This window comes from Mycobacterium sp. M26, from assembly GCF_001494595.1.
Classification (GTDB): domain Bacteria; phylum Actinomycetota; class Actinomycetes; order Mycobacteriales; family Mycobacteriaceae; genus Mycobacterium.
Genome location: NZ_LN929908.1, coordinates 277098 through 501535 on the forward strand (window position 1 = coordinate 277098; position 224438 = coordinate 501535).

At 67.6% G+C, this 224438-nt stretch carries 225 protein-coding genes, 5 tRNA genes, 6 pseudogenes and 1 riboswitch (2 of these 237 cut by a window edge); of the genes and pseudogenes, 139 read left to right on the forward strand and 97 right to left on the reverse strand.

What is annotated here, in order from left to right:
- The 3 genes in view from BN3385_RS10755 to BN3385_RS10765 are tightly spaced (each overlapping or abutting the next) and all read left to right on the forward strand, a layout consistent with a single transcriptional unit that may run on beyond the window.
- On the forward strand, nt 1-310 hold the end of the coding sequence (locus BN3385_RS10755) for an ABC transporter substrate-binding protein (RefSeq protein WP_082690688.1). It extends 545 nt beyond the left edge of the window; the window shows 310 of its 855 coding nt (coding positions 546-855); the start codon falls outside the window, past its left edge; the stop codon is at nt 308-310.
- Nucleotides 307-1134: an amino acid ABC transporter permease gene (locus BN3385_RS10760; RefSeq protein ID WP_059016781.1), complete on the forward strand. Its 828-nt coding sequence runs from the start codon at nt 307-309 to the stop codon at nt 1132-1134. Before BN3385_RS10755 ends, BN3385_RS10760 begins: the two co-directional genes overlap by 4 nt.
- Entirely contained in the window at nt 1131-1877 is a 747-nt protein-coding gene (locus BN3385_RS10765; protein ID WP_156432717.1) for an amino acid ABC transporter ATP-binding protein, read from the forward strand. The genes BN3385_RS10760 and BN3385_RS10765 overlap by 4 nt, the downstream gene beginning before the upstream one ends.
- On the opposite strand, the gene BN3385_RS10770 is transcribed toward BN3385_RS10765, so the two are convergent.
- From BN3385_RS10770 to lmeA, 8 genes are all read right to left on the reverse strand, one after another.
- Nucleotides 1874-2155: a hypothetical protein gene (locus tag BN3385_RS10770; protein WP_059016782.1), complete on the reverse strand. Its 282-nt coding sequence runs from the start codon at nt 2153-2155 to the stop codon at nt 1874-1876. The two genes, BN3385_RS10765 and BN3385_RS10770, sit on opposite strands and share 4 nt — an antisense overlap.
- Nucleotides 2155-2802 (reverse strand): heme-binding beta-barrel domain-containing protein, encoded by a 648-nt coding sequence (locus BN3385_RS10775; protein WP_059016783.1) that lies wholly within the window; start codon nt 2800-2802, stop codon nt 2155-2157. Before BN3385_RS10775 ends, BN3385_RS10770 begins: the two co-directional genes overlap by 1 nt.
- A 180-nt stretch (nt 2803-2982) precedes the next feature.
- Nucleotides 2983-3285, reverse strand: a complete 303-nt coding sequence (locus BN3385_RS10780) for a DUF1416 domain-containing protein (RefSeq protein ID WP_059016784.1) — start codon at nt 3283-3285, stop codon at nt 2983-2985.
- A gap of 2 nt (nt 3286-3287) precedes the next feature.
- Nucleotides 3288-4121, reverse strand: a complete 834-nt coding sequence (locus BN3385_RS10785; protein WP_059016785.1) for a sulfurtransferase — start codon at nt 4119-4121, stop codon at nt 3288-3290.
- 37 nt (nt 4122-4158) lie between these two features.
- Nucleotides 4159-4623: a DUF4395 domain-containing protein gene (locus BN3385_RS10790; protein ID WP_059016786.1), complete on the reverse strand. Its 465-nt coding sequence runs from the start codon at nt 4621-4623 to the stop codon at nt 4159-4161.
- An 88-nt stretch (nt 4624-4711) separates the two neighbouring features.
- Nucleotides 4712-4813: an Ms5788A family Cys-rich leader peptide gene (locus tag BN3385_RS29310; protein ID WP_353612225.1), complete on the reverse strand. Its 102-nt coding sequence runs from the start codon at nt 4811-4813 to the stop codon at nt 4712-4714.
- Nucleotides 4814-4833: 20 nt separating this feature from the next.
- On the reverse strand, nt 4834-5256 hold the full coding sequence (locus tag BN3385_RS10795; RefSeq protein WP_059016787.1) for a TlpA family protein disulfide reductase: 423 nt from the start codon (nt 5254-5256) through the stop codon (nt 4834-4836).
- Entirely contained in the window at nt 5253-6056 is an 804-nt protein-coding gene (lmeA, locus tag BN3385_RS10800; protein ID WP_059016788.1) for a mannan chain length control protein LmeA, read from the reverse strand. The genes BN3385_RS10795 and lmeA overlap by 4 nt, the downstream gene beginning before the upstream one ends.
- Nucleotides 6057-6254: 198 nt before the next feature.
- Between lmeA and BN3385_RS10805 the strand changes: the two genes are divergently transcribed.
- From BN3385_RS10805 to pstB, 6 genes and pseudogenes are all read left to right on the forward strand, one after another.
- Nucleotides 6255-7067: a winged helix-turn-helix transcriptional regulator gene (locus BN3385_RS10805; RefSeq protein ID WP_197415290.1), complete on the forward strand. Its 813-nt coding sequence runs from the start codon at nt 6255-6257 to the stop codon at nt 7065-7067.
- Nucleotides 7064-8052: pseudogene (gene mshD, locus BN3385_RS10810) on the forward strand (mycothiol synthase). Before BN3385_RS10805 ends, mshD begins: the two are co-directional and overlap by 4 nt.
- Before the next feature lie 146 nt (nt 8053-8198).
- Nucleotides 8199-9335, forward strand: a complete 1137-nt coding sequence (gene pstS, locus BN3385_RS10815) for a phosphate ABC transporter substrate-binding protein PstS (protein ID WP_059016789.1) — start codon at nt 8199-8201, stop codon at nt 9333-9335.
- A 33-nt stretch (nt 9336-9368) separates the two neighbouring features.
- On the forward strand, nt 9369-10424 hold the full coding sequence (pstC, locus tag BN3385_RS10820; protein ID WP_059021797.1) for a phosphate ABC transporter permease subunit PstC: 1056 nt from the start codon (nt 9369-9371) through the stop codon (nt 10422-10424).
- Entirely contained in the window at nt 10421-11335 is a 915-nt protein-coding gene (pstA, locus tag BN3385_RS10825) for a phosphate ABC transporter permease PstA (RefSeq protein WP_059016790.1), read from the forward strand. Before pstC ends, pstA begins: the two co-directional genes overlap by 4 nt.
- 10 nt (nt 11336-11345) lie before the next feature.
- Nucleotides 11346-12122: a phosphate ABC transporter ATP-binding protein PstB gene (gene pstB / locus BN3385_RS10830; RefSeq protein WP_059016791.1), complete on the forward strand. Its 777-nt coding sequence runs from the start codon at nt 11346-11348 to the stop codon at nt 12120-12122.
- A gap of 75 nt (nt 12123-12197) precedes the next feature.
- Here the strand turns inward: pstB and phoU are convergent, their stop codons facing one another.
- From phoU to BN3385_RS10850, 4 genes are all read right to left on the reverse strand, one after another.
- On the reverse strand, nt 12198-12863 hold the full coding sequence (gene phoU, locus BN3385_RS10835) for a phosphate signaling complex protein PhoU (RefSeq protein WP_059016792.1): 666 nt from the start codon (nt 12861-12863) through the stop codon (nt 12198-12200).
- Nucleotides 12864-12949: 86 nt separating this feature from the next.
- Nucleotides 12950-15142 (reverse strand): LCP family protein, encoded by a 2193-nt coding sequence (locus tag BN3385_RS10840; RefSeq protein WP_059016793.1) that lies wholly within the window; start codon nt 15140-15142, stop codon nt 12950-12952.
- A 203-nt stretch (nt 15143-15345) separates the two neighbouring features.
- Complete coding sequence (dusB, locus tag BN3385_RS10845; protein ID WP_286141856.1) at nt 15346-16509, reverse strand: tRNA dihydrouridine synthase DusB; 1164 nt, start codon at nt 16507-16509, stop codon at nt 15346-15348.
- Nucleotides 16506-17501 (reverse strand): acyl-ACP desaturase, encoded by a 996-nt coding sequence (locus tag BN3385_RS10850; protein ID WP_059016795.1) that lies wholly within the window; start codon nt 17499-17501, stop codon nt 16506-16508. Before BN3385_RS10850 ends, dusB begins: the two co-directional genes overlap by 4 nt.
- 181 nt (nt 17502-17682) lie before the next feature.
- Between BN3385_RS10850 and BN3385_RS10855 the strand changes: the two genes are divergently transcribed.
- The 3 genes from BN3385_RS10855 to BN3385_RS10865 all read left to right on the forward strand — a co-directional run bounded on the left by BN3385_RS10855 (nt 17683) and on the right by BN3385_RS10865 (nt 19280).
- Nucleotides 17683-18198, forward strand: a complete 516-nt coding sequence (locus tag BN3385_RS10855; RefSeq protein ID WP_156432718.1) for a hypothetical protein — start codon at nt 17683-17685, stop codon at nt 18196-18198.
- Nucleotides 18199-18221: 23 nt separating this feature from the next.
- On the forward strand, nt 18222-18671 hold the full coding sequence (locus tag BN3385_RS10860) for a hypothetical protein (RefSeq protein ID WP_082690690.1): 450 nt from the start codon (nt 18222-18224) through the stop codon (nt 18669-18671).
- Between the two features lie 138 nt (nt 18672-18809).
- Entirely contained in the window at nt 18810-19280 is a 471-nt protein-coding gene (locus BN3385_RS10865) for a hypothetical protein (protein ID WP_059016798.1), read from the forward strand.
- Here the strand turns inward: BN3385_RS10865 and BN3385_RS10870 are convergent.
- Nucleotides 19277-19858, reverse strand: coding sequence for a TetR/AcrR family transcriptional regulator (locus BN3385_RS10870; RefSeq protein WP_059016799.1), 582 nt, complete (start codon nt 19856-19858; stop codon nt 19277-19279). The two genes, BN3385_RS10865 and BN3385_RS10870, sit on opposite strands and share 4 nt — an antisense overlap.
- Nucleotides 19859-19914: 56 nt before the next feature.
- Between BN3385_RS10870 and BN3385_RS10875 the strand changes: the two genes are divergently transcribed.
- Nucleotides 19915-20949 (forward strand): oxygenase MpaB family protein, encoded by a 1035-nt coding sequence (locus BN3385_RS10875; protein ID WP_059021799.1) that lies wholly within the window; start codon nt 19915-19917, stop codon nt 20947-20949.
- Here the strand turns inward: BN3385_RS10875 and BN3385_RS27575 are convergent.
- From BN3385_RS27575 to BN3385_RS10880, 3 genes are all read right to left on the reverse strand, one after another.
- Nucleotides 20904-21260 (reverse strand): DUF2510 domain-containing protein, encoded by a 357-nt coding sequence (locus BN3385_RS27575; protein ID WP_082690423.1) that lies wholly within the window; start codon nt 21258-21260, stop codon nt 20904-20906. The two genes, BN3385_RS10875 and BN3385_RS27575, sit on opposite strands and share 46 nt — an antisense overlap.
- A 23-nt stretch (nt 21261-21283) precedes the next feature.
- Nucleotides 21284-21442: a hypothetical protein gene (locus BN3385_RS28570; protein ID WP_197415194.1), complete on the reverse strand. Its 159-nt coding sequence runs from the start codon at nt 21440-21442 to the stop codon at nt 21284-21286.
- Between the two features lie 450 nt (nt 21443-21892).
- Nucleotides 21893-21965 (reverse strand) — tRNA-Lys (locus BN3385_RS10880).
- A 121-nt stretch (nt 21966-22086) separates the two neighbouring features.
- Between BN3385_RS10880 and BN3385_RS10885 the strand changes: the two genes are divergently transcribed.
- The 8 genes from BN3385_RS10885 to BN3385_RS10920 all read left to right on the forward strand — a co-directional run bounded on the left by BN3385_RS10885 (nt 22087) and on the right by BN3385_RS10920 (nt 27336).
- A tRNA-Glu gene (locus BN3385_RS10885) sits at nt 22087-22159 on the forward strand.
- Nucleotides 22160-22190: 31 nt separating this feature from the next.
- Nucleotides 22191-22267 (forward strand) — tRNA-Asp (locus tag BN3385_RS10890).
- A 41-nt stretch (nt 22268-22308) separates the two neighbouring features.
- A tRNA-Phe gene (locus BN3385_RS10895) sits at nt 22309-22382 on the forward strand.
- Nucleotides 22383-22475: 93 nt separating this feature from the next.
- On the forward strand, nt 22476-23009 hold the full coding sequence (locus BN3385_RS10900) for a hypothetical protein (RefSeq protein WP_156432719.1): 534 nt from the start codon (nt 22476-22478) through the stop codon (nt 23007-23009).
- 130 nt (nt 23010-23139) lie between these two features.
- Nucleotides 23140-23967 (forward strand): SDR family NAD(P)-dependent oxidoreductase, encoded by an 828-nt coding sequence (locus BN3385_RS10905; RefSeq protein WP_059016801.1) that lies wholly within the window; start codon nt 23140-23142, stop codon nt 23965-23967.
- Nucleotides 23964-25040 carry a phosphotransferase family protein gene (locus tag BN3385_RS10910; RefSeq protein WP_059016802.1) on the forward strand — a complete coding sequence of 359 codons (1077 nt, stop codon included), beginning with the start codon at nt 23964-23966 and terminating at the stop codon, nt 25038-25040. Before BN3385_RS10905 ends, BN3385_RS10910 begins: the two co-directional genes overlap by 4 nt.
- Nucleotides 25041-25048: 8 nt before the next feature.
- Nucleotides 25049-26398, forward strand: a complete 1350-nt coding sequence (locus BN3385_RS10915) for a flavin-containing monooxygenase (RefSeq protein ID WP_059016803.1) — start codon at nt 25049-25051, stop codon at nt 26396-26398.
- Nucleotides 26395-27336 (forward strand): alpha/beta hydrolase, encoded by a 942-nt coding sequence (locus BN3385_RS10920; RefSeq protein ID WP_059016804.1) that lies wholly within the window; start codon nt 26395-26397, stop codon nt 27334-27336. The genes BN3385_RS10915 and BN3385_RS10920 overlap by 4 nt, the downstream gene beginning before the upstream one ends.
- Here the strand turns inward: BN3385_RS10920 and BN3385_RS10925 are convergent.
- Both BN3385_RS10925 and BN3385_RS10930 read right to left on the reverse strand, forming a co-directional pair.
- Nucleotides 27290-28111, reverse strand: coding sequence for a mycofactocin-coupled SDR family oxidoreductase (locus BN3385_RS10925; RefSeq protein ID WP_059016805.1), 822 nt, complete (start codon nt 28109-28111; stop codon nt 27290-27292). The genes BN3385_RS10920 and BN3385_RS10925 overlap by 47 nt on opposite strands.
- Nucleotides 28108-29271, reverse strand: coding sequence for an acyl-CoA dehydrogenase family protein (locus BN3385_RS10930; RefSeq protein WP_059016806.1), 1164 nt, complete (start codon nt 29269-29271; stop codon nt 28108-28110). The genes BN3385_RS10925 and BN3385_RS10930 overlap by 4 nt, the downstream gene beginning before the upstream one ends.
- A 100-nt stretch (nt 29272-29371) precedes the next feature.
- Here BN3385_RS10930 and fabG (BN3385_RS10935) point away from each other — a divergent pair, with 100 nt between their 5' ends.
- From fabG (BN3385_RS10935) to BN3385_RS10950, 4 genes are read left to right on the forward strand one after another with little or no spacing between them, the layout of a single operon-like run.
- Nucleotides 29372-30112, forward strand: a complete 741-nt coding sequence (gene fabG, locus BN3385_RS10935; protein WP_059016807.1) for a 3-oxoacyl-ACP reductase FabG — start codon at nt 29372-29374, stop codon at nt 30110-30112.
- On the forward strand, nt 30112-31329 hold the full coding sequence (locus BN3385_RS10940) for an acetyl-CoA C-acetyltransferase (protein WP_059016808.1): 1218 nt from the start codon (nt 30112-30114) through the stop codon (nt 31327-31329). The genes fabG (BN3385_RS10935) and BN3385_RS10940 overlap by 1 nt, the downstream gene beginning before the upstream one ends.
- A 5-nt stretch (nt 31330-31334) precedes the next feature.
- Nucleotides 31335-32528: an acyl-CoA dehydrogenase family protein gene (locus BN3385_RS10945; protein WP_059016809.1), complete on the forward strand. Its 1194-nt coding sequence runs from the start codon at nt 31335-31337 to the stop codon at nt 32526-32528.
- A gap of 1 nt (nt 32529) precedes the next feature.
- Nucleotides 32530-33213 (forward strand): GntR family transcriptional regulator, encoded by a 684-nt coding sequence (locus BN3385_RS10950; RefSeq protein WP_059016810.1) that lies wholly within the window; start codon nt 32530-32532, stop codon nt 33211-33213.
- 3 nt (nt 33214-33216) lie between these two features.
- Here the strand turns inward: BN3385_RS10950 and BN3385_RS10955 are convergent, their stop codons facing one another.
- From BN3385_RS10955 to BN3385_RS10985, 7 genes are read right to left on the reverse strand one after another with little or no spacing between them, the layout of a single operon-like run.
- Nucleotides 33217-33843, reverse strand: coding sequence for a maleylpyruvate isomerase N-terminal domain-containing protein (locus tag BN3385_RS10955; protein WP_082690424.1), 627 nt, complete (start codon nt 33841-33843; stop codon nt 33217-33219).
- Nucleotides 33844-33900: 57 nt separating this feature from the next.
- Nucleotides 33901-35397: a class I adenylate-forming enzyme family protein gene (locus BN3385_RS10960; RefSeq protein ID WP_059016811.1), complete on the reverse strand. Its 1497-nt coding sequence runs from the start codon at nt 35395-35397 to the stop codon at nt 33901-33903.
- A complete protein-coding gene (locus BN3385_RS10965) occupies nt 35390-36907 on the reverse strand; it encodes a class I adenylate-forming enzyme family protein (protein WP_059016812.1) in 1518 nt (505 codons plus the stop codon). Before BN3385_RS10965 ends, BN3385_RS10960 begins: the two co-directional genes overlap by 8 nt.
- Nucleotides 36897-38303, reverse strand: a complete 1407-nt coding sequence (locus BN3385_RS10970; RefSeq protein ID WP_059016813.1) for a class I adenylate-forming enzyme family protein — start codon at nt 38301-38303, stop codon at nt 36897-36899. Before BN3385_RS10970 ends, BN3385_RS10965 begins: the two co-directional genes overlap by 11 nt.
- Nucleotides 38303-39091 (reverse strand): enoyl-CoA hydratase/isomerase family protein, encoded by a 789-nt coding sequence (locus tag BN3385_RS10975; RefSeq protein ID WP_059016814.1) that lies wholly within the window; start codon nt 39089-39091, stop codon nt 38303-38305. Before BN3385_RS10975 ends, BN3385_RS10970 begins: the two co-directional genes overlap by 1 nt.
- Nucleotides 39088-39900 carry an enoyl-CoA hydratase/isomerase family protein gene (locus BN3385_RS10980; RefSeq protein ID WP_059016815.1) on the reverse strand — a complete coding sequence of 271 codons (813 nt, stop codon included), beginning with the start codon at nt 39898-39900 and terminating at the stop codon, nt 39088-39090. The genes BN3385_RS10975 and BN3385_RS10980 overlap by 4 nt, the downstream gene beginning before the upstream one ends.
- A gap of 15 nt (nt 39901-39915) precedes the next feature.
- Nucleotides 39916-40728 (reverse strand): enoyl-CoA hydratase/isomerase family protein, encoded by an 813-nt coding sequence (locus BN3385_RS10985; RefSeq protein ID WP_059016816.1) that lies wholly within the window; start codon nt 40726-40728, stop codon nt 39916-39918.
- 94 nt (nt 40729-40822) lie between these two features.
- Between BN3385_RS10985 and BN3385_RS10990 the strand changes: the two genes are divergently transcribed.
- From BN3385_RS10990 to BN3385_RS11000, 3 genes are all read left to right on the forward strand, one after another.
- The gene (locus BN3385_RS10990; RefSeq protein WP_059016817.1) at nt 40823-41473 is read left to right on the forward strand and encodes a PaaI family thioesterase; all 651 of its coding nucleotides are present in this window, start codon (nt 40823-40825) and stop codon (nt 41471-41473) included.
- 21 nt (nt 41474-41494) lie between these two features.
- On the forward strand, nt 41495-42370 hold the full coding sequence (locus BN3385_RS10995) for an enoyl-CoA hydratase/isomerase family protein (RefSeq protein WP_059016818.1): 876 nt from the start codon (nt 41495-41497) through the stop codon (nt 42368-42370).
- Nucleotides 42371-42440: 70 nt separating this feature from the next.
- On the forward strand, nt 42441-43616 hold the full coding sequence (locus tag BN3385_RS11000) for a thiolase family protein (protein ID WP_059016819.1): 1176 nt from the start codon (nt 42441-42443) through the stop codon (nt 43614-43616).
- 7 nt (nt 43617-43623) lie between these two features.
- Here BN3385_RS11000 and BN3385_RS11005 read toward each other — a convergent pair whose 3' ends face one another.
- Nucleotides 43624-44304, reverse strand: coding sequence for a TetR/AcrR family transcriptional regulator (locus BN3385_RS11005; protein ID WP_059016820.1), 681 nt, complete (start codon nt 44302-44304; stop codon nt 43624-43626).
- A 171-nt stretch (nt 44305-44475) separates the two neighbouring features.
- Here BN3385_RS11005 and BN3385_RS11010 point away from each other — a divergent pair, with 171 nt between their 5' ends.
- From BN3385_RS11010 to BN3385_RS11040, 7 genes are all read left to right on the forward strand, one after another.
- Nucleotides 44476-45273, forward strand: coding sequence for an SDR family NAD(P)-dependent oxidoreductase (locus BN3385_RS11010; protein ID WP_059016821.1), 798 nt, complete (start codon nt 44476-44478; stop codon nt 45271-45273).
- 97 nt (nt 45274-45370) lie between these two features.
- Complete coding sequence (locus BN3385_RS11015; protein ID WP_082690425.1) at nt 45371-46231, forward strand: enoyl-CoA hydratase; 861 nt, start codon at nt 45371-45373, stop codon at nt 46229-46231.
- A gap of 16 nt (nt 46232-46247) precedes the next feature.
- A complete protein-coding gene (locus BN3385_RS11020; RefSeq protein ID WP_059016822.1) occupies nt 46248-47453 on the forward strand; it encodes an amidohydrolase family protein in 1206 nt (401 codons plus the stop codon).
- Nucleotides 47454-47455: 2 nt separating this feature from the next.
- Entirely contained in the window at nt 47456-49072 is a 1617-nt protein-coding gene (locus BN3385_RS11025) for an acyl-CoA synthetase (protein ID WP_059016823.1), read from the forward strand.
- Nucleotides 49069-49902: an amidohydrolase family protein gene (locus BN3385_RS11030; RefSeq protein WP_059016824.1), complete on the forward strand. Its 834-nt coding sequence runs from the start codon at nt 49069-49071 to the stop codon at nt 49900-49902. The genes BN3385_RS11025 and BN3385_RS11030 overlap by 4 nt, the downstream gene beginning before the upstream one ends.
- A complete protein-coding gene (locus BN3385_RS11035) occupies nt 49903-50943 on the forward strand; it encodes an acyl-CoA dehydrogenase family protein (RefSeq protein ID WP_059016825.1) in 1041 nt (346 codons plus the stop codon).
- Between the two features lie 11 nt (nt 50944-50954).
- A complete protein-coding gene (locus BN3385_RS11040) occupies nt 50955-52151 on the forward strand; it encodes an acyl-CoA dehydrogenase family protein (protein WP_059016826.1) in 1197 nt (398 codons plus the stop codon).
- A gap of 144 nt (nt 52152-52295) precedes the next feature.
- Here the strand turns inward: BN3385_RS11040 and BN3385_RS11045 are convergent, their stop codons facing one another.
- Nucleotides 52296-53447 carry a thiolase family protein gene (locus BN3385_RS11045; protein ID WP_059016827.1) on the reverse strand — a complete coding sequence of 384 codons (1152 nt, stop codon included), beginning with the start codon at nt 53445-53447 and terminating at the stop codon, nt 52296-52298.
- A complete protein-coding gene (locus BN3385_RS11050) occupies nt 53434-54648 on the reverse strand; it encodes a CaiB/BaiF CoA transferase family protein (protein WP_059021805.1) in 1215 nt (404 codons plus the stop codon). The genes BN3385_RS11045 and BN3385_RS11050 overlap by 14 nt, the downstream gene beginning before the upstream one ends.
- Nucleotides 54649-54782: 134 nt before the next feature.
- Here BN3385_RS11050 and BN3385_RS11055 point away from each other — a divergent pair, with 134 nt between their 5' ends.
- Complete coding sequence (locus tag BN3385_RS11055; protein ID WP_082690691.1) at nt 54783-56246, forward strand: aldehyde dehydrogenase family protein; 1464 nt, start codon at nt 54783-54785, stop codon at nt 56244-56246.
- Here BN3385_RS11055 and BN3385_RS11060 read toward each other — a convergent pair.
- Nucleotides 56243-57451, reverse strand: a complete 1209-nt coding sequence (locus BN3385_RS11060; RefSeq protein ID WP_059016829.1) for a cytochrome P450 — start codon at nt 57449-57451, stop codon at nt 56243-56245. The two genes, BN3385_RS11055 and BN3385_RS11060, sit on opposite strands and share 4 nt — an antisense overlap.
- An 88-nt stretch (nt 57452-57539) precedes the next feature.
- Here BN3385_RS11060 and BN3385_RS11065 point away from each other — a divergent pair, with 88 nt between their 5' ends.
- The 3 genes from BN3385_RS11065 to BN3385_RS11075 are packed head-to-tail and all read left to right on the forward strand — an operon-like array spanning nt 57540 to nt 60710.
- Entirely contained in the window at nt 57540-57989 is a 450-nt protein-coding gene (locus tag BN3385_RS11065; RefSeq protein WP_059016830.1) for a nuclear transport factor 2 family protein, read from the forward strand.
- Entirely contained in the window at nt 57986-59602 is a 1617-nt protein-coding gene (locus BN3385_RS11070; RefSeq protein ID WP_059016831.1) for a flavin-containing monooxygenase, read from the forward strand. The genes BN3385_RS11065 and BN3385_RS11070 overlap by 4 nt, the downstream gene beginning before the upstream one ends.
- Entirely contained in the window at nt 59580-60710 is a 1131-nt protein-coding gene (locus BN3385_RS11075; protein ID WP_059016832.1) for an acetylxylan esterase family protein, read from the forward strand. The genes BN3385_RS11070 and BN3385_RS11075 overlap by 23 nt, the downstream gene beginning before the upstream one ends.
- Here the strand turns inward: BN3385_RS11075 and BN3385_RS11080 are convergent.
- On the reverse strand, nt 60698-61306 hold the full coding sequence (locus BN3385_RS11080) for a TetR/AcrR family transcriptional regulator (RefSeq protein ID WP_059016833.1): 609 nt from the start codon (nt 61304-61306) through the stop codon (nt 60698-60700). The two genes, BN3385_RS11075 and BN3385_RS11080, sit on opposite strands and share 13 nt — an antisense overlap.
- A 37-nt stretch (nt 61307-61343) precedes the next feature.
- Here BN3385_RS11080 and BN3385_RS11085 point away from each other — a divergent pair, with 37 nt between their 5' ends.
- From BN3385_RS11085 to BN3385_RS11095, 3 genes are read left to right on the forward strand one after another with little or no spacing between them, the layout of a single operon-like run.
- A complete protein-coding gene (locus tag BN3385_RS11085) occupies nt 61344-62390 on the forward strand; it encodes a phosphotransferase (protein WP_059016834.1) in 1047 nt (348 codons plus the stop codon).
- On the forward strand, nt 62387-62761 hold the full coding sequence (locus BN3385_RS11090; RefSeq protein ID WP_059016835.1) for an ester cyclase: 375 nt from the start codon (nt 62387-62389) through the stop codon (nt 62759-62761). Before BN3385_RS11085 ends, BN3385_RS11090 begins: the two co-directional genes overlap by 4 nt.
- Nucleotides 62758-63801, forward strand: a complete 1044-nt coding sequence (locus BN3385_RS11095; RefSeq protein WP_059021807.1) for a TIGR03857 family LLM class F420-dependent oxidoreductase — start codon at nt 62758-62760, stop codon at nt 63799-63801. The genes BN3385_RS11090 and BN3385_RS11095 overlap by 4 nt, the downstream gene beginning before the upstream one ends.
- Here the strand turns inward: BN3385_RS11095 and BN3385_RS11100 are convergent.
- Nucleotides 63791-65287 (reverse strand): acyl-CoA carboxylase subunit beta, encoded by a 1497-nt coding sequence (locus tag BN3385_RS11100; RefSeq protein WP_059016836.1) that lies wholly within the window; start codon nt 65285-65287, stop codon nt 63791-63793. The two genes, BN3385_RS11095 and BN3385_RS11100, sit on opposite strands and share 11 nt — an antisense overlap.
- A 62-nt stretch (nt 65288-65349) precedes the next feature.
- Here BN3385_RS11100 and BN3385_RS11105 point away from each other — a divergent pair, with 62 nt between their 5' ends.
- The 3 genes from BN3385_RS11105 to BN3385_RS11115 all read left to right on the forward strand — a co-directional run bounded on the left by BN3385_RS11105 (nt 65350) and on the right by BN3385_RS11115 (nt 68957).
- Complete coding sequence (locus BN3385_RS11105) at nt 65350-66378, forward strand: LLM class F420-dependent oxidoreductase (RefSeq protein ID WP_059016837.1); 1029 nt, start codon at nt 65350-65352, stop codon at nt 66376-66378.
- Nucleotides 66379-66474: 96 nt separating this feature from the next.
- Nucleotides 66475-67836, forward strand: coding sequence for an HNH endonuclease signature motif containing protein (locus BN3385_RS11110; protein WP_156432720.1), 1362 nt, complete (start codon nt 66475-66477; stop codon nt 67834-67836).
- A 29-nt stretch (nt 67837-67865) separates the two neighbouring features.
- The gene (locus BN3385_RS11115) at nt 67866-68957 is read left to right on the forward strand and encodes an alkene reductase (protein WP_059016838.1); all 1092 of its coding nucleotides are present in this window, start codon (nt 67866-67868) and stop codon (nt 68955-68957) included.
- On the opposite strand, the gene BN3385_RS11120 is transcribed toward BN3385_RS11115, so the two are convergent.
- Nucleotides 68930-69418: a DUF2834 domain-containing protein gene (locus tag BN3385_RS11120; RefSeq protein ID WP_059016839.1), complete on the reverse strand. Its 489-nt coding sequence runs from the start codon at nt 69416-69418 to the stop codon at nt 68930-68932. The two genes, BN3385_RS11115 and BN3385_RS11120, sit on opposite strands and share 28 nt — an antisense overlap.
- 74 nt (nt 69419-69492) lie before the next feature.
- Here BN3385_RS11120 and BN3385_RS11125 point away from each other — a divergent pair, with 74 nt between their 5' ends.
- The 3 genes from BN3385_RS11125 to BN3385_RS28095 are packed head-to-tail and all read left to right on the forward strand — an operon-like array spanning nt 69493 to nt 70991.
- Entirely contained in the window at nt 69493-70089 is a 597-nt protein-coding gene (locus tag BN3385_RS11125; RefSeq protein WP_059016840.1) for a TetR/AcrR family transcriptional regulator, read from the forward strand.
- Nucleotides 70090-70130: 41 nt separating this feature from the next.
- Nucleotides 70131-70526: a nuclear transport factor 2 family protein gene (locus tag BN3385_RS11130; protein ID WP_059021811.1), complete on the forward strand. Its 396-nt coding sequence runs from the start codon at nt 70131-70133 to the stop codon at nt 70524-70526.
- A gap of 51 nt (nt 70527-70577) precedes the next feature.
- Nucleotides 70578-70991 (forward strand): hypothetical protein, encoded by a 414-nt coding sequence (locus BN3385_RS28095; RefSeq protein ID WP_059016841.1) that lies wholly within the window; start codon nt 70578-70580, stop codon nt 70989-70991.
- Here BN3385_RS28095 and BN3385_RS27580 read toward each other — a convergent pair.
- Complete coding sequence (locus tag BN3385_RS27580) at nt 70874-71227, reverse strand: UBP-type zinc finger domain-containing protein (protein WP_082690427.1); 354 nt, start codon at nt 71225-71227, stop codon at nt 70874-70876. The two genes, BN3385_RS28095 and BN3385_RS27580, sit on opposite strands and share 118 nt — an antisense overlap.
- Nucleotides 71228-71348: 121 nt before the next feature.
- On the opposite strand from BN3385_RS27580, the gene BN3385_RS11140 reads away from it, so the two are divergent.
- The 3 genes from BN3385_RS11140 to BN3385_RS11150 are packed head-to-tail and all read left to right on the forward strand — an operon-like array spanning nt 71349 to nt 73393.
- On the forward strand, nt 71349-71792 hold the full coding sequence (locus BN3385_RS11140; RefSeq protein WP_059016842.1) for an SRPBCC family protein: 444 nt from the start codon (nt 71349-71351) through the stop codon (nt 71790-71792).
- A 14-nt stretch (nt 71793-71806) separates the two neighbouring features.
- Nucleotides 71807-72889: a CaiB/BaiF CoA transferase family protein gene (locus BN3385_RS11145; RefSeq protein WP_059016843.1), complete on the forward strand. Its 1083-nt coding sequence runs from the start codon at nt 71807-71809 to the stop codon at nt 72887-72889.
- A gap of 57 nt (nt 72890-72946) precedes the next feature.
- Nucleotides 72947-73393, forward strand: coding sequence for an SRPBCC family protein (locus BN3385_RS11150; protein ID WP_059016844.1), 447 nt, complete (start codon nt 72947-72949; stop codon nt 73391-73393).
- Here BN3385_RS11150 and BN3385_RS11155 read toward each other — a convergent pair.
- Nucleotides 73365-74534, reverse strand: a complete 1170-nt coding sequence (locus BN3385_RS11155; RefSeq protein WP_059016845.1) for a pyridoxal phosphate-dependent aminotransferase — start codon at nt 74532-74534, stop codon at nt 73365-73367. The two genes, BN3385_RS11150 and BN3385_RS11155, sit on opposite strands and share 29 nt — an antisense overlap.
- A gap of 218 nt (nt 74535-74752) precedes the next feature.
- Here BN3385_RS11155 and BN3385_RS11160 point away from each other — a divergent pair, with 218 nt between their 5' ends.
- The 4 genes from BN3385_RS11160 to BN3385_RS11175 all read left to right on the forward strand — a co-directional run bounded on the left by BN3385_RS11160 (nt 74753) and on the right by BN3385_RS11175 (nt 81148).
- Nucleotides 74753-75964, forward strand: a complete 1212-nt coding sequence (locus BN3385_RS11160; protein WP_059016846.1) for an acetyl-CoA C-acetyltransferase — start codon at nt 74753-74755, stop codon at nt 75962-75964.
- Nucleotides 75965-76006: 42 nt separating this feature from the next.
- Complete coding sequence (locus tag BN3385_RS11165) at nt 76007-78145, forward strand: 3-hydroxyacyl-CoA dehydrogenase NAD-binding domain-containing protein (RefSeq protein WP_059016847.1); 2139 nt, start codon at nt 76007-76009, stop codon at nt 78143-78145.
- Nucleotides 78146-78229: 84 nt separating this feature from the next.
- Nucleotides 78230-79717 (forward strand): class I adenylate-forming enzyme family protein, encoded by a 1488-nt coding sequence (locus BN3385_RS11170; RefSeq protein WP_059016848.1) that lies wholly within the window; start codon nt 78230-78232, stop codon nt 79715-79717.
- An 18-nt stretch (nt 79718-79735) separates the two neighbouring features.
- Nucleotides 79736-81148 carry an amidase gene (locus BN3385_RS11175; RefSeq protein ID WP_059016849.1) on the forward strand — a complete coding sequence of 471 codons (1413 nt, stop codon included), beginning with the start codon at nt 79736-79738 and terminating at the stop codon, nt 81146-81148.
- Here BN3385_RS11175 and BN3385_RS11180 read toward each other — a convergent pair.
- The gene (locus BN3385_RS11180; RefSeq protein WP_059016850.1) at nt 81140-81667 is read right to left on the reverse strand and encodes a pyridoxamine 5'-phosphate oxidase family protein; all 528 of its coding nucleotides are present in this window, start codon (nt 81665-81667) and stop codon (nt 81140-81142) included. The genes BN3385_RS11175 and BN3385_RS11180 overlap by 9 nt on opposite strands.
- 54 nt (nt 81668-81721) lie before the next feature.
- Between BN3385_RS11180 and BN3385_RS11185 the strand changes: the two genes are divergently transcribed.
- The 3 genes from BN3385_RS11185 to BN3385_RS11195 all read left to right on the forward strand — a co-directional run bounded on the left by BN3385_RS11185 (nt 81722) and on the right by BN3385_RS11195 (nt 84380).
- A complete protein-coding gene (locus tag BN3385_RS11185) occupies nt 81722-82711 on the forward strand; it encodes an LLM class F420-dependent oxidoreductase (RefSeq protein ID WP_059016851.1) in 990 nt (329 codons plus the stop codon).
- Nucleotides 82712-82801: 90 nt separating this feature from the next.
- On the forward strand, nt 82802-83215 hold the full coding sequence (locus BN3385_RS11190) for a Zn-ribbon domain-containing OB-fold protein (RefSeq protein ID WP_059016852.1): 414 nt from the start codon (nt 82802-82804) through the stop codon (nt 83213-83215).
- 19 nt (nt 83216-83234) lie between these two features.
- Nucleotides 83235-84380 carry a thiolase family protein gene (locus BN3385_RS11195; protein ID WP_059016853.1) on the forward strand — a complete coding sequence of 382 codons (1146 nt, stop codon included), beginning with the start codon at nt 83235-83237 and terminating at the stop codon, nt 84378-84380.
- Nucleotides 84381-84383: 3 nt separating this feature from the next.
- Here the strand turns inward: BN3385_RS11195 and BN3385_RS11200 are convergent, their stop codons facing one another.
- The 3 genes from BN3385_RS11200 to BN3385_RS11215 all read right to left on the reverse strand — a co-directional run bounded on the left by BN3385_RS11200 (nt 84384) and on the right by BN3385_RS11215 (nt 90130).
- Nucleotides 84384-86129 (reverse strand): PE-PPE domain-containing protein, encoded by a 1746-nt coding sequence (locus BN3385_RS11200; RefSeq protein WP_156432721.1) that lies wholly within the window; start codon nt 86127-86129, stop codon nt 84384-84386.
- 85 nt (nt 86130-86214) lie between these two features.
- Nucleotides 86215-87864: a DNA repair helicase XPB gene (locus BN3385_RS11210; RefSeq protein ID WP_059016856.1), complete on the reverse strand. Its 1650-nt coding sequence runs from the start codon at nt 87862-87864 to the stop codon at nt 86215-86217.
- 7 nt (nt 87865-87871) lie between these two features.
- Nucleotides 87872-90130 carry a helicase-associated domain-containing protein gene (locus BN3385_RS11215; protein WP_059016857.1) on the reverse strand — a complete coding sequence of 753 codons (2259 nt, stop codon included), beginning with the start codon at nt 90128-90130 and terminating at the stop codon, nt 87872-87874.
- Between the two features lie 26 nt (nt 90131-90156).
- On the opposite strand from BN3385_RS11215, the gene BN3385_RS11220 reads away from it, so the two are divergent.
- Genes BN3385_RS11220 through BN3385_RS11235 form a run of 4 tightly spaced genes read left to right on the forward strand, consistent with a single transcriptional unit; the run spans nt 90157 to nt 91770 of the window.
- Nucleotides 90157-90381, forward strand: a complete 225-nt coding sequence (locus BN3385_RS11220) for a hypothetical protein (RefSeq protein WP_059016858.1) — start codon at nt 90157-90159, stop codon at nt 90379-90381.
- Nucleotides 90382-90440: 59 nt separating this feature from the next.
- Nucleotides 90441-90872, forward strand: coding sequence for a cyclic pyranopterin monophosphate synthase MoaC (gene moaC / locus BN3385_RS11225; RefSeq protein WP_231748839.1), 432 nt, complete (start codon nt 90441-90443; stop codon nt 90870-90872).
- Nucleotides 90869-91348 (forward strand): MogA/MoaB family molybdenum cofactor biosynthesis protein, encoded by a 480-nt coding sequence (locus BN3385_RS11230; protein WP_059016860.1) that lies wholly within the window; start codon nt 90869-90871, stop codon nt 91346-91348. The genes moaC and BN3385_RS11230 overlap by 4 nt, the downstream gene beginning before the upstream one ends.
- Nucleotides 91345-91770 (forward strand): molybdenum cofactor biosynthesis protein MoaE, encoded by a 426-nt coding sequence (locus BN3385_RS11235; RefSeq protein ID WP_059016861.1) that lies wholly within the window; start codon nt 91345-91347, stop codon nt 91768-91770. Before BN3385_RS11230 ends, BN3385_RS11235 begins: the two co-directional genes overlap by 4 nt.
- A 4-nt stretch (nt 91771-91774) precedes the next feature.
- Here the strand turns inward: BN3385_RS11235 and BN3385_RS11240 are convergent, their stop codons facing one another.
- The 4 genes from BN3385_RS11240 to BN3385_RS11255 all read right to left on the reverse strand — a co-directional run bounded on the left by BN3385_RS11240 (nt 91775) and on the right by BN3385_RS11255 (nt 95052).
- Nucleotides 91775-92878, reverse strand: a complete 1104-nt coding sequence (locus tag BN3385_RS11240; RefSeq protein WP_059016862.1) for a transglycosylase family protein — start codon at nt 92876-92878, stop codon at nt 91775-91777.
- A gap of 9 nt (nt 92879-92887) precedes the next feature.
- A riboswitch (cyclic di-AMP (ydaO/yuaA leader) is annotated at nt 92888-93102 on the reverse strand.
- Between the two features lie 216 nt (nt 93103-93318).
- Nucleotides 93319-93597, reverse strand: a complete 279-nt coding sequence (locus tag BN3385_RS11245) for a MoaD/ThiS family protein (protein WP_059016863.1) — start codon at nt 93595-93597, stop codon at nt 93319-93321.
- A 1-nt stretch (nt 93598) separates the two neighbouring features.
- On the reverse strand, nt 93599-94663 hold the full coding sequence (moaA, locus tag BN3385_RS11250) for a GTP 3',8-cyclase MoaA (RefSeq protein WP_059016864.1): 1065 nt from the start codon (nt 94661-94663) through the stop codon (nt 93599-93601).
- Nucleotides 94660-95052: a YccF domain-containing protein gene (locus tag BN3385_RS11255; protein ID WP_059016865.1), complete on the reverse strand. Its 393-nt coding sequence runs from the start codon at nt 95050-95052 to the stop codon at nt 94660-94662. Before BN3385_RS11255 ends, moaA begins: the two co-directional genes overlap by 4 nt.
- A gap of 145 nt (nt 95053-95197) precedes the next feature.
- Here BN3385_RS11255 and BN3385_RS11260 point away from each other — a divergent pair, with 145 nt between their 5' ends.
- Together BN3385_RS11260 and BN3385_RS11265 are read left to right on the forward strand one after the other, a co-directional pair.
- Complete coding sequence (locus tag BN3385_RS11260) at nt 95198-95608, forward strand: cold-shock protein (protein ID WP_059016866.1); 411 nt, start codon at nt 95198-95200, stop codon at nt 95606-95608.
- A 39-nt stretch (nt 95609-95647) separates the two neighbouring features.
- The gene (locus tag BN3385_RS11265) at nt 95648-96652 is read left to right on the forward strand and encodes a glutathione S-transferase family protein (RefSeq protein WP_059016867.1); all 1005 of its coding nucleotides are present in this window, start codon (nt 95648-95650) and stop codon (nt 96650-96652) included.
- 55 nt (nt 96653-96707) lie between these two features.
- On the opposite strand, the gene BN3385_RS11270 is transcribed toward BN3385_RS11265, so the two are convergent.
- From BN3385_RS11270 to BN3385_RS11280, 3 genes are all read right to left on the reverse strand, one after another.
- Nucleotides 96708-97571 (reverse strand): DUF559 domain-containing protein, encoded by an 864-nt coding sequence (locus BN3385_RS11270; RefSeq protein WP_059021813.1) that lies wholly within the window; start codon nt 97569-97571, stop codon nt 96708-96710.
- A gap of 101 nt (nt 97572-97672) precedes the next feature.
- The gene (locus BN3385_RS11275) at nt 97673-98167 is read right to left on the reverse strand and encodes a DUF2771 domain-containing protein (RefSeq protein ID WP_059016868.1); all 495 of its coding nucleotides are present in this window, start codon (nt 98165-98167) and stop codon (nt 97673-97675) included.
- Entirely contained in the window at nt 98164-99765 is a 1602-nt protein-coding gene (locus BN3385_RS11280; protein WP_059016869.1) for an MFS transporter, read from the reverse strand. The genes BN3385_RS11275 and BN3385_RS11280 overlap by 4 nt, the downstream gene beginning before the upstream one ends.
- A gap of 181 nt (nt 99766-99946) precedes the next feature.
- Between BN3385_RS11280 and BN3385_RS11285 the strand changes: the two genes are divergently transcribed.
- On the forward strand, nt 99947-100921 hold the full coding sequence (locus BN3385_RS11285; protein WP_059016870.1) for a DUF3027 domain-containing protein: 975 nt from the start codon (nt 99947-99949) through the stop codon (nt 100919-100921).
- Here the strand turns inward: BN3385_RS11285 and BN3385_RS11290 are convergent.
- Both BN3385_RS11290 and BN3385_RS11295 read right to left on the reverse strand, forming a co-directional pair.
- A complete protein-coding gene (locus BN3385_RS11290) occupies nt 100918-101370 on the reverse strand; it encodes an SRPBCC family protein (protein ID WP_059016871.1) in 453 nt (150 codons plus the stop codon). The two genes, BN3385_RS11285 and BN3385_RS11290, sit on opposite strands and share 4 nt — an antisense overlap.
- Before the next feature lie 14 nt (nt 101371-101384).
- Nucleotides 101385-101675, reverse strand: a complete 291-nt coding sequence (locus BN3385_RS11295; protein WP_059016872.1) for a DUF2530 domain-containing protein — start codon at nt 101673-101675, stop codon at nt 101385-101387.
- A 97-nt stretch (nt 101676-101772) separates the two neighbouring features.
- Between BN3385_RS11295 and BN3385_RS11300 the strand changes: the two genes are divergently transcribed.
- Genes BN3385_RS11300 through BN3385_RS11310 form a run of 3 tightly spaced genes read left to right on the forward strand, consistent with a single transcriptional unit; the run spans nt 101773 to nt 103317 of the window.
- The gene (locus BN3385_RS11300; protein ID WP_059016873.1) at nt 101773-102204 is read left to right on the forward strand and encodes an Rv0880 family HTH-type transcriptional regulator; all 432 of its coding nucleotides are present in this window, start codon (nt 101773-101775) and stop codon (nt 102202-102204) included.
- A complete protein-coding gene (locus tag BN3385_RS11305) occupies nt 102201-103037 on the forward strand; it encodes a TrmH family RNA methyltransferase (RefSeq protein ID WP_059016874.1) in 837 nt (278 codons plus the stop codon). The genes BN3385_RS11300 and BN3385_RS11305 overlap by 4 nt, the downstream gene beginning before the upstream one ends.
- A gap of 10 nt (nt 103038-103047) precedes the next feature.
- On the forward strand, nt 103048-103317 hold the full coding sequence (locus BN3385_RS11310; RefSeq protein WP_059016875.1) for a DUF2537 domain-containing protein: 270 nt from the start codon (nt 103048-103050) through the stop codon (nt 103315-103317).
- A gap of 1 nt (nt 103318) precedes the next feature.
- On the opposite strand, the gene sepH is transcribed toward BN3385_RS11310, so the two are convergent.
- Both sepH and serC read right to left on the reverse strand, forming a co-directional pair.
- Nucleotides 103319-104095, reverse strand: coding sequence for a septation protein SepH (gene sepH / locus BN3385_RS11315; RefSeq protein ID WP_059016876.1), 777 nt, complete (start codon nt 104093-104095; stop codon nt 103319-103321).
- 64 nt (nt 104096-104159) lie between these two features.
- A complete protein-coding gene (gene serC / locus BN3385_RS11320) occupies nt 104160-105278 on the reverse strand; it encodes a phosphoserine transaminase (protein ID WP_059016877.1) in 1119 nt (372 codons plus the stop codon).
- A gap of 142 nt (nt 105279-105420) precedes the next feature.
- Here serC and BN3385_RS11325 point away from each other — a divergent pair, with 142 nt between their 5' ends.
- Both BN3385_RS11325 and BN3385_RS11330 read left to right on the forward strand, forming a co-directional pair.
- Entirely contained in the window at nt 105421-106437 is a 1017-nt protein-coding gene (locus tag BN3385_RS11325) for an AurF N-oxygenase family protein (protein WP_059016878.1), read from the forward strand.
- Between the two features lie 19 nt (nt 106438-106456).
- On the forward strand, nt 106457-108136 hold the full coding sequence (locus tag BN3385_RS11330; protein ID WP_059016879.1) for an FAD-dependent oxidoreductase: 1680 nt from the start codon (nt 106457-106459) through the stop codon (nt 108134-108136).
- 5 nt (nt 108137-108141) lie between these two features.
- Here BN3385_RS11330 and BN3385_RS11335 read toward each other — a convergent pair whose 3' ends face one another.
- Nucleotides 108142-108591: a VOC family protein gene (locus BN3385_RS11335; protein ID WP_059016880.1), complete on the reverse strand. Its 450-nt coding sequence runs from the start codon at nt 108589-108591 to the stop codon at nt 108142-108144.
- A gap of 146 nt (nt 108592-108737) precedes the next feature.
- Here BN3385_RS11335 and BN3385_RS11340 point away from each other — a divergent pair, with 146 nt between their 5' ends.
- Nucleotides 108738-110075, forward strand: coding sequence for an MFS transporter (locus tag BN3385_RS11340; protein ID WP_059016881.1), 1338 nt, complete (start codon nt 108738-108740; stop codon nt 110073-110075).
- Between the two features lie 14 nt (nt 110076-110089).
- Here the strand turns inward: BN3385_RS11340 and BN3385_RS11345 are convergent, their stop codons facing one another.
- Entirely contained in the window at nt 110090-111208 is a 1119-nt protein-coding gene (locus BN3385_RS11345; protein WP_059016882.1) for a citrate synthase 2, read from the reverse strand.
- A 116-nt stretch (nt 111209-111324) separates the two neighbouring features.
- Between BN3385_RS11345 and pdxH the strand changes: the two genes are divergently transcribed.
- The 7 genes from pdxH to BN3385_RS11380 all read left to right on the forward strand — a co-directional run bounded on the left by pdxH (nt 111325) and on the right by BN3385_RS11380 (nt 117999).
- Nucleotides 111325-111957 carry a pyridoxamine 5'-phosphate oxidase gene (gene pdxH / locus BN3385_RS11350; protein ID WP_059021815.1) on the forward strand — a complete coding sequence of 211 codons (633 nt, stop codon included), beginning with the start codon at nt 111325-111327 and terminating at the stop codon, nt 111955-111957.
- A 2-nt stretch (nt 111958-111959) separates the two neighbouring features.
- Complete coding sequence (locus BN3385_RS11355) at nt 111960-113246, forward strand: MFS transporter (protein ID WP_059016883.1); 1287 nt, start codon at nt 111960-111962, stop codon at nt 113244-113246.
- Nucleotides 113247-113277: 31 nt separating this feature from the next.
- Nucleotides 113278-113940, forward strand: coding sequence for a TetR family transcriptional regulator (locus BN3385_RS11360; RefSeq protein WP_059016884.1), 663 nt, complete (start codon nt 113278-113280; stop codon nt 113938-113940).
- Nucleotides 113941-113988: 48 nt separating this feature from the next.
- On the forward strand, nt 113989-114660 hold the full coding sequence (locus tag BN3385_RS11365; protein WP_156432905.1) for a TetR/AcrR family transcriptional regulator: 672 nt from the start codon (nt 113989-113991) through the stop codon (nt 114658-114660).
- A 63-nt stretch (nt 114661-114723) separates the two neighbouring features.
- Complete coding sequence (locus tag BN3385_RS11370) at nt 114724-116019, forward strand: citrate synthase (RefSeq protein WP_059016886.1); 1296 nt, start codon at nt 114724-114726, stop codon at nt 116017-116019.
- 125 nt (nt 116020-116144) lie between these two features.
- Complete coding sequence (locus tag BN3385_RS11375; RefSeq protein ID WP_156432722.1) at nt 116145-117593, forward strand: MFS transporter; 1449 nt, start codon at nt 116145-116147, stop codon at nt 117591-117593.
- Nucleotides 117586-117999: a MarR family winged helix-turn-helix transcriptional regulator gene (locus tag BN3385_RS11380; RefSeq protein ID WP_059016887.1), complete on the forward strand. Its 414-nt coding sequence runs from the start codon at nt 117586-117588 to the stop codon at nt 117997-117999. The genes BN3385_RS11375 and BN3385_RS11380 overlap by 8 nt, the downstream gene beginning before the upstream one ends.
- Here the strand turns inward: BN3385_RS11380 and BN3385_RS11385 are convergent.
- From BN3385_RS11385 to BN3385_RS11395, 3 genes are read right to left on the reverse strand one after another with little or no spacing between them, the layout of a single operon-like run.
- Nucleotides 117992-118255, reverse strand: a complete 264-nt coding sequence (locus tag BN3385_RS11385; RefSeq protein ID WP_059021819.1) for a DUF2630 family protein — start codon at nt 118253-118255, stop codon at nt 117992-117994. The genes BN3385_RS11380 and BN3385_RS11385 overlap by 8 nt on opposite strands.
- Nucleotides 118256-118282: 27 nt before the next feature.
- The gene (locus BN3385_RS11390; protein WP_059016888.1) at nt 118283-119602 is read right to left on the reverse strand and encodes an aspartate aminotransferase family protein; all 1320 of its coding nucleotides are present in this window, start codon (nt 119600-119602) and stop codon (nt 118283-118285) included.
- 43 nt (nt 119603-119645) lie between these two features.
- On the reverse strand, nt 119646-121208 hold the full coding sequence (locus BN3385_RS11395; protein ID WP_059016889.1) for an APC family permease: 1563 nt from the start codon (nt 121206-121208) through the stop codon (nt 119646-119648).
- A gap of 282 nt (nt 121209-121490) precedes the next feature.
- Here BN3385_RS11395 and BN3385_RS11400 point away from each other — a divergent pair, with 282 nt between their 5' ends.
- The 8 genes from BN3385_RS11400 to arfC all read left to right on the forward strand — a co-directional run bounded on the left by BN3385_RS11400 (nt 121491) and on the right by arfC (nt 127551).
- Complete coding sequence (locus BN3385_RS11400) at nt 121491-122504, forward strand: phosphotransferase enzyme family protein (RefSeq protein WP_059016890.1); 1014 nt, start codon at nt 121491-121493, stop codon at nt 122502-122504.
- Between the two features lie 26 nt (nt 122505-122530).
- On the forward strand, nt 122531-123307 hold the full coding sequence (gene fabG, locus BN3385_RS11405) for a 3-oxoacyl-ACP reductase FabG (RefSeq protein ID WP_059016891.1): 777 nt from the start codon (nt 122531-122533) through the stop codon (nt 123305-123307).
- Between the two features lie 2 nt (nt 123308-123309).
- Nucleotides 123310-124095 carry a GntR family transcriptional regulator gene (locus tag BN3385_RS11410; protein ID WP_059016892.1) on the forward strand — a complete coding sequence of 262 codons (786 nt, stop codon included), beginning with the start codon at nt 123310-123312 and terminating at the stop codon, nt 124093-124095.
- An 82-nt stretch (nt 124096-124177) separates the two neighbouring features.
- A complete protein-coding gene (locus BN3385_RS11415) occupies nt 124178-124897 on the forward strand; it encodes an SDR family NAD(P)-dependent oxidoreductase (RefSeq protein ID WP_231748715.1) in 720 nt (239 codons plus the stop codon).
- Nucleotides 124898-124917: 20 nt separating this feature from the next.
- The gene (locus tag BN3385_RS11420; RefSeq protein ID WP_059016894.1) at nt 124918-125280 is read left to right on the forward strand and encodes an FKBP-type peptidyl-prolyl cis-trans isomerase; all 363 of its coding nucleotides are present in this window, start codon (nt 124918-124920) and stop codon (nt 125278-125280) included.
- A 119-nt stretch (nt 125281-125399) separates the two neighbouring features.
- Complete coding sequence (gene arfA / locus BN3385_RS11425) at nt 125400-126410, forward strand: channel-forming protein ArfA/OmpATb (RefSeq protein WP_059016895.1); 1011 nt, start codon at nt 125400-125402, stop codon at nt 126408-126410.
- Between the two features lie 11 nt (nt 126411-126421).
- A complete protein-coding gene (gene arfB, locus BN3385_RS28575) occupies nt 126422-126574 on the forward strand; it encodes a channel accessory protein ArfB (protein WP_197415195.1) in 153 nt (50 codons plus the stop codon).
- Complete coding sequence (gene arfC, locus BN3385_RS28910; protein WP_059016896.1) at nt 126574-127551, forward strand: channel accessory protein ArfC, sunset domain variant; 978 nt, start codon at nt 126574-126576, stop codon at nt 127549-127551. Before arfB ends, arfC begins: the two co-directional genes overlap by 1 nt.
- Before the next feature lie 68 nt (nt 127552-127619).
- On the opposite strand, the gene BN3385_RS11435 is transcribed toward arfC, so the two are convergent.
- Nucleotides 127620-128954, reverse strand: a complete 1335-nt coding sequence (locus BN3385_RS11435) for a HAMP domain-containing sensor histidine kinase (protein WP_059016897.1) — start codon at nt 128952-128954, stop codon at nt 127620-127622.
- A 15-nt stretch (nt 128955-128969) separates the two neighbouring features.
- Nucleotides 128970-129671, reverse strand: a complete 702-nt coding sequence (gene prrA / locus BN3385_RS11440) for a two-component system response regulator PrrA (RefSeq protein WP_059016898.1) — start codon at nt 129669-129671, stop codon at nt 128970-128972.
- 218 nt (nt 129672-129889) lie between these two features.
- On the opposite strand from prrA, the gene BN3385_RS11445 reads away from it, so the two are divergent.
- Together BN3385_RS11445 and BN3385_RS11450 are read left to right on the forward strand one after the other, a co-directional pair.
- Nucleotides 129890-131863: an ABC transporter ATP-binding protein gene (locus BN3385_RS11445; RefSeq protein WP_059021821.1), complete on the forward strand. Its 1974-nt coding sequence runs from the start codon at nt 129890-129892 to the stop codon at nt 131861-131863.
- The gene (locus tag BN3385_RS11450; protein WP_059016899.1) at nt 131860-133680 is read left to right on the forward strand and encodes an ABC transporter ATP-binding protein; all 1821 of its coding nucleotides are present in this window, start codon (nt 131860-131862) and stop codon (nt 133678-133680) included. Before BN3385_RS11445 ends, BN3385_RS11450 begins: the two co-directional genes overlap by 4 nt.
- 85 nt (nt 133681-133765) lie before the next feature.
- On the opposite strand, the gene BN3385_RS11455 is transcribed toward BN3385_RS11450, so the two are convergent.
- The gene (locus BN3385_RS11455; protein WP_059016900.1) at nt 133766-134095 is read right to left on the reverse strand and encodes a rhodanese-like domain-containing protein; all 330 of its coding nucleotides are present in this window, start codon (nt 134093-134095) and stop codon (nt 133766-133768) included.
- Nucleotides 134096-134180: 85 nt separating this feature from the next.
- On the opposite strand from BN3385_RS11455, the gene BN3385_RS11460 reads away from it, so the two are divergent.
- Entirely contained in the window at nt 134181-134681 is a 501-nt protein-coding gene (locus BN3385_RS11460) for a MarR family winged helix-turn-helix transcriptional regulator (RefSeq protein WP_197415196.1), read from the forward strand.
- Here BN3385_RS11460 and BN3385_RS11465 read toward each other — a convergent pair.
- A complete protein-coding gene (locus BN3385_RS11465) occupies nt 134654-136162 on the reverse strand; it encodes an acetyl-coenzyme A carboxylase carboxyl transferase subunits beta/alpha (protein ID WP_059016901.1) in 1509 nt (502 codons plus the stop codon). The genes BN3385_RS11460 and BN3385_RS11465 overlap by 28 nt on opposite strands.
- Nucleotides 136163-136196: 34 nt before the next feature.
- Here BN3385_RS11465 and BN3385_RS11470 point away from each other — a divergent pair, with 34 nt between their 5' ends.
- Genes BN3385_RS11470 through BN3385_RS11495 form a run of 6 tightly spaced genes read left to right on the forward strand, consistent with a single transcriptional unit; the run spans nt 136197 to nt 142752 of the window.
- On the forward strand, nt 136197-136928 hold the full coding sequence (locus tag BN3385_RS11470; protein WP_059016902.1) for an enoyl-CoA hydratase: 732 nt from the start codon (nt 136197-136199) through the stop codon (nt 136926-136928).
- Between the two features lie 8 nt (nt 136929-136936).
- A complete protein-coding gene (locus BN3385_RS11475; protein WP_059016903.1) occupies nt 136937-138046 on the forward strand; it encodes an MBL fold metallo-hydrolase in 1110 nt (369 codons plus the stop codon).
- An 18-nt stretch (nt 138047-138064) separates the two neighbouring features.
- A complete protein-coding gene (locus tag BN3385_RS11480) occupies nt 138065-139648 on the forward strand; it encodes a serine hydrolase (RefSeq protein WP_059016904.1) in 1584 nt (527 codons plus the stop codon).
- Entirely contained in the window at nt 139645-142050 is a 2406-nt protein-coding gene (locus tag BN3385_RS11485; RefSeq protein ID WP_059016905.1) for an HAD-IC family P-type ATPase, read from the forward strand. Before BN3385_RS11480 ends, BN3385_RS11485 begins: the two co-directional genes overlap by 4 nt.
- Before the next feature lie 39 nt (nt 142051-142089).
- Nucleotides 142090-142302: an antitoxin gene (locus tag BN3385_RS11490; RefSeq protein ID WP_059016906.1), complete on the forward strand. Its 213-nt coding sequence runs from the start codon at nt 142090-142092 to the stop codon at nt 142300-142302.
- 3 nt (nt 142303-142305) lie between these two features.
- A complete protein-coding gene (locus BN3385_RS11495) occupies nt 142306-142752 on the forward strand; it encodes a type II toxin-antitoxin system Rv0910 family toxin (protein WP_059016907.1) in 447 nt (148 codons plus the stop codon).
- On the opposite strand, the gene BN3385_RS28105 is transcribed toward BN3385_RS11495, so the two are convergent.
- Complete coding sequence (locus tag BN3385_RS28105) at nt 142749-142925, reverse strand: hypothetical protein (protein ID WP_156432723.1); 177 nt, start codon at nt 142923-142925, stop codon at nt 142749-142751. The genes BN3385_RS11495 and BN3385_RS28105 overlap by 4 nt on opposite strands.
- A 419-nt stretch (nt 142926-143344) precedes the next feature.
- Between BN3385_RS28105 and BN3385_RS11500 the strand changes: the two genes are divergently transcribed.
- Nucleotides 143345-143569, forward strand: coding sequence for a three-helix bundle dimerization domain-containing protein (locus BN3385_RS11500; protein WP_231748716.1), 225 nt, complete (start codon nt 143345-143347; stop codon nt 143567-143569).
- A 19-nt stretch (nt 143570-143588) separates the two neighbouring features.
- Here the strand turns inward: BN3385_RS11500 and BN3385_RS11505 are convergent, their stop codons facing one another.
- Complete coding sequence (locus BN3385_RS11505; RefSeq protein WP_059016909.1) at nt 143589-145151, reverse strand: GAF domain-containing sensor histidine kinase; 1563 nt, start codon at nt 145149-145151, stop codon at nt 143589-143591.
- Nucleotides 145144-145785 carry a response regulator transcription factor gene (locus tag BN3385_RS11510; protein WP_059016910.1) on the reverse strand — a complete coding sequence of 214 codons (642 nt, stop codon included), beginning with the start codon at nt 145783-145785 and terminating at the stop codon, nt 145144-145146. Before BN3385_RS11510 ends, BN3385_RS11505 begins: the two co-directional genes overlap by 8 nt.
- A gap of 169 nt (nt 145786-145954) precedes the next feature.
- Between BN3385_RS11510 and BN3385_RS11515 the strand changes: the two genes are divergently transcribed.
- Entirely contained in the window at nt 145955-146842 is an 888-nt protein-coding gene (locus tag BN3385_RS11515; RefSeq protein ID WP_059021825.1) for a universal stress protein, read from the forward strand.
- Between the two features lie 77 nt (nt 146843-146919).
- A complete protein-coding gene (locus BN3385_RS11520; protein WP_059016911.1) occupies nt 146920-147801 on the forward strand; it encodes an amidohydrolase family protein in 882 nt (293 codons plus the stop codon).
- A 4-nt stretch (nt 147802-147805) separates the two neighbouring features.
- Here BN3385_RS11520 and BN3385_RS11525 read toward each other — a convergent pair whose 3' ends face one another.
- Entirely contained in the window at nt 147806-149524 is a 1719-nt protein-coding gene (locus BN3385_RS11525) for a potassium channel family protein (protein WP_059016912.1), read from the reverse strand.
- 49 nt (nt 149525-149573) lie between these two features.
- On the opposite strand from BN3385_RS11525, the gene BN3385_RS11530 reads away from it, so the two are divergent.
- Nucleotides 149574-150311: a 3-keto-5-aminohexanoate cleavage protein gene (locus tag BN3385_RS11530; protein WP_059016913.1), complete on the forward strand. Its 738-nt coding sequence runs from the start codon at nt 149574-149576 to the stop codon at nt 150309-150311.
- Here the strand turns inward: BN3385_RS11530 and BN3385_RS11535 are convergent.
- A complete protein-coding gene (locus BN3385_RS11535; RefSeq protein WP_059016914.1) occupies nt 150301-150738 on the reverse strand; it encodes a cupin domain-containing protein in 438 nt (145 codons plus the stop codon). The genes BN3385_RS11530 and BN3385_RS11535 overlap by 11 nt on opposite strands.
- Before the next feature lie 171 nt (nt 150739-150909).
- Between BN3385_RS11535 and BN3385_RS11540 the strand changes: the two genes are divergently transcribed.
- From BN3385_RS11540 to BN3385_RS11550, 3 genes are read left to right on the forward strand one after another with little or no spacing between them, the layout of a single operon-like run.
- Nucleotides 150910-152484 carry an ABC-F family ATP-binding cassette domain-containing protein gene (locus BN3385_RS11540; RefSeq protein WP_059016915.1) on the forward strand — a complete coding sequence of 525 codons (1575 nt, stop codon included), beginning with the start codon at nt 150910-150912 and terminating at the stop codon, nt 152482-152484.
- Nucleotides 152485-152493: 9 nt separating this feature from the next.
- Entirely contained in the window at nt 152494-152934 is a 441-nt protein-coding gene (locus tag BN3385_RS11545; RefSeq protein ID WP_059016916.1) for a hypothetical protein, read from the forward strand.
- Nucleotides 152931-153533 (forward strand): GNAT family N-acetyltransferase, encoded by a 603-nt coding sequence (locus BN3385_RS11550; RefSeq protein WP_059016917.1) that lies wholly within the window; start codon nt 152931-152933, stop codon nt 153531-153533. Before BN3385_RS11545 ends, BN3385_RS11550 begins: the two co-directional genes overlap by 4 nt.
- 18 nt (nt 153534-153551) lie before the next feature.
- Here the strand turns inward: BN3385_RS11550 and BN3385_RS11555 are convergent, their stop codons facing one another.
- Nucleotides 153552-154001: an Hsp20/alpha crystallin family protein gene (locus BN3385_RS11555; protein WP_059016918.1), complete on the reverse strand. Its 450-nt coding sequence runs from the start codon at nt 153999-154001 to the stop codon at nt 153552-153554.
- Nucleotides 154002-154186: 185 nt separating this feature from the next.
- Here BN3385_RS11555 and BN3385_RS11560 point away from each other — a divergent pair, with 185 nt between their 5' ends.
- Nucleotides 154187-154774 (forward strand): LpqN/LpqT family lipoprotein, encoded by a 588-nt coding sequence (locus BN3385_RS11560; RefSeq protein ID WP_059016919.1) that lies wholly within the window; start codon nt 154187-154189, stop codon nt 154772-154774.
- Here the strand turns inward: BN3385_RS11560 and BN3385_RS11565 are convergent.
- From BN3385_RS11565 to BN3385_RS11575, 3 genes are all read right to left on the reverse strand, one after another.
- The gene (locus BN3385_RS11565) at nt 154767-155651 is read right to left on the reverse strand and encodes a winged helix-turn-helix transcriptional regulator (RefSeq protein ID WP_082690693.1); all 885 of its coding nucleotides are present in this window, start codon (nt 155649-155651) and stop codon (nt 154767-154769) included. The two genes, BN3385_RS11560 and BN3385_RS11565, sit on opposite strands and share 8 nt — an antisense overlap.
- A gap of 69 nt (nt 155652-155720) precedes the next feature.
- On the reverse strand, nt 155721-157232 hold the full coding sequence (locus tag BN3385_RS11570) for a carotenoid oxygenase family protein (protein WP_059016921.1): 1512 nt from the start codon (nt 157230-157232) through the stop codon (nt 155721-155723).
- Nucleotides 157232-158461 (reverse strand): acetyl-CoA acetyltransferase, encoded by a 1230-nt coding sequence (locus tag BN3385_RS11575; RefSeq protein WP_059016922.1) that lies wholly within the window; start codon nt 158459-158461, stop codon nt 157232-157234. Before BN3385_RS11575 ends, BN3385_RS11570 begins: the two co-directional genes overlap by 1 nt.
- A 220-nt stretch (nt 158462-158681) precedes the next feature.
- On the opposite strand from BN3385_RS11575, the gene BN3385_RS11580 reads away from it, so the two are divergent.
- The 5 genes from BN3385_RS11580 to BN3385_RS11600 all read left to right on the forward strand — a co-directional run bounded on the left by BN3385_RS11580 (nt 158682) and on the right by BN3385_RS11600 (nt 164961).
- Entirely contained in the window at nt 158682-159365 is a 684-nt protein-coding gene (locus BN3385_RS11580; protein WP_059016923.1) for an ANTAR domain-containing protein, read from the forward strand.
- A gap of 106 nt (nt 159366-159471) precedes the next feature.
- Complete coding sequence (locus BN3385_RS11585; RefSeq protein ID WP_059016924.1) at nt 159472-161505, forward strand: glucose PTS transporter subunit IIA; 2034 nt, start codon at nt 159472-159474, stop codon at nt 161503-161505.
- A gap of 22 nt (nt 161506-161527) precedes the next feature.
- Entirely contained in the window at nt 161528-162022 is a 495-nt protein-coding gene (locus BN3385_RS11590; protein WP_082690431.1) for an Rv2253 family sensor-like surface protein, read from the forward strand.
- Between the two features lie 308 nt (nt 162023-162330).
- Nucleotides 162331-163332 (forward strand): hypothetical protein, encoded by a 1002-nt coding sequence (locus tag BN3385_RS28110; protein ID WP_156432724.1) that lies wholly within the window; start codon nt 162331-162333, stop codon nt 163330-163332.
- 429 nt (nt 163333-163761) lie between these two features.
- Nucleotides 163762-164961 (forward strand): hypothetical protein, encoded by a 1200-nt coding sequence (locus BN3385_RS11600; RefSeq protein ID WP_059016927.1) that lies wholly within the window; start codon nt 163762-163764, stop codon nt 164959-164961.
- Between the two features lie 401 nt (nt 164962-165362).
- Here the strand turns inward: BN3385_RS11600 and BN3385_RS28115 are convergent.
- The 4 genes and pseudogenes from BN3385_RS28115 to BN3385_RS11615 all read right to left on the reverse strand — a co-directional run.
- Nucleotides 165363-165533 (reverse strand): annotated as a pseudogene (locus tag BN3385_RS28115) (helix-turn-helix domain-containing protein); the annotation flags it as partial.
- Between the two features lie 113 nt (nt 165534-165646).
- Nucleotides 165647-165719 (reverse strand) — tRNA-Arg (locus BN3385_RS11605).
- 122 nt (nt 165720-165841) lie between these two features.
- Nucleotides 165842-166126, reverse strand: a complete 285-nt coding sequence (locus BN3385_RS11610; RefSeq protein WP_059016928.1) for a hypothetical protein — start codon at nt 166124-166126, stop codon at nt 165842-165844.
- Nucleotides 166127-166189: 63 nt separating this feature from the next.
- Nucleotides 166190-167023 carry an LLM class F420-dependent oxidoreductase gene (locus BN3385_RS11615; protein WP_059016929.1) on the reverse strand — a complete coding sequence of 278 codons (834 nt, stop codon included), beginning with the start codon at nt 167021-167023 and terminating at the stop codon, nt 166190-166192.
- Between the two features lie 62 nt (nt 167024-167085).
- On the opposite strand from BN3385_RS11615, the gene BN3385_RS11620 reads away from it, so the two are divergent.
- Nucleotides 167086-168189, forward strand: a complete 1104-nt coding sequence (locus BN3385_RS11620; RefSeq protein WP_059016930.1) for a glutamate--cysteine ligase — start codon at nt 167086-167088, stop codon at nt 168187-168189.
- 1 nt (nt 168190) lies between these two features.
- Here the strand turns inward: BN3385_RS11620 and BN3385_RS11625 are convergent, their stop codons facing one another.
- From BN3385_RS11625 to BN3385_RS11670, 10 genes are all read right to left on the reverse strand, one after another.
- The gene (locus BN3385_RS11625; protein WP_059016931.1) at nt 168191-169066 is read right to left on the reverse strand and encodes an anti-sigma factor; all 876 of its coding nucleotides are present in this window, start codon (nt 169064-169066) and stop codon (nt 168191-168193) included.
- 10 nt (nt 169067-169076) lie between these two features.
- A complete protein-coding gene (gene sigK / locus BN3385_RS11630; protein WP_286141857.1) occupies nt 169077-169688 on the reverse strand; it encodes an ECF RNA polymerase sigma factor SigK in 612 nt (203 codons plus the stop codon).
- Nucleotides 169689-169693: 5 nt separating this feature from the next.
- Nucleotides 169694-170509 carry a DUF1365 domain-containing protein gene (locus tag BN3385_RS11635; protein WP_082690694.1) on the reverse strand — a complete coding sequence of 272 codons (816 nt, stop codon included), beginning with the start codon at nt 170507-170509 and terminating at the stop codon, nt 169694-169696.
- A gap of 67 nt (nt 170510-170576) precedes the next feature.
- Nucleotides 170577-171629 carry a poly-gamma-glutamate hydrolase family protein gene (locus tag BN3385_RS11640; RefSeq protein ID WP_059016933.1) on the reverse strand — a complete coding sequence of 351 codons (1053 nt, stop codon included), beginning with the start codon at nt 171627-171629 and terminating at the stop codon, nt 170577-170579.
- Complete coding sequence (locus tag BN3385_RS11645) at nt 171629-172852, reverse strand: Nramp family divalent metal transporter (protein ID WP_059016934.1); 1224 nt, start codon at nt 172850-172852, stop codon at nt 171629-171631. Before BN3385_RS11645 ends, BN3385_RS11640 begins: the two co-directional genes overlap by 1 nt.
- 83 nt (nt 172853-172935) lie before the next feature.
- Nucleotides 172936-173175 (reverse strand): hypothetical protein, encoded by a 240-nt coding sequence (locus BN3385_RS11650; protein ID WP_059016935.1) that lies wholly within the window; start codon nt 173173-173175, stop codon nt 172936-172938.
- Nucleotides 173176-173198: 23 nt separating this feature from the next.
- Nucleotides 173199-174275 carry an NAD(P)H-dependent amine dehydrogenase family protein gene (locus tag BN3385_RS11655; protein WP_059016936.1) on the reverse strand — a complete coding sequence of 359 codons (1077 nt, stop codon included), beginning with the start codon at nt 174273-174275 and terminating at the stop codon, nt 173199-173201.
- A gap of 9 nt (nt 174276-174284) precedes the next feature.
- A complete protein-coding gene (locus BN3385_RS11660; protein ID WP_059016937.1) occupies nt 174285-175076 on the reverse strand; it encodes an SDR family oxidoreductase in 792 nt (263 codons plus the stop codon).
- Between the two features lie 125 nt (nt 175077-175201).
- Complete coding sequence (gene ku, locus BN3385_RS11665; protein WP_059016938.1) at nt 175202-176113, reverse strand: non-homologous end joining protein Ku; 912 nt, start codon at nt 176111-176113, stop codon at nt 175202-175204.
- A gap of 34 nt (nt 176114-176147) precedes the next feature.
- A complete protein-coding gene (locus BN3385_RS11670) occupies nt 176148-176372 on the reverse strand; it encodes a hypothetical protein (RefSeq protein WP_156432725.1) in 225 nt (74 codons plus the stop codon).
- Nucleotides 176373-176407: 35 nt separating this feature from the next.
- Here BN3385_RS11670 and BN3385_RS11675 point away from each other — a divergent pair, with 35 nt between their 5' ends.
- On the forward strand, nt 176408-178669 hold the full coding sequence (locus BN3385_RS11675; RefSeq protein WP_059021829.1) for an ATP-dependent DNA ligase: 2262 nt from the start codon (nt 176408-176410) through the stop codon (nt 178667-178669).
- A 3-nt stretch (nt 178670-178672) separates the two neighbouring features.
- Here BN3385_RS11675 and rnhA read toward each other — a convergent pair whose 3' ends face one another.
- From rnhA to BN3385_RS11700, 5 genes and pseudogenes are all read right to left on the reverse strand, one after another.
- Nucleotides 178673-179146 (reverse strand): ribonuclease HI, encoded by a 474-nt coding sequence (gene rnhA / locus BN3385_RS11680; RefSeq protein ID WP_059021831.1) that lies wholly within the window; start codon nt 179144-179146, stop codon nt 178673-178675.
- 35 nt (nt 179147-179181) lie between these two features.
- Nucleotides 179182-179802, reverse strand: coding sequence for a VOC family protein (locus tag BN3385_RS11685; protein WP_059021834.1), 621 nt, complete (start codon nt 179800-179802; stop codon nt 179182-179184).
- A gap of 15 nt (nt 179803-179817) precedes the next feature.
- Entirely contained in the window at nt 179818-181128 is a 1311-nt protein-coding gene (locus BN3385_RS11690) for an HNH endonuclease signature motif containing protein (protein ID WP_059016939.1), read from the reverse strand.
- An 83-nt stretch (nt 181129-181211) separates the two neighbouring features.
- Nucleotides 181212-183092 (reverse strand): annotated as a pseudogene (locus BN3385_RS11695) (propionyl-CoA synthetase); the annotation flags it as partial.
- A gap of 100 nt (nt 183093-183192) precedes the next feature.
- Nucleotides 183193-183621, reverse strand: a complete 429-nt coding sequence (locus BN3385_RS11700) for a type II toxin-antitoxin system Rv0910 family toxin (protein ID WP_059016941.1) — start codon at nt 183619-183621, stop codon at nt 183193-183195.
- Between the two features lie 44 nt (nt 183622-183665).
- Between BN3385_RS11700 and BN3385_RS11705 the strand changes: the two genes are divergently transcribed.
- Nucleotides 183666-184466 carry an enoyl-CoA hydratase/isomerase family protein gene (locus tag BN3385_RS11705; protein WP_059016942.1) on the forward strand — a complete coding sequence of 267 codons (801 nt, stop codon included), beginning with the start codon at nt 183666-183668 and terminating at the stop codon, nt 184464-184466.
- Between the two features lie 3 nt (nt 184467-184469).
- Here the strand turns inward: BN3385_RS11705 and BN3385_RS11710 are convergent, their stop codons facing one another.
- Nucleotides 184470-185336, reverse strand: a complete 867-nt coding sequence (locus BN3385_RS11710) for a TIGR03619 family F420-dependent LLM class oxidoreductase (protein ID WP_059016943.1) — start codon at nt 185334-185336, stop codon at nt 184470-184472.
- 232 nt (nt 185337-185568) lie between these two features.
- Here BN3385_RS11710 and BN3385_RS11715 point away from each other — a divergent pair, with 232 nt between their 5' ends.
- The gene (locus BN3385_RS11715; protein WP_059016944.1) at nt 185569-186537 is read left to right on the forward strand and encodes a helix-turn-helix transcriptional regulator; all 969 of its coding nucleotides are present in this window, start codon (nt 185569-185571) and stop codon (nt 186535-186537) included.
- Between the two features lie 2 nt (nt 186538-186539).
- On the opposite strand, the gene BN3385_RS11720 is transcribed toward BN3385_RS11715, so the two are convergent.
- The gene (locus tag BN3385_RS11720; protein WP_059016945.1) at nt 186540-187028 is read right to left on the reverse strand and encodes a DUF2231 domain-containing protein; all 489 of its coding nucleotides are present in this window, start codon (nt 187026-187028) and stop codon (nt 186540-186542) included.
- Between the two features lie 30 nt (nt 187029-187058).
- Here BN3385_RS11720 and BN3385_RS11725 point away from each other — a divergent pair, with 30 nt between their 5' ends.
- From BN3385_RS11725 to BN3385_RS11755, 9 genes and pseudogenes are all read left to right on the forward strand, one after another.
- Nucleotides 187059-189362: a heavy metal translocating P-type ATPase gene (locus BN3385_RS11725; RefSeq protein ID WP_059016946.1), complete on the forward strand. Its 2304-nt coding sequence runs from the start codon at nt 187059-187061 to the stop codon at nt 189360-189362.
- On the forward strand, nt 189359-190537 hold the full coding sequence (locus BN3385_RS11730; protein ID WP_059016947.1) for an MFS transporter: 1179 nt from the start codon (nt 189359-189361) through the stop codon (nt 190535-190537). Before BN3385_RS11725 ends, BN3385_RS11730 begins: the two co-directional genes overlap by 4 nt.
- 11 nt (nt 190538-190548) lie before the next feature.
- Nucleotides 190549-191283, forward strand: a complete 735-nt coding sequence (gene cobF / locus BN3385_RS11735) for a precorrin-6A synthase (deacetylating) (RefSeq protein WP_059016948.1) — start codon at nt 190549-190551, stop codon at nt 191281-191283.
- A 116-nt stretch (nt 191284-191399) separates the two neighbouring features.
- Nucleotides 191400-191792: a phage holin family protein gene (locus tag BN3385_RS11740; RefSeq protein ID WP_059016949.1), complete on the forward strand. Its 393-nt coding sequence runs from the start codon at nt 191400-191402 to the stop codon at nt 191790-191792.
- Nucleotides 191793-191815: 23 nt separating this feature from the next.
- A pseudogene (locus tag BN3385_RS28915) lies at nt 191816-192061 on the forward strand (DNA-formamidopyrimidine glycosylase family protein); the annotation flags it as partial.
- A gap of 159 nt (nt 192062-192220) precedes the next feature.
- Nucleotides 192221-192679: a zinc finger domain-containing protein gene (locus BN3385_RS28920; RefSeq protein WP_231748842.1), complete on the forward strand. Its 459-nt coding sequence runs from the start codon at nt 192221-192223 to the stop codon at nt 192677-192679.
- A 16-nt stretch (nt 192680-192695) separates the two neighbouring features.
- Nucleotides 192696-193445: an SDR family oxidoreductase gene (locus BN3385_RS11750; RefSeq protein WP_059016951.1), complete on the forward strand. Its 750-nt coding sequence runs from the start codon at nt 192696-192698 to the stop codon at nt 193443-193445.
- Nucleotides 193446-193574: 129 nt separating this feature from the next.
- Entirely contained in the window at nt 193575-193853 is a 279-nt protein-coding gene (locus tag BN3385_RS28120; RefSeq protein ID WP_156432726.1) for a hypothetical protein, read from the forward strand.
- An 8-nt stretch (nt 193854-193861) separates the two neighbouring features.
- Complete coding sequence (locus tag BN3385_RS11755; RefSeq protein WP_059016952.1) at nt 193862-194080, forward strand: hypothetical protein; 219 nt, start codon at nt 193862-193864, stop codon at nt 194078-194080.
- A gap of 59 nt (nt 194081-194139) precedes the next feature.
- Here the strand turns inward: BN3385_RS11755 and pgi are convergent, their stop codons facing one another.
- A complete protein-coding gene (pgi, locus tag BN3385_RS11760; RefSeq protein ID WP_059016953.1) occupies nt 194140-195789 on the reverse strand; it encodes a glucose-6-phosphate isomerase in 1650 nt (549 codons plus the stop codon).
- 51 nt (nt 195790-195840) lie between these two features.
- On the opposite strand from pgi, the gene BN3385_RS11765 reads away from it, so the two are divergent.
- On the forward strand, nt 195841-197298 hold the full coding sequence (locus BN3385_RS11765; RefSeq protein WP_059016954.1) for an NAD-dependent succinate-semialdehyde dehydrogenase: 1458 nt from the start codon (nt 195841-195843) through the stop codon (nt 197296-197298).
- Between the two features lie 48 nt (nt 197299-197346).
- Nucleotides 197347-197505 carry a hypothetical protein gene (locus tag BN3385_RS28125; RefSeq protein ID WP_156432727.1) on the forward strand — a complete coding sequence of 53 codons (159 nt, stop codon included), beginning with the start codon at nt 197347-197349 and terminating at the stop codon, nt 197503-197505.
- A 38-nt stretch (nt 197506-197543) separates the two neighbouring features.
- Here the strand turns inward: BN3385_RS28125 and BN3385_RS11770 are convergent.
- Nucleotides 197544-197825 (reverse strand): annotated as a pseudogene (locus tag BN3385_RS11770) (chorismate mutase); the annotation flags it as partial.
- A gap of 224 nt (nt 197826-198049) precedes the next feature.
- Here BN3385_RS11770 and pcrA point away from each other — a divergent pair.
- Complete coding sequence (pcrA, locus tag BN3385_RS11775) at nt 198050-200389, forward strand: DNA helicase PcrA (protein WP_059016956.1); 2340 nt, start codon at nt 198050-198052, stop codon at nt 200387-200389.
- On the opposite strand, the gene BN3385_RS11780 is transcribed toward pcrA, so the two are convergent.
- Complete coding sequence (locus BN3385_RS11780; RefSeq protein ID WP_059016957.1) at nt 200386-201003, reverse strand: hypothetical protein; 618 nt, start codon at nt 201001-201003, stop codon at nt 200386-200388. The genes pcrA and BN3385_RS11780 overlap by 4 nt on opposite strands.
- 2 nt (nt 201004-201005) lie before the next feature.
- Nucleotides 201006-202046, reverse strand: coding sequence for a M23 family metallopeptidase (locus BN3385_RS11785; protein WP_082690433.1), 1041 nt, complete (start codon nt 202044-202046; stop codon nt 201006-201008).
- Nucleotides 202047-202290: 244 nt separating this feature from the next.
- Between BN3385_RS11785 and sucC the strand changes: the two genes are divergently transcribed.
- Nucleotides 202291-203454 (forward strand): ADP-forming succinate--CoA ligase subunit beta, encoded by a 1164-nt coding sequence (sucC, locus tag BN3385_RS11790; protein WP_059016958.1) that lies wholly within the window; start codon nt 202291-202293, stop codon nt 203452-203454.
- Nucleotides 203455-203469: 15 nt separating this feature from the next.
- The gene (gene sucD, locus BN3385_RS11795) at nt 203470-204372 is read left to right on the forward strand and encodes a succinate--CoA ligase subunit alpha (RefSeq protein WP_059016959.1); all 903 of its coding nucleotides are present in this window, start codon (nt 203470-203472) and stop codon (nt 204370-204372) included.
- Between the two features lie 53 nt (nt 204373-204425).
- On the opposite strand, the gene BN3385_RS11800 is transcribed toward sucD, so the two are convergent.
- A complete protein-coding gene (locus tag BN3385_RS11800) occupies nt 204426-206279 on the reverse strand; it encodes a S9 family peptidase (protein ID WP_059016960.1) in 1854 nt (617 codons plus the stop codon).
- Nucleotides 206280-206365: 86 nt separating this feature from the next.
- Nucleotides 206366-207004, reverse strand: coding sequence for a TetR/AcrR family transcriptional regulator (locus tag BN3385_RS11805; RefSeq protein WP_502688062.1), 639 nt, complete (start codon nt 207002-207004; stop codon nt 206366-206368).
- A gap of 105 nt (nt 207005-207109) precedes the next feature.
- Here BN3385_RS11805 and BN3385_RS11810 point away from each other — a divergent pair, with 105 nt between their 5' ends.
- Nucleotides 207110-208633: an acetyl-CoA acetyltransferase gene (locus BN3385_RS11810; RefSeq protein WP_059016962.1), complete on the forward strand. Its 1524-nt coding sequence runs from the start codon at nt 207110-207112 to the stop codon at nt 208631-208633.
- 226 nt (nt 208634-208859) lie between these two features.
- On the opposite strand, the gene BN3385_RS11815 is transcribed toward BN3385_RS11810, so the two are convergent.
- Entirely contained in the window at nt 208860-209708 is an 849-nt protein-coding gene (locus BN3385_RS11815; RefSeq protein WP_059016963.1) for an LLM class F420-dependent oxidoreductase, read from the reverse strand.
- 136 nt (nt 209709-209844) lie between these two features.
- Here BN3385_RS11815 and BN3385_RS11820 point away from each other — a divergent pair, with 136 nt between their 5' ends.
- The 12 genes and pseudogenes from BN3385_RS11820 to BN3385_RS11875 all read left to right on the forward strand — a co-directional run bounded on the left by BN3385_RS11820 (nt 209845) and on the right by BN3385_RS11875 (nt 223381).
- Entirely contained in the window at nt 209845-210381 is a 537-nt protein-coding gene (locus tag BN3385_RS11820; RefSeq protein ID WP_059016964.1) for a hypothetical protein, read from the forward strand.
- Entirely contained in the window at nt 210350-211522 is a 1173-nt protein-coding gene (locus BN3385_RS11825; RefSeq protein WP_059016965.1) for a type III PLP-dependent enzyme, read from the forward strand. The genes BN3385_RS11820 and BN3385_RS11825 overlap by 32 nt, the downstream gene beginning before the upstream one ends.
- A 62-nt stretch (nt 211523-211584) precedes the next feature.
- Nucleotides 211585-212715: a dimethylsulfone monooxygenase SfnG gene (sfnG, locus tag BN3385_RS11830; protein ID WP_059016966.1), complete on the forward strand. Its 1131-nt coding sequence runs from the start codon at nt 211585-211587 to the stop codon at nt 212713-212715.
- Nucleotides 212716-212883: 168 nt separating this feature from the next.
- On the forward strand, nt 212884-213840 hold the full coding sequence (locus BN3385_RS28580; RefSeq protein WP_502688063.1) for a DUF5336 domain-containing protein: 957 nt from the start codon (nt 212884-212886) through the stop codon (nt 213838-213840).
- A pseudogene (locus BN3385_RS11840) lies at nt 213800-214780 on the forward strand (cell division protein PerM); the annotation flags it as partial. The gene BN3385_RS28580 and the pseudogene BN3385_RS11840, both read left to right, overlap by 41 nt.
- 118 nt (nt 214781-214898) lie before the next feature.
- Nucleotides 214899-215321, forward strand: coding sequence for a hypothetical protein (locus BN3385_RS28585; RefSeq protein WP_059016967.1), 423 nt, complete (start codon nt 214899-214901; stop codon nt 215319-215321).
- A 106-nt stretch (nt 215322-215427) separates the two neighbouring features.
- On the forward strand, nt 215428-216057 hold the full coding sequence (purN, locus tag BN3385_RS11850; protein WP_059016968.1) for a phosphoribosylglycinamide formyltransferase: 630 nt from the start codon (nt 215428-215430) through the stop codon (nt 216055-216057).
- Entirely contained in the window at nt 216054-217637 is a 1584-nt protein-coding gene (purH, locus tag BN3385_RS11855) for a bifunctional phosphoribosylaminoimidazolecarboxamide formyltransferase/IMP cyclohydrolase (RefSeq protein ID WP_059016969.1), read from the forward strand. Before purN ends, purH begins: the two co-directional genes overlap by 4 nt.
- 5 nt (nt 217638-217642) lie before the next feature.
- Nucleotides 217643-218284 carry a hypothetical protein gene (locus BN3385_RS11860; protein ID WP_059016970.1) on the forward strand — a complete coding sequence of 214 codons (642 nt, stop codon included), beginning with the start codon at nt 217643-217645 and terminating at the stop codon, nt 218282-218284.
- Nucleotides 218285-218355: 71 nt separating this feature from the next.
- Nucleotides 218356-219738, forward strand: coding sequence for a magnesium chelatase ATPase subunit I (locus BN3385_RS11865; protein WP_059016971.1), 1383 nt, complete (start codon nt 218356-218358; stop codon nt 219736-219738).
- Nucleotides 219739-219869: 131 nt separating this feature from the next.
- Complete coding sequence (locus BN3385_RS11870) at nt 219870-221828, forward strand: vWA domain-containing protein (protein WP_059016972.1); 1959 nt, start codon at nt 219870-219872, stop codon at nt 221826-221828.
- A 401-nt stretch (nt 221829-222229) separates the two neighbouring features.
- Nucleotides 222230-223381, forward strand: coding sequence for a hypothetical protein (locus BN3385_RS11875; protein WP_059016973.1), 1152 nt, complete (start codon nt 222230-222232; stop codon nt 223379-223381).
- Between the two features lie 61 nt (nt 223382-223442).
- On the opposite strand, the gene BN3385_RS11880 is transcribed toward BN3385_RS11875, so the two are convergent.
- Both BN3385_RS11880 and BN3385_RS11885 read right to left on the reverse strand, forming a co-directional pair.
- Nucleotides 223443-224033 carry a DUF1707 SHOCT-like domain-containing protein gene (locus BN3385_RS11880; RefSeq protein WP_059016974.1) on the reverse strand — a complete coding sequence of 197 codons (591 nt, stop codon included), beginning with the start codon at nt 224031-224033 and terminating at the stop codon, nt 223443-223445.
- A 66-nt stretch (nt 224034-224099) separates the two neighbouring features.
- Nucleotides 224100-224438 carry the final stretch of an enoyl-CoA hydratase family protein gene (locus tag BN3385_RS11885; RefSeq protein WP_059016975.1) on the reverse strand. 429 nt of this gene lie beyond the right edge of the window, so 339 of the gene's 768 nt are visible here — the last part of the coding sequence; the start codon falls outside the window, past its right edge — the gene reads right to left on this strand; the stop codon is at nt 224100-224102.

The window sequence follows — 224438 nt, forward strand, 5'->3', positions numbered from 1 at the left end:
GGCTCCGATTGCCGTCTACAACAACAACGACGACGCCAAGGCCGCCTTGGTCAACGCTCAGATCGACGCCCTGGTGCTCGACCTGCCCACCGCCTTCCAGGTGCAAAGCGAGCTGACCGATGGCGCGATCGTCGGCCAATTGCCCTCGGGCACAGACAAACCCGAGCAGTTCGGCATTGTGCTGGACAAGGGCAGCAAGCTGACCTCCTGTGTATCGGGGGCGGTTGACGCGCTGCGCAGTGACGGCACGCTAGTCAAACTGCAGCAGCAGTGGCTGGCCGAAGCCGGCAGCGCGCCGGTACTGAAGTGACCGCACTGGCCGTCGAACGCCAGGCGTATCGGCGGTCACGGGCGCGCCGCTCCACGCTGGTCGCCCTGCTCTCCACGGTGGTGTTCGCCGCGGTCGCCGTCGTGGCCACGACATCGTCACCGGGCTGGCCACGGGTGCGCGACTCGTTCTTCAACCTGCGTATCGGCTGGGACAGCCTGCCCGCGGTGCTCGACGGCCTGTGGCTCAACGTCCGGGTGCTCGTGGTCTGCCAGATTCTGATCCTCACGTTCGGTCTGGGTCTGGCCGCGGTGCGCACGCTGCGGGGGCCGGTGTGGTTTCCGGTGCGCGCGTTGGCCACCGGTTACGTCGACCTGTTCCGCGGCCTGCCGCTGATCATCTGCCTCTACCTGGTCGGATTCGGGCTGCCCGGTCTGCGGCTGGCCGGCGTTCCCAACAACCCGGTGCTGCTGGGTGGTTTGGCCCTGGTGCTGGTCTATTCGGCCTACGTGGCAGAGGTCTTCCGCGCCGGTATCGAGTCCGTGCATCCGTCGCAGTTGGCAGCAGCCAAGTCGCTGGGGCTCAACTACCGCCGGACCATGCGACTGGTGGTGCTGCCCCAAGCGGCCCGTCGGGTGACGCCGGCATTGCTCAACGATTTCGTTGCGCTGCAGAAGGATTGCGGCCTGATCTCCGTGCTGGGGGCTGTCGACGCGGTGCGCGCCGCGCAGATCCAGGTCGCCACGAGTTACAACTTCACCCCATACGTGGTGGCCGGCCTGTTGTTCGTCGCCCTGGCCGTGCCCTCGGCGCGGCTGGCCGACTGGGCCACCCGCCGCGCGGCGACCCGGCAGGGCGCGCTGTGACGAACGTCCTGTCGGTGCGTGGACTGGTGAAGAGTTACGGCGAGCGCACCGTGCTCGACGGTGTCGACCTCGACGTCGCCGAGCACGAGGTGGTGGTGCTGATCGGTGCGTCCGGGTCGGGCAAATCGACGCTGCTGCGCTGTGTGGACCTGCTCGAGGAGATCGACGACGGCCAGATCTTCCTCGACGGCCGCGACATCAGCGATCCCAGGGTCAACGCCGATATCGCCCGCCAGCCGATGGGCATGGTGTTCCAGTCCTTCAACCTGTTCCCGCACATGAAGGTCATCGACAACGTCACCCTCGCGCCGCGAGTGGTGCATCGCCGTGACCGCAGCGAGGCCGAGGAGCGCGGCCGCGAACTGCTGGCCCGGGTTGGCTTGGCAGACAAGGCCGATGCCTACCCCGACAAGCTGTCGGGTGGCCAGCAGCAGCGGGTGGCGATCGCGCGGGCGCTGGCCTATGACCCGCGGCTGCTGCTGCTCGACGAGATCACCAGCGCGCTGGACCCTGAACTGGTCGGCGAGGTGCTGGATCTGGTCGGTGAACTCGCTGCGGCGGGACGCACCATCGTGATGGCCACCCACGAGATGGGCTTCGCTCGTCAGGTGGCCAACACCGTGTGCTTCCTCGACGGCGGCAGGATCATCGAATCAGGTTCCGCTGAGCAGGTTTTGACCGACCCGCAGCATGAACGGACCCAGCAGTTCCTGCGGCGGGTGACCGGTATCCGCGGCGACTAGCTCGCCGGGCCGGGCCCGAGCGTCGAGCACGCCTTCATCGCGTCGTCCCACGTCTTCTGGTCGACGCCGGGCGGTGGGCCCAGCACCACCGAACCGCCGGATTCGGCGACCCCGTGTTGGGTCAGGCAGTGCGCCAGCGTGCCGTGCTCCGAGGGCGTGATGGTGGCCTCGGTGGGAGCCGGGCTGATCGTGGTGGGCGGCCCGGACGGGGTGGGACTCGATGAGCATCCGGCCAGGAGTGCGGCCGCTGCAGCCGCACCGAGGAGTAGTCGCCGCATCAGCCGACGTATCGCGACAGCCGGGCCGATAGATGGGGGACGAGTCCACCGTCGGCGTCGACGCGTTCCTCGACGTAGGCCAGGTCGCCGTCCTCGACGATGCCGTACAGCCGCTTGGCGCCGCCGACCAGCACACCGGACTTGCTGCGGGCCAGCGCGTCGGTCACCAGCTCCCAGGACGACTGGGTGCGGGGCCGGCCGTAGAACAGTTCGACATACCCGGCGGAGTGGGCCAGCAGCAGTTCGATGGCCTGCGATTCACCCGGGTCATCGGGATCGTTGACGAAGCGCCAGAAGCCGGTCTCGCGCAGGCCGGGGGAGTGGTAGGCGCCTTCCTCGTCCAGCCGCCAGGAGCGGGCCTCCCAGTTCAGGTAGTCGCCACCGTCATGGGAGACGATGATCTGCTGGCCGAACCGGTAGTCACCGCCGGCGCCGCGGCCCTCGCCTTCGCCGCGCCACACCCCGACCAGGGGGAGCAGCGCCAGCAGCGCGTCGTGCAGGTCTGCGCCCTGGCGCAGATTGGCGGTGTCGGCGGGCATCGGGAGGTCGTCGAAGACCGGGATATTGCGGCCAGCCGTCTCCTTGGCGCGCTCGGCCGCTGCGGCGACGGCCCGATCTCCGCTGCCGGCGATGTCGTCCGAGGTCACGACTCGTCGGTGATCAGTCGGTACAGCGCGTACAGCGCGAACCACGTGATCAGCACGACGGTGGCAACCAGCAGGATCTCGTAGAAAAGAACCACGGTAGAAGTCTAACCGCGCAGGGCTCGGGCAGCGTCGCCGCCCGAGCCCTGTCAGCGATCCGTCAGCGTGAGCCGGTAACCCGACTCAGGCGACCTTGATGTCGACTTCGTGGATGCCGGCGCCCTGCGGTGCGACGGTGACGTCACCGTTGCCCAGCTTCGACAGCGCCCGCACCTTCCAGGTGCCGGGTGCGGCGAAGAACCGGAAATCACCGGTGGCCGAGGCGACGACCTCAGCGGTGAACTCGTCGCTGGAGTCCAGCAGACGCACGAAGGCACCTCCCACGGTCTGTCCGGAGCCGTCGACGACGCGACCGGTGATCACCGTCTCCTTCTCCAGGTCGACACCGGCGGGCAGGTTCTGTCCTTGTTTCGGTGCAGAGCACATGATCAACTTCCCAACTCGATCGGGGCCCCCACCAGGGAGCCGTATTCCGTCCAACTGCCGTCGTAGTTCTTGACGTTCTTGTGGCCCAACAGTTCCTGCAGCACGAACCAGGTGTGCGACGAGCGCTCACCGATGCGGCAGTAGGCGATGGTCTCCTTCTCGCCGTCCAGGCCGGCCTCGGCGTAGAGCTTGGCCAGGTCCTCGTCGGACTTGAAGGTGCCGTCCTCGTTGGCCGCCTTGCTCCACGGCACGTTGATGGCGCCGGGGATGTGGCCGGGGCGCTGGCTCTGCTCCTGCGGGAGGTGGGCTGGGGCCAGGATCTTGCCCGAGAACTCATCAGGCGAGCGGACATCCACCAGGTTCTTGGTACCGATCGCGGCGATCACTTCCTCGCGGAAGGCGCGGATGGTGTTGTCGGGCGCCTTGGCCGTGTAGCTGGTGGCCGGCCGGTCGACGGCGTCGGCGGACAGCGGACGGCCGTCCAGCTCCCACTTCTTGCGGCCGCCGTCGAGCAGCTTGACGTCCTCGTGGCCGTAGAGCTTGAAGTACCAGTAGGCGTAGGCGGCGAACCAGTTGTTGTTGCCGCCGTAGAGCACCACGGTGTCGTCATTGGCGATGCCGCGATCGCTCAGCAGCTTCGAGAACTGTTGGGCATCAACGAAATCCCGCTTGATCGGGTCCTGCAGGTCGGTCTTCCAGTCCAGCTTGACCGCGCCGGCGATGTGGCCGGTGTCGTAGGCGCTGGCGTCTTCGTCGACCTCGACGAAGACGACCTTGGGGGTGTCGAGATTGCTCTCGGCCCAGTCGGCGGAGACCAGGACGTCGGAGCGAGCCATGAAGTGGATCCTTTCGATTCTCTTGTGTCGTGCAGGCTTATGCGGGAACGCGGCGGAATCGCACCACCAGCGGGTAGAGCTGGCAGCCCAGGCAGATGCCGAACGCTGCGTTGAGGAATGCGGCGAATAGCGCGAAGGCGGTGGCGATGACGCCGAGCAGCGGAGCGCCGAGTGTGAAACCGGCGACCCCGACGACGGCGAAAACCAAGCCGACCAGTTGGGCAAACTTCAACGGCGGCACGGGTTCCCGTTCGGTGACCGGGCTGAGTCGGGGTGCCACCAGGGCGGCGAAGACGCGTCCGTAGGGATGCTTGCGCGGACCGCCGAGCGCGCCGACGGCGAACACCACGGCCTGCAGGCCGAGCAGGACGGCCGCGCCGGCGCTGCTGACCGCCGAGGCGACGAGGGCCGCCACCAGGACCGCGGTGGTCACCCAGGCCGCGAAGCGCGGACCGCGCACGTCCACCTGATCGGGTGTGGCGATGTTGGTCGTGGTCGACATGGATCTACTCCTGTTGCTGGGAATGGGCTGGTAGGAGACATGGCCAAAAAGGCCAGCTCCGAGTGGCGACGCGAAAGGGCGCAGCTACTCAGCAGCTACAACAACAACAGCAACAACCCGCAACGCGGCACAGATCCACTGCGCGGCGCTTGGTGAGCATGAGCTCAAGGCGGGCGGACACGGCAGACATGCTACCCAATAACCCCGCCGTTAAGCCAATAGAGGTTCAAGGGCCGACCGCAGGTCAGCCACCTTGGGAACCCCCGATGTGCGGTACCGCTGCCGGCCCTCGGCATCGAAGATGAACGTCGTCGGCAGCGACAGCACCGAAAGCTTGCGCGCGGCAGCCGGATTGGCATCCATGTCGATCTCGACGTGAGCTACGTCACGCATCTCGGCGCACACCTGGTTGACCACCCGCCGCACTCCGGCACACGGACCGCACCAGACCGCACTGAAGTGCACGATGGTCGGACCGGTCCGGGACAGCCCCAGATCGCTGGTGTCGATCACCTGCGGATCGGCGGTGTCACGCAGCACCCCGGCGCGACGGTTGTGCAGGACGCCCGCAATAGCGGCGACGCCCAGTGCGGCGGCGATGGCCGCGATCGCGGTGACGAGTGCAGGGGTCATGATTGTGTGAACCCGTCGAGGCGGATCGTTACTCCCTCGGTGATGCCTTCGATGATGATGTCCGATCCACGGGCACCTTCGGTAGTCGGGCGCACCCCGAACGGAAGTTTCTGCCCCGGCAGGCTGCCACTGAACGCTGCCAGCACGGCGGCGGTCTTATCGTCCGGCACGCTTTGGTCTGCGGTGCCCGGTCCCATCTGGATTCCCGTTGCGGTGAACACCAGCGTGGTCTGGTCCTCGCCGGCGATCGACAGGTCGACGGCCACGCTCACCGACTTGTCGAAGCCGGCCTTCTTCGGCGTCCCGGTGAACACCAGGCCCTTGTTGCCCGAGATACCGGACTCGGTGGTGCCGCCGGTGGCGTCGTTGGTCTCCTTCGACGGGGCTTCGACCATCAGATCCTTGATGCCGATGTAGCGGCCGAGGTGGGAGGAGTCGATGATGATCCGGCTTTCCAGCTTGCCGACCGGTAGGGGCGCATCGGGCCTGATCAGCCAGGAAGCATCGGTCAGGTCGATGTCGTGCATGGTGGCCTCAAGGGAGGCCTTGCCCGTCACTTCGTGATCGACCCCGTTGGCCTTGATCTCGATCTCGTCATAGTGGTGCCGCATGGCCTGGCGGATGAACGGGAAGCCGAGGATCGCCACCGAGGGATCGAAAGACAGCCCCGCCACCGTGCGAACGGTCCGGGCCAGCCGGTACTCGGCATAGATCGTGGCCCCGAAATCGGCGCCGACCGCCCCGATGACCACGGCGAGCAGCGCGGTTCCCAGGGCCGTCAGCAGCTTCCGCACCTGCATATTCTGGCCTACCGGGTGGCCCGGGCAGCCGTCCCGTACCCCGATAAGGTGTCGCCGAAGAGCTCAGATCGGCTAAATAGCAGGTCGCAGGTTAAAGTTAGTTGACCCATGGTCGGTAACGGCCATATGTCGCCCATGAGTCTGGTAGGTCACCGCGACGGCGCTGTCGACGTTGGCCCCTCCAGAGCATTGGAGAATCTGTTGGACCTGCTGCTTCTGACCGTCGACCCGCACCCTGAGTCGGTGCTGCCGTCGCTGGCGCTTCTTGCGCACAACGTCCGGTCAGCCCCCACCGAGGTGTCATCCCTGCTGGAGGCGGGTAGCGCGGACGTGGCGATCGTCGATGCGCGCACCGACCTGGCTGCAGCGCGCGGCCTGTGCCGCCTGCTCGGCACCACCGGAACCTCGGTTCCGGTGGTGGCCGTCGTCAACGAAGGCGGCCTGGTGGCCGTGAACGTCGACTGGGGCCTTGACGAGATCCTGCTGCCCAGCACCGGGCCGGCCGAGATCGATGCCCGGCTGCGCCTGCTGGTGGGCCGGCGCGGCGGGATGGCCAGCCAGGAGAGCGCCGGCAAGGTCAGCCTGGGAGAACTCGTCATTGACGAGGGCACCTATACGGCCCGGCTGCGCGGTCGCCCGCTGGACCTCACCTACAAGGAATTCGAGCTGCTGAAGTACCTGGCGCAGCATGCCGGGCGGGTGTTCACCCGGGCTCAGCTGCTCCAGGAGGTGTGGGGTTACGACTTCTTCGGCGGCACCCGCACCGTCGACGTCCACGTCCGGCGCCTGCGCGCCAAGCTGGGCCCCGAATACGAATCTCTGATCGGCACCGTCCGCAACGTCGGCTACAAGGCTGTCCGACCGGCCCGGGGCCGTCCGCCCGCGGTCGAGTCGGAGTACGTCGACGAGGAGGACGACGACTACGTCGACGGGGAAGAAGCCCTGACCGACTCGGTGCGTGACGCCCTGCACCCGGCGGGCTCGATGTCGCAGCCGCTGCGCAGTCAGTGACCGCACCGCAATGGCGGCCCACCCTGTCGGGGGCCGAGCAGGAGCGTGTGCGCGACCTCGTCGATGCGGCCACCCGCGCTGACGGCGTCGCCCCGGTCGGCGAACAGGTCCTGCGCGAGCTGCCCGCCGAGCGCACCGGTCATCTCCTGGCGGCCGCGGACAGCGGTGAGGTCCTCGGTTATCTCAACCTGGCACCCGGGCGCGATGACGCCGACGCGATGGGTGAGCTCGTCGTCCACCCCGACTACCGGCGCCGCGGTCTGGGCACCGCACTGGTGCGCGCCGCTTCCGAGCGAGCCGACGGCCGGATCCGGTTCTGGGCGCACGGCACGCTGGCGTCGGCTGCGGCCGTCGCCGCGGCGCTGGACATGACGGCGGTCCGCGAGCTCATGCAGATGCGCCGGACATTGCGCGATGTGCCTGATGTGGATCTGCCCGCCGGTGTCACCGTGCGGACCTATGCGGGCCCGGCCGATAACGCCGAGCTGCTCCGGGTCAACAACGCCGCGTTCTCCTGGCACCCCGAGCAGGGCGGCTGGAGCGACGCCGAGATCACTGAGCGCCGCGGCGAACCGTGGTTCGACCCCGACGGGCTGTTCCTGGCGTTCGATGACGACACCGGGGCGCTGCTGGGCTTTCACTGGACCAAGGTGCACGCCGAGCACCCCGGACTCGGCGAGGTCTACGTCGTCGGGGTCGACCCGGCGGCCCAGGGACGCGGCCTCGGGCGCGTTCTCACCCTGGTCGGGATCGGCCATCTGGCCGGACGGCTCGGCGGGCTTGCCTCGGGGGCAGGGGCGCAGCGACCCGGGGGAGGCAGCGACCCGGGGGAGGGTACGACCCGGCGGTGATGCTCTACGTCGAGGCCGACAACACCGCGGCGGTGAAGACCTACGAGCGGCTCGGGTTCGCGGTGAGCAACGTCGACACCGCCTACGCACCTCCGCCGACCGGCCGAATTGACACCGACGACACCCACAGCTGATTCGCGGCTGGTCGCAACGTCACGTTCATCAACCTGTTCACCTTGCGTTCATCTACTCAACGGGTTCCGTCCACCCCTGACGCATAACTTCCGGGATGACGCGTTCGGCTCTGCCGGGGCGAACCGAACTGGAGAAAGTGGGATAGGTGAATCTGAACAGTTTTGGCAAGGCGTTCCTCGTGACCGTGTCGGCGACCGCAATCACCGGGTTGACGCTGACCGCATGCGGCAGCGACAACAACACCGGGTCGTCCTCGTCGACCGCCGCGTCGGGATCGTCCGGCTCGTCGTCCTCGTCGGCCGACTGCGGTGGCAAGAACGCCCTGACAGCCGAGGGCTCGACCGCCCAGCAGAACGCCATCGCGGTGTTCAACCAGGTGTGGGGTCAGAAGTGCCCCGGCAAGAACCTGTCGTACAACCCGACCGGTTCCGGCGCGGGTGTCACGCAGTTCATCGCCGGCCAGGTTGACTTCGCCGGCTCGGACTCCGCCCTGTCCAAGGATCAGCCGGACGCCGCCGCCAAGCGGTGCGGTGGAAACCCGGCCTGGAACCTGCCGCTGGTCTTCGGTCCGGTCGCGCTGGCCTACAACCTGCCCGGTGTGGACAAGGTCGTGGTCAACGGTGACGTGCTGGCCAAGATCTTCAGCGGTGCCATCACCAACTGGAACGACCCGGCCATCGCCGCGCTGAACGCCGGCGCCAGCCTGCCGGACCAGAAGATCACCCCGATCTACCGGTCGGACTCCTCGGGCACCACCGACAACTTCCAGAAGTACCTGACCGCCGCCGCTCCGGAGAGCTGGACCAAGGGCGCGGGCAAGGAGTTCCAGGGCGGTGCCGGTGAAGGCGCCCAGAAGTCGGCTGGTGTGGTGCAGGCCGTCCAGGCGACCCCGGGTGCGATCGGCTACGTCGAGAAGGGCTTCGCCACCCAGGCGGGTGTGCCGGTCGCGCAGATCGACACCGGCTCGGGCCCGGTCGAACTGACCGACGAGTCCGCCAAGAAGGCCATCGACGCCGCCAAGTTCAAGGCCGAGGGCAATGACCTCGTGCTCGATCTGGATTCGATCTACGGCACGAAGGAAGCGGGCGCCTATCCGCTGATCCTGGCGACCTACGAGATCGTCTGCTCCAAGGGTTACGACGCCGACACCGCCGCCGCGGTCAAGTCGTTCCTGACGGTGGCCGCCAACTACGGCCAGGACGGGCTGCCCGCTGCGGGGTACGTACCGCTGCCGGACGCGTTCAAGCAGCGACTGCTGACCGCCGTCAACGCAATCCAGTAACAACGCTGGCGAGGTAGGTCGATTGCGGTGACCATGGAGAGATCAGTGAGCGATGGGGTTGATGTGACGACGCCTAATCCAGCCGATGCGGGATCGGGTGAGGTCGTGTCTGAACCCATCCCGGGGCCGCCCCCGGTGCCGACTGATCCGTCGGGGCATGCCAAAGTGCGGCCGGGTGACCGGATCTTCCGAGGACTCTCGGAAGGTTCAGGCATCCTGATCATCGCCCTGATCGGCGCAATCGGCTTCTTCCTCGTCTGGCGGGCAGTGCCCGCGCTGACCCGCAATGAGGTGAATTTCTTCACCTACGGCGGGAACTGGGTGACCACCGACACCTCGAGCATGAAGTTCGGCATCCTGGATCTGCTCCAGGTGACGGTGTTCGTGTCGCTGTTCGCGCTCGTGCTGGCCATGCCGGTGGCGCTGGGTATCGCGATCTTCCTGACCCAGTACGCCCCGCGCCGGGTGGCCGGGCCGTTGGGCTACATGGTGGACCTGCTGGCCGCCGTGCCATCGATCATCTACGGCGTGTGGGGTCTCTACGTCCTTGCGCCGGTGATCAAGCCGTTTGCGCTGTGGCTCAACGAGAATCTGGGCTGGTTCTTCCTGTTCGCGACGGGTAACGCCTCGGTGGCCGGCGGCGGCACTATCTTCACCGCGGGCATTGTGCTGGCGGTGATGATTCTGCCGATCATCACCGCGGTCACCCGTGAGGTGTTCGTCCAGACGCCGCGCGGCCAGATCGAGGCTGCGCTGGCGCTGGGCGCCACCCGCTGGGAGGTGGTGCGAACCACGGTGCTGCCATTCGGGCTGTCCGGCTACATCAGCGGCGCGATGCTTGGTCTGGGCCGCGCGCTGGGCGAGACCATCGCGCTGCTGATCATCCTGCGCGGCACCCAGAAAGCGTTCGGCTGGTCACTGTTCGACGCCGGCTACACCTTCGCCAGCAAGATCGCTTCAGCGGCATCGGAATTCAACGACCAGTACAAGGCGGGTGCCTACATCGCCGCCGGCCTGGTGCTATTCGTGCTGACATTCGTGGTCAATTCGCTGGCCCGGGCCGCGGTGGCCGGAAGGGGTGCCCGATGACCTCCACACTGGACCGCCCGGTCAAGGCGCCCACCTTCCAGGCCCTGAGCCTGCGGCGCAAACTGACGAACTCGACGGCCACCGTGCTGGTGTCATTGTCGGTTCTGATCGCTGTAGTTCCGCTGCTGTGGGTGCTCTACTCGGTGATCACCAAGGGCATCGCGACCGTCCTGGACAGCACCTGGTGGACCAATTCGCAGGCCGGTATGACAGCCTTCGCGGCCGGCGGCGGTGTCTATCACGCCCTGGTCGGCACCATTCTGCAAGGCCTCGTGTGCGCGGTCATCTCCATTCCGATCGGTGTCTTCACCGGTATCTATCTGGTGGAATACGGCGGCGGAACGAAGCTCGGCAAGATCACCACCTTTATGGTCGACATCCTGACGGGTGTGCCCTCGATCGTGGCCGCACTGTTTATCTACGCGCTGTGGGTGGCCACCCTCGGTTTCCAGCGTTCCGGTTTCGCGGTTTCGCTGGCGTTGGTGCTGCTGATGATTCCGGTCATCGTGCGCTCCACCGAGGAGATGCTGCGGATCGTCCCGATGGATCTGCGCGAGGCCAGCTATGCACTGGGCGTTCCGAAATGGAAAACCATTGCGCGCATTGTCATTCCGACAGCACTGTCGGGCATCGTCACCGGAATCATGCTCGCCCTGGCCCGCGTGATGGGGGAGACCGCGCCGCTGCTGATCCTGGTCGGCTACTCCCAAGCGATGAACTTCGACATGTTCAACGGCTTCATGGGCTCGCTGCCCGGCATGATGTACGACCAGACCTCGGCCGGTGCCGGCGCCAATCCGGTCCCCACGGACCGACTTTGGGGTGCGGCGCTGACGCTCATCCTGCTCATCGCCGTGCTCAACATCGGCGCCCGCTTCGTCGCGAAATTCTTCGCTCCCAAGAAGGTTTAGGAGTCTTCCCATGGCCAAGCGCCTCGATCTCAAAGACGTCAACATCTACTACGGTGCGTTCCACGCGGTCGCCGACGTGTCAATGGCCGTTCCGCCGCGCAGTGTGACGGCCTTCATCGGGCCGTCCGGCTGCGGCAAGTCGACGGTGCTGCGCACGCTCAACCGCATGCATGAGGTCATCCCCGGTGCGCGCGTCGAGGGCTCGGTGCTGCTCGACGGCGAGGACATCTACGGTTCCGGTGTCGACCCGGTGGGTGTCCGCAAGACCATCGGTATGGTCTTCCAGCGACCGAACCCGTTCCCCACCATGTCAATTCGCGACAATGTGGTGGCCGGGCTCAAGCTGCAGGGGGTGCGCAACCGCAAGGTCCTCGACGAGACCTGCGAGCGATCTCTCAAGGGCGCCAACCTCTGGAACGAGGTCAAGGACCGGCTGGACAAGCCCGGTGGTGGCCTGTCCGGTGGTCAGCAGCAGCGGCTGTGCATCGCCCGCGCCATCGCCGTGCAGCCCGACGTGCTGCTGATGGACGAGCCCTGCTCGGCCTTGGACCCCATCTCCACCCTGGCCATCGAGGACCTGATCGCCGAGCTGAAGCAGGACTTCACCATCGTGATCGTCACCCACAACATGCAGCAGGCCGCCCGGGTGAGCGATCAGACGGCGTTCTTCAACCTCGAGGCCACCGGCAAGCCCGGCAAGCTCGTCGAGATCGACGACACCGAGAAGATCTTCTCCAACCCCAGCCAGAAGGCCACCGAGGATTACATCTCCGGACGGTTCGGCTAGCACTTGACACCGAGAAAGGGCTGTCGCGCATAGCGCGGCAGCCCTTTTCGGCTATCCGGACTCGGTGATCCGACCTCAGTAGGTCGGGATCTCTTCCTCTTCGGGCAGCCGGCCGGTGACCTGGAAGATCACCCGCCGGGAAATCTCCACGGCGTGGTCGGCGAAGCGCTCGTAGAACCGGCCCAGCAGCGTCACGTCGACGGCTGCTGCCACCCCGTGCTTCCACTCCCGGTCCATCATCACGCTGAACAGATGGCGGTGCAGGTCGTCCATCGCATCGTCTTCCTCGCGGATGCGACGGGCCTTCTCCGGATCACGGGACAGCAGCACCTCTCGTGCGCTGTTGCCCAATTCGACTGCGACTCGTCCCATTTCGGCGAAGTAGCCGTTGACCTCTTCGGGGAGGGCATGCTGCGGATGGCGACGGCGTGCGATCTTGGCGACGTGCAGGGCCAGCGCGCCCATCCGGTCGACGTCGGCCACGATCTGGATCGAGCTGACGATCGCGCGCAGATCACCGGCCACGGGTGCCTGCAGGGCCAGCAGCACGAAGGCGGCTTCCTCGGCGCGCGCACTGGCGCTGGACAGCGCCTCGTGGTCGCTGATCACCTGTTCGGCCAGCACCAGATCGGCCTGCAGCAGCGACTGTGTCGCACGCTCCATCGCGACGCCGGCCATCCGGCACATCTCAGCGAGCTGGTTGGTCAGGGCATCAAGCTGCTCGTGGTACGCGGTGCGCATAGGTCCACCCTACTTTCAGAAGGTCAGCCCAGTATGCCGCCGGGGGGTGAACGAACGGTGAATGGACGCAAACCGCGCCGCGACCTCTATTCGCAGGTGACGTCGGCGCCGTTGGTCACCGTCAGGTCCTCGGGCAGCGGGGTGGGGGTGCTGCTGGTGTCATGGCTGACCTGCACGCTGACTGCCGATCCGCTCGGCGGGGGCGGAGCCACGGTGGTGAAATCCGAACCGAGCACTACCTGCACCGTCTGGCCCAGCCCGGAGACCCGTTCCATGGCCGCATTCGGGAACGCGGCGGCGACGGTGGCAGCCGCCTCTTCGTTGCCTGCCGAGAACATCACAGTCGTGCCAGTGACCGTGCCGTCGTAGTCGTCGGGTTCGAGGACGTTGAAGCCGTGTTGCTGCAACGCTGCCGTGGCGTTGGCGCCCAGCCCCTCCTGACCGGTGGAGTTCGAGACCTGCACGGTGACCTCGCCCGGGTTGGTCGTCACCGCGTTGACCAGTTCGGTCTGGGTGGTCTCGGCAGGCTGCTCGGCGGTGGCGCTCGGGGTGACTTCTTCGGCCTTCTTGGCCGCGGTCAGCGGGCTGGTGGTGGCGTTGGTGTCGTTTTCACCCGGGAGCGGATCGTCGTTGATGATCGCGTCGAACAGCGCCCGGATGTCCTGGGTGCGGGGTTCCTCGTTGCCGTCGGCATCGGTGATGCCGGTGGTCGGGACGGTGACGAAGGTGATGCGGCCCGCATTGATGCCCTGCAGGGATTGCCCGAGGTCGACGAGGTCCTTGGTCCGCACGTTGTCGACGTAGGTGTCGTCGATGAACATGTTGACCACGTTGTTGAGCTTGCTGAGGCTGAACAGCGTGTCCTTGGAGATGATCGAGCGCAGCAGCGAGGACAGGAACAGCTGCTGGCGCTTGATCCGGCCGTAGTCACCGTTGACCTCGGTGGTGACCTGGCGGGCCCGGACGTAGTTCAGCGCGGTGTGGCCGTCGAGGGTCTGGCGTCCGGCACTGGCCAGCACGGTGCCGAGTTCGTAATCCTCCAGCGGGGTGGTGCTGCACACCTCGACTCCGCCGAGCGCGTCGACCATCTTGGAGAAGCCCGCGAAGTCCACCGCCATGAAGCGGTTGATCGACAGGCCGGACATCTTCTGGATGACCTTGACCAAGCACTTCGGACCGCCGAGGGCGTAGGCGGAGTTGATCTTGGTCTCGGTGTAGCGCCAGTCGTCGCTCCACTCGCCGGTGTTCTCGTCATACACCGGGCCGTAGGCGCCGGTGTCGGCGTTCCAGGCCTGGCATTTCATCGGCGTGATCGCCAGGTCGCGGGGGAAGGACACCGCGACCACCCGTTTACGGTCAGCCGGGATGTTGACCAGCATGATCGTGTCGGAGCGGGCGCCCTCGGCGTCGGCGGTGCTGCCGGCACCCATCTCGCCGTTGGCACCGGTGCGGGTGTCGACCCCGACGATCAGGAAGTTCTCGTCGCCGAACTGCGCGTTGGGGTCCAGGATGTCGCGTGAGTTCGGGTCCAGGGCCGCCACATTGCGCAGCAGATCGTTCTTGGTGGACTGCCACTGCCAGGCACCGCCGGTCAGCGCCAGCGCGCAGACCGCGAACACGGCAGCCGCTGAGCGCCCCGCCAGCATGACGGGTCTGCGCCGCCTGGTCTTCTTTGCGGGCTTGGACTTCGATGTTGCCGCCCGCGTGGCTTTCTTGGCCCGTGATGCGGTCGGTGCGGCCGGTGCGGCCGGACTGGGGTCGGCCGCCAGCGGCCCGCGGGAGCGGTTGAGGGCCTCGAGATCGGGCAGCTCTTCGGCGTAGGCGGCCGTCACGACCGGGATGGGCTCCGTGCGATCCATCGAGTTGTCGGCCGGCTCGGCGGGCCTGTCGGCACGGTGCCGATTCGGCTTTGCCGGTGCGCTCGCGGTGCCGGCCACCTTGGCGATCAGGTCAGCGACCGTCACGCCCTCGGTGTGGTTGCCCGACGGGATCGAGTTGTCGGCCGGCTCGGCGGGCCTGTCGGCACGGTGCCGATTCGGCTGTGCCGGTGCGCTCGCGGTGCCGGCCACCTTGGCGATCAGGTCAGCGACCGTCACGCCCTCGGTGTGGTTGCCCGACGGGCGCGGGCGGGCGGGCGGTTCGTCGGCGCGGTGCGATGTGGAGGCGCGCTCCCAGGGCGCGGCACTCTGCGCGGGCCGCGGTGTTCTGGTGATGCGTTCGCTGGAGCCGGGTTCGGTGCCGCCGCGCTGGCCAGGAGTGGCGCTATCGCCGTCACTCATGTTCCAGTCGCCTCCGACTCTGGTGGGTCTTGCGCATCGTCGCGCGGTACACAGCCGTGGTGCGGCTTGCTTGGCACCTCGGTGAGGAACGTCGCCCTCTCGCCTCGGGAACCGCTACGTGGAGCGGTCCACAACAAGTTCCTTATCGTACTGAGACAAGATGTGTGGCCGCCAGCTCACCGAGATGTCGGGACCGTCTCGAATCAGCCACCCGAGTGCATGACATCGGCGCCCCAGGGGACCGTGCAGTCGTCCGGATCGTCGAGCCAGCCTTCGGGCAGCGACACCGAGGCCGCCGAGCCCTGACGGCCGCGCGGGCCTGTCGCCGCCGCCGGGAACGGCACCTCCGGGTCGAGTTGATCGAGCAGCCCGTCGAGCTCATCGAGGGTCTTGACCAGCGCCAATGACCGGCGAAGGTCGGCGCCTGCCGGGAAGCCGTGCAGGTACCAGGCGATGTGCTTGCGCATGTCCCGCATGCCCTTGTCCTCGCCGAAATGGTCGGCCAGCAGCCGGCCGTGGCGGCGCATGATGTCGGCGACCTCGCCGAGGTTGGGCGGCGTCGGTGCCGGTGAGCCGGTGAACGCGGCCGACAGCTCGGCGAACAGCCACGGTCTGCCCAGGCAGCCACGGCCGATGACGACTCCGTCACACCCGGTCGCGGCCATCATGGCCAGCGCGTCATTGGCCTCGAAGATATCGCCGTTGCCCAGCACGGGGACGGACTGCACGGCCTCCTTCAGCCGGCCGATCTCTTCCCAGTCGGCGGTGCCGGAGTACCGCTGAGCTGCGGTGCGAGCATGCAACGCCACCGCCGCTGCGCCCTCCTGCTCGGCGATACGGCCGGCGTCGAGGTGGGTGCGGTGGGCGTCGTCGATGCCGATCCGGAACTTCACCGTCACCGGCACCGACGTGCCCTCGGTGGCCCGGACGGCGGCCGCGACGATCTGGCCGAAGAGGCGCCGTTTGTACGGCAGGGCCGCCCCGCCGCCGCGGCGTGTGACTTTGGGCACAGGGCAGCCGAAGTTCATGTCGATGTGGTCGGCGAGGTCCTCGTCAACGATCATCTTGGCCGCCTCGTAGGTGGTGGCCGGATCGACGGTGTAAAGCTGCAACGAACGCGGCGACTCCTGCGGGGCGAACGTCGTCATGTGCATCGTGACGGGGTGCCGTTCGACGAGGGCGCGAGCGGTGACCATCTCGCAGACGTAGAGGCCGCTGACGGTGCCGACTCTGGCCTCTTCCAACTCGCGGCACAGGGTGCGGAACGCGACGTTGGTGACACCGGCCATAGGCGCCAAGACAACCGGGCTGCGGAGGGCGAAGGGCCCGATCCGCAGCCCGGTGGTGGCTGGTGAGGTCTCGGCTATGTCGCCGCCCCGGCCAGTGTCTTGGCGGCACGCTTCTCAGCCAGGCGCGCGTCGCGCTCCAGCTTGCGCTGCTTGGCCTCCTCGAACTTGTCGCAGGTCTCCTCGAGCTCCTTGAGCAGTTCGGCGAGGTCGTCGCGCATGCGGGCGGCCTCACCGGTGAAGTCCTCGCGCTCGAAGATGCGCCACTTCTTGAGTACCGGCATCACGACGTCATCGAGGTGGATGCGCGGGTCGTAGACACCACCCATCGCGATGATGACGGCCTTGCGGCGGAAGTCCGGCACGGTGTATCCGGGCATCTTGAAGTTGCGCAGCACCTGGTGCAGCGACTTCATCGCCTGGTTGGGGGCGACATCGAAGCCGGCCTCGCTGATATCCCGGTAGAAGATCATGTGCAGGTTCTCGTCGTTGGAGATCCGCGCCAGCAGCTGCTCGGCGACCGGCTCCTGGCAGGCCTTGCCGGTGTTGCGGTGCGATACGCGGGTGGCCAGCTCCTGGAAGCTGACGTACATCACCGAGTCGAACAGGCTCTCGGCGAACAGATCGCCCTGCTGATTCTGGCCGGGGGAGAAGCCGCGCGTCATCTGCTCGACGCGCAGTTCTTCGAGCTCGATGGGATCGCAGTTGCGGGTGACGACGAGGTAGTCACGGATCGAGATGCCGTGCCGGTTCTCCTCGGCGGTCCACCGGTTGACCCAGTAGCCCCAGGGGCCGTCGGTGGAGAAGTTCATCGCGATCTCGCGGTGATAGGCGGGCAGGTTGTCCTCGGTGAGGAGGTTCTGCACCATCGCGGTACGGGCCACCTCGGAGAGCTGGGCCTGATCGGGGTGCCAATCCTGGCCGCCGAGGGCGTAGTAGTTCTTGCCCTCCGACCACGGGATGTAGTCGTGCGGGTTCCACTCTTTGAACATGGACATGTGGCGGTTGATCAGCTTCTCCGCCACGGGTTCCAGCTCGCGCAGAAGTTCGAGGTCGGTCAGGTCTTGCGACATGAACCCTCCAGTTATCTGTTTCCAGTAGTTGCATCAATATATCTGTGTATCCCGGTGACATTCAAGTTGCTGCTCCGGGCGAGTCGTTTCGGCCCGGGAATGGTGGTGTGGCGCTAGGCTTCCCCGTAGGTCAGCTGGGGAGTGACCGAGACACCCACATGTGGGGTACCGGGGGGGATTCATGAAGTTTGTCGTTGTTTACGTAGCGGTCTTGGTGAGTGTTGTTGCCGCGATTCTGTCCGGCGGCTCGGGACTCGCGGCTGCAGGAGGACCGAACTACGACGGCCTCACGTACGCGAAAGCGGCCGACAGAATCTCGGGAAACGGCTACACGGCGGTGATCGCCACAGTCGTCGGGGACCGGCTTGCAACAGACGATTGCATCGTGACTGGAACCAAGATGGGCAAGTATCTGAACTCGAGCGGCAATCCTCGGGGCAGGGAAATCTTCCTGGACCTGAACTGCAATGAGGTCGTCGCCCAAGCCGGTAAGCCAGGCAACTCCGCGGCCACGCCTGAGGGCAAGAAGGCGAAAGCCATGCAGGCGCTGGGAGTGAAGTTCAGCAAGGACTTCCATGCAGCCATGTCCAAGGGACTCGTGCCGTGGTGCAACAGCCACGCCGAACGATGCAATTCGGTCTGCCAGTACTCCGGAACCTGTTCTGAAGAGCTGCTGGATTATCTGGCAAGCCTGTGATGGCGAACCAGCTTCCGGTATTCGTGGGCAAACCGGCCTTTGCTGTCGCGCTGGTCGCCGTCTGCGCATTGCTGACCGCGGGGACGGCTAGCGCCGACAATGAGTACAATGAGTACGCGGGTCAGACCTACGCGGATGCCTCGCAGGCGATCCAGCGGGCCGGCGGAACCGACACCATCGCCACCGTGGTCGGAGACCAGCTGCCCACCACGCAATGCCGCGTGACAGGTTCGCGTAGCGCCAGCTTCCTGGACTCCAGCGGCAACAATCCGGGCGGCCGAGTTTTGCTCGACCTGAATTGCAACGCCGACCTCGCGTCGCCGGGTAACCCCGGCAACTCAGTGAGCAGTCCGCAGGGCCAGCGGACCATGGAGGATCAACAGGCTCAACAGCAGGCTGAGGCCCAGCAGAATCAGGGCGACGAGCTGCTGCAATCCGGTGAGGTGCCGGGGGTGCCGGGGCAGATTCCCTAGCCTGCGACTTTTCGCGTCCAACTCCCGGGTCGGTGCCTCTGCGAGGACCGGCCTTGTGGAGTACGCTTCCGATTCTGAAGCCACAAGCGTTTCTCCAGTAAACGCGCAGGAAGCGCCCAAGTCGGAGGTAGTCCAGACGTGAAGAAGCCCTTTGTCCTCGGCATCGGCGCCGTTGGTGTGGCGGCAGCATCGTTCGCGGTCTTCGGCTCGGGTGTCGCCTCGGCGGTCAACGAGTACGCCGGGCAGACGTACGCCGATGCGGCCCAGGCCATCAGCGACTCCGGCCAGTCCGCCACCATCGCGACCCGGGTGGGCAGCTTCCTGCCTACCGACCAGTGCATCGTCACCGGTTCGCGTAGCGCCAACTTCCTCGATTCCAGCGGCACCAACGCCGGTGGTCAGGTGCTTTTGTACCTGAACTGCAACAACAGCTTCGCCGCGGCCGGTGTGCCGGGCAACTCGATCGGCAGCCCGGAGGGCCGGCAGGCGCGCTCGGACTACGAGGAGAAGCTGGCCGAGCAGCAGGCCGAGGCCCAGCAGAGCTCGTCGTCCGAGCTCCTCCAGGATGGCCAGGTTCCGGGTGAGGCCGGGCAGGTCGCCGGCGGCTAACCCGCCACGCGGCTGAGCAGCAGCTCTACGCAGTAGTCGATGAACTGCTCGCGCGAGGCTGCCAGCCGGCCATCCAGGTAAGCGGTGAACAGCGCCGTCAGTGCGCCGATCAGCCCGGTGGCAACCATGTTCTGCACCACCGGGTCGGCGATCTCGGTGAGTTTGCCCTGGAGCAACCTGATGAAGCGCGGCATCCACTCCGCCCCCGAATGGATCAGCACGGGTTCGACTTCCGGTGCCAGCAGGAGCACCCGTCCGCGTACTGGATCGTCGACCATGAGCGCGACGAATCGCTCGACGGCCTCTCGTGGCGTCGTCGCGGTCATCAACGCCGCCATCGCGCGGTTGCAGACGTCGTCGTAGACGGCGCGGACGAAATCGTCCCGGTCAGTAAAGCTCTCGTAGAAATAGCGTTCGGTGAGGCCTGACGTGCGGCACACGGCGCGAACGGTCAGTGCAGGGCCGCGGGCATCACCCAGCAGGGTGACGCCAGCGGCGATCAGTTCGTCGCGGCGCAGCGTCTGGCGATCCTGCAGCGGCACGCCCGACCAGCGTCCCCGTCGTTGACCCGACGTCACATGACTCCTAAGCTTCAGATGACAACATACGTAGTCAGAATGTGAAGGTCATCCAGTTGAGCCAAGATACGTCCGCAGCGCACCCGGACACCACTGACGGCGCGCCGGTCGGGGCGGGTTGTCCGGTGACGGCGGGCGGCTACGACACACCGCCGGATGTTCTCGGCCCGGATTCGCTGACCTGGCAGTACTTCGGCGACTGGCGTGGCCTCCTGCAAGGCCCCTGGGCGGGATCGATGCAAAACATGCATCCGCAGCTGGGTGCGGCCGTCCAGGAGCACTCGATCTTCTTCCGGGAGCGGCTTCCGCGGCTGCTGCGCTCGCTGTATCCCATCGGCGGGGTGGTCTTCGACGGCGATCGAGCCCCGGTCACCGGCGCCGAGGTGCGCGACTACCACATCCCGATCAAGGGTGTGGACGAGCAGGGGCGTCGCTACAGCGCCCTGAACCCGGAGGTCTTCTATTGGGCGCACGCGACGTTCTTCATGGGCACCATCCTCACCGCCGAGCACTTCGGTGATGGGCTCACCGAGGACCAGAAGCGCCAGCTGTTCGACGAGCACATCACCTGGTACCGGATGTACGGCATGAGTATGCGTCCGGTACCCCAGAGCTGGGAGGACTTCCAGCTCTACTGGGACCACATGTGCCGCAACGTTCTGGAGAACAACTGGGCGACCCGTGAGGTGCTCGACCTATCGACCATGCCGAAACATCCGTCACTGCAATGGGTTCCGGACCCGATATGGTCGGCCTACCTGAAGGTGATGGGACCGTTCGCGGTGTGGCTGACCGTCGGGCTCTACGACGAACCGGTCCGGAAGTTGATGGGCTACACGTGGTCGCGGCGCGACGAGCGGCTGCACTGGCTGTTCGGCCGGTCGGTCAACCTGGTGTTCAAGCTGCTGCCCCCGCGCCGGCGCATGCACCCGCGCGCGCGTGCCGGTTGGGACCGTGCGACCGGACGCATTCCCGCTGACGCGCCCCTGCTGCACACGCCCGCACGCAACCTGCCGCCGGTCGATCACCGCGACAACGGTATTCACTACCTCGGCGCGACGTGTCCGGTCCAGAAGGCGCCGTCGAAGTAACGCCACTGCCGGTTGTATCCCGGATCGGGAAACCACCCCGATTGCACCGGCGGGAACCGCCCGTAGAGGCCACGCGGGTCGCCTGCCAAGCTCAGGGTGTGTTCGTAGTCGGCGCGGGCGCGCAACGCGGCCCTCGTGCGGGCGGCGGACCGCAGTGCCCGCCGCAGCCAGACCGCCGCCACCGCACCCGCTGTCAGGGCGACGGGCAGGTACCAACCGTGGGCCAGCGCCCAGCAGGGTAGGCCGACGAATCCGACGGCCAGCACGGGGTGGCGTCGCCAGAAAGGCAGAGAAATGCGAGGGTCGGCCACGTCTCGAGTTTAGGCGGGATCGGTCAGCGGCCCTGGCCGGTCGTGAAGGCCGAACACCAGATCGCATAGGTAGCCGCGGTGGCGATGTCGTCGATCGCTTCCTCATCGCCGCCGAGTTTGCGAACGGTGTCGGCGATCGCGAATCGTACGACATCGGTCGAGGTGACCCATGGGCTGTTCATAGAGCTCTCCTGAACGATCCCGACCTAACGTTTCACTCTACTTACCCGTTGCTGAGATGCCTCACACATTCGCCACCGGAAATGTCATATTCTGCCGACTGCGCCCGGATAAAAATTGCCGCGTGCGTATCCCGCAAACTCGTTACAGTGCTGCTGCCCTTGATCTTTGGCGGAAGATCCTTGCCGACGGGAAAGTCTCATCGCGGCTCTGCGCGGTTCTCGGTGAGTATGGTGAACGCCGACGATTCTTTCCGAAGAGAATTTAGCTGCCGGCGGGCGACATGGAGACTGCGGCGGGGTGTCGGGCGCGAGATTCGTAATTCGGAACGCATGTTGCGCGCCATGAGTCATTGCGTGCTGACCGTCGCTCTCGAGTGCATCCACGAACTGTGGGGCGTCGGGCGTATCACGCCGCAGACCGAGCCGGTCAAGGCCGACGAGCCGTGTCGGTGCCCCCACTAGGACTCGAACCTAGGACCTGCGGATTAAAAGTCCGTAGCTCTACCAACTGAGCTATAGGGGCGCGACGGACAGGATACTGCCTCCGGTTCGGGGTCCTGGTTTTGGGATTGGGCTCCCAGTGCCCTAAGCTAACGACGCTCCAGCGTTGACTCGTTGTGAGTACCCCGAAGAGATTCGGCCGGGCCCCCATCGTCTAGTGGCCTAGGACGCCGCCCTTTCACGGCGGTAGCACGGGTTCGAATCCCGTTGGGGGTACGCACGACACGGAAACGTGAAGGCACATCAAGGCCCTGTGGCGCAGTTGGTTAGCGCGCCGCCCTGTCACGGCGGAGGTCGCGGGTTCGAGTCCCGTCAGGGTCGCCATGTTTGTGGTGAGGCACTTAGGGTTGGACAGGGTGCCTTCCGGCCAGGTAGCTCAGTTGGTACGAGCGTCCGCCTGAAAAGCGGAAGGTCGCCGGTTCGATCCCGGCCCTGGCCACTCAAGCGGTTCCGGTTTGATGCTCGTCGTCATTCCGCAACGCCGTTCTCGAATCCTCAGCGCTCTTCTGCCCTCCCCAATAGCATTTAATGCATGTCAATTCCGGGGGGGACTAAACATGCGGTCCCAGAAAATGAAGTCACTGTTGGTACTGCGGGTGGATCTCAGAAAGCATCTGTGGGCGGCAGCGAGAAATCGCGGTTTGTCTTGCCGTTGCTGCTTGGCATTCTTGTCTGCCTGATCAATGCCCTTGTCGCGTTTCGGCTCGGGCGGACCGTCTTCCAGGACAAGCCACAGGGCACCACTGCGTTCGCTCTGGTCGCCACCAGCCTGGTCGCCGGCGTCTTCCTGATTGGGTATGCCTTTGCGCAGCGCCACACCGATGCTGACGACAAACGCTCGTTGGCGGTCCCACTCGTTGTGGCCCTGGTGGGAGCCATTGCCACGATTGTGGCTGCGCGTGCAGCGGAGCCGGAAGTCCTCGGTCCAGTCGCGCCGACACCGTGCATTGATCTTTATGGTCAGGCCTTGTCGATCAATAAAGACCATCCCAACTTCAAAATGTTGGCGACGGATCGGGATGAAGTGCGGTGCAAGATTAATTCAGTTATCAAAATGTCGCAGTGAACGTTCGTCGATAGCTCGCCGGGCACGGACCGGTGTCCGCCTCAGGACCGCGCTCTACCGCAACTCTTGCCGTATGTCTTACAGTTGACACCACTTCAACGCTCCCGACCCAGGAGGCGCGGTGTCTCGCGTGGCGCGGTTCGACGGCAAACAGGCGATCGTGACGGGCGCCGGATCGGGCATCGGCGCAGCCCTGTGCCGCGCGCTGGCCAATGCCGGAGCCGAGGTGATGTGCACCGATATCGACGGCGAGGCTGCCCAGCGCACCGCCGACACCCTGGGCACACCCGGCAGTGCCCGCCAACTCGACGTCACCGATGCGGCCGCGGTGCAGAACGTGGTGGACGACGTCGTCGACCGCTCGGGTCGGATCGACCTGATGTTCAACAACGCCGGCATCACCTGGGGCGGTGACACCGAACTGCTCACCCTCGATCAGTGGAACGCCATCATCGACGTCAACATCCGCGGCGTCGTCCACGGAGTCCATGCCGCCTACCCGCACATGGTCCGCCAGGGCAGTGGGCACATCGTCAACACGGCCTCCATGGCCGGCCTGGCGGCCGCCGGCCGCATCACCAGTTACGTCATGACCAAACACGCCGTTGTGGGGCTCTCGCTGGCGCTGCGGTCGGAGGCGGCGGGCCGCGGTGTCGGTGTGCTCGCGATCTGTCCCACCGCCGTCGACACCCCGATCCTGGACAAGGGCTGGCTCGGCGACTTCAACGGCCGCGAGTTCTATCAGATGGGACAGCGCTCCACGAGCTTCCACAGCCCGGACAGGCTGGCCGCCGACACCCTGACCGCCGTCGCCCGCAACAAAGCACTGCTGGTCACGCCGCGCCAGGCTCAGGTCGCATGGCTGTTCGCGCGGCTGGCGCCGGGGCTGCTCAACCGAATGGCGGCGCGGTTCGTGTCCGGGCAGCGTTCCGCTGACGAGCGGTCGATGACACTATGAGCGATGTGTCTACTATTCCCCGGTACCCCTCCGACGTGACCCCCGCCTGGCTGGCGTCGATCCTCGCCGGACGCGCAACGGCGACGGACGTCACCTCGGTCGACGTTCGTCCGGTCGGGACGGGACAGACGGGTGCCACCTTCCGGGTGACGGCCACTTACGCGGCCAATCCGCACGGCCTGCCCGACACCTTCATCCTCAAACTGCCCTCAGGCGACGACGCCGTCCGCGACCGGGTGTCCCTGGGCTACCGCAGCGAGAGCGCCTTCTACCAATCGGTCGCTGATCGGGTGACGATCCCGATCCCGGAATGCTTCCACTGCGAGATCGCTGACGAGGGAGCCAGTTTCGCGCTGCTGCTGGCCGACCAGGCGCCGGCGGTCCAGGGTGACCAGATCGCCGGCTGCGGGGTCGAGCAGGCGCGGCTGGCAGTGCGGGCACTGGCCGGACTGCACGCGCCCACCTGGTGCGATCCACACTGGCAGACCTTCGAAGGCCTGGCCATGACCATCACCGGGGAAGATGCGATGCGCGGCCTGGGTGACATCTCGAAGATTGCCGCCGACATCACCAGGGACAAACTGGCCGGCAAGCTCAGTGACGCCGACGCCGAGACGCTGTCCGCGTCGATGGCGGCGGTCACCCCCTGGCTGCTGGGCGCACCCGACCGCTTCGCTCTGCTGCACGGCGACTACCGGCTGGACAACCTGCTCTTCGACGGCGACCGCATCACCGTCGTGGACTGGCAGACCCTCGGCGTCGGTCTGGCCGGCCGGGATCTCGCCTACTTCACCGGCACCAGCCTGGAACCCGAGTTGCGTGCGGACGTCGAGAAGGACCTGGTGGCCGACTATCACCGAGCACTGACCGAGCAGGGCGTCACCGACTACGACCTGGAGACCTGCTGGCTGGACTATCGTCTCGGCATGATCCAGGTTCCGCTGATCTCCGGGCTGGGGTGTGCGTTCTCGGTCGAGACCGAGCGCGGCGACGACATGATGGCGGCGATGCTGCGCCGCGGTTGTCAGGCGATCCGCGAGCTGGAGACCCTTGACCTCATCGCAGCCGAGTAGGAGCACAGATGGGTGACACCCTGCCCCGCACCGCGGTCATCGGCGCCGGTATCAGCGGCTTGACATCGGGCAAGATGCTGAAGGACTACGGCGTTCCGCACACCACTTTCGAGCTGTCCGACCGGATCGGCGGCAACTGGGCTTTCGGTAACCCGAACGGGCTCAGCAGCGCCTACCGCTCGCTGCACATCGACACGTCCAAACAACGGTTGTCGTTCAAGGACTTTCCGATCCCCGAGCACTTCCCGTCCTTCCCGCACCACAGCGAGATCAAGGCCTACCTCGACTCCTACGCCGAGACCTTCGGGCTGCTGGACAACATCGAGTTCAACAACGGCGTCCAGCACGCCGCACCGCGACCCGACGGTGGCTGGGACATCACCGACCAGCAGGGCACTACCCGAGAGTTCGACCTCCTGGTGGTCGGCAACGGCCACCACTGGGACGCCCGCTATCCGAACTTTCCCGGCGAATTCACCGGCGAGACAATCCATTCCCACCACTACATCGATCCGCAGACACCGCTGAACCTCACCGGTAAGCGAATCCTGGTGGTCGGCATCGGCAACAGCGCCGCCGACATCACCGTCGAACTGTCGTCGAAAACGCTGCAGAACACCGTCACCCTCTCGACGCGGTCCAGTGCCTGGATCGTGCCCAAGTACATCGCCGGGCGGCCCGGGGACTCGGTGTGGAAAACCTCGCCGTACATCCCGTTGTCCTGGCAGCGCAAGGCCGTTCAGCTGATGGCCCCTTACATGGGTGTGGACCCCACGCTCTACGGTCTGCCCGCCCCGAACCACAAGCTCTTCGAGGCACACCCGACCCAGTCGGTCGAATTGCCGCTGCGACTGGGCTCCGGTGACGTGACCCCCAAGCCCAACGTGTCCCGGCTCGACGGCGACACCGTCCACTTCGAGGACGGCACCAGCGCGGTGTTCGACGCCATCGTGTACGCGACCGGGTACAACATCACGTTCCCGTTCTTCGACCCCGACTTCATCAGCGCGCCCGACAACAACATCCGGCTCTACAAGCGAATGTTCAAGCCCGGCTTGGACAACCTGGTCTTCATCGGCTTCGCCCAGGCCATCCCCACGCTGTTCCCGTTCATCGAATGTCAGGCCAAGCTGATGGCGGCCTACGCCGTCGGCCGCTACGCACTGCCGCCGGCCGCTGAGATGGAGCGGATCATCGACGCCGACCAGAAGAAATACGTCGGCCATTGCGTCGACCGCCCGAGACATACCCAGCAGGTCGACTACTTCCACTACGAGCACGACATCCGCACCCGCGAATTCCCGGCCGGTGTCAAGCGGGCCGAGCTGCGCCGCCGCCGCACCAAGGAAGCCGTATGACCGCCACCGACATCACCTTCGACTCCGCCGGGGTGCTCTGCAGCGGTTGGCATTTCGCCGGTGCCGGCGATCGCTTCGAAGGGCCTGCTGGAAGGCCGGTCGTGGTGATGGGCCACGGCTTCGGTGGGACCAAGGACTCCGGCCTGGCCCCTTTCGCCGAACGCCTCAGCGCCGCAGGCATCGACGTGCTGGCCTTCGACTACCGGGGCTTCGGAGCCTCGGAAGGGTCACCGCGCCAGACCGTCTCGGTGGCCGGGCAGATCACCGACTTCGAATCCGCGGTGGCCGCGGCCAAGCGGCTGCCGGGCGTCGACCCGAACCGGATCGCACTGTGGGGATCGTCGCTGTCCGGCGGCCACGTACTCCAGGTGGCGGCCGGGCGCTCCGACATCGTCGCCGTCATCGCCATGACCCCGCTGACCAGTGGCACGGCCGTGAGCCGGGCGGCGATGGCCAGCCGCAGCGTCCCCACCGCGCTGAAATGGACGATGATCGGGGCGAAAAGCCGGGTGGACGTGTCCCGCGGCCGGCGCCCCACGATGATGCCGCTGGTGGCCCGGCCCGGCGAGCCCGGTGGCCTGACGCTGGACGGCGCCTACGAGAGTTACACCGCGCTGGCGGGGCCGACCTGGCGCAATGAGGTCGACGCCGCCGTCGGCCTGCAGATCGCCGGCATCCGAACGGCACAGGCCGCCAAGCAGTTACGCTGCCCGGCACTGTTCCAGATCGCCGACTTCGATCGCTATGTGCCTGCCGACTCGGTGGCCGCCACCGCAGTACTGGCCAGGGGGCAGGTGCACCACTACCCCTGCGATCACTTCGACGTATGGCCCGGCAACGACTGGTTCGACAAGGCTGTCGACGACCAGGTGGCCTTCCTGTCCCGTACCCTCAGTACTTCGTCGAGCCCTGATCGACTGATATCGCCTCAGCGGTAATCAGTTTCGCGTCATCGCTGGCCAGGAAGCAGACCGTGTCGGCGATGTCGTCCGGCTCGGCGATGTAGATCGGCAGAAACGGCAGCATCATGTTCTGCAGCGCCGGGTTGGTCTCCATCGCCTTGCCGAGTTCGGCCACCATGTCGCCGGTGCCCATATCGGTGCTGACCGGTCCGGGATGCACGCTGTTGACCCGGATGTTGTGCTTGCCCAGTTCGGCGGCGAACGCTCTGGCCATCCCGGTGACGGCATGCTTGCTGGCGGTGTAGTGCACCATGAACGGCTGCAGTTTGATTCCGGCTGCCGAGCTGATCAGGATGATCGACCCGCCGCGGCCGCCCTCGATAATCGCCGGCGCGCCGGCCATCACGGTATTCCACGTCCCGGTGACGTTGACGTCCATCACGTCCCGGAAGGCCTCCGGCGTGATCTCGTCCCACGCCGCCGGTGAGGTGATGCCCGCGTTGGCGACGATGATGTCCAGCCGGCCCAACGTCGCAACACCCTGGGCCACAGTCGCTTTCAGGCCGTCAAGATCCCGGGTGTCGACGGCGGAGGCCAGGATTCGCTGACCCGTCGCTTCGACGAGGCGGACCGTCTCGGCCAGATCGTCCGGGGTGGCCGGGTGGTAGGGCACGCAGTCCGGCAGCGGGCCCGCGATGTCGACGGCGATGATGTCGGCGCCCTCACGGGCCATGCGCACCGCGTGGGCCCGGCCCTGGCCGCGCGCCGCGCCGGTGATGAAGGCGACCCTGCCGGACAGTCGGCCGCTCACCGGCTGCGCTGCGCTTCCTTGACCAGACCGCCGCCGATGATGAGTCGCTGAATCTCGCTGGTGCCCTCGTAGAGTCGCAGCAGCCGGACCTCGCGGTAGATCCGTTCGACGGGCACACCGCGCATGTAGCCCGCCCCGCCGTGCACCTGCACCGCCAGGTCGGCGACCTTACCGGCCATCTCGGTACAGAACAGTTTGGCCACCGACGGAGCGATCCGGCGGTCCTCGTCGGACAGCCATTTCTGCGCGGCCTCGCGCACCAGCGCCCGGCCGGCCATCACACCCGACTGCTGATCAGCCAGCATCGCCTGCACCAACTGGAAGGTGCCGATGGGCGTGCCGCCCTGCGTGGCGGTCGCGGCGTAGGCCACCGACTCGTCGAGCGCGCGCTGGGCGGCGCCGACGGCCAGCGCCGCGATGTGGATACGCCCCCGCGCCAGTGATGTCATCGCCGCGCGGTAGCCGTGGTCCTCGCTGCCGCCGATCAGCGCGTCGTTGCCCACCCGCACATCGGTGAACGTCACGTCCGAGGTCCAGGCCCCCTCCTGACCCATCTTGGCGTCCTTGACGCCGACCTCCACACCGGCCGTGTCCGCGGGCACCAGGAACACCGCGATGCCCGCGCCGTTGGCGTCGGCGGGCCGGGTGCGGGCGAACACGATGAACAGGTTGGCCACCGGAGCGTTGGTGATGTACTGCTTGCTGCCGTTGATCACCCAATGATCGCCGTCCCGAACGGCTTTCGTCTTCAGCCCCGACGGGTTGGACCCGGCGCCGGGCTCGGTCAGTGCGAACGAGGCCACTACCTCACCGGTGGCGATCGGTTCGAGCCAGCGGGTCCGCTGCTCGTCGGTGCCGAAGCCGACGAGCACCTGCCCGGCGATGCCGTTGTTGGTGCCGAACATCGACCGCAGGGCCAAGCAGGTGTAGCCCAGTTCCATGGCCAGTTCGACATCCTGGGTGATGTCAAGGCCGAGGCCGCCCCACTGCTGGGGGATCGCGTAGCCGAACAAGCCCATCTTCATGGCCTGGTCGCGCAGGTCGTCGGGGACCTTGTCCTCGTTGACGATCTCGGACTCGCGCGGTACGACGGCGCTGCGGACGAAGTGGCGGGTCTGCGCCAGGATCTCGCGGAAGTCGTCATCGCTGACGTCACTCATCACAGCTCCTCGGGAACGTGGGGGTGCATGCTGGACGCGATCATATATGAAATATGATCGCGTCCAGTTTCTCGTAGGAAGCCTGGAAGAGGGAGATCCGATGTCGTTGCTGGCCGGTCAGACCGCAGTCATCACGGGTGGGGCGCAAGGCCTGGGCTTTGCGATCGCCGAGCAGTTCATCGCCGAGGGAGCCCGGGTGGTCATCGGCGACATCAACCTGGCGGCCACCCAGGAGGCGGCCGAGAAGCTCGGCGGCGCCGAGGTGGCGCGCGCGGTGAAATGCGATGTCACGTCCTACGCCGACGTCGACGCGCTCGTCGAGGCCGCGATCGAGCAGTTCGGCCGCTTCGACATCATGGTCAACAACGCTGGCATCACCCGGGACGCGACGCTGCGCAAGATGACCGAGGACGAGTTCGATCAGGTGATCTCCGTCCACCTCAAGGGCACCTGGAACGGCTTGAAGAAGGCCGCCTCGATCATGCGCGAGCAGGGCCACGGCGCGATCGTGAACATGTCGTCGATCTCCGGCAAGGTCGGGATGATCGGCCAGACCAACTACTCGGCGGCCAAGGCCGGCATCGTCGGTATGACGAAGGCGGCCTCCAAGGAACTGGCCCATCTCGGTGTGCGGGTCAACGCCATCCAGCCCGGGCTGATCCGCTCGGCGATGACCGAGGCGATGCCGCAACGGATTTGGGACTCCAAGGTCGCCGAGGTGCCGCTGGGACGCGCCGGCGAGCCCGCCGAGGTGGCCAAGGTGGCTCTGTTCCTGGCATCCGACCTGTCGTCGTACATGACGGGAACGGTGCTGGAGGTCACCGGAGGACGGCACCTCTGATGCTGCCGACGAGGACGGCCGTCATCTGCGAGCCGGTGCGCACGCCGATCGGCCGCTACGGCGGCATGTTCGCCTCGCTGACCGCGGTCGACCTCGGTGTCGCCGCCCTCAAGGGACTCCTGGAGCGGACCGGTGTTCCCGCCGAGGCGATCGAGGATGTCATCTTCGGACACTGCTATCCCAACAGTGAGGCACCCGCGATCGGCCGGGTCGTCGCACTGGACGCGGGTCTGCCCGTCACCGTCCCGGGTATGCAGGTCGACCGGCGTTGCGGCTCCGGCCTGCAGGCGGTCATCCAGGCCTGCCTCCAAGTCGCCTCCGGCGACAACGATCTCGTGGTCGCCGGCGGTGCCGAGAGCATGAGCAATGTCGCGTTCTACTCCACCGACATGCGGTGGGGAGGCGCCCGCAACGGTGTCAGCGTGCACGACGGACTCGCGCGCGGCCGCACCACCGCCGGTGGCCGGTTCTACCCGGTGCCCGGCGGCATGCTCGAGACGGCCGAGAACCTGCGCCGCGAGTACCGCATCCCCCGTCAGGAGCAGGACGAGCTGGCCGTCGCCTCCCACCAGCGAGCCGTCGCCGCGCAGAACAGTGGCGTGTTCGCCGAGGAGATCATTCCCGTCACGGTGTCGACCCGGCACGGCGACCAGCTCATCGACACCGACGAGCACCCGCGGGCCGATACCACCGTGGAGTCGCTGGCCAGGCTCAAACCTGTTCTGCTCAAACAGGATCCGGACGCCACCGTGACAGCGGGCAACTCCAGCGGCCAGAACGATGCCGCCTCGGTGTGCCTGGTCACCACTGCCGAGAAGGCCGAGGAACTGGGCCTGCGGCCGCTGGTGCGGCTGGTGTCATGGGCGTCGGCAGGGGTGGCGCCGGCGGTCATGGGTATCGGACCGGTGCCGGCCACCGCCGCCGCGCTGGACAAGGCCGGCCTCACGCTGGCCGATATCGACGTCATCGAACTCAACGAAGCCTTCGCCGCCCAGGCGCTGGCCGTGATGCGGGAGTGGGCGTTCACCGACGCGGACCTCGAGCGCACCAACGTGCACGGCTCGGGAATCTCGCTCGGCCATCCGGTGAGCGCCACCGGTGGGCGGATGCTGGCCACCCTGGCCCGCGAACTGCACCGGCGCGATGCGCGGTACGGGCTGGAGACGATGTGCATCGGCGGCGGGCAGGGCCTGGCCGCGGTCTTCGAAAGGGTGTGACTTATATGACCAGACTCGCCCAGACGCTGGGGCTCACCGAGTTCCAGACCGAGATCATCTCCACCGTCCGGCAATTCGTCGACAAGGAGATCATCCCCAACGCCCAGGACCTGGAACACTCCGACACCTATCCGCAGGCCATCGTCGACCAGATGCGGGAGATGGGGCTGTTCGGCCTGATGGTTCCCGAGGAGTACGGCGGGCTGGGGGAATCGCTGCTCACCTACGCCCTGTGCGTCGAGGAACTCGCGCGCGGCTGGATGAGCATCTCCGGGGTGATCAACACCCACTTCATCGTCGCCTACATGATTCGCCAGCACGGCACCGACGAGCAGAAGCAACGCTTCCTGCCACGGATGGCCACCGGTGAAACCCGCGGGGCCTTTTCGATGTCGGAGCCCGAACTCGGTTCCGATGTCGCCGCCATCCGAACCCGCGCCCGCGACAACGGCGACGGCACCTACACCATCGACGGCCAGAAGATGTGGCTGACCAACGGCGGCAGTTCGACACTGGTGGCCGCGCTGGTACGCACCGACGAGGGTGCCGACAAGCCGCACCGCAACCTCACGGCCTTCCTCATCGAAAAGCCTTCCGGCTTCGGGGAAGTAGCGCCCGGTCTGACGATCCCGGGCAAGATCGACAAACTCGGTTACAAGGGTATCGACACCACCGAGCTGATCTTCGACGGCTACGTGTGCAGTGCCGACAACGTCCTGGGCAACAAGCCGGGGCAGGGGTTCTTCCAGATGATGGACGGTGTCGAGGTCGGCCGGGTCAACGTCGCCGCCCGCGCCTGCGGGGTGGGGGTACGCGCGTTCGAGCTGGCCGCCCGTTATGCCCAGCAGCGCAGCACCTTCGGCAAGCCCATCGCCGAGCACCAGGCCATCGCCTTCCAGCTTGCCGAGATGGCCACCAAAGTCGAAGCGGCGCATCTGATGATGGTCAACGCCGCGCGGCTGAAGGACTCCGGGGAACGTAACGACGTCGCGGCCGGGATGGCGAAGTATCTGGCCAGCGAGTTCTGCTCGGAGGTCACCCAGCAGAGCTTCCGCATCCACGGCGGCTACGGGTACTCCAAGGAGTACGAGATCGAGCGGCTGATGCGCGATGCCCCCTTCCTGCTGATCGGCGAGGGCACCAGCGAAATCCAGAAGAACATCATCAGCAAGCGACTGCTGGCCGACTACCGGATCTGACGTGAGCGCACCCGAATTCGCCCCCCGGCCACAATTGGCAGAGGATGTGGCGCGGTTTGTCCGCCGTCGCATCTTCAACGGGACCTATCCTGCCGGCGAGTACATCCGCCTCGACCAGCTCGCGGCCGAGCTGGGCATCAGTGTCACCCCCGTGCGGGAGGCCCTCTTCGAGTTGCGTGGTGAAGGGCTGCTCGATCAGCTGCCCCGGCGGGGTTTCGTGGTGCTGCCCTTCACCGACCGCGACATCACCGACGTGTCCAATCTGCAGGCGCACGTGGGTGGTCTGCTGGCGGCGCGAGCGGCGGCGAACATCACCGACGACCAACTGGAGGAACTCACCGCCATCCACGCCGAACTCACCGACGCCTACGCCGCGAACGACGGTGACCGTGCCGTCCGCCTCAACCACGAGTTCCACCGCGCGATCAACGTGGCCGCCGACTCGCCCAAGCTCGCCCAGCTGATGTCCCAGATCACCCGCTACGCACCGGAATCGGTGTTCCCGACGATCGAGGGCTGGCCGGACCGTTCGGTGGCCGACCACGAGCGGATCGTTACGGCGCTGAGCCGCCACGACGAGGAGGCGGCGCGGGCGGCGATGTCGGACCACCTGGCCGCGGGGGCCGAGCCGCTCATTGAGCATCTGGTGAAGAAGGGCGTCGCCCAGCGCGCGCAGCAGCCCTGAGGTTCACACCACCGAGAACCCGGACGGAAGTGTGCTGCGCCCGGTCAGCGCCGAGAGCACGGTTTCGCCATGGCCCCGCCGCACGGCGGTCACCGCGGCCAAAGCCGCGGCGTGGCCGCACACCTCGGCGGGCAACGCCGCCGCCTGATCGGTCGCCCGGGCCAGGTCCAGGCTGTGCACCGCCAGCTCGAAGATGCGGGTGGGCAGGTAGTCCGAGAGCGACATCCCGCCGGCGATGGTCGTGATCAGTGGATCACCCGCGACGTCGAGGGCAGCGACCGCGGCGTCCCGGAATCCTCGCAGCGCGGCCAGCGGAGTGTCGCCGAGGGCGTGCGCCGCCTGCTCGGCCCGCGCGTCGATGGCCGCGGAATCGGTCTGCTGCAGGGCGATGACGTAGTAGTCGGCGGTGGACGGGACATCCTTGGTTGCCGCGGGTTTGGCCAGGTAGTCGGTGACGGTGGTGAACGAGCGGCCGATATGCCCGACGAGCATGCGCACGGTCCACGACCCGAGCGCGGGTGCCGGCCACTGGTCTGCCGCCACCCCGGCCACCAGCGACAGCGCATGATCACCGGCGAGCCGATAGACATCGATCAGCTCGGCCATCCCCGGCGCGGTGTTCGTCGTCATGGTCTCGATTTCAGCGGATCAGATCGCGGCGGTAAAGGGCCAGTCGGCGCCGACTGGCTACTCGACGTGGCCGGCGTCGGTGAGCATCTCGCGCAGCCGCCGCACATCGAGCTTGCCGGTGCTTCCTCGCGGCACTTCGTCGTCGGAGGCCAGCCGCACCCAGATCGTGGGAACCTTGAATGCGCTCAGTTGGGTCCGAGCCGCTGCCCGCAGGTCCTCGATGCTCAGGCCGGACACCAACGCGGCGCCGACCCGGCCCTCGACGTCGGTGACGTAGGCCGCGCGTACCCCGTCGATGGCGCGCAATCCCGCTTCGACCTCGCTCGGATACACGGTGGCCCCGCTGACCTTGAACATGTTGTCGGACCGGCCGTGATAGAAGAGGAATCCGTCGGCGTCGAGGCGGCCCAGGTCGCCGGTGGAGAAGAAGCCGTCGGGGGTGAAGACCTCCTCGCGGCTGCGCCGGCAGATACCGCGCAGGATCTGGCGCCCGCGGATCTGGATCGTCCCGACGCTGCCGGTGGGCAGCAGGTCGCCGGTCTCGGTGTCGACGATCCGAATCTCGACACCGGGCAACGGCTTTCCGCAGGATCCCCAGGCCGAGCGCGGCATATCGGTATCCATCTGGTAGCCGCAGTACGGTCCGAACGACTCGGTCATGCCCAGCAGATTGGCCCGCGCACCCGGCGGCGGTCGCCGCTCCGGTGGCAGCAGCGCCTCCAGGCTGCCCGGCTGCAGCGCCGACAGATCGGCGCCGAGTTCGACCGCGTGGCGGGCGAGTGCCTCGGCCTGGGCGGGCCAGCCGCGAAACGACGTAACCCGTTCGCGCGCCATCAATTCCAATGTGCTCTGCGGAGTGGCGATCGCCTCGGTGACCAGGGTTGCGCCCGCGACGAGAACCGACAGCAGACCGGTGCCGAAGCCCCCGACCCAGAAGAACGGCATGGGCACGTACAGCCGGGTGTCGTGGTCGATCCGGCGCACCGACAGCCCGGCGCGCACGGCTGCGATGGCATTGCCGTGCGAATGGATCACCCCTTTGGGAGGCCCGCTGCTGCCCGAAGTGAACATCACCACCAGCGGATCGGCCGGAACCACCGTGGCCGCCGCCGTCGCCACGTCCACATCGGCTGCACCACTGGGCAATGCGTCGGCTGGCCAGATCGTCTGCAATGCTGGCAGGCTGTCGATGTGCCCGGCGATCTCGTCGAGGTAGCGATGACCACGGAACTCCTCGACGGAGATCAGGTACCGCACCGAAGCCACCCGTAACTGGGCGGCCAGCTCGGGACCGGCCAGCAGGGTGCTCAGCGGCACCAGCACCGCGCCGATACGGTTGATGGCCAACGCGATCTGAGCCCAGCGCACCCCGTTGGACATGATCAGCCCGATCCGGCTGCCCTTCGTCACACCGGCTGAGATCAGCCCGGCCGCCACGTCGCGCGTCGCGGTGTCCAGCTCGGCATAACTGATCTGCGACGTGCTGTCGATCAGGAACGGCTGCCGGCCCAGCCCGGCCCGCTCGCGGATCAGCGAGTCGATGGTCTCAGACATCGAACAACTCCGGCAGCCGGCGCACGTCGACCTTGCCGCTGGACATCAGTGGCACCGCGGACGGTGGGACCCAGACGATGCGGCGGGGAAGCTTGTAGGCCGACAGCTCTGAGCGAAGGCGCTGCCGTAGCGACTCGCAGTCGCCCGCCACGCCGTCGGGAACCACGATGACGGCTGCCACCGCCTGGCCTCGCTCGGCATCGGGCAGGCCCACCACGTGGGCGGTGAGCCCGCCGGTCACGGTCGCGATCGCCCGCTCGACCTCGGCGGGGGAGACGTTGGCACCAGCGGTCTTGATCATCGAACCGAGGCGCCCGAGGTAGTAGTAGAAGCCGTCGTGGTCCGTACGGACCAGGTCGCCGGTGGCAAACCAGCCGTCGGCAGTGAAGCAGTCCTCGCGGCTGCGTTTGTAGTAGTGCTGCATCAGATACTCTCCGCGCAGCAATAATTCGCCGACCTCGCCGGCGGCGACGTCCTGGCCGGTCTCCGGGTTCACGATGCGTGTCGCAAAGCCCGGCGCCGGATGTCCGAACGATCCGCGCCGGTGCTCCGGCTGGTCGGTGTCATCCTCGCTGAGCAGCACGACGCTGCCGGCTTCGGTCATGCCCAGCATGTTGTGCCGCAACTCCGGGTCGGCCGGCCGGGCGCCGGGGGCCATGATCGGGTAGAGGTTACCGCGGCGCAGCGACGACAGATCGCGCCGGGCGAAGCTCTCGTGACGGGCCAGATGTGCCACCCCGGCGGCGAATCCATTGGTGAGTGTGGGGCGTACGGCCTCCAGCAGGTCGAGGGTGACCGCTGGGTCGGTCGCGTTCGAGCACACCAGGGTCGATCCGGCGACCAAGGTGGCCAGCAGTGCGAAGGCGAACCCGCCGATCCAGAAGAACGGCGAGGTGCAGAACAACCTGTCCTCGGCGTGCAGTCCACGAATCTCGTTGAGGTGGTGTTGCTGTGACAGCAGCGCGGCATGGGTGTGGACCGCACCCTTCGGGGTTCCGGTCGACCCCGAGGTGTAGATGATGGCCAGCGGGTCCGCGCCGTCGACATCATCGGCCAGTGCGCGGACCATCGCCGGGTTTGCGCAGGCGTCGGTACGCCCGTCGAACACGATGTGCCGCAGCCACGGTGCGGTGAGGCCGGCCAGCCGCGTGGTGTAGTCGTTTCCGCGGAACGACGATGTGGCAAGAAGGATCTCGGTGTCGCTGTGCAGGAGTTGGCTCTGCAGTTCCGGTGCCGTCGCGAAGGTCGAGCACGGGATCACCACCGCGCCGATCCGGGCGGCGGCCAGCATGGCGACCACAAAGTCCGCGCCGTTGGGATACAGCACGCCGACGTGGGTTCCTTGGCCTGCGCCGAGCCCGACCAGTGCGACTGCCAGGTCGGCGGACCGCCGGTCGGCTTCCCCGTACGTGCGCACGGCGCCGTCACAGATCAGCAGCGGCTGCTCGGGCCGCTGCGACGCCTGTCGCTCCAGCAGCCGCCCCACCGTCAGTCGACGGTCAGTGGGCATGGCGTGCCGCCGGATCGTCGAAGTGGGCACGGACGGCGGACAGGTCGGCCTTGCCCGACGGGGTTCGCGGGATCGCGTCGACAACCATGATCTGCGAGGGAATCTCATAGGGCGCCAGCCGGGTTCGCAGGAACTCGCGCAGCTCCGCTTCGCTGACACTGGCGTGCGCCAGTTCTACCAGCGCCACCGGAGTCTCGCCGATCCGCTCGTCGGCGCGGCCCACCACCGCGGCGCCCAGTACGCCGGGATGGCTCTCCAGGGCGGTTCTGACATCGTCGGGCAGCACCTTGAATCCGCCGCGGATGATGGCCTGGTCGGCCCGGCCGAGTATCCACACAAACCCGTCGGCGTCGATGCGGGCCAGATCGGTGGTGCGCATCCAGCCGGCGTCCGGACCCAGCTGGCCGGGAATGACCTCGAGCAGCCCGGGCTCGTCGGGGCCGAGGACCGCGCCATCCTCGGTCACCACCCGAAGTCGGGCGCCCAGGGTCGCCCGGCCCACGCTGCCCCGCTTCCTCTGCCAGAACCGCTGGTGGTCGGCCAGCGTCCAGCCCGCGACACCACCGCCGAATTCCGTTGCCGCATAGGAGGTCAGAACCGGGATGCCGAACTTCGCGGTGAAGGACTCGGCATCGTCGGCAGACAGTGGTGCGGTGCCCGAGGTGACGGCCCGGATTCCGGCGAGATCGTCGCGACCGAGGTCGGAGTGCAGCACCATCCGCAGGGCGGCGGGCACCAGCGAGACCGTTTTCGGGCGGTGCCGCCGCACGGCGTCAGCCCACGCCGTCAGCTCGAAGCGGGGGAGCAGCGCGAACGGTCTGGCCTCGACGATGCACTGCAGAACCCGGTAGATCCCGCCGATGTGGACCAGGGGGGCGTTGACGATGGCGACGCCGCGACGGCTCGTCGTCGGGGCAGGCAGGTCGGCAGACGCCGATCCCAGCACCGAGATCGCCAGCATGTCGTAGGTGATGTCGACCCGTTTCGGTTCACCGGTGGTGCCACTGGTCAGCATCCGCACCGCCACCCCCGACGCCGCACCGTCGTGGGCCGTGCCGGTGCGGGTGGCCGGCGATGTCTCGAGATCGGCTGCGGGGTCGAGGATCGTGTCGAGGTCCAGACCCGCGATGTCGGACGTGATCCGGTCCTCGCCGCGCGACGGGTTGATCACCACGACGCAGCCACCCGCCAGCAACACTCCCAGGGTCGCGGCGACGTGACCCGGTGTGTTGCGCAGCAGTATCCCGGCCCGGGTTCCGACGCCGATGGTCGAGGCGACGCGTCTCGTGGCCACCGCCAGCTCGCCCCAGCTCGACCATCGGCCGTCGTACTCGATCGCCGGTGCGCCGGGATCCAGATCGAGCACCGCCGCGATCCGCTGCGACAGCGGATGCACTAGCGCAACCTCGGTGGGGTCCGCGGCGCCTCCTCCTGGGCGGCAAGCTCGGCCTGGCCCAACGGGTTTCCCAGCCGGGTGTAGATGAGATTCTGTTCCATGGCAGCCCGGTAGGGCTTGTCCAGCGACTCCCAGATGGCCTTCACGGTGCCCTGGGTGGCCGACGGTGGTTGGGCGGCGATGGTCGCGGCGATCTCGTGTGCCCGTGACCACAGGTCGACAGGCGCGACCACCTCCGACACCAGTCCGATGCGCAGGGCCGTGTCTGCGGTCACCCGTTCGTCGTTGCCCATCAAAGCCATCCGCAGCGTTTCGCCGAGGCCGATCCGGCGCATCAGCCCGATCGGCTCCAGTGCTGAGACCAGACCCGCACTGACATGGGAGTCGAAGAACGTGGCGTCCTGCGAGCAGATCACCACGTCGGACTCGTTGACGAAGTAGAAGGCGCCCGCGGTGCACATGCCGTGTACCGCGCACACCACCGGCTTCCACATCTTCTGCCACTTCGGGCTGAGCAGTTCGCCCGGATCCTCGTGATTCCACACATTGTGCGGCTGGCCGTAGGGCGAGGTGATGTCCAAGCCGGCGCAGAATGCCCGGTCGCCGGCGGCGCGCAGCACCACCGCATGGATTGCGCTGTCGTTCTTGACGATCCGCCAGGCGGCGGCCATCTCTTCGCACATCGTGCGGTTGAACGCATTCAGCTTGTCCGGCCGGTTCAGGGTGATCGTCGCGACATGGTCACTGCGGTCGAAGTCCAGCAGGATGGTGTCGAAGGCCGCGGTCATCGGCACTGCCAGTTCGGTGTGCGCTTCTCGACGAACGCTCTGGGTCCTTCCAGCGAGTCCGCGGTGTGCAGATTGCGTTCGCGGAACGCCTCGGCCAGCATCTCGGCCTCGTGCAGCGGAATGTCGCGGCCCTTGATGACGGCGAGCCGGGTGCCCCGAACGGCCAGCGGCGCATTGCGGTTGACGGTATCGGCGATCTCGTGGGCCCGTTTCAGAAGCCGGTCGTGCTCGACGATCTCGGTGATCAGGCCGAGTTCGTAGGCGCGGTTGGCATCCATCCGCTCGTGCTTGCCCATGATCGCCATCCGCAGCGCCACGGACCGGGGCAGCACCCGGGACAGCCGCACCATCTCGCGCCCGGCGACCAGCCCGATCGACACATGCGGATCGAAGAAGGTGGCCTGCTCCGAGGCGATCACGATATCGCCGGTGGTCACCCAATCCAGCCCTGCGCCACAGCAGATTCCGTTGATCGCGACGATCACCGGTTTGGCCATCCGCCGGAAGGGCGGGGTGCCTTCCTGGGGAGCCTCCCACTGGTCATAGCTGGACAGGTACGGCCGCTCGTCGATCACCCGGCCGTCCTCGGGAATCTCCTTGACGTCGGCGCCGGTGCAGAACGCCCGGCCGGTCGCCGTGACGATCAGCAGCCAAACGTCGTCGTCGCTCTCGGCGGCGTCATAGGCGTCCCGCAGTTCGGTGATCATGAACGGGCTCAGCGCGTTGAGCGCCTCCGGACGGTTCAGCGTGATCGTGGCTGTGTGGTTGTCGACCTCATAGGTGATCGTCGTGTACTGACCTGCCGGCATCTAGTCGTCCCTTCGTCATCGCCCGGTGAAGTCTGGTTGGCGCTTCTGGCGAAAAGCTGCCAGACCCTCCTTGAAATCGGCTGTTCGACAGGCGAGTTCGAGGTTGAACAGTTCCTGGTTCATCGCCTCGCCCAAGGTGGCGTGCTGACTGTGGTTGATCGCCTGTTTGGCCAGTCCGATCGCCACCGTCGGACCCGCCGCCAACCGGTCGAGAAGGTCGCGCACCGTGGCGTCGAGGTGCGTCTGCTCGGCACTGCGGTGGATCAGGCCCCAGGCGGCTGCGGTGGCGCCGTCGACCTGCTCGCCGAGCAGCAGCATCTCCTTCGCCCGCGCCATCCCGACCAGACGTGGCAGCAGCCAGGTCGACCCCGAGTCGGGGGAGAACCCGCGCGCCACGAACGGCTCCCAGAACACCGCATCGGAGGCCGCCACGGTGAAGTCTGCGGCGAGTGCGAGATTGCAGCCCAGCCCGGCGGCCCAGCCGCGCACTGTGCAGACCACCGGCAGGTGCAGGGTGTGCACCAGCTCGATCACCCGGTGGGCGCCGTGCGGAACACCCCGCACCAGATGTCCGGTACGTGGACGTTGCCCGGCCCCCGCCGAGCCCACCCAATCGACCCCTGAGCAGAAGTCCGTACCGGTGCCGCGCAGATGCACCACGCGCAGATCCTCGTCGCGCGCTGCCGCGCTCAGCAGCTCGACGAGAGCATCGATCATGCTGTGGCTCAACGAGTTCCGCCGAGACGGCCGGTCGAGAGTGATGTGCAGGACAGCACCATCCCGCGACGAGGTCACGGTGCCGTCGGCCACCCGGGCCTCTTCGTCCACCGCGGACCCTGCCCTCTCAGACGCGCGTTACTGATAGCCATACAGTAGTGCTATCGTCTAGAGGTTGGCAAGGATCTGGCCGGTGAGGGGTCGCATGGCGGAGCGCGCAGACCGGCGTTTCGGTGAACTGCCACTGCCGCAAACGGTTGCCGCTGCCGCGGCCATCCGCCGCCTGATCGGCATGCTGCTGTCGCTGGAACACCCGCATCCCACCGTCGATGCCATGTTGGAGCAGATCGGCCGGTGGGAATCCGACCTGGCCCCGGCCCTGCCGACGGACCCGCAGCCCAGGATGACGGGAGATAGCGACGACAACCGCCTCTACCTCCAACATGCCTTCGCCGTCGGCGAGTTCAATCCCGTCTTCCCAATCTACCGGTTCGACGACATCGGCCCGGACGCCGCCCGCGGCGCAGTGAGCTTCCCGCTGGTCTACGAGGGACCGCCCGGTCTGGTGCACGGCGGAGTCCTCAGCGCGTTCTTCGACTGCGTGATCCAGCATCACAGCTGCGCGGTCGGGATCGCGGGCAAGACCAGGGAATTGGCGATCACCTACCGAAGACCCACACCACTGGACACCGAGCTTGCCTTCGACATCGAGAGAATCCACGACGAGCGCGGTATCACCGCGACAGCACGGCTCACCCGGGACGGCGAGGTGCTGTGCACCGCGGTGGCCGATACCGTCGCCCTTCCTCCGGAACGATTGGCCGCCAGCCGATTCGGCCACCGGCGGCCCGGATAGACGACAGCTGAGGAGCTGACCATGACCACCGACGACCGTGTCCTCTTCGAGGTCGACGACGACCATCGCGTCGCCACCCTCACGCTGAACAATCCGGCCCAGCGCAACTCCTACGACGCCGCCATGCGCGAGGCGATGGCCCGCTACCTGGACGTCGTCGCCGAGGATGACGACATCACCGTCGTGGTGCTGCGCGGCGCCGAGGGCGTGTTCTCGACGGGGGCGGACATGAACAACGCCTACGGCTGGTACGGCGACAACCCCGGCCCGGCCGGGTCCCGCCCGAGCCGGCCCAGCCAGCGGCGCCGACTCACTGTGGACCGCAAGACGTTTGGCTTCTACCACAACCTGCTGGGCTTCCCGAAGGTCACCGTCGGAGAGATCAGCGGGTTCGCGCTCGGCGGCGGATTCGAGATGGCGTTGATGACCGACATCTCCGTGATCGCCCGCGACACCAGGATCGGCATGCCGGCCACCCGCTTTCTCGGCCCTGCCCTGGGCAGCCTGCACATGTTCTTTCACCGGCTGGGCCCGGTGCTGGCCCGGCGGCTTCTGCTGACCGGCGACATCATCACCGCCGCCGATGTCGAGCACCTGGGGGTCTTCACCGAGACGTGCGACGCCGGGTCGGTGACCGCCCGCGCCCGGTACTGGGCGCAGAAGGCGGCGAAGATGCCGGCCGACGGCGTCGTGATCGCCAAGGAAGCGTTCCGGCTCGTCGAGCAGAGCCAGGCCTATCAGGGCGAGGAGGTGGCCAGCTACCTCTTCCATGCCTACGGGACCAACCTGCAGTTCGCCCCCGGTGAGTTCAACTTCGTCAAGACCCGCGCGCAGCACGGCACCAAAGAGGCGTTCCGGCTGCGTGACGAGCATTTCGCGGTACCGGAGCCGGACTGAGACCCCCGGTCCACGCCGATACAGTATCTGCTAGTTTTGTAAACCTAGTGCTACCCGGAGGTGGAGAACCATGCCCGAACCAGTCATCGTCGGCGCCGTCCGGACCGCGATCGGTCGGTCGTTCAAGGGAACGTTGGTCAACACCCCACCCGAGACGCTGATCACCGCGGTCGTGCCCGAGGTCATCCGCCGTGCCGGTGTGGACCCAGCGGCCATCGACGACATGATCTTCGCCGAATCCCATTACGGCGGCGGTGACCTCGCCCGCTACGCAGCCGACGCCACCGGCCTGACGAATATCCCCGGCCAGTCGGTGAACCGGCACTGCGCGGGCAGCCTCACCGCGATCGGCAATGCGTCGGCGCAGATCGGCTCCGGGATGGAGCGGGTGCTGATCGCCGGCGGTGTGCAGTCGCTGTCGATGACCCCGTTGATGAGCCAGCGCATCATCGGCCCCGAGCTGAAGTTCGAGGAACGCTGGATGCCGCCGACCCACGTCGAGACGCCTGACGCGCCCACCAAGGACATGTCGATCACGGTCGGCTGGAACACCGCGCAGGCGGCAGGCATCACCCGCGAGGAGATGGACGCCTGGGCGGCGCGGTCCCATCAGCGCGCGATCGCCGCCATCGACGCCGGCAAGTTTCTCGACGAGATCCTGCCGCTGAAGGTTCAGCAGCTCGACGGGTCGGTGATCGACTTCAGCGTCGACGAACACCCGCGCCGCGACACCACCGCCGAGAAGCTGGCTCAGCTCAAGGTGCTGCACCCGGAGATCGAAGGCTTCTCGATCACCGCGGGTAACAGCAGTGGCACCAACGACGCCTGCGCGGCCGTGGCGCTGGTGGACCGGGCCTATGCCGCCGCCGAGAACCTCGACGTGCTGGCGACGGTCAAGGCGTGGGGCGCGGTCGGTGTACCGCCGCGTGACACCGGGCTGGGCGGCGTCGAGGTGATCGGCAAGGTGCTCGACCGCGCGGGGCTTCGCCCCTCGGATGTGGCGCTGTGGGAGATCAACGAGGCGTTCGCGTCGGTCCCGATCGCGGCCTGCCGCAAGTACGGTCTGGATGAGGATCTGGTCAACTTCTCCGGCAGCGGCTGCAGCCTCGGCCACCCCATCGCCGCCTCCGGTGCCCGGATGGTCACCACGCTGATCTACGAATTGCGCCGCCGCGGAGGCGGAATCGGCGTGGCCGCGATGTGCGCGGGCGGCGGCCAGGGCGGCGCCGTCGTGATCGAGGTCTAGCGACCCGTCAGCTCTTGCGGCGTGGCTTGCCCGCCGATTTCTTGCCGTCCTCGATCAACCGCTCGGCTCGCTCGAGGATGCATTGCAGGCCGAATTCGAAGTTGTGCTCGTTGGCCGCACCGATGCGGATGGTGTCCTCGAGCGCAGGTGCGTCCCGGTCGGCGTCCAGGTTCTTCTCGTGCAGCCGGTGCAGCACGACCGAACCCCGCACATGCAAGGACACCGCCGAGTACACGTCGAACGCGTCCTCTGCGGAGAGCCCGGCCTCCACCAGGCTGGCGATCGCCTTCTCCACCTCCTGCTCGCCGGCGCGCACCGCACGCGGGCTCAGTGCCGAGCGGATCAGGATGAGGTCGCACAGGATCGGGTTGCCCATGAAGGTGGTGCGCATGATCCTGGCATGGTTGGCCAGGGTCTCGCGCCAGTCATCGGCGGCCACATACGGCGTGGCGAAGACGTACTGGCGCAGCGCGCGATCGGTCATCGCGTTGAGCAGGTCGTCCTTCTTGCGGAAGTACCAGTAGATACTCGTGACGCCCACGCCGAGATGCTTGCCCAGCAACGGCATGCTCAGGTTGTCGATCGACACCTGCTCGGCCAGTTCGAAGGCGCCGGCGATGATGTCGTCGGGGTTGATCGACCCGCGCTCGCGCCGTGGGCGCTTGGCCGCGGTCGCTGGCTTGGCCACTACCGGTCCACCTTCCGTCGAAATCGGGTGACGAATCTACCGGCAACCGCGGTGTGAACTGCGTCTCCGCGGCGGATCGGTCCCATTCATCGAGTTACTGTAATGCCTATAGTAGGTTTTACCGATGCCTGTGGTAGGAGCCGCACCCGCACCGGAAGCGGGGTAACTCTGGTGGACCTCGGCCTGAAGGACGCCACCGCCGTGATCGTCGGCGGTGGGCGTGGCATGGGACTGGCCGCGGCTCGGTGTTTCGCCGACGACGGCGCCCGGGTTGCGCTGGTCGGCCGGACCCGCTCTGTACTCGATTCTGCCGCTTCCGAATTGGCGTCGCGGGGCAGTCCCGATGCGGTGGCGGTGGTGGCCGACGTCGCCGACGACGCGCAGGTTCGGGCCGCCTTCGACGAGATCGGGGCACGCTGGGGCGGCCGGCTCAACATCCTCGTGAACACGGTGGGCCCCGGTGTCCAGGGAGCGCTCGAACAACTCGGCGACGAGCAGTGGCACGCCGCGGTCGACGGCGGCGCGATGGGCATGGTGCGGTGCGTCCGGGCCGCACTTCCCCTGCTGCGGGCGGCCGACTGGGCCCGCATCGTCAACTTCTCGGCGCAGTCCACCCAACGGCAGAGCCCGAACCTGGCCGCCTACACCGCCGCCAAGGCGATGGTCACCAGCATCTCCAAGAACCTGTCGCTGGCTCTGGCGCCGGACGAGATCCTCGTCAACGTGGTCTCGCCGGGCAGTATCGCGTCCGAGTCCCTGGTCGGCTGGGCGGCGTCGGTAGGTGTCGACGGCACCGACCCCTATGCGCTGATGTCAGCCATCGACGAGCATTTCGGTCACCCCGCCCACCTGCCGTGGGCCGGCCTGCCCGAGGAGATCGGCCCGGTGGTCGCGTTCCTGGCATCCCGGCGCAACTCCTACATGACCGGGGCGAACATCAACGTCGACGGTGGCAGCGACTTCACCTGAGGCCCGTCCACGCGTGCTTGCGGAAGCCTATACCGATAGGTGTACAGTATGGACATATCCACAGCTCCGCGGCTGATCTGGAGGTGCACGCAGCCGGATGAACGGTCGTACTGATCTCGACACCCCGCAGAGCCCGGAAAACGCTGCTGCCCAGGATGATTCACCGGTCCTCTATGAGGTGCGCGAGACCGGGGTGGCGGTGCTGACCTTCAACCGCCCGGACCGGATGAACGGCTGGGGCGGTGGTCTGGCCGCCGGCTTCTACGCCGGACTCGACCGGGCCGAGGCCGACCCGAATGTTCGGGCCATCGTGGTCACCGGCCGGGGCCGGGCCTTCTGTGCGGGTGCCGACATGGGTGACCTGAACAGCATCGGTGCGGCCACCGTCGAGAGTGCGGGCGGTGCCGATCTCAGCGCGATGGTGGGAGAACGGCACGCTTTCTTCCTCACCACACTGCGCAAGCCCGTGATCGCCGCGATCAACGGGGCGTGTGCCGGAATCGGGCTGACCCAGGCGTTGATGTGCGACGTCCGATTCGCCGCTGCCGGAGCCAAATTCACCACGTCCTTCGCCCGCCGGGGCCTGATCGCCGAGTATGCGATCTCGTGGATTCTGCCCCGGGTGATCGGCTGGGGTGCCGCACTCGACCTGCTGCTGAGCGGGCGGGTGTTCCTGGCCGAGGAGGCCGCCCAACTCGGCGTGGTCAAAGAGGTGGTCGCGCCGGAGGAGCTGCTGGCCCGTGCGATCAGCTACGCCGAGGACATCGCCACCCACTGCGCGCCGAGCTCGCTGGCGGTGATCAAGCGACAGGTCTACGGCGATGCCCTTCGCGAGCTCGCCGACAGCAGCCAGCTGGCCGAGACGCTCATGCACGAATCCATGCAGCGACCGGACTTCCTCGAGGGCATCACCGCCTTCTTCGAGAAGCGGCCGCCGAACTTCCCGCCCCTGACGTGATCGGAGGACGACCCGAATGACTCTGGACTACAAGGCAATCGACGTCGACAACCACTACTACGAACCGCTCGACGCGTTCACCCGCCACCTGGACAAGAAGTTCGCCCGCCGCGGTGTCCAGATGCTGCGCGACGGTAAACGCACCTACGCGGTGATCGGCGAGCGGATCAACCACTTCATCCCGAATCCGACCTTCGATCCCATCATCGAGCCCGGCTGCCTGGATCTGTTGTTCCGCGGGGAGATTCCCGAGGGCGTGGACCCGGCCTCGCTGATGAAGGTCGACCGCCTGGGCGACCATCCGGAGTACCAGAACCGCGATGCCCGCCTGAAGGTCCTCGACCGGCAGAACCTGGAGACGGTGTTCATGCTGCCGACCTTCGCCTGCGGGGTGGAAGAAGCGCTCAAGACCGACATCGAGGCGACGATGGCCTCGGTGCACGCGTTCAACCTGTGGCTCGACGAGGACTGGGGGTTCGACCGCCCCGATCACCGGTTCCTGTCCGCGCCCATCATCTCGTTGGCCGATCCGCAGGCGGCCGTCGCGGAGGTCGAGTTCGTGCTCAGCCGCGGAGCCAGGATCGTCTGCGTGCGACCCGCACCGGTACCCGGCGTGGTCAAGCCGCGCTCGCTCGGTGACCCGGTGCATGATCCGGTATGGGCGCGGCTGGCCGAGGCCGGCGTGCCGGTGGTCTTCCACCTCTCCGACAGCGGCTATCTCGCGATCTCGGCATTGTGGGGCGGTAAGGCCACCTTCGAGGGTTTCGGGAAACGCGACCCGCTCGACAACGTCCTGCTCGATGACCGCGCGATCCACGACTCGATGGCCTCGATGATCGTCCACCAGGTGTTCACCCGTCATCCCACGCTGAAAGTGGCCAGCATCGAGAATGGCTCCTACTTCGTCCACCGCCTGATCAAGCGGCTCAAGAAGGCCGCCAACACCGCGCCATACCACTTCACCGAAGACCCGGTCGAGCAGCTCAAGAACAACGTGTGGATCGCTCCCTACTACGAGGACGACGTCAAGCTGCTGGCCGAGACCATCGGCGTCGACAAGATCCTGTTCGGGTCGGACTGGCCGCATGGCGAGGGGCTGGCCGACCCGATGTCCTTCACCGCCGATATCCCGCAGTTCCCCGAGTTCAGCGCCGCCGACACCCGGAAGGTGATGCGGGACAACGCATTGACCCTGCTGGGCGTCTCGGTATCGGCGGCCTAGTCATGCCGGAGTGGACAATCGGAGCGGTCCTGGACGCCGTCGCCGCGGCCATACCGGACCGCCCGATGACGGTCTGCGGACAGCGGGTCACCACCTATGCGCAGGCTGCCGAGTTCACCCGCCGGCTGGCGAACTTCCTTGCCGCCCAGGGCCTGGGTGCCCACCGGGAACGTGCCGAGCTCCAGAACTGGGAGTGCGGGCAGGACCGGGTCGCGCTCATCATGCACAACGACCGCTACCCCGAGGCGGTCATCGGCTGCCTGAAGGCGCGCACCGTCCCGGTCAACGTGAACTACCACTACACGCCACGTGAAGTCGGCGAACTGCTGGCCTACGTCAAGCCGACGGCGGTCATCTACCACCGCAGCCTCGGGGCCCGGTTCGCCGACGTCCTCCCGCCCACCGGCGCCCGGCTGATGATCTCCGTCGACGACGGCAGCCCCGCCCCGGAACTGCCGGGCGCGGTCCCACTGGAAGACGCGCTGGCGCAGGGCGATACCGACCAGAGAATCGCCGCCTCGCCCGACGACATCATGATGATCTGTACCGGCGGGACCACCGGCCGCCCGAAGGGCGTGATGTGGCGCCAGGCCGACACCTACGCGATCTCGATGAACGGCGCCGACCACGAGTCGGCCGGCGAGATCCACGCCCGACTGGGGACACCCGGGCCACCCTGGTTCGCGGTATCGCCGCTGATGCATGCCGCCGGCATGTGGACGGCGTTCGCCGGTGTGCTCAACGGCCAGACCGTGGTGCTCTACGACTCGACGAAGTTCGACCCGAAACGGGTACTGACGACCGCCGAGCGGCAGAAGGTCGGGATGATGACGATGGTCGGCGACGCCTACGCTGCGCCACTGGTCGCCGAACTCCGCTCCGCAAGCTATGACCTGTCCTCGCTCTACGCACTGGCCACCGGCGGGGCCGCCACCAACACCACCCATCAACGCGCACTGCTGGACCTGCTGCCGAACATCATCCTGATCAACGGCTACGGGTCCTCGGAGACCGGCAACGTCGGGTTCGGTCGCAGCACCCGCGGTGAGCACAAGGACACCTTCGAACTGCGCGACGGCGCACTGGTGCTCGCCGACGACTACCGCCGGTTCCTGCGGGCCGGTGAGGATCAGGTCGGCTGGGTGGCGCGCAGCGGCCGAATTCCGCTGGGCTACTTCGACGATGCCGAGGCCACCCGGACCACTTTCCCGGTCGTCGACGGCCAGCGGGTGGTGATCTCCGGTGACCGCGGATCGCTGGCCCCCGACGGTTCCCTGCGGCTGTTCGGACGTGACTCGCTGGTGGTCAACACCGGCGGCGAGAAAGTCTTTGTGGAGGAGGTCGAGGAGGTACTTCGGGCCCACCCGGCCATCGCCGACGCGCTGGTGGTCGGACGGCCCAGCGAGCGCTGGGGCCAGGAGGTGGTGGCGCTGGTCGCGTTGGGTGACCGTGACGTTGCCGGAGACGATCTGCGCACCCACTGCACCGCCCAGCTGGCCCGGTACAAAGCCCCCAAGGAGTTCATCGTGGTCGACGAGGTGAAGCGACTGGGCAACGGCAAGGCCGATTACCGGTGGGCGAAAGCCGTTGCCGCACAGCATGGGGCGGTGCTGCAATGAGCGGTCGCCCCGCCGTCATCGACGGACTGGTCAACGTTCACTTCGGTGAGACCGCGCAGCAACCCGGCTGGATGCTCAAGGTCCGTGACGACTACTTCAAGGGCCCGGCGTCGATGTTCGCCCCCGTCGAGCTGTCGCAGCTGCTTGACGAGATGGACGCCTACGGCGTGCAGAAGGCCATCCTGATGGACAACATCACCACCCCGCACGCCACCGCCCGCAGCTTCGTCGAGGCACGGCCGGACCGGTTCGCGCTGGCGATGGGTGGGCTCAATCTGTTGCGGCCGATGCCCACCCTGCGTGAGTTGACGGCGGTTGTCGCCGATCTCCCGGTCGTGTATGCCGCTGTGGGACCGAGCTTTTGGGGCGATGCGCAATACCCCCCGAGTGACGCCGTCTACTACCCGCTCTACACCAAGTGCGCCGAACTGGGCCTGCCGTTGTGCCTCAATACCGGACTGCCCGGCCCGCCGATCCCCGGTGAGGTGCAGAACCCGATCCACCTCGACCGGGTCTGCGTGCGTTTTCCCGAACTGCGGCTGTGCATGATCCACGGTGCCGACCCATGGTGGGACGTGGCAATCCGGCTGCTCATCAAGTACGAGAACCTGCGGCTGATAACGTCGGCGTGGTCACCGAAACGGCTGCCGGAGAGCCTGCTGCACTACATGCGGACCCGCGGAGCGGGCAAGGTGATGTTCGGGTCGGACTGGCCGGTGCTGAAGATGAGCCGGGTGGTCCCCGAGGCTCTCGCCCTCGATCTGCCGCCCGAGGTCCTCGAGAACTACCTCTACACCAACGCCCACGACTTCTTCTTCAAGGAGCGCTGAATGGACCGTTACGAACTGCGGCGGCTGGACTACAGCCTCAGCCAGGACCACACTGATCTGCAGAGTGCCTATCGGCAGTTCTTCACTTCGTCCTGCCCGATCGAGACGGTGCGGGCCGCCGAGGCCTCCGGTTTCGACAAGAATCTGTGGGAACGCCTGTGCGCCATGGGCGCCACCACCATGGCTCTGCCCGAGGAGGTCGGCGGGGACGGCGCCACCCTGGTCGACCTGACCCTGGTGGCCGAGGAGATCGGCAGATCGCTGGCGCCGGTGCCGTGGATCGATCACGTGAGTGCAGCCCGGCTGCTCGCCCGCCTCGGCGCACTGGACTCTGCGGACATTGTCGGCGGCACCACCGTGGTCGGCTTCGACACCCGGCAGAACGACAGCCCCGGCCGACGCCTGGTCCCGACCGGTTCCGTCGCCGACCACATCGTGGTACGCGACGGCGATGACGTGGTCCGGCTGACGTTCGGCACCCGGCCCGCGACGGTCGACAACCTCGGCAAGTTGCCGATGGCATGGGTGGACCCGGCTGCCGCCGACAGCCGGGTGGTCATTGCCTCCGGGTCGTCCGCCCTGGCGGAATACCAACGGGCGCTGGATGAATGGCGGCTGCTGATGGCCTCCGCACTCGTAGGACTGGTGGAGGCCACCATGACCATCGCCGCGGAGTTCGCCAAAACCCGCTACACGCTGGGTGTTCCGATCGCCACCTTGCAGGCCATCTCGCATCCGCTGGCCAACATGGTGATCACCGTCGAAAGCGGCCGCAACCTGGCTCGCCGGGCTGCCTGGTTCCTCGACAACGAGCCCGACGAGCGGCCCGATCTCGCGCCGTCGGCTTTCGTGTTCATGGCCGAGGAGGCGGCCAGGGCGGCCACCATGGCGGTGCACATCCAGGGCGGTCTGGGGGTGTCGGCCGAAGCCGCCGCGACCGCCTACCTGGTCCGCGCCCGCGGCTGGGCGCTGGCAGGCGGTGACCCGGCCGCGAGTGCCACCCGGGTCGCCCACCTCATCGCCGCACGCGAAAGCGCCTAGGAGGCAACATCATGGACTTCTCCCGCGTCGAACTGTCCGCCGAGGACGAGGACTTCCGCACCGACGTCCGAGACTTCCTGCGCTCGCAGGTCACCGAGGACGTCATCCGCCACGACCGGGAGACCGGTGACAACTTCCACGAGGGCGTGCACCTGGCCCTCGGCGCGCGCGGCTATCTGGAGCAGGAGTGGAAGCCCACCTCCGAGGGCGGGTTCAGCCGGGTACGCCGCCGGATCTGGGAACTCGAGAAGCGCCGCGCGCATGTCCCGTGGGTGACCTGGGGGACCACCGCCATGGTGGCCCGATCCGTGGCGAGTTTCGGCACACCGGAGCTTCGCGACGAGGTGCTGCCGGGGGTGTTCAGTGGTCACATCCGGTTGTGCCTGGGCTACACCGAACCCGAGGGCGGCTCCGACATCGCCACCTGCAAGACCCGCGCGGTTCGGGAAGCGGATGGATCGAGCTGGATCATTAACGGCTCCAAGATGTTCACCACCGGGGCGCACAACTGCCAGTATGTCTTCCTCATCACCAACACCGACCCGACTGCGCCGAAACATCAGAGCCTCACCATGTTTCTGGTCCCGCTTGACAGCCCGGGTATCGAGATCCAGGGCATCCGCACCGTCGACGGCGACCGCACCAACATCGTGTACTACAGCGATGTGCGCGTCGACGACAAGTACCGGCTCGGTGAGGTCAACGGCGGCTGGACGGTTCTGCGGGAGCCCTTGAACGCCGAGCACGGTGCGGTGGAAGCCGCGGCCGACGGTCTGGCCGACGTGTCGATCATGATGCACCAGGGTGGGTTCATGGCCACGGCGGTGGACCGGGCCGGCGCTTCCGTCGGGCAGCCCGATGCGGACGGCCGGCGCGCGGTCGACGACGGGGCGGTGGCCTACCGACTGGGCCGCAGTGCGGCCCGGCTGGAGGCTGCCCTCAGCGCACCGGGCATCTACGGCAGGGTGGCGCTGTCGCAGACCATGCGCGATATCGCACCGGACCTGATGGACCTGCTCGGGACCGCGGCCGCGCTGCCGGTCGGCACCGACGGGGCGCCCGACGACGGGGCCGCCGAGTACATCTACCGGTTCGCGCCGCTGTCCGGAATCTACGGCGGCACACTGGAAGTGTTCCGCAACATGATCGCCCAGTACGTCCTCGGGCTGGGCAAACCGGCTTACGCCGCACCGGTCAAGAAGACCTAGAGCCCTGAGTCGTCAACTCCTAGGCCCTCGCGTGTGGCACGTTGCCTCGAGGCTGTAACTGTCGTGCTGGCTACTCGCACTTTTGCGCGATAACTTCAGCCTCGGCGAAGTCGTGAGGCGGGATTGAATCTCTGACTCGAGTCACTAGAGCGTCAGCACCGTCGCGGCGGACGTGCCGGGGGCGCCGTACAGCTGGGTGAAGCCGACCTTCGGTTCGCCGGGAACCTGGCGGTCGCCGGCCTGGCCGCGCAACTGCCGGACGATCTCGTGAATCTGCCGCAGGCCCGAGGCGCCGATGGGCTCCCCATTGGCGATCAGCCCACCGTCGGTGTTGATCGGCATCGACCCGGTGATCTCGGTCTCGCCGTCGGCCAGCAGCCGATCCTGGTCGCCGTCGGCGCAGAACCCGCATTCGGCCATGTGGATGATCTCCGCGCCGGCGTCGGTGTCCTGCAACTGGATCACGTCGACGTCCTGCGGTGCCACACCGGCCTTCTCGAAGGCGGCGCGGGCCGCGTAGACGGTCGGCGCGACGTCCTCCTCGACCGGGGCGAAGGTGGTGTTGACCTCATAGGCGCCGTAGCGGCGGGTACGCACCTCCACCGCCCGCAGATAGACGGGCTTGGCGGTGTAGCGGTGCGCGATGTCGGCCCGGCACATCACCACTGCGGCCGCACCCTCGTCGGGCGCGCAGAACATGTACTGGGTCAGCGGGTAGTTCAGCATCGGTGAGTTGAGGATCTCCTCCTCGGGGATCGGCTTGCGCCGGAACGCATTCGGGTTCAGCACGCCGTTGCGGAAGTTCTTGGCCGCCACCCTGGCCAGTGTGGTCTGGGAGATACCGTGCTCGTGCAGATAGCGATTGGCCTTCATTCCGAAGAACTGCGTGGTCAGGTACTGGCCGTTCTCGGCATACCAGCGCGGCATACCCACCAGCGCGGGATCCTCGGTGAACGCACCACGCGGATGCTTGTCCAGGCCGATCGCGATCCCGATGTCGTAGTCGCCCAGCCGGATTCCGTCAGCGCAGGCTTTCGCGGCGCTGGCCGCGGTCGCGCACGCGTTGAACACATTGGTGAACGGGATGCCGGTGAGCCCCACCATGCCGACGATGGCGTCCGGGTTGGCGACCGTCCAGCTACCCCCGGTGGCGAATTGGATGTCGCGCCACTCGAGGCCGGCGTCGGCCACCGCGGCGACAATGGCATCCACCCCCATCTGCATCGCGGACTTGCCCTCGAAGCGGCCGAACGGGTGCAGGCCGACACCGATGATGGCGACCTCAGGCGATGGCACCGGACTCCTTGAGGGCTTCGATGCGGTCCCAGTCCAGGCCGATCTCCATGAGCACGATCTCGGTGTGTTCGGAAGCCTGTGGTGCCCTGGTGGTTTCCAGCGGCTCGTGGTTGAACTGGACCGGGCCGCGGACCACCTTGAACGGCGCCCCGCCGTCGGCGGCCTCCACCTCGGCGATCATGTCGTTGGCGATCGCCTGCTCGTCGGCGGCCAGATCGACCAGGCTCTGGTAGGGCGCCCACTGGCCGCGCATGGTCTTGAGCTTCTCGCGCCAGTAGTCGAAGGGTTTGGCCCCGATCGCCGCCGCGATGAGCTCGCTGGCCGCCTCGGCATTCTGAATCAGCGGCATCACGTCGCTGAACCGGGGATCGTCGGCCGCCTCCGGGATGCCCAGATGCTCGAAGGTGTCCCTGATGAGACCGGTCGGGCTGACGATGCAGAGGTTGATCGTCCCCCCGTCGGAGGCGACGTAGTTGCCGAGGAACGGATTGAACTGGGAGCCGCCGGATTTCGGCATCTCGGCCCGCATACACTCACCGGTGTCCATGCCCTGGGTCACGCTCGCACCCGCCGCCCACCAGGCTGTGCTCATCAACGACACGTCGACTTCCAGGGCCTCGCCGGTGCGCTCGCGGTGCAGCAGCGCCGCCGAGATTCCGCCGGCGATGTTCATTCCGCCGATCGAATCGCCGAACGCCGGAATGCCCTGGGCCAGCATGCCACCCAGGTCGGCCGGTGACAGGGCATAGCCGATGCCACTGCGGGTCCAGAACGCCGTCCCGTCGTAGCCGCCGACGTCACGCTGCGGTCCCTTGTCGCCGTAGGCACTGCCGCGGGCGTAGATGATGTTCGGGTTGACCGCGCGGATGTGCTCGACGTCGATCTTGTTCTTCTGACGCACTCCCGGCATGTAGTTGGTCAGGAACACGTCGGCGGTCTTGGCGATCTCGTAGAGCACCTCCTGTCCCTCGGCCGTGGAGATGTCGATGCCGACGCTGCGTTTACCCCGGTTGGGGTGCTCCATCAGCGGATGGCGTTCGGGGTTGAGCTGGAAACCGCCCATGTAGAGAAAGCCGCGCTGGGTGTCGCCGCGTACCGGATGTTCCACCTTGATGACGTCGGCACCCCAGTCGGCCAGGATGGCGCCGGCGGCGGGGACAAAGGTGAATTGTGCGACCTCCAGCACCCGGAAGCCATCCATCACTTTGATCACGCAGGCGCCTCCTCGGAAGTTCTGAATAAACTACTGTAACAATTACAGTTACTCGGCTGGGAGGTGTCGTGGATTCGAGCGTCGAACTGGGCCGCAGGGCGGCCCGGCGGGCCGAATCACGGATGCTGATCGACGGTGAGCTGGTGTTGTCGGCGTCGGGGGAGCAGTTCGTCAACGCCAGTCCGGCCACCGGGGCGCCGCTGGGGACGACGACCGCCGCGGGCGCCGCGGACATGGATCGGGCCATCGGGGCGGCCCGCCGGGCGTTCGACGAGTCCGACTGGTCCACCAACCGCGCCCTGCGCAGACGTGCGCTCGGGCAGCTGCAGGACGCCATCGAGGCCGAAAAGGAAGACCTGCGTGAGGAACTCATCGCCGAGACCGGCTGTCCCCAGCTGACCACACAGTCGGCCCAGCTGGACTGGCCGCTGGCCGAGGCGCTGCGCTACCCCGCGGGCCTGATCGACGACTTCCAGTGGGAGCGTGCCCTGGACGGCGGCGGTCTCTTCGGGGAACGCAATGTGCGCACCGTCGTCAAGGAGCCCGTCGGTGTCGTCGCGGCTATCACTCCGTCGAACTTCCCGATCGAGGTCATCCTCAACAAGCTCGGGCCTGCACTGGCCGCGGGGAACACCGTGGTCCTCAAGCCCGACCCGCACACCCCGTGGAACGCCACCCGGCTGGGCCGTCTGATCGCCGAACACACCGACATCCCGCCGGGCGTGGTCAACGTGGTGCCGACACCGGCCAACGACGTGGCCGCCATGCTGGGCACCGATCCGCGGGTGGACCTGATCTCGTTCACCGGGTCCACCACCGTCGGCAAGCTCTTGATGCGCCAGGGCGCGGACACCATGAAGCGGATGTTCCTGGAACTCGGCGGCAAGTCGGTGGCGATCGTCCTCGACGACGCGAACCCCGCCGCGATCGTCCCCACAGCGGTCGGGGTGTGCGTGCACGCCGGTCAGGCCTGCGCGGCCACCACCCGGATGCTGGTGCACCGCTCGCTCTACGACCAGGCCGTCGCTGATGTCACCGCAGCGTATTCGCTTGTGCCAGTGGGCGACCCGGTACGGTCGGACGTTCTGGTCGGGCCGCTGATCAGCGCCGCGCAAAAGCAGCGCGTGCTGGCCGCTATCGACGGCGCGCGGGCCGGCGGTGCCGAGATCACCGTCGGAGGGGCCGAGGTCGACGGACTACCCGGCGAGCTCGCCGGTGGGCACTGGGTGGCGCCCACCGTCATCACCGGGGTGGACAACAGCGCGGCGATCGCCCAGCAGGAGGTGTTCGGTCCTGTGCTCATCGTCCTGCCCTTCGAGGACGACGATGATGCGGTGCGGATTGCCAACGACAGTCCCTACGGTCTCGCGGGCGCGGTGATGTCCCGGTCGATGGAGCGTGGCATGTCGATTGCGCGCCGCATCCGGACCGGATCCTTCGGCGTCAACGGCGGCATGTTCTACGGCGCCGATGCTCCGTTCGGCGGGTACAAGAACAGCGGGGTCGGACGGCAGTGCGGCATCGAGGGTTTCCAGCAGTACCTGGAAACCAAGACGATCGGCTGCCGGATCCCCCGTCCCGCCTAACCGGCAGCGGTGAATGTCACCGGTAGTGCCGTCGGCGACCGGAACGGCTGACCCCAGATGTGCGGGGCGTCGTCGGTCACCAAGGTGATGTCGGCGAGCCGGTCCAGCAGGGTTTCGACGGCTACCCGGGTCTCCATCCGGGCCAGGTGCAATCCCATGCAGGTGTGCTCGCCGGCGGCAAAGGAGATGTGCGGCAGGCGCTTGCGGAAGATGTCGAACGCTTCGGCGTTCTCCCAGCGCTTCTCGTCACGGTTGGCCGAGCCGATACAGACGTCGATCACCGAACCCTTGGGTATCGCGACCCCTTCGATCTCGGTGTCGGTGTTGGCCGAGCGCTGGACCGTGGTCAGCGGGGTCTCGTAGCGCAGACCCTCTTCGATGGCCGGCGCGAGCAGCTCGCGGTCGGCCTGCACCGCCCGGAACTGGTCGGGATGGGTCAGCAGCAGGTAGAGGAGATTGCCCGAGGAGCGGTAGGTGGTTTCCAGCCCGGCGGGCAGCAACAGTCGCAGGAAGGAGTAGATCGCCTCGTCGGACAGTTTCTCGCCGTCGATCTCCGCCGACACCAGGTCCCCGATGATGTCCTCGGTGGGCGCCGAGCGGCGCATTTCGATCTGCTGGAGGAAGTAGTCCTTGAGCGCCGCGGACGCCTCGAATGCCCGCTGGTAGCGGATGTGATAGCTGATCAGCTCGACGGCGCGCTGCCGGAACCAGGGCAGGTCGTCTTCGGGCAGGCCGAGCAGCCTGGTGATCACCCGGGTGGGAAACTCGAAGGTGAACTGGGTGACCAGATCGGCCTGCCCATCCGCGATGAACTCGTCGATGAGCTCATTGACGACCGGTCGCACGATCATTGGTTCCCAGCGCTGCAACGACTTTGACTTGAATGCCGCCGACACCAGGTTGCGGTGCTGCCAGTGGGTGCGGCCCTCCATCGCCAGCAGGGTCGGCCCGATGAACAGCCCGACCGTCGAGTCGTAGATCTGCGAATTGAAGGCCTGGCTGTCCCGGAACACCCGGTTCACCGCGTCGAAGGACACCGCGGCGTACATATTCGGTGGGCGCATCTCGGCCGCCTTGGACCAGTCCATGACCGAACCCTCGAAGATGCCCGGCGACTCCCGGCGCCGCGCGGCGAACATCGGGTACGGGTTGCGCAGCAGCTCGGCACTGTCGACGACCTCGGTGTCCTCGACCGGACTGTCCACGTCTTCTCCTCAGTCCACCGGCTGGATTTACTGTAAATGTTACAGTAACTCACATCAGAGAAGTACCCCAGGCGGCGAAGGGTGTGCGATGACATCGACGGCAGATGAGCTCGAGGCCATCCGGACGCTTAAGGCGCGCTACTGCCGCTATCTGGACACCAGGGACGTCGACGGCTGGCGTTCACTGTTCGCTCCCGACCTCACGGTGCTGCTCGACGCCGCGGTATCGACGGGTGGGGCCGACGGGCAGACCGGGCCGCCGATCGAGGGCGTCGACAACTTCGTCCCCATGGTCCTCGGAACGCTGGAGGGTGTCGCGACCGTCCATCACTGCCACACCCCGGAGATCACGCTGACCTCACCGACGACCGCCACCGGCATCTGGGCGATGGAAGACCTGCTGTTCTTTCCCGACGGCAACCAGCTGCACGGTGCCGGGCACTACCGCGAGACCTACGAGAAGCGCGACGGAGTCTGGCTCATCACGAGCCTGCACCTGACCCGAACCCTGCTGCGGTTCTCAGGCGCGCCCGGGTGAGCCGGCAGCGTTTGGACGTCCTCGTCATCGGGGCCGGCTTCTCCGGGCTGTATATGCTGCACCGGCTTCGCCAGCTCGGTCTTCGGGCCCGGGTGCTGGAGAAAGCCGACAACGTCGGTGGCACATGGCTGTTCAACCGATATCCGGGCGCGCGCTGCGATATCGAGAGCATCGAATACTCCTACAGTTTCTCCGAGGAGATCCAGCAGGAGTGGGTGTGGACGCAGACCATGCCGGCCCAGCCGGAGATCGAGGCCTACCTGAACTTCGTCGCCGACCGACTCGACCTGCGCCGTGACATCAGCTTCGGCGCCGACGTGGTGGCGATGACGTTCGACGAGACGGCCGCCGAGTGGGAACTGCAGACCGGATCGGGACAGCGCTACGTCGCCCCCTTCGTCGTCGCCGCGTCGGGCATACTCTCGACGCCCCTGGAGCCCGATATCCCCGGCATCGACCAGTTCACCGGAACCTCGCTGTTCACCAGTCGATGGCCGCGCGAGCACGTCGACCTGACCGGCAAGCGGGTCGGTATCGTCGGCACGGGTTCCACCGGCGTGCAGGTGATTCCGGTGATCGCGCCGCACGTGGAGCAGCTCGTCGTCTTCCAGCGGTCACCGGCCTACACGCTGCCCTGGTCGGTGCGCGACCTGGCGCCCGGTGAACTCGACGAGATGAAATCCCGCTATGGCGAGATCCGCGCGGCACAGCGCGCGCACCCGGTGGGCGCGGCACGGCTCAGCGCATTCTCGGTGTTGATCGACATGCTCGGCTGCCCGCCGATCATGTCCGCCACCGCGGAGGAACGACGGCGCGCGGTCGACGAGCGCGGCATCGTGGGCGCGCTGAGTTGGGGTGACATCTTCTTCGACATCGAGGCCAACCAGATGGCCACCGCGCTGTATGGCGAGGCGATCGCCCGCATCGTCCATGACCCCGAGACTGCCGCGGCGCTGGTGCCCAGCCATCCCTTCGGATGTAAGCGGCCCATCATCGACCAGGGTTACTACCAGACGTTCAACCGCGCCAACGTCACCCTCGTCGATCTGCGGGCAGGCCCGATCCGGACCGTCACCGCCACCGGGATCGATACCGAGCAAGGCGATTTCGATCTCGACGCGATCATCTACGCCACCGGGTTCGACGCCATGACCGGGGCGCTGAGCCGCATCGACGTCCGCGGTCGCGACGGGATCGTGCTGCGTGACGTCTGGGCACAGCAGGGCCCGGTCGCCTACCTCGGTCTGGCGGTCGCCGGCTTCCCGAACCTGTTCATCGTGCAGGCGCCGGGCAGCCCGTCGGCGGCCACGAACTTCGTGGCCGCGATGGAGCAGCACGTTGAATGGATCGGCGACTGCATCACGTATCTGCGGGAGCGTGGCGTGCGCACCATCGAGGCGCAGCCCGAGGCGCAACGGGACTGGATCGAGCACACCACATCCCTGGTGGCACCCACCGTGCTGGTCCACCCCAGCTGCAACTCGTGGTACAACGGGGCGAACGTGCCCGGCAAGAAGAGGATGTACATGGGTTACACCGCGGGAATCCCGGAGTACCGCAGACGGTGCGACGAGGTGGCGGACAACGGTTATGCCGGCTTCACCCTGGCGTGACGCGGTGCGGTTGGCCGGCGCCTTCGGCGGCGTGCTGCCACGCTCGGTCGCCGCTTTGCAGCAGTCGTCAGACTGGAACGCGCTGTCCGTCAACGGCCTACGCCAGATGGCCGAGGTCGCCGTCGACGAACTGGTGGTCACCGGGATGACGTTGCTGTCCTCGCCCCCGCAGCTGCGCAGGCCGGTGGGCGACTACGCCGAGGCCGCCCGTGAACTGGCCGGCCTCGGTGTGGCCGGTGCACACCGGGATCCGGACCCGTTGCAGGTCAACACGATACGGCCCATCAACGCCGGTGCACTGTCCTATGAGCGGCTGACGTTCGAGCACGATCCGCAGCTGGTGCCGGTGCTGGCGGCCGAGGGGCACGCCGGCCCGTCCACCGCCGAGGCGGTGTTGTTCCGCCACGACGGCGGGCCGCGGCCCTGGTTGGTGTGGGTGCACGGTGCCGGCCAGGGCGGCATGTCGGACATCCTGGTGGCCCGAGCCGGGCGCATCCATCGCGATCTGGGGTTCAACGTGGCGATGCCCGTCCAGCCCGGACACGGTCCGCGCCGGGGCCGCTGGCCGGAGTATCCGGCGACCGATCCCCTCACCAACGTCGCGGGCATGATCCGGGCGGTATCCGAGGTACGGGCGCTGATCGGATGGCTCGAGCCGCAGTCGACGGCCATTGCGGTATCGGGGCTCTCGCTGGGCAGTGCGGTCGCCGCATTGGTGGCCGGACTTGATGACCGGGTTGACGCGGTGGCGCTGTACACCCCGATCCTGGGCCTCAACGGGATGATCGCCCGGCATCTACATCGGTGGGGCTCGGCAGCCGAGGAGGTCAGTGCGGCACTGACATCCGGCATCGTCGCCGACGTGACCTCGGTGATCGACCCGCTCGCGGTTGACCCGCTACCGCCTCCGCACCGGCGCCTGATTGTGGGAGCCTGGCACGACCAGATGGCCTACCGGCAGAGTGCACTGGCGCTGCACGAACACTGGGGCGGACAGCTGCACTGGCATGACGGCGGACACGTCGGGCATCTGCTGTCCCGGTCAGTGGAATCCGAGACCGCCCAGTTTCTGTCCGACCTCCGCGACAGTGTCGGTCAGACGCCGTAGTCCCGGATGATCCGTTGCCGGGCGTTGGCGAGTTCGCGGTCCACATCGAACCGGGCGGGCAGCGCGATCCACAGGAACGCGGCTCCGAAGGCGGCTCCCGTGATGTCCGCGGCGGCCGCGGGCACGTCGATGCCCGGGCGAATCGACCCGTCCCGCATGCCCTTCCGCAGACTGGCCGTCACCTTCCGCACCGCGGTGGACAGGTGACTGTTGACGCGCTCCCGCAGCGGCGAGGTGGTTTTGAGGGCCTCGAAGTTCGCCACGAACATCGCCCGCAGCACTTCCGGGTCCTTGGCATAGAGGTCCCGGATCCGGTCGATGTGGGCCAGCACCTGGTCCAGACCGGTCGAGGCCGGGTCCGGGTCCGGGTTGAGCCGGCTGATGTAGAGGTCGACGAAGTCCTCGAGGATCGCGTCCTTACCACCATAGCGGGCGTGCACCATGGTGCGGCTGTATCCGGCGCGCCGGCCGATTTCGGCGGCAGTCGTTGCGTCCCAGCCCTTCTCGACGATCAGGCTGGCGGCAGCCTCCATCAGCCGGCGTCGAGAAGTCTCGACCCGCTGCGGTTGTGTCAGGCCGCGCTCAGGCGAGGGCACCCTTGCATATTAAACACACGACAACTATGTTGCCGGAATGACGTCAGCCCCGGTGACCATTCCCTCGGGAATCGGGGACATCGACCCAGCCTGGCTCAGCGCTGCGTTGGGTGCCGCCGTGACTGACCTGGTGGCCGAGCGGATCGCCGAGGACAGCGGCTTCTCGGCGTTGGTATACCGGCTGCACCTCACCGGGGAGGGGGCAGTGCCGTCGACCGTGATCGCCAAGCTCCCCGCCGACTCCGAGGCCCGTGGGGCGATGGAGATGCTCGGCGGCTACCGTCGCGAACTGACGTTCTACTCGCAGGTCGCCGGGCGTGGCATGGACACCCCGCAGGTGTACCTCGCCATGATCGACGACAACGGCGTCGACTTCGTCCTGCTGCTGGAGGATCTGGGCGGGTGGGACAACGCCGATCATCTCGCGGGTTTGTCGCTGGATCGCGCTGAACTGGCCATCGACGCGCTGGCCGGGCTGCACAGCTGGTCGGTGCAGCCATCGAACAGTGCTGTGCTGCCGTTGTTTCCGGCCATGGACATGCCGACTGTGCGTGACCTGCTCGTGAACGTCTTCGCCCCGGGGTGGGAGATCTATCGGGAACACACCACGTCCAGCGTCCCGCCACGGGTGGCCTCGTTCGCTGAGCGGTTCGATCAGTGCGCCCCTGCCGCGCTGGCTGCGCTCACCGAGCGGGCGATGCTCCTGCACGGTGACATTCGCGCCGACAACATGTTCTTCGCCGGGGACCGGTTGAAGGTCGTCGACTTTCAATTCGCCTGCCGGGGATGTGGACCGGCCGATATCGCGTATCTCGTGAGTCAGGGTCTGCCGTCGGATGTCCGGCGCGGCAGGGATGACGTGTTGCTGCGCTCCTACCTGACTGCTCTGACCGGTGTGGAGTATCCGTTCGATCAGGCCTGGCGGCACTACCGGATGGCCGTTGCCTACCTCTTGCTGATGCCGGTGGTCAGTCTGCTGGGCTGGGATTCGCTTCCGCCGCGGGCGCGGTCGCTGTGTTTGACGCTGACAGACCGGTCGGTCGCCGCAATCGACGACATCGACGCCGTGGACGAGTTCGCATGAGCCGCAGCGCACGCGAGGTCGTGGAACTGTACAACCTGGTGGTCTGGAACACCCGTGACTTCGCGCTGGCCGAGGAACTGCTGGGCGACAGCGTGATTCGCCATGAGGTGGGCGAGGTGCACGTCCTGACCCATGACGAGGCTGTCAAACGGGTGGTGGACACCTGTGCGATGTTCGACGAGATCCGGTTCGACCTGAACCTGATCGTCGCCGGCGATGACGGTGAGCATGTGGCACTGGTCTACCAGTCGCCGATGCGGGTCACCGATGGCACCGAGCTCTGTATCGGCAGTATGGAAATCTTCCGCGTCGTCGACGGCCGCATCGTCGAGGTCTGGAACTGTGGTTACAAACAAGGAGAGTGGAAGTGAGCGAACGCGTACTCGACGAGCTCGGCTACTACCTGTTGGCCGGTGCCGGGGGCGAGGGGCCCGCGACTTTGATGGACGAGGCCCGCAGGGGTGAGGAACTCGGCTTCGGCACGGCGTTCATCTCCGAGCGCTGGAACGTCAAGGAGGCCTCGTCGCTGGTGGGTGCGGCCTGCGCCGTGACCACCCGGATGCAGATCGCCACGGCCGCAACCAATCACAACACCCGCCATCCCCTGATCACCGGCTCCTGGGCCACCACCATGCACCGGCTCTCCGGCGGCCGGTTCACCCTGGGCATCGGGCGCGGCATCGGGGCCATCTACTCGGCGTTCGGCATCCCCGCGGTGACCACCGCCCAGATGGAGGACTTCGCCCAGGTGATGCGCCGGCTGTGGCAGGGCGAGATCATCTTCAATCACGACGGACCCATCGGGAAGTACCAGATCCTGTTCCTCGACCCGGATTTCCGCGAGGACATCCGGCTGGCCCTGGTGGCGTTCGGCCCGAACACCCTCAAACTCGGTGGCCGGGCGTTCGACGACGTCATCCTGCACACCTACTTCACCCCGGAGACGCTGCAGCGGTGCGTCAAGACGGTCAAGGACGCCGCCGAGCGGGCCGGCCGCGACCCGGACAGCGTGCGGGTGTGGTCCTGCTTCGCCACCGTCGGCGACCACCTACCCGAAGAGTTGCGGCTGAAGAAGACCGTGGCCCGGTTGGCGACCTACCTGCAGGGTTACGGGGACCTGCTGGTCACCACGAACAAGTGGGATCCGGCTGTACTGGAACGTTTCCGGGCCGATGCGGTAGTGCAGTCGATCGGTGGCGGCATCGACCACAAGGCCACCGCCGAGCAGATCGAGCACATCGCGACCTTGATTCCCGACGAATGGCTGGAGCCCGCGGCGACGGGGTCGGCCCAGCAGTGCGCGGACCGGGTACGCAAGGAACTCGACTACGGCGCCGACGCGGTCATCATGCACGGCGCCACCCCCGACGAGTTGGAGCCGGTGGTCGCCGCGTATCGCGCTACGGCGTGATGACGGTGCGCGCCACCGGTTCGGCGGCTTCCTGGCGGCTGTAAATTCCGCGCTGCAGGGCCAGCAACAGCGCGTTGCGGGTCTCCTCCGGTGAGATCAACTCGTCGAACCCCAGGGTGCTCGCCGAGCGATATGACGCCTCGAGTTCCATCTGTTTGAGGGTCTCGGTGACGTCCTCGTCGGCGTGCGACGCCCGGCTGAGCGCGGCCGCACTCATCGCACCCATGGTGGCTCCCGGGTAGGCGAAGGTGGCGACCTGATTGTCGAAACCCAAGAGCGACATCACCATCGAGCCGAAGCCGAACGCTTTGCGCAACGTCAGATGGAGCTTGAGGGTGGTGGCCGCGGTCTGTGCGGCGAACATCCGGGCGCCCGAACGCAGGACGCCGCTGCGCTCGGACCGGCTGCCGGGCAGCATGCCGGGATTGTCGGCGAGGAACACGATCGGCAGGTGGAACGAGTCGGCCACCGTGATGAAATGTGCTGCCTTGTCGGCGGCGTCGGCGTCGATCGACCCGGCCAGCTTGGTCGGTTGGTTGGCCACGACAGCCACCGGATAGCCGCCCAGATGGGCCAGCGCACAGATGATCGCCGGGCCGAACTTGGGCTGGATCTCCAGCCAGTCCGGTTCGTCGACCACCACGTCGATGACGGTCCGGATGTCGTAGATCCGCCGGTTGTCCCGGGAGATGATGTCGAGCAGTTCCGGTGTCGGGCGCAGTGCGGCGGCGTCGTCGTAGAGGCGGGTGGGCGGATATGACCATGCGCTGGAGGGGAAGTAGGACAGGTAGCGGCGAATGTCGTCGAGCACCGCCTCGTCGGTCTCGGCGTAGTTGTGGATCACGCCGCTATGCAGGGCAACCTCGGGACCGCCGAGGTCCTCCTTCGAAATATCCTCTCCGGTGGACTCTTTCACCACCGGAGGGCCCGCCGTGAAGATCGCGCCCTGGGCGCTCATGATGCTGAAATCGCACACCGGTGCCACCAGGGCGCCGTGGCCAGCCGACGGGCCGAGAACGGCCGACACGGTGGGCACCTTGCCCGAGCACTGTGCTTGCGCGATGAGGTCGGTGGGGCTGCGCCCGTAGTGCTCACCGCGCGGCCGGAATCCGGCCCCCTCCAACAGCATCACCAGCGGAACCTTGTTGCGCAGCGCCAGTTCGGCCAGCCGATAGCGTTTGGCGTTGCCGCCGGGACCGATCGAGCCGGCCAGCGTGGTGAAGTCCTCGGCACCCACCATCACCGGTGTGCCCCCGATGCGTCCGGCGCCCGCGACGATGCCGTCCGCCGCGATCTCGCCGCCGACCAGCGTGCCGAATTCCTGGAAGCTGTTGTCGTCGAGCAGATGGTCGATGCGCGCCCGGGCGTCGAGTTTGCCCTTGCCGCGATGCTTGGCGAGGCGCTCCTCGCCGCCCATCGCCTGCGCATGCTGGCGTCGGCGGTGCAGATCGTGAAGCGTGTCCTGCCAGTCCTGCGCGTTGTTCATCGAGGTGTCCTAACCGTGCGCGCGTTGACCATACTGAATTGCTTACTGTAGCGTCTGCCGCCATGGCGGCGGGTAGTGGTCTCAAGGTCGACCGCGGGGTGATCAGCAGGCTCGCCGAGGTGGCCGGGGCGGCCGCTGAACTGGAGCGGCTGGGCTACGACGGTTGCTGGACCGCCGAGATCAACCACGACCCGTTCCTGCCGCTGACGCTGGCCGCCGAACACACCTCCCAGATCGAACTGGGTACCAGCATCGCGGTGGCTTTCGCCCGAAATCCGATGACCGTGGCCAACGTCGGCTGGGATCTGCAGGACTACTCCCAGGGCCGGCTGCTGCTCGGCCTCGGCACCCAGATCAAGCCGCACATCGAGAAGCGGTTCAGCATGCCGTGGAGCCAGCCGGTCAAGCGGATGGGCGAGTTCGTGGTCGCCCTGCGCACGATCTGGGACAGCTGGCACAACGGCACCAAGCTGAGCTTCGACGGCGACTTCTACACCCATCGGCTCATGACGCCGATGTTCACTCCGGAGCCGCACCCGTACGGCTCACCGAAGGTGCTGATCGCCGCGGTGGGCGAGTTGATGACCGAGCTGTGCGGCGAGGTGGCCGACGGGATGATCGCGCACGCGTTCACCACCAAGCGCTACTTCGAGGACGTGACGGTCCCGGCCGTCCAGCGCGGTTTGGACGCCTCCGGACGCAGCCGCGACGACTTCCAGATGTTCGCCCCGGTGTTCGTCGTCACCGGTACCAACGAGGTCGAGATTGCCGTCGCGGCAACGGCTTCCCGCAAGCAGATCGCCTTCTACGCCTCCACTCCGGCCTATCGCAAGGTCCTCGAACTGCACGGCTGGGGCGATCTGCAGACCGACTTGCATCGGCTCTCGATGGAGGGGCAGTGGGACACGATGGGCACGCTCATCGACGACGAGATCCTGGCGACATTCGCCGTCGTCGCCCCGGTCGATGAGCTCGCCGCAGCACTCAAGGCCCGCTGCGACGGGATCATCGACCGGGTGATGGTCGGGTTGCCCCCGGGGACACCGGAGTCCACCGTGCGTGCGTTCCTCGATGAGGTCCGTTCGGTCTGAGCTGTTGTTCGGCAAGGTTTTCCACAGTCCGGAGTTTGTCCACAGCCGGCATCGGTGTGTCGGTGGTTGTCGGTGGGCGGCGGTATCGTTTCGAACATGCTTTCGAGTGATGTGGTGCAGGCTTTCGCCTCGGTCAACACCGCCCTCGATGCGGTCATGGGACTCGACCTCACCGGCCTGGACGTCGCGGATCTCCTGCATCTGGCGGCGTTGACGGAGAAGGCCATTCGCCGGCACACGGTGGTGTCCCATGACGTGAGCCACCAACTCGGCCAACGTTCGGTCGGCGAGGTCGGCGGATCGTCAGCGAAAGTGCTGGCCGACTGGTTGCGGGTCTCGCCGGCCGAAGCGCGCCGGCGCGCACGCGTCACCGAACCCCTCGCCGACCGCACTACCCTGACCGGGGAAACACTGGCACCCCGCCAGCCCGCCACCGCCGAGGCGTGGCGGTCCGGGGATCTGGACGGCGAACACGTGCGCGTCATCCAGCGCTTCCTGGCCGACCTTCCGTTCGACGTCTCCGAGGCCGAACGCGAGAAGGCCGAGGCGTTCCTGGCCGAGCACGCGCGGCTGCTGCGGCCCGACCAGCTGGCCCGGCTCGCCGACCGGCTGGCCATCGAGCTGAACCCGGACGGCACGTTCAGCGATCAGGACCGGGCCCGCAAGCGCGGGTTCATCCTGGGCCGCCAGCGTCCTGACGGTATGACCGATGCCAGGCTCTGTGCCACCCCGGAACTGCGGGCGTATCTGGAAGCCCTGCTCGCCAAGTTCGGTGCCCCCGGGATGTGCAACCCGGCCGACCAGACCGCGGTCACCGACGGTGAGCCGGTTGCCGCTCAGGTCGCTGCCGACACCCGCACGGTCGCCCAACGCCACCACGACGCACTGATGGCGGTGCTGCGCTCCACGCTGGGAGATCCGAAGCTCGGGCAGCACCACGGCCTGCCCGTCACAGTCGTGGTTTCGGCGACGTTGCAGGAACTGCAGGAGCGCACGGGGCACGGTGTCACCGGTGGCGGTGCGCTGGTGCCGATGGAGGACGTCATCCGGATGGCCTCCCGCGCCTACCACTACCTGGCCCTGTTCGACGGGGTGAGCGGCCAGACGCTGTGGCTGGGCCGCTCCAAGCGGCTGGCTTCGGCAGACCAGCGAATTGTGTTGCACGCCAGGGATCGTGGCTGCACCGCGCCCGGCTGCACGGTGCCCGGTTACGGCTGTCAAGTGCACCATGCCGCCAAGGACTGGTCTGACGGCGGATCCACCAACGTCGACGAACTCGCTTTCGCCTGCCGGTGCGACAACCTGCTGGTGGAGAACGGTGGCTGGAACACCCGGAAACTTCCCAACGGCGACACCGAATGGACCCCGCCGCCGCACCTGCCACTGCCTGGCGGCACCAACACGTACCACCACCCGGAGCGCTTTCTCAGGAAACGCGAAGGACCGCGGCGGGAATGAATTCATGTCTGCGAGCACTTGAGGCAGGCATGACCTACACCCTGGCCGACGACGCCGCCCTGCTCCAGCCGATCACAATCGGCACGGTGACCGCGCGCAACCGGATCTTCATGGCGCCGCTGACCCGCAGCCGGGCCCAGGCCGACGGCACCCCCAGTGACCTGCAGGTCGAGTACTACGCCCAGCGGGCATCAGCTGGCCTGATCATCACCGAGGCCACCGCCGTCTCGCAGGCCGGCAACGGCGCCTACGTCAGCACCCCGGGCATCTACACCGATGCCCACGAGCGGCAGTGGGCCGAGGTCGCCGAGGCCGTGCACGATCGCGACGGACTGATCTTCATGCAGATCTGGCACGTCGGGCGAATGGCACACCCGGACATCAGCGGCACCGAATCGGTGGCGCCCTCGGCGATCGCGGCCGACATGCTCGCCCACACCCCGACGGGCAAGAAGCGGCTACCGGTGCCGCGGGCGCTGGAGACCGCCGAAATCCCCGGCATCGTGGCGCAATTCCGCGCAGCGGCCCGCCGCGCCGTCGACGCCGGGATGGACGGTGTTGAAATCCATTCCGCCAACGGCTATCTGCTGCACCAGTTCCTCGCCGACGCCACCAACCGGCGCACCGACCACTACGGCGGCTCGGCGCAGAACCGGGCGCGGCTGGCGGCCGAGGTGATCGAGGCGGTCGCCGAGGAGATCGGGCCCGACCGGGTCGGAGTGCGCATCTCGCCCGGCAACCATGCCGGTGACATCCACGAGATCGACACGCTGTCGGCCTATGAAGCTCTGCTGCAGCGGATTTCGTCGCTGGGCCTGGCCTACCTGCATGTGCTGATGGATCCCGACGCTGACGAGTTCGGGACCATCCGGGCGTTGTGGCCGGGAACTTTCGTGCTCAACACCGGCCGCGAGGTCGAGACCAGCTTCTGCCAGCTGGAGAATCTGGCCGACTGGGGAGTGATCAGCGCGGCGACCGTCGGCCGGGCCTTCCTGGCCAACCCCGATCTGATCGACCGGCTGCTGCTGGGTGCCGAACTCACCGAACCCGATGTGGCGACGTTCTATTCGCCGGGCCCGGTGGGCTACATCGACTACCCGACGCTGGCGCCGACCGCGTGAGCCGCCTTCTCGTGGCGGCGCTGCCGCTCGGCGGTCGCCAGGTAGAACGCCCAGGCGAAGGCAAAACTGGTGAACAGGCTGGAGACGAAGAACAGCCACGGCTTGCGGATGCCGCGCCGGTAGCCGTCAACGATGGTGAACAGCGGCAGCAGGATCACATTGCCGATGGTGTAGTCCTGACTGGCCGAGGCAGCCGCCGGATTGTCATAGCCCAAAGTGATGAATTGCCACCAGCTTCCGTTGCCGGTCAGCACATTGCCGCTGCCATCGGCGTACTGGTGGACGAACTTGATGTTGAAGTACCACCCCAATGCGATCGAGGCGATACCGGCCACGTAGTACGCCACTTCGAGGACACTGAGTGCCGGTCCGTTGGCGGGTCGTCGAAAGATGGTCGGGTTCGACTGAATGACCCAGGCGATCACGAGAACGGCGAGAACTGCGTGCACGATCAGCGTCATGGTTGGTCAATGTAGACCAACCAATCCGATGTTTTGTCAATTTTGACAAATCGTTGTGCGGTAGGTTGTCGTCCGTGATTCGGCCTGCTCAGACGGCTCGCAGTGAGCGCACCCGCGACGCGTTACGTCGCGCCGCGATGGTGCGGTTCCTGGCCCAGGGCGTCGAGGAAACCTCGGCCGAGCAGATCGCCGCCGATGCCGGGGTATCGCTGCGCACCTTCTACCGCCACTTCACCTCCAAACACGATCTGCTGTTCGCCGACTACGACGCCGGGCTGGAATGGTTCCGCGCCGCCCTGCACGCCCGCGCGCCCGGGGAACCGATCCTGGAATCCGTGCAGTCGGCCATCGATGCCTCACCGTATGACCCCGAGGCCGTCGCCCAGATCGCGGCACTGCGCGCCAAAGAACTCGACGCCGGCAGCATCGTCCGGCACACCCGCCAGGTGGAGGCCGAGTTCGCCGACGCCGTCGCCGAACAGATGTCCGCGGGCGCCGAGTCGGCCTCGGTCGACGAGCGGCTCTACATCATCGTCTCGGCCCGCTGTATCGCCGCGGCCGTGTTCGGCGCGATGGAGATGTGGATGACCGGCGATGACCAGTCGCTCGAAGAGCTGCAGCGGCTGTGCCGTGCCGCGCTCGCCCTGCTGCGGCCCGACGCCATCACCTAGCCGACCGTGGGCGGCCGGCCGCGCGTGGCATGCTGACCTCCATGCACGCATTTCGCGCCGCCGTGGAAGCCGGCGACTTCGATGCCCTGCCGGCCCTGTTCGCCGAGGACATCGTGTTCCGCAGTCCGATCGCGCACAAGCCGTATGAGGGTCGCGACACCGTCGGGGTGATCCTGCGCGCCGTCTCGCGGGTGTTCGCCGACCTCACCTACGTCCGCGAGATCGGCGCCGACGATGCGGCCGACCACGCCTTGGTGTTCACCGCCAAGGTGGGCGATCTCGACATCAACGGCTGCGACTTCCTGCACGTCGACGCCGACGGGCTCATCGACGAGTTCACTGTGATGCTGCGACCACTGCGGGCCGTCAACGCCTTCGCCGAGCGGATGAGCGAAGAATTCGCGAAAGAGATGCAGCGGTCCGGTCTTTCGGGCTGACACGGCGTGTGCTCCCACACTTGACCCGCCGGGCGGCGCACCATCGAACCCATGGCGCGGATCGGCGACGACTCCCTGATCGTTCGAGCCGTCCAGCGCCCCGACGCCACCTGGCTGGTCACCCTGCGCTACACCGTCTACTTCGAGCAGTCCGAGCTCGGGATGCGGTTCGACGACAGTGTCGCGGTGTGCGAGGACCACTTCGCGACGCCGGTGCCATTCGTCGCCTGCGGCAGTTCGGTGCTGCGCACCAAACGAGTGGTGGTCGACGATGATGCGATCGCCCGGGCCGGCGACGTTGAGGCCACGGTGTGCCTGCGCCGCCGCGGCGGTGCCGACGCCCTGACTTACTCTGCCCGGTTGCGCAGAATCTCAGCCCAGTCGCTGGGCACCCGCCCGCGCGGACCGGGCACCGTTTCATCGGCCGGCCGGCTCTCCGGCGGCGCCAGCCGCGGACCGTCGTAGTACTGGTTGTCCGTGTAGTTCCAGAACCAGTCCTCACCCGGTTCGAAGGACCGGATGATCGGGTGACCTGATTGGCGCCAGTGGGCCGCGGCGTGCCGCATCGGCGAGTCATCGCAGCAGCCGATGTGGCCGCACGCGGCGCAGCGCCGCAGATGCACCCACCAGCCGCCGGCGGCGTCGCACTCGACACATCCGGTGCCACTCGGGGGAACGGACGGGTCGACCGCGTCAGCCATGAAACCAGGCTACCGAGCGATCGAAAGACGTGAGATCGACCGCAGGGTCGTGCTTCCCCGCTGATCGCAGCCCTTGTGCAGATCTCGCGTGCGATCAGGTTGCAGGAACTATGGTCACGCCATGGCAGTCAACGATTCCCGTGAAGTGACCATCGAAGCGACACCCGAGGAGATCCTGGACGTCATCGCCGATGTCGAGTCGACACCGACCTGGTCGCCGCAGTACCAGAGTGCCGAGGTGCTCGATAGCTACGACAACGGCCGGCCCCGGCAGGTCAAGATGAAGATCAAGGCGGCCGGTCTGACCGACGAGCAGATCGTCGAGTACACCTGGACTGACAGCGGCGCCAGCTGGACCCTGGTCAAGGCTGGTCAGCTGCGCTCGCAGGATGCCTCTTACACACTGACCCCGGCCGGCGACAAAACCAAGGTCCGCTTCGAGATCACCGTCGACCCGTCGGTGCCGATCCCCGGCTTCCTGCTCAAGCGCACCATGAAGGGCGCGATGGAGACCGCCACCGACGGCCTGCGTAAGCAGGTCCTCAAGGTGAAGAAGGGCGGCTGAGTTAGCTTGGTCGCGTGACGAACACCGGACCCCTCGCCGGGGTGAGAGTCATCGAACTCGGTGGGATCGGGCCCGGCCCGCACGCCGGCATGATGCTGGCCGACCTGGGTGCCGATGTGGTGCGGGTGCGCCGCCCCAGCGGCGGGCTGGCCATGCCCGCCGAGGGGATCGACCTGTTCCACCGCGGCAAGCGGGTGGTCGACCTGGACATGAAATCGCAGCGCCAGGAAGTGCTCGATCTGGTGGCCAAGGCCGATGTCCTGCTGGACTGTTTCCGGCCCGGCACCTGCGAGCGACTGGGAATCGGGCCCGACGAGTGCGCGGCGGTCAACCCGCGGCTGGTCTTCGCCCGGATGACCGGCTGGGGGCAGCACGGTCCGCTGGCCTCGACGGCCGGCCACGACATCAACTATCTGTCGCAGACCGGGGCGCTGAACGCCATCGGCTACCGAGACCGGCCGCCGGTGGTGCCGCTGAACTTCGTCGCCGACTTCGGCGGCGGGTCGATGCTGGTGCTGCTGGGTATCGTCGCCGCGCTCTATGAGCGGGAGAAATCCGGCCGGGGGCAGGTGGTCGACGCCGCGATGGTCGACGGGGTCAGTCTGCTCGCGCAGGCGATGTGGACGATCAAGTCGACGGGCCGGGTGTCCGACGAGCGCGAGTCGTTCATGCTCGACGGGAGCTGCCCCTACTACCGCACATATGAGACATCCGACGGTAAGTACCTGGCGGTCGGGTCGATCGAACCGCAGTTCTTCGCTGAACTACTTGTGGGGCTGGGCTTTTCGGCGGACGAGGTGCCCGCCCAGTCCGATATCGCCGGGCGCGCGGAGATGACCCGGCTGTTCACCGAACGCTTCGCGAGCAAGACCCGCGACGAGTGGACGGCGATCTTCGCCGGTACCGACGCCTGCGTCACCCCGGTGCTGAGCTGGAGCGAGGCGGCGTCCAGCGCGCACCTGCGGGAGCGCGGCACCCTGGTCGACGTCGGCGGTACCACCCAGGCCGCCCCGGCCCCGCGGTTCTCCCGCAGCCAGGCCGGGCCGGTCGGCGCACCCCCGCAGGCTTCCACCGCTATCGACGATATCGGTTGGTAGCGAAGGCTTTTCGGCAAAATCCGTCGCAGCGCCGACCGCCTGGCTACTGTGGCCTGTGTGGCGGTTCGGGCATCGCGGGAGATCCTGATCGACGCCTCGCCGGAGGACATCCTCGACGCGCTGGCTGACGTCGAGGCCGTGCCGACGTGGTCGTCGGTGCACAAGCACGCCCACGTCGTGGACCGGTACCCCGACGGCCGCCCGCACCACGTCAAGGTGACCGTGAAGATCCTAGGGCTGATCGACCACGAGATGCTGGAGTACCACTGGGGCCGCGACTGGGTGGTGTGGGACGCCGACCGCACCGCCCAGCAGCACGCCCAGCACGTCGAGTACACGCTGCATCCCGAAGGCGGACAGACCAGGGTGCGCTTCGACATCACCATGGAGCCGTCGGCGCCGCTACCCGAGTTCCTCGTCAAGCGCGCCAAGAAGACGATCCTGACCGCCGCGACCGATGGCCTGCGCGCTCACGTCATCGGCGCAGCACGGCCAGCCTTCTGATCGCCTCGTCGAGCGTCTCGTGCCGTTTACAGAAGGCGAAGCGCACCAAGTGGTTCCACTGGTCGGCATGCCCGGAGTCCGGGTCGCAGAACGCCGACATGGGAATGGCCGCCACGCCGGCGCGGGTGGGCAGCTCGGCGCAGAATGACGCGCTGTCGGAAAACCCCAGCGGGCGGGGATCGGCACACAGAAAGTACGTGCCCGCGCTGTCGTGCACGGCGAAGCCGACGTCGGCCAGCGCGCCGGCGAGCAGATCGCGTTTGATCTGCAGTGAGTCCCGCAACCTGTCCACCCAGGCGTCCTCGACGTTCAGGGCATACGCCACCGCGGGCTGGAACGGCGCGCCGCCCACATAGGAGAGGTACTGCTTGGCGGCCCGCACGCCGGCGATGAGCTCGGGCGCCCCGCACGCCCAGCCGATCTTCCAGCCGGTGCAGTTGAACATCTTGGCCGCACTCGAGATCGTCACCGTGCGCTGCGCCATCCCGGGGTACGTCGCGATCGGCCGGTGCCGGGTGTCGTCGTAGACCAGGTGCTCATAGACCTCGTCGCTGATCACCAGCAGATCGGCCTCGACGGCGAGTTCGGCCAGCGCGCGCAGGTCGGCGTCCGAGAGCACCATGCCGGTCGGGTTGTGCGGCGAGTTCACGATCACCGCCCGGGTCCGCGGGGTGATGGCGGCTCGCAGCAGGTCGACGTCGAGGGCGAAGCCCCGGCCGTCGGGCACCAGCGGCACGGTGACCCGGTGGCTGCCGGCCATCGCGATCACCGGAGCGTAGGTGTCGAACGCCGGCTCGATCAGCAGCACGTCGGAGCCGGGCTCCACCAGGCCGAGCACCGAAGCGGCGATGGCCTCGGAGGCGCCGACGGTGATCAGCACCTCGGTCTCCGGGTCGAACTCCATGCCGTAGCGCCGCTTGCGCTGGGCGGCGACGGCTTCGCGCAGCGGCAGGATGCCCGGCCCGGGCGGGTACTGGTTGACCCCCTCGGCGATCGCCTTCTGGGCGGCTTCGAGCATGCCGACCGGGCCGTCCTCGTCAGGGAAGCCCTGGCCGAGGTTGACCGCGTCGAGGCGGGCGGCCAGTGCCGACATGGCGGCGAAGATATTGACCGCGTACGGCTGCAGCCGCTGAACCGTCACTTGATCAGCGTAATGACCCCCGAGTGTCACGCCAGCGTGACAGGCGGTGCCGAGCGTCACGCTGGTGTGACGCTCGGCGCTAGGTGGAACCGGAAAGCGCAGCTCAGACGCCCAACCAACAGGTTGGCCGAACCGGCTGTTAGGGTGCCACTACAGAGGTCTAGGCTCCCAAGAGCCGGACCCACACACTCCGAACAGGACAGAAGGGGCAACACACCATGTCCGAAGAAGCCTTCATCTACGAGGCCATCCGCACGCCTCGCGGCAAGCAGCGCGGTGGCGCGCTCACCGAGGTCAAGCCGCTGAGCCTGGTCGTCGGCTTGATCGAGGAACTGCGCTCGCGCTTCCCCGACCTCGACGAGAGCCTGATCAGCGACGTCATCCTCGGATGCGTCTCGCCGGTCGGCGACCAGGGCGGCGATATCGCCCGCACCGCGGTGCTGGCTGCCGGCATGCCCGACACCGTCGGCGGCGTGCAGCTCAACCGCTTCTGCGCCTCCGGCCTGGAGGCCGTCAACACCGCGGCCCAGAAGGTCCGTTCCGGCTGGGACGACCTGGTGATCGCCGGTGGTGTCGAGTCGATGAGCCGGGTCCCCATGGGTTCCGACGGCGGCGCGATGTTCACCGACGTCCCGTTCACCTTCGACAACTACATCGCCCCTCAGGGCATCGGTGCCGACCTGATCGCCACCATCGAGGGCTTCTCCCGTGAGGACGTCGACGCCTACGCCGCGCAGTCCCAGGAGCGCGCCGCCGCGGCCTGGTCCGGTGGCTACTTCGCCAAGTCCGTGGTCCCGGTGAAGGACCAGAACGGCCTGGTCATCCTCGACCACGACGAGCACATGCGCCCCGGCACCACCGTGGAGAGCCTCGGCAAGCTCAAGCCCGCCTTCGAGGGCCTGGCCGCGATGGCCGGCTTCGACGATGTGGCGCTGCAGAAGTACCACTGGCTGGAGAAGATCAACCACGTCCACACCGGCGGCAACAGCTCCGGCATCGTCGACGGCGCCGCCCTGGTGCTGATCGGTTCCGAAAGTGCCGGCAAGTCGCAGGGCCTGACCCCGCGCGCCCGCGTCGTGGCCACCGCCACCACCGGTGCCGACGCCACCATCATGCTGACCGGCCCCACCCCGGCCACCGAGAAGGTCCTGGCGCGCGCCGGCCTGACGGTCGACGACATCGACCTCTTCGAGCTCAACGAGGCGTTCGCGTCGGTGGTGCTGAAGTTCCAGAAGGACCTCAACATCCCCAACGAGAAGCTCAACGTCAACGGCGGTGCGATCGCCATGGGCCACCCGCTGGGTGCCACCGGCGCGATGATCACCGGAACCATGGTCGACGAGCTGGAGCGCCGCGGCGCCAAGCGCGCGCTGATCACACTGTGCATCGGCGGCGGCATGGGCGTGGCCACCATCATCGAGCGCGTCTGACCGAGCGCCAGGAACCTAGAGCAGAGAGTTAGAAGAAAAGCTATGGCAGAGAACACCATCCAGTGGGACAAGGATGCCGACGGCATCGTCACGCTGACGCTGGACGACCCGACCGGTTCGGCCAACGTGATGAACGAGCACTACAAGGAATCCATGCACAAGGCCGTCGAGCGCCTTGTCGCCGAAAAGGATTCGATCACCGGCGTGGTGATCACCAGCGGCAAGAAGACCTTCTTCGCCGGTGGCGACCTGAAGAGCATGATCAACGCCGGTCCCGAGAACGCCGGTGAGATCTTCGACGAGGTCGAGGACATCAAGCGCGACCTGCGCACCCTGGAGACCTTCGGTAAGCCGGTCGTCGCCGCCATCAACGGCGCCGCCCTCGGCGGTGGCCTGGAGATCGCGCTGGCCACCCACCACCGGATCGTCGCCGACGTCAAGGGTGTCCAGATCGGCCTGCCCGAGGTCACCCTGGGCCTGCTGCCCGGTGGCGGTGGCGTGGCCCGCACCGTCCGGATGCTCGGTATCCAGAACGCGTTCGTCAACGTCCTGAGCCAGGGCACCCGGTTCAAGCCGGCCGCCGCCAAGGACAACGGCCTGGTCGACGAACTGGTCTCCAGCGTCGAGGAATTGGTGCCCGCCGCCAAGGCCTGGATCAAGGCCAACCCCGATGCGCACGTCCAGCCGTGGGATGCCAAGGGCTACAAGATGCCCGGTGGCACCCCGAGCAGCCCGGCGCTGGCCGCGATCCTGCCGTCGTTCCCGTCGCTGCTGCGCAAGCAGCTCAAGGGTGCGCCGATGCCGGCTCCGCGCAACATCCTGGCCGCCGCCATCGAAGGCGCCCAGGTCGACTTCGATCTGGCCACCCGCATCGAGAGCCGCTACTTCACCGAGCTGGTCACCGGCCCGATCGCCAAGAACATGATCCAGGCGTTCTTCTTCGACCTGCAGACCATCAACTCCGGTGGTTCGCGGCCCGAGGGGATCGGCAAGACCCCGATCACCAAGATCGGTGTGCTCGGCGCGGGTATGATGGGCGCGGGCATCGCCTACGTCTCGGCCAAGGCCGGTTTCGAGGTCGTGCTCAAGGACGTCACCATCGAGGCGGCGCAGCGGGGCAAGGGCTACTCCGAGAAGCTGGAGGCCAAGGCCCTCGAGCGCGGCAAGACCTCCAAGGAGCGCTCGGATGCGCTGCTGGCCCGGATCACCCCGACCGCCGATGCCGCCGACTTCGCCGGTGTCGACTTCGTGATCGAAGCCGTCTTCGAGTCGGTCGAGCTGAAGCACAAGGTGTTCCAGGAGATCGAGGACATCGTCGAGCCCAACGCGCTGCTGGGATCGAACACCTCGACGCTGCCGATCACCGAGCTGGCGACCGGCGTGAAGCGTCAGGACGATTTCATCGGCATCCACTTCTTCTCCCCGGTCGACAAGATGCCGCTGGTGGAGATCATCAAGGGCGAGAAGACCTCTGACGAGGCGCTGGCCCGGGTGTTCGACTACACGCTGGCCATCGGCAAGACCCCGATCGTGGTCAACGACAGCCGCGGTTTCTACACCAGCCGCGTCATCGGCACCTTCGTCAACGAGGCGCTGGCCATGCTCGGCGAGGGTGTCGAGCCGGCATCGATCGAGCACGCGGGTTCGCAGGCCGGCTACCCGGCCCCGCCGCTGCAGCTGTCCGACGAGCTCAACCTGGAGCTGATGCACAAGATCGCCGTCGCCACCCGCAAGGGTGTCGAGGACGCGGGCGGCACCTACACCGGGCATCCGGCCGAGGCTGTCGTCGAGAAGATGATCGAGATCGGGCGTCCGTCGCGGCTGTCCGGTGCCGGCTTCTACGAATACGTCGACGGCAAGCGGACCCGGCTGTGGCCCGGCCTGCGGGAGACGTTCAACTCCGGCAGCTCGCAGATTCCGTTGCAGGACATGATCGATCGCATGCTGTTCGCCGAGGCGCTGGAAACCCAGAAGTGCTTTGACGAGGGCGTGATCACCACGACGGCCGACGCCAACATCGGCTCGATCATGGGCATCGGCTTCCCGCCGTGGACCGGTGGCGCCGCGCAGCTGATCACCGGCTACCCGCATGGTGGTAAGGCCGGGTTCGTCGCGCGGGCCAAGGAGCTGGCGGCCAAGTACGGCGACCGCTTCAACCCGCCGGCTTCGCTGGAGAGCTAAGCCGCAGTCGCAGAAGTCCCCGAGACGGCCACCGTCTCGGGGACTTCTGCGTTACGCCACCCGGATCGGGTTAGCGTAGGCGCCATGAGCGACGGCGCCCCCACCTTCTGCCGCGCGCTCGCCGCCAGCCTGACCCGCTACCGGGACAAGCCCTGCATCGAGTTCGACGGCCGCTGGCTGGACGGCGACGAGGTCAGCGACTACGTCGACGGTATCGACGCGGCGCTGCGCGAGGCGGGCGTGGCCGAGGGTGCCACGGTCGCGGTGGTGGCCCGCAACCGCCCGCCGCTCGCTGCCGCGGTGGTGGGCCTGCTCGCCGACGGTCGCTGGGTCTCGATGATCTACTCCTACCAATCACCTGAGGGCATCGGCCGCGATATCGACGGGCTGCGCCCAGCCGCGGTCGTCGCCGACCGGGAGGACTGGACGGCGCCGGTGATCGAGGCGGCGGCCCGCGCCGGTGTCGCCGGAATCGCCGTCTCGCTTGAACCGCCGGCCGTCGAGTTGGTCGCCGGTCTCGGGCACGTGTCGCCGGAGCTGGCGGCCGCCGGGCGGGACGGGTCGGCCGGGTTGCGGGTGCTCACCAGCGGGACCACCGGAGCGCCCAAGCGCCACGACATTCCGGCATCGGTCCTGGAGCACACCGTCTACAGTGTCGCCGGGGCGGGTGCGTCAGCCGACGAGCCACCCGAGCTGATGTACTGGCCACTGGGCGGGATCGGCGGTGTCTGCCAACTGATCACCGGTGCCTACCTTGGCAAGCGGATCGCCCTGCTGGAGAAGTTCTCGGTGCCCGAGTGGGTCCGGGTCGTGAAGGGCTACGGCATCCGGCGTGGTGCCCTGCAACCCGCCGCGGTGCGGATGCTGGTGGAGGCCGACCTGCCGCCCGAGGATCTCGCCAGCCTGGAGTACGTGGTGAGCGCTGCGGGCCCGCTGGACGCCGAGACCCGCGACGCCTTCGAGCAACGCTACCGAATCCCGGTTCTACTGGCCTATGGCGCAACAGAATTCGCCGGCTCGGTGTGTGCCTGGACACCGGAGCTCTACCGTGAGTTCGGTGCGGCTAAGCGTGCCAGTTCCGGCCGGGTGCTGCCCGACACCGAGGTACGCATCATCGACCCGGACACCGGCAGGCGGGTCCCGACCGAGCGCCACGGCGTCCTGGAAGCACGGATCGCCACCATCAGTCCGGACTGGATCCGGACCAGCGACCTCGCCTCGATCGACGCCGACGGCTTCATCACCCTGCACGGCCGCGCCGATGGTGCCATCAACCGCGGCGGCTTCAAAGTGCTGCCGGAAACCGTTCGGCGAGTGCTGGTTTCGCACCCCGGGGTCCGCGACGCCGCGGTGGTCGGCGTGCCCGACCGCAGGCTCGGGGAGGTGCCGTTCGCCGCCGTCGAAACCGTGCCGGACGCCGCACCGTCGGCCGACGAACTCATCGCACTGGTGCGCGGTGAGCTGCCCAAGCACTGCGTGCCGGTCGCCATCGCCGTGGTCGACGAACTGCCCCGCACCCCCTCGCTCAAAGTCAGCCTTCGCGACGTCGCGGCCCTGTACGTCAGCCCCTGAAAGGGTGACGATGAAGCGATGACCCCGTTGTGTCATCTGCCCGCCCATGACCTGGTGCGCCTGATATCGGCTCGCGAGGTGTCCTGTCGCGAGGTGGTGCAGGCTCACCTGGACCGCATCGACGCGGTCAACCCGGCGCTCAATGCGCTCGTGGTCGCCGCCGACCCGCAGACGTCCCTGGCCGCGGCCGACGAGGCCGACGCGCGGGTCGCCGCGGGCGCTCCGTTGGGCCGGCTGCACGGGGTTCCGGTCGTGGTCAAGGACGTGATGACGGTAGCCGGACTGGCCTGCTCCGGTGGGGTGGCACCGTTGCGGGCGGTGGCCTCCGTCGACGCCACGGCGGTCGCCCGTCTTCGTGCCGAGGGAGCCATCGTGCTCGGCCTGACGAATGTTCCGGAGATGGGCCGGGGTGGGGAAACCAACAACACTCTCTACGGCCGAACCAACAATCCGTTCGATCTGTCCAGGACCCCAGGCGGCTCCAGCGGTGGGTCGGCCGCACTGGTCAGCGCCGGCGGTGCCGCCCTCAGCGTCGGGTCCGACGGCGGCGGCAGTATCCGTCAGCCCGCCCACAACACCGGGATCGCCGGCCTCAAGCCCACGCACGGTCGGATACCCCGCACCGGCGCCGTCTTCGGGGACGCGCCAGGGATCTTCGGGCCGTTCAACTGCTATGGGCCGCTTGCCCGTTCGGTCACCGACCTGTACCTGGGGCTGGCGGTGATGGCAGGACCCGACCAGCGCGACCCCTACGCCGCCCCGGCGCCCCTGGGTTCACCCGACGAGATCGACGTCGCTTCACTGCGGGTGGCCACCTACCTTGATGACGGGACCTCGGCACCCAACGGCGATGTCAGCGCTGTCGTCACCGCGGCTGCCCGGGCCCTTGCCGACAGCGGTGCCGCCGTCACCGACGCGCGCCCGGACTGTCTGGGCCAGACCATGAACCTGCTGTGGCGATCGGTCTTCCTCGGCGGCGACCGCGGGCAGGGCTTCCAGGCTGACCTCGCGGCGATCGGCGTCACCGAGCCGTCCGAGGAACTCGCCGAATTCCTGCGCCAGGCGGGCACTGTCGAGTTCAGCCTGACCGACGCGCGCCAGCGGCTGGCCGATATCGATGCCTACCGCATCCGCATGCTGGAATTCATGGACGACTTTGACGTCATCGTCGGTCCCGCCATGCCGGCCGCCGCCAAACCACACCACCACGGGCTGGTGGAGATCGACGACTTCTCCCACCTGATGGTGCACAACCTGACCGGCTGGCCCGCCGTCGTCGTGCGGTGCGGTACATCGGGTGACGGCCTCCCGATCGGAGTTCAGATCGCGGCCCGGCCGTGGCATGACACCACGGCGCTGGCCGTGGCCGGCCATCTCGAATCCGTCTTCGGCGGGTGGCAGCCTCCGCCTTTGGTGCTCAGCTCAGAGTGACCCGAGGTCGGACGACAGCCAGTGCTGCGGCCGCAGATAGATCGCGATCTGCTCGCCGTGCTCACGGCGGGCATAGTCGAGATAGGCGTCGACCTTCTCCGGCGGCAGATAGCGCCGGGTCATCTCGACGAGCTGCTCGTCGGTGGCCGGCTCGATCCGGCTGACCCGGCGGGCATAGTCGAGATAGGCGTCGACCTTCTCCGGCGGCAGATAGCGCCGGGTCATCTCGACGAGCTGCTCGTCGGTGGCCGGCTCGATCCGGCTGACCGGCCCGTCCACGGCGACATAGCGCACCGAGGGTTCGACCCGCTCCGCCATCAACGCGAAGTACCCGGCCGCCTCGATCAGCCGGGCCTTGCGCGAGCCCGGGCTGGTGAGCACCCACGGCTCGCCGCCGGGCGCGTACTGGTACCACATCGGGACCGTCAGGGGGCCGCGGCCTTCGCCCGCCGATACCGACAACGCACCGATATGTGGCTCGGCGAGAAACTGTTCACGTTCGTCCTGGGAAAGTGCCATATTCGCCAGGCTAACCGCGACGGCTGATCAGGCGGCGCCCGTAGAGTCGATGCCATGCGCTTCGGACTCTTCATCCCCCAGGGCTGGCGGCTCGACCTCGTCGGCATTCCCACTGAAAACCACTGGCAGGTAATGAGCGAGCTGGCCACCCATGCCGACAACGGCCCGTGGGACTCGCTGTGGGTGTACGACCACTTCCACACCGTTCCGCTGCCCACCGACGAGGCCACCCACGAGGCATGGACGCTGATGGCCGCCTACGCCGCCACCACCTCACGGATCAAGCTCGGCCAGATGTGTACGGCGATCAGCTACCGCAACCCGGCCTATCTGGCCAAGGTGGCCGCCACCACCGACATCATCTCCGGTGGCCGGGTGCAGATGGGGATCGGCGGCGGCTGGTACGAGCACGAATGGCGGGCCTACGGTTACGGGTTCCCGTCCGCCGGGGTGCGGCTGGGCCGCCTCGATGAGGGTGTCCAGATCATGCGCGACGCCTGGCGTGACGGGCGGGTGAGCTTCGACGGCAAGCACTATCAGGTCGACGGGGCGATTGTGGCACCGAAGCCGTTGCAGCAGGACGGAATTCCGCTGTGGATCGCCGGCGGCGGCGAGAAGGTGACGCTGAAGATCGCCGCGAAGTACGCCCAGTACACCAACTTCACCTCCGAACCTGACGGCTTCAAGAGCAAGTCCGACATTCTGGCCGGACATTGCCGTGAGGTCGGCACCGACTTCGACGCGATCGTGCGCTCGGCGAACGTCAACGCGATCCTGGGCACCAGTGAGGCCGACGTCGCCGCGCGCATCACGCGGGTCCGTGACCGGCTGGCCGGCGTCTGCGGGGACGGGGCGGCCGACGCGATGCTGTCGATGTTCAGTGCGCCCGGCTCGGCGGCCGGCACTCCCGAGCAGGTGGTGGCGAGCCTGACGAATCTGCGCGATCTGGGCTGTGAGTACGTCATCTGCTACTTCCCCGAGGCGGCCTACGACCGCTCCGGCATCGAGCTCTTCGAGCGTGAGGTGATCCCCGCGCTTGCCTGAGAAGCGCATGCACGCAAATGAGAATGGGGTTTCCATCTGGCGCTAACTGTGTTGTACGATCCGCCTACCGAGTTAACGGAGGATCGCGCTATGCAGAAGGCCCTGGCCCCGGAAATCTCCACATGGCCGGAGGAGAACCCGCAGCTCATCGGCAGTAAATGTGCCAGTTGCGACGCGGTTGTCTTCCCCCGCCAGGATCGCTGCCCGAAGTGCAGCGCCGGCGACACGGTCGAGGTCAAGCTGCCCCGGCGGGGCACGCTGGTGGCCTGGACGACGCAGGGCTTTCCGCCCGGGGCGCCCTACATCGGACCCACCGGCAAGGACTTCGTCCCCTTCGGTGTCGGTCTGGTCCAGCTAGGCGATCTGGTGCGTGTCGAGGGTCGGCTGACCGAGAACGACCCGGCCAAGCTCCAGTGGGGGATGGACGTCGAACTGACCATGATCCCGTTCGCCACCGACGCCGACGGCAACGAGATCGTCACCTTCGCCTTCCAGCCGGCCTGAGTCGAGAGGACTTCCTGTCATGACCAATGACGTCGCCATCATCGGGGTCGGCCTGCACCCGTTCGGCCGGTTCGAGAAGACCGCTATGCAGATGGGCGCCGAGGCGATCCAGGCCGCACTGACCGACGCCGGAGTGCAGTGGAAGGACATCCAGTTCGGCTTCGGCGGCAGCTACGAGGTGTCCAACCCCGACGCGGTGACCCGCCTGGTCGGCCTGACCGGCATCACGTTCACCAACGTGTTCAACGCGTGCGCCACCTCGGCCAGTGCCATCCAGCAGACCGCCGACACCATCCGGCTGGGCAAGTACGACATCGGTATCGCCATCGGGCTGGACAAGCATCCGCGCGGTGCGTTCACCGACGATCCGGCCAAGCTCGCGCTGCCGCAGTGGTATGCCCAGAACGGACAGTTCGTCACCACCAAGTTCTTCGGCATCAAGGCCAACCGGTACATCCACGACCACAACATCTCCGAGGAGACGCTGGCGCGGGTGGCCAACAAGAACTTCCGCAACGGTGTGCTGAACCCGAATGCGTTCCGCCGCAAGGAGATCTCGGTGGAGGAGATCATGGCCTCGCCGGTGCTGAACTATCCGCTGCGGCAGTACATGTTCTGCGCCCCGGACGAGGGCGCGGCCGCGGTCATCATGTGCCGCGCCGACATCGCCCACCGTTACACCGACAAGCCGGTTTATGTGCGGGCCAGCGAGATCCGCACCCGCACTTTTGGCGCCTACGAGGTGCACGGCACGTCGGCACCGCTGGACGAGGACGTGTCACCGACCGTATACGCCGCCAAGGCCGCCTACGAGGCGGCGGGGATCGGCCCGGAGGATGTCGACATCGCCCAGCTGCAGGACACCGACGCCGGGGCGGAGGTCATCCACATGGCCGAGACCGGTCTGTGCGCTGACGGCGAGCAGGAGAAGCTGCTGGCCGACGGTGCCACCGAGATCCACGGCTCGCTGCCGATCAACACCGACGGCGGCCTGATCGCCAACGGTGAGCCGATCGGGGCGTCCGGTCTGCGCCAGATGCACGAGCTGGTGCGTCAGCTGCGTGGTGAGGCCGGCGAGCGTCAGGTGCCCGGAAGTCCGCGGGTCGGGCTGGCGCAGGTGTACGGCGCGCCCGGAACCGCTTCGGCCACAATCCTTTCGCTGTAGCCGCTACCCGCTGGTGGTGACCGGGAGGCTGAACACGCCCTGAATCGCCTGCAGGATCACCAGCGCCTCGATCAGGCCGGCGGTGGTCACCAGGCCGACGGTGGCCGACAGCGGGCGGCCGACCGCGTTGATCAGCCCGGCGATCGGATCGCCGTTGATGGCTTGGGTGATGCCGTCGAGGAACAGCGTCACCGCGTAGGCGGGCAGCATCGTGACGATGGCGTTGACGATGTCGGCGGTCGGCAGCAGCGCGGCGTAGATCGAGGCAGCCGCATTGGAGATCGTCGCGGCGACCGTGGTGGTGATGTCCTGGATCGCGGTGATGATGCCGTCCGGTGTGGTGGGCAACGAGATCGGGCCCGGGGTGGGCAGGTGGATCGATCCAAGCTCCTGCCAGAACGAGCCGCCGGGGGCGAAGTCGTTGACGAAATCGCTGACGCCCTGGACCACGCCGGCAGCCAGCAGTTGCACGACCTCGCCGAGATCCACGTTGGGCAGGAACTCGAAGGGCGTCTCGACGTTGGCGTAGCCGGTGTTCGACCAGCCGTACTTGGGGTCGCCGTAACCGAGGTTGACGATCACCCGCAGCACCGGCTGAACGAGGTCGGCCAGCGGGTTTCCGATCAACGGGATCAGCCGCACCGGTTCGAGCAGCGGCAGATTCTTGGTCGGGATGATGTAGTACTTCTGGTCCGCCGACGTGGTCGGCAGGGCGATGGCGGTGTCCACCTGATCCTGGGTGAGCTTGGCGTACTGGGTGTGCACGAAGATGATCCCGAGCCCGGCGTTGAGCACCGACAGGACGTTCAGCGGGTACTTCGGGAAGTCGGCGAACCCGTCGTACTCCAGCGTGTAGTTGGTGGTCGGAAAGTCGTCTTCCGGTGTGGCGCCGTAGAAGTCGAGGCCCAGGCTGGGCAGGGTCAGGCCGGGGAACCGCGAGAGCAGTCCGCCGTCGGGGTTCATCTCGTTGCCCACCAGGACGAAGTTGATCGGGGTGTCGGCGGGCAGCTGGCTCATCACCAGCGAGGAGATGATCGCGCTCTGCGAGTAGCCGAACACCGTCAGGGTGTTGCCCGCGTCGAGTTGGCGCTGGATCGCGTCTTTGAGGATCGTGATGCCTTGGTCCACTGAGGTATTCAGCGGCAGGCTCTTCACCCCGGTGATCGGGTAGAGGCCTTCGGGGGTGAACAGTCCGATCGGGATGGTGCCGGGGCTGTTGGGCTTGATGTAGAGGTCGAAGACGGACTGGATGTATTCGTCCGAGGGGATCGGCACCCCGCTGGGGCCCATCACCAGACCGGTGTCGACGGCCGCGGCGGCCGGGACGGTGGCGCGTGCCGTGGTCGCGACCGTGCGGCGGCTGAAGTCCACCAGGGCGAAGCCCAGCTGGGAATCGGCCGGCGCGCTCGGCGTCACCGGGTCGGTCGCCGGGGTGGCCTCTGGGGTGGTCTCGGAGGTGCTGGCGGTCTCGGCGGTGCTGACCCGTGCCGAGACGGTCAGCGGGACCGGGGCCAGCTTGGCCGAACGGGCCGAGGCCGGTGTCGCGGCAACCGGGCCGCGGTTGGTGGTGGTCGACCCGTGCGCGGTGCCGGCGGCGGAACGGGCCGAGCCGCCGTGCGTCGTCGACGAGGACGCCGAATCCGAACTCGGGCTGTCGGCCCAGGCCACCGCCGAGGACAGCGCCGCCGCCCCGATGCCCAGGGCAACGGCGAGACCGCCGACTCGACCGACCACATTCGCTGCGCGCACCGAACCCCCCTGACGGAGACCACTGGACCGTGGCGAAGACTATCCCGTCCCCGGCCGATCCGTCGTCAGATGCCCGCCGCGGTGCTCAGATAGCCGGTCCCAGCAGATCGTCGGCGTCCCGGATGACATAGCCGTAGCCCTGCTCGGCCAGGAAGCGCTGCCTATGCGCGGCGTACTCGGCGTCGAGGCTGTCGCGGGAGACCACGGAGTAGAACACCGCGCCGCCGCCGTCGTGCTTGGGCCGCAACAGCCGGCCCAGCCGCTGGGCTTCCTCCTGGCGTGACCCAAAGGTTCCCGAAACCTGAACGGCGACAGAGGCTTCCGGTAGATCAATGGAGAAGTTGGCCACCTTGGAGACCACCAGCGTCTTGATCTCGCCGCGGCGGAACGCATCGAACAATGCCTCGCGTTCGGCGTTCTTGGTCGAGCCCTGGATCACCGGTGCGTCGAGTTCGGCCCCGAGTTCGTCGAGCTGGTCCAGATAGGCGCCGATCACCAGTGTCGGTTCGTTCGGATGGCGGGCCAGGATCGACTTCACCACGGCGATCTTGGAGTGCGCCGTCGAGCACAGCTTGTAGCGCTCCTCGGGTTCGGCGACCGCGTACAGCATCCGCTCGTTGTCGGTCATGGTCACCCGGACCTCGACGCATTCGGCGGGTGCGATCCAGCCCTGGGCCTCGATGTCCTTCCACGGCGCGTCATAGCGCTTCGGGCCGATCAGGCTGAACACGTCACCTTCGCGGCCGTCCTCCCGGATCAGGGTGGCGGTCAGCCCGAGGCGGCGCCGGGACTGCAGATCGGCGGTCATCCGGAACACCGGGGCGGGCAGCAGGTGCACCTCGTCGTAGATGATCAGCCCCCAGTCCCGGCTGTCGAACAGCTCGAGATGGCGGTACTCGCCCTTGGTGCGCCGGGTGATCACCTGATAGGTGGCGATGGTGACCGGGCGGATCTCCTTGCGCTCACCGGAGTACTCACCGATCTCCTCCTCGGTGAGCGAGGTGCGGGCGATCAGCTCACGCTTCCACTGCCGTCCGGCCACGGTGTTGGTGACCAGGATCAGCGTGGTGGCTCCCGCCTTGGCCATGGCCGCCGCGCCGACCAGCGTCTTGCCCGCACCACAGGGCAGGACCACCACCCCGGAGCCGCCGGCCCAGAACGAATCGGCCGCCATCTCCTGGTAGTCGCGCAGCTCCCAGCCGTCCTGTTCCAGGGTGATCGGGTGGGCCTCGCCGTTGACGTAGCCGGCCAGGTCCTCGGCCGGCCAGCCGATCTTCAGCAGCATCTGCTTGACCCGGCCGCGTTCACTGGGATGCACGATCACGGTGTCGTCGTCGATGCGGGCACCCAGCATCGGGGTGATCTTCTTGTTGCGCAGCACCTCTTCGAGCACCGCGCGGTCCAGGCTGACCAGGCACAGCCCGTGCGCCGGGTGCTTGACCAGCTGCAGCCGGCCGTAGCGGGCCATCGTGTCGACGATGTCGACCAGCAGCGGCTGCGGCACGGCATAGCGGGAGAAGCTCACCAGGGCGTCGACCACTTGCTCGGCGTCGTGGCCCGCGGCGCGCGCGTTCCACAGCGCCAGGGGAGTGATCCGATAGGTGTGGACGTGCTCGGGCGCGCGTTCGAGTTCGGCGAACGGGGCGATCGCGGCCCGGGCCGCGCCGGCCTGCTCATGGTCGACCTCGAGCAGCACCGTCTTGTCGGACTGCACGATCAGGGGTCCGTCGGTCATATGGCCATTATCCGGCGTCCGCCGACATCACCGATGTGACGCGGTGCACGGCGAACTCCCGGGGCCGGCCCTGGGTCTCGTCCCAGGCCACCAGCTGGCCCCCGTTCACTCCCAGCGGACGCACCACTCGCTGGGTGGCCACGCCTGCGGCGTCGACGTAGCCGATCACCACATCCTTGTGCTCGACGGCCGCCTGCTGCAGCAGGGCCATCGCCACCGCCGGGTCCAGGCGGACGTTGGCGAACGGCAGCGAGTCCACCCGCCGCAGCATGCCCACCACCGCGGCCAGCGTCTCGGCGCTGGGCTTGGGCAGCGACCGGAACGCCCGGCGCTGCTGGGGTGCGGGCACCCGCGCCCCGCGCTGGCGGATGTCGACGATCGCGCCCGTGGAGTCCTCGGCGGCCGGCGCGAAGCCCGCGGCCCGCAGCCCGGCGAGCACCTCGCCGATCGGCGCCTGGGACACCGCGACCGTCGGCGCCAGCAGCCGAACCTCCAGGTGCTCCAGAGCCGGGGAGGCCACCGCACTGGCCAGCAGCGCCGGATCCTCGCATCGGACGAACGAGGAGGCCATGCCCACCCGGAGCTGGCCGTGCCGCCGGGCAACGTCGTTGATCAGATAAGTAAGGCCTTGGGGGACAGGGGTTTTCGAATGCTTCTCGAAGAAGGTGTGCAGCGCTCCGGCGGTGCGGCCAGTGTCCAGGGCATGCCGGATCGACTGTTCGCTGACCCGGTAGACCATGGCCGCCCCGGCTGATTCGACCGTGGCCACCGCCGCCAGTTCATCGGCCAGCTCCCGCTGCAGCGGACCCGGCACCACCACCGTGAGGTCGGCCTGCAGCAGGAAGTGGTCGATCGGCGCGGGCAGCACCTTGGCCATCGCCGCGACCGCCGCCTCCTCGCCGGCGCTGAGCAGCACGCGAGCCGGGGTACTCAGCGCGCCACGGCCGACGAAACCCAGTGAGTGGGCCTCGTCGAGCAGGTGGGCCACCGGGTCGGGTTGCAGACGCGCCGCCCACCGCGGCCGTTGCCAGGTCAGCAACTGCGAGGCGTGTTCGGCATCCACCCCCGCGCCGGGCGGGAGGTCGGCCAGTGCACCGAGCAGCAGTCGGCGATCCAGGGGTGCGGCCGTGGAATACAGCGAATCTGACAGGGCGGCATAGGGTTTGCCATCCTGGCCCCGGCTGCCGATCAGGCCGGGGCGGGCGGGCAGGTCGAGCCAGGTGCTGGCCAGCAGGTACCAGCGCGCGGCGGTCGGCGTCTCCAGGAAGCGGTCGGCAGCGACCGTCGGCGCCCAGTACAGGCCCGCGGAATCGGGCGGTTCCGGGTCCGGGGTGCCGCTCGCGATGAGTCCGGCCGCGGCCGACACCTCGAGGATGAGGCCGAGGCGCGGCTCGTCGATCCCGGTCAGCTTGGTCAGCCGCTTGGCCTCCCGCACGCCCAGGCCACCGCTGCGCAGCTCGGGAACCGGTGCGGCGGAAAGGGTTTCCAGCACGAGCTCGATCTCGCGGATCAGGTCCAGCACCGCGCCGGCTGCCGAGGCGTCGGTATCGGCGGCCGAGGTGGTGGTGACCACCGGGTCCGGCGGGGTCAGCTGCAGCGGGCCGGGCAGCTCCCCGCGCAGAACCTGGCCGACCTGACGGGGCAGGATCACGGTTTCCTCGTCGAGCTGGCGCAGCAGGCCGGCGGCCAGCAGCCGCGGCACCGGCCGGTCCGCCGGGGCGCCGGGAGCGGCATCGCGGGTACGGCCCACCGGGGAGCCGGTGACCAGCCGCTCCAGCAGGTCGCGCTGCGGCTCGTCGAGGCCTTCGATCGCCGCGGCGATCTCAGCGCCCGAACGACTGGTGTCCTCGAGGATGGCCTGCCCGGGATACCAGGGCAGCCCCGCCGAGGCCTCCGCCGACACCCGCACCGCGGCGTCCCCCCAGACCAGCGCGCGCTCCCGCAGGCCGTCGAGGGCGGCCAGCACGTCGGGCTCGGTGGCGCGGTCACCGATGAGGGCGACCAGCTTGGTCACCGGCACCGCCGTCGAGTCGGCGTGCAGCACCAGCAGAGCGTCGAGCACGGCCAGATGGAGGAAGTCCAGCTCGTCGGTGGCAGCCTTCACCGACTGCCGGGCCGAGGCCCGCGCAGCCAGTGCCGCGATGCTGCCCGGCGCCGGCTGGGCGAGGTCCGGGCGCAGCTCCAACAGGCGGATCACCCGCTCGTCGGACAGCTCGGCCAGCCAGGCACCCAGCGGCGGGGCGGCCGGAGCGGGTGGTTCTGTCATTGCTCACCAGCCTAAAACAGGTGGCTATGTGCACACCTGCCGCGCAGGAGTGTCAGAATGAAGGCGTGGCTGAGAAGACCAAGACCAGGTATGTCGACAACGGCTGGCCGACCCGCGACCCCGATGACCATGCGGTGAGCGAACTGGCTGCCGACCGGGTGGGCGCACTGTCCCCGTTCGGTGACGTCACCTTCCCCCTGCCTGCCTCCGATCTGCCCTACCTGCACCCGGTCACCGTCGTCAACCGGTAGCGGTGAGCAGCGGACCGCAGCGCCGCCTGTCGCACCTCGACGAACACGGTGCGGCGCACATGGTCGACGTCACCGACAAGGCCGCGACCGTCCGCACCGCAGTCGCGGCGGGAACCGTCCACACCACCGCAGAGGTGATCTCGCTGATCACCTCCGGCGGGCTACCCAAGGGTGATGCGCTGGCCACCGCCCGGGTGGCCGGAATCCTGGCCGCCAAGCGCACCAGTGATCTCATTCCGCTGTGCCACCCCCTGGCGCTGACCGGTATCGACGTCGACTTCGCGATCGGGGACGCCGAGATCGGGCTCACCGCCTCGGTGCGCACCACCGACCGCACCGGCGTGGAGATGGAGGCGCTGACCGCCGTCAGCGTCGCCGCCCTCACCGTCTTCGACATGATCAAGGCCGTCGACCCGGCCGCGCGCCTCGACGACATCCGGGTGCTGCGCAAGGAGGGCGGCAAGACAGGCGTCTGGACACCGGCGACGTGAGCCGCCGCGCACGCGTCGTCATCGCCTCCACCCGCGCCGCCACGGGCGTCTACGAAGACCGCTGCGGGCCGATCGTGGTGGACTGGCTCGCCGAGCGGGGGTTCGAGGTTCCCGCCGCCGTGGTGGTGGTCGACGGCAGCGCCGTCGGGCATGCGCTGCGGGCGGCCATCTCCGACGGCGTCGACGTCGTCATCACCTCCGGCGGTACCGGGATCTCCCCGACGGACGCCACCCCGGAGGCCACCGTCGCCCTGCTGGACTACCAGATCCCCGGTCTCGCCGATGCCATCCGCCGATCGGGACTGCCGAAGGTGCCGACCTCGATCCTGTCCCGCGGGGTCTGCGGGGTGGCCGGACGCACGCTGGTGATCAACCTGCCTGGCTCGACAGGCGGTGTGCGCGACGGACTTTCGGTGCTCGCCGAGGTCCTCGACCATGCGCTGGACCAACTCGCCGGAGGAGACCACAGCCGATGACACGCATCCTGCGGGCAGCCCTGGTCGACGGGCCGATCTCGCTGACCGAACATGAGGACCTGGTGGCCAACGACGCGGCGGGTGCCGTGGTCGCGTTCTCCGGGGTGGTGCGCAACCACGACGGTGGCCGCGATGTGGTGCGTCTGGAGTACTCGGCGCACCCACTGGCCGAGCAGACGCTGTTCGAGGTGCTCGCCGAGGTGGCCGGAACAGCGACCGGTGTGCGAGCGATCGCGGCCAGTCATCGGATCGGCCCGCTGCAGATCGGTGACGCCGCCCTGGTGGCCGCCGTGGCGGCCGACCACCGGGGGGCGGCGTTCGAGACCTGTGCGCGACTCGTCGACACCATCAAAGAGCGGTTACCGGTGTGGAAGCACCAGTTCTTCGCCGATGGGACCGACGAGTGGGTGAACTCGGCCTGAGGCCTTACTGAGCCGGAGCCGGTGCCGGGTCGGCGGCCGGTGCCGGGGCCGGGGCGCCCGGCACCAGAATCGGAGCGTTCGGGTCGGCCGGCGGGGTGCCCATGGTCGGATCGTTGGTCACCGGGGTGGTCATCGGCCGCTGAGCCAGTCCGAGCAGGGCGTCGCCCTTGCTGATCTGCTGGGTCTGGACCGCGTGCCACAGCTCCTTGAGGTAGGAGATGTTCGGGCTCTGATTGGGGTCGACCGGCTCGGTGCTGGTCCCCGGAGGCGGATTATCCGGGCTGGACAGGTGCTGAACACCGTCGGGCAGCACGGTGGTCCCGTCGGCGGCGGGTGCCGAGGCGACGACAGCGCTGCCGGTGGCCGGGGCGGGTGCTGCGGCGGGATCAACCGGAGCGGGGACCGGCGTGGTCGGCAGGACCGGCGGAACCGCCGGGTCGGCCGGTGCCAGGGGCAGCGAGTGGATGGACGCGGCCTGGACCGTGATGGTCTGCTCGTCGGCGTTGGCCGGGGCCTGCGGTGCCGGAGCCTGCAGCGCGGTGTCGATGATCGGCTCGGCGGCGACGTCCACCGGCGCCTCGGGGGCCGGCAGGACCTGCTGCTGGGACACCTCAACGATGTCGAGCTGCGGGGCGGGAGCATCGAGCGGGGCGGCGTCGACGGGCGCGTCGGGCAGCGGGGCGTCCAGCGGAGCCGCCGGGGCCGGGGCCTCGGGTGCGGGCTCGTTGACGACGTTGCGCGGGGTCGCACCGGACAGGCCGCGACCGCAGACCGGCCAGGCGCCCTTGCCCTGGGTGGCCAGGACCTTCTCGGCGACCGCGATCTGCTCTTCCTTGGTGGCCATATAGGCAACCGGGGCATACGCAGTGCCGCCGTGGGAAGCCCACGTGCCGGGGGAGAACTGCAGACCACCGTGATAGCCGTTGCCGGTGTTGATGGCCCAGTTGCCGCCGGACTCGCAGCGCGCTACCTGATCCCATTCGGAGTCGGGAGCCGCCTGGGCCTGACCGGCCAGCGCAATGCTGCCGCCGCCGATGACGGCTCCGGTGAAGGCGATCTTGGCGACATTGATGGACGAGGAGGTGGGCTTGCGATGCCGTCCACTCATAGGTCGGTTGAATCCTCTCTAAACACGCCTGCGAGGTCAGCTGTCGGGTTCGGGCTGGAGAGGTTGCCCGGCCGGGCCGTTCCGGGAGGAACGACGTCGGCTTCACCCCAAGGAGCCGCGGGCGGCTCCGGGTCGATCTCGGTGGACCGGTTGGGTCCCCCGCCTCCATCCATGGTTCTCGTTGGTCTCCCCGCTCCTTGGATGGAGCTCGGCGCTAGGTGCGGAGAGGGCCTGCCCTGGTTGAGGGGGCTGACCTCCGAGTGACGGTAATGGCTGTCGAGAGAGTCGTCACCTTTTGCAAAATCTGGCGTTTCTGGTACTGGCAAACCTTAAAAAAGGTCTAAATGCCCACGACATCGGGACGTTGTCCCTGGTAGATCAGGCACTCCACCACGCCGTGGCCATCTCGTGACCTGATCGTGATGTGACGCAAATCACGATCATCCGCCCGCAAACGGGGGTAGCACGTCGACAGTCTGGCCGGATCGCAGGCTGGTGGCCTTATTTCGGACTGCGACGCCATCGCACAGGTAAGAGCACCGCTGTAACACGCGTGCTAATTCGTCACTGCGGCAACATAGTTCACTGACCACATCGGCGACCGTCGCACCCGCCTGCAGCGTGAGTTCGTCGGTGTCGGTGCCAGCGGCCGCCCGCGCCGCCGCAAAGAAGCGAACGGTCACCTCGACCGGCTCGGAAAGCTCGGCGACCTCACCCATGTCAGCCGCCGATCGCGCTCATCGGGCGCTGCGGCTGGACGAAGCCGGGGTCGTTGATGCCGTGGCCGGCGGCCTTGCGCCACATCGCCGCGCGCCAGGCCGATTCCAGGGCGTCGTCGTCGGCCCCGGCGCGCAGCAGCGCGCGCAGATCGGTTTCCTCGGTGGCGAACAGGCAACTGCGGACCTGGCCGTCGGCGGTCAGCCGGGTGCGGTCGCAGGCCGAGCAGAACGCGTGCGACACCGACGCGATGATGCCGACCGTGGCCTCACCGCCGTCCACCCGCCACAGCTGGGCAGGCGCCGATCCGCGCGGCGCGGGATCCGGGGTGAGCGCAAACCGCGCCGCCAGCGCCGCATAGATCTGATCGGCGCTCAACGTGGCGTCACGCCGCCAGTGGTGGCCGGCGTCGAGCGGCATCTGCTCGATGATGCGCAGCTGATAGCCGAAGCGCAGACAGTAGGTGAGGAGTTCGACGGCGTCGTCCAGACCCGACACCGGGTCGAGGACGGCGTTGACCTTCACCGGGCGCAGTCCGGCGGCTGCCGCGGCGGCCAGCCCGGCGAGCACATCGTCGAGCCGGTCGCGGCGGGTGATCGCGGTGAACCGCTGTGCATCGACGGTGTCGAGGGACACGTTGACGCGGTCCAGGCCTGCGGCCGCCAGGGCTTCGGCCCGACGGGCCAGCCCGACGCCGTTGGTGGTCAGGGCGATCTCCGGGCGCGGTGTCAGCCCGGCGGTGATCGCCACGATGTCTTCCAGGCCCTTGTAGAGCAGCGGCTCACCGCCGGTGAAGCGGATGTTGGTGATGCCGAGCCGGGTGACCGCGAGCCGCAGCAGCCGGGCGAGTTCGTCGCGACTCAGTAGATCGTCGCCGGGCAGCCAGTCCAGCCCCTCGGCGGGCATGCAATAGGTACAGCGCAGATTGCACCGGTCGGTCAGCGACACCCGCAGGTCGGTGGCCACTCGGCCGAAGGTGTCGATCAACGGTCCGTGCGCCGGCATGCCCTCGGGTGCCCGGCCGTCGTCGCGGCGGATCGAGGGCAGGCCGAGCATGGTGTCGGTCATGCGGCCGCCTGCACGCTGTCGACGGGGACGATCTCCTTGCCCAGGGGCACCAACGAGACCGGGATGAGTTTGAGGTTCGCCAGCGCCAAGGGGATTCCGATGATCGTGATGGCCATCGCGGCGGCGCTGACGATATGTCCGATGGCCAGCCACAGGCCGAACAGCAGAATCCAGATGACGTTGCCGATCAGGGCGCCGGGCCGCGGACCGGGCTTCTCGACGATGGTCCGGCCGAACGGCCACAGGGCGTAGGAGGCGATGCGCAGGGAGGCGAACCCGAACGGGATGGTGATGATCAGGACGAAACACACCAGGGCGGCCAGGGCGTAGCCGAGCGCCAGCCACAACCCACCGAACAGCAGCCAGATGACGTTCAGGACCAGGCGCATGTCACCTCCAGGGGTTAGGCCAGCCTACCGAGTTAAACAGGGGTGCTCGGCCCGGTGTTCCCCGAGTAGGATCACCCACGCGCGTCCTGCACCCGCGGGACGCTTCATGTTGTCACGGACCCGTTAGACAGAGCAGGTGAGACCAGTGCCGACCGGCAGGGTGAAGTGGTACGACGCCGAGAAGGGATTCGGCTTCCTGTCCCAGGAGGACGGTGAGGACGTCTACGTGCGTTCCTCGGCGCTGCCGGAGGGCGTGGAAGGTCTCAAAGCCGGCCAGAAGGTGGAGTTCGGGGTGGCCTCCGGCCGCCGCGGCCCACAGGCGTTGAGCGTCAAGCTGATCGATCCGCCGCCGAGCATCACCCGGACCCGCCGGGAGGCCGCCGCCGTCGAGCGCAAGCACTCGCCCGACGAGCTGCACGGGATGGTTGAGGACATGATCACCCTGCTCGAGGGCGCGGTACAGCCGGAGCTGCGCAAGGGGCGCTACCCCGACCGCAAGGTGGCCCGCCGGGTCTCCGAGGTGGTCAAGGCCGTCGCGCGGGAGCTCGACGCGTAGCACCGCTTCACGGTCGGTGAAGTAGGGAACACTGGTTGCGTGGGTGCCTACGTGGCCGGCGACGGCGAGTTCAAGCGCGATACCAACTACATCACCACGCGGATCACCGCAGACGGCGCCGACGGTTACCCCGTTGAGCCCGGGCGCTACCGGTTGATCGTCGCCAGGGCCTGCCCGTGGGCCAACCGCGCGATCATCGTGCGGCGGCTGCTCGGTCTGGAAGACGTACTTTCGATCGGGTTCTGCGGTCCGACGCACGACCAGCGCAGCTGGACCTTCGATCTGGACCCGGGCGGGGTGGACCCGGTGCTGAAGATTCCCCGGTTGCAGGACGCGTACTTCGCGCGTGATCGGCACTACCCGAAGGGCATCACGGTGCCCGCCATCGTCGAGGTGGCCACCGGCGAGGTCGTCACGAATGACTTCGCCCGGATGACGCTGGACTTCTCCACCGAATGGAGTGCCTACCATCGCGACGGCGCACCACAGCTCTACCCCGAGCCGTTGCGCGCCGAGATCGACGAGGTGGCCCAGCGGATATACACCGAGGTCAACAACGGCGTGTACCGCTGCGGTTTCGCCGGCTCACAGGACGCCTACGAGAAGGCCTACGACCGGCTGTTCACCGCCCTCGACTGGCTCACCGAGCGGTTGTCCGGTCAGCGCTACCTGGTGGGGGACACCATCACCGAGGCCGACGTGCGGCTGTTCACCACGTTGGCGCGCTTCGATCCGGTGTATCACGGCCACTTCAAATGCAACCGCACCAAGCTGTCGGAGATGCCGGTGCTGTGGGCCTATGCGCGCGATCTCTTCGCGACGCCGGGCTTCGGTGACACCATCGATTTCGTGCAGATCAAGCAGCACTACTACATCGTGCACTCCGACATTAACCCCACGGGGGTCGTGCCGAAGGGGCCTGATCTGAGCTCGTGGCTGACGCCGCACGGCCGAGAAGCCTTGGGCGGCAGACCGTTCGGCGACGGCACGCCGCCGGGGCCCACCCGCGACGGCGAGCGGGTGCCCACCGGTCACGGCGTGTGAACGTCGAACTTGTTGTCGAGAACTCCGCCGGTTGTCGCCAATAAGTCGACGTTCATCAGACCGGTGCCCCGGCTGCGCGCAGGGCGGCGAGAATCCGGGCAATCACCACGTCGGGTCGGTTCATTAGCAGGTCGGCGCTGACCCGAATGATCCGCCAACCCAGCGCCTCCAAGCCCGCCGTGCGGTCGATATCCCATGCGCGTTGCTTCGGATCGGTCCAGTGATGTGCGCCGTCGAACTCGACACCGACAAGCCACTCTTCCCAGCCCAGATCCAGTCGTGCGAACACGCAGCCGTCGCGGTGAACCGGAATCTGAGAGCGCGGTCGGGGTAATCCCGATGCGATGATGAGCAGGCGGGTCTTGCTCTCCCACGGTGACTGCGAACCGGGATCGGCCAGCTCCAATGCACGGCGAAGCTGAACGATTCCGCGGGCGCGCGGGTACCGCTCGGCGATGGTGTGAACATCGGTGATGCGTAGGCCGGTTGCCTGGATGAGGGCATCGATGCGGATCACGGCTTGCTGCAGTCCCTTTCGGCGCCCGATATCAAACGCCGTTCGTGCGGGCGAGGTCACAGCCATGCCGTCTCGCTCCCACACTTCGTCATCGCTCAACGTGTCGCTATGGAGGATGATGCCCGCGGTCTTGTCCCGGCTTCGCCTGTTCAACTCCGCGGGCAGGTGCGCATCGATCCATTTCGTCCGGTATGCCGCCGCGGCGGAGAGGCCCGCAAGTGTCGCGCGCCGCTCGGCCCACAGCCAAGCCGCAACTGCGCGGGTCAACGGCGTCAGTTGCTGTCCTTTCGGGATGTAGACGTTGCGGTGAACGGCTTCGTAATCCCTGCGCAACCGGTATCGATTGACGAGTTGCGCGGCAAGCGCCTCGTTCGCCCGAAACGGCCAGTCCAGATCCTGCATACCGGTCACGGTGCGCAGCGCCACCGACGCGAACGCGTGAACGTGGACTAGTTATCCACAGATGCGCGGATTTTGAGCAATAAGTCGACGTTCATCCACAGCTAGTTCCAGACCAGGCGTACCGACCACTCGGCGTGCGGTACGTCGCGCAGCTGACCCTGCGGGTCGGTCACCAAGGTCAGCAACTGCACGACCACGCCGGTGAGCTTGCCGCGCTGCGGATCGACCGTCGGAATGGTCACGGCCAGCGTGGAATTGGGCCGGAAGGCCGACGTCGTGGAGTTGTCCTCGTTCTCGTAGACCTTGAGCAGCCGCCACGGTGCCCGCCCGATCGAGGTGGGTACCGACAGCTGCACGGGATAGCGTTCGCTGACCTTCAGTTCGCCCTGGGTCTTCGGGTTCTGGCAGTCGTTGAGGTCGATGACATTGCAGTACACATACGGGCCGACGCGCACCGAATTCCCGTGCGAGTAGGCACTGATCTCCGGCATCCGGTCGTCGTCGGAACCACGGGTCAGCACCCAGGCTCCGATACCCGCACCGGCCGACGCGAGCACCACCACGACGGCGAGAACCCAACGAAGCCAACGGCTCACCGGTTCGTCACCGTCGACTTCCCCTCCTGCTCAGCCACCACCGGGCGGTTTCCACCGAAGCCCGGGATCAAGGACGCCCCGCGGCTCGAGACGATCGTCTGCGCCAGCCCGAGGATCAGCAGTGCACTGATCGCGGTGAACCCTACCCACAGTTCGGTGTAGACGAGAACTCCGATCGCACCGCCGAGCACCCACGCCAGTTGGAGTACCGACTCCGAGCGCCCGAACGCCGAGGCGCGGGACTCCTCGGGCAGGTCGTCCTGCAGCGACGCATCCAGCGAGGCCTTGGCGATCGCGCTCGACCCCGATGTGATGAGGGTGGCCACGGCCGCGACGATGAGATTGCCCGTGACTGCAGCCGCCAGCGCCGCGATCGTGACGGCGATCGAGGCGCGCACCACCAACAGAGCCGGCCGTCCCAGCCGCAGCCGGGCCGCGGCGAAGTTGCCTGCGAAGTTGCCGATACCGGCAGCTGCGCCGATCGTGCCCAGGATGCCCAGTTGGACCCAGCCGCTGGCCTGATGTGCCTTGGCCACGAAGGCGGGGTAAAGGAACAGGAAGCCGACCATCGCCTTGATCGTGCAGTTACCCCATAACGAGGTGATGATGTTGCGGCCCAACGGTTGCCGCGGCGAACTGATCGGCTCGGTGATCGCATCACTGGGCCAGCCGCCCAGCGGCCCACTGCGGCCGTGGTAGGTCAGCGTGGTCGGCACCTCACCCTCGGTGACCTCGACCCACCGCGGTATCCGCATCGACAGGGAGGCGCCGGCGAGAGTCACGAAGACGACCACGAACAGCGCACCCGGCAAGGCGAACAGCGTCGTGAACAGATACTCGATCCCCGCGGCGATACCGCCGCCGACGATGGTGCCCCCAATCAGGCCGAACACCGTGAGCCGGGAGTTCACCCGCACCAGGTCGATCGTCGGCGGCATCACTCGCGGGGTCACCGCACTGCGCAGCACGCTGAAAGACTTGGACAGCACCATCATTCCGAGCGCACACGGATACAGCACCCATGACGGGTAGCTGCCGGTGGCGCCGTCGTAGTTCATGATCAGCACGATCGCCAGCGCGGTGCGCAGCATGAACGACATCGCCAACGCCGCTCGCCTGCCGTGCTGCACCCGGTCCAGGGCCGGCCCGATGAGCGGTGCGATGACCGCGAACGGGGCGATCGTGATGAGCAGATAGAGCGCGACCTTGCCCTTGCTCTCGCCGGTGGCGGCGGCGAAGAACAACGTATTGGCCAGGGCGACGGCCATCGCGGAGTCGACGGCGAAGTTCGCCATCACCGGCCAGGTCAGTGCCGTCAGGCCTGATTTGTCCGCGCCGTCGGCGGTGGCCGCCCGATGGACCATCGAGTACATCCGCTCGCCCATTTCGCGGCTGCGCATCGCGGCAGCCCGCGTGACGGTGATGCGCTCGCCCGCGCCGTCACCGACACCGCGGCGGGGCGGCGCCTCGGCACCGGCGGTGTGGCCGCGCTCGGAGTTCAGCGGGGGCAGGTAGCGGTTGGCGCTGGGCATCGGGTTTGACCGCCGTGCCGAGGCGGTGCCGTAGCGGGCGTCCTCGTCGCTGGGGTAGTTCGCCATGCCGGGATGCTCGCCCGTTCCGTCGTCGGGATAGCGGCGACCCGGGCCGGACTCCGGTTCCGCGCTCGGGTGGTCGCGCCGCCTTCCAGACACGTCACGATTCTCCCCCATTCCCCGGTGGTCCGACGCAGACGCGACCGGTGTGGCTGCCCGAAGGAGTCGTGAGGCAAGATTGGTGACGATGGAAAGCCAGATCGACTCCGCTGAATCCACGGCACCGGTAGAACCGGCACCGCCGTCGGCCGCGGTTGCCGCGGTGCTCGACGGTGCGGTGGACCTGGCTCGTCAGGCGATCGTGGAGTTCAGCGGCGAGACGGTCGGGGAGTATCTCGGCGTCGCCTACGAGGACGAGACGGCCGCCACGCACCGCTTCTTGGCGAACATGCCCGGCTATCAGGGCTGGCAGTGGGCCGTGGTCGTGGCGACCTATCCGGGCGCCGATCACGCCACGGTCAGCGAAGTTGTCCTGGTGCCGGGGCCCACGGCCCTGCTGCCCCCGCCTTGGGTGCCGTGGGAGAACCGGGTCCAGCCGGGCGACCTGAGCCCCGGCGATCTGCTGGCCCCGCCCGTCGACGACCCGCGGTTGGCGCCCGGATTCACCGCGACCGGCGACCCGCTGGTCGACGACACGGCCCTCGAGGTCGGCTTCGGGCGCCGTCAGGTGCTCAGTGCGTTCGGCCGGGATCTGGCCGCCCAGCGCTGGCATGACGGCGACCACGGGCCCGGTGCGCCGATGGCCCGGTCCACCAAGCGGGTCTGCCGGGACTGCGGCTTCATGGTTCGTCTCGACGGCGCGCTCGGCGTGATGTTCGGCGTCTGCTGCAACGAGCTGGCCGCCGACGGGCACGTCGTGGACTTCGAGTACGGCTGCGGCGCGCACTCCGACACCCCGCAGCCTCCGGGCAGTGGGTCACCGATGTACGACCCGTTCGACGACGGGGTGCTCGACGTGGTCGAGATCGCTCCCGCCGAGCCGGTCCAGGAGGAGCCCGCCGCAGAGGCCGAGGAGGTTCCGGCCGAAGTGGAGACGGCCGAGGAGCCGCTCGTGGAGGCCGCCGAAGCCGAACAGCGCGAAGCCGAACAGCCCGAAGCCGAACAGCCCGAGCTGACCGCTGCCGAAGAAGAAGACGCCGAGCCGGCCGACCCCGCCGACTAGCGTTCCGCGGCGGCCTTGATGCGGGCCAGCGACGTGTTCATCCCGGCGACGAGTTCCTTCTCGAAGCCCGGCACCCCGCCCAGGACGGCATTGACCGTCATCGTCGAGATCGCCTTGACGCCGTTCTCGGCATGCCGGGTCTCCACCACGCGGGTGCCGGTCTCGGTGGGCTCCAGTTCGTAGCTCCACACGGTGTTGTTGGCGTTGACCCGGAACGCCAGTTTGCGTTCCGGGATCACCTCGGTGATGGTCGACGTCGTCGGCCAGAACAGGTTGTTGCGCCGGTTCAGATTCAGGGTGCGGGTGCCCGGGCGCAGCGGCCCCAGTGCCCTCATCACCCGGCACTGCGGGCTCCACCGCGGCATCTTGCCCAGGTCCGAGATGAGGTTCCAGACCTTGCTCACCGGAGCGTTGATCTCGATCTCTGCTTGCAACAGCGGCGCTGCCATTGGTTTCTCCTTAGTCAGTTGCGGCGCGGCTCGATGCCGGTTTGGGCACCTCGGGCACCGCGCCGGGCAGCCGTGCGCTGCCACAGAAAAATCGAGGTGCCGACGACCCCGACACCCAGGCCGGCGACCGCGATCGGCCGCCAGGTCTCCAGTGCGGGCACGGTGAACGCGGCGATCGCCGCCAGCGCCCACAGGATGGCCCCGGTGACGATGACCGGCCAGGGGTCGAGCAGGCCCGCGGGCAAGGCCGGCGGCTCAGGTTCGGCCGTCGGCGCTGCACCTGGCTCGCGCGGGTCGGAAGGCATTGCGGTCCAACCTAACCGATGGGGTGGCCGGTAGGGTGCCCAGATCGGTAGTTGCAGGTTGAGAGGTTTCGGAGCTGTTGTGTCGTATGTTTGCGATGTGAACGAAGGGGATGTGCGGCTGGCCGGCGATCTGTCGCTCGCCGTCGTCCGCCTCGCGCGCCAACTCCGGTTCCGCCGCGTCGAATCGACCGTCACACTCTCGCAGTTGTCCGCACTGGCGACCCTGGCCAAAGAAGGGGCGATGACCCCCGGCGCGCTGGCCGTGCGGGAACGGGTCCGGCCCCCATCGATGACGCGGGTCATCGGGTCGCTCACCGATCTGGGCCTGGTGGAGCGCACCGCGCATCCGGCCGACGGGCGGCAGGTCCTTGTCGCGGTGTCACCGAGCGGGGCGGACCTGGTCGACAGCGAGCGGCAGGCCAGCCAGGAATGGCTGAGCAAGCGGCTGGCCACCCTGGCCCCCGAGGACCGGGACATCCTGCTGCGCGCTGCCGATCTCATGACGGCCCTCGTCGACGAAGACTTGTGAGCGACAAGGTATCTGGCGCGCCCGACGTCATCGACATCACCGATCCCGCTGACCCCAGGGTTGATGACTTCCGCGATCTCAACAGCGTGGATCGCAGGCCCGACCTGCCCACCGGCAAGGGCTTGGTGATCGCAGAGGGAGTGCTGGTCGCCCAGCGCATGCTGGCCTCCCGGTTCACTCCGCACGCATTCCTGGGGACCGAGCGCCGTCTCGCCGAGCTGGCCGCGGACCTTGCCGGTGTGCCGGTGCCGTACTACCGGGCCAGTGCCGAGGTGATGGCCGAGGTGGTCGGCTTCCACCTCAACCGTGGCGTCCTGGCCGCCGCCCGCCGGCCGGCCGAACTGGCCGTCAGCCAGGTGATCGAGGGGGCCCGCACCGTGGCCGTCCTGGAAGGGGTCAACGACCACGAGAACCTCGGTTCGATCTTCCGCAATGCCGCCGGGCTCGGGGTCGACGCGGTGATTTTCGGGACGGGCTGCGCCGATCCGCTCTACCGGCGGGCGGTGCGGGTGTCGATGGGGCACGCCCTGCTGGTGCCCTTCGCCAAGGCGCAGCATTGGCCCGCCGACCTCAATGACCTTCGCCAGCAAGGTTTTCGGCTGCTCGCAATGACGCCCAATCCGCAAGCGCAGACCCTGGCGACCGCGATGGACGAGTTGATCGGCCAGAAGGTGGCGGTGCTGGTCGGAGCGGAGGGGCCGGGGCTGACCGAGACGGCGATGCGGGCCAGCGACGTGCGGGTGCGGATCCCGATGTCGCGGGGTACCGACTCGCTCAACGTGGCCACGGCCGCTGCGCTGGCGTTCTACGAACGGGCCCGCTCGGTTGGCTAGTCTTCCTGCTGTGACCGAGGAGTCGACGCCGTGGGGGACCGGGCTGACGGTCGCGGCTGCCGTCGCGGCGATCGTGGGCGCCGCGATCGTGGTGCTGAGCCTCGGGATGATCCGGGTGCATCCCCTGGTCGCGGTGGCGCTCAACCTGATCGCGGTCGGTGGGCTGGCGCCGACGCTGTGGGGCTGGCGTCAGATTCCGGTACGGCGGTGGTTCGTGCTGGGCGCAGGCATCGGTGTGACCATCGGGTGGATCACCCTGCTGGCACTGGCCCTGCGGTAGCTCAGCGATCGCCGCTGGAGCGTACTCCCAGCAGGACGTCCTCCCAGGCCGGGACAACCGGCTTGGCCTTCGTGCGCTTGGCCCGCACGGGCGGCACCGGCGGCGAAGGTTCGGCTTCGACGGGAGCGGGCTCCGGCTCGGGCTGTTCCTCGAAGTCCACATGTGCCACCGGGGCCACCGGCCGCAGCGTGCGCTCGAAGTTGGGGTCGATGAGTTCGTTAGCCGCGTCGTCGAGCGCGGTCACGGTGCCGCCATGGGCGCCCGGGGAGAACCGGAAGTGCGCGACGTTGTCCGACAGACCGGCCTGCCAGGCCATCTGCACGGTCCAGCGACCGTCCTCGTTGCGCCAGGCATCCCAGGTGGTGGCCTCCGAGCTCAGGCCCCGGCCGGCGAGCCAGGCGCTGATGGCTTCCAGCAGGGTCACCACGGCGGGGCCGTCGGCCAGCACCGGGTGAGCGGCGGTGGCCAGTTCGGCGGCGCGCTGGCGCTCCAGCAGCACCGGATGGGCGAACCGCTCGATCTTGCTCACGTCCATGCCGGATTGTTCGGCAAGCTGTTCGACGGAGGCGCCCGCTCGGATGCGAGCCTGAATGTCCTTGGGCCGCAACACGCCTTTGACCTCGATGTCCCTCAGGGTCTGACCCAGTGACCGGTCACCGCGCACGGCGGCGCGCAGCCGATCGTCGACAGGAATGAGAAATTTGTCGGACGGGTCGCGACCTTCGCAAATGATGGCTTTGCCGTCGACATCGAGTCCGATCACCTTCAGTTCCCGCATGCCGACCTCCTTCGTCGGGACTCTAACTCAGAGCCCGAAAGATCACGGTGAGGACACGCTGGAGTTACAGCCGTTCGACGACCCAGTCGACGCAGCGGGTCAGCGCCTCGACGTCGTCGGGCTCGATGGCCGGGAACATCGCGATGCGCAACTGGTTGCGGCCGAGCTTGCGGTACGGCTCGGTGTCGACGATGCCGTTGGCGCGCAGGATCTTGGCCACGGCGGCGGCGTCGACCTCGTCGGAGAAGTCGATGGTGCCCACCACCTGGCTGCGCAGTGCGGGATCGGCGACGAACGGGGTGGCATAGGACGACGCCTCGGCCCACGAGTACAGCCGCTGCGAGGAGTCGGCGGTGCGCTTGACCGCCCAGTCCAGGCCGCCGTTGCCGTTCATCCAGTCGACCTGCTCGGCCATCAGGGCCAGGGTGCCGATGGCCGGGGTGTTGTACGTCTGGTTCTTCAGGCTGTTGTCGACAGCGATCGGCAGCGACAGGAAGTCCGGCACCCAGCGGCCCGAGGCGGCGATGGCCTCGACCCGGGCCAGGGCGGCCGGTGAGAGCAGTGCAAACCACAGGCCGCCGTCGCTGGCGAAGTTCTTCTGCGGCGCGAAGTAGTAGGCGTCGACCTCGCGCACGTCGACGGGCAGGCCGCCCGCGCCGGAGGTGGCGTCGATCAGAACCAGGGCCTCACCGGATCCGGCGGGACGCTTGACCGGCACGGCCACGCCTGTCGAGGTCTCGTTGTGGGCCCAGGCGATCGCGTCGACCGAGGGATCGGACTGCGGCTCGGGGGCGCTGCCGGCGTCGGCCTTGATCACGATGGGATCGCCGACGAACGGGTTGGCGGCCACCGCCGAGGCGAACTTGGCGGAGAACTCGCCGAACGTCAGGTGCAGCGACTTCTTGTCGATGAGGCCGAATGCGGCGGCATCCCAGAACGCGGTGGCGCCGCCGTTGCCCAGGATCACCTCGTAGCCCTCGGGCAGGGAGAACACCTCACGCAGGCCGTCGCGGACCCGTCCGACCAGGTTCTTCACCGGCGCCTGGCGGTGCGAGGTGCCGAACAGTCCGGCGGCGGTGGTGGTCAGCGCCTGCAGCTGCTCGGGGCGCACCTTCGACGGTCCGCACCCGAAGCGGCCATCGGCAGGTCTGAGGTTTTCCGGGATGGTCAGCTGGTCAGCCATGGCTCAAGCCTAGAAGTCCGTGGTCCTGGTCTCGAAATCGAGGCGTTCAGCAAAGCCGGAAATCGGGTATGGACACTTAGGCGATACCTGCGGTACCGTTTGGACAACCACCGGCCCGATGTAAACCTCTTGGGAGGATGTCATGGCGAGGACCAAGCTGGTCAGGCGTTGGCGCAACAACATGGAAGTGCGCGATGACGCCGAGTACGTGGACATGCTGACCACCCTCTCGGAGGGGTCGGTGCGGCGGAACTTCAACCCGTACACCGACATCGACTGGGACTCGCCAGAGTTCGCTGTCGTCGAGAACGACGAACGCTGGATCCTGCCGGACTCCGACCCGCTCGGTCGCCATCCGTGGTACCGGGCACAGCCCGTCGCCAAGCAGATCGAGATCGGCAGGTGGCGGCAGGCCAACGTCGCCAAGGTGGGTCTGCAGTTCGAGCTCATCCTGATTCGCGGCCTGACGAACTACGCGTCCTGGCTGCCCAACGGCTCGCCCGAGTACCGGTACTGCCTGCACGAGTCGGTCGAAGAATGCAACCACACCATGATGTTTCAGGAGATGGTGAACCGCATCGGCGTCGACGCCGCGGGCATGCCGCGACTGCTGCGCTGGCTCTCGCCGCTGATCCCACTGGTTGCCGGACCGCTGCCCATTCCGTTCTTCTTCGGGGTGCTCGCCGGGGAGGAACCGATCGATCACACCCAGAAGGACGTGCTGCGCGAGGGCAAGACGCCGCACCCGATCATGGAACGCGTGATGGCCATCCACATCGCCGAGGAGGCCCGGCACATCTCGTTTGCTCACGAGTATCTGCGCAAGCGGGTGCCCAACATGCCGGCCCGCAAGCGGTTCTGGCTGTCGTTGAACGTGCCATGGATGATGCGGCTCGGCTGCCAGGCGATCATCGTGCCGCCGCGCAGCTTCTTCCGGGAGTTCGGCATCCCGCGCGAGGTCCGCAAGGAGCTGTTCTTCAGGTCGCCGGAGTCACGGCAAATGCTGCGCGACATGTTCGGCGACGTCCGGATGTTGTGCCACGACACCGGTCTGATGAATCCGCCAGCAAAGCTGATGTGGCGGCTGCTCAGGATCGACGGCCCGCCGAGCCGATTCCGCAGCGAGCCGCAGCGCCGGCACGTGGTCTCCGCCGCCTGACCCGGGCGGCCGCATACCGATGCCCCACGTCATCACCCAGTCGTGCTGCAGCGACGGGTCCTGCGTCTACGCCTGCCCGGTCAACTGCATCCACCCGAGCCCGGATGAGCCGGGCTTCGCCACCGCCGAGATGCTCTACATCGACCCGGTGGCCTGCGTGGACTGCGGTGCCTGCGTCAGCGCCTGTCCGGTCGGCGCCATCGCCGCCGACACCCGGCTGACCGACCGCCAGCTGCCGTTCATCGCACTCAACGCGGCCTTCTATCCGGATCGGCCCGCCGACGTGAAACTGCCGCCGACCTCCAAGCTCGCCCCGGTGCTGCCCGCACCCGAGGTGCGCCGCGGCGCGGCGCCGTTGACGGTGGCGGTGGTCGGCTCCGGGCCGGCCGCGATGTACGCCGCCGATGAACTGCTCACCCAGGACGGGGTCCGGGTCAACGTGTTCGAGAAGCTACCGACGCCCTACGGGCTGGTGCGCGCAGGCGTGGCGCCGGATCACCAGAGCACCAAGGGCGTCACCCGGCTGTTCGACCGGATCAGCCGCAAGCGGGGTTTCACCTTCTATCTGAATGTCGAAGTGGGTAGGCATGTTTCGCATGCCGAGCTGCTCGACCATCACCATGCCGTGCTCTATGCCGTTGGTGCCCCCAACGACCGCAGGCTCGATATCCCCGGCATGACGCTGCCCGGTGCCGGCACCGCCACCGAGACGGTGGCCTGGATCAACGGCCACCCCGACTTCGCCGCGCTGGACGTGGACCTTCGCAGTGAGCAGGTCGTCATCATCGGCAACGGCAACGTGGCCCTCGACGTCGCCCGGATCCTCACCACCGATCCTGACGACCTGGCCCGCACCGACATCTCCGATGCGGCACTCCAGGCGCTGCGCACCTCAGCAGTGCGCGAGGTCGTCATCGCCGCCCGGCGCGGCCCGGCCGCCTCCGCGTTCACACTGCCCGAGCTGATCGGGCTGACATCGGTGGCCGATGTCGTGCTCGACGCCGACGACCACGAACTTGTCCGGCGTGACCTCGCCGCCGCCGACGACGCGCTCACGGCCGCGAAGCTGGAGATCCTGGCCAAGCTGCCGGTGGCCACCAGCCCGGCGGTCCGGCCCCGAATCCGGCTGGCCTACCTGTTGACTCCGCGGCGCATCATCGGTACCGACCGGGTCGAGGGCATCGAGTTCGGCCGCACCGGCACCGACGACACGGTGTGCCTGGCGTCCGGCCTGGTGCTCACCTCGATCGGCTACCACGGCAAGCCCATCCCAGATCTGCCGTTCGACGACGCAGCCGGTGTGGTGCCCAACGATGAGGGCCGGGTCATCGATCCGGACGCGGCTCGGCCGGGATCGTATGTGGCCGGCTGGATCAAACGCGGCCCGACCGGCTTCATCGGCACCAACAAATCGTGCGCCATGCAGACCGTCGCGCGCCTGGTCGACGACTTCAACGCCGGCCTGCTCGCCGACCCGCCGGGCCGTCCCGGCGCGCTGGACCGGCTGGTCCGAAGCCGCCGTCCGGAGGTCATCGACGCCACGGGCTGGCGCGCGATCGACGAGGCCGAGATCCGGCGCGGCCAGGCCGAGGGCAGGCCGCGCGCCAAGTTCACCTCGATCGCGGAGATGACGGCGGCCGCCCACGCCGCACCGGAGCCGTCGCGGGCCGCCCGGCTCCTGGCCGGCCTGCGGCGATAGGCGTTCTACGCCTGGCCCATGGTCTGCTGGATCTCCTCGTAGCTGACGTCCCGGACCGGCTGACCCAGCGACCACTGGTGCCCGAACGGATCGCGGACCATGCCGTACCGGTCGCCCCAGAACTGGTCCTCGAGCGGCATCACCACCGTCGCGCCGGCGTCCACCGCCTGCTGGAACTTCGTGTCGACATCGGTGACGGTCAGATGGATGGTCACCGGGGTGCCGCCCAATGCCGGCGGCGTGGTCGACTTTCCGTCGGACATCTCCGGGAAGTCGTCGTTCAGCATCACCATGGCCCCGTTGATGTGCAACGCGGCGTGAATCAGCTTGCCGTCGGGACGAGGAACCCGACCGATCTCGGTGGCGCCGAATGCCTTGATGTAGAAGTCGATCGCGGCCGGCGCGTCGTCGACGACGAGGTGCGGGGTCACTGCGGGTTGAACATCGATCGCCATGGGAATCCTCCTGTCGGTTCGCAGCGGCGGAGCTGCCGCCAAGGGGTAGACATCGCGGGCGGGCCAAACTCATCACCCATCCGCGATACAACCACCGGGGGCCGACAGTGGAGTACGGTTCGGGGCTGGACGCAGGGAGGCCGACGATGACCACCACGACAGTGCCGCGGTCGAGTGCCGCCGAGACCCGGCGGGCGATCTGGAACACGATCCGAGGGTCGTCGGGCAACCTGGTCGAGTGGTACGACGTCTACGTCTACACCGTCTTCGCAACGTATTTCGAGGGCCAGTTCTTCGATGAGTCCGAGAAGAACTCGACGGTCTACGTGTACGCGATCTTCGCGATCACCTTCGTGATGCGACCCGTCGGCTCGTGGTTCTTCGGCCGGTTCGCCGACCGAAGGGGCCGGCGCGCGGCGCTGACGGTGAGCGTGTCGCTGATGGCGCTGTGCTCCTTGGTGATTGCGTTGGTGCCCTCGCAGGCGGTGATCGGGATGGCGGCGCCGATCATCCTCATCGTCGCCCGGCTGGTGCAGGGTTTCGCGACCGGCGGCGAATACGGGACGTCGGCGACGTACATGTCGGAGGCGGCGACCCGTGAGCGGCGTGGGTTCTTCTCGTCGTTTCAGTACGTGACACTGGTCGGTGGACATGTGCTGGCGCAGTTCACGCTGCTGATCCTGCAGTCGGTTCTCACAGATCAGCAGTTGCGCGAATTCGGTTGGCGCATCGCGTTCGCCATCGGCGGCGTGGCCGCGGTGGTGGTGTTCTGGCTGCGCCGCACGATGGACGAGTCGCTGTCGGCGGAGGTCATCGAGGCGACCAAAGCCGGCCAGGACAGCGGCGCAGGATCGATGCGCACGCTGTTCACCCAGTACTGGCGGCCGCTGCTGCTGTGCTTCCTGATCACGCTGGGCGGCACGGTGGCCTTCTACACCTACAGCGTCAACGCCCCGGCGATCGTGAAGACCGCCTACAAGGGCGAGGGCATGACGGCGACCTGGATCAACCTCAGCGGACTGATCTTCCTGATGCTGCTGCAGCCGGTCGGCGGACTCATCAGCGACCGGATCGGACGTAAACCGATGCTGGTGTTCTTCGGTCTCGGCGGCCTGGGGTGGACGTATGTGCTGATCACCTATCTGCCCGAAACCCGTTCGCCGCTCACATCTTTCGCGCTGGTTGCGGTGAGCTATGTGATCCTGACCGGGTACACGTCGATCAACGCGTTGGTCAAGTCCGAGCTGTTCCCGGCGCAGGTGCGCGCACTCGGGGTGGGGGTCGGCTACGCGCTGGCCAACTCCATCTTCGGGGGGACGGCACCGCTGATCTACCAGGCGGCCAAGGAGCAGGGCCAGGTACCGCTGTTCATCGGCTATGTCACCGTCTGCATCGCGGTGTCACTGGCGGTCTACGTGTTCTGCCTGCGCAACAAGGCCGAGACGTACCTGGATCGGGAACGGGGCTCGGCGTTCGGGTCGTGAGCGCCCGTGCCCGGCTAGCTGTGCGAAATCTGGTCCCAGCCCTCGACCGATTCCGGTGAGCGCGGCGCGGGGCCGATGTAGATCGCCGACGGCCGGACCAGCTTGCCCAGGGTCTTCTGCTCCAGGATGTGGGCACACCAGCCCGCGGTGCGCCCGCAGGTGAACATCGCCGGCATCATCTTGGCGGGCACCTTGGCGAAGTCCAGGATCACCGCGGCCCAGAACTCGACGTTGGTCTCGATGGCGCGGTCCGGGCGCCGCTCCCGAAGCTCGGCCAGGGCGGCCTGCTCCAGGGCGGCAGCCACCTCGTAGCGAGGCGCCTCGAGCCGCTTGGCGGTAGCCCGCAGTACCCGGGCGCGGGGGTCTTCGGCCCGGTACACCCGGTGACCGAAGCCCATCAGCTTCTCGTTGCTGTCGAGGATCTTCTTGACCACTGCGCGCGCGTCACCGGTGCGCTCGGCCTCCTCGATCATCGGGATCACCCGGGCCGGGGCCCCGCCGTGCAACGGGCCGCTCATCGCGCCGATCGCACCGGAGAGGGCGGCCGCCACATCGGCTCCGGTGGAGGCGATCACCCGGGCGGTGAACGTGGAGGCGTTCATCCCGTGCTCGGCGGCCGAGACCCAGTAGGCGTCGATCGCCGCGACGTGGCGCGGATCCGGTTCGCCTTGCCAGCGGGTCATGAAACGTTGTGTGACAGTGGAGCATTCGTCGATCACCCGCTGCGGAACCGCCGGCTGGTAGATGCCGCGTGCCGACTGCGCGACGTAGGACAGCGCCATCACCGAGGCGCGCGCCAGATGCTGGCGGGCGGTCTCGCCGTCGATGTCCAGCAGCGGACGGTAGCCCCAGATCGGGGCCAGCATGGCCAGCCCGGCCTGCACGTCGACGCGGACGTCACCGGTGTGGATGGGCAGCGGGAAGGGTTCGGCGGGCGGTAGGCCGTCGCCGAACCGGCCGTCGACCAGCAGCCCCCAGACGTCGCCGAAGGTCACCTGGTTGTTCACCAGATCCTCGATGTCGACGCCGCGATACCGCAGCGCACCACCGTCTTTGTCCGGTTCGGCGATCTCGGTGGTGAACGCCACCACGCCTTCCAGGCCGGGCGCGAAGTCCTCCGGTACCAGGGTCATAGGGGGATTGTTCCACCCGCCTCCGAGCCTGTCGCTACCGGCCGGTAACAAGCCACCGCGCACCGGCGGCGTACCGTATGAGCGTGGAGTTTCCAGCGGGTGATCGCCTGGCGGCGATGCGGGTGGAGTACGGCTCGGTCGAGAAGGACGGCAGCAGCGACCTCGATGTCGACTGGCTGGCCGACGGCTGGCTTGCGTTGTTGCACAGGTGGATTACCGACGCGGAGACCGCCGGTGTCGCCGAACCCAACGCGATGGTGCTGGCCACCGTCGAGAACGGCAAACCGGTGAGCCGCACGGTGCTGTGCAAGAGCGTCGACGAAGCCGGCATCACCTTCTACACCAACTACGACTCGGCCAAGGGGGCTGACCTCGCTGCCACCCCGTACGCCTCGGTGACGTTCCCCTGGTACGCCCTGGGCCGCCAGGTGCACATCCGCGGCGCGGTCACCAAGGTCAGCGCGGAGGAGACCGCGGAGTACTGGGGTAAGCGGCCCCGCGGATCGCAGCTAGGGGCGTGGGCCTCGGCGCAGTCCCGGCCGATCGGCTCCCGGGCCGACCTGCTGGCCCAACTGGCCGAGGTCACCGAACGCTTCGCCGGTGACGAGCAGGTGCCGGTGCCGCCGCACTGGGGCGGCTACCGGATCGCCCCCGAGGTCGTCGAGTTCTGGCAGGGCCGGGAGAACCGCATTCACAACAGGATTCGTGTCACGGGGAACGGCGACGTCATCGAGCGGTTGCAGCCCTAGCCGTGCGGCGGCGGTTATTCGCCGACACCACCCCACTGCGAACGCCGGATTTCCGGCGGCTGTGGCTGGCCGGCATCGTCACGGTGATCGGGGGCAACCTCACGATCTTCGCCGTCCCCGTTCAGCTCTACGCGCTCACCCAGAACTCGGCGTACGTCGGCTTGTCGGGGGTGTTCGCGCTGGTTCCCCTCATCGTGTTCGGCCTGCTCGGTGGAGCCTGGGCCGACGCGATGGACCGGCGGCTGCTGCTGATCATCGCTTCCTGTGGTCTGGCCGGCGCCTCGGTGCTGCTGTGGCTGCAGGCCGCGCTGCACTGCAACAACGTCTGGTTGGTGCTCGTCCTGCTCTCGGTGCAGCAGGCCTTCTTCGCGATCAACTCGCCGACCCGCGGCGCCGCCATTCCCCGGATGTTGCCGATCGATCAGCTACCGGCGGCCAACTCGCTCAACATGACGGTGCAGCAGTTCGGCGCCATCGTCGGCCCGTTGCTTGCCGGCCTGCTGTTGCGCTGGATCGACCTGTCGACGCTGTATCTGATCGATGCGATCACCTGTCTGGTGCCGATCTGGGCGACGTTCCGGCTGGCCCCGATGCCGGCCACCGAGGCCGCCGCCGTCGCGGGATCGGCACGCTGGGGCATCGGTGCGGTGCTGGAGGGCTTCCGCTACCTGGCCGGAAACCAGGTGGTGCTGATGTCGTTCGTCGTCGACCTGATCGCGATGATCTTCGGCATGCCGCGGGCGCTGTTCCCGCAGATGGCCCACGAGAGCTTCGGCGGACCGGTCGCGGGCGGCACGACCATGGCGTTGCTGGCCGCCGCGATGTCGTTCGGTGCCGTCGCCGGCGGGGTGTTCTCCGGGTGGTTCCCGCGGGTGCGCAGGCAGGGCCTGGCGGTGGTCGCCGCGATCGTGGTGTGGGGCGTGGCGATGGTCGGCTTCGGTGTGGCCGGCGGGCTGGCCGACGGGCACGCCGGGTTGATGCTGTGGATTGCGTTGGCGTGCTTGGCCATTGGTGGCGCTGCCGATATGGTGTCGGCCGCTTTCCGGTCAACCATCCTGCAGGAGGCGGCATCTGACGATCTGCGGGGCCGGTTGCAGGGGGTGTTCCTGGTCGTCGTCGCAGGCGGTCCGCGGCTGGCCGATGCGGTGCACGGTGCGGCGGCTGCGGCGATCGGCACCACGATCACCGCAGCCGGCGGGGGAGGGTTGGTGGTGATCGGTGTCCTGCTGGCGTCGGCGCTGGTGCCGGCCTTCGTGCGCTACCGTGTCGGACCTGTCGAAGCGGGCTGATTCGCGGCCTTCGCGGCTTACCATCGTCGTTGTGGGAGACCGCATCCGGCATAGGAGCACGGGTCTGCGCGAACGCAAGAAGCAGCGCACCCGGGCGATGCTTGTCGATGCCGCGGCCAAGCTCTGCCTCGAGCGGGGATACGAGAACACCACCGTCGACCAGATCGCCGCTGCAGCCGAGGTCTCGCCTCGCACGTTCAGCCGATACTTTCCGACCAAGGATTCAGTGGTGGTCGGTGTGCTGGACGGGCTGACCGACGCCACCGCCGCGGAATTGGCGGAGATTCCGTTGTCGGTGCCGCCCCTGGTGGCCATCGGCCGCGCGCACCTGACCGTTCTGCGCCGGGTGGCCGACGGTGGCGAGCCCGGCCTGTCGATCAATCATCTGGTGCTCATGGTCAACGTCATCTCGACCGCCAGCGTGCTGCGAGCCGCAGCGATCTCGATGCGGCCGGTCGGCTTCGCCGAGAACACCGCCGCCCGGCTGGGCACCGATGTCAAAGACGGGCGGGTGGCGCTGGTGCTCGCGGTCTGGACGGCCATCGTCGGGGTCGCCTGGGGCCGGCTGGTGCTCGAGCCCCAGGACTTCACCCGCTGCCCGCAGATCATGGCCGAGCGAATCGAACGCGTGCTCGACCAATACGACGATATTGCGAGTGCGCATACCGGCTGGGGCATACCCTCGACCAGCTGACTTCAAGGACGCTGTGAGGCGAGGGGCTGGTCGGTTGTGGCCGGTGAGATGAACGACGGAGCTTCTGGACTCCGTGAGCGCAAAAAGCAGCGCACCCGCGCCACGTTGATCGACGTGGCGGCCAAGCTGTGCGTCGAACAGGGCTACGACAACACCACCGTCGACCAGATCGCCGCCGCCGCCGACGTCTCGGCCAGAACCTTCAGTCGCTACTTCCCGAACAAGGAAGCGGTGGTGGTCGCCATCGTCGCCGATGTGGCCGAAGGGGTGGCCGCCGCGGTGGCCCGCCAGCCACTCGACATCACCGAGCACGAAGCCCTGATGCGGGCCAGCGTGGAAACCTTCCTGGGCCGGCCGGGCGGCGAGCACGATCCGGTGTTCTTCGAGCGGATGGTCCTGATGCTCAGGGTCCTCGGGACGACGCCGGCGATCGGGCTGTCGGCCTTCTCCTATCGCCCGGACGGGCCCCAGCACCCGGTCTTCAACGCCGTCGCCCGGCGGATGCGGTTACCCGTCGAGCACCCCGCGCTGCGCATCCTGTTCGACACCTGGGCCGTGTTGATGGGAGCGGCCTGTTCCGGCCTCGGGGCGCCCGGTGCGCCACCAATCGAGCCGCACGTTTTGTGCGAGCGAATCCAGTCCACGTACGGCACGTTTGCCCGGCTGTGGACCCCATGGCATACCCCAGGCCAGCCCCCCGCGGGCGAGTCGGCACAATAGCGACTACCTTCACCTAAGTACGGACAGCCTTAGCAGGCGTCGAAGAGCGCAGAAGGGGTTCTTGTGGCCGCAACCGACGACACCGCCACCCTGAAGTACCCGGGGGGCGAGCTGGACCTGGAGATCGTCCATGCGACGGAGGGGTCTGACGGAATCGCTCTGGGGTCGCTGCTGTCCAAGACCGGGTACACCACCTTCGACTCGGGCTTCGTGAACACCGCCTCGACCAAGAGCGCCATCACCTACATCGACGGTGACGCCGGCATCCTGCGCTACCGCGGCTACCCGATCGAGCAGCTCGCTGAGAAATCGACGTTCATCGAGGTCAGCTACCTGCTGATCTACGGCGAACTGCCGACCCCCGAGCAGCTCGAGGCGTTCACCACCCAGATCCAGCGGCACACCCTGCTGCACGAGGACCTCAAGCGGTTCTTCGACGGCTTCCCGCGCAACGCCCACCCGATGCCGGTGCTGTCCAGCGCCGTCAACGCGCTGAGCGCCTACTACCAGGACTCGCTGGACCCGCTGGACAACAAGCAGGTGGAGCTGTCCACGATCCGGCTGCTGGCCAAGCTGCCCACGATCGCGGCGTATGCCTACAAGAAGTCCGTCGGCCAGCCGTTCCTGTACCCGGACAACACGCTGACCCTGGTGGAGAACTTCCTGCGGATGACGTTCGGCCTGCCCGCCGAGCCCTACGAGGTCGACCCGGAGATCGTCCGGGCGCTGGACATGCTGCTGATCCTGCACGCCGACCACGAGCAGAACTGCTCGACCTCGACGGTGCGTCTGGTCGGCTCGTCGCAGGCCAACCTGTTCACCTCGATCTCCGGTGGCATCAACGCGCTGTGGGGCCCCCTGCACGGCGGCGCCAACCAGGCCGTGCTGGAGATGCTGGAGAAGATCCGCTCCGGCGACGACGACGTGGCGACGTTCGTCAAGAAGGTCAAGAACCGTGAAGACGGCGTGAAGCTGATGGGCTTCGGCCACCGGGTGTACAAGAACTACGACCCGCGGGCGCGCATCGTCAAGGAGCAGGCCGACAAGATCCTGGGCAAGCTCGGCGGCGACGACGAGTTGCTCGACATCGCCAAGCAGCTCGAAGAGATCGCCCTGACCGACGACTTCTTCATCGAGCGCAAGCTCTACCCGAACGTGGACTACTACACCGGCGTGATCTACCGCGCGATGGGCTTCCCGACCCGGATGTTCACCGTGCTGTTCGCGCTCGGCCGGCTGCCCGGCTGGATCGCCCACTGGCGCGAGATGCACGACGAGGGCAACAGCAAGATCGGCCGGCCGCGCCAGATCTACACCGGCTACACCGAGCGGGATTACGTCGGCCTCGACGGCCGCTAGCCCGCCTTCCTGTCCCGCCCACACCAACGAATGGGCGGGAAAGGGCGAGTGATCTTCGCCATGTCGTCGAGTTCGAGGACGGGTAGGTCTTGCCCTCGGAACAGTTGTAGTTTAACAATAGTTGTGTGAATACAACTGTTGACGACCTGAGCGCGCGGCGCAAGACGATCATCCTGGCGTCCTGTTGTCTGAGCCTGCTCATCGTGTCGATGGACGCGACCATCGTCAACGTCGCCATCCCGTCGATCCGGGCCGACCTGCACGCCAGTCCGGCCCAGATGCAGTGGGTCGTGGACATCTACACTCTGGTGCTGGCCTCGCTGCTGATGCTGTCCGGCGCCACCGGTGACCGGTTCGGCCGCCGCCGGGTGTTCCAGATCGGCCTGGTCGCCTTCGCGCTGGGCTCGCTGCTGTGCAGCATCGCCCCCACCATCACCATGCTGATCGGCGCACGTCTGGTCCAGGCGATCGGCGGTTCGATGATGAATCCTGTTGCACTGTCCATCATTTCGCAGATCTTCGTCGGTCGGGTGGAGCGCGCCCGGGCGTTGGGCATCTGGGGCGCGGTGGTCGGCATCTCGATGGCACTGGGCCCCATCGTCGGCGGCCTGCTGATCGAAGTCGTGGGCTGGCGGGCGGTGTTCTGGATCAACCTGCCGATCTGTGCGGTGGCGGTGCTGCTGACGGCGATCTTCGTGCCGGAGACCAAGTCGGCCACCATGCGCGATATCGACCCGGTAGGTCAGCTGCTGGCGGTGGTCACCCTGTTCGGCCTGGTGTTCGTGCTGATCGAGGCGCCGGGCATGGGCTGGACCAACCCGCGGATCGTCGCGATCGCCGTGGCCGCCGCCGTCGCCTTTGTCGCGTTCCTGCGCTACGAGTCCCGCCGCCACGACCCCTTCATCGATCTGCGGTTCTTCCGCAGCATCCCGTTCTCGTCGGCCACCGTGACCGCGGTCTGCGCGTTCGCCGGCTGGGGGTCGTTCCTGTTCATGATGTCGCTGTACCTCCAGGGGGAGCGCGGCTACTCCGCGGCGCACACCGGCCTGATCTACCTGCCGATCGCGGTCGGCGCGCTGTTCTTCTCGCTGCTGTCCGGCCGGCTGGTCGGCCGCTTCGGCGCCCGCCCGTCGCTGTTGATCTCCGGTGTCCTGATGGCGATCGCCTCGGTGATGCTGACGTTCCTGTCCCCGACCACCCCGGTGTGGGTGCTACTGGTGATCTTCGCGATCTACGGCATCGGATTCGGCATGGTCAACGCACCGATCACCAACGCCGCCGTCAGCGGGATGCCCAAGGACCGGGCCGGTGCCGCCTCCGCGGTCACCTCGACCTCCCGGCAGGTGGGCGTGAGCATCGGTGTCGCGCTGTGCGGTTCGGTCGCGGGCCCCGCACTGGCCACCTTCGGCGGCGACTTCACCGCGGCGGCCCGGCCACTGTGGTACATCAACATCGTGCTCGGACTCGCCATCGCCGTCCTGGCGATCACGTCGACCTCCGCGCGGGCCCACCGGTCCGCCGAGCGGCTGGCGCCGCTCATCGAGGACCAGCGGATCGGGGTCGCGCGTGTCTAACCCACTGGCCGACGAGGTGTGGCGCGCACTGTCCACTCTGGTGCTCGACAACAAGGATGCCTGGCGCCGCGCCGCGGTCGAGCGAACGGGCCTGCCGTTCAGCCGGATTCGTATTCTTAAGCGGCTGGCCAAGCGTCCGATGACGGTCAAGCAGGTGGCCGAGATGGCGACTATCGACGCTCCGGCGGCCACCGTGGCCGTCAACGATCTCGAGGAGCGCGGTCTGGTCACCCGTGAGGTCGACCCGCAGAACCGGCGGTGCAAGCTGGTGTCGTTGACCGACGCCGGCCGTCAGATGATCGCGGTGGTCGACGCCACCGAGGACCCCGCCCCGGGCGGGCTCGCCGCACTCGGCGACGACGACCTCGCCGCCCTGCAGGCGATCCTGGCCCGAGTGGTCAGCTGAGGTAGCCCTCGACCTCGTCGGGCGGACGCACAGTGGCCTCGCGCGGGTCGCCGCCGGTCTCACGCAGTGCACGACGCTGCCGCAACAGATCCCAGCACTGGTCGAGTTCGGTTTCGATGGCCCGCAGGCGCTGGTGCTCCTCGGATGGGTCGATCTCGCGATGCACCAGCTGGTCGCGGAGTCGACGCTCCTCGGCCACCAGGTTGTGGATCCGGGCGAGGGTGTCGGAATCGGTGGGTGTGCTGTCGTCTGCCACCACTCCAGTGTGCCCGCGCCGGGCCGACTACGACAGGGAACGAAGAACCTCGGCGAACGCGGTGCAGAACCAGTCAACGTCGGACTCGGAGAACACCAGCGGCGGCCGGACTTTCAGCACGTTACCGTCGCGGCCGCAGACCGAGATCAGCACGCGCTGTTCCCGCATCGCATTGACCACCGTCTTGGCGCTGGTCCGGTCGGATTCGCCTGTCGGCGTGACTATTTCAACGCCGATGTAGAGTCCGGCACCGCGGACATCGCCGATGCGCGGGTGGTCGCGGGCGAGCGCGGCCAGTTCGGTGCGCAGCATGGTGCCGACGTGATCGGCGTTGGCCATCAGCTTCTCGTCCTCGATGACGTCGAGCACGGCTGCGGCAGCGGCCATCGTGACCGGATTACCGCCGAAAGTGTTGAAGTAGGGCACTCCGCGGGCGAAGGACTCCAGCACGTCGGAGCGCGCGGCCATCGCCGCGATCGGAAGGCCGTTGCCCATCGGCTTGCCCGTCGTCACCAGATCGGGAACTACGCCGTGGCGCAGGAAGCCCCACATCGCCTCGCCGGTGCGGGCGAAACCGGGCTGGACCTCGTCGGCGATGAACACCCCACCCGCGCGGCGCACCGCGTCCACCGCGGGCCCCAGCACTGACGGGTCGGGGTAGATGCCGTCGGAGGAGAAGATGGTGTCGACGATCAGCGCGCTCACCCCCGCGCCGCTGGCGGCCAGGTCCTCGATCGCGGCAGCGACGTCAGCGGCAAACCTGCCGGCGAGTTCGCCGGCCGGGATGCGGTAACTGTCCGGCGGGGCGATGGCGCGAACGTGCGGGCCCAGGGCGGTCGCACCGCCGATCGACGGGGAGATCGCAGTGACGGCGGCGGTGTTGCCGTGGTAGGCGTCGGTCGTGATGATCACACCCTGTGCGCCGGTATGCATTTCGGCCACGCGCAGGGCCAGGTCGTTGACCTCTGAGCCGGTGCAGGCGTACATCACCTGGTCGATCTGGTCGGGCATGGTGGCCAGCAGCCGCTCGCTGTAGTCCACGATCCCCTGGTGTAGATACCGGGTGTGGGTGTTGAGGGTGGCCAGCTGCCGGCTGACCGCCTCGACGACGTGCGGATGGCAGTGGCCGACGCTGGCGACGTTGTTGTAGGCATCCAGGTAGCAGGTGCCGTCGGCGTCATAGAGCCGGGTGCCCTCGCCCCGGACCAGGTGCACCGGCCGCTCGTAGAACAGCCGGTACGCCGGGCCGAGCATGCGGTCGCGGGCCGCGATCAACGATTCGGTGGCCGGATCGAGCGGTTGATCCGGTGAGTAGCTGTTGGAATCCATGATGTTCGAGAAACCCATATCGCTACTCCATGTCCTTGTCGTTGATCGCGGCCCGAGGGACTCAGCGTTCGTGTGCCTCCTCGAGCACGATCCGGCCCAGCTCTGAATACCGCTGCGGCGACTTCGCTTTCAGATAGACCGCGAGCAGGATTCCGCTGATGCCGACCACGGCGACCACGTAGGGGATGATGGTGAACACCCAGTCGGTGGCAGCCGTCCCGGCGGCGAACGAGGCGTTCTTGCCGAGCAGGTAGATCACGTAGAGCATCCCGATGCCGCCCAACAGCGGTGCCAGGAATGTCTTGAACCAGTGCGCGGTTTCGGGATGGTTCTTGCCGACGTGGAAGTAGGCGATCACCGCGAACGCCGCCAGGGCCTGCACGATCAGGATCGCGGTGGTGCCCAGCAGTGCCATCAGGCCGTACAGGCCGGTGTAGGGATCACGACCGGTGAAGGCGAAGAACAGCACGACCACGGTGGCGAAGATGGTCTGGGCCAGGCCGGCGATGTGCGGCGAACCGTGCACCGGGTGGGTGGCGCCCAGGGTCTTGCGCATGCCGGGGATGACGTTCTCCCGGCCGAGTGCGTAGATGTAGCGAGCTGCGCAGTTGTGGAACGCCATACCGCAGGCGAACGAACCGGTCATCAGCAGGATCTTGAACATGTCCACGGCCCAGGTGCCCAGGTTCTTGTCGACCGGGCCGAAGAAGATGTCACCGGCGGTCGACGAATCCTGCGCCAGCGCAATGGCATTCTGCGGTCCGGTGCCGACGATGGCCATCCAGGAGATGAAGATGTAGAACAGCCCGATTCCGACCACCGAGCTGATGACCGCGATCGGGATGATCTTCTTGGGGTTCTTGGACTCCTCGCCGTACATCGCCGAGGACTCGAAACCGACCCAGGACCAGAACGCGAAGAACAGGCCGATACCGGCCGAGCCGGCCACCGCCAGTGCGCTGCCGTCCGGGCCCGCCACGGTGCCCGAGAGGCTCTGGAATCCGTTGAGCGGGTTCAGCGATCCCCACGACCAGCCCTGCGGGCCGCCGCCGGTGAACAGCACCGAGAATGCCATCAGGGACAGCATGACGATCTCGGTGATGAGGAACACCCCGAGCACCTTGGCCGCCAGGTTGATGTCGAAGTACGTCAGCACCAGGTTGACCACCAGCATGCCGATGGCGAACACGATCCACGAGATGTTCACGTGGAAGAGGCTGTTGAACGTGTCGTTGGCGAAGAACGCGAAGATGCCGATCAGCGATGCCTCGAACACCATGTAGGCCATCGTCGTCAGGAACCCTGCTCCCAGGCCCACGATCCGGCCCAGGCCGTGTGAGATGTAGCCGTAGAAGGCTCCGGTCGCGGTGATGTGCTTGCTCATCGCGGCGTAGCCGATCGCGAAGAGGGTGAGCACGATCGTGGCGACGAAGTAGCCGGCCGGGGCGTAGGCGCCGTTACCGAACCCGACGGCGATCGGCACGTTGCCCACCATGGCGGTGATCGGGGCTGCCGTGGCCACCGCCATGAACAGCACGCCGATCAGGCCGACGGCGTTGGGCTTGAGCCGCTGGACGGCGTCGCCCTTGGCCGCCTCGGCAGGCGGGTCGATGATGTCGCTCATGGTATGAATTCCCGTCTCGAACACGACCGGTGGTCGCGCATTTATTTGGTCTGGTTTGGCCCGAGATGCGGCTGCGTCTGGGGAGCGAGGTGGATGTCGAAGACGACGTTGTGATACGACGCGGACATTGTTACCCCTCCCAGATCTACTGGTCAACAGTAAGAATCGAGATCGGGGGCGGTGTGTTTCGGCAATGTTTCCGAATGGCCCGGCCGCGAAACGCTGACGTTAAATGTCCTGATTTGGTCTGCTTGGGAGGCGGTAATGGTTCACACTGTTGGCATGCCGGGATTGCCGCCGACTCATGAGTTCTTCGCGCGTGCAGCACTTCCTGCCTACGGCCGTGCCCCCGATTCGGCATTGCGCCTGTTGAGCCTGTCGGAGAATGCCACCTATCTGGTCGACGACGACGACCCGATCGTGCTGCGCGTGCACCGGCCCGGGTACCACTCACTGGACGCGATCCGCTCGGAACTGGCCTGGATGAAGGCGCTGCGCACCGACACCCCGGTGACCACGCCGGAGCTGATCTTCGCGCGGGATGGCGCCGATGTGGTGGTCGCCGAGGTCGACGGGGACGTCTTGCACGTCGACGCGGTCACCTTCGTCCCCGGATGTACCGCCGAGGACGATCCCGACGCGGTGGGCTTCGACGAACTCGGGCGGATCACCGCGATCATGCACGAGCATTCCCGGGGCTGGGCCGCGCCGACCGGGTTCACCCGGTTCCGCTGGGACCTGGAGGCCATCCTGGGGCCCGAAGCCCGATGGGGTAACTGGCGGCTGGCTCCCGGGCTGACCGATACCGACCGGTCGTGGATTCAGCGCGCCTCCGATGACATCACCGCCAAGCTCACCGAATTCGGCTCGGCACCAGATCGTTTCGGCCTGGTCCACGCTGACCTGCGGTTGGCCAACCTGATGGTCGATCCGTCCGACGTCGCGGCCGGCATCACGGTGATCGACTTCGACGACTGCGGCTGGTCCTGGTACCTGGCCGATCTCGGCGCCGCGGTGTCGTTCATCGAGGACACCCCGGCCGGCGAGCGGATCATCGCCGAATGGCTCACCGGGTACTTCGAGGTCGGTTCCATCCCTGCCGCCCACCTCGAGCTCATCCCGTCGTTCGTCATGATGCGCCGCATCATGCTCACCGCGTGGATCGCCTCCCACCACGACGCCGACGCGGCGATCGGTGTCGGCGAGCAGTTCGCTCCCGACACCGCCCGGTTGGCGCAGCGTTATCTGGAGGACCGAACCTGGCTCCACGAGGCGATCTTCGGTTCCAGGGTCTGAACGACCTTGCGGCAGAAAGGAAACGGATGTTTGATCTGAAGTCGGCCTCGGTCCTGGTGACAGGCGGGAGCAAGGGGATCGGTCGGGGTATCGCCTCGGTATTCGCCTCGGCGGGTGCCAACGTGGCGATCGCGGCACGATCCTCGGCCGACATCGACGCCGTGGTGGCCGATCTCGACGACCGGGGTTCGGGCAAGGTGCTCGGCGTCCAGGTCGATGTCTCGGATCCGATGTCGTGTGCCAACCTTGCCGAGACAGTGCGCGAGACATTCGGCGGCATCGACGTGGTGTGCGCCAACGCCGGTATCTTTCCCGAGGCCCCGCTCGCCTCGATGACGCCAGCCCAACTCGACGAGGTGCTCGACGTCAACGTCAAGGGCAACATTTTCACCGTGCAGTCCTGCCTCGACGCGCTTATCGCGTCTGGTCGCGGCCGGGTGATCCTCACCTCGTCGATCACCGGGCCCATCACCGGTTTCCCGGGCTGGTCGCACTACGGTGCGTCCAAAGCCGCTCAGCTCGGCTTCATGCGAACTGCTGCAATCGAATTGGCGCCGCACCGCATCACGGTCAACGCCATCCTGCCCGGCAATATCTACACCGAAGGCCTCGCCGACATGGGTGAGGACTACATCGCCGGGATGACCCGAGCGATCCCAGCCGGTGCACTTGGCACCCCGGAGGACATCGGCCACCTCGCCGCGTTCCTCGCCACCAAGGAGGCCGGCTACATCACGGGCCAGGCCATCGCGGTCGACGGTGGCCAGGTGCTTCCCGAATCGCCGGACGCCGTAATTCACTAGCGATGGAAGAGTCCGAGGGCGGGCCGATCGCCGAGGACGTACGTCGCCGCATCCTGTCGATGCTGGCGCAAGGTGCGTTGCGGCCCGGATCTCGGTTGGGCACCGAACGCGAGATGGCCGAGCAGTTCGCGGTCTCGCGGTCCACCCTGCGCAGCGCACTGCTGCCGCTGAGCCGGGCGGGTGTGCTGGAACGCCGGACCGGTCGAGGCGGTGGCACCTTTGTGCGGGCCGACGTCGTCGAACGCAATGCCGCCGAACTCGCCGGACTGCCCGCCCGATTGCGCAGCGGCGGGCACACCAGCACCACCAGGGTGCTGGCCACCGACCGGCGGCCGGCCACCCCCGCCGAGGCTTCGGCACTCGAGATCACCACGCGCGATGAGGTTTTCGCCATCCGGCGGCTGCGATTCGCCGACGGTGTACCGCTGTCGGTGGACTTCTCCTGCTTCATCGCCGAACAGGTGGTGGATCTGCTCGAGCAGCCACTGGGCGGTTCGATCTACGAACTGCTGGCCGTTCGCTACGGTCTGACCCCCGCGACGTCGACCGAGATGATCGAAGTCGTCAGCGCCAGCCCCCGCGAGGCCGAATGGCTCGGCATCGCCAACAAGCGTCCCCTGGTCGCGATCACTCGCGTCACCCACGATGCCTCGGACCGGCCGTTCGAGTACGCCTACGACCTGTTCCGCGCCGACCGGGTCCGGCTCACGGCGACCACGTCGACGGTCACCTCCCGGGAACGCCGGGGCACCGACGGCAGGGTCGAACGGTCGGTCAGTAGCGCCTGATTCACCGCGCTGTGCTCACCGAGCGAAATGTGTGCCGGGCGTGTGTACTTCATCGGTGGATAACCCAACACGCAGTGCGATCGTGACCGGGGCATCGGGTGGCATCGGTTCAGCGATCGCCGCCATGCTGCACGAGGAGGGCTTCGCGCTGACCCTCGTCGGCCGCGATCCCGGCAAGCTCGACGCGGTGGCCGCCGCTCTGACCGGGGATGCGGGCCCACCGGTTGCGGTGCTGGCCGGGTCGCTGGCCGAGGAAGCCTTCCTGGACACCGTGATCGCCGAGCACACCGATCGCCACGGGTCGCTCGATCTGCTGGTGAACAACGCCGGGGTATCGGGTGACCGGCCGGTTGGTGAGATCACCGCCGACTTCCTCGACGAACAGCTCGCCGTCAATGTGCGCGCGGTGATCCTGCTGACCAGCAAGGCGCTCCCGCTGCTCAAAAGGTCGGTACAGCAACGGCAATCGGCCCAGGTGGTCAACATCGCGTCCAACGCGGGCAAGCGCGGCGAGGCGGGCCTGGCGTCGTACTCGGCCACCAAGTTCGCCGTCGTCGGCTTCACCGAATCCCTGCACGACGAACTCTCCACCTCCGGAATCAAGGCCACCGCGATCTGTCCGGGTCTGGTCGACACTCCGATGGCCGACAGTTACCGGGACACCGTCACTCCCGCCGAGATGATCGCGCCGTCCGACATCGCCGAGGCCATCCGGATGACGATCCGGGTGTCGCGCAGTTGCGTGGTGCCCGAGATCGTGCTGTTGCGACCGATCGAGTGGCTCCAGCCGCCGGGAGCCTGACCAGGTCTAAGGTGTGAGCGGTGACGACCAAACCCGAGATCGAGTTCCCCGACGGCCCGGCCCCCACCGAGCTGGTCATCAAAGACCTGGTGGTGGGCGACGGCGACGAAGCCAAGCCCGGTGCCGTGGTCGACGTGCACTATGTCGGCGTCGAGTACGACACCGGCGAGGAGTTCGACAGCTCCTGGAACCGCGGCGAATCCATCTCCTTCCCGCTGCGCGGGCTGATCCAGGGCTGGCAGGACGGCATCCCGGGCATGAAGGTGGGCGGCCGCCGCCAGCTGATCATCCCGCCGGAGCAGGCCTACGGTCCGGCCGGCTCGGGACATCAGCTGTCCGGCAAGACACTGATCTTCGTCATCGATCTGCTCGCCGCTCGCTGATAACAGCCTGACGAATCCGTGAACATTCATGGATTCGCACCCGGCTGACATGCACCCGTCGTACGGTGCTTGCGTTCCACGAAATTGACGCGCAAGCAAAGCGGCGGAGGAGCGGACCGATGACGGGTTCCGATGATGTGCGCGTGAGCGCGTCGGCAACGGAGTGGCGACGCGAATCGAGGTACTTCCGCCGCTCGCCCGGGCTGGGCTGGCTGCTGGGTCTGCTGCTCATTCCGTTGCTGCTGGGTTTGATCGGCTGGGGAACGCTGAACAAGGCCCCGACGGTCAATGTCAGCACGCCGAGCGTCAGCATCACCGCGCCGAGCCTGTCGGTGCCGTCGCTGAACTTCGCGCCGCTGTCGATCCTGCGCAACGGCAACGACTTCACCCTCACCGGTGACCTTCCGGATCTGTCGATCAAGACCTCGCTGCTCGACAGTCTCAAGGCGGCGCTGGGTTCCGGGGTCAACCTCATCGACAAGCTGAACATCAAAGCCGGTGTCAGCGTGCCGGACTTCTCCGGTCTCGGCGCTCTGTTCAAGGCCGCCATCGATATCCCGGACTTCAGCTTCGACCTGTCCGGCGGCACCGTCACCCTCACCGGAACTGCGCCGTCCGAGGAAGTCAAGGTCGCGGTCGGTGCGGCAGCCACCGCGGCATGGCCGAACGTGACCGTGGTGAACAACATCGAGGTGAAAGCCGCCGGTCCCAGTTCATCGGCTCCTGCGCCCGCGCCGGTGACTCCAAGCACCGGCGCACCAGGTGCGGGATGCGGGTCGCTGCAGTCCGATATCGCCGCGGCCCTGACGGGTCCGATCAACTTCGAGACCGACGGGTTCACACTGACCCCGGCGACGCAGCAGATGCTGGCCGCGGTGGCCGCCACGATCAAGGCCTGCCCGCAGGCCAAGATTGCGGTGACCGGCTATACCGACAACACCGGCAATGACGCCATCAACATTCCGCTGAGCGGCAACCGGGCCAAGTCGGTCGGCGATTACCTGGTGTCGCAAGGGGTTTCGGCCGGTGACGTCACCACCAAGGGCCTGGGGTCGGCGGACCCGATCGCCGGCAATGACACCGCGGCGGGCCGAGCGCAGAACCGCCGCGTCGAGATCACGGTGAGCTAGGAGAAGCCGACATGGGATTCGTCGTTCAATGGTTGTGGTACCTGCTGGCGTTCGTCGTCGGCTCGGCGGTCGCCTGGCTGATCGCGGTGGCGACGGTCAAGCGCACCAGTGAGGAAGAGGCGCTGGCTGACCTACCCGGCTCGCGTGAGATCGGAGCCAGCTGATGCATGACGTGAACTGGTGGCTGATGGCGCTGGCCTTCGTGCTGGGTCTGGTATTGACCCTGGTGCTCATGATCGGCCGAGTGACCCGCGAGGTCCCGGTGACACACGCGGTGTCGGCGGGGCTGAAGGGCGGCGGCGTCAAGGCTCCCGATGTCAAGGCTCCCGATGTGAAGGCTCCTGATGTCAAGGTTCCCGACGTCAAGGCGCCCGCTGTGGACGTACCGGATGTGAAGCTCTCCGCTGCGGGTGCTGCCACCGCGGGTGCGGCTGCCGCGGCGTTCGCCGCGGGCGACTTCGAGGAGCCCTACGGCAAGGGTTCGGTGCGCGTCACCGCCGGAGCCGCGGCTCCGTCCGGGTTCGACATCAAGGGCAACGAAGACTCAATGCTCTACCACACGACCGAAAGTCCTTGGTACAAGCAGACGATCGCCGAAGTGTGGTTCGCCGACGAGCCCAGCGCGCAGGCCGCCGGGTTCACCCGGTGGGATGCGAAGGACAGGGGCACCGCGATTGCCGGTTTCGCCGACCTGCCGCCCGGCCCGTACGGCAAGGGTTCAGCCAAGGCCGGCGACGGCGGCGCCGGACCGACCGGCTGGACCATCAAGGGCAACGAGGACTCGATGCTCTACCACACCACCGAAAGTCCTTGGTACCAGCAGACGATCGCCGAGGTGTGGTTCGCCGAAGAGGAGTTCGCCACGGCTGCCGGATTCACCCGGTGGGATGCCAAGGAGAGGGGCACCGCGGTGGCCTCCCTCGCCGACGTGCCACCGGGTCCGTACGGCAAGGGTTCAGCCAAGGCCGGTGACGGCGGCAGCGGACCGGCCGGCTGGCTGATCAAGGGCAACGCGGACTCGATGCTCTACCACCCGCCGGACAGCCCCGCCTACAACGAGACCATCGCCGAGGTGTGGTTCTTCGACGAGGAGACCGCGAAGGCAGCCGGCTTCGACAAGTGGGACAAGAACTTCCGCTGACCCGCCGACAGTAACCTCACGGCGGAATCGGGCGGCTGAAACCGCCGCCAGGTTACTCTCGGCGCAGACTAACGCGGCGGCGGCAGTCGCAGCATCAGCCGCGCGCCGCCCAGTGGGCTGTCCTCCAACGATGCGGTGCCGCCGTGGATTTCGGCCTGTTGTGCCACCAGGGCCAAACCCAGACCGGACCCCGATACCGAGGCCGTCGAGCCGCGGGCGAAGCGCTCGAAGACGCCACGGCGCTCGGCCTCGGGAACGCCGCTGCCGTTGTCGTCGATCGCGATCTCCACGCCGTCGCGCGAGCTGACCGCCGACAACTGCACCCGCGTCGCGCCACCGTGCTTGACCGCGTTGGCGATTGCATTGTCGACCGCCAGCCGCAGCCCGGCGGGCAAACCGATGATGATGCACGTCGGCGACGGCACCAGCGAGACCTCCAGATCCGGGTACACCCGCATCGCGTCGTGGGCGGCGCGGTCGAGCAACTCGGTGATGTCGACGGGCACCTGGTCGGCCGCCGTCGTCAGCTCACCCTGGGCCAGCCGCTCCAGCGCACCCAGCGTCGCCTCCACCCGGGCCTCGGTGCGCACCACGTCGCCGAGCACCTCCTTGCGCTGGTCCTCGGGCATGTCCATGGTGGCCAGCACCTCGAGATTGGTGCGCATGGCCGTCAGCGGCGTGCGCAATTCGTGGGCCGACACCGCGGCGAAGTCGCGGGCCGAGGCCAGCGCCGCCCGGGTGCGGTCCTGCTCGGCACGTACCCGGCCCAGCAGGCCGGTGATGGCGTCGCCGATCTCGATCGCCTCACTGGCGCCGCGGACGTCGATATCGGGGACCACGTCGCCGGCGTCGATCTGGCGGGTCTGCTCGGCCAGCCGCCGAAACGGCCGCACCGCGAATGTCGCCAGCAGCCAGCCGAGCAGCCCGGCCGCGCCGATAGCGAACCCGCAGATCATCAGCACCCGGCGATGCAGGTTGTTGGTGTCGGCGATGGTGTCGTCGTAGGTGGCGCCGACGGCCAGCGTGGTCGCCGTCGGGTAGGCCAGTTTCACCGTGCGGACCCGGTACTTGACGCCGTCGATATCGGTGGTGGCGTAGTCGCCGCTGAGCTCGGGCAGCACCACCGGTGAGTTCGACTTCACCTGATCCCCGCTGCGCACGGTGATCACCACGTCCTGGTCATTGGGCGACGGCGGGATCTGCTCCAGACCGCGCGGCACGAACGGCACGGCGAACCCGGCGGCCTCGTCGAGTCGCCGGTCCAGCCGTTCCAGGCGGTCGTTCGTGATGCCGATCCACACGATGGTGCCGACGATGGTCACCACGATGGCCGCGCCGATCGCCGTCGCGAACGCCACCCGGGTGCGCAGGGACGGGGTGCGACGGAAGATGCGCGCCAGCATCAGCTCAGCGTCACGTCACTGGGTTCGCAGCACGAAGCCCACGCCGCGCACGGTGTGCAGCAGCCGGGGCGCGCCACCGGCCTCCAGCTTGCGGCGCAGATAGCCGATGAACACGTCGACGACGTTGGTGTCGGCGGCGAAGTCGTAACCCCACACCAGCTCGAGCAGCTGCGCGCGACTGAGCACGGCGGTCTTGTGCTCGGCGAGCACGGCGAGCAGGTCGAACTCGCGTTTGGTCAGGTCGACGTCCACCCCGTTGACCCTGGCCCGCCGGCCCGGGATGTCGACCTCCAGCGGGCCGACCTGGATGGTTTCCGAGGAGAACGTCGCTGTCGATCCGCGCCGGCGCAGCAGCGCCTTGACCCGCGCCACCAGCTCGGCGAGCTGGAACGGCTTGACCAGGTAGTCGTCGGCACCGGCCTCCAGCCCGGCGACCCGGTCGTCGACCGAACTGCGGGCCGAGAGCACGCAGACCGGCACGTCGTTGTCCATCGCGCGCAGCGCGGTCACCACACTCACGCCGTCCAGCACGGGCATGTTGATGTCGAGCACGATCGCGTCGGGCCGGGTCTCGGTGGCCGACCGCAGCGCCTCGGCACCGTCGACGGCGGTGGACACCTCGAAACCCGAGAGTCGCAGCCCGCGCTCCAGCGATGCGAGCACATCGGGGTCGTCGTCGACGACGAGCACCCGCGGTGAGGCCGAACTACTGTCCATGACCTCATCTTGCCTGATCGCCGCGCCCGGGCGTGGGAGGCCGGGGGGTCGCGTCCAGACCGGCGATTGACCTCAATCACAGTTGAGGTTCTACCGTGACGATGTCGCGGCCGAAATCGGATTGCCCGACGTGGGATCATCGGAATCAGGGGGTCGACCACGACGTTGTTCGCAGACGTGCCGTGTTCACGGCGGTCGATAACGAGGGAGACGGGCTGTTGGGCGAGACGACCCACGAACCGGGTGCTGCGCACCTGGTTCCGGCGATCGCCCCGCCGCGTCCGAATGCGCGCGCGATAACCGACCTGCTGCGGCTGATGCCGTATCTGCTGCCGTACCGCGCCCGCTGGATCGCGATGATCATCGTCGCCATCACCAGCCTGGGCGCCACCGTGGCGATCCCGCTGATGACCAAGGCGGTCATCGACGGGCCGGTGCGCCATCAGGATCAGCGGGGCCTGTGGGTGGTCGGCGCGGCCGCGGTGGCCGTCGGGATCTCCGAAGCCGTGCTGTGGTTCATCCGGCGCTGGCTGGTGGGCCGGGCCACCATGGGCGTGGAGGCCGATATCCGCAAGGACCTCTACGCCCGGCTGCAGGTGCTGCCGATGTCCTTCCACGGCCAATGGCAGTCCGGCCAGTTGCTGTCGCGAATCATGAACGACCTGAGCACGATTCGCCGGCTGCTGTCGTTCGGGCTGGTGTTCCTGATGCTCAACATCCTGCAGATCACCGTCGTCACCGCGATCCTGCTGGCGATGTACTGGCCGCTGGGCGTGGTGGTGCTGGTCTCGATCGTGCCGATCACCCTGATCGTGCTGCACTTCGAACGCACCTTCACCCGGTTGTCGCGGCTGGCGCAGGATCAAGCGGGCCACGTCGCCACCCATGTCGAGGAGTCCGCCCTGGGGTTGCGAGCGGTCAAGTCGTTCGGGCGCGAGGACTACGTCTATGACCGCTTCGACGAGCAGGCCGGCGAGCTCTACGACACCCAGATCAAGAAGGTCGCGGTATCGGCGCGGTTCTGGACGATGCTCGAAGTCATCCCGAACCTCACGCTCATCGTCGTGCTCGGGTTCGGGGCCTACGCCGCCGGCCACGGGCTGGTCACGATGGGCACGCTGGTCGCCTTCATCACGATGATGCTGTCGCTGGTGTGGCCGATCGCCTCGCTGGGCTTCCTGCTGTCGATGACGCAGGAGTCGATGACGGCGGCCAACCGGATCGCGGAGATCTTCGACGCACCCCGCGAGATCGCCGACGGCGGGCGTGCGGAGGCACCGCGCGGCGGCCGGCTGGAACTGATCGATGTGGGGTTCCGCTTCCCCGCGGCGGCGGGGAACGATGGCCTGAGCCCGGATTCCGACGAGTGGGCGCTGCGGCATGTCACCGTGACCGTCGAGCCGGGGGAGACCCTGGCGCTGGTCGGTGCCACCGGCTCGGGCAAGTCGGTGCTGGCCGCGCTGCTGCCGCGGCTCTACGACGTCACCGAGGGGTCGATCCGGGTCGACGGCACCGATATCCGCGATCTGTCGCTGTCGGCGCTGCGGTCAGTGGTGGCCACCGCGTTCGAGGACCCGACCCTGTTCTCGATGTCGGTGGCCGAGAACCTGGCGCTGGGCCGGTCGCCGGATAACCCGGTGACCGACCAGGAGCTGGCCCGCGCCATCGAGGTGGCCGCCGCCGAGTTCGTCTACGACCTGCCGTTCGGGTTGCAGACCCGCATCGGTGAGCAGGGCATGAGCCTGTCCGGCGGTCAGCGGCAACGCCTTTCACTGGCCCGGGCGATCCTGGCCGCGCCGCGCATCCTGGTGCTCGACGACACCCTGTCGGCCCTCGACGTGCACACCGAGGCGGTGGTCACCGAGGCGCTGCGCCGGGTGCTGGCCGGGGTGACCGGAGTGGTGGTGGCGCACCGCGCGTCGACGGTCCTGCTGGCCGACAAGGTGGCGCTGCTCGATCAGGGCACCATCACCCATATCGGCACCCACGCTGAGCTTCTCGCGACCGTACCGCGCTACCGCTACCTGCTGGCCGCCGACGACGAACTCGACGACGGCTGCGAACCGCGGGCGCCGTGGGAGGACGACGACGAACGTCAGCGGCTCGATCATTCCTACGACGAGTCGTGCGAGGAGCGCGAATCCACCCGCCGCCCAGTCGATTACGCCGCGTTCGAGGGGGGTCAGCGATGACCGCCACCGAATGGCGCGGCAAGCTCGACGAGGAGCCCGACGACCTGCCGATCGACGAGGCGGTGCCCCGCCGGCGGGAGGCCCGGGCGCTGCTCGGTTCGCTGCTGCGTCCCTTCCGCCTCACCGTCGGGTTGCTGGCTCTGGTGGTGGTCGTGGAAAACGCTGCCCGGCTGTCGGTTCCGCTGCTGGTGCAGCGCGGCATCGACCACGCGATACCGCCACTGCTGGACGGCGGCTCGGCGCGCGAACTGATCCTCGTTGTCGCGACGCTGTGCGGTGTCGTGGTGCTGCAAGCGGTGAGCAGGCTGATCTTCCTAAACCGCTCAGGGCGCATCGGGCAGCGGATGCTGCTCGAGGTACGCCGCCGGGTGTTCCGGCACTTCCAGCGCCTCGACGTCGCGTTCCACGACCGCTACACGTCAGGGCGGGTGGTCAGCAGGCTGACCAATGACGTCGAAGCCATCCAGGACATGCTGGAGACCGGGTTCGACAGCCTGGTCACCGCGGTGCTCACCCTGTTCGGCACCGCGATTCTGCTTGTCGCCCTTGATGTTCGGCTCGGGCTGATGTGTCTGGCGGCGTTTCCGATCCTGGTGATCCTGGTGTGGTGGTTCTCGGCGGAGTCGGCCAAGACCTACCGCAAGGTGCGCGAGAGCGCGGCCCTGGTGATCGTTCAGTTCGTCGAGACGATGACCGGGATCAAGGCCGTCCAGGCCTACCGCCGCGAGCCCCGCAACCAGGAGATCTTCGACGACGTCGCCGATCAGTACCGTGAGGTCAACGAGCGCACCTTCCGGCTGCTGGCCATCTTCATGCCGGGCGTCAAGCTCGTCGGCAACCTGACCACCGGTGTGGTGCTGCTCTACGGCGGCTACCGGGTGCTGCACGGTGAGATGACGATCGGCACGCTGACGGCCTTCCTGCTGTACCTGCGGATGTTCTTCGAACCCATGCAGGAGATCTCGCAGTTCTTCAACACCTTCCAGTCGGCGTCCTCGGCTTTGGAGAAGCTCGCCGGTGTGCTGGCCGAGAAGCCGGGTATCGCCGACCCCGCCGACCCGGTGCGCCTGCAGGACGTGCGCGGTGAGGTGGCGCTGCGCGACGTGCAGTTCAGCTACGTCGCCGATCGCCCGGTGCTCCCGGGACTGAACCTGACGATCCCGGCGGGGCAGACCGTCGCGCTGGTGGGTACCACCGGTGCAGGCAAGACCACCATCGCCAAGCTGATCGCCCGGTTCTACGACCCCACCTCGGGGTCGGTGACCCTCGACGGAGTCGACCTGCGCCACGTCGCGCAGAGCGACCTGCGCCGCCACGTGGTGATGGTGACGCAGGAGAACTTCCTGTTCTCCGGCACCGTCGCCGACAACATCCGGTTCGGCCGGCCCGATGCGTCCGACGAGGAGGTGCGGGCCGCCGCGGCCGCGGTGGGGGCGGACGGCTTCATCGAGGCGCTGCCCGACGGTTACGGCAGCGACGTCGCCAAACGCGGCGGCCGGTTGTCGGCCGGGCAGCGCCAACTCATCGCCTTCGCCCGCGCGTTCCTGGCCGACCCGGCGGTGTTGATCCTCGATGAGGCGACGTCCTCGCTCGACATTCCCAGCGAGCGTCTGGTGCAGCGGGCGCTGCGCACGGTGCTGGCCGACCGGACCGCGCTGATCATCGCCCACCGGTTGTCGACCGTGGAGGTCGCCGACCGGGTGCTGGTTCTCGAACACGGCCGGATCCTCGAGGACGGCCCGCCCGCCGAGCTGATCGGCGACGGGCAGGGCCGCTATGCCGCGCTGCACCGGGCCTGGATCGAATCGCTGGCTTAGCGTGTCGAACGTCGAGTTGTTGGCGTTGCGCCGGTGATTTCTCGACAACAAGTCGACGTTCAGGGCAGGCCCCATCCGCCAAGCGTTACACCGTCCGGCTCTCCAATGGCAGGCCGGCGCCGGTCCAGTCCTCCTTGCCGCCTTCATAGGCGAACACGTTGCGGTAGCCGAGTTTGGTGAGCTGCTCGGCGGCGATACGCGAGTTGTTGCAGCTCGGCCCCGAGCAGTAGGTGATCACGGTGGCATGCGGATCGGGCACCAGTTCAGCTGCCCGAGAGGCGATGTCGTCGAGCGGGAGATTCTGCGCACCGGGCAGGTGGCCGGCGTCGTAGTAGGCCGGGGGCAGTGCTTCGAGGACGACGGTGCCCTCCTGGCTCAGGCGGGTCTGGAGCTCGGTGCGGGTGATCACGTTCATGGAATTGGCCTTTCAGTGGATTTATGTGCGTGCGCACACAATATACGTGCGTGTGCACGCACATGCAAGACGCTATGCTGCTGCGGTGACCCGCAGGAAAGGCAAGGACGACGACCTGGTCGGCATCTGGTCCGCCATGCTGCGGCTGCATGCCGCCCTAGTGCCCGTCATCGACACCGAGCTGGCGAAAGCGACGGGGACACCGCTGGGCTGGTACGACGTGCTGCTGGAACTCAATGCCGCGCCTGACCAGCGGATGACGATGACGGAGCTGGGTGCGGCGGCCGTCCTCAGCCGCAGTCGCGTCAGCCGCGTGGTCGACGAGCTCGAGGCGGTGGGTTGCGTGCGTCGGGTGCAGAATCCCGGTGACCGGAGATCGTCCTATGCCGAGCTCACCGAGCAGGGGCGGACCGTGTTCCGCAGGGCGGCGCCCGTCTACCTCGACCTGATCCGCGCCCACCTGGGCGCGCTGCTCGGTGCCGACGAGGCCGCCGGGTTGCGTACCACGCTGGAACGCGCGCTGGCCAAACTCGATGCGGTGCCCGCCGAACCGCTGACTCAGCCGGGCAGGCCGATGCGCCGGTAGCGATCCAGCCGTGCCGCGTACCGGTCACCGGCAGGCTGCGCCCGCAGCGCGTACAGCTCGCGGGCGATCGCCGTGCCCAGCCGTCGGGCGAACTCGGTGGGCTCGTCGGCGGCGTCGGGATGCTCGGGCACAATCTGGTCGACGATGCCGTTGCGCAGCAGATCCGCGGACCGAATACCTTGGGCGTCAGCCAGTTCCGGCGCATGGTCGGTATCGCGGAACACGATGGCGCTGGCGCCCTCCGGTGGAAGTGGCGCCAGCCAGCCGTGCTGGGCGGCCAGCACCCGGTCGGCGGGCACCATCGCCAGCGCCGGTCCGCCGCTGCCCTGACCGAGCAGTACCGACACCGTCGGGGTGTTCAGGGTGACCAGGTCGGACAGGCAGCGGGCGATCTCCCCGGCCAGGCCGTTCTGCTCGGCGTCGGCCGACAGCGCCGGGCCGGCGGTGTCGATCACCAAAACCAGCGGCAGTTGTAGCCCGGCGGCCAGGGCCATGCCGCGGCGGGCTTCGGCGAGTGCCGCGGGGCCGACACGGAGGGCAGGAGCGGAGCGACCCGGGAAAAGAGCGCTGCCACCGGTGACGCGTCGCTGGCCGACCACCACAGCGGGTTGGCCGCCGAAACGGGCCAGCGCCAGCACCGTCGAGGCCGCTTCGCCGTGCGTCCCGGACAGCAACACCCGGTCGGTGGCACCGGTCCGCAGCAACCAGCTCACCCCCGGCCGGTCGGGCCGCCGCGAGGCGACGACGGAATCCCAGGCCGGCACGTCCGGGATCGGCTCGGCCGGCAGCGGGTCCGGCGGCGCACCGGGGATGTCGGTGATGACGCTCAAGGCCCGGTCCAGGGTGGGACGCAGGACGTCGATGCCGACCACCCCGTCGATGACGCCGTGACGCAGCAGGTTCTCGGCGGTCTGCACGCCGGCGGGGAACGGCTCGCCATAGAGATGCTCGTAGACCCTCGGCCCCAGGAAGCCGATCAGCGCCCCGGGTTGCGCGACGGTGATGTGGCCCAGCGACCCCCAGGAGGCGAACACCCCACCGGTGGTCGGATGGCGCAGGTAGACGAGATAGGGCAGGTGCGCCTGCTTGTGCCGGGTGACCGCGGCGGCGATCTTGACCATCTGCAGGAACGCGACCGTACCCTCCTGCATCCGGGTGCCCCCCGAGCTGGGCGAAGCCAGCAGCGGCAACTTCTCGGCGGTCGCCCGCTCGACCGCGGCAGTGATCCGCTCGGCGGCGGCCACCCCGATCGATCCGGCCAGAAAGTCGAACTCGCAGGCCACGACGGCCACCCGGCGGCCGAAGATGGTGCCCTCGCCGGTGAGCACCGATTCGTCGAGCCCGGTGGCGGCGCGGGCCCGGGCCAGCTCAGCCGCATAGTCCTCGTCAGCGCCTATCGCCAGCGGCGCGACATCCCAGCTGCGGAACGACCCGGCGTCAAGAACGGCGTCGCGCAGTTGGGCAGCCCCGATGCGGCTCACCAGACGAGGTTAACGGGCCAGTAGGCTGGCTTTCATGATCGGAGTCAACCGCGTCGGGGATGTCACGACCATCGAGCTGCAGCGCCCGGAACGGCGCAATGCGCTCAACTCCGAGCTGGCCGACTCGCTACGGGAGGCCGTGGAGAAGGCCGCCGCCGACGATGTGCGGGCCATCGTCATCACCGGTCAGGGCACCGTCTTCTGCGCGGGCGCCGATCTGTCGGGCGATGTGTTCGCCGCGGACTTCCCGGACAAGGCGATCGCGCTCAACAAGGCCATCGACGCCGTACCGATGCCGGTGATCGGTGCGATCAACGGTCCGGCCATCGGCGCCGGTGTGCAGCTGGCCATGATCTGCGACCTGCGGGTCGTCGCCCCCGAGGCCTACTTCCAATTCCCGATCGCCAAATACGGCCTGGCCCTGGACAACTGGAGTGTGCGCCGGCTGAGCTCACTGGCCGGCTACGGCCGGGCCCGCGCCATGCTGCTGGCCGCTGAGCGCCTGGACGCCCAGACCGCACTGATGACCGGGATGGCCAACCGGATCGGCGACCTGGCCGACGCGCAGGCCTGGGCGGCCGAGATCGCCGGGTTCGCGCCGCTGTCACTGCAGGCGTCCAAGCGGGTGCTCAACGACGACGGCGCCTACGAGGACCAGGGTCCGCTGCACAAGGAGCTGTTCGACAAGGCGTGGGGGAGCCAGGACGTGATCGAGGCCCAGGTGGCGCGCATCGAGAAGCGTGCCCCGAAGTTCCACGGAGCATAGGAGCACACATGCTGAGGGCGGCGCTGCGACTGGCCGCCGGGACCGCATCGCTGGCCACCGGCGGGTGGATTCTGCGCGCGCTCAACGACGCGCCCGCCTCCCTGGGTGCCGGGCCGGGTGTCATCGGATCGGTCGCCGGGCGTTCGCCGCACTACCGCGACGGGATCTTCCACAATATGGAGCCCGCCTCGCCGCTGCGGCTGGACGCCGAGGAGAACCGGCTGGTCCTGTTCGACATGCTGTCGAGCCGCTCACCCAGCCGTCCGCAGGCCCCGATCCCGCTGGACGACCCGGTGGCGCCGGCCCCTTCCGAACCGCTGGCGGTCAGCTGGCTGGGCCACTCCACCGCCCTGCTGGAAATCGACGGCTACCGGGTGCTCACCGACCCGATCTGGAGCGAGCGGTGTTCGCCGTCGCGCACCGTCGGCCCGCAGCGACTGCACCCGGTGCCCACACCCCTGGAAGCGCTGCCCGCCCTGGACGCGGTGGTGGTCAGCCACGACCACTACGACCACCTCGACATGGACACCGCGCTGGCGCTCACCCGTACCCAGCGGGCACCCTTCGTGGTGCCGCTCGGCGTCGGCGCCCACCTGCGGCAGTGGGGCATCCCGGCCGACCGGGTGATCGAACTGGACTGGAACGAAGAGACCCGCATCGGTGAACTCACCCTGGTGTGCACCCCGGCCCGGCACTTCTCCGGCCGATTCCTGACCCGCAACACCACGTTGTGGTCGTCGTGGGCCATCATCGGGCCCCGTCACCGCGCCTACTTCGGCGGTGACACCGGCTATACCCGCAGCTTCGCCGACATCGGTGCCGCCCACGGCCCCTTCGACCTCACCCTCATGCCGATCGGGGCCTACAACAAGTCCTGGCCCGACATTCACATGAACCCGGAGGAGGCGGTGCAGGCGCACCGCGATGTCACCGACGCCGGCCTGCTCGTCCCGGTGCACTGGTGCACGTTCCGGCTTGCGCCGCACCCGTGGGCCGAACCGGTCGAGCGGCTGCTCACCGCCGCCGACGCCGCCGGTGTCGAGGTGGCGATCCCCAGGCCCGGTGGGCGGGTGGTCAGCACGACGTCACCGGCGATAGACCGATGGTGGCGGGCCTGACGCACTACGGTGCAAGCCATGACCGCTCTGGCAAGACGTGCCGCGATCGTCGTCCTGTTGGCCACCCTCACCGCGTGCAGCAGCAGCCCCAAGCCTGAACCCGGCAAAGTCGCCTCCGACGTCCCCCCGCCACTGGTGCCCGCGATGGCGCTGCCGGACAACGCCGTCGACAACGCGGTCGCCAAGCTGGACGGGATCGCGCAGGACCTGCTGAAGTCCTCCGGCATCCCGGGCCTGGCCGTGGCCGTGGTCCACGGTGGGAAGACGGTGTATGCCAAGGGATTTGGTGTCAAAGACATCACCAAGCCGGCTGATGACCCGGCCAACAAGGTGGATCCCGACACGGTGTTCCAGCTGGCATCGGTATCCAAGTCGATCGGGTCGACGGTGGTGGCGCATCAGGTCGGGACCAAGGCGATCACCTGGGACACCCCGGTGGTCGACAAACTGCCGTGGTTCGCGCTCTCGGATCCCGCGGTCACCAAGATGGTGGCCATCAGCGATCTGTACTCGCACCGCTCCGGTCTGCCGGACCACGCCGGTGACAAGCTCGAGGATCTCGGCTACGACCGGCGCTACGTCCTGGAGAAGCTGCGCCAGTACCCGCTCGATCCGTTCCGGATCTCCTACGCCTACACCAACTTCGGGCTCACCGCCGCCGCCGAGGCAGTCGCCGTCTCGGTGGGCAAGTCCTGGGAGGACCTCAGCGAGGAGGTGCTCTACCGCCCGCTGGGCATGACCTCGACCAGTTCCCGGTTCGCCGATTTCGAGGCCCGTACCAACAAGGCGCTGGGCCATATCCGCATCGACAACCGCTACGAGCCGCGCTACAAGCGCGATCCGGACCCCGAATCACCGGCGGGCGGGGTCAGCTCCTCGGTCAACGATATGACGCACTGGCTGGCCATGGTGCTGGCCAACGGCAGCTACAACGGCCAGCAGATCGTCGAATCCGACGCGCTGCTGCCCGCCCTGACACCGCAGATCGTCTCCAGCCCGCCCAGTGAACCGGCCATGCGGTCCGGCTTCTACGGCTACGGCTTCAACGTGGGCACCACCTCGGCGGCGCGCACCCAGATCAGTCACTCCGGCGCCTTCGAACTCGGGACGGGAACCAACTTCCTGATCATTCCGTCGGCCGATGTCGCCATCGTCGCGCTGACCAATGCCACCCCGCGTGGTGTACCGGAAACCCTGACCGCCGAGTTCGCCGACCTCGTCCAGTTCGGTGAGGTCCGCGAGGACTGGCGCAAGCTGTACGGTGACGCCTTCGCCCAGATGGACCAGCCGGTGGGATCGCTGTCCGGCAAGCAGCCGCCGACCAACGCCGCGCCAGCCAAACCGCTGGCCAGCTACGTCGGCACCTACGCCAACGCGTTCTGGGGCCCGGCCACCGTCGCCGAGAAGGACGGCAAGCTCACCGTCGCGCTCGGACCCAAGGGCCAAACCTTCGAGCTCACGCACTGGGACGGTGACGTCTTCGCGCTGAGCTTCGTCGACGAGAACTCGCCGCCCGGAAGCGCTTCCGCGGCCCGCTTCGACGGGGACAAGCTGACGCTGGAGTACTACGACGACGAGAAGATGGGGACATTCACCAAATGACCGTCAGCACTGCCGCCGGCCTGAGCGACGCCGATGTCGCCGCCCGCGTCGCCGAGGGGAAAACCAACGACGTCCCGAGCCGGGCGTCGCGCAGCGTCCGCGAGATCGTCCGAGCCAACGTCTTCACCCGCATCAACGCGATCCTGGGTGTCCTGCTGCTGATCGTGCTGGCCACTGGATCGCTGATCAACGGGCTGTTCGGCCTGCTCATCATCGCGAACAGCGGCATCGGCATCATCCAGGAATTGCGGGCCAAGAAGACCCTGGACAACCTGGCTATCGTCGGGCAGGCCAAACCCACCGTGCGGCGTCAGTCGGGCACAAAACCGTTGGCGCCCAACGAAGTCGTCCTCGACGACGTCATCGAACTCGGTCCCGGCGACCAGATCGTGGTCGACGGTGAACTGCTCGAGGCATCGACCCTGGAGATCGACGAGTCGCTGCTGACCGGAGAGGCCGACCCGATCCCCAAGGACGTCGGCGCCGCGGTGATGTCGGGCAGTTTCGTCGTCGCGGGCACCGGCGCCTACCGGGCAACCAAGGTCGGCCGGGAAGCCTATGCCGCCCGACTGGCCGAGGAGGCCAGCAAGTTCACCCTGGTGAAGTCCGAACTGCGTACGGGCATCAACAAGATTCTGCAGTTCATCACCTACCTGCTGTGGCCGGCCGGACTGCTGACGATCTACACCCAGCTGTTCACCACCGGAGTCGGCTGGCGGGAGTCGGTGCTGCGGATGGTCGGCGCGCTGGTGCCGATGGTTCCCGAAGGCCTGGTGCTGATGACCTCGATCGCGTTCGCGGTCGGGGTGATCCGGCTGGGCCGACGGCAGTGCCTGGTGCAGGAACTACCTGCCATCGAGGGCCTGGCCCGGGTGGACGTGGTGTGCGCGGACAAGACCGGAACTCTCACCGAGAACGGCATGCGGCTCTCCGATGTGGCGTCGGTCAGCACGGAGACCACCGGAGACCTCGTCGGGAAAGTCCTTGGCGCCCTTGTCGCCGACGACCCCAAACCCAACGCCAGCATGCAGGCCATCGGCGAGGCCTATCCCGACCCGCCGGGCTGGACCACCACGGCCACCGCACCGTTCAAGTCGGCCACCAAGTGGAGTGGCGCGTCCTACGGTGAGCACGGCAACTGGCTGATCGGCGCGCCCGACGTGCTGCTCGACCCGGACTCACCCGTGGCAGCCCAGGCTGAGGAGATCGGCTCGCGCGGTCTGCGGGTGCTGCTGCTCGGTTCCAGTGACGTGTCCGTCGACAGCCCGCAGGCGCCCGGTCACGTCACCCCCGTCGCATTGGTGGTCCTTGAGCAGCGGGTTCGCCCCGACGCCCGTGACACGCTGGAATACTTTGCCTCCCAGCATGTCTCGGTCAAGGTGATCTCCGGGGACAATGCGGTCTCGGTGGGTGCGGTGGCGGGCTCACTCGGGTTGGAGGGCGAGACCATGGACGCCCGCCACCTGCCCGCCGAACCCGACGAGCTGGCCGACACCATGCAGGAGTACACCACCTTCGGCCGGGTGCGGCCCGACCAGAAGCGGGCCATGGTGCACGCCCTGCAGTCCCGCGACCACACCGTCGCGATGACCGGCGACGGCGTCAACGACGTCCTGGCACTCAAGGACGCCGACATCGGTGTCGCGATGGGATCGGGCAGCCCGGCATCCCGTGCGGTCGCGCAGATCGTGTTGCTGGACAACAAGTTCGCCACCCTGCCCTACGTGGTGGGGGAGGGCAGGCGGGTGATCGGCAACATCGAGCGGGTGTCGAACCTGTTCCTCACCAAGACGGTGTACTCGGTGCTGCTGGCGCTGCTCGTCGGGCTGGCGGGGTTGTCGTCCAAGCTGTTCGGCACCGACCCGCTGCTCTATCCCTTCCAGCCGATCCACGTCACCATCGCGGCCTGGTTCACCATCGGCATCCCGGCCTTCATCCTGTCGCTGGCGCCCAACAACGAACGGGCCCACACCGGGTTCGTGCGCCGGGTGATGACCTCGGCACTGCCGTCGGGTGTGGTGATCGGACTGGCGACGTTCGTCTCCTACGTGATCGCCTACCGCGACAGCGCCACCGTCGAACAGCAGACCCAGGCCTCCACCGGCGCACTGATCACCCTGCTGATCAGTGCGGTGTGGGTGCTGGCCGTGGTCGCCCGGCCATACCAGTGGTGGCGCGTGGCCCTCGTCGCGGTCTCTGGACTGGCGTACGTGGTGATCTTTGCCATACCGCTGGCCCGTAAGGCGTTCATGCTCGATCCGTCCAACCTGGCGATCACCTCGACCGCGATAGGGATCGGCCTGCTCGCGGCGGGAATCATCGAGGCGCTGTGGTGGATTCAGGGCCGGGTACTGGGCGAATCCCGGATTTTGTGGCGATCCGGGAATAGCGTGCAAGATTGACCAGGGGTACCCCCTGGCGATGGATGAAAGGGTTGACCGATGGGATTCCTCGACAAAGCCAAGGAAGTCTTGAGCGAGAATGCCGACAAGGTGGAGGCGGCGATCGACAAGGCCGGCGACATCATCGACGAGAAGACTCAGGGCAAGTTCAAAGAGGCCGTCGACAAGGTCCAGGAGACCGCGAAGAGCGCTGTCGACAATACCGCCGAGGCGGCCAAGAACGTGACCGACAAGGGAAACCAGCAGACCTGACAGATGGCGAAACTCTCCGTATCCGTAGACGTTCCGTTACCGCCCGAGCAAGCCTGGCAGCACGCCTCTGATCTGTCCCGGTACAAGGAATGGCTGACCATTCACCGGGTCTGGCGCTCCAAGCTGCCGGACACCCTCGACAAGGGCACCGTGGTGGAGTCCATCGTCGAGGTCAAGGGCATGCCCAACCGGGTGAAGTGGACCATCGTGCACTTCAAGCCGCCGGAGGCGATGACCCTCAACGGAGCCGGTGTCGGGGGAGTCAAGGTCAAACTGATCGGCAAGGTCGCACCGCATGCGAAGGACGCCGACTCCTCGGTGGTCACCATGGATGTCCACCTGGGCGGCCCGGCGCTGTTCGGGCCGATCGGCATGCTGGTGGCCGGTGCCCTGCGCGGCGACATCAAGGAGTCGCTGGACCGGTTCGTAACGGTCTTCGCGCCGTCCTAGCGGCCGGCCCGGATCACCCGGTGCGGGCTCGGGTGCGGGTGCACCCGGTTGACCGGATGGCGTGCCGGGGTCGGTGCCGGCTGCGGGCGGGCGCCGGTCTCGAGGAAGCGTCTGTCGAGGTTGGCGATGAGGTCCTGGACAGCCCTGCGCTCGCGTTCGGCGGTGCGGATCATCCCGCCGATGCGGCGGGCCTGGGTCTGCTCGCCACGGCGCTGGGAGCGCCCTGCGCTCGCGTTCGGCGGTGCGGATCATCCCGCCGATGCGGCGGGCCTGGGTCTGCTCGCCACGGCGCTGGTAGCGCTCCAGGGCTGCACCGTAGGTCAACAGGTCGGCGTCGAGCTCCTCACACTGGGCCAGCAACATCTCCCGCAGGTGCTGCGCCTGCTGGCGATTCGCCGACTCGGAAAGGGGTTCGACGTGTCCGTCGCGGCTCCTCAGTGGGGTCACGCGCGAACTGTATCGGACGTTTCTGACGCCCGCGCAGCGGGCGGAAACCGTTGTGCCAGCACCACCTTCCGTTCACCAACCTGTCGCTGTCTTGTCATCCAGATCACCTTTCGACAGTTGCGCAAACGCCCCCTCGCGTTCGATGATGTCCGGCGTGAACCGTGCCGAAGAGCAGCGCCAGATGGCACAGGTGCTGGCGCGCCTCACCGACGAGTTCCCCTACATGCCCGACCACGTGATCACCGAGACCGTGGACGCCGCCCACCGCCGCTTCGAGGGTGCCCGGATCAGGGAGTTCGTGCCGCTGTTCGTGGAGCGCTACTGCCGCTCTGAGTTCGCCCAGCAGCCCGTCGTGGAGATCTCCGCCTGACCGGCTAGGGCATGACCGGTTAGGGCAATGGAGCCGACCACACCAGCCGCGTCCCGCCGCCGGGCTGCGGTGTGATGGTGAACTGGCCGCCGCAGTCGTGGGCGCGAGCGGCCAGGTTGGCCAGTCCGCTGCGGGTGATGTCCTCGCTGATGCCGATGCCGTCGTCGGTCACGGCGATCGTGAGGTCGTCGTCGACGGTTACCGAAACCGTCGCCGACCGGGCGGCCGCGTGGCGCACCACGTTCGACACCGCCTCCCGGACCACCGCCTCGGCGTGATCGGCCAGCGCCGCGTCGACCACCGACAGCGGCCCGCTGATGTGCACCGCCGGACGCACCGCCGAATCCACCGTCATCCGGGTGACGGCCTGCTCGATGCGCTGGCGCAACCGGGTCACCGACCCGCCGTGCAGGTCAAAGATCGCGGTCCGGATCTCCTGGACCACTTCCTGCAGGTCGTCGAGTGCCCCCGTCACGCGCCGGGTCCCGTCCTCGGCGTCGGCGCTCAGGGCGCCCTGCAGGGACAGGCCCACCGCGAACAGGCGCTGGATCACGTGGTCGTGCAGGTCGCGGGCGATCCGGTCGCGGTCGGTGAGCACGTCCAGTTCGCGCATCCGGCGCTGGGCGTTGGCCAGGTGCAGTGCCAGACCGGCCTGCGACGCGTACGCCCCGGCCATATCGAGTTCGTGTTCGGTGAAGTGTCTGCCCGCCGGTGCCACGCAGACCAGCACCCCGGTGGCGGCGTTGGGCTCACACACCGGCAGCACGAGCGCCGAGCCGCAGTCCTCGCCGAGATCATGGAAATCGTTGACCCGCAGGGCGATACAGTCGGAAAACGCCAGCCCGACGGTGGTCCCGGCCCTGGCCAGGTGCCGGCCCAGCAGGTCGTCGCGGGTGGATTGAGTGATCACCAGATCGCCGGACTCGTCGGGCATGGCGCAGAAGCTGTACTCGCTGCCGGTCAGCGCCATCGCCTTCGCGGTGATCTCGTGGTGCACGGTCTCGGGGTCCTGACCGGCCAGCAGCTGGGTGCTGATGTCGCGGGTGGCCTCGATCCACAGCTGCTGGGTGTTGGCCGACTGGTAGAGCCGGGCGTTGTCGATGGCGATACCGGCCGCACCGGCCAGGGCCAGCACCAGCAATTCGTCGGCCTCGGTGAAGGGGGCGCCGTCGGCCTTCTCGGTCAGGTACAGGTTGCCGAACACCTGCTCGCGGATCCGGATCGGAACACCCAGGAAGCTGCGCATGGGCGGATGGTTGGCCGGAAAGCCGATCGACGACGGATGCTGGGAAAGATCCTCGACGCGAATGACTTTCGGGCTGTTCAGTAGCACGCCCAGCATGCCGTGCCCGGTGGGCAGCGGCCCGATCTTCTCCGCGGTGGGCTGGTCGATGCCCTCGAACACGAACCGCTCCAGCACCGGCTGGGGGTCGGTGCCGATCACGCCGAGCGCGCCGTAGCGGGCATGGACCAGTCCCATCGCGGTGTGCACGATGGTGTGCAGCTTGCGTTCGAGCTCCAGGCCCGAGGAGACGGCCAGCATCGCATCGACCAGGCCGTCGCGGACATCGGTGTCAAACATCGCTGTGACGCAACGTCTCTGCGGCGAACAAGGCGGCCTGAGTGCGTCCGCTCAGACCCAGTTTGGTCAGCAACCGGGACACGTAGTTCTTGACGGTCTTCTCCGCCAGGAACATCCGCTGTCCGATCTCGCGGTTGGTCAGACCCTCACCTAGCAGTTGCAGCAGGGTGCGTTCGGTGGCCGACAGGTCCCGCAGCCGCTCGTCCTGCTCGGTGTCGCGGCGCAGTCGCGACATCAGGACCGCGGCGGCACGGTTGTCCAGCAACGACTTTCCCGATCCGACCGCTTTGATCGCCTGGGCGAGTTCCATCCCGCGGATGTCTTTGACCACGTAGCCGCTGGCGCCGGCCAGGATCGCGTCCAGCATGGTCTGCTCGTCGGTGAACGAGGTGAGGATCAGGCAGCGCAGTTGGTCGTGGCTGGCGAGCAGTTCCCGGCACAGGTCGATTCCGCTGCCGTCGGGTAACCGGATGTCGAGTACGGCAACATCGGGACGGGCGGCCGGAATCCGGGACAGGGATTCGGCGACGGTGCCGGCTTCACCCACCACGCTGAGATCGGGATCGCTGCCGAGGAGTTCGGCCAGACCGCGTCGCACCACTTCGTGGTCGTCGACCAGGAACACCTTGATCACACCGCAGTAGAGCCTGAAAGCGTCCCCGCCGGGTAGGGACTTTGGTCCTGAAATCACCTGACCAACGCCAGCTCAGAAGGGGTCCAAGACTCCTGGCGGGCAGGACCCCCGGGCAGGGATTGTCGTTACCGACATGGCCACCGTGGCCGGCGCGAGCGGGGAGGACGACATGGTGCACAGCCCCGCAGCAGCCGGCGAGATCGTCGTCGGCGTCGACGGCTCGGCATCGTCGAACGCCGCGGTCCGCTGGGCCGCCGCCCAGGCCGGTCGCCGCCATGTCGCCCTGCGCCTGGTGCACGTCGCCGCTGCCCCATCGGTCACCAACGTGATGCTCCCGGTGCCGACCGAGTTCGAGGAGTGGCAGGACACCCAGGCTCGCGAAGTCCTGCGCGAGGCCACCGAGTTGGTCGCCCAGGTGGGTGCCGAAACCGGTTCTCCGGCAAGAATTTCAGACACCGACATCTATCACGCCGCACCGGTGCCCACTTTGATCGACCTGTCCAAGGGCGCCGAACTGATCGTCGTGGGCAGCCGCGGGATGGGCGCCTTCCGGCGCACCCTGCTCGGCTCGGCCAGCACCGGGCTGCTCCATCATGCGCACTGCCCGGTAGCGGTGATCCACGACGGCCCGACACCGGCGCCGCACCTGCCCGTCGTCGTCGGCGTCGACGGGTCGCCCGCCTCGGTGGAGGCCGTCACCTTCGCGTTCGCCGAAGCGTCCCGGCTGGGGGTGGACCTGGTGGCCGTGCATGCCTGGAGCGACGACAGCCTGTTCGCGGTTCCCGGGGTGGACTGGGCCGCGGTCGTGGTCGCCGAGGAAGAAGTGTTGTCACAGCGGTTGGCCGGGATGGCGCAGGACTATCCCGACGTGACCGTGCATCGCGTGGTGGTGCGCGATCAGCCCGCGCGGTACCTGGCCGAGCAGGCTCAGGGCGCGCAGCTGCTGGTCGTGGGCAGTCACGGTCGGGGCGGATTCGCCGGGATGTTGCTCGGCTCCGTCAGCGCCGCGCTGGCCCACACCGTCACCATCCCCCTAGTTGTCGCGCGTCGTTACTAGCACCCCACGGCGCGCGCCTTGAGCCGGCGGACGGAGTTCTCCCCCGTCCGCCGGCTCGCTCTTTCTAGACTGCGTCGGTGACCGCCAACTACGAGTGTCGCGTCGATAGCGGGGCCGTCGACGCCGTCGACTTCCACACCCACGTCGAGATCGACGCCGCCGGCCACTGCGCCTACGATGCCGAGCTGGCCGGCGCCACCGGGCGCTACTTCAAGCTCGGCGACGACTACTTCAACCGAGTCGACGACCTCGCCGCGCTCTACCGCGCGAACAACACCGCCGCGGTGGTGTTCACCGTCGACGCGCACACGGTCTCCGGGCACCAGCCCAACTCGGTCGAGGACCTGATCGAGGGGGCCGCGCGCAACAACGACATCCTGATCCCGTTCGGCACCGTCGACCCGTGGGACGACACCGCCGTGGCCCGGGTGCACACACAGATCAGCCTGGGCGCCAAGGGTTTCAAGTTCCACCCCAGCCTGCAGGCCTTCGAACCCAACGACCGCCGGTTCTATCCGATCTACGAGGCGATCACCGCTGCCGGGGTGCCGGCGCTGTTCCACACCGGCCAGACCGGGCTGGGTTCGGCGCTGCCCGGCGGGCACGGGATCAAACTGCGTTACTCCGATCCGATGCTGCTCGACGACGTCGCCGCCGACTTCCCGGAGCTGACCGTGGTGATGGCGCATCCGGCGGTGCCGTGGGTGGACGCGCAGATCGCGGTCGCCTCACATAAGGCCAACGTGTACGTCGATCTGTCCGGCTGGTCGCCGAAGTACTTCCCGCCGCAGCTGGTGCACGCCATCGGCAGGCAGCTGCGTACCAAGGCACTGTTCGGCACCGACCACCCCTACATCTCGCTGGAGCGCTGGCGGCGCGACTTCGATGCCCTCGGCGTCGACCCGGAGGTGCTGTCGCTGATCCTGAAGGACAACGCCGTGCGGGTGCTGGGGCTCTGACCGGTCAACCCGTCCAGTGCGTCGGGGTGATTCTGCCGGGCTGTGAGGCCCGCTGGCCCTTGCGCATGGTGTCGATCAACTCGCGGTAGGGCCCGACCAGGTAGGCAGTGTCGCCGGCGACCAGCTGGGTCTCGCGGCGCGGGTGCAGCCGCACCGGTGAACCGTCGCGTTCGATGGCGATCACCCGGGTCTGGGTGGAGAGCTCGAACATCCGGATGCCGTCGAGTTCGCTGTCGGGCAGCACCCGCACACCGCCCACCATGAAGGATCGCTGGCCCACCGAGAAGGTGCCCAGCACGTCGAGGCCCATTGCCGCGCCGATGAACCACGGGGTGGCCAGGTCGACGGTGGAGCGCACGTAGCCGAAACCGAACCGGTGGCCGACCGCGGAGCCCAGCGCCCGGTCGTAGATGCGCAGCACGATGGGAACGTCGGGACGGTGCAGCTCCGGTGCGGTGCGCGGCCCGAGCATCTCGCGCAGCACGATGCCGGTCTCGATGTTGACCATGTCGTCCTGGGTCAGCACGGCGATGGCGCGGGCGTCGTCGAGACGGGCGGCCTCCAGCGTCTGGCGCAGGGTGGCGTCGCCGAAGATCACCGGCAGTTCGAGCTCGTCAGCGGCGGCCAGGTAACGGTTGTCCTCATTGCGTTCGATCACTGCGACGTCGTGCCCGGCGGCCTTGAGGACGCTGGCGACCCGGATACCGAACGAGCCCAGTCCGACGATGACGACGTGGCGGTGCAGGTGCCGGATCTTCTGCCGGCTGGCCGACTGGGACAGCCGCCGGGACAGCAGCACGTCGGCGACGAAGGCGACCACGATGGCCGTGGTGGCCACGCCGGCGAACATCATCAGCACGCCCCACAACCGCAACCAGTCGGGTTGATCGAGGAAGTTGAAGTCGCCGTAGCCCACCGTGGCGATGGTCTCGGCGGAGAAGTACAGCGCGTCGATCCAGTCCATCCCGGGCTGCTGATAGGCGAAGCGCAGCATGATCGTCGAGCCGATCAACAACATCGCCGACACCGCCAGCGCCCGGTAGAACATCGGGTTCAGGTCGTCGCGGAAAGCCCGTACCGCGTCGGCGATCCGGACGACCAGCGGCCGTTCCCGGGGCGCCGAGGGAATCGGCTTGGCGATCTTGATGCCTCGCTCGGTCAGCTCGTCGGCCGTGCCGATCATCGCCGTCCAGTCGCCGGGATGCACCCGCTCGTCGCGGCCCGGGCAGGCGATCACCTCGCCCGGGTGCTCGGAATGCTCGCCGCGGATGATGGCCACCGGTGCCAGGTCGCCGTACATCGTTCGCAGCGTGTCCTCATGGTCGGCGGTCGCGCCGGAGACGACGAAGTCGATGCCGGCCGCGGTAATCGTGTGGGTGGTGCGCTCCAGCAGCGCCTCGACCACCGACGGTGCGGCCAGATCGGCGATGTCCAGGACGGCGCCGGGGCCGTTGTCGTCGGACATGGCCTTGCGCAGCACGGTGTTGGCGAGCCGGGTGACGACCCGCACCCGGGGGTTGGCCTGCCGGGCCAGCAGCGCGATCTCCAGGTTCAGCGCATCGTCGTCGTCGGCACAGATGATTGCGTCGGCGGTACCGATCCCGGCAGCCTCCAGGCCGTCGGGGGACTGCAGGGTGACCACGCTGAGCTCGGCATTGTTCAGCTCGTCGATGATCCGCATCGCGAGCGCATCGTCCCCGCAAACGATGGTGTGGCCGTGCATGGGGAAACGCTACTTCGGAAACCTTCGCGATGACGGGTCAAGATGAGGGATGCCCAATTCTTCGCGTCCCTACGTCAAGGCGTGTATCAACGGCGCCCGCACCCCCGACCAGCACCCCGGTCTCCCGGTCAGTCCGCAGCAGCTTGCCGACGCCGCCCTGGCCGCACACCGAGCCGGTGCCCAGGCCGTCCACCTGCACCCCAAGACCGCCGACGGGGTGGACTCGCTGCTTGCCGACACCGTCGGGCCCGCCGTCACCGCGGTCCGGCACGCCGTCCCGGGCCTGCCGCTGGGGGTGACGACGGGTTTCTGGGCGCTGCCGGACCCTGACGCGCGGCTGGCTGCCGTCCGGTCCTGGGAGGTGCTGCCGGACTTCGCGTCGGTGAACTGGCATGAGCCCGGCTCCGAGGAACTGGCCGAGTTACTGCTCAGCCGGGGATTGGGGGTGGAGGTCGGTATCTTCCACGCCGAGGCCGCGCAGGCGTGGGCGCGTTCGGAGGTGGCGCCGCACTGCATGCGGGTGATGATCGAACTGCAGGCCGACGGCGACACCGAGACCGCCGACGACCTGCTGGCGCGGATCCGCCGTGCCGGGTCACCGGCGCCGGTGCTGCTACACGGGCTCGACGACAGCTGCTGGCCGCTGCTGCGTCATGCCGGTGTGCGCGGACTCCAGACCCGCATCGGTCTGGAGGACACCGTGCATCTGCCGGACGGGTCGCTGGCGCCGGGCAATGCCGAACTGGTCGAGGCCGCCGTGCAGATCCTCGGCGAGATCAGGAACTGAGCGCGAAGTCGGCGAAGTCGAAGCCGGGGACCACGACGCAGCTGACCAGAGTCGCCTCGTCGTCGCGGGGCTCGGCGCGCTGCCAGTAGCCCGGTGGCACCAGAATCTGCGGCTGCTGCCCGGCGGTGATGTCGGGACCCAGCACATACGTTGTGGCACTGTCCTGTTCGCGGCCGATCTCCAGCAGCAGCGGGCTGCCGCGGTGGTAGAACCACAGCTCGGCGCTGCGCACGGTGTGCCAGGCCGACTGCTGCCCGGGCAGCAGCACGAACAGGATCGCGGTGCCGGCATTGCGGGGTCCGGTGTAGTCCGGCGGAAGCACGGACTCGCCGAGAACCAGATCGCTGCGCCATGTCTCGCTGAAGAAGCCGCCCTCGGGATGGGGAGCCATATCGAGCTGCCGAACCCAGTCGGGGAGTTCCGTCATATGCCGTCCTCGGTCGATGTGTGCACCCAGCGTAGAGATAAATCGGTTGCCCGCGAGGACCTTCCCTGGCTAGCGTGGCGGACGTTCAGCTGACCCAGTCATGGAAAGGACGGTCCTCGTCGTGGATCTGTGCATCGGCCCCGTGCTCGCTGCCCACCACTACGGAGACTTATGCCTACCGAATCTGCCATCACACTGATCGATCTCGGTTTCGTCTGGCCGGACGGAACCATCGCGCTTGACCATCTCAGCGCCACCTTCCCCACCGGGAGTACCGGCCTGGTCGGCGACAACGGCAGCGGCAAATCCACCCTGTTGCGGCTCATCGCCGGGGAGCTGGTGCCGTCCACCGGCCGGATCGTCACCGCCGGCGACGTCGGCTATCTCCCGCAGACCGTGACGCTGAACGTAGAGACCAGGATCGCCGAGGTGCTCGGTGTCGCCGACAAGCTCGATGCGCTGCGCGCCATCGAGGCCGGCAGCGCCGAGGAGCGGCATTTCGACGTGCTCGGGGACGACTGGGATGTCGAAGACCGCGCCGGGGAAGCGCTGGCGGCCATCGGATTCGGCGTCGAGGCACTGGATCGCACCGTCGGGCAGGTGTCCGGCGGTGAGGCCATGTTGGTGGCGATCACCGCGCTGCGAATGAGCCGGGCCTCGATCACCCTGCTCGATGAGCCGACCAACAACCTGGACCGCGATGCGCGCGGGCGATTGTCGGCCCTACTGGCTGACTGGCCGGGAACGGTGGTGGTCGTCAGCCATGACGTCGACCTACTGGACCGGCTGGATAACACCGCCGAGCTGTACGACCACCACCTGAGCACCTACGGCGGCCCGTACCGCCAGTGGCGCAGCCACCTCGAGCGTGAACAGGCCGCCGCCGCGCAGGCCGTCGCCGCGGCCGAGCACACCATGCGCGTGGAGAAACGGCAGCGCGTCGAGGCCGAAACCAAGCTGGCTCGGCGAAACCGCAAGGCACAGAAGGACTTCACCAACAAGCGGGCACCCAAGATTGTGATGAACACCTGGGCGATGTCCGCCGAGGTGGCGGCGGGCAAGCTGCGCGCCAACCTCGACGCCAAGGTGTCGGCCGCACAGGACGCGCTGCAGGCGGCTGAGGCTCGGGTGCGCGCCGACGAGCACATCCGCATCGACCTGCCCGATCCTGAGGTCTCGGCCCGCCGTCGCATCGCCGAATTACCCGGTGCCGATGAGCCTTTCGTGGTGCAGGGGCCGGAGCGGATCGCCATCGTGGGGCCCAACGGCATCGGCAAGACCGCGCTGCTGGAGGACCTGATGGCCGGGCGTGCCGGCCGGCTGCTGACCGACCGGGTGGGCTATCTGCGCCAGCGCCTCGACGGGCTGGACGACGCGGCCGGCGTGCTCGACACCGTCAGCGCGGTGGCTCCCGGCCTCGATCCGGCGCTGGTGCGCACCCGGCTGGCCCGCTTTCTGCTGCGCGGTGACGCGGTCCACCGCCCGGTGTCCGCACTGTCGGGTGGCGAGCGGTTCCGGGTCGCGCTGGCCCGTCTGCTGCTGGCCGACCCGGCGCCGCAGCTGGTGATCCTCGACGAACCGACCAACAATCTGGACATCAGCAGTGTCGACCAGCTCGTCGACGCGGTGCGCGCCTACCGGGGGGCCGTGCTGGTGGTCAGCCACGACGACGACTTCCTGGGCCGGCTCGACCTGAGCAGGAGGCTGGCCATGCGGATGCCGGGCGTGCTGACCGCGGCGGGTTAGGGTCTGACCATGGCATCCCTGCGCCCCGGCTGGTTGGTGGTGTTGTGCGGGGCGACGCTGGCCGTCAGTGCGTGGCTGCCCTGGCTGACCACGTCAGCGGCCGGCGGGGGCCGGGCCAGCGCGATCGGCGGGATCGGCGGGACCGTCGGCAGCATCGCGCTACCGCCGCGGTTCGGCTCCGGCCAGCTGATCGTGCTGCTGTCCTCGGCGCTGATCGTCACCGGGGCGATGGTGGCCCGCAACCTGTCCCCGCGGCTGGCGGCCACCGCAGCGCTGGTGATCGCGGTCCTGATCGGGGTGCTGACGTGGTACTACCACCACCTCAACGTCAGCCCGCCGGTCGCGGCCGGCTACGGCTTCTACATCGGTGCGGCCGGCGCGGCCGGTGCCGTGGCGTGTTCGGTCTGGGCGTTGGTGGCCGCACTACTTCAGCGGAGGTCGGTCCGATGAGCCGGTTCGTCGAACCCGTGGTCCTCATCGGTCCGTCGTGGGTGACGCTGGAACCCCTGGGCCACAACCACATTGACGAGATCGCGGCGGCCGCCGCCGACGGCGACGTGGGATCGCTGTGGTTCACCAGCGCGCCCTCGCCGGACGCCGCGGCGGCCTGGGTGGACAAGATGCTGGCCATGCAGGCCGGTGACGAGGGTGTCACCTTTGTGATCCGGCGGCGCAGCGACGGAGTCGTGGTGGGCTCGTCGAGCATGTTCCATGTCGACGCGGCCAACCGCAGACTCGAGATCGGTCACACCTGGCATGCGGCCTCGGCGCGGCGCACCGGGGTCAACACCGAGGCGAAACTGGTGCTGCTCACCCACGCCTTCGACCAGCTGGGCTGTGTGGCGGTCGAATTCCGCACCCACTTCTTCAACCAGGCCAGCCGGGCGGCCATCGAACGGCTGGGTGCCAAACGCGACGGCATCCTGCGCAGCCACCAGCTGCTGCCCGACGGCTCACGCCGCGACACCGTCGTCTACTCGATCCTGGACATCGAGTGGCCGGCGGTGCGCAACAACCTGACATTCCGGCTCAGCCGTTACGACGACTGAGCCGGAACACGCTGTCGGTCAGGATGATTCGATGGTGGTGGGCTGGATCGGCCTGCTACCGGCGGCATGCGAGACCTCGATGCGGCGCGGCTTGGCACGTTCGGCCAGTGGGATGGTCACGGTCAGCACGCCGTTTTCGTAGGTGGCGCTGATCCGGGTGGTGTCGATACCGTCGCCGAGCGACAACTGGCGGCGGTAGGTGCCGAAGAATCTCTCGCTGGCCAGCCACTGCACCGAATCCTCGGAGCGCGACGAGCGGTGGGCAGTCAAGGTCAGGGTGCCGTTGTCGACGCTGACATCGACCGAGCCGGGATCGACACCGGGCAGATCGGCGGTCAGGACGTAGTGGTCGTCGACCTTGTAGAGATCCATGGGCATGAACCGGGGACTGCGGTCGCTTCCGGACTGGCTGCTCAGCAGGCCCCGGGTTACGGCGTCAAGGTCACTGAACGGATCGAAGCGGAGCACAGCAACTCACCTCCTGCGCCTACTCGTGGAGCCCGCCACCCTGGCGGGCGACCATCACTGTGCTGGTCCCGAGATTAGCACTCGAAGCCCGAGAGTGCTAACACTTTTTCGCCGGATTCGCCGACGCCACGGGTAGGCTGTGGCGGGCTTCGAAGGGGTTCAGATTGCGCAATGTAGTAGCACCCATGGCGGTGGCGATGGCGGCCGCGCTGGCGATGTCGGTGGCCGGCTGCTCGGAAGAGAACAAGCCGGCGGCGGCGAAGTGCGATGAGGTGTCGGTACCGATGACCGACATCCCCACCCGCACCGACCAGGAGCCCCGGATGCGCATCCCGCAGCCGCAAGGTTGGGAGCGCACCGACAAGCTGGACTCCGAGACCATCCGCTACGCGCTGCGCAATCCGGGCCTGTCAGCCGACGGGTTCACCCCCAACGCCGTGGTGACCCTGCAGAAGGTCGGCACCGATGTGGGCAAGCCGCAGCAGATTCTGGACGCCCAGAACCAGCAGCTGAAAACCAAGCTGAAGGTCAAGGACATGGCCTCCACGCCGGGCCAGGTGTGCGGATCACCCGCGCAGGCCACCACCTACACCGCGCCGGCCATGGGCAAGATCCCGGCCCGCAAGGCGACCTCGCTGGCGACGGTGTTCGCCTCCGGTGACGTCAACTACATCGCCACGGTCACCGTGCAGAGCATCAAGGCCGATAACCCGACGTATGCCGCCGATTCCGCGGCGATCATCAAGGGATTTCAGATCATTCCGCCTAAGTGAGCGTGCCGACGTGCACGCCGGCCAGCCGCTGCGCGCACTGATCACAGGCCAGCTCGCCGGTGAACGGTGATCCGCAGCCGCGGTGATGCAGCATCAGGGCGGGTCCCTCGGGGGCCTGGAACCACCACTGCGCCCATTGCACGGCGGCCACTAGAACCGGGAAGAACGCCCGGCCCTTGTCGGTGAGCAGGTAGGCGGCCCGCTCCGGGCCGCTGCGCTCGGCGGGGGAGGTGGTGAACACCCCGATCCCGCAGAACGTCTGCAGCCGCTCGGCCAGCAGGCTTGGCGGCGCCCCGAGCTGGGACTGGAAGTCGGTGAACCGGGTGCTGCCCAGGAACGCTGCCAGCAACAGCGCTGCAGCCCAACGGTTTCCGAGCACGCTCATGGTCTCGGGGAACATGCCGGCATCGCGGCCGCCGGCATCGGACTCCGAGCGGCGGCGGGTTGCCGCGGCGGGGGCGCAGCGTTCCCAGGTACCGCTGGGCCCCAGGCTCAGGGTGACGTCGAGGTGTTCGGCCGGCGCGTGGCAGGCATCGCAGCGCAGTACAGGGGCGAACGGCTGACCGCACAGCTGATGGTGCATCGCGGGCAGGGTGGCGCGGTGCTCGGCCACCCAGTTGCGTTCCCACTCCCAGATCGACAGCAGCGCCGGCCACAGGGAGCGGCTGCGTGCCGTCACCAGATACTCGGTGCGCGCCCGCGTCGAGGCGTGCTCGCGACGGGCCAGCAGGCCATCGCGGACCAGGATCCGAAGCCGGTTGGTCAGAACGGAATTGGAGATCGGCAACCGCGCCATGAACTGGCTGTAGCGGCTGGCACCCATCAGCGCCTGCTGGATGATCAGCAGGTTCCATTCGTCGCCCAGCAGTCCGAGCATCCGCCCGATGGCATTCGTGCCGTCGGGCGCCAGGACCACGGGGGCGTCGGCGTCGATGAGGTGGGACACTTACAGACCGACCGCCTCGGCAGGAGAGTCGGCGGTATGCCAGCGGCGCAGCGAGTGACCCGACACCCACGTCGCATGGGTGCCGCTGGAAATCCGTTCAGGCAGTTGAAGCTTGCACACCGGGCCGTCGGAGATACGCGCGGCGTCGAACACCAGGCAGTAGGACGCGTCGGCGTTCATGTCGGTGGTGAGGGTGACCAGATAGCCGTCGTCCTCGGCCCTGCTGCCCACCCGGGGTGCCATCGCGGTCTCACTGCCGTAGACGCCGTCGCCGAAGCTGATCCGCTCCTCGGTTCCGCTGACCACGTCGTGGCGGATCAGGCCGTCGAACAGGAACCAGCCCGGCTTGCCGGTGGCCGCATAGGTGTAGCGGTACGGCTCGCCGCCGTAGCCGCCGTTGATCATCCCGAACTCGGAGATGTTCTCCGACAACGGTTCTTCGGTGAGCCCGCCGGTGACCAGGTTGAGCCGCCAGCGGTGTAACCGGGCCTGCATCCGGTCCAGGGCGAGGAACCGGAACGCCCGCTGCCACTTGGTGCCGGTGCCGTTGTCGGGCGGCTCGGGATCGCCTTGGAAGAACCCGTCGAGCACGATCTCGTCACCGTCCTCGTAGGCGTTGACGAAGTGCAGCACGAAGGTGGGTTCGGCCTCGAACCATTGGATTTCGCCCCCTCCGCGGCGGGGCAGGACGGCGAAGCGCGACGGCATGTCGCGGTGGAAGCGCGCCATGTGGATATCGCGCTCGAGCATCTCCGGTTCCCAGAACAGCGGAAAGTCGTTGAGAATGGCGTAGTTCCGGGTGAACGCCATATCGTGCGGCAGTCGCGGGCCGGGTAGCGGGACCTCGGTGTAGTGCACCAGCCGGTTGGTCCGATCCACCACCCCGTAGTGCATGTACGGGGCCTGCTTGGAGTAGTTGAAGAACATCATCTCGTCGGTGCGTTCGTCGACCTTGGGATGCGCCGAGACCCCCTCGCCGGGGAAGGCGCCGCCCCAGGTTTCCTTGCCCAGGGTGTCGCCGCTGTAGGGATCGACGCGGTAGAGGTCGCCGCACTGGTAGAAGCTCGTCAGCGCGGTGCCCCGGTGCACGATCACGTCGGTGCTCGAGGCATCCTTGAGCAGGGTGCGCGCGCCCCAGCCGTAGTCCACCTTGGCCAGCGACAGCGGCTCGGCCAGCCCCGGCCACAGCGGGCCGCCGGCGGCGTTCTCCGCCTCGAAACCGTCGGTGCGGACAAAGCGGTTGCGGTAGAACGCCTTTCCGTCCCGGAAGCCGACGATGTGCACCATGCCGTCGCCGTCGAACGGATGGTAGGACTTCAGTGCCGGATGCAACGGGTTCTCGGTGTTGCGCAGGTACACGCCGTCGAGGTCGGCGGGGATCTCACCGTCGACGACGGTGGGATCCTGCACCCGCCACTCGGTGTTCTGCGGACGCCACGGTCCGGTGCGATACGGGTGGTCGTCGTCCTCGGGGAGGGTGGACAGGAACTTGCCGACGACCTCGAGATCCATTACGCCACAGCCTCTCCCGATCCGACCACGAAACTGACCGTGGTGGCGGTGCTGCCGCCGAGGTTGAGGGTGGCGAACCGGCGCGCTCCCTCGACCTGATAGTCACCGGCCAGCCCACTGACCTGTTTCGCGGCGTCGAGCAGCATCCGGATTCCGGTGGCGCCGACCGGATGTCCGCCGCCGATGAGTCCGCCGCTGGGGTTGATCGGTAGCCGGCCGCCCATCTCGATGTCGCCGTTCTCGATGGCCTTCCAGGATTCGCCGGGCCCGGTCAGGCCGATGTGGTCGATCGCGAGGTACTCGCTGGGGGTGAAGCAGTCGTGCACCTCGATCCCGTCGATCCCGTCGAGGTCGGTCTGCGCGCGGTGCAGCGCATCCTGCACGGTGGCCCGCAGATGGGGCATGACGTACGGGTTGTCGGCGTCCCGCTCGAACTTCTGCCGCAGGCCCAGCCCGACGGTGTGATGCCCCCAGCCCTCGATCAGGCCGATCGGGCGCACCCCGGGGTGCTCGCGCAGGAACGCGTCACTCACCAGGACCACACCCGAGCCACCGTCGGTCATCTGGCTGCAGTCGTAGCGCCGGATCCGGCCTTCCACGGGCGGGTTGACCGCGTCGTCGCCGCCGTCGGCCAGCAGATCCGGGACTTCCCAGTCCCGGGTCTGGGCGTTCGGATTGCGTTTGGCGTTGGCCAGGTTCACTGTCGCGATACCGCGCAGGTGGGCTTCGTCGATGCCGTAGCGGCGGTCGTATTCGTCGGCGACGTCGGAGAACATCGACGGCCACATGTACTTCGCGTTCAGGCCTTCGTGACCCGTCCACGCGGCCGCGCCGAGGTGCTGAGCGGCGGTGTCACCGGGCACCGTCTTCTCCAGCTCCACGCCGACCACCAGGGCGGTGCGGTAGTTGCCGGCCCGCAGATCGGCCATGGCCGACAGGATCGCGATACTGCCCGAGGCGCAGGCCGCCTCGTGCCGGCTGGCGGGGGTGTCCCACAGTCCTTCGTGCACGGTGGCCGGCATCGCGCCGAGATGGCCCTGTTGGGCGAACAATTCGCCGAAGGCGTTGGCGACGTGCACGACCTCGATATCGGCGGCGTCGATCATGGCCTCGGCCAGTGTCAGGTCGACGACCTCGGTGGTCAGGCCGGCGAAATCCCGGCCCTCACGGGTCAGGTTGCGTGCGAAATCGCTTTGGTAGCCACCGAGAATCCAGACATTGCCCGTCACCTCGCCGAAGCTACTACAGCTAAGAGAGTAGCGGGCCGAAATGGGCAGTCCGGCCCCAGGCGGCCCCGCCGGCTCGCGGTCTGAACCGACAGGACCTCGCGGACGTAGCTGTCGACGGCTGCGTCCACTTCAGGCCAGCATTGCCGGGCCAGGTGCTCTGCAAACGTTACGAGTTTCGGGCCGGGCCGTAAATTCGGCGTGGAATGGGAACTCCACACCCATGACATCGCCCAACCACGACCTCGCCGTGCGGATGGCCGAGCTGGCCAGGGCAACGGCGCCACCGAGCACCGTCGACGACGTGCTGGCCGGCGTCACCGCCGCGGCCGTCGAGATGATCCCGGGTACCGACACGTGCGGCGTGCTGTTGATCGGCAAGGGCGGCAGGTACGAGTCGCTGTTCGGAACCTCGCCGTTGATCTACGAACTCGACGCGCTGCAGGAGCAGTGCGGCGAGGGTCCCTGCATCAGTGCGGCCGTCGACGAGTTGATCGTGCGCACCGACGATTTCAGCGAGGAGCGGCGCTGGCCGAAGTACAGCGCCGCGGTGACCGAGCTCGGCGTGCGCAGCGGGCTGTCGTTCAAGCTCTACACCAGTGCGACCACCGCGGGCGCGCTCAATCTGTTCGGGCTGACGCCGCACGCGTTCAACGGTGAGTCCGAAGCGATCGGCGCCGTGCTGGCCGCGCACGCCGCCTCGGCGATCCTGGCAAGCCGGCACGGCGAGCAGTTGGAGGCGGCACTGAACACCCGCGACACGATCGGTCAGGCCAAGGGCGTGATCATGGAGCGCTTCAACGTCGACGCGGTGCGCGCGTTCGAGATGCTGCGCGAGCTCTCCCAGTCCACCAACACCCGGCTGATCGACATCGCCAACCGGGTGATCGAGACCCGCGGCGCCTAGCCGAACAAGATCGGCGCGATTCGGTGTATCGACATGCCGCTGCGTCGATACGATCACTCGACCGTCGCCACGGTCGGATGGTTTCTCCGGGAAAGGTTCGGGCCAGATGTCGTCGAACACCGCTGCCGAGATCGTCAGAAGCGTCGGAGGGGCCGCGAACATCGCGGGCCTGTCGCACTGCGCGACGCGATTGCGCTTCCAACTGCGCGACGCCTCGGGCGTCACCCAGTCCGAGATCGAGGCGGTGCCCGGGGTACTCGGTGCCGTCCCGCAAGCCGGCGACCGCTATCAGGTGGTGATCGGCGGCGCGGTACAGAGCGTCTACAACGACATCCTCGCGCTGCCCGGCATGGGCGCGGCCGGCGCCGCCGACCCCGACGCCGTCAAGGCCGCCGCCCGCGCCAAGGGCCCGCGCGGCAAGTTCACCTGGCTGGACTCGTTCTTCGAATTCCTCTCCGACTCGTTCCGCCCGATCCTCGGTGCGCTGCTCGGGGCGTCGCTGTTCATCACCTTCATGGCGTTGATGAGCACGCTGCACGTCATCCCGAACTGGGCCGACCCGCGGACCGAGCTCTCGCCGTCGTGGCAGTTCATCAACCTGTGCTGGCAGAGCGTGTTCGTGTTCCTGCCGCTGATGATCGCCTACAACGCGTCGAAGAAACTCGACGCCGACCCGTGGGTCGGGTTCGCGATCATGGCCGTCGTGATGCTGCCCGGGTTCGCCGGACTCAAGGACTTCACCAACCCGGTGACGGTCTTCGGATCCGAGGTGGACATCGTGCATATCTTCGGGTTGCCGCTGACGGTGTTCAACTACAGCTCGCAGGTGTTCCCGCCGCTGTTGATGGCCGCGGTGCTGGGGCCGCTGTACAAGTTCCTCAAGCGGATCATCCCGGACAACGTCCAGCTGATCTTCGTGCCGTTCCTGTCGATGCTGATCATGATCCCGCTGACGGCGTTCCTGATCGGCCCGATCGGTGTCTACACCGGTGCCGGCCTGGGCAGCCTGCTGAAGTCGGTCAACGACTTCTCGCCGCTGATCTTCGCGATCCTGATTCCGCTGGCCTACCCCTTCATGGTGCCGCTGGGTCTGCACTGGCCGATCAACGCGATCATGCTCATCAACATCCAGACCCTGGGCTACGACTTCATCCAGGGACCGATGGGCGCGTGGAACTTCGCCTGCTTCGGTGCGACCGCGGGCGTGCTGTTCCTGGCCTGGCGGGAGCGCGATGCGCAGATGCGGCAGACCGCGATCGGCGCACTGGCCGCGGGCCTGCTCGGCGGTATCTCCGAGCCGTCGCTGTACGGCATCCATCTGCGGTTCAAGCGGATCTATCCACGCATGCTGGTGGGCTGCCTGGTGGGCGGTCTGATCATCGGCATCGGCGGCGGTGTGACCACCAAGGCCTTCGTGTTCACCTCGCTGCTGACCATTCCTGCCTTCTCCAACATGGCGTTGTACGCCGTGGCGGTGGCCGCGGCGTTCCTCACCGCGATGATCCTGGTGATCCTGTCCGGGTATCGCTCACCGGAGCAAGCTGCCGCCGCGGTGGCAGCAGGTGTGCCGGTGGCCGACCTGGAGGGCCCGCGGGGTGCGGCCAGCCCCGACACGTTGGTGGCCGCGGCCGAGACCAAGGCTGCCGACGAGGCTGGGGTGGGCATCGAGATCCTGTCCCCGCTGGCGGGCATCGTGGTGCCGTTGGCCGATGTGCCGGACCCGGTGTTCAGCAAGGGCACCATGGGCCCGGGCGTGGCGGTGCAGCCGTCCGGCGACACGGTCTACGCGCCGGGCGCCGGCGTGGTGGTGGCAGTCCCGGCTTCCGGGCATGCCTTCGGTCTGGTGCTCGACGGCGGCGTCGAGGTGCTGATCCACGTCGGCATCGACACCGTGGCCCTCAAGGGTGAGGGTTTCGACGTCAAGGTGGCCAAGGGGGAAAAGGTCAGTGCGGGAACGCCTTTGGTGACGTTCGACCGCGCGGTGATCGAGGCGGCGGGTTACCCGCTGATCACGCCGATCGTGGTGCTCAACGGCAAGAAGTTCGGCTCGGTGGACGCGGCGCCTGCCGGGGAGATCGCGGTGGGCGCGCCGCTGTTGACCGTGACGCCCGCGACGGCGCCTGCCGAGGCGTCGCTATAGGAACAGCCCGGAGGAGAAGCCGATGACCCGAGGTCGCGTGGGCGGGCTCGTCTGTGTTGGGCCGTTGGTCATCCTGGTGCCAATGGCCCCGGTTGCCTGGGCCGACGCCGCGAGCTGGAACGGCGATTACGAGATCACGTTCATCGATGGTCCGAAGTCCGGGACGAGTCTGGCGGCCGGCCAACCCGAGCAGCAGTACTCCGACATCTACACATTCCAGTCGAGCTGCGCCGGCGGGCAGTGCACCGCCACGATCATCAACGGCCCCGCGCCGAGGAACCCCACGGTGCCCCAACCCGTCCGCTTCACGTGGGACGGAACGTCCTGGACCCAGGTGAACAACTTCCAGTGGGAATGCCGGCTGGATGACGGCACGACGCAATGGAATCCGGCCCGAGCCGATGTGCGCTACACCCCGCAGCCCGACGGATCACTGGTCGGCACAATGCGCACCGACATCGCCAGCGGCGCCTGTCAGGGAACCCTCGAGATCAACATGACAGCCACGCGCGTGTAGTCGATGGTGCCCACACCGAGCCTAGGACCTAGACCACAAGAATGCTGCTACGAGAATCGTTGTCAAGTCCCAGCACTGTGGTCGTAAAACAGTTTGTTTCGGCACGGCTGCCGGCAATGTCAATTCATCCCAGATCGCTCCAGCTCCCCGGTGACAAAGACCGGCCGTATCGCATGTACGCAAATTCTCATACTAGATTTAGAAGAGATCACCGAATTGGAGGAGGAGGCGACGAATCTGTCGGCGCGCCCTCGCGAATTGGATGCTGGCGCCGAAACCATTGATGCCAACGGGCATGTGGAGGTGAGTTGATCAACCCCTACCCGATCCAGATACTCGCCGCTCTGGTGAATCGAGCGCAGACACTAGAGATCCTTGAGCGCACCAAAGCGAAGGCGAAGCGCGGTGCAGCACTGCGGGCTTGGGCAATGCGTGTAAAACAGAACCCGATCGATCCGGGCAGTTCGCTTGCCTTAGATGATGCGGACTTCATGAGTGACTACGCGGGTGACATGGTCAGCGGAACTACGCTCTTTCCGATCATGAATGGCATCGACAGCCTCACAGCTATCGCTGAATTGATTGATGGCAGAGACGATTCCGAAGGCCGGAAGGGGTCCGGCGATAGCCACGCGGGCTCTCTGTTGACACTGAGTCGGATGGCGACTGAATCTGCAGCCACCACGATTTGGCTCCTAATGAACACCGACCAAGCGGTGAGGCGGAGTCTCAGCGTGCGATTCACTGCGTCGGAGCTTGAAGAACAAAGAAGATACCAAAGTTCAGCTCGCAAATGGCACGAGAATGGACCGGGCAGAAACGATCCTGTTCAGTATCAGAATCTGCTGGAACACCTGCGACTGTTCGACTTGCGTGTTGCAATGCTCGAAAAAGGCAAGCAACAGACACCGGGCGCGAAAGTGCTGGGAAAGACCAATGTTGTTGCGGCTGCAGCAAAGTGGCTTGACAACCATCCTCCCACGCACGATTCAGCGGGACCCTATGGTCGCGGTGATTTCGGGTTCGAGCGGGCTGCTACGTCGTTCTATAACGTCAGCTCTGCGATTGTCCACGGGCTGAAATGGCCACTCGACTATATGCCGAACGGTGAGGTAGACCTGTCTCGCATGGTCGTTGAGGGCGTTAATGTCGCAGTATCGATGTCCGAGTGTGCCGTAGCGTTGTTCGAGGCCCAGGCGCAGAACTGGGAGATTAGAACCGAGAGGCCGCTGCTGTATCCGGACTCTTTGCAGGGCACGATCGAAGTGTGGTCCCACGGGTACCCCGCTGAGCTGCCGAATGCGTATTAGTTAGGTAGCGATCTCCTTGAACTGGACATAGTTGCAGTTCAGCCCCCGCAGGTTTGATACCTGCGGGCTTGGGTGGCCTGATGGCCGGCTGATTCAGTGCAACGTTAGGCCCACGTCGGCCTTGCCGTGGAGCGGCGCCGTTTCGGTGATCTATTGGTCGGCGCCATCGGCGTGCATTCGCGAGTGCCGCGGCGCGGTGAATGGGCAGATTTCCAGCCGCGCCGTACATTACATGGGAATTAGCGCCGTACTGGATGCGAGCAAGGTGTGAAGAACCTAATCGACAACCGCGAGGTCACGGTGTCGCTTCTCTCTGAGCCGTTTCTCTGGCGTGTCCGTGTTGTAGAAGAGATAACTATCGACGCTGCCACGCATTGCCTTCGTCGTCGGTCACTTCAGGTTGCCCCTCTCCGATCGGTTCTCGGCGACGTGCTCGATGCCGAAGACAGTGAGGTGCTGCTCGCACTGAACGTTGCGCCTGTCCCCAGAGGTCCTTTACTCGACTTCAGCATCAGCGGGCCATACGGAGACGTCTGGCTGCTACCGCGGCAGGAGATTGCGCAACGCCAGGCGATGTACTTGCGTCAGCTGGTTGTCAATGCAGGGGGCGCTGTTGACGGCGAGCTGTACCGGCTACTGGTTCAGGTATTGGGCTTTTCAAGCAGCGGCTGGCTCTTCGGCGACGAGGGCTTTTCGATGGCTGACTATATAAAAGACGGCGTAGGGGTGGAGGTATCGTTTGAGAGCTTGCAGGAATGGTGCGCAATCGGAGTTGCGTGTAAACGGATATTGCGTCCATTTCTAGATGATTTTAAGAAATACAGTATCTGCGAAGAACCTGCTCTTGCAATCCCAGCCTGGTTTGGTGACGGAATCACCGGCTCGGACACGGGGTGCTTCGACGAATTCGTCGCAACGGATTGTTTACGCGCCTACCTGAGGTTGCTGCGTGAGATGAAGAATATCTCTATGCTGGACGGTCCAAGGGGAAGCGCAGCTTCGGATTTTCTTGAGGCTCTTGCTGATTACGGAAATTACTACGACCTCATAGCTGCGATGAAGGTCCCAGTAGATGAGCCGTTCTTGGTGAAATACTCTGAGCGGCGCAGCTTTTCGCTAAGCCGATTTCGGAACGTCGGTAGTCAGGAATTGGTGATTCGGGATGCTCTCAGTAACCACGTCACATTCAAGCTATCTGATCCGAACGTGCGGATCGTGGGATTCTCTGCGCTAAAGCCAGGGAAGAATGAGTTTGCGTATGGCTCTTTCCCGTCCAGAAGTGATGAACAAACAAAGTCATTCTATGCGCATGGCGCTGACCGCGATTATCGTGTAAACCTCCGTTTTAGACTGGCTCTGCTTAGACGCTTGCAGATGGTCCCCTATTTTGCGGCAGTGTTGATCTTGCTATTGGCCACGGTATTGCTGCGCGAGAAGACCAGCGATCTGAAGACCCTCGCGTTAGTCGTGGGTCCCGCCGCGCTGGCGGCATCCGTTCTGCTGGGCCGTGAGCCATCGACGCTTGGGTCACGGTTGCGATTGCTCAGCACCTTGGTGCTCGGCTGCGCGGTAGTTGCGCTGTTGGGTGCTTCAATACTGTCGTACCTGTATGCGACATTCTCCAAGTAGGGCCGTATCTTGAGATGAAGGAGGAGACATGGCTAAGAACTCAGGCCGTGGGTCGCGAGTCGGAGCGGTCACCGGCCGAAGCCAGGTCCGGACGCCGTCTGGAACCTGGGTTAAGCGTGATGCCTCTACTGGGCGCTTCACCGAGGCCAAGAAATCTGGTGGCAGCTTCAAAGGCGTCCGAAAAGAGAAGTAGGGGCGTTGTCCGCGACTGTTCGGCAATGTAGAGACATCGTCCTTCGAACTTGAATCGGTCGTTTCATGGCGGTTCCACTGCTCCCCAGGCTTATGCGGTGGCGCTGTCGGTCGGGCGGGAGTGCGCGCGGATGAACAACCGTTCCCCGTTGCCACCAGACGCTCAAAGACGGCACGAAGTTTCCGGCGCTAGAGTCTGGCTTGGGGCGTGACCGATCCACCAAGCCCTCCAGGCCCTCAGCCTCGTAGCGGGCCAACCACGCATGCAGCGTCTGTCGCGACACCCCCACCTTCGAGGCGACCTGCGAAATCGATAACCCATCACTGATCACGGCCAACACGGCCTGATACCGCTGCTCAGCCACGCTCAACTCCCTCATCTAGGGAGTGTCAAGGATCAACCGAAATAGCTGTAAAGCATCAGCCGAAACACTGTCGCCCATCACCCGAAGCCGAAACGTCAAGCATCAGCCGAGGCCATACACTCACACAGTGCCCCCGGCATGATTCGAACATGCGACACCGGCTTTAGGAGAGCCGTGCTCTATCCCCTGAGCTACGAGGGCGGACCGGCTGGGAGTTTACCTGGCCGAGGTATCCGCCCCGCACAGCGCGATCAGGTAGCAGTGCCCAGGCGCGGTGCTGGGGTATCCCTGACGAATCCAGTCGACTAACCGGCGGAACATGCTCACCTCCTGAACGGCAGTAGCGCGCCCCACTCGTAGCGCGCAACCGCCGTGGCGTTGCTGTCGGCTTCCGGCTCGATGTCCTGGGCCAGCCGGACCAGGGCCCGGGCTACCCGGTCACCATCGAGGCGATGTCGATGGGAGGCCCGGGTGATCTCACCGGCCGCCACATCCAGGGTGCACCGTGTGAGCGCAACAAGCACCCCCTCGGCTTGCCGCCAGATCTCGTCATGGCCGAAGTCCCCGGGGTACTGCTGTCGCATCAGAGTGTCCTGTACCGCTGTCATCGCTTGTCCCGCCTCCCGGCACGAGCCATTCCCGGCGATCAGGGGTGGCAAACCACGGACGGCTCAGCGAAGTTCGGCGATGACCTTGGCGAAGTATTCGGCGTGGTAGTCCTGCACGGTGAAGTACGTCACCCCGTAGCGGTCGCGCCGTTCCCGCAGCGTGTCGGCGATATCGCGCGGTGTCCCGCTGAGCACGGTCGGCAGCGCCAGCAGCTGCTCGTCGGTGGCCTCGGGTTCGTAGCCCCGCGTCAGCCGCAGGTCCGGCACCCCGGAGGCATCTGTCGGCACCCCGGTGATCGCGATGTTGAGCTCAAGGTCGTCGAACCGATCACCGGCGGCCTCGCGCACGAACGCGATCCGCTCGGCCAGCGGGTCGTCCTCGGGCGAGCGGGGGATCCCGCCGCCGGTGAGCCCGATGATGTCGGCGTGCTGCGCGGCGATCCGCAACACGCGGTCACCGTTGCCGGCGATCAGGATCGGGATCGACGGCGCGACGTCCTTGAGGTACTTCGTGGTGTGCCGGAGGTGGTCGACGCGTTCACCCGCACTCGGGTAGGGGATCTCGGCGGCCTCGAACTCCTCGCGGACGTAGCCGGTGCCCAGCCCGAGGTCCAGCCGTCCGTCGCTGAGCACGTCCACGGCGATCGCGTCGCGGGCCAGCAGTGCCGGCTTGTAGAACGCGGCGTTGATGACGAACGTGCCGACCCGCATGGTCGGTGCGGCCTCGGCGGCGGCGACCATTGTCGGGAACGGCGCCGGGACGCCGAAGCGGCCGAGATGGTCGGGCACGTGCAGGACGTCGAAACCCAGATCGGCGAAGCGGCGCACGGTGTCGCGGAGCTTCGCTGCTGATTTGACCGACCGTACCCCGATACCGAAACGAAAGTCCCTGGCCACCCGGTCATGCTACGACGCACCCGGGTTTGGCCGACGGCGGTTTCGGGCACTCACCTCCCACGATGAGCGCCCCTAGCGTCGGTGTGGAGGAGGAGTTCCTCCTCGTCGACCCCCACACCGGTGAGCCGGTCGCCAGGAACTCCGCTGTTGCGCACCATGCTGCCCGCCGGGACGTCGAACTCCAGCTCGAACTCACCACCTGCCAGGTTGAGACCGCCACCGAGACGGCGCAGACGAGTTCTCAACTGCGCCAGCACCTTACGCACTTGAGGCGAGTGGCCGCCGACGCGGCCCAGGAGGCCGGCGCCACACTGCTGGCCGTCGGCCTTCCGCCGACGGTGCCGCGGGAGTTCCCGATCACCGACGCCCCGCGCTATCGCGAGATCGGCGACCGCTTCGGCATGATCGCCAGCGAGCAGGGCATCTGCGGCTGTCACGTCCATGTCGAGGTGCCCGACCGGGAGGCCGCCATCGACGTCGGTAACCGGCTGCGCCCGTGGCTGCCATTGCTGTTGGCGCTCACCGCCAATTCGGCGATCTACCGCAACACCGACAGCGGGCACGCCAGCTGGCGCAGTGTGCTGTGGGGCCGCTGGCCCAGCGCCGGGCCACCGCCGTTCTTCGAATCCGCCGAGCACTACGACGCCGTGGTGGCGATGATGATCGACTCGGGCGCCATGCTCGACGACGGCATGGTCTATTGGGACGTCCGGCCGTCGGCGAAGTTCCCGACGGTGGAGGTGCGGGTGTCCGACGTGCCCGCCACGGTGGCCGAGACCGTCCTGCTGGCCACTCTGATCCGCGCGGCGGTCATGACCGCACTCGACGAGCACGCCCGCGACGTGCCGCCGCCCCGGGTCAGTGACCACACCCTGCGCGCCGCCTACTGGAAATCGGCGCACGACGGTTTGGACGGCCAGGCCATCGACGTACTCGACGGCTGGGCCACCGCACCCACCGCACGCGTGCTCGGCCAGTGGCTCACCGTGCTCGCTCCGGCGCTGCAGGAACTCGGCGACGATGAATGGGTACGCGCCGACGTGGCCCGGCTGCTCCAGGACGGCAACGGCGCCATGCGCCAGCGTCAGGCCTGGCAGCAGCGCGGTGAGATCAGCGATGTCCTCGCCGAGGCCGCCGCGGCCACCGTCAGGGGGCTGGATGTCTGAGTCAGACCAGCGGCAGTTCGGCGACCACCTGACCGGTCGGCTGGGTGGAACCGGTGCCGGGTTCGACGGTGAACTTCAGCGCCTTGGAGTTGCCGAGATCGGGCAGTACCGCCGTGGTGGACGGGGTGACCGCCTTGTCGTCCATGGTGCCGGCCGAGGTCGCACCGGAGTCGCTGACCAACCACATCTGGTAGACGGTGCCGGGCTGGGGCTTGGGCACGTTGTTCATCACCAGCACGCCGGCGTTCTTGTCCCGGGAGAACACCACGGTGGCGGTGCCACCGCCGGGAATGTCACCGGAGATGGTGTGCACGTCGGGAGCGGCGAACACCTGCTGGGCGGTCGACGGCTGCGCGGGCTCGGGCCGCATCGACTGCACCACCGCCACCGCACCCAGTCCGATGACCACCGCGGCAGCGGCGGTCAGCACGGTTCCGCGCCAACGCTTTCCGGTGTCGGCAGAAGCCGTGGACCGGGTGGCGGCAGTGGGCAGCGTGCGAACGTTGTCGTCGGCTCCGATGACCACCGCGGCAGCGGCGGTCAGCACGGTTCCGCGCCAACGCTTTCCGGTGTCGGCAGAAGCCGTGGACCGGGTGGCGGCAGTGGGCAGCGTGCGAACGTTGTCGTCGGCCACCGCGGCCAGCAACCGGCCGCGCAGCTCGGCGGGGGGCTCCTCGGCGCTGACCGCCGACACCCTGGCCATGGTTTCGCGGATGGCCCGCACTTCGTCGTAGAAGGCGTCAGCCTCCTGCAGGCCGGCATGAGCCAGCCTGCTCTCGATGTCGTCACGCTCGTCGTCGGGCAGCGCATGCAACGCATACGGGACGGCGAGATCTAACAGGTCTCCGGTTTGAAACCCGTCGTGAGGTTGAGTCATCGCAGCACCCTCATCGCACACCCAAACAGTTGCGCAGGCCCCGCAGCGCGTCTCGCATGCGCGACTTGATTGTGGCGAGATTCGCCGACAAGCGCTCGGAGACCTGCACGTACGTCATTCCTTGGTAATAGGCGAGTTCAATGCACTCGCGCTGGACATCGGTCAGGCCGTCCAAACAGGCGGCGACCTGACGTCGTTCGTCGCTGGCAACCACGGCATCGCTGACGTGGTCGGCCGGAGGCTCCACCGTCGCCGAGCCGTAACGGGACTCGCGTGCGGTGGCGGCCTGTTCTGACCGCACCCGGTCTACTGCCCGGCGGTGCGCCAGGGTGAGCAGCCACGCCAGGGCAGTGCCCGAGGCGGGGTCGTAGCTCTCCGCTGTACGCCACACCTGGAGGTAGACGTCCTGGGTGGTTTCTTCGCTATAGCCACGGTCTCGGAGCACACGTGTGACGAGACCGTAGACCCGGGCGCGGGTGGCGTCGTAGAACGCGGCGAAGGCATCGGCGTCACGTTGCGCCACCCGGCGCAGGAGTACGTCGAGGTCGGTCGCCGCCGTCATGGCCGCCGTCCGCTTTTTGTCGCTGACATTGAGCGGTAGCCTAACCGGCGGGTCAAGCAGACTCGTCACGACGGCATCCACGAACGGTTGGTTGCCGACCAACCTGCCGTCGCGGAGTGCATGCTCACCGCCTGCGGCAGATGCTCATGAGTGGCCGGACGGGGCACCACGGGCACGCCCCGCAGCCGCAGAATCAGGTTCTGCACCCGCATGCTCAGCGCCGCCATCTGGGGTGCCAGCGGCGCGGTGAACTGCAGTCCGAGCACCTGGCCGACGCTGGCCCGTCGCCGCGTCCCGCGCACCGTCGCCACCAGGGCGGGCTCGTTCTCACGGTGCAGCGACACCGTCAGGTCCAGCTGCTCGGCCGGCCGCGGCGCGCGCACCAGGTAGTAGCCGTCGACCCCGTTGAAGGGCGAGGTGTAGAAGGTCTTGGTCACCATGGCCGGGGTGTCCGTGTCGGGCGGCAGCAGGTAGGCGTGCCGCTCGCCGTAGGGGTTGTGCACCTCGGCGATGACGCAGCGCAGCTCGCCGCTGGCGTCGTGGCACCAGAACAAGCTGAGCGGATTGAAGGCGCGGCCGAGCACCCGCGGCATCAGCAGTGCGGTGGTGCGCCCGCCGGGCAGGTAGATGCCGTGTTCGGCGAGGAACCCGTCGACCCGCTGGCGCAGGGTGTCGTTGTCGGTGCCGGTGAAGTGGTCGACGGCCTCGAACCGGGCGAACGGCCGCAGCCACCACGGCAGCGTGGGCAGCTCGTCTACGTCGACGTACCAGCTGTAACTACTGCGTTCGCCGTAGTGGTGCACCGGTGATCGGCGGAGCTGGGTGATCCGAGTCCGGTACAGCGCAGGAGTCAGCGTCTGAGGGTCTGCCTGGGTGCTCATCGGTTTCACACCCACTATTCGGAGCACCCACGGGTCCGGATGGGTCGGATCGCTGACGAAATTTTCGTCAGCGCCAGGAGTGCGCGGCGGCCACCAACCCCTGCACCAATGCCGAGGTGGCATGGGTCAGGCCGTCGGCGTCCGGGAGCTGGCTGCGCGGGCTGATCCCGCGCACCCGCGTCGACAACTCCAGCTGGGTGCCCCCGCCGCGGACCCGGTTCACCGGGTTGTCGCGGTGCAGGCCGCGCAGTTCGGCGGGGATCACCTCGAGATCGGTGATCACCTGATAGCCGGGGACCACGACGTGGCGGGCCAGGTGCTCGGCCAGATCGCGGTTGCGGCCACCGGCCAGCAGCTGCGTGCTGCGCCCGATGCGCCCGTAGCCGTGTAGGGACACCGCGACCTCGACATGGTCGAGGAACTCGGCCAGCGCGGGAGACTCCTCGGCCAGGTAACGCGCCGACGGCAGATGGTGCGGGTAACCCGTGGGGTGGCGCAGCAGGTACACCGAGGCGCCTGCGGCGTCGGCGGCGCGTTCGGCGATGACGTCGGTCATCTGCTCCAGTCCGCCGCCGTGAATGGCGAGGAAGCCGAAGTTCGAGCGCAGCCGGCACACCTCGGTGACTGCCGGGTCGGCGAGCAGCTCGGAAAGTGACTGCGGGCCATCGGTTTTCGATGCGAGCGACGTCGGCCAGTGAGCGGGGTCCCAGCGGTGCAGGAACTCGATCCAGCGCTGCGGCAGCCCGTGGTGGCGGGCGCCGTCGATGATGCGCTCGAGATAACCCGGCCGGGGCGGGCCGGGTTCGGTGCGGTGGTCGATGTACACCCATGCCGGGGAGGGGCCATCGGCGGTGTGCACGGTCAGCTGGTCGCGGCGGTAGCGTGACGGCACCCCTTCGGCGCTGTCCAGGGTGGCCAGGTCGCGGTCGGACACCCACCACAGCACGCCGTGCACGGTGCTGCCGGCGAACGGTTCGACGGTGGCGACCCCGCGTTCGTTGATCAGCCAGTCGTGGTCGGCCAGGGTCGCCGGACGCGGGTCGGTGGCGTCCGGACAGCGCTGCGCCATCTGCTGGATGCAGAGGTTGGACCCGTAGGCGAAGTAGGGGTGCCTACTCATTACCGGGTGAGCGTGAGGTAGATCAGGACCACGTTGAGCAGCGTAATGATCGTGGCGACCGCCCACCCGAGGACGGAGACCAGGCGGCGGTTGGTGTCGGCGCCCATCAGGGCCGGATTACTGGTCAGCCGGACCAGCGGCACGAGTGCGAACGGGATACCGAACGACAGCACCACCTGGGAGATCACCAGTGCCCGGCTGGGGTCCACCCCGATCGCCAGCACCACCAGGGCGGGTATCAGGGTGATGAGACGTCTGACCAACAGCGGGAACGACTTTCGCAGCAACCCCTGCATGATCATCGCCCCGGCGTAGGCCCCGACCGAGGTCGACGCCAGCCCCGAGGCCAGCAGTCCGATCGCGAAGAACAGCGCGACCGTCGGGCCCAGGGTGTCGCCGACGGCGGCGTGCGCCCCCTCGATGGAATCAGTGTCCGGCCGGCCCTGCAGATTGGTCGCGGCGACCAGCAGCATGGCCAGGTTCACTGCACCGGCAACCAGCATCGCGATGCCGACATCCCAGCGGGTGGCCCGCAGCAGCAGGGTGCGGGCGGCGCCGGCAGGCGGGTGGCCGTGCCGGTCGCGGGCCAGCCCCGAATGCAGGTACACCGCGTGCGGCATCACGGTCGCGCCGAGCATCGCGGTGGCCAGCAGCACGCTCTCGGCACCGTCGAACCGTGGGATCAGCCCGGCGGCCACCTCGCCGGCGGGTGGGGTGTTGACGAACAGGCTGGACAGAAAGCCGATCGCGATGACCAGCAGCAGCCCGGTGATCACCCGCTCGAATACCCGCTGGCCGCGCCGGTCCTGCACCACGAGCAGCAGCAGGGACACCACGCCGGTGATGACCCCGCCCAGCAGCAGCGGCAGGTCGAACAGCAGCCGCAGCGCGATCGCACCGCCGACCACCTCGGCCAGGTCGGTGGCGATCGCCACCAGCTCGGCCTGGATCCAGTAGCCGATGCGGGTCGGGGTGCGGGTGTGGTCGCGCACCGCCTCGGGCAGGCTGCGGCCGGTGACCAGACCGAGCTTGGCTGACAGGTACTGCACCAAACCGGCCATCGCGTTGGCCAGGACGATCACCCAGACCAGGAGGAAACCGAACTGGGCGCCCGCGCTGATATTGGCCGCGACATTGCCCGGGTCGACGTAGGCGATGGCGGCCACGAATGCGGGCCCGAGCAGATACCAGCCGGCCTTGGCGACCCGGGCTTGTTCTGCCAACCGTCGAGCTCTCTATGCGGCGTGTGAAGGTGGCCGAAACCAGCTCCGCCAGCCACCGGCGGCGATGTTAGACGCCTGGTTGGTCAGATACCAATCCAGATTCCGCCCAGGCCGATCCCGATTCCGCCGAAGCCCCACCCGGGGTACGGGTTGGTCAGCGCCGGGTTGGGCGTGGTGGTGATCTGCGCGTGGCCGGGCCGCTCGCAGATCGTCGTATTCGGACCGGTGTCGGTGCATTGCGGGGCGGCCGTGGCGGGAAACGCCAGCAACAGGCTCGCGGGTAGTGCGATGAGGGCGGTGCCGATTCGGCTGACGATCCGCATGATGGGCCTCCTTACAGGTTGGCCTATCCAGCAGCGTACAACCCTTTGCCGGTGACCAGGGGCAGGTCCAGCGTGGTGCAGATACCGGGCTCGGCGGCGATGACCGCCGGGATGGCGTTGACGATGCGCATCGCGGTAGCCAGGACCCCGGCGTGGTTGTGATCGCCGTTCGGGCTCGACAGGCACAGATCCATCGCGTAGCAGGGCTCCCCGGTGATCTCGATGCGGTAGTTGCCGCCTTCCTGCGCGGGCTGCGGCCACTCCGGGCACAGGTCGTCGCGCAGTCGGGTCACGTGCTCGAGCACCACCGCGGGTGCGCCGTCGACCAGGCCGATCACCTCGAAGCGCAGGGCCGCGGCAGTGCCCTTGGCGATATGTCCGCTGGCGATCTCGAAATCCTCCGGTGCGGGTTCGCGCACGTAGATCTCTTCGAGCCCGTCGAGTTCCAGGCCCAGACCGGCCGCGATCTGGCGGACCACCGAACCCCACCCGATGCTCAGCACGCCGGGCTGCAACAGCATCGGGATCTCGTCCATCGGCTTGCCGAAGCCCATCACGTCGAACATGACCGTGGCGCTGTCGTAGGTCGCGTAGTTGACGATCTCCATACAGCGCACCTGTTCGATGCTCTGACAGGTGCCGGCCAGCGCCAGGGGCAGCAGGTCGTTGGCGAAGCCGGGATCGATACCGTTGACGTAGAGGCTCGAATTGCCTTCGCGGGCAGCATCTTCCAGCGGCTTGATCATCTCGTCGGGGATGACCTGCCAGGGCCACTGCAGGAACACCGGGCCGCTGCCGACGATGTTCACACCGGCGGCCAGGATGCGCCGGTAGTCCTCCAGCGCTTCGACCAGCCGGTTGTCGGCCATGGCGTTGTAGACCACGCACTGCGGCTTGGTGGCCAGCACCGCGTCGAGGTCGGTGGTGGCCGTGATGCCGGTGGTTCCGTCCAGGCCGGCCAGTTCGGCGGCGTCCTTACCGGCCTTGGAGTCCGAGGACACCCACACGCCGGTGAGTTCGAATGCGGGGTTGGTGATCAGCGCGGTCAGCGAATGCACGCCGACGTTGCCGGTGCCGATCTGGGCGACGCGGATGGCCACGGGGACTCCTTACAGGTCGGGGATCGGGAGATCCAGGTTGGGGACGTTGAGCCCGCCGTCGACCTCCAGCGTCTTGCCGGTGAGGTAACTGGCGGCGGGGGAGGCGAGGTAGACCGCCGCGGCGGCGATATCGGACGGGTCGCCGAGGCGGCGCATCGGGGTGGCCTTCTCCATCGGGTCCCGCAGCTCGTCGCTGGAGGCCACGAAATCCAGCGCCGAGGTCAGGATCGAACCCGGCGCGATGGCGTTGACCCGGATCTTCGGGCACAGGTCCAGCGCGGTCAGCCGGGTGTACTGGGCCAGCGCGGCCTTGGCGGTGCTGTAGGCGGCGAACCCGCGGCCGGCGGTGCGACCCATGGTCGAGGTGATGTTGATGATGTTGCCGCCGCCGGAGTGCTCGAGCATCAGCGGCACGGCCGCCACCGTCAGTGCGTGAGCGGTAAGCACGTTGAAGGCGAACGCGTCCTTCATGGCCTTGACACTGGTGGACAGCAGGGCGTTCGGCATGGTGCCGCCGACGTTGTTGACGACGATGTCTAGCTTGCCGAAAGCCTCGACGGCCTTACCGGCCAACTCGGCGGTGGTCTCCGGGTGGGACAGGTCGCCGACGACCACGTGCGCGCGCCGGCCCAGGGCCTCGATCTGCCCGGCGACGGTCTCCAGTTCGGACTGCGTGCGCGAGCCGATGACCACGTCAGCGCCTACTTCGGCGAAGGCGACGGCGATCGCGGCGCCCAGGCCGCGGCCGGCTCCGGTGACGACTGCAACTTGACCATCAAGGCGAAACTTATCGAGGATCACGTGTCTCTCTTCCCTTGTCCGCGAACACCGTAACAACCTCGCGGCGCCGGACGGCCGCGAATTCCGAACGCAATTGAAACACGTTCTAGTTTCGTAATGAGCCGGATCGCGCAGACGTGGGGGCGCTACTTTTTCGCAGCGGCCTTCTTGGCGGGAGCCTTCTTCGCGGCCGCTTTCTTGGCCGGGGCTTTCTTCGCCGGCGCTTTCTTGGCCGGCGGCTTCTCGGCGTCGGCGTCACCGGCCTGTTCGCGGCGCCGCCGCACACTGGCCTCGAGCTTGGCCAGCAAGTCCGAGACGTCCTCGGTCTCGTCGAGTTCGGCCGGCTGGTCCTCGGCGGTGAACGCCTCGCCGCCCTCGAGCTTGGCCTCGACGAGTTCGCGCAACTGCTCCTGATACGTGTCGTGATAGCGCTCGGGGTGGAAGTCGTCGGCCATCGACTCGACCACCTGCCCGGCCATCTTCAGCTCGGCAGGTTTGATCTCGACCTCCTGGTCGAGCACCGGGAAGTCGGGGTCGCGGATCTCATCGGGCCACAACAGGGTGTGCACCACCATGACGTCGCGTTTGGAGAAGTCCTTGACCCGCAGGGCGGCCAGCCGAGTCTTGTTGCGCAACGCGAAGTGCACGATCGCGACCCGTTCGGTGTCGGCCAGCGTCTTGGCCAGCAGCACATAGGACTTCGACGATTTGCCGTCGGGTTCCAGAAAGTAGCTGCGGTCATACATCAGCGGGTCGATCTCGCTCGCGGGTACGAACTCGACCACTTCGATCTCGTGGCTACGTTCCTCGGGCAGCGTCGCGATGTCGTCGTCGGTGATGATGACGGTCTGGCCGTCGTCGGCCTCGTAAGCCTTGGCGATGTCGCGGTATTCGACCACCTCACCGCACACTTCGCAGACCCGCTTGTAGCGGATCCGGCCGTTGTCCTTGGCGTGCACCTGGTGGAACTTCAAATCGTGGTCTTCGGTGGCGCTGTACACCTTGACGGGCACGTTCACCAGGCCGAACGCGATCGAGCCTTTCCAGATGGAACGCATAAGTCCAGTATGCAGGCGTGGACGCGCCGTCGGGTCAGACCGCGGGCTCTGCGCCCGGATTGAGACCAAGCGGCACGTCGGGATTTGCGCCGGGAGCGCCTTCTTCGAATCCCTGTGCCGGTGCGTTCTGGCAGTTGCTGTTCATCGGGGTTTCGTCACCCGAGCAGTACGGCACATGGATTTCCGGGTCGGCAGCGGCCGTGGGCGCACCGAGGATCGCGGCTGCCACCAGCAACCCACCGATCCAGAACCGTGCCATTGGTCAACGGTAGCAGCGGGTAATACGTTGAGGTGGTGAATCAGGTGTGGCCGCCGGGCGCGACGAAGGGCCCTCGCGTCGCGCTGAGCAACGCCGAGAAGGTGCTCTATCCGGCCACCGGCACCACCAAGGCCGACGTGTTCGGCTACTACACCGCCATCGCCGAGGTGATGTTGCCGCATATCGCCGGGCGGCCGGTGACCCGCAAGCGCTGGCCCAACGGCGTCGACGAGCCGTCGTTCTTCGAAAAGCAGCTCGCCAGCTCGGCCCCGGACTGGCTCGATCGCGGCACGGTGGTGCACCGCTCGGGCGCCACCACCTACCCGATCATCGACACCTCGACGGGGCTGGCGTGGATTGCGCAGCAGGCCGCGCTGGAAGTCCATGTGCCGCAATGGCGTTTCACCTCTGCTGGAAAGCCCGGGCCGGCAACGCGTTTGGTGTTCGACCTCGACCCCGGTGAGGGCGTGGGCATGCCGCAACTGTGCGAGGTGGCCCACGCTGTGCGGGAGTTGATGGACGACATCGGGCTGAGGGTCTATCCGCTGACCAGTGGCAGTAAGGGCCTGCACCTGTATGCCCCGCTGGCTGAACCGGTCAGCAGCAGTGGCGCGGCGGTGCTCGCGCGGCGGGTGGCCCAGCAGTTGGAGCAGAGCATGCCCGCACTGGTCACCGCCACGATGACCAAGAGTCTGCGGGCAGGCAAGGTGTTCCTGGACTGGAGCCAGAACAACGCGGCCAAGACCACCATCGCGCCGTACTCGCTGCGCGGGCGCTCTCATCCCACGGTCGCTGCACCGCGCACCTGGGACGAGATCGGCGATCCCGAGTTGCGCCACCTGGAGTACACCGAGGTGCTGGCGCGGGTGGCCGACCACGGTGATCTGCTGGCCGACCTCGACGCTGATGTGCCACGGGAGGACCGGCTCACCACCTACCGCAGCATGCGGGATTCGGCGAAGACGCCGGAGCCGGTACCGAAGGCAGCTCCTGCTGTTGGTGAGAACAACCGCTTCGTCATCCAGGAGCACCACGCCCGTCGGCTGCACTACGACTTCCGGCTGGAACGCGACGGGGTGCTGGTGTCCTGGGCGATTCCGAAGAACCTGCCCGACACCCCGGCCGTCAATCATCTGGCTGTGCACACCGAGGACCATCCGCTGGAGTACGCCACCTTCGAGGGAACGATCCCGAAGGGCGAATACGGCGGCGGCAAGGTCGTTATCTGGGATTCCGGAACGTATGAGGCCGAGAAGTTCCGCGATAGCGAGGTGATCGTGGACCTCTACGGCCAGCGAATCTCTGGCCGCTACGCGCTGATTCAGACCAACGGCGACCAGTGGCTGGCGCACCGGATGAAGGAACAGCCGGTGCCGCGACTGCAGGACTACTCGCCGATGCTGGCGACTCTGGGCTCGGTGGACAAGCTCAACGCGGGCCAGTACGCGTTCGAGGGCAAGTTCGATGGGTACCGGCTGCTGGTCGAGGCCGACCATGGCCGAATCCGTCTGCAGTCCCGCAGTGGCCGTGATGTCACCGGCGAGTATCCCCAATTGGCTTCACTGGCAGCCGATCTGGCCGACCATGACGTGATTCTCGACGGCGAGGTCGTTGCGCTGGACTCCGACGGCGTTCCGAGTTTCGGGGAGATGCAGAACCGGGTGCGCGCCACCCGTATCGAGTTCTGGGCGTTCGACATCCTGCGCCTCGACGGGCGTTCGCTGCTGCGCGCGAAGTACCGTGACCGGCGCAAGGTTCTCGAAACCTTCGCCGAGGGAAGCGATCTGATCGTGCCACCGTTGCTCGACGGTGACGGACCGGCGGCCTTGGAATTCTCGCGGAAGAAGAAGTGGGAGGGTGTGGTCGCCAAGAAGTGGGACTCCACCTACCAGCCGGGGCGACGGTCGTCGGCGTGGATCAAGGACAAGAACTGGAACACCCAGGAGATCGTGATCGGCGGGTGGCGGGAAGGTAACGGCGGACGCTCCAGCGGGATCGGGGCGCTGCTGATGGGGGTACCGGGCGGAGATGGTCTGCAGTTCGTCGGCCGAGTCGGTACCGGCTTCTCCGACAAGGAACTCGGAAAGCTCAAGAAGATCCTCGAACCGCTGCACACCGATGACTCGCCGTTCGATCCGCCGCTGCCGCGGGCGGAGACCAAGGGCGTCACCTACGTGCGGCCCGATCTCGTCGGCGAGGTGCGCTACGGCGAGTGGACCTCGGATGGCCGGCTTCGGCACCCGAGCTGGCGTGGGCTGCGCCCGGACAAGGAACCCGGCGACGTCGTTCGGGAGTAGGGCTTAAAAGCCCTGTACGCCAGTGGAACTCAGCGCGACCGCTTCCTGCAGACCGCGGGTAGCCAAGGCGTCGGCCAGTTCGTTGTCGCCGACACCCGAGTGACCCTTGACCCAGAACCACTCGACCTGGTGACGCGCGCAGGCGATCTGCAGCCGTTGCCACAGGTCGACGTTCTTCACGGGTTCCTTGGCTGCGGTGAGCCAGCCGTTGCGTTCCCAGCCGTGCACCCATTTGGTGATGCCGTTACGCACGTAGGTGCTGTCGGTGTAGAGGTGTACCGAGACCGTGCGGGTCAGGGCTTCCAACGCCATGATCGGCGCGGTCAGCTCCATCCGGTTGTTGCTCGTCTGCCCCGGCTCGCCGCCGCACATCTCCCGGACGTGCTCACGCATCCGCAGCACCGCACCCCATCCGCCCGGGCCGGGGTTGGGGCGGCAGCCGCCATCGGTGTGGATGACGACGATGTCGTCTTGCATGCTGGCGAGAATAGGCACCGGCGCCGGCGGGCCGCTCACCGACGCGCCGAGATCATCGCGGTGCGTACCGAGATCCCGAGGTCAGCGTGGCGCAGCGTGGTGATCCGGCGGCCGGGCTGGACGGCGTCCTTCACCGGCAGCGTCCGGTCGCCGAAGAACGCGGCCGTCGCCTCGATGTCGTCGACGACATAAGTGATGCCCCACAGGCTGGACGGACCGTCACCCGCGGTGTCCGGTGAGCCGACGACCTCGACGATCACCTCACCGAGCCGGAAGAAGATCTGCCGGATCGGCCGACCGCCCATCTCGGCGTCGCGTTCCCGCCGGGGCAGGACATCGATCGCGGCCAGCGCCGCGACCGTGCGAGCCAGGTCGGGGGTGAGCAGGACGACGTGGTCGATCCCGGTGACACCGTTGGCGTGCGTGGACGGTTCCGCGGGTGCCGCGTGCGCCGCGCTGGTCGGGATGCCGTCGATATCCCCACCCGCGATGTCGCTCAGCGACCAGCCGACGATGCCGGTCCCGTGCTCACGTCCGACGAGCCGCAGGCCAACACCGCCGACCCGGCACACGCCGTCGTCGTCCACGCTGAACCCGGCGCCCCGCCATGCCTCGGCTGGGTCGGCGATCTCGATCTCCTCGACGCTGACGGCCATGCTGACCATCATCGACTACGGGTCGTCGTCTTCGTCGTCGTGGGGGAGTAGGCGTTCGGGGTGGTGGTAGGTATTGGTGCCGCCGATGAGGGGGACATTCGGTGGTGGGATCCATTCGGTCTGCCCGTTGGGGAGTTTGCGGGTGTCCCAGCCGTCGTTCTCGGCGTGCAGGTTGTCGCGTTTGCAGGCCAGGGTGAGGTCGTCGATGTCGGTGTTGCCGCCGTCTTTCCAGTCTCGGGTGGCGTGGTGGACCTGGCAGTCGTAGCCGCGCACGGTGCATCCCGGGGCGGTACAGCCGCGGTCTTTGGCGAGCAGCATGATGCGTTGTTCGGCGGTGGCGAGGCGTTTGGTGCGTCCCAGCCACAACGACTTACCGGTGACCCCGTCGAAGATGGCCAGGTAGCTGTAGGACGGGACGGCCATGCGGATCAGATCGGTCATGGGGATCAGGGTGCCCCCGGCGGTGACGCCGTGGCCGGCGGCGGACTGCAGGTCTTGCAGGGTGGTGGTGACGATGACGGTGACCGGAAGTCCGTTGTGCTGGCCGAGTTTCGGATCGCCGAGCTGACGGCGGGCCAGCTCGGCGAGCGCGTCGTGCTGACGCTGGCCGAGTCCGCGGGTGTCGGGTTCGGTGTTGTCGGGTTGGCACTGTCCGGGGGCAGCGAGTTTGGCGAACAGGGCATCGAGCATTGCGCGCAGTTCGGGGGTGGCGGTGAGTTTCCCGACGCTCATCCCGTCGGCCTGTTGCCCGCCGCACCACACGAAGCCGCGTCGGCGGGCCCGGTCGACGTCGGAGAACACCCCGTCGGGGTTGAGTTGGGTGGCCAGTCGCGCGGCGACCTTCTCCAGTTGATCGGGGCGCAGGTTCTCGGCGTGCTCGGCCAGCGAGCGTTCTGCGCGGGCCCGTTCGTCGGCGGGAACGTGGTCGGGCAAGTCGCGGAAGAACTTCTGGATGACCCGGATGTGATCGGCGTCGAGAAGCCCGGCGTCCCAGGCTTTTGCGGTGGCCGGCAGCAGTGGTGCGAGTGGCTGGCCGGTGAGGGTGAGGCGGGGTGCGAGGTGTTCGGCGTCGCGGACGCGGCGTTTGGCCGCGGTGCGGCTGATGCGCAGAACATCGGCGAGCACGATCGGGATCGGCGGGCAGCCTTGGTAGGGCTCGAGGTGGGTGATCTGTTCGTGGGAGATCGCGACCTGGCGGCGTATCGCGGTTTCCAGCCGGTCCAGAACCGCGAAACGGTCGGGGGCGGGCAGTTCCTCGATATCGGCGGCGCCCAGCAATTCGACTGCTGCATCAAGCGCATCCAGCGCGGCGCCAATCGAACTCATGTTCGAAAGACTACGCTGACCCACCGACAAGAACGGCTCCGCACACCGACCTTGTGGACAAAGTCGGGACTGTGAATAACCTTCTAGCCCTGCAGGATCGGCCGCAGGGTCTCCAGCACCGTGGGGTCCTCGATGGTCGAGGGCATCGGCTCGTCCTTGCCGTGCGCGATGCCCCGCATCGTCTTGCGCAGGATCTTGCCGGACCGGGTCTTGGGCAGCGCCGGCACCACGTCGACCAACCGGAAGCAGGCCACCGCGCCGATCTCGTCACGCACCGAGGCCACCAGTTCCTCGGCCAGCCCGTCGGCGGACGCGCCAGCCTTGAGCACCACGAAACCGCGCGGCACCTGACCCTTGATCTCGTCGGCCACACCGATCACCGCGCACTCGGCCACCGCCGGATGCGAGGCCAGCACGGCCTCGATCGATCCCGTCGACAACCGGTGTCCCGCAACGTTGATCACGTCGTCGATCCGTCCCATCACGAACAGGTACCCGTCGTCGTCGATGAACCCGCCGTCGCCGGTGAGGTAGAAGCCCGGATGCTCGCACAGGTACGAGGCCTCGAACCGGGCATCGTCACCCCACAGCGTGGGCAGCGTGCCCGGCGGCAGTGGCAGGCTGATGCAGATCGCACCCTCCTCACCCGGCGCGCACGGCGAGCCGTCGACCTGAAGGATCTGCACGTCGTAGCCCGGCATCGGCACCGTCGGCGAACCCGCCTTCAGCGGAAGATGTTCCACGCCCATCGGATTGGCGGCGATGGCCCACCCGGTCTCGGTCTGCCACCAGTGATCGACCACCGGGATGCCCAGCTTCGCCGAGGCCCACGCGTAGGTGTCGGGATCCAGTCGCTCGCCGGCCTGGAACAGGTACTTCAACCCCGACAGGTCGTAGCGGCCGATGTGCGAACCCTCCGGATCCTCCTTGCGGATCGCCCGGATCGCCGTCGGCGCGGTGAACAGCGCCTTGACCCCGTACTCGGCAGCCACCCGCCAGAACGCGCCGGGATCCGGTGTGCCGATGGGCTTTCCCTCGTAGAGCACCGTCGTCGCCCCCGCCAGCAGCGGGCCGTACACGATGTAGGAATGCCCGACCACCCAGCCGACGTCGGAGGCCGCCCAGAACACATCGCCCGGATCGATGTCGTAGACGTTGCGCATGCTCCACAGCAGGGCCACTGCGTGTCCGCCGTTGTCGCGGACGATGCCCTTGGGCTTGCCGGTAGTGCCGGAGGTGTACAGCACATACAGCGGATCGGTGGCCGCCACCGGCACGGGATCCGCAGGCGTCGCAGAAGCCATCACCTCGGTCCAGTCCCGATCCCGGCCCTCGACGAGTTCGCAGCGCAACCGGTCGCGCTGCACGATCACGCAGGCGCCGGGCTGATGTGACGACAGCTCCAGGGCGTGATCGAGCATCGGCTTGTACTCGACGACGCGGGTCGGTTCGATCCCGCACGACGCCGACACGATCACCGTCGGCTGTGCGTCGTCGATGCGGGTGGCCAGTTCGTGGGCGGCGAACCCGCCGAACACCACGGAGTGCACCGCGCCCAGACGTGCGCAGGCGAGCATGGCGATCACCGCTTCGGGGATCATCGGCATGTAGAGGACCACGCGGTCACCCTTGCCCACCCCCAGCGAGCGCAGGGCGCCGGCGAAACGTGCTGTCTCATCGAGTAATTCGCGGTAGGTGAAGACCCGCTTGGTGCCGGTGATCGGGGAGTCGTAGATCAGCGCGGCTTGACCGGCACGACCCCCTGCGACGTGCCGGTCAAGCGCGTTGGCGCAGGTGTTGAGTTCTGCGTCCGGGAACCAGCGGTAGAACGGGGGATTGCTGTCGTCGAGAATCCGCTGCGGCTCGCGGGTCCACGTGACGGCTTGGGCGGCCTGCGCCCAGAACGCCGCCGGGTCGGCGAGGCTGGCCTCGAACAACTCGCGATATCCGCCCATCGCTGCTCCCTCCCGTCGTTGGGTGGTTGCACGGTAGCGCGGCGAGGTGGCGCAGGTCTCATCGGTGGCTCATTTGTCGCCGAACGCACCGAGTTCTGCGGTGAACGGCTCAGGCGAGCGCCGCGAGGTTGGACACCGAGCGGCGGACATCGGACTCCAGCAGCCGGGCCACGATCCGTCCGACCGGACCGCTGAGCAGCCCACCGGACAGGGTGGCCAGCAGCCGGAAACACGATCCGGGATCCTCGTCGAGCACCCGCATGGTGATCCCGATCCCGATGCCCCCGCCGCCGGCCCCGCGCAACTCGATGCAGTGCGGTTCGTCGTAACCCGTCACCCGCCAGTGGATGGTGTTGCGAAACCCCTTGACCTTGATCAGCGATGCCACCTCGGTGCCCGCGGCGATCTGAGCCGGGACCGGGCTGCGCCAGCCACCGAAGATCGTCATCCATTCGCCGAAGCGGTGCAGATCCGAGGCCAGCTCCCAGGCCCGTTGCGGGGAAACGTCGGAGGGGACGGAGACGTCCACTGTGGCCATGGCGGCGGGGATACCCCTGGCGGTGGAGGGTTAATCTGCACCGCATGGCTGCTGTGGAATTCACCGAACTCGATGACGGCATCGCAGGCGTCACCCTGAACCGGCCCGCCCTGCTCAACGCGATCGACGGTGCCCTGCTCGACGGTCTCGACGATGCCCTGGACAAACTCAGTTCGTGGAACTACCGGGTGGCCGTGCTGACCGGTGCCGGGCGTGGCTTCTGCGCCGGGGCCGATCTCAGCGGCACCGGTGAGCCGTGGACGCCACCGGCCGGCGCGCCGTTCAAGACCACCTATGACGCGCAGGTGCGGCTGGCCGACCAGATGACCCGGCTCTACGAGCTGCCCATCCCGGTGATCGCCGCGGTCAACGGGGTGGCCGTCGGCGGCGGTCTGGCCTACGCGCTGCACTGTGACATCCGGATCGCTTCGGAGAACGCCCGATTCGGGTCGGTGTTCATCAAGGCCGGCTTCTCCTCGATGGACATGGGCACCAGCTACCTGCTGCCCAGGATCGTCGGCGCCGGGGCCGCCCGGGAACTGATGCTGACCGGCCGCATCATCGACGCCGACGAGGCCTACCGCATCGGGCTGGTGCACGAGGTCGTGCCGCAGGACGCACTGGCCGACGCAGCTCTGGCGATGGCCCGAACCATCGCTGCCAACAACGCTTTTGGCGTGTGGCAGACCAAGACCGGGCTGAATGCCGCGCTGGATGCACCGAGCTTGCGGCACGCCAAGGAGATCGAGAACCGGACGCAGGTGCTGACCGGCTTCACCAAGAACCCGATGGAAGCCGCCCTGGCGCACCGCGAGAAGCGGGCTCCGAAGTGGGACCCGCTGTGATCGCTACGCCTTGGCGATGACGTTCTCGGCGAACCACTCCAGGTTGCGGATCTTGGCGTCCAGCGGCTCGGTGTCGGGACCCTTGATGTAGGGAATCCGGAAGCCGACGATCACGTCGGTGACGCCCTTGTCCTCCAGGCGCTTGACGCCGTCGACGGTGAACCCGTCGATCGAGATCACGTGGATCTGGAAGTCCTTGTCGGCGGTGCCCTCCTCCTCGCGGAACCGGTTGAGCTTGGCCAGCAGTTCGTCGAGATCCTCCTCGCCGCCGCCGTGCATCCAGCCGTCGTTGCGGGCCGCCCGGCGCAGGGCGGCGTCGGCGTGCCCGCCGATGAGGATCGGGATCGGCTCGGTGGGCGCCGGGGTCATCTTGGTCTTCGGGATGTCGTAGAACTCGCCGTGGTACTCGAAGTAGTCACCGGTGGTCAGGCCGCGGATGATGTCGATGCACTCGTCCATTCGCTTGCCGCGCTTGGCGAACGGCACGCCCATCAGTTCATAGTCCTCCGGCCACGGGCTGGTGCCCACCCCGAGTCCGACGCGGTTGCCGATCAGTGCGGCCAGCGAGCCGGCCTGCTTGGCCACCAGGGCCGGCGGGCGGATCGGCAGCTTCAGGACGAAGAAGTTGAACTTGAGGCGCTCGGTCACCGCGCCGAGTGCGGCCGTGATCACGAAGGTCTCGATGAACGACTTGCCGTCGAGAAATTCGCGGTTTCCGTCCGGGGTGTACGGATATTTGGAGTCCGACTCGAACGGGTAGGCGACACTGTCCGGAATCGTCATCGCGTCATAACCTGCGGCTTCGGCGGCCTTGGCCAACGGGATGTAGAAGGACGGGTCGGTCATCGCCTCGGCGTATGTGAATCGCATACCCGATAGTAGAACGTGTTCTAGTTATCGCGGGAAGATGCTCCCGGATCAGGTGTGCGCAGGGTACGCTCACCGCAGAGCTGAGAACAATGCTCAAAGCGTCCGCAGTCGACGGGCGTGTGCACCGCAACTTCGCCCCTGGCAGTTCGGTCGCCGAGGTTCTCATGCGACGACACTTCCAACAGACCTGCTGGGGCGGTGAGCGGTGTGCCGTCACAAGTCAGGAGCCACGATGACCGCAGTCCTCGAGTCGCCGCCGCACAGCAGTACGTGCACCACCGCCGACCCCGAGGCCGTCGCAGAGTTCATCGGCAGTGCGCATGGCATCCGCGGCCGTGTCGAGGGATTGCGCGGCGAGCGCCCGGTCACGCTGTCCCACGTCGTGATGGGTCCGGTCAGCCTGTGCACCGCGCGCATCCCGGGTGAACTGACCTTCGACGCCGACCCCGCGCCGTGCTTCGTGGTCACCCACCTCAAGTCCGGCACCATGCAACTCGGGTCCGACCCGCACGCCGACACCTGTGTGGCGGGCGACGTCGTGCTGGCCATCCGGCCCGGGCGGCCCTGCCGCGCCCATCTGGTCGACGCCGAGGTGTCGCTGACCGCGCTGACCCCGGCGGCGCTGGCCGACATCACCGGGGATCTGGACCGTGGGCCGGTCCGGTTCACCTCGGGGCGGCCGCGGTCGGCGGCGGCGGTCTCGCAATGGCAGACGGCCGTCGACTACGTCACCACCACGCTGGAGGACCGGGTCGGTGTCGGTGGCTCCGAAGTGGTGGTGGGCGGCGCGGTCCGGCTGCTGGCCGCCACCATGCTGCAGGTTTTTCCCAACACCTACGCCGACGCCGTCGACCACGCCGTCGACACCCTGGACACCTCACCGCCGCTGTTGCGCCGCGCCATCGAGTTCATGCACGCCAACTGCACCCGCGATATCGGGATGACCGATGTGGCCCGCGCCCTCAACGTCACGCCGCGGGCGGTCCAGTACATGTTCCGCCGGCATCTGGACATCAGCCCGATGACCTACCTGCGGCAGATCCGGTTGCGCCGCGCCCACCGCGATTTGATGGCGGGTGACCCGGCCCGCGACACTGTCGCAGCCATCGCCATCCGCTGGGGCTTCGCCCACACCGGCCGGTTCAGCCAGGCCTACCGCGCCGAGTTCGGCCAGTCACCCAGCGTGACGCTGCGCGGCTGACGCTATTCGCCGTCCTCGCCGGAGGACGACGTCAGCGGCACGTCACCCCAGACGGACTTCGCCCCGGAATCGCCGATCCGGTAGGTCTGCACGATCGCGCCGATGCCGGCGGCCAGCACCACCACCGCGACCACCACGTTGAGGGCGGTCGACACCGACTTACCGCGGCTGGTCCGCAGGTGCACCACCGCCAGCAGCACGGCCGCGATCAGCAGGCCGCCGGCGAAGAAGATCATCGTGTCGCCGAGTTCGGCATGAGTGTGCAGCAGGGGCGTGCGCTCCACCTGGTGCTCCAGGTACTCACCCGCCTCCGTGGTAATCGGGGTCAGCACCGCGACGATGCCGGCCAGGACCAGCACCAGCCACACCAGCCGGCCGCGGGCGGCGGGCCACACCGCGCACAGGATCGCCAGGATGGCGGTCAGTGGTGCGAGCACCACGATGAAGTGCACGAACAGCACATGCGCGGGAAGTCCGTTAAACGTTGACACGCGGCGGATACTACGCCCGGTAGGGGGATCATGAGAGCTGTGAAGGATGCGACGCGCTGGGCGCTGCTCGCGGTCACGCTCGCGGCGCTGGCCGCCGGCGGGGTGGCCTGGCTGCTGGGCGCGCACGCGGTCGCCGACGGCTGCTGGATCGCCGGCACGGTGGCCGCCCTGGGACCCGCGATCTGGTGGGTGATCGCCGCGCTGCGGGGCGGCCGCCTCGGGGTGGACATCCTGGCGGTGCTCTCGCTGGCCGGCGCGCTGGCGGTGGGGGAGTATCTGGCCGGGGCGCTGATCGGCGTCATGCTCGCGACGGGTCAGGCGCTGGATGCGGCCGCGGAGCGGCGGGCCACCAAAGACCTTCGCGCCCTTCTGGATCGGGTGCCGCGCACCGCGCGCCGCCGGGTCGGGGACGAAGTCGAGGTCGTCGGGCTGGACGCCATCGGGGTCGACGACATCGTGATCGTCGGCCCCGGCGAAGTGCTGCCCGTCGACGGCTTGGTGCTCTCGGAATCCGCGGTGCTCGACGAGTCCGCGCTCACCGGTGAGGCCGCCCACGTCCGCCGCGATCAGGGTGATGAGGTGCGCAGCGGCGTGGTCAACGCCGGCGGCGGACTGGAGATGCGCGCGACGGCCACCGCCGCCGACAGCACCTACGCCGGGATTGTCGCGTTGGCCAAACAGGCCGCCGCCGAGTCGGCGCCGGTGGTGCGGATCGCCGACCGGATCGCGGTGTGGTTCGTTCCGGCCGCACTGGCGGTGGCCGGTCTGGCTTGGCTGCTGAGCGGGACGGCCGAGCGCGCAGTGGCGGTGCTGGTGGTCGCCACCCCGTGTCCGCTGCTGCTGGCTGCGCCGGTCGCCATCGTGTCCGGGCTGTCCCGAACCTCGCGGATCGGCGTACTGGTTCGCGGCGGCGGAGCCCTCGAAACCCTCGGCAGGGCAAGCACTCTGGTGCTCGACAAGACCGGGACGCTGACCTCGGGGCGCCCGCGCGGCACCGATATCGCGGTGGCCCCGGGCTGGACCGTCGACGGCGTTCTCGGGCTGGCGGCCTCCGCCGACCAGCTGTCGCCGCACATCCTGGCCGCCGCGATCGTGGCCGAAGCCCGGCTGCGCGGGGTGCCGCTGAGCGTGCCCACGGCAGTCAGCGAGCAGGCCGGGACCGGTGTCGCGGCCGTCGTCGACGGCCGACGCGTCGTCGTCGGCAACCTCGACCTCGACGACGACCTGCCGGACTGGGCTGCCGGGGTGCTGTCCCGGGCGTCGCTGGACGCCGCCGTCGTTGCCTGGGTCCAAGTCGACGACGAACTGGCCGGTGCGATCCTGCTGACCGATCCGCTGCGGCCCGATGCACCGCGCACCCTGCGCCGGCTGCGCTCGGCGGGCATGACCCGGCTGGTGATGCTCACCGGGGACCGGCCGGCACCGGCCCGCCAGATCGGCACCGTGTTGGGTCTCGACGAGGTCGCCGCCCAGCAGACCCCGGCCGACAAGGTGGCCAGGGTGCGCGCCGAGCGGGAGAAGGCCGTCACCGCGATGGTGGGCGACGGCGTCAACGACGCCCCCGCGCTGGCCGCCGCCGACGTCGGTATCGCGATGGGCGCCCGCGGATCGACCGCCAGTTCGGAGGCCGCCGACATCGTTTTGACCGCCGACCGGCTGGACCGGCTGGCCGACGCCAAGCTGATCGCCCGGCGATCCCGGCGCATCGCCGTGCAGAGCGCCGGGGTGGGCATGGGACTGTCGTTGGTCGCGATGGGGTTCGCGGCTTTCGGGTGGCTGCCGCCGGCGGCCGGCGCGCTGCTGCAAGAGGGGATCGACCTGGCCGTGATCCTTAACGCACTGCGGGCCCTGCGTGGCGACCACACCGGGCCGCCGCCACTGAGTCACGACGCCGAACAGCTGGTGGCCCGGTTCTCCGCCGAACACGACCGGATGCGCGACGACCTGTCGGTGCTGCGCGATGCCGCCCACCAGATCGGCGCGGGCGACCCGGCAGCCCTGGACTCGCTGCGCGCCGCCGACACCTTCCTGCAGGACACCCTGCTGCCGCACGAAGACGCCGAGGACAGCGCGCTGTACCCGGAGCTGGCCCAGCCGCTGGGCAGTCCCGAAGCGACCGCGACCATGAGCCGCATGCACGCCGAAATCCACCGGCTTTCCGAGCGATTGCACACCCACCGCGAAGTCGCTGACGAGAACGGCGGCGTGCGGCCCGAGCAGGCCGACGATCTGCTGGCCTGCCTGTACGGGCTGTACGCGCTGCTGTGTCTGCACTTCGTCCAGGAAGAGGAGAACTTCTTCGTGCTGGCGCCCACCTTCCTGAACACCGCATGACGCAACGCTTTTCGCGGATCTGGCTGACCCGTAATGTGCGGGTGCTCTCGGCGGTGTCCTTTCTGCAGGACGCCGCCAGCGAGCTGCTCTACCCGCTGCTGCCGATCTATCTGACGACCGTGCTGGGCGCGCCGCCGTCGGTGGTGGGCGCCATCGAGGGTGCCGCCGAGGGCGCGGCCTCGATGACCAAACTCGCGGTCGGGCCGCTGGGTGACCGATTCGCCAAACGTCCGCTGATCGCCACCGGATACGGCATGGCCGCGCTGGGCAAGGTGATCATCGCGATCGCCGTGGCCTGGCCGGGAGTCCTGGCGGGGCGGGTGGTCGACCGGCTCGGCAAAGGTATCCGCGGGGTGCCGCGCGACGCGCTGCTCGTCGAGGGGATCGATAACTCGTTGCGGGGCAAGGTGTTCGGATTCCATCGCACGATGGACACCCTCGGTGCGGTGGTCGGCCCGCTGATCGGCCTGGCCGGATACGAACTGCTGGATCACCGCATTCCGCCGTTGCTCTACGTGGCGATCGTGCCCGCGGTGCTGTCGGTGCTGCTGATCGTCCTGGTGCGCGAACAGCGCCGCACCGGTCCGCGTCCGCCGCGCCAGCCGATCTTTGCCGGACTGCGTGAGCTACCCGGCCGGTACTGGCGGGTGACCGCCATCGTGGTGGGCTTCGGCGTCGTCAACTTTCCCGATGCGCTGTTGTTGTTGCGGCTCAACGAGATCGGCTTCGGCGTGGTCGGGGTGATTCTGGCCTACGTCGGCTACAACCTGGTCTATGCGCTGGCCAGTTTTCCGGCCGGGGCGCTGTCCGACCGGCTGCCGCGCTCGGCGGTGTTCGGCGTCGGGCTGGTGTTCTTCGCGATCGGCTACATCGGTCTGGGGCTGACCACGGATCACCTGACGGCCTGGCTGCTGATCGCCGCCTACGGATTGTTCACGGCATGCACCGACGGCGTGGGCAAGGCATGGATTTCTGCGCTGGTGCCCGACGACCGGCAGGCCAGCGCGCAGGGGGTGTTCCAGGGTGCCAGCGGGCTGGCGATCCTGGCGGCGGGCATATGGGCCGGCCTGCTGTGGGGTGCCGACGGGCAGCTGCCGCTGCTGGTGTCCGGCGTCGTCGGTGGGGTGTTCGCGGCCGCACTCCTGCTGCCGTGGCTGATCCGTCGCACTGGTTAGGCTCTGCGGTCATGCGTCGCATCCACGTCATCGGCATCGGCGCCGGCGATCCCGACTATGTGACGGCGCAGGCGGTGCGGGCGCTCAACGACACCGAGGTGTTCTTCGCGATGGACAAGGGCGAGGCCAAGAGCGACCTCGTCGAGTTGCGCCGCGAGATCTGCCGCCGCTTCATCACCCGGCCGGGATACCGGTTCGTCGAACTCCCCGATCCCAAGCGGGCCGCCGACGGTGACTACACCCAGGCCGTCGCCGACTGGCACACCGCGCGGGCCCGGATGTGGGCCAAGGCCATCGAGACCGAACTCGGGCCCGACGGTGTCGGAGCATTCCTGGCCTGGGGGGATGCCTCGCTGTACGACAGCACCCTGCGCATCCTCGAGCAGGTGGCCGGCCATGTGGAGTTCGAATTCGACGTGATCCCGGGGATCACCGCTGTGCAGGCGTTGACAGCCCGGCACCGGATCCCGCTCAACGACGTCGGCGAACCGGTTCTGATCACCACCGGACGCCAGCTGCGCGGCAGCGGCCTGACCGGGTCGGCCGTGGTGATGCTCGACGGCGAGTGCTCGTTTCTGGGCTGCCCGCCGCAGACCCGGATCTGGTGGGGCGCCTACCTGGGGACGCCCGACGAGATCCTGGTGGCCGGCACGGTCGGCGAGGTTGGCGACCACATCGCCGCGGTGCGCGCCGAGGCGCGCGCCCGGCATGGCTGGATCATGGACATCTACCTGCTGCGCCCCTGACAGACAGCGCCCCGCCCCTTTCGCCCACACCGACAAACGGGCGCGAAAGGTCGAGTGGATCGCACCAAAACGTCGATCTCGACGCCGGGCGGCGCGAGCATGGGAGGATCACACCCATGGGGTCATTTCTCCTGCGCGCCGCCGTCACCGGGCTGGCGCTGTGGGTCGTCACGCTCATCGTGCCGGGCATCAACTTCGTCGGCGGCGATACCACCCTGCAACGGGTGGGCATCGTCCTGGTCGTCGCGGTGATCTTCGGCCTCGTCAACGCGATCATCAAGCCGATCGTGCAGATCGTGTCGATCCCGCTCTACATCCTCACCCTCGGCCTGATCCACGTCGTGATCAACGCCCTGATGCTGTGGATCACCGCCTGGATCACCGAGAACACCACGCACTGGGGACTGCAGATCAACCAGTTCTGGTGGACGGCCATCTGGGCGGCGATCGTGCTGTCGATCGTCGGCTGGCTGTTCTCCCTGCCGCTGCGCAGCGCCGACCGGGTCTAGCGCACAGTCGCTAGCCTGGAGCCATGCCCGAACTGCCCGAAGTCGAGGCGTTGGCCGACCACCTGCGCCGCCATGCGGCGGGTGCGACCATCGGTCGCGTCGACGTCGGCGCCCTCTCGGTGCTCAAGACGTTCGACCCGCCGCCCACCGCGCTGCACGGCCAGGCCGTCACCGGAGCGCACCGCTGGGGCAAATACCTCGGGCTGCAGGCCGGCGAGCTGTACCTGATCACCCACCTGTCGCGAGCCGGCTGGCTGCGCTGGTCGGACAAGCTGGCCCCCGCACCGCTCAAGCCCGGCAAGGGTCCGATCGCGCTGCGGGTGCATCTCGGAACACCCGGCGAGGCACCGGGTTTCGACCTCACCGAGGCCGGCACGCAGAAGCGGCTGGCGGTCTGGATCGTGCGAGACCCGGCTGAGGTACCCGGTATCGCGACGCTGGGCCCTGACGCGCTGGAACTCACCGGCGACGCGCTCGGCGAGGTGCTGGCCGGGCAGTCCGGCCGGATCAAGACGGTGATCACCGACCAGAAGGTCATCGCCGGGATCGGCAATGCCTACAGCGACGAGATCCTGCACGTCGCCAAGTTGTCGCCGTTCGCAACGGCCAACAAACTCACCGAGGCCCAGGTGTCGGTACTGCACGACGCCATGATCACGGTGCTGACCGACGCGGTGCAGCGGTCGGTGGGCCAGCAGGCCGCCACCCTCAAGGGGGAGAAGCGATCCGGTCTGCGAGTGCATGCCCGCACCGGTCTGCCCTGCCCCGTCTGCGGGGATACGGTGCGGGAAGTGTCGTTCGCGGACAAGTCTTTTCAGTACTGCCCGACGTGTCAGACCGGCGGCAAGGTGCTGGCCGACCGGCGGTTGTCACGGTTGCTGAAGTAGTCGTTAAGCTGCCGACATGACCCGGCAGAACATCCTCATCACCGGCGCGAGTTCCGGCCTCGGCGCGGGCATGGCCCGCCAGTTCGCCGCCAAGGGACGTGACCTGGCGCTGTGCGCGCGGCGCGTCGACCGGCTCGATGAACTCAAGGCCGAACTCACCTCGCGGCACCCGAACATCACCGTCGCGGTCGCCGCCCTCGACGTCAACGACCACGAGCAGGTGCCCAAGGTGTTCGCCGACCTGGCCGAGCAACTCGGCGGGCTGGACCGCGTCATCGTGAACGCCGGGATCGGCAAGGGGGCGCCGCTCGGGTCGGGCAAGTTGTGGGCCAACAAGTCCACCATCGAGACCAACCTCGTGTCTGCCCTCGTGCAGACCGAGACCGCGCTGGAGATGTTCAGAGCTTCCGGCTCGGGGCACCTGGTGCTGATCTCCAGCGTGCTGGGCAACAAGGGCGTGCCCGGGGTGAAGGCGGCCTACTGCGCCTCCAAGGCCGGGGTGTCCTCGCTCGGTGAGTCCCTGCGCGCCGAGTACCCGTCGGGCCCCATCAGAGTCACCGTCATCGAGCCCGGCTACATCGAGTCGGAGATGACGGCCAAGTCGAATACGACGATGCTGATGGTCGACAACGAAACCGGGGTGCGCCAGATCGTCAAGGCCATCGAACGCGAGACCGGCCGCGCGATCGTCCCGAGCTGGCCGTGGGTGCCGCTGGTCAGCCTGCTCAAGCTGCTGCCGCCGCGGTTCACCAAGCCGTTCGCCTGATCTGGGCCGCCGACAGTAACCTCACGGCGGTCTGGAGGGCGATTTTCCGCCGTGAGGTTACTGTCGGCGACATCGCGGAAAATTGCCAAACCTGCGTACCAGGGCCGGCGGCGGTCCTAGTATCCGCAGATGAAGGTCAACATTGCACGAATGGCGACGGCCGCTGGGGCGTTCGCTGGCTGCGCGGTGGCCGCGGTCGCGATCGGATCCGGCCCGGCCCATGCCTACACCTACGGGCCGTTCCAGTGGTGTCCCGGCGCCCCGCTGCCCAACGACCCGCCCCGCCCGGACGGTCAGCTGAACTGGGATATGAGCGTCTGCCACACCTACTATACACCTCCGGGCCGTTCCAGTGGTGTCCCGGCGCCCCGCTGCCCAACGACCCGCCCCGCCCGGACGGTCAGCTGAACTGGGATATGAGCGTCTGCCACACCTACTACTACGACTGGGATGTGTTCACCCACTCGGCGGCGAACTACTGGGAAGGGCCCAACCAGTTCCCGACCCCGATCCCCGCGCCGGCCGGTCCGCCGCCGGGCACCCCGTTCTGCAGTCCGCGCGGCTCGCTGATCATCATCCCGCCGATCTGCGATGAGATCGGCGTCGACTGGCCGCCCGGCAGTCTGAACGGCTAACGAACCCGGCTAGCGAACCCGGCCCTGCCTGATGGCCGGGCCTCGCTTCGCCTGGCGGCTTAGCGAACCCGGCCGCGTTCCTCGCGGTAGCGGCGCACCAGCTCGTCGGTCGAGCTGTCGGTCTGCTCCACCGGGGAACCGTCGCTGGTAATGACTCCGAGCAGTGCCTTCGCCTGGGTCTTGCCCAGTTCGACACCCCACTGGTCGAACGAGTCGATCCCCCAGATCACGCCCTCGGTGAACACCTGATGCTCGTAGAGCGCGATCAGCTGGCCCACCACCGACGGCGTCAGCCGCCGGGCCAGGATCGACGTCGACGGCCGGTTGCCCGGCATCACCTTGTGCGGCACCACATTCGGCGCAGTGCCTTCGGCCGCGATCTCCTCGGCGGTCTTGCCGAAGGCCAGCACCTGGGTCTGGGCGAAGAAGTTGCTCATCAGCAGGTCGTGCATGCTGCCCGTGCCGTCGGCGGTCGGCAGGTCGTCGGTGGGCTCGCTGAATCCGATGAAGTCGGCAGGCACCAGGCGGGTGCCCTGGTGCAGCAGTTGATAGAACGCGTGCTGGCCGTTGGTTCCCGGCTCACCCCAGAAGATTTCGCCGGTCGAGGTCGTCACCGGAGTGCCGTCGGCCTGCACCGACTTGCCGTTGGACTCCATCGTCAGCTGCTGCAGGTAGGCCGCGAACCGTGACAGGTCATTCGAATACGGCAGCACCGCACGGGTTTCCGCGCCGAAGAAGTCCGAGTACCACAGGCCGATCAAGCCCAGCAGCGCCGGTGCATTCTGCTCCAGCGGTGCGGTGGCGAAATGCCGGTCCACGACGTGGAATCCGGACAGGAAATCGGCGAACGCCTCCTTGCCGATCACCGCCATCACCGACAGGCCGATTGCGGAGTCCACCGAGTACCGGCCGCCCACCCAGTCCCAGAAGCCGAACATGTTGGCGGTGTCGATGCCGAACTCGTCGACCAGTTTGGCGTTCGTCGACACCGCGACGAAGTGCTTGGACACCGCGTCATCGCCCAGTGCATCCGTGAGCCAGCGCCGCGCGGCGGTGGCGTTGGTCAGCGTCTCCAGCGTCGAGAACGTCTTGGAAGCGATGATGAAAAGCGTTGTGGCAGGGTCGAGTCCGTCGAGCTTGGCCACCAGGTCGGCGGGGTCGACGTTGGAGACGAACCGCGCCGAGATGCCCGCATCGGCGTAGTGTCGCAGTGCCTGGTACACCATCACCGGGCCCAGGTCCGAGCCGCCGATACCGATGTTGACCACCGTGGTGATCCGCTTGCCGGTGGCACCCGTCCACTCGCCGTTGCGTAGCCGATCGGTGAACGCACCCATGGCGTCGAGCACCTCGTGCACGTCGGCCACCACGTTCTGGCCGTCGACCACCAGTGCCGCGTCACGGGGCAACCGCAGTGCCGTGTGCAGCACTGCCCGGTCCTCGGAGGTGTTGATGTGCACCCCCGACAGCATCGCGTCGCGGCGCTCCTCGAGCTTGGCCGCACGGGCCAGATCGACCAGCAGATCCAGCGTCTCGCGGGTCACCCGGTGCTTGCTGTAGTCGATGTAGAGGTCCCCGACGGTCATGGTCAGCTCACGGCCGCGGTCGGGATCATCGGCGAAGAACTCACGAAGATGTTTGCCGGCGATCTCGTCGTGGTGACGACGCAGCGCGTTCCATTGCGGGGTGGCGGAAATGTCGGCGGTCATTCCAAGAACCCTAATGCGGGGAAGTGTCCTGGGGAGGGGATGATGGAGCCTATGAGCTCTCCAGACATTGAACGGCTGTTGGCGTCGGTCCCCACCGGATTGTGGATCGGCGGACAGGAGCGGGAAGCCTCGTCGACCTATGACGTGCTCGACCCGTCCAACGACGAGGTGCTGACGAAGGTGGCCAATGCCACCGCCGAGGACGCGATCGCCGCGCTCGACGCGGCCTGTGCGGTGCAGGCCGAGTGGGCCGCGACCCCGCCGCGCGAGCGCGGCGAGATCCTGCGTGCGGTGTTCGAAACGATCATCGAGCGCACCGACGAGATCGCCACCCTGATGACCCTCGAGATGGGCAAGGTGTTCGCCGAGAGCCAGGGTGAGGTGAAGTACGGCGCGGAGTTCTTCCGCTGGTTCGCCGAGGAGGCGGTCCGTATCGGCGGCCGCTACACCCAGGCCCCGGCCGGCACCGGCCGCATCATCGTGACCAAGGCGCCCGTCGGCCCCTGCTACGCCATCACGCCGTGGAACTTTCCGCTGGCGATGGGCACCCGCAAGATCGGTCCGGCCCTGGCCGCGGGCTGCACCATGATCGTCAAGCCGGCCCAGGAGACGCCGCTGAGCATGCTGCTGCTGGCCAAGCTGATCGACGAGGCCGGGCTGCCCAAGGGTGTGCTCTCGGTGCTGCCGACCAACCAGCCGCGTGAGGTCACCACCGCGCTGATCGACGACGGCCGGCTGCGCAAGCTCACCTTCACCGGCTCGACCGGGGTGGGTAAGGCACTGGTGAAGCAGTCCGCGGACGCGCTGCTGCGCACCTCGATGGAGCTCGGCGGCAACGCCCCGTTCGTGGTGTTTGACGACGCCGACGTCGACGCCGCCGTCGAGGGCGCGATGCTGGCCAAGATGCGCAACGGCGGCGAGGCCTGCACCGCTGCCAACCGGCTGCACGTCTCCAACGCGGTGATCGACGAGTTCACCGACAAGTTCGTCAAGCGGATGGGCGAGGTGAACCTGGGCAACGGGCTGGATCCCACGGCCAAGCTCGGCCCGCTGGTCAACGCCAAGCAGGTCAGCTCGGTTCAGGAACTGGTCGACGACGCCGTGGAGAAGGGCGCCACCGTGGCCCTCGGCGGCCAGGCCCCCGGCGGCCCCGGCTGCTTCTACCCGGCCACCGTGCTGACCGACGTCCCGGCCGACGCCCGCATCCTCAAGGAAGAGGTCTTCGGACCGGTCGCCCCGATCATCGGGTTCGACACCGAGGAAGAGGGCATCGCCGCCGCCAACGACACCGAGTACGGCCTGGCGTCCTACATCTATACCGAGTCGCTGGACCGGGCGCTGCGGGTGGCCGAATCGCTGGAGTCGGGCATGGTCGGCGTCAACCGTGGTGTCATCTCCGACCCGGCCGCGCCGTTCGGCGGGGTCAAGGAGTCCGGTTTCGGCCGCGAGGGCGGCTACGAGGGCATCGAGGAATACCTCGACACCAAGTACATCGCGCTGACCAAATAGTGGCGTACCCCACGCTTGCGATCGCAGGCGTGGGGTATCCAGGCGCTCATGAAGACCACTGATGTCGCCGAGCGCCGTGCCCTACCTGAGCTGGTGGTCGCCCAGATCGGCGGCGCTGTGGGTGGGCTGATGCTGGCCCTCGATCAGCTGCTTCCGCCGGCATCGCGGCGCCACAAGATCGTGGACCGGGATCTGACGCGCTGCTGAGGGCTAGTGCCCGAGCCGGCTGTGTCCGATGGCCGGCCTCAGTGCCCGAGCCGGCCGCGGCCCATCCGCAGCAGCAGCATCGCCAGGTCCTTGCCATCGGGACCCAGCTCGCCGTAGCGCTCGATCACCTTCATCTCGCGGCTGTGCACCAGCCGGGTGCCGCCGGAGGCCATCCGGGCGCGGCCGATTTCCTGCGAGACCTCTTTGCGGCGTTTGACCGCAGCCAGAATCTCGGCGTCGAGGCGGTCGATCTCCTGGCGCAACGCGTCGATATCAGACATCTGCTCGGCTTCTACGGTCATGGCTCTGTTCTCCTCGTGTGTGCTGGGGTCTCATCGCGGTCCGGACCTCACACAAGAGACGAGCCCCGGATCCGGATGCGGACCGCGGGGCTCTCGGGTTCGAGCAGCTATGCCTCCACGGGTACCGCGATCCGGTACCCGTAGAAAAATCGCTGCGGTGCAGTAAGCACAAAATGAGTGTGCCACCACGCGCCGGTCTTGTGCAAAAAACTGTCGCCATACAGCGGTAAGTTGGGTCAGACATGAGTGTGCACGTGACCGACTTCAAACGTCCCGCCGACGCAGCCGAGCTTCTCGACGGTCTCAACCCGCAGCAGCGTCAGGCGGTGCTGCATGAGGGCGCCCCGCTGCTCATCGTCGCCGGCGCCGGATCGGGCAAGACGGCCGTCCTCACCCGCCGGATCGCCTACCTGCTGGCCGCCCGCGACGTCGGGCCCGGCCAGATTCTGGCTATCACGTTCACCAACAAGGCCGCCGCCGAGATGCGGGAACGGGTCGTCGCGCTGGTCGGCCCGCGGGCCCGCAACATGTGGGTGTCGACGTTCCACTCCACCTGTGTGCGGATCCTGCGTAACCAGGCCTCGCTGGTGCCCGGGCTGAACTCCAACTTCTCGATCTACGACGCCGACGATTCGCGCCGCCTGCTGCTGATGATCGGCAAGGACATGGGCCTGGACGTCAAGCGCTATTCGCCGCGACTGCTGGCCAACGGGATCTCCAACCTCAAGAACGAGCTCATCAGCCCCGAGGACGCGGTGGCCGCGCTGGACACCAATACCGACGACCTGGCCCGCACCGTGGCCACCGTCTACGGCGAGTACCAGCGGCGGCTGCGGGCGGCCAATGCGCTGGACTTCGACGACCTGATCGGTGAGACGGTCGCGGTGCTGCAGGCCTTCCCGCAGATCGCCCAGTACTACCGCAGGCGGTTCCGGCACATCCTGGTCGACGAGTACCAGGACACCAACCACGCCCAGTACGTCCTGGTCCGCGAGCTGGTTGGGGTGGGTGCCCCGGACACCGACACCGTGCCGCCCAGTGAGCTGTGCGTGGTGGGTGACGCCGACCAGTCGATCTACGCCTTCCGCGGCGCCACCATCCGCAACATCGAGGATTTCGAGCGCGACTTCCCGGACGCCACCACGATCCTGCTCGAGCAGAACTACCGGTCCACCCAGAACATCCTGAACGCGGCCAACTCAGTGATCTCCCGCAACGCCAACCGCCGGGAGAAGCGACTGTGGACCGACGCCGGGGACGGCGAGCTGATCACTGGCTACGTCGCCGACAACGAGCACGACGAGGCCCGGTTCGTCGCCGGTGAGATCGATGCCCTGGCCGATCGTGACGGCATCTCGTACAACGACGTCGCGGTGTTCTACCGGACCAACAACTCCTCGCGCGCACTCGAAGAGGTGTTCATCCGCGCGGGCATTCCCTACAAGGTGGTCGGCGGCGTTCGGTTCTACGAGCGCAAGGAGATTCGCGACATCGTCGCCTACCTGCGCGTGCTCGACAACCCCGGGGATGCGGTGAGCCTGCGGCGCATCCTGAACACCCCGCGCCGCGGGATCGGCGACCGCGCCGAGGCCTGCGTGGCGGTCTATGCCGAGAACACCGGCGCCACCTTCGCCGACGCCCTGGTCGCCGCGGCGCAGGGCAAGGTGCCGATGCTCAACACCCGTTCGGAGAAGGCGATCGCCAGCTTCGTCAACCTGCTCGACGATCTGCGCGGCCGCCTGGACAACGAACTGGGCGACCTCGTCGAGGCCGTCCTCGATCGCACCGGCTATCGCCGGGAACTGGAGGCCTCCAGCGACCCGCAGGACCTGGCCCGGCTGGACAACCTCAACGAATTGGTCAGCGTCGCACACGAATTCAGCACCGACCGGGCCAACGCCGCCGCGCTGGCGCAGGAGGGCGAAGGCGCTGCGGAGGCTGACGAGGACGTGCCGCAGACCGGGATCCTCGCCGAGTTCCTGGAGCGGGTGTCGCTGGTCGCCGACTCCGACGAACTGCCCGAGCACGACTCCGGTGTGGTCACACTGATGACGCTGCACACCGCCAAGGGCCTGGAGTTCCCGGTGGTATTCGTGACCGGCTGGGAGGACGGCATGTTCCCGCACATGCGGGCACTGGGCGATCCGACCGAACTGTCCGAGGAACGCCGGCTGGCCTACGTCGGGATCACCCGCGCCCGCCAGCGGCTCTACCTGACCCGGGCCAAGGTGCGCTCGTCGTGGGGTCAGCCCATGCTCAACCCCGAATCACGGTTCCTGCGCGAGATTCCCGAGCATCTGCTGGACTGGCGTCGCACCGATCCCACGCCGTCCTACAGTGCCCCGGTCAGCGGGGCCGGCCGGTTCGGCACCCCGCGGCCCTCGCCGATGCGGCCCGCCGGCGGCAGCAAGCGCCCGCTGCTGGTGCTCGAACCCGGCGACCGGGTCAGCCACGACAAGTACGGCCTGGGCCGGGTCGAGGAAGTCTCCGGGATGGGCGAGTCGGCGATGTCGCTGATCGACTTCGGCAGCGCCGGCCGGGTCAAGCTCATGCACAACCACGCCCCGGTGACCAAGCTCTAGCGGACCCGGCACCAGCGCTTCGTCGACGAGTGAAGCGCCAGAACAAGACTCGCCAGCGGCAGCACCGGAATCAGGTACACCGGCCACGGAATGCGGGCACCGGCGATGAACACGCTGCCGAACGTCAGCAGCGCGATCACGGCGCCGAAGGTGATCAGATAACAGCCCACTGAGCGGCGCAACAGCAGCAGGATCACCCCGGAGATCGTGCTGCCGGCGAACAGCACCGTGAGGAAACCGACTGCGAGACAGAACAATCGGTCGGTATGCCACCAGCCGGCGATCAGGTCGGTGGCCACCACCGCGGTGGCCCAGCCGCTGACGATGCTGACCGCGCTCGCGGCGATGGCGGTGCGGCCGGTCGAGATGTCGATGACGGGGGTGGCCCGCGGCGGCACCGTGACGGGTTCGGCACGCCGGATCAGGCCGGTCGGCGCCTCCTCGACGGGAGGCCGGGGAATGTGGGTGGTGCGCCCCTCGGCGATCGGCGGGATCGGGCCGGTCGGCGCGCGTCTGATGATGCCGGTGCGGGTGTCGTCGGGCCGGGGGATGGGCCCTGAGGGTTGACGCCGGATGATCGGCGGGGTCGAACGCGGGTCGTTCGGGTGAGCCACGCTCAGCCGACGTACGGGCCGAGCGAGATACCCCGCGCGGCGAGCCACGGCACCGGATCGATGAAGTTCGTGCCGTTCTGCAGAACCGAGAAGTGCAGGTGCGGTCCGGTGGAGTTGCCGCGGTTGCCGATGGTGGCGATCTGGTCGCCGGCGAACACCCGCTGACCGATCTGTACGTTCCAGGTGTTGACGTGGCCGTACAAGGTCACCGAGCCATCGGAGTGCCGGATCTTGACCCACGCGCCGTACCCGGCCGTCGGCCCGGCGTCGACGACCACGCCGTCACCGGCGGCATAGATCGGGGTGCCGATCGGGCCGGCCAGATCGATCCCGGCGTGCAGGGCACCCCAGCGGTAGCCGAAGCCGGAGGTGAACACACCCTTGGTGGGCATCACGAACAGCGGACGCTGCAGCCGGGCCTCACGCTCGGCGCGCTCCTGGGCGAAGGCGGCGCCCTTGGAGAGCTCCTCGCTGTGCACCGCGGCGTCGGCGATGGGGGCGACCGCGATGAGCTGAACACCGCGCGGCGTGGTGACGCCGCCCTCGATGGGTGTCTTGTCGGAGGCCAGCACGGTCTGGGTGGTGGTCTCGGTGGCCGGCTTGACCGCGGTGTAGGCGGCGGCAGCAGCGGCGCCGGCGGCCATCGCGGCGATCATCACGCGGCCCTTGGCGGCGCTGGTCGGCTGGCGGCGGTGCTGCGGCGTGCGCGGCAGCATATCGGTGATCTCGGTGTCGACGAACCGCGGGCGCTCGGCGCGCTCGGCGTCGCGGGCCGAGGCGAACTCGGTGGGAACCACCAGGCGCAGCGGGGTCAGGTCGTCGGCGTCATGCATGTCATCAAGTTCGGGGGAGTGCACTACCTGCGACCCGGTGTCGAAGGCGGAGTGCTCGCGGAAGTCTACGTCGGGACCACCGAGCTCACCGAACTCGTTGAAGGGGATGATGTCGGTGACGTCGACCCGCTCGGGATCAAAAGCCCTGGTCGCAGCGCGTGCGGTCCGATCATCTCCCAGGAGATCTGAGTCCGACCGATGCTGACGCAAAACCGAATGCCCCTCTTACCGTGACCAAAGCGTTATCTCGACCCCCAGACGTTAACCAATCTCCAATGCTGGTTCAACCGATGCCGTTATTCCTCGACCGATTGTGAGTTGAATCACTTCGGCTCATCGGTGAGATGTGCCACATGAGTGGTAGGCGGGCTTAGCGGGTTTCGCGCGTGTCGATACAGTTCCCCCGGAGCGACTTCCCCCATCAACATGTCAGCGCCGACCAGACAGTGAGCACATGGATCTCTTCGAGTACCAGGCGAAGGAACTATTCGCCAAGCACAACGTTCCCACCACCCCGGGCCGGGTCACCGACTCCCCGGAAGACGCCAAGGCCATTGCCGAGGAAATCGGCAAGCCCGTGATGGTCAAGGCCCAGGTCAAGGTGGGTGGCCGCGGCAAGGCCGGTGGCGTCAAGTACGCCGCGACCCCCGAGGACGCCTTCACCCACGCCTCCAACATTCTCGGCCTGGACATCAAGGGCCACATCGTCAAGAAGCTGCTGGTCGCGGAGGCCAGTGACATCGCCGAGGAGTACTACATCTCCTTCCTGCTCGACCGGTCCAACCGGACCTACCTGGCCATGTGCTCGGTCGAGGGCGGCATGGAGATCGAAGAGGTCGCCGCCACCAAGCCTGAGCGGCTCGCCAAGGTTCCGGTCGACGCCGTCAAGGGTGTCGACCTGGCCTTCGCGCGTTCCATCGCCGAGCAGGGCCACCTGCCCGCCGAGGTGCTCGACGCCGCGGCCGTGACGATCCAGAAGCTGTGGGAGGTGTTCACCAAGGAGGACGCCACCCTGGTGGAGGTCAACCCGCTGGTGCGCACGCCCGACGATCAGATCCTTGCGCTGGACGGCAAGGTCACCCTCGACGCGAATGCCGACTTCCGGCAGCCCGGCCACGCCGAGTTCGAGGACAAGGACGCCACCGATCCGCTCGAACTCAAGGCCAAGGAGAACGACCTCAACTACGTCAAGCTTGACGGCGAGGTCGGCATCATCGGCAACGGTGCGGGTCTGGTCATGTCGACCCTGGACGTCGTCGCCTACGCCGGTGAGAAGCACGGCAACGTGAAGCCGGCCAACTTCCTCGACATCGGTGGTGGCGCCTCGGCCGAGGTGATGGCCGCCGGACTGGACGTCATCCTGGGTGACTCGCAGGTCAAGAGCGTGTTCGTCAATGTGTTCGGCGGCATCACCGCGTGTGACGCGGTGGCCAACGGCATCGTCAAGGCCCTGCAGATCCTGGGCGACGAGGCCAACAAGCCGCTCGTCGTTCGTCTCGACGGCAACAACGTCGAGGAGGGCCGTCGCATCCTGGCCGAAGCCAACCACCCCCTGGTCATCCAGGCCGAGACCATGGACGCCGGCGCCGATAAGGCCGCCGAGCTGGCCAACAAGTAAGGGAGCCAACGAAATATGTCTATCTTCCTGAATAAGGACAGCAAGGTCATCGTCCAGGGCATCACCGGCGGCGAGGGCACCAAGCACACCAAGCTGATGCTCAAGGCCGGCACCCAGGTGGTCGGTGGCGTCAACGCCCGAAAGGCGGGCACCACGGTCTCGCACGTCGACAAGGACGGCAACGACATCGAGCTCCCGGTGTTCGCCTCGGTGGCCGAGGCCATCAAGGAGACCGGCGCCGATGTGTCGATCGCCTTTGTGCCGCCGGCCTTCTCGAAGGACGCCATCATCGAGGCCATCGACGCCGAGATCCCGCTGCTGGTGGTCATTACCGAGGGAATCCCGGTGCAGGACACCGCCTATGCGTGGGCCTACAACGTCGAGAAGGGTCAGAAGACCCGGATCATCGGCCCGAACTGTCCCGGCATCATCACCCCGGGTGAGTCGCTGGTCGGCATCACGCCGAACAACATCACCGGCAAGGGTCCGATCGGCTTGGTGTCCAAGTCCGGCACGCTGACCTACCAGATGATGTACGAGCTGCGCGATCTCGGGTTCTCCACCGCGATCGGTATCGGTGGCGACCCCGTCATCGGCACCACCCACATCGACGCCATCGAGGCGTTCGAGAACGACCCCGAGACCAAGCTGATCGTCATGATCGGTGAGATCGGTGGCGACGCGGAAGAGAAGGCGGGCGCCTACATCAAGGCCAACGTCACCAAGCCCGTCGTCGGCTACGTCGCCGGCTTCACCGCACCCGAGGGCAAGACCATGGGCCACGCCGGCGCCATCGTGTCCGACGGTGCCGGTACCGCACAGGGCAAGAAGGAAGCTCTCGAGGCCGCCGGTGTGAAGGTCGGCAAGACGCCCTCGGAGACCGCCAAGCTGGCGCGCGAGATCTTCGAAACCCTGTAATTCGCTTCACCGTTGAGCCCCCGGAGTCCCAGACTCCGGGGGCTTTTCGTCGGTCAGAGGTGCTCGGCCAGGAATCGCTCGACGGCGTGATAGAGGTCGATCTGGTTGTCCGGGTTGACGAACCCGTGCCCCTCGTCATCCTTGATCAGGTACTCGACGTCCACGCCACGTTCGCGCAACGCGTGCACCAGATTGTCGGACTCGGCCTGCACCACCCGAGAGTCGTTGGCGCCCTGCACAACCAGCAGCGGTGTGCGAATCTGCTCGACTCTGCTGATCGGCGAACGCGACACCATGTCCGCTTCCTGCGCCGGGTCGGATGGGTCGCCGACATAGAGATGCCAGTTGTTGGCCAGGAACGGCCGCGCGACCGTCGGCAGCGTCCGCATGAAGTTGGCCAGGCTGGAGATACCCACATAGTCGATAGCCGCCGCGAACACATCCGGGGTGAACGTCACCCCGACCAGTGCCGCATATCCGCCGTACGAGCCGCCGAAGATGGCCACCCGGCGCGGGTCGGCGATGCCCTGGCTCACCGCCCATCCGACAGCGTCGATCAGGTCGTCGTGCATCGCTCCGGCGAACTCGCCGATCGCGGCTTTGGTGAAGGCCTTGCCATAGCCGGTCGACCCGCGAAAGTTGACCTGCAGCACCGCATATCCGCGGTTCGCCAATAGCTGCACCTCCGGCTGATAACCCCAGCAGTCACGGGCCCACGGCCCGCCGTGAACGAGCAGCACCAGCGGCAGGCCCGTCGGGTCAACGCCGACCGGCAGGGTCAGGTATCCGTGCAATTGCAGTCCATCACGGGCGGTGATGGTGATCGCGTTCATCGGGGCCAGCGCTGCGGGATCCAGATGCGGATAGGGCCGAAAGAGCAATCGGCTCTCCCCGGTGGAATGGTCATAGAAGTAAGTGGCCCACGGGTCGCGGTCGTGGGTGAAGTTCACCACCCACCGCCGGCCATCGGCGTCGGCGGACACGATGGCCAGATCGCCGTCGGAGAGTGCGGTGAGATTGTCGAGAACAGCGGCGAATTCGGGGTCCAGGGCGTGGATGACCTGACGATCCCCGTAGTAGCGCACCCCGATCAGATCACCGGTGCGCTCACTGATGATCAGCGGTGACGGCAGCACCATCTGGGCGGCCAGATCGAAGGTTGGATGGCTGTCGATCTCGGTTTCCTCGCCGGTCGCGACATCGACGCGAACGAGGCGGGTGCGATCGCTGCCCTGATTCGATCCCAGCCACAGACCCGAGCCGTCCGGGGAGACGACGATGGGATGGATGCCGAGGGGGTAGTCGGAGCCGTCGTAGCGCCTGATGGTGCGCAGCGTCTGTGTCGCCGTTTGCCACTGTGCCAGCTCGATATCGCCCTCGCCGGTCAGCACCGAGGTGAACAGCTGGCCGTCGGGGCTGCACAGCCAGGTGACGACGGTGCCCGGGTTCTGCGCGAGCATGGCCAGTTCACCGGTGGCAATGTCGAGTTCGTAGGCGTCGAACAGTTCCGGGTTCCGCTTGTTCAGCTGGACAACGGCTTTGCCGGGCCGGCCCTTGAGCAGCTCGACACTGGCTCGCACGCCCGGAAACGGTGTGAGATCGACGATGTCGGCCGCCGGGTCCTCGAGATCGACCCGGTAGACGTGCCAGTGCTCGTCGCCGCCGCTGTCCTGCAGATAGATCAGCCACCGTGAGTCATGGGTCCAGCGATAGATGTAGACGCTGCGGGTGTCATCGGCGGTCACGCACCGGGCGGGGCTCGCGGCGTCGATATCGCGCACCCAGACGTTGAGCCGGTTGCGCCACGGCGCGAGGTAGGCGATCCGCGTCCCGTCCGGCGAGATCGTCGCCGCGGTGCGCTCGGGCGGGCTGAAGAAGTCTTCTACCGTGATCAGATCGGGTTGCACCGAAAGTTCCTTTCTAGGGGCGTGCTGGTCCGCCGGACCGGCCGTCGTGCCGGTTCGCGATGGGTATTCGGTTGTCGGGGTTGGGGTTAGCGGACCACCGGACCGCCCACGCGGCCGTTGGTGGCTTCTCGAATCGCTCTGTCCACCAGAGCAAGCGCCTCGGCCTGGCTGACCGATTTGCCCTCGACGATGACAGCGCGGCCGACGTCCTCGTCGATCACGCGGAATGCCCCGGTGACCGCCGCCGCACACAGCCGGACGGTGAGGTCGTCGGCGGGCAGTCCCAGCCGAGCGGCGATCACGGGTGCGAGCCCGCGTTCCATCTCGTCGTGGACCATCAGGTAGGTGGCCCGCAACGCCGGTTCTGTCGCGGTGAGCGTCCCGATACGGAGTGCGGCCACCTCGTCGGCGATGTCCTCGGGTGACAGCGGAAAATCCACCGTGTCGGCGACGAGATGCTCGCTGAGGGAGAGCTCGGGAGGCCATCGACGGGCCGACCGCAAGAAGCGCTCGGCCGTCTTGGCCAGTAGTGGCTCGACGCAGCTCTCCTTCGATCGGAAGTAGCGCCAGACGGTTCTGGTCGAGACTCCGGCAGCGGCGGCGATATCGTCGCCGCTGGTGGCAGCGACCCCCCGTTCCCAGAACAGGGCCGCCGCCTTGCGCGACACCGCCAGTCGCGCCTGCTCCTGCCTGTCGCTGATCTGCACCCTCCCCGGTTCTGTCACTTAGTGACATTTCCAGAGTGTCACTAAGTGACAAAACGGTCAAGGTTGTGACGGCGCCGGTGCCGGTTGGCGGAACTGTAACGAGTTCTATTAGCCTGTCGAACTATGGTCGATCCGCGCACCCCCGTCATCGTCGGCGCCGGTCAGTTCACCGAACGCCTCGGCGAGTCCAGCTACCGCGGTCTGTCGTCAGTCGATCTGGCCACCGCCGCCGCCGAGGCCGCTTTGCGGGACACCGGGGCCGACCCCGCCGCGGTGGCCCGGGCCATCGACACCGTCGCCGGGACCCGGCAGTTCGAGATCTCCGGACGGGCACCCACCCCGATGGGCGGGTCGAACAACTACCCGCGCTCAGTGGCCAAGCGCATCGGGGCCACACCGGCACGCGCCGTCCTCGAGCCCATCGGTGGCAACGGCCCGCAGCATCTGGTCACCGAATTCGCCGGCCACATCGCGGCCGGCGGCGCCGACGTCGTCATGATCTTCGGCTCCGAAAACACCTCCAGCATCCGGTATTACGCCGACCGGGAAAAGCCCGATCACTCCGAGACCGTCGAGGGTTCGCTGGAAGACCGCGGCTACGGCTATGAGGGTCTGTTCACCGAGTACACCGTGGCACACGGTCTGGTCGGTGCGCCCGCCCAGTACGGGCTATTGGAGAACGCGCGCCGCGGCCGGGTGGGCCTGAGTGTCGCCGAGTACCGGCGTGCCATGGGCGAGCTCTTCGCCCCGTTCACCAAAGTCGCTGCCAAGAACCCGTTTTCGTCATCCCCGGTGGAACGCTCCGTCGAGGAGATCATCACCGTCACCGACTCCAACCGGATGATCTGTGACCCGTATCCGCGGCTGCTGGTGGCCCGCGATCAGGTCAACATGGGTGCGGCTGCGGTGCTGATGTCGGTGGAGGCGGCCCGCCGCCTCGGGGTGCCCGAGGAGCGCTGGGTCTATCTGCACGGCCATGCCGACGTGACCGACCAGCCGCTGCTCGACCGCACCCAGATCGACTACAACTCGTCCTCGGTACTCGCCATCAACGAAGCGATGGCGGTGGCCGGCGTCGGTATCGACGACATCTCCACCTTCGACCTCTACAGCTGCTTCCCGGTGCCGGTGTTCAACTTCTGCGACGGCACCGGGCTGGCCACCGACGACCCGCGCGGGCTGACGCTGACTGGCGGCCTGCCGTACTTCGGCGGACCCGGCAACAACTACTCGCTGCACGGCATCGCCGAGACGGTCAGCGAGATGCGCGATCGCCCAGGTGATTTCGGCCTGGTGGCTGCCAATGGCGGCATCATGAGCAAGTACTCCGTCGGGGTGTACTCAACCACGCCGGTGGACTGGAAACCGGACAACAGCGCCGAGCTGTGCCGCGAGGTCGCCGCGCGGCCGGTGGTTCCCGTCACCGAGAAGGCCGACGGCGCGGCCACCATCGAGACCTACACCGTGCGCTACGACTGGCCGGTGCGCACCGGCATCATCATCGGGCGGCTGGCCGCCGACAACAGCCGGTTCCTGGCGTTGACCGAGGACCCCGACCTCGTCGGGCTACTCACCGACGGTGACCCGCTGGGTGCGCGCATCACGGTGCGGTCGACCGAGAAGGACAACCGCGCCGTTCTGGCCTAGCCTCGGCGAGCGCGGGTCCCGAACCGGGTCCGGGCTGGCTTGCGCTGATTCCGGGTCCGTCGCGGGCCGGCATCGATACCGTCGATCACTTTGATGATCAGTGGGCTGATGGATGGCATGGCTCCTCCTCGTTGTTCACAGCCGATACCTGACGCTGTGAACTGTCGTCGGAACCCGCGCCGAGGGCACGAGTGGTGCCCTACTCGAATCCAGGTGTGCGGCGCACTCAGGCCAGCGCGCTGAGCTTGCCCGCCAGCCGCTCGACGTATGCGGCGACCTCGTCGGCGGGCTTGTCCGGAAGGCCGAACAGCACCTCGGTCACCCCGATCTCGCGCCAGTGCTCCAGCTTCTCGGGCACCGGCTTGTAGTCCAGCGCCACGATCTGGGGGGCGCCCTCGCGCCCGGCCGCGGCCCAGGTCTCGTGCAGCAGCGCCACCGGGGCGTCGATGTCGAAGTCGCGCGGGGTGGTGATCCAGCCGTCGGCGTGCCGCGAGATCCACTTGAAGGTGTTCTCGGTGCCGCCGGCGCCCACCAAGACCGGGATGTGCGGCTGGACCGGCTTGGGCCACGCCCAGCTCGGGCCGAACTTCACGAACTCGCCGTCGTAGGCGGCCTCTTCCTGGGTCCACAGCGCGCGCATGGCCTCGATGTACTCGCGCAGCACGGTGCGCCTGCGGTTCGGCGGCACGTGGTGATCCAGCAATTCATCGGTGTTCCAGCCGAAGCCGACCCCGAGGCTGACCCGGCCACCGGACAGATGATCAAGGGTGGCAATCGATTTCGCCAATGTGATGGGGTCGTGTTCGACGGGCAGCGCCACGGCGGTGGACAGCCGGACCCGGGAGGTCACGGCGGCCGCGGTACCCAGGCTCACCCACGGGTCCAGGGTGCGCATGTAGCGGTCGTCGGGCAGGGTCTCGTCACCGGTGCCGGGATGGGCGGCCTCCCGCTTGACCGGGATGTGGGTGTGCTCCGGAACGTAGAACGTCTGGAAGCCGTGGTCATCGGCGAGTTTGGCGGCCGCCGCCGGGGTGATGCCGCGGTCGCTGGTGAACAGAACAAGCCCGTAATCCATGGCAAGGATTAGAACGAGTTCCAGTGCCGACAGCAAGGGCAGGTCCCGATCGCCGCGGCGGGGCGAGTGCTGTGCGCGGCGAGACGAGTAGCGCACCACTCGTGACGCCGGACTGCGCACAGATCACCGTCATCTCATGGCCGACAACCATCTGCTGCGTCGCAAGATCCTCGAATGGGTTCGCCGCTACCTCCCGTGTGAGATCGCCGGGACGGTGGGTGAGATCGGCGGCGCCGGATTGCTGTTCGTACTGACCGAGTCGTTCGGCGCCGCAGCGGTGGCCGGCACCGTGGGCGCATCGGTGGGGTTCTACGCGATCGCCTACCGCAACGCGGTCCGCGTGTCCTACGCCGCCGCCACCGGCCGGCGCTGGCCGGTGCGGGTGGCCGCAGCCAATGCGCTCGCGCTGCGCAGCGTCGCGGTGGAGTTCGGGCCCGCCGAGCTGGTGGATTCCCTGCTGGTCCGCCCGCTGGCCTACTACCTCGGGCCGGCGCTGCTGGGCACCGCCGTGCTCGGCTGGATCGGCGCAAAGGTGTTCTCCGACTTGGCTTTCTACGGCTGCGCCATCTTCAGCTACGAGCGTTTCACAGGGCTGGTCGCCGGTACCGGCGGACGGGAACAACAGGAAGAGAAGGTGGATGATGGATCCGCGACGACGGCACACGCTGCGTAGGGAACTTCGGGCCGAGGCGGCCAAGAACGCCTGGCAGGACCTGATCGCCGTACATGGCACACCCCTGCTGATCCTCGATCCGGACCGGGTGGCGGCGCGCTACCGGCAGTTCGCCACCTATCTGCGTGGGGTCCGGCCGCACTACGCCGTCAAGGCGCTGCCGCACCCTGCCGTGCTGATGACGGTGGCGGCCTGGGGTGGCGGCTTCGATGTCGCCACCAACGCCGAAGTGGACCTGCTGCGCAGCCTGCGTCTGCCGATGGACCGCTGCGTGCACACCCACCCGATCAAGAAGCGCGCCGATATCGAGCACGCCTATCGCGCCGGAATCCGGATGTTCGTCGTGGAGAACCCGGTGGAGGCGGACAAGTTCACCGGTCTGCCCGCCGACATCGAGATCCTGGTGCGGCTGAGCTTTGCGAACCCGACGGCCAAATCCGACCTGTCCACCAAGTTCGGGGTGCCGCCCGCCGAGGCCGAACTGGTGGTCAAGCACGTCCTTGCCGCCGGAGTTCGGTTCGCGGGCTTCAGCTTTCACGTCGGCAGCCAGAGCGCCTCGGTTGAGCCGTACCGCCGCGCGCTGCGTGACACCCTGGACCTGGTCGACCAGCTCGCGCGCACCATCGACGTGCGGGCGCGGGTGATCGACATCGGCGGCGGCTTCCCCGTGGACTACCGCGAATCGATGCCGGCGATCGACTCGATCGGCGCCATCGTCGACGACGTCCTGGGGGACCGGCGTCATGACTTCGCGTTGTTGGCCGAACCTGGGAGGTTCCTGGCTGCCGACGCCATGACGCTGGTGTCCAGCGTGGTGGGCACCGCGGTGCGCGACGGCAGGGTCTGGCACTATCTCGACGACGGTCTGTACGGCAGCTACTCGAACGTGCTGACCGAAGATGTCCATCCGCCGATCCTGGCGCTGCGGGAGGTGCTCGACGGCATACCCGCCGAATCTGCTTTGGAGTCAGTCACTTTGGCCGGGCCAACTTGTGACAGCGCCGACGTGATCGCGCGGGACTATCCGATGCCTCCGCTGTCGGTGGGCGACCTGGTGGTCAGTCCCATGATGGGGGCCTACACCTCGGTGACCTCGTCACGGTTCAACGGTATCGAGGCCACCCCGATCGTGCTGGCCTGACTTTCGTTCATCACGCGTCTTAACCGCGACGGATGGGCGCCGCTTTGCTCTGATGGCTCACCGTGACGACCGAACGCATTGCAGACGAGATCAAGTTCGCCTACTGGGTGCCCAATGTCAGTGGTGGGTTGGTGACCAGTGATATCGAACAGCGCACGGACTGGAACTACGAGTACAACGCGAAGCTGGCCCAGACCGCGGAGAACAACGGGTTCGAGTACGCGCTGAGCCAGGTGCGCTACGAGGCCTCCTACGGCGCGGAGTTCCAGCACGAGTCGACCAGCTTCAGCCTGGCGCTGCTGCTGGCCACCCAGCGGCTCAAGGTGATCGCCGCGGTGCATCCGGGACTGTGGCATCCGGCGGTGCTGGCCAAACTCGGTGCGACCGCCGATCACCTCTCGGGGGGCCGGTTCGCCATCAACGTGGTCTCCGGCTGGTTCAAGGACGAGTTCACCCACCTGGGTGAGCCGTGGCTCGAGCACGATGAGCGCTACCGTCGCTCGGCGGAGTTCCTGCAGGTGATCCGCAAGATCTGGACCGAGGACAACGTCGATTTCCGCGGCGATTTCTACCGCATCCACGATTTCACTCTCAAGCCCAAGCCGCTGAACACCGAGCAGCGCCCCAACCCCGAACTGTTCCAGGGCGGCAACTCCAGTGCCGCGCGGCGCAACGGCGGCTACTACGCCGACTGGTACTTCTCCAACGGCAAGGACTTCGACGGCATCACCGAGCAGGTGGTCGAGGTCCGCGATCATGCCCGCGAGGCCGGCCGGGAGGTCAAGGTCGGGCTCAACGGGTTCATCATCGCCAGGGACTCAGAGAAAGAAGCAAAGGAAACGCTGCGGGAGATCATCGCCAAGGCCAACAAGCCCGCGGTCGAGGGATTCCGCTCGGCGGTCCAGCAGGCCGGTGCCTCCACGGCCGACAAGCGCGGCATGTGGGCCGACTCCAGCTTCGAAGACCTGGTCCAGTACAACGACGGGTTCCGCACCCAGCTGATCGGCACCCCCGAGCAGATCGCCGAACGCATCGCCGCCTACCGCAAACGCGGCGTGGACCTCATCCTCGGCGGCTTCCTGCACTTCCAGGAAGAAATCGAATACTTCGGCTCCCGGGTCCTGCCCCTGGTCCGCGAAATCGAAGCCGCCGACAGCGATTCGGTGGGTGCGCCGCTGCTGGCTTCTGCCTGAGCCGTGCGGGCAGTTTGCCAACTGCCTGTGTGACACGCCGATGGTCGCCGCCCCTGCGGCGCGGTGCGCTAGCGTTGGTGGTCGAACTGGGCCAGTGGGTCCGTTCGAGTGCCACAACCGACGCAGCGCCGCAGGGGAGCGCGGCGCGCCAAGGCTGAAGGAGAGGCCATGACTTACCCGCCCAACAACCCGGGCTACCCGCCCACGCAGCCGCAGGGCGCGTACGGGGCTGCCGGGCCGTCGTTCGCCCCGAGCGACCCGGGCCCCAGCAAGCTGCCCCTGTATCTGACGATCGGCGTGGTGGTGGCCGGCCTGGCCGCCTACCTCGCCAGCTTCGGCCCGGTGTTCACCGTCACCGCCGAACTCGGCCCGTTCGGCGGTGCCGAACTCACCGGCAGCGGTGGCGGGTACCCCGTCATCGCGGCGGTGCTGGCCGCGTTGCTGGCTGCGGTCAGCCTGGTGCCCAAGGCCAAGCCGTACACCGCGATCGTGGCGGCCGTCTCGGTGCTGGCCGTGCTGCTGGTCATCGCACAGGTGGTCAGCAAGCCGACCGGGTTCTCGATCGGCTGGGCCCTGTGGCTGGTGTTGGCCTTCACGATCCTGGAAGCCGTCGCCGCCGTCGCGGCGCTGCTGCTCGAAGCCGGTGTCATCACCGCGCCGGCTCCGCGACCCCGTTATGAGCAGTACGGCCAGTACGGTCCGCCCCCCGGCGGCTACTACGGCCAGCCCGGACCGCAGGGCCCCGGCCAGCGACCCGGCTACCCGTCGCAGTACGGCGGTTACCCGTCGGGTCCGTCCACCGGCGGCTTCTCCGGTCCCGGCCCGCAGAGCGGACCGCCCACCCCGCCCACCGGGTTCCCGAGCTTCAGCCGGCCCGCAGAGCGGACCGCCCACCCCGCCCACCGGGTTCCCGAGCTTCAGCCCGCCGCCGTCCGTCGGCTCGGGCCAGCAGCAGCAGGCACCCGGGCAGCCCGGGCAGCAGTCCCAGGCGCCGTCGTCGCCGTCGTCGCCGTCGTCTGGCCCGACGCCGTCCTAACCGGGTGCGCCTCGCGCGCTCCGGATACCAGCGCGACCAGTGACGCGAATGGAGGACCAGCGGCCCGTCGGCGCGCGCCAGGCGCGTGACCTGGTTCGCGTCGCGTTCGGCCCGTCGGTGGTCGCACTCGTGGTGATCACCGCGGTGACGCTGCTACAGCTCGTCATCGCCAACAGCGATATGACCGGCACGCTCGGTGCTGTCGCCAGCATGTGGCTGGCGGTGCATCAGGTGCCGATCTCGATCGCCGGGCATCAGCTCGGTGCGCTGCCACTGTTGCCGGTGCTGCTGATGGTGTGGGGTACCGCGCGCACCACCGCCCAGGCCACCTCGCCGCGTGCGTCGTGGTTCGTGACCCGCTGGATCGTGGCCTCGGCGGTGGGCGGACCGCTACTCATCGCGGCGATCGCCCTGGCGGTCATCCACGATGCCTCCTCGGTGATCACGGACCTGCAGACGCCCAGTGCGCTGCGGGCGTTCTCCGGCGTGCTGGCGGTACACCTCATCGGCGCGCTGATCGGGGTGGGATCACAGGTGGGCTGGCGTGCGCTGCGGGCGCTCGGGCTGCCGATGTGGCTGGGCGATACCGTGCGGGCCGCCACGGCCGGCGTTCTCGCGCTGTTCGGGCTGTCGGCCGCGGTGACGGCAGCCTCCCTGGTGGTGCACTGGGGCACCATGCACGAGCTGTTCGCGATCACCGACTCGCTGTTCGGCCAGCTGAGCCTGACGCTGTTGTCGGCGCTGTACGCGCCCAACGTGATCGTGGGGGCCTCGGCGGTGGCCGTCGGCTCCAGCGCCCACATCGGGTTCGCGACGTTCAGTTCCTTCACGGTGTTCGGCGGCGACATCCCGGCGCTGCCCATCCTGGCGGCGGTGCCCACGCCACCGCTGGGCCCGGTGTGGGTGGCCTTACTGATCATCGGCGCCGCAGCCGGGGTGGCGGTGGGGCAGCAGTGTGCCCGCCGGCCGCTGCCGCTTCCGGCGGCGCTGGGCAAGCTCGCGGTGGCCGCCCTGTTGTCGGGTGGCCTTACTGATCATCGGCGCCGCAGCCGGGGTGGCGGTGGGGCAGCAGTGTGCCCGCCGGCCGCTGCCGCTTCCGGCGGCGCTGGGCAAGCTCGCGGTGGCCGCCCTGTTGTCGGCGGCGACGATGGCGCTACTCGGCTACGCCGGGGGCGGGAAGCTGGGCAACTTCGGTGACGTCGGGGTGGATCAGAGCACCTTCGGGCCCGGGGTGTTCTTCTGGTTTTTCCTCGTCGGCGGCCTGACCGTGGTGATGTCCGGCGGCGTGGTGCGCCGGCCCAAGCGGGTGGCGCCGCCGCTGGTGGTGGCCGAGCCCGAAGGTGAGCCGATGACCGAGCCGATCATCCTGGGCGAGCCGGTGGTCGACGACCTGGTGGGCGAGCCGGTATTCGAGCCCGAACCCGAACCCGAGCCTGAGCCAGAACCCGAGCCGGTTCCGGTGCCCCCACCGCCGCCGGTTCGGCCCGCACCTGACCTCGAGGATGTCGAGGACCTGATGTTCGTCGACGACGACATCGAGGCCGACGAGCCCCAGCCGCCACGAGACTGAGCTCACGCCGACAACGTGCGAGTACCGGCCGGCGTGACGTCAATCTCGGCGTGATCAGCCGGGTGCCCGGTCTCGCCGGGGACAAACCACAGCTAGGCTCATCGCCGTGCAGCATCCCCTCCGCATCCCGCCCAGCGCGCCGGCCCGTGTGGTCGTCCTGGCTTCGGGAACCGGATCGCTGCTGCAATCGCTGCTGGACTCCGCGGTCGGCGACTTTCCGGCCCGCATCGTCGCCGTCGGCGTCGACCGCGACTGCCGGGCCGTGCAGATCGCGCAGGCGGCCGGTATCCCGTCCTATTGCGTGCGCCTGGGTGACCACCCGGACCGCGCCGCCTGGGACAGCGCGATCGCCGACGCCACCGCAGCCCACCAACCCGACCTGATCGTGTCGGCGGGTTTCATGAAAATCCTTGGCCCCGAATTCCTTTCGCGCTTCATCGGCCGCGTGGTCAATACCCACCCGGCGTTGCTACCGTCGTTCCCCGGCGCGCATGCGGTACCGGACGCGCTGAACTACGGGGTCAGGGTCACCGGATGCACGGTTCATCTGGTGGATGCCGGGATGGACACCGGGCCGATCCTGGCCCAGGAGGCGGTCGAGGTTCTCGACGGCGACGATGAAGACACGTTGCACGAACGCATCAAGGTCGTCGAACGACGACTGCTGGTGGACGTGCTGGCCGCGGTGGCAACGCGCGGTGTGACCTGGAGTGGCAGAAAGGCGACCATAGGATGACGTCGGGGACTTTGATCGGCAAGAGACCGATCCGGCGCGCGCTGATCAGCGTGTACGACAAGAGCGGCCTGATCCCGCTCGCGCAGGGGCTGCATGACGCCGGCGTCGACATCGTGTCCACCGGCTCTACCGCCAAAACGATTGCCAGCAAGGGCATTCCGGTGACACCGGTGGAGACCGTGACCGGCTTCCCCGAGGTGCTCGACGGCCGGGTCAAGACCCTGCACCCGCACATCCACGCGGGGCTGCTCGCCGACACCCGCAACCCCGAGCACGTGACCGCGCTGGAGAAGCTCAACATCGAGCCCTTCGACCTGGTCGTGGTCAACCTCTACCCGTTCAGCGAGACCGTGGACTCCGGGGCCGAGATCGACGAGTGCGTCGAGCAGATCGATATCGGCGGCCCGTCGATGGTCCGGGCCGCGGCCAAGAACCACGCCAGCGTCGCCGTCGTGGTGGACCCGCTGGGCTATGACGGGGTGCTGGCCGCGGTGCGCGCCGGGGGTTTCACCTTCGACGAGCGCAAGAAACTGGCGTCGCTGGCCTTCCGGCACACCGCCGAGTACGACGTCGCGGTGGCCAGCTGGATGGGCTTCACGCTGGCTCCCGAAGAGGGGGATGCCCCGGGGTTCCTGCCGCCGTGGTTCGGCCGCACCTGGCGGCGCACCTCGCTGCTGCGCTACGGCGAGAACCCGCACCAGCAGGCCGCGCTCTACAGCGATGACGTGGGCTGGCCGGGCCTGGCGCAGGCGCAGCAGCTGCACGGAAAAGAGATGTCCTACAACAACTTCACCGATGCCGACGCCGCATGGCGGGCGGCCTTCGACCACGAGCAGATCTGCGTGGCGATCATCAAGCACGCCAACCCGTGCGGTATCGCGATCTCGTCAGTGTCGGTCGCCGACGCCCACCGCAAGGCCCACGAGTGCGATCCGCTGAGCGCCTTCGGCGGGGTGATCGCGGCCAACACCGAGGTGACGGTGGAGATGGCCGAGTTCGTCTCGGAGATCTTCACCGAGGTCATCATCGCCCCGGCGTACGAGCCCGGCGCGGTCGACATCCTGGCCCGCAAGAAGAACATTCGCGTCCTGGTCGCCGCCGAGCCGCCCATCGACGGGGTGGAGATCCGCCAGATCAGCGGTGGACTGCTGATGCAGGAACGCGACAGCATCAACGCCCCCGGCGATGACCCGGCGAACTGGACGCTGGCCACCGGTGCGGCTGCCGATCCGGCCACCCTGGCCGACCTGGTGTTCGCCTGGCGCACCTGCCGCGCGGTCAAGTCCAACGCGATCGTCGTCGCGGCCGACGGGGCCACCGTCGGCGTCGGCATGGGCCAGGTCAACCGGGTCGACGCGGCCCGGCTGGCCGTCGAACGCGGCGGAGAGCGGGTGCGCGGGGCGGTCGCCGCCAGTGACGCCTTCTTCCCGTTCCCCGACGGGCTGGAGACGCTGACCGCCGCCGGTGTGAAGGCGATCGTCCACCCGGGCGGCTCGATGCGCGACGAACTGGTCACCGAGGCAGCCGCCAAGGCGGGAATCACGTTGTACCTCACCGGCGCCCGGCACTTCGCGCACTGAGGTCGATGATGAGGTCTGCGCGGGTGGTGGTGGTCGCAGCGACGGCCCTGGTGCTGGTGACGTCGTGCACCCGGGTGATCGACGACGCCCGCGGGGTCGCCGCCGTCAACCTGGGCACCTCGGGGGCCACCGCCGCCGACTGCACCGCGGTCGACGCCCCGCTCACCGAGATCCCGCCGCGCGGCCAGGGCGAGCCGGTGCTCAAGATTCCCCAGCCCGCCGGCTGGGAGCGGGTCCGGATGATGGACTCCGAGTTGATCCGCTACACCATGCGCAACACCGGTCTGGCCACCGGCGGGTTCGCCCCGACCGCGGTGGTGACGCTGGAGAGCAGACCGGGCCTGACCGAACCCAACGACGTGTTCGACGCCCAGCGCCAGGGTCTACGGTCCGGGCTGGGGGCCAGGGACATGCAGTCGGCCAAGACCACGTTGTGCGGTCTGCCCGCGGAGACCATCGACTACCAGATGCCCTCGGTGGGAGGTCTGCCGCCGCATCCGGCGCGGGTGTTATGCGCGGTGCTGCAGAGCGGCGGGCGGACCTACGCCATCACGGTGACGGTGCAGAGCGCCGACCCGAACGACGCCACCTATCGGCGTGACGCCGAGACGATCCTGACCGGATTCCAGATGCTCTCGCCGGCCTAGCGGGGACATCGTCACGCACGGGTAAGGAGGTACCGGGTGCCTGCGCGCGACGGCAGTCGTAGCGTGGAGGCGTGACGTCACCTGACAACCTCCCCCGCACCCTCGGCGAACTGCGTGCCTCCGGCCACCGTGAGCGCACCGTCAAGGAGGAGCTCCGGGAGAACCTGCTTGCCGCGCTGGCCGAAGGCGACGAGGTCTGGCCAGGCATCTTCGGCTTCGAGGACACCGTGATCCCGCAGCTCGAGAGGGCCCTGATCGCCGGTCACGACTTCGTCCTGCTCGGCGAGCGCGGCCAGGGCAAGACCCGCATCCTGCGCTCCCTGGTCAACCTGCTCGACGAGTGGACCCCGGTGATCGAGGGCGCCGAACTCGGTGAGCACCCGTTCTCGCCGATCACCCCGGAGTCGATCCGCCGGGTCCAGGAATCCGGTGACGACCTGCCGATCACCTGGCGGCATCGCAGTGAGCGCTACACCGAGAAGCTGGCCACCCCGGACACCAGCGTGGCCGACCTGGTCGGCGACATCGACCCGATCAAGGTCGCCGAAGGCCGCACCCTCGGTGATCCGGAGACCATCGCCTACGGCCTGATCCCGCGGGCGCATCGCGGCATCGTCGCTGTCAACGAGTTGCCCGACCTTGCCGAGCGGATCCAGGTCTCGATGCTCAACGTGATGGAGGAGCGCGACATCCAGGTCCGCGGGTACACCCTGCGGCTGCCGCTGGACGTTCTGGTCGTGGCGAGCGCCAACCCGGAGGACTACACCAACCGCGGCCGCATCATCACCCCGCTCAAGGACCGGTTCGGGGCCGAGATCCGCACCCACTACCCGCGCGAGCTGGATGCCGAAGTCGGCGTCATCAGCCAGGAAGCGCACCTGTCGGCGCAGGTTCCGACCTACCTGATGCAAATCATTGCCCGCTTCGCCCGCTACCTTCGCGAGTCCAACTCCGTCGACCAGCGCTCCGGCGTCTCGGCCCGGTTCGCCATCGCGGCCGCCGAAACCGTCGCCGCCTCGGCGCGCCATCGGGGTGCCGTACTCGGCGAGGACGAGCCCGTGGCGCGGGTGGTCGATCTCGGCACGATCATCGACGTGTTGCGCGGCAAACTCGAATTCGAGTCCGGTGAGGAGGGCCGCGAACAGGCGGTGCTCGAACACCTGCTGCGGCGCGCCACCGCCGACACCGCCCAGCGGGTGCTCGGCGGGATCGACGTCGGCCCGCTGGTGGCCGCCGTCGAAGGCGGGTCGGCGGTGACGACCGGCGAGCAGGTGTCGGCCAAGGATGTGCTGGCCGCGCTGCCCGACCTGCCGGTCATCGAGGCGATCGCCGAGCGGCTCGGCGCCGAATCCGACGGACAGCGCGCGGCCGCACTCGAATTGGCGCTGGAGGCGCTGTATCTGGCCAAGCGCATCGACAAGGTGACCGGCGAGGGCGAAACCGTCTATGGCTAAACCCAAGCGGGCGCACGACTCCCGCTACTCCGCCTACACCGGCGGGCCCGATCCGCTGGCCCCGCCGGTGGATCTGCGCGAGGCGCTCGAACAGATCGGCCAGGACGTCATGGAGGGCACCTCGCCGCGCCGTGCCCTGTCCCTCCGCCTACACCGGCGGGCCCGATCCGCTGGCCCCGCCGGTGGATCTGCGCGAGGCGCTCGAACAGATCGGCCAGGACGTCATGGAGGGCACCTCGCCGCGCCGTGCCCTGTCCGAACTGCTGCGGCGCGGCACCCAGAACATGAAGGGCGCCGACCGGCTTGCCGCCGAGGTGAACCGGCGTCGTCGAGAATTGTTGAACCGCAACAACCTTGACGGCACTCTGCAGGAGATCAAGAAGCTGCTCGACGAGGCGGTGCTGGCCGAGCGCAAGGAACTGGCCCGCGCCCTCGATGACGACGCGCGCTTCCAGGAGTTGCAGATCGAGGCGCTCTCGCCGTCACCGGCCAAGGCGGTCCAGGAACTCTCGGAGTACGACTGGCGCAGTCCGGAGGCACGCCAGAAGTACGACCAGATCAAGGATCTGATGGGTCGGGAGATGCTCGACCAGCGTTTCGCCGGGATGAAGCAGGCTCTGGAGAACGCCACCGACGAAGACCGCCAGGCCGTCAACGAGATGCTGGACGACCTGAACGACTTGCTGGACAAGCACTCTCGCGGCGAGGACACTCCGCAGGATTTTCACGACTTCATGGCCAAGCATGGCCAGTACTTCCCGGAGAATCCGAAAAATGTCGAGGAGCTGCTGGACTCGCTGGCCAAGCGCGCTGCCGCGGCCCAGCGATTCCGCAACAGCCTGACCCCGGACCAGCGTGCCGAGCTGGATGCGCTGGCGCAGCAGGCGTTCGGATCACCGCAGCTGATGAACGCGCTGAACCGGCTCGATGCGCACCTGCAAGCCGCCCGGCCCGGTGAGGACTGGGACGGCTCCTCGGAGTTCTCCGGTGACAACCCGATGGGGATGGGGGAGGGCGCGCAGGCGCTGGCCGACATCGCCGACCTCGAGCAGCTGGCCGAGCAACTTTCGCAGAGCTATGCCGGGGCGACGATGGACGACGTCGACCTCGACGCGCTGGCCCGCCAGCTGGGCGACCAGGCCGCGATCGACGCCCGCACACTCGCCGAGCTGGAACGGGCCCTGATGAACCAGGGCTTCCTGGACCGCGGATCCGACGGTCAGTGGCGGTTGTCCCCGAAGGCCATGCGCCAGCTCGGGCAGGCGGCGCTGCGTGACGTCGCCCAGCAGCTGTCCGGCCGGCACGGCGAGCGGGCCACCCGACGCGCGGGTGCGGCCGGCGAACTGACCGGGGCCACCCGGCCGTGGGCGTTCGGTGACACCGAGCCGTGGAACGTGACGCGGACGCTGACCAATGCAGTGCTGCGGCGGGCCGGGACCGGCGAGGACGGGCCGTTGCGGATCGCAGTGGACGACGTCGAGGTCTCCGAGACCGAGACCCGCACCCAGGCGGCGGTGGCACTGCTGGTCGACACCTCGTTCTCGATGGTGATGGAGAACCGGTGGCTACCGATGAAACAGACCGCCCTCGCGCTCAACCACCTGGTCAGCACCCGGTTCCGGTCCGATGCGCTGCAGATCGTCGCGTTCGGCCGCTACGCCAGGACCGTCACCGCCGCCGAGCTGACCGGGTTGGAAGGCGTCTACGAACAGGGCACCAACCTGCACCACGCGCTGGCCCTGGCGGTGCGTCACCTGCGCAGGCATCCGAACGCCCAGCCGGTGGTCCTCGTCGTCACCGACGGTGAACCGACCGCGCACCTGGAAGACTTCGACGGCCGCGGCTCGTCAGTGTTCTTTGACTATCCGCCTCACCCGCGGACCATCGCCCACACCGTCCGCGGCTTCGACGAGGTGGCCCGACTCGGCGCACAGGTGACGATTTTCAGGTTGGGGAACGATCCGGGGCTGGCCCGATTCATCGATCAGGTTGCTCGCCGGGTCGAGGGCAGGGTGGTGGAACCCGATCTCGACGGCCTGGGTGCAGCAGTCGTCGGCGATTATCTTCGGTCGCGTCGACGGCGCCGCTGAGCCGACTCCGGCCATTCCTCAGCAAATACTGAGAAGGCTAGACGGTGTTTCGCCGGCCCAGAATGGGCCACTGGGAGCGTGGCAAACATCGGCATTATTGACGCATGCGTTCTAAGGTGTGCAATTCTAGCGAACACGTGGTAGAGGCTGGTCGACGCACGGTACCAGCCGGGGTGACCGGCAACGCATGGGGTGGCGAAGCTATGTAATTGCTGTGACGGGTGAGAAACTTGCTGGCTGCCGATTTCTTCGGTACCGCTTGCTAGACGGCAAACAGCCCCTTAGTATTCATCAGGATCTTCTAAGATTCGTATCAGCAAAGCATCGAGTTCGTCACAACCAGGGCGAACCCGCACCAGCAAGGGGAATCAGCAATGGCGTCACGAACTCGGCCAATCGTTATGACGGGAGTCGCGCTCGCCAGCGCCGCTGCCGTCGTCGCCGCTGTACCGGCGATCGTTCCTTCCAACGATGTCATGGTGGCATCGTCCTCACCCGCCCCGCTCGCGCTGTCGACCGCGAAGTACGAGCTCACCTCTATCACCGAGGTCACGCTGCAGGGCATCAACGACGCCTACTGGTTCGGCTGGGGCGGCTTCCTCGGGCCGGACTCGCCGTACTACCAGGCTGACAACGATATCTTCATCAGCGGTCTGTCGGGCGTCCTCTACTACGTCATCGACTGCGCCACCTCGGACACCTGCACCAGTGACGAGGGCAGCACCGGCCTGACCCTGGACAACTACTACTTCGAGGCCGGCGGCATCCCCGCGGTCATCGACGTGGCGGTCAACGAGGTCTTCGGTGAGGGTTCTGTTCCGGGCCTGCTCGCTGACACGATCTTCAAGTACGGCGTGACCAACGTGGTCAACTCGCTGATCTACTCGGCCGCCCAGGCGCTGCCGGAGATCAGCCTCGGCCCGATCACCATCGGCGGCGGCATCCTGGCCGGCCTGTACTTCTACGGCGCCACCCCGGACGGCAGCTTCGACTACGGCACCCCGGGCCTGTCCGCGGTGCTGAGCTACATCGTCACCTCGATCAGCGACGCCCTGCCGTCGGCCGCCGCCACCTCGGCTGCTGCCAAGTCGGCCGAGGTCAGCACGCTGGCGGCCACCACCACGGAGACCGCCACTACCGGTGACACCAAGTCGGAGGAGACGACCACCGAGGCCGCGACGGCCACGGAGGCCGCGCCGAAGGCGACCGGCGGCTTCAAGAAGGAGACCGAGGAGACCACCGCGGCTGCCGCGACGGCCACCGAGGCTGCGGCCACCGAGACCGAGGCTGCGACCGAGGAGACCTCGACCGAGACCGAGACCGCGACGGACACCTCGACCGACACCACGGAGGCCAGCACCGGCACCCTGCCGAAGGCGACCCCGACGGTGAAGGCTCCGAAGACCGCCAAGTCGGAGAACCCGCTGGCCAAGATCGGCCAGAAGATCTCCGATGCGCTCTCGGGCAAGAAGGCCGACAAGTCGGACTCCGGCTCGTCGAGCGATTCGGGCAGCGGCGGCTCAGGCGCTTCCGGCGGCAGCGCCAAGGGCTAACACCCGCAGACAACAACATCGGCCCCTTCCGAATGGAAGGGGCCGATGTTGTTGTCGGGGGCTAACCCGTCGAACCGGTCTTGCGGTTCTTGCGTTTGATCCCCACGCCACCCCACAGCGAGAAGCCGCGGATGGTGACCTTCGGGGCGCCGGGCGTGCCGCTCCCGTCGACGGTGTGGTCGAAGCCGCCCATCACGCCGACACCGTGGACTTCGACGTTGACCTCCGGCGGCAGCAGGATGGTCTGACCGCCCATGATCGAGTAGGCGTGGATCTCGACATCGGTCGAGGTGAAGTCGGCGTATCGCAGGTCGACCACTCCGCCGCCGAACAGCGTGAACGTGGTCATCCGGCCCGGGACGTTCCACCGGCCGCGACGTTCGAACCCGCTGAGGATGGCCAGCAGAAGAGTCGACGGGGCGGGACGGCTCGACCCGCGGCGCCGCGGCGCCTCCGGCGCACCGGGCAGATCGTCGGTCAGCCGCTCCAAGTCCTCATACGTGGTGGCCGCATACGCCGCGGACAGCCGGCGCTCGTACTCGCTGACATCGAGACGGCCTTGAGCGGCGGCTTCGCCGAGCAACTGTGCGACCTGGATGCGGTCGGCATCGGCGGCCCGCATCGATGCGTCCCGTGGTGTCAAGTTGCTCATCGCCTACGAGGGTACGACTCTGCCTCGCAACCGCAAGAGTGTTCGCTGATCTGTCACATGAGCGTTCTATTGCAGCCAGCGCGGTGGGCGCTTCTGCAGGAACGCCAGCATGCCTTCCTGGGCTTCCTCGGAGACGAACAACCGGGCCGATTCGGTTGCCAACCGGTCGGCGTCCCGATCGAATCCGGCCAGAACCGCCGCGGTGGTCAAGGCCTTTGACGCAGCCAGGCCCTGGGGCGACCCCTTGGCCAGATCGGCCACCAGACCGGCGACCGTCGCGTCCACATCATCGGCCGCCTCGGTGATGAGCCCGATCTCGGCGGCCTGCGCGGCGCTGAACGTCTCGCCGGTGAGGTAGTAGCGGGCCGCCGCCCGCGCCGACAGCTTCGGCAGCAGGGTCAGCGA

Bases quoted from the DNA above. Each gene is read 5' to 3' on its own strand.
- BN3385_RS10770 (WP_059016782.1), bottom strand. From the start codon at position 2,155: ATGCGGCGACTACTCCTCGGTGCGGCTGCAGCGGCCGCACTCCTGGCC.
- cobF (WP_059016948.1), top strand. From the start codon at position 190,549: ATGCGTCGCATCCACGTCATCGGCATCGGCGCCGGCGATCCCGACTAT.
- BN3385_RS11625 (WP_059016931.1), bottom strand. From the start codon at position 169,066: ATGACTCAACCTCACGACGGGTTTCAAACCGGAGACCTGTTAGATCTC.
- BN3385_RS11040 (WP_059016826.1), top strand. From the start codon at position 50,955: ATGGACTTCTCCCGCGTCGAACTGTCCGCCGAGGACGAGGACTTCCGC.
- BN3385_RS11500 (WP_231748716.1), top strand. From the start codon at position 143,345: ATGTCCGGCGTGAACCGTGCCGAAGAGCAGCGCCAGATGGCACAGGTG.
- BN3385_RS11245 (WP_059016863.1), bottom strand. From the start codon at position 93,597: ATGGGTGAGGTCGCCGAGCTTTCCGAGCCGGTCGAGGTGACCGTTCGC.
- BN3385_RS28105 (WP_156432723.1), bottom strand. From the start codon at position 142,925: ATGATCCGCACCGCCGAACGCGAGCGCAGGGCTGTCCAGGACCTCATC.
- BN3385_RS11540 (WP_059016915.1), top strand. From the start codon at position 150,910: ATGCCTACCGAATCTGCCATCACACTGATCGATCTCGGTTTCGTCTGG.
- BN3385_RS11270 (WP_059021813.1), bottom strand. From the start codon at position 97,571: ATGCAGGATCTGGACTGGCCGTTTCGGGCGAACGAGGCGCTTGCCGCG.
- BN3385_RS10855 (WP_156432718.1), top strand. From the start codon at position 17,683: ATGAAGTTTGTCGTTGTTTACGTAGCGGTCTTGGTGAGTGTTGTTGCC.
- BN3385_RS11175 (WP_059016849.1), top strand. From the start codon at position 79,736: ATGACCCCGTTGTGTCATCTGCCCGCCCATGACCTGGTGCGCCTGATA.
- BN3385_RS10960 (WP_059016811.1), bottom strand. From the start codon at position 35,397: ATGTCTGAGACCATCGACTCGCTGATCCGCGAGCGGGCCGGGCTGGGC.
- BN3385_RS11115 (WP_059016838.1), top strand. From the start codon at position 67,866: ATGACCTACACCCTGGCCGACGACGCCGCCCTGCTCCAGCCGATCACA.
- prrA (WP_059016898.1), bottom strand. From the start codon at position 129,671: ATGGACAGTAGTTCGGCCTCACCGCGGGTGCTCGTCGTCGACGACGAC.
- BN3385_RS11020 (WP_059016822.1), top strand. From the start codon at position 46,248: ATGACTCTGGACTACAAGGCAATCGACGTCGACAACCACTACTACGAA.
- BN3385_RS11330 (WP_059016879.1), top strand. From the start codon at position 106,457: ATGCCCCACGTCATCACCCAGTCGTGCTGCAGCGACGGGTCCTGCGTC.
- BN3385_RS11210 (WP_059016856.1), bottom strand. From the start codon at position 87,864: ATGACCGACGGACCCCTGATCGTGCAGTCCGACAAGACGGTGCTGCTC.
- BN3385_RS11345 (WP_059016882.1), bottom strand. From the start codon at position 111,208: ATGACCCTGGTACCGGAGGACTTCGCGCCCGGCCTGGAAGGCGTGGTG.
- BN3385_RS28125 (WP_156432727.1), top strand. From the start codon at position 197,347: ATGAAGACCACTGATGTCGCCGAGCGCCGTGCCCTACCTGAGCTGGTG.
- BN3385_RS11755 (WP_059016952.1), top strand. From the start codon at position 193,862: ATGAGCGTCTGCCACACCTACTACTACGACTGGGATGTGTTCACCCAC.
- BN3385_RS11335 (WP_059016880.1), bottom strand. From the start codon at position 108,591: ATGGCGATCGATGTTCAACCCGCAGTGACCCCGCACCTCGTCGTCGAC.
- BN3385_RS11340 (WP_059016881.1), top strand. From the start codon at position 108,738: ATGACCACCACGACAGTGCCGCGGTCGAGTGCCGCCGAGACCCGGCGG.
- pcrA (WP_059016956.1), top strand. From the start codon at position 198,050: ATGAGTGTGCACGTGACCGACTTCAAACGTCCCGCCGACGCAGCCGAG.
- BN3385_RS11490 (WP_059016906.1), top strand. From the start codon at position 142,090: ATGGGATTCCTCGACAAAGCCAAGGAAGTCTTGAGCGAGAATGCCGAC.
- BN3385_RS11255 (WP_059016865.1), bottom strand. From the start codon at position 95,052: ATGCGCCTGGTCCTGAACGTCATCTGGCTGCTGTTCGGTGGGTTGTGG.
- BN3385_RS11550 (WP_059016917.1), top strand. From the start codon at position 152,931: ATGAGCCGGTTCGTCGAACCCGTGGTCCTCATCGGTCCGTCGTGGGTG.
- BN3385_RS11285 (WP_059016870.1), top strand. From the start codon at position 99,947: ATGGAAAGCCAGATCGACTCCGCTGAATCCACGGCACCGGTAGAACCG.
- moaA (WP_059016864.1), bottom strand. From the start codon at position 94,663: ATGACCGACACCATGCTCGGCCTGCCCTCGATCCGCCGCGACGACGGC.
- BN3385_RS11280 (WP_059016869.1), bottom strand. From the start codon at position 99,765: ATGGCGAACTACCCCAGCGACGAGGACGCCCGCTACGGCACCGCCTCG.
- fabG (WP_059016807.1), top strand. From the start codon at position 29,372: ATGTCGTTGCTGGCCGGTCAGACCGCAGTCATCACGGGTGGGGCGCAA.
- BN3385_RS11235 (WP_059016861.1), top strand. From the start codon at position 91,345: ATGACACGCATCCTGCGGGCAGCCCTGGTCGACGGGCCGATCTCGCTG.
- BN3385_RS11740 (WP_059016949.1), top strand. From the start codon at position 191,400: ATGGGGTCATTTCTCCTGCGCGCCGCCGTCACCGGGCTGGCGCTGTGG.
- BN3385_RS11075 (WP_059016832.1), top strand. From the start codon at position 59,580: ATGCCGGCTTCACCCTGGCGTGACGCGGTGCGGTTGGCCGGCGCCTTC.
- BN3385_RS11715 (WP_059016944.1), top strand. From the start codon at position 185,569: ATGACCGCAGTCCTCGAGTCGCCGCCGCACAGCAGTACGTGCACCACC.
- BN3385_RS11565 (WP_082690693.1), bottom strand. From the start codon at position 155,651: ATGCTCGGACTGCTGGGCGACGAATGGAACCTGCTGATCATCCAGCAG.
- BN3385_RS11085 (WP_059016834.1), top strand. From the start codon at position 61,344: ATGACGTCAGCCCCGGTGACCATTCCCTCGGGAATCGGGGACATCGAC.
- BN3385_RS11295 (WP_059016872.1), bottom strand. From the start codon at position 101,675: ATGCCTTCCGACCCGCGCGAGCCAGGTGCAGCGCCGACGGCCGAACCT.
- BN3385_RS11705 (WP_059016942.1), top strand. From the start codon at position 183,666: ATGGCTGCTGTGGAATTCACCGAACTCGATGACGGCATCGCAGGCGTC.
- BN3385_RS27580 (WP_082690427.1), bottom strand. From the start codon at position 71,227: ATGGCTGACGCGGTCGACCCGTCCGTTCCCCCGAGTGGCACCGGATGT.
- lmeA (WP_059016788.1), bottom strand. From the start codon at position 6,056: ATGCAGGTGCGGAAGCTGCTGACGGCCCTGGGAACCGCGCTGCTCGCC.
- serC (WP_059016877.1), bottom strand. From the start codon at position 105,278: ATGGCTGACCAGCTGACCATCCCGGAAAACCTCAGACCTGCCGATGGC.
- BN3385_RS11030 (WP_059016824.1), top strand. From the start codon at position 49,069: ATGAGCGGTCGCCCCGCCGTCATCGACGGACTGGTCAACGTTCACTTC.
- BN3385_RS10780 (WP_059016784.1), bottom strand. From the start codon at position 3,285: ATGTGCTCTGCACCGAAACAAGGACAGAACCTGCCCGCCGGTGTCGAC.
- BN3385_RS11730 (WP_059016947.1), top strand. From the start codon at position 189,359: ATGACGCAACGCTTTTCGCGGATCTGGCTGACCCGTAATGTGCGGGTG.
- BN3385_RS11105 (WP_059016837.1), top strand. From the start codon at position 65,350: ATGGCGGCGGGTAGTGGTCTCAAGGTCGACCGCGGGGTGATCAGCAGG.
- BN3385_RS11560 (WP_059016919.1), top strand. From the start codon at position 154,187: ATGGCGGTGGCGATGGCGGCCGCGCTGGCGATGTCGGTGGCCGGCTGC.
- BN3385_RS11545 (WP_059016916.1), top strand. From the start codon at position 152,494: ATGGCATCCCTGCGCCCCGGCTGGTTGGTGGTGTTGTGCGGGGCGACG.
- arfA (WP_059016895.1), top strand. From the start codon at position 125,400: ATGACGGGTTCCGATGATGTGCGCGTGAGCGCGTCGGCAACGGAGTGG.
- rnhA (WP_059021831.1), bottom strand. From the start codon at position 179,146: ATGCAAGACGACATCGTCGTCATCCACACCGATGGCGGCTGCCGCCCC.
- BN3385_RS11120 (WP_059016839.1), bottom strand. From the start codon at position 69,418: ATGACGCTGATCGTGCACGCAGTTCTCGCCGTTCTCGTGATCGCCTGG.
- BN3385_RS11750 (WP_059016951.1), top strand. From the start codon at position 192,696: ATGACCCGGCAGAACATCCTCATCACCGGCGCGAGTTCCGGCCTCGGC.
- BN3385_RS10965 (WP_059016812.1), bottom strand. From the start codon at position 36,907: ATGCCCACTGACCGTCGACTGACGGTGGGGCGGCTGCTGGAGCGACAG.
- pstA (WP_059016790.1), top strand. From the start codon at position 10,421: ATGACCTCCACACTGGACCGCCCGGTCAAGGCGCCCACCTTCCAGGCC.
- BN3385_RS10910 (WP_059016802.1), top strand. From the start codon at position 23,964: ATGAGCGATGTGTCTACTATTCCCCGGTACCCCTCCGACGTGACCCCC.
- BN3385_RS11610 (WP_059016928.1), bottom strand. From the start codon at position 166,126: ATGACAGCGGTACAGGACACTCTGATGCGACAGCAGTACCCCGGGGAC.
- BN3385_RS11485 (WP_059016905.1), top strand. From the start codon at position 139,645: ATGACCGTCAGCACTGCCGCCGGCCTGAGCGACGCCGATGTCGCCGCC.
- BN3385_RS11055 (WP_082690691.1), top strand. From the start codon at position 54,783: ATGCTGATCGACGGTGAGCTGGTGTTGTCGGCGTCGGGGGAGCAGTTC.
- BN3385_RS11025 (WP_059016823.1), top strand. From the start codon at position 47,456: ATGCCGGAGTGGACAATCGGAGCGGTCCTGGACGCCGTCGCCGCGGCC.
- BN3385_RS11365 (WP_156432905.1), top strand. From the start codon at position 113,989: ATGAACGACGGAGCTTCTGGACTCCGTGAGCGCAAAAAGCAGCGCACC.
- BN3385_RS11435 (WP_059016897.1), bottom strand. From the start codon at position 128,954: ATGCTGGCGCGCATCTTCCGTCGCACCCCGTCCCTGCGCACCCGGGTG.
- BN3385_RS11505 (WP_059016909.1), bottom strand. From the start codon at position 145,151: ATGTTTGACACCGATGTCCGCGACGGCCTGGTCGATGCGATGCTGGCC.
- BN3385_RS11400 (WP_059016890.1), top strand. From the start codon at position 121,491: ATGCCGGGATTGCCGCCGACTCATGAGTTCTTCGCGCGTGCAGCACTT.
- phoU (WP_059016792.1), bottom strand. From the start codon at position 12,863: ATGCGCACCGCGTACCACGAGCAGCTTGATGCCCTGACCAACCAGCTC.
- BN3385_RS11650 (WP_059016935.1), bottom strand. From the start codon at position 173,175: ATGCGGATCGTCAGCCGAATCGGCACCGCCCTCATCGCACTACCCGCG.
- BN3385_RS11240 (WP_059016862.1), bottom strand. From the start codon at position 92,878: ATGAGTGGACGGCATCGCAAGCCCACCTCCTCGTCCATCAATGTCGCC.
- BN3385_RS28570 (WP_197415194.1), bottom strand. From the start codon at position 21,442: ATGAACAGCCCATGGGTCACCTCGACCGATGTCGTACGATTCGCGATC.
- BN3385_RS11110 (WP_156432720.1), top strand. From the start codon at position 66,475: ATGCTTTCGAGTGATGTGGTGCAGGCTTTCGCCTCGGTCAACACCGCC.
- BN3385_RS11065 (WP_059016830.1), top strand. From the start codon at position 57,540: ATGACATCGACGGCAGATGAGCTCGAGGCCATCCGGACGCTTAAGGCG.
- BN3385_RS11725 (WP_059016946.1), top strand. From the start codon at position 187,059: ATGAGAGCTGTGAAGGATGCGACGCGCTGGGCGCTGCTCGCGGTCACG.
- BN3385_RS10980 (WP_059016815.1), bottom strand. From the start codon at position 39,900: ATGCCGGCAGGTCAGTACACGACGATCACCTATGAGGTCGACAACCAC.
- BN3385_RS11185 (WP_059016851.1), top strand. From the start codon at position 81,722: ATGCGCTTCGGACTCTTCATCCCCCAGGGCTGGCGGCTCGACCTCGTC.
- BN3385_RS11515 (WP_059021825.1), top strand. From the start codon at position 145,955: ATGGTGCACAGCCCCGCAGCAGCCGGCGAGATCGTCGTCGGCGTCGAC.
- pgi (WP_059016953.1), bottom strand. From the start codon at position 195,789: ATGACCGCCGACATTTCCGCCACCCCGCAATGGAACGCGCTGCGTCGT.
- BN3385_RS11480 (WP_059016904.1), top strand. From the start codon at position 138,065: ATGACCGCTCTGGCAAGACGTGCCGCGATCGTCGTCCTGTTGGCCACC.
- BN3385_RS11825 (WP_059016965.1), top strand. From the start codon at position 210,350: ATGGATCCGCGACGACGGCACACGCTGCGTAGGGAACTTCGGGCCGAG.
- BN3385_RS11395 (WP_059016889.1), bottom strand. From the start codon at position 121,208: ATGAGCGACATCATCGACCCGCCTGCCGAGGCGGCCAAGGGCGACGCC.
- BN3385_RS11215 (WP_059016857.1), bottom strand. From the start codon at position 90,130: ATGACAGAACCACCCGCTCCGGCCGCCCCGCCGCTGGGTGCCTGGCTG.
- fabG (WP_059016891.1), top strand. From the start codon at position 122,531: ATGTTTGATCTGAAGTCGGCCTCGGTCCTGGTGACAGGCGGGAGCAAG.
- BN3385_RS11220 (WP_059016858.1), top strand. From the start codon at position 90,157: ATGTGCACACCTGCCGCGCAGGAGTGTCAGAATGAAGGCGTGGCTGAG.
- BN3385_RS11820 (WP_059016964.1), top strand. From the start codon at position 209,845: ATGGCCGACAACCATCTGCTGCGTCGCAAGATCCTCGAATGGGTTCGC.
- BN3385_RS11815 (WP_059016963.1), bottom strand. From the start codon at position 209,708: ATGGATTACGGGCTTGTTCTGTTCACCAGCGACCGCGGCATCACCCCG.
- BN3385_RS28095 (WP_059016841.1), top strand. From the start codon at position 70,578: ATGGCGCGGATCGGCGACGACTCCCTGATCGTTCGAGCCGTCCAGCGC.
- BN3385_RS10920 (WP_059016804.1), top strand. From the start codon at position 26,395: ATGACCGCCACCGACATCACCTTCGACTCCGCCGGGGTGCTCTGCAGC.
- sepH (WP_059016876.1), bottom strand. From the start codon at position 104,095: ATGCGGGAACTGAAGGTGATCGGACTCGATGTCGACGGCAAAGCCATC.
- BN3385_RS11585 (WP_059016924.1), top strand. From the start codon at position 159,472: ATGTCGTCGAACACCGCTGCCGAGATCGTCAGAAGCGTCGGAGGGGCC.
- BN3385_RS11810 (WP_059016962.1), top strand. From the start codon at position 207,110: ATGGTCGATCCGCGCACCCCCGTCATCGTCGGCGCCGGTCAGTTCACC.
- BN3385_RS11635 (WP_082690694.1), bottom strand. From the start codon at position 170,509: ATGAGCACCCAGGCAGACCCTCAGACGCTGACTCCTGCGCTGTACCGG.
- BN3385_RS10945 (WP_059016809.1), top strand. From the start codon at position 31,335: ATGACCAGACTCGCCCAGACGCTGGGGCTCACCGAGTTCCAGACCGAG.
- BN3385_RS10975 (WP_059016814.1), bottom strand. From the start codon at position 39,091: ATGACCGCGGCCTTCGACACCATCCTGCTGGACTTCGACCGCAGTGAC.
- BN3385_RS11475 (WP_059016903.1), top strand. From the start codon at position 136,937: ATGCTGAGGGCGGCGCTGCGACTGGCCGCCGGGACCGCATCGCTGGCC.
- BN3385_RS11535 (WP_059016914.1), bottom strand. From the start codon at position 150,738: ATGACGGAACTCCCCGACTGGGTTCGGCAGCTCGATATGGCTCCCCAT.
- BN3385_RS28580 (WP_502688063.1), top strand. From the start codon at position 212,884: ATGACTTACCCGCCCAACAACCCGGGCTACCCGCCCACGCAGCCGCAG.
- BN3385_RS11875 (WP_059016973.1), top strand. From the start codon at position 222,230: ATGACGGGAGTCGCGCTCGCCAGCGCCGCTGCCGTCGTCGCCGCTGTA.
- pstB (WP_059016791.1), top strand. From the start codon at position 11,346: ATGGCCAAGCGCCTCGATCTCAAAGACGTCAACATCTACTACGGTGCG.
- BN3385_RS11685 (WP_059021834.1), bottom strand. From the start codon at position 179,802: ATGGCCGTCAGCGTCGAGGAGATCGAGATCGCCGACCCAGCCGAGGCA.
- arfC (WP_059016896.1), top strand. From the start codon at position 126,574: ATGCATGACGTGAACTGGTGGCTGATGGCGCTGGCCTTCGTGCTGGGT.
- pstC (WP_059021797.1), top strand. From the start codon at position 9,369: ATGGAGAGATCAGTGAGCGATGGGGTTGATGTGACGACGCCTAATCCA.
- BN3385_RS10850 (WP_059016795.1), bottom strand. From the start codon at position 17,501: ATGTCGCAAGACCTGACCGACCTCGAACTTCTGCGCGAGCTGGAACCC.
- BN3385_RS11190 (WP_059016852.1), top strand. From the start codon at position 82,802: ATGCAGAAGGCCCTGGCCCCGGAAATCTCCACATGGCCGGAGGAGAAC.
- BN3385_RS11455 (WP_059016900.1), bottom strand. From the start codon at position 134,095: ATGAACGTGATCACCCGCACCGAGCTCCAGACCCGCCTGAGCCAGGAG.
- BN3385_RS10900 (WP_156432719.1), top strand. From the start codon at position 22,476: ATGTCAATTCCGGGGGGGACTAAACATGCGGTCCCAGAAAATGAAGTC.
- BN3385_RS11670 (WP_156432725.1), bottom strand. From the start codon at position 176,372: ATGGCACGGTTCTGGATCGGTGGGTTGCTGGTGGCAGCCGCGATCCTC.
- BN3385_RS11050 (WP_059021805.1), bottom strand. From the start codon at position 54,648: ATGGATGGCTTCCGGGTGCTGGAGGTCGCACAATTCACCTTTGTCCCC.
- BN3385_RS11570 (WP_059016921.1), bottom strand. From the start codon at position 157,232: ATGGATCTCGAGGTCGTCGGCAAGTTCCTGTCCACCCTCCCCGAGGAC.
- BN3385_RS11525 (WP_059016912.1), bottom strand. From the start codon at position 149,524: ATGCACGGCCACACCATCGTTTGCGGGGACGATGCGCTCGCGATGCGG.
- BN3385_RS11690 (WP_059016939.1), bottom strand. From the start codon at position 181,128: ATGAGTTCGATTGGCGCCGCGCTGGATGCGCTTGATGCAGCAGTCGAA.
- BN3385_RS11000 (WP_059016819.1), top strand. From the start codon at position 42,441: ATGCCCGAACCAGTCATCGTCGGCGCCGTCCGGACCGCGATCGGTCGG.
- BN3385_RS11165 (WP_059016847.1), top strand. From the start codon at position 76,007: ATGGCAGAGAACACCATCCAGTGGGACAAGGATGCCGACGGCATCGTC.
- BN3385_RS11180 (WP_059016850.1), bottom strand. From the start codon at position 81,667: ATGGCACTTTCCCAGGACGAACGTGAACAGTTTCTCGCCGAGCCACAT.
- BN3385_RS10785 (WP_059016785.1), bottom strand. From the start codon at position 4,121: ATGGCTCGCTCCGACGTCCTGGTCTCCGCCGACTGGGCCGAGAGCAAT.
- BN3385_RS11170 (WP_059016848.1), top strand. From the start codon at position 78,230: ATGAGCGACGGCGCCCCCACCTTCTGCCGCGCGCTCGCCGCCAGCCTG.
- BN3385_RS11195 (WP_059016853.1), top strand. From the start codon at position 83,235: ATGACCAATGACGTCGCCATCATCGGGGTCGGCCTGCACCCGTTCGGC.
- BN3385_RS10940 (WP_059016808.1), top strand. From the start codon at position 30,112: ATGCTGCCGACGAGGACGGCCGTCATCTGCGAGCCGGTGCGCACGCCG.
- moaC (WP_231748839.1), top strand. From the start codon at position 90,441: ATGGTCGACGTCACCGACAAGGCCGCGACCGTCCGCACCGCAGTCGCG.
- BN3385_RS11765 (WP_059016954.1), top strand. From the start codon at position 195,841: ATGAGCTCTCCAGACATTGAACGGCTGTTGGCGTCGGTCCCCACCGGA.
- BN3385_RS11590 (WP_082690431.1), top strand. From the start codon at position 161,528: ATGACCCGAGGTCGCGTGGGCGGGCTCGTCTGTGTTGGGCCGTTGGTC.
- sucC (WP_059016958.1), top strand. From the start codon at position 202,291: ATGGATCTCTTCGAGTACCAGGCGAAGGAACTATTCGCCAAGCACAAC.
- BN3385_RS28585 (WP_059016967.1), top strand. From the start codon at position 214,899: ATGGCGCTACTCGGCTACGCCGGGGGCGGGAAGCTGGGCAACTTCGGT.
- BN3385_RS29310 (WP_353612225.1), bottom strand. From the start codon at position 4,813: ATGTCTGCCGTGTCCGCCCGCCTTGAGCTCATGCTCACCAAGCGCCGC.
- BN3385_RS10955 (WP_082690424.1), bottom strand. From the start codon at position 33,843: ATGACGACGAACACCGCGCCGGGGATGGCCGAGCTGATCGATGTCTAT.
- BN3385_RS11325 (WP_059016878.1), top strand. From the start codon at position 105,421: ATGGCGAGGACCAAGCTGGTCAGGCGTTGGCGCAACAACATGGAAGTG.
- BN3385_RS11140 (WP_059016842.1), top strand. From the start codon at position 71,349: ATGGCAGTCAACGATTCCCGTGAAGTGACCATCGAAGCGACACCCGAG.
- BN3385_RS28120 (WP_156432726.1), top strand. From the start codon at position 193,575: ATGAAGGTCAACATTGCACGAATGGCGACGGCCGCTGGGGCGTTCGCT.
- sucD (WP_059016959.1), top strand. From the start codon at position 203,470: ATGTCTATCTTCCTGAATAAGGACAGCAAGGTCATCGTCCAGGGCATC.
- BN3385_RS11035 (WP_059016825.1), top strand. From the start codon at position 49,903: ATGGACCGTTACGAACTGCGGCGGCTGGACTACAGCCTCAGCCAGGAC.
- BN3385_RS11495 (WP_059016907.1), top strand. From the start codon at position 142,306: ATGGCGAAACTCTCCGTATCCGTAGACGTTCCGTTACCGCCCGAGCAA.
- BN3385_RS11015 (WP_082690425.1), top strand. From the start codon at position 45,371: ATGAACGGTCGTACTGATCTCGACACCCCGCAGAGCCCGGAAAACGCT.
- BN3385_RS10790 (WP_059016786.1), bottom strand. From the start codon at position 4,623: ATGTCGACCACGACCAACATCGCCACACCCGATCAGGTGGACGTGCGC.
- BN3385_RS11700 (WP_059016941.1), bottom strand. From the start codon at position 183,621: ATGGCCACAGTGGACGTCTCCGTCCCCTCCGACGTTTCCCCGCAACGG.
- ku (WP_059016938.1), bottom strand. From the start codon at position 176,113: ATGCGTTCCATCTGGAAAGGCTCGATCGCGTTCGGCCTGGTGAACGTG.
- BN3385_RS11640 (WP_059016933.1), bottom strand. From the start codon at position 171,629: ATGAGTAGGCACCCCTACTTCGCCTACGGGTCCAACCTCTGCATCCAG.
- BN3385_RS11450 (WP_059016899.1), top strand. From the start codon at position 131,860: ATGACCGCCACCGAATGGCGCGGCAAGCTCGACGAGGAGCCCGACGAC.
- BN3385_RS11130 (WP_059021811.1), top strand. From the start codon at position 70,131: ATGCACGCATTTCGCGCCGCCGTGGAAGCCGGCGACTTCGATGCCCTG.
- BN3385_RS10840 (WP_059016793.1), bottom strand. From the start codon at position 15,142: ATGAGTGACGGCGATAGCGCCACTCCTGGCCAGCGCGGCGGCACCGAA.
- BN3385_RS11160 (WP_059016846.1), top strand. From the start codon at position 74,753: ATGTCCGAAGAAGCCTTCATCTACGAGGCCATCCGCACGCCTCGCGGC.
- BN3385_RS11580 (WP_059016923.1), top strand. From the start codon at position 158,682: ATGACATCGCCCAACCACGACCTCGCCGTGCGGATGGCCGAGCTGGCC.
- BN3385_RS11880 (WP_059016974.1), bottom strand. From the start codon at position 224,033: ATGAGCAACTTGACACCACGGGACGCATCGATGCGGGCCGCCGATGCC.
- BN3385_RS11710 (WP_059016943.1), bottom strand. From the start codon at position 185,336: ATGCGATTCACATACGCCGAGGCGATGACCGACCCGTCCTTCTACATC.
- BN3385_RS11620 (WP_059016930.1), top strand. From the start codon at position 167,086: ATGAGCGCCCCTAGCGTCGGTGTGGAGGAGGAGTTCCTCCTCGTCGAC.
- BN3385_RS11090 (WP_059016835.1), top strand. From the start codon at position 62,387: ATGAGCCGCAGCGCACGCGAGGTCGTGGAACTGTACAACCTGGTGGTC.
- BN3385_RS11530 (WP_059016913.1), top strand. From the start codon at position 149,574: ATGCCCAATTCTTCGCGTCCCTACGTCAAGGCGTGTATCAACGGCGCC.
- BN3385_RS11410 (WP_059016892.1), top strand. From the start codon at position 123,310: ATGGAAGAGTCCGAGGGCGGGCCGATCGCCGAGGACGTACGTCGCCGC.
- BN3385_RS10995 (WP_059016818.1), top strand. From the start codon at position 41,495: ATGACCACCGACGACCGTGTCCTCTTCGAGGTCGACGACGACCATCGC.
- BN3385_RS10915 (WP_059016803.1), top strand. From the start codon at position 25,049: ATGGGTGACACCCTGCCCCGCACCGCGGTCATCGGCGCCGGTATCAGC.
- BN3385_RS10990 (WP_059016817.1), top strand. From the start codon at position 40,823: ATGGCGGAGCGCGCAGACCGGCGTTTCGGTGAACTGCCACTGCCGCAA.
- pdxH (WP_059021815.1), top strand. From the start codon at position 111,325: ATGCGGGTGGAGTACGGCTCGGTCGAGAAGGACGGCAGCAGCGACCTC.
- BN3385_RS11100 (WP_059016836.1), bottom strand. From the start codon at position 65,287: ATGAACAACGCGCAGGACTGGCAGGACACGCTTCACGATCTGCACCGC.
- BN3385_RS10795 (WP_059016787.1), bottom strand. From the start codon at position 5,256: ATGACCCCTGCACTCGTCACCGCGATCGCGGCCATCGCCGCCGCACTG.
- arfB (WP_197415195.1), top strand. From the start codon at position 126,422: ATGGGATTCGTCGTTCAATGGTTGTGGTACCTGCTGGCGTTCGTCGTC.
- BN3385_RS11470 (WP_059016902.1), top strand. From the start codon at position 136,197: ATGATCGGAGTCAACCGCGTCGGGGATGTCACGACCATCGAGCTGCAG.
- BN3385_RS10930 (WP_059016806.1), bottom strand. From the start codon at position 29,271: ATGAGTGACGTCAGCGATGACGACTTCCGCGAGATCCTGGCGCAGACC.
- purH (WP_059016969.1), top strand. From the start codon at position 216,054: ATGACGTCGGGGACTTTGATCGGCAAGAGACCGATCCGGCGCGCGCTG.
- BN3385_RS11290 (WP_059016871.1), bottom strand. From the start codon at position 101,370: ATGGCAGCGCCGCTGTTGCAAGCAGAGATCGAGATCAACGCTCCGGTG.
- BN3385_RS11390 (WP_059016888.1), bottom strand. From the start codon at position 119,602: ATGGGTTTCTCGAACATCATGGATTCCAACAGCTACTCACCGGATCAA.
- BN3385_RS11860 (WP_059016970.1), top strand. From the start codon at position 217,643: ATGATGAGGTCTGCGCGGGTGGTGGTGGTCGCAGCGACGGCCCTGGTG.